At 59.6% G+C, this 230686-nt stretch carries 219 protein-coding genes and 6 pseudogenes (1 of these 225 cut by a window edge); 136 read left to right on the forward strand and 89 right to left on the reverse strand.

What is annotated here, in order from left to right:
- Window positions 1–5: 5 nt before the first annotated feature.
- Complete coding sequence (locus P1M51_RS16005; protein WP_276275105.1) at window positions 6–248, reverse strand: sugar nucleotide-binding protein; 243 nt, start codon at window positions 246–248, stop codon at window positions 6–8.
- 53 nt (window positions 249–301) lie between these two features.
- On the opposite strand from P1M51_RS16005, the gene rfbB reads away from it, so the two are divergent.
- On the forward strand, window positions 302–1228 hold the full coding sequence (gene rfbB, locus P1M51_RS16010) for a dTDP-glucose 4,6-dehydratase (protein WP_276275080.1): 927 nt from the start codon (window positions 302–304) through the stop codon (window positions 1226–1228).
- A gap of 13 nt (window positions 1229–1241) precedes the next feature.
- Window positions 1242–1691 (forward strand): GDP-mannose mannosyl hydrolase, encoded by a 450-nt coding sequence (locus tag P1M51_RS16015; protein ID WP_276275213.1) that lies wholly within the window; start codon window positions 1242–1244, stop codon window positions 1689–1691.
- 263 nt (window positions 1692–1954) lie between these two features.
- Here P1M51_RS16015 and P1M51_RS16020 read toward each other — a convergent pair whose 3' ends face one another.
- Window positions 1955–2524, reverse strand: a complete 570-nt coding sequence (locus P1M51_RS16020; protein WP_276275082.1) for a hypothetical protein — start codon at window positions 2522–2524, stop codon at window positions 1955–1957.
- A 291-nt stretch (window positions 2525–2815) separates the two neighbouring features.
- Between P1M51_RS16020 and P1M51_RS16025 the strand changes: the two genes are divergently transcribed.
- Window positions 2816–3019, forward strand: a complete 204-nt coding sequence (locus tag P1M51_RS16025; RefSeq protein ID WP_276275106.1) for a helix-turn-helix domain-containing protein — start codon at window positions 2816–2818, stop codon at window positions 3017–3019.
- 928 nt (window positions 3020–3947) lie between these two features.
- Window positions 3948–5018 carry an AAA family ATPase gene (locus P1M51_RS16030; RefSeq protein ID WP_369685325.1) on the forward strand — a complete coding sequence of 357 codons (1071 nt, stop codon included), beginning with the start codon at window positions 3948–3950 and terminating at the stop codon, window positions 5016–5018.
- 1679 nt (window positions 5019–6697) lie between these two features.
- On the opposite strand, the gene P1M51_RS16040 is transcribed toward P1M51_RS16030, so the two are convergent.
- The gene (locus P1M51_RS16040) at window positions 6698–7096 is read right to left on the reverse strand and encodes a helix-turn-helix domain-containing protein (RefSeq protein ID WP_276275085.1); all 399 of its coding nucleotides are present in this window, start codon (window positions 7094–7096) and stop codon (window positions 6698–6700) included.
- Window positions 7097–7203: 107 nt separating this feature from the next.
- On the opposite strand from P1M51_RS16040, the pseudogene P1M51_RS20145 reads away from it, so the two are divergent.
- From P1M51_RS20145 to P1M51_RS16065, 6 genes and pseudogenes are all read left to right on the forward strand, one after another.
- Window positions 7204–7401, forward strand: a pseudogene (locus P1M51_RS20145) (ester cyclase); the annotation flags it as partial.
- 262 nt (window positions 7402–7663) lie between these two features.
- Window positions 7664–8191: a sugar-specific transcriptional regulator TrmB gene (locus tag P1M51_RS16045; RefSeq protein ID WP_276275086.1), complete on the forward strand. Its 528-nt coding sequence runs from the start codon at window positions 7664–7666 to the stop codon at window positions 8189–8191.
- Window positions 8192–8622, forward strand: a pseudogene (locus tag P1M51_RS16050) (hypothetical protein). It abuts the gene before it with no gap.
- 634 nt (window positions 8623–9256) lie between these two features.
- Window positions 9257–9553, forward strand: coding sequence for a ribbon-helix-helix domain-containing protein (locus P1M51_RS16055; protein WP_276248621.1), 297 nt, complete (start codon window positions 9257–9259; stop codon window positions 9551–9553).
- A complete protein-coding gene (locus P1M51_RS16060) occupies window positions 9543–9830 on the forward strand; it encodes a type II toxin-antitoxin system RelE/ParE family toxin (protein ID WP_276248620.1) in 288 nt (95 codons plus the stop codon). The genes P1M51_RS16055 and P1M51_RS16060 overlap by 11 nt, the downstream gene beginning before the upstream one ends.
- Window positions 9831–10076: 246 nt before the next feature.
- Window positions 10077–10697: a hypothetical protein gene (locus P1M51_RS16065; protein WP_276275088.1), complete on the forward strand. Its 621-nt coding sequence runs from the start codon at window positions 10077–10079 to the stop codon at window positions 10695–10697.
- A gap of 464 nt (window positions 10698–11161) precedes the next feature.
- Here P1M51_RS16065 and P1M51_RS16070 read toward each other — a convergent pair whose 3' ends face one another.
- Complete coding sequence (locus tag P1M51_RS16070) at window positions 11162–11905, reverse strand: hypothetical protein (protein WP_276275107.1); 744 nt, start codon at window positions 11903–11905, stop codon at window positions 11162–11164.
- Between the two features lie 153 nt (window positions 11906–12058).
- Here P1M51_RS16070 and P1M51_RS16075 point away from each other — a divergent pair, with 153 nt between their 5' ends.
- Window positions 12059–12511, forward strand: coding sequence for an ArsR family transcriptional regulator (locus tag P1M51_RS16075; protein WP_276248617.1), 453 nt, complete (start codon window positions 12059–12061; stop codon window positions 12509–12511).
- A 189-nt stretch (window positions 12512–12700) separates the two neighbouring features.
- Here P1M51_RS16075 and P1M51_RS16080 read toward each other — a convergent pair.
- Together P1M51_RS16080 and P1M51_RS16085 are read right to left on the reverse strand one after the other, a co-directional pair.
- Window positions 12701–13046, reverse strand: a pseudogene (locus P1M51_RS16080) (type II toxin-antitoxin system PemK/MazF family toxin).
- Window positions 13047–13424, reverse strand: a complete 378-nt coding sequence (locus tag P1M51_RS16085; protein WP_276275090.1) for a MarR family transcriptional regulator — start codon at window positions 13422–13424, stop codon at window positions 13047–13049.
- A 207-nt stretch (window positions 13425–13631) separates the two neighbouring features.
- On the opposite strand from P1M51_RS16085, the gene P1M51_RS16090 reads away from it, so the two are divergent.
- The 4 genes from P1M51_RS16090 to P1M51_RS16105 all read left to right on the forward strand — a co-directional run bounded on the left by P1M51_RS16090 (window position 13632) and on the right by P1M51_RS16105 (window position 16710).
- Window positions 13632–14777, forward strand: a complete 1146-nt coding sequence (locus P1M51_RS16090) for a Fic family protein (protein WP_276275091.1) — start codon at window positions 13632–13634, stop codon at window positions 14775–14777.
- Between the two features lie 90 nt (window positions 14778–14867).
- Entirely contained in the window at window positions 14868–15188 is a 321-nt protein-coding gene (locus P1M51_RS16095; RefSeq protein WP_276275092.1) for a hypothetical protein, read from the forward strand.
- A gap of 66 nt (window positions 15189–15254) precedes the next feature.
- Entirely contained in the window at window positions 15255–16088 is an 834-nt protein-coding gene (locus P1M51_RS16100; protein WP_276275093.1) for a hypothetical protein, read from the forward strand.
- 217 nt (window positions 16089–16305) lie between these two features.
- A complete protein-coding gene (locus P1M51_RS16105) occupies window positions 16306–16710 on the forward strand; it encodes a helix-turn-helix domain-containing protein (protein ID WP_276275094.1) in 405 nt (134 codons plus the stop codon).
- Between the two features lie 159 nt (window positions 16711–16869).
- Here the strand turns inward: P1M51_RS16105 and P1M51_RS16110 are convergent, their stop codons facing one another.
- The gene (locus P1M51_RS16110) at window positions 16870–17277 is read right to left on the reverse strand and encodes a hypothetical protein (protein WP_276275095.1); all 408 of its coding nucleotides are present in this window, start codon (window positions 17275–17277) and stop codon (window positions 16870–16872) included.
- A 377-nt stretch (window positions 17278–17654) separates the two neighbouring features.
- The gene (locus tag P1M51_RS16115) at window positions 17655–21728 is read right to left on the reverse strand and encodes a DUF2272 domain-containing protein (RefSeq protein ID WP_276275108.1); all 4074 of its coding nucleotides are present in this window, start codon (window positions 21726–21728) and stop codon (window positions 17655–17657) included.
- Window positions 21729–22056: 328 nt separating this feature from the next.
- Here P1M51_RS16115 and P1M51_RS16120 point away from each other — a divergent pair, with 328 nt between their 5' ends.
- Complete coding sequence (locus P1M51_RS16120) at window positions 22057–22569, forward strand: hypothetical protein (protein ID WP_276275098.1); 513 nt, start codon at window positions 22057–22059, stop codon at window positions 22567–22569.
- A gap of 199 nt (window positions 22570–22768) precedes the next feature.
- Here P1M51_RS16120 and P1M51_RS16125 read toward each other — a convergent pair whose 3' ends face one another.
- A complete protein-coding gene (locus P1M51_RS16125; protein ID WP_276275099.1) occupies window positions 22769–23188 on the reverse strand; it encodes a hypothetical protein in 420 nt (139 codons plus the stop codon).
- A gap of 308 nt (window positions 23189–23496) precedes the next feature.
- Window positions 23497–23775 (reverse strand): ribbon-helix-helix domain-containing protein, encoded by a 279-nt coding sequence (locus tag P1M51_RS16130; protein WP_276275100.1) that lies wholly within the window; start codon window positions 23773–23775, stop codon window positions 23497–23499.
- Window positions 23776–24458: 683 nt separating this feature from the next.
- Between P1M51_RS16130 and P1M51_RS16135 the strand changes: the two genes are divergently transcribed.
- On the forward strand, window positions 24459–25697 hold the full coding sequence (locus tag P1M51_RS16135; protein ID WP_276275101.1) for a transposase: 1239 nt from the start codon (window positions 24459–24461) through the stop codon (window positions 25695–25697).
- 45 nt (window positions 25698–25742) lie between these two features.
- On the opposite strand, the gene P1M51_RS16140 is transcribed toward P1M51_RS16135, so the two are convergent.
- The 11 genes and pseudogenes from P1M51_RS16140 to P1M51_RS16185 form a co-directional block, all read right to left on the reverse strand.
- Window positions 25743–26096 carry a helix-turn-helix domain-containing protein gene (locus P1M51_RS16140; RefSeq protein ID WP_276275102.1) on the reverse strand — a complete coding sequence of 118 codons (354 nt, stop codon included), beginning with the start codon at window positions 26094–26096 and terminating at the stop codon, window positions 25743–25745.
- Between the two features lie 86 nt (window positions 26097–26182).
- Window positions 26183–26827, reverse strand: coding sequence for a hypothetical protein (locus tag P1M51_RS16145; RefSeq protein ID WP_276275103.1), 645 nt, complete (start codon window positions 26825–26827; stop codon window positions 26183–26185).
- A 138-nt stretch (window positions 26828–26965) separates the two neighbouring features.
- Window positions 26966–27136, reverse strand: coding sequence for a hypothetical protein (locus tag P1M51_RS16150; protein ID WP_276275104.1), 171 nt, complete (start codon window positions 27134–27136; stop codon window positions 26966–26968).
- Between the two features lie 368 nt (window positions 27137–27504).
- The gene (locus P1M51_RS16155; protein ID WP_276248603.1) at window positions 27505–27933 is read right to left on the reverse strand and encodes a PIN domain-containing protein; all 429 of its coding nucleotides are present in this window, start codon (window positions 27931–27933) and stop codon (window positions 27505–27507) included.
- 136 nt (window positions 27934–28069) lie between these two features.
- A pseudogene (locus tag P1M51_RS16160) lies at window positions 28070–28282 on the reverse strand (helix-turn-helix domain-containing protein); the annotation flags it as partial.
- A gap of 721 nt (window positions 28283–29003) precedes the next feature.
- Complete coding sequence (locus tag P1M51_RS16165) at window positions 29004–29141, reverse strand: hypothetical protein (RefSeq protein WP_276275109.1); 138 nt, start codon at window positions 29139–29141, stop codon at window positions 29004–29006.
- A 350-nt stretch (window positions 29142–29491) separates the two neighbouring features.
- Window positions 29492–29752 carry a hypothetical protein gene (locus P1M51_RS16170; RefSeq protein WP_276248600.1) on the reverse strand — a complete coding sequence of 87 codons (261 nt, stop codon included), beginning with the start codon at window positions 29750–29752 and terminating at the stop codon, window positions 29492–29494.
- A gap of 613 nt (window positions 29753–30365) precedes the next feature.
- Window positions 30366–30920 carry a DoxX family protein gene (locus tag P1M51_RS16175; RefSeq protein ID WP_276248597.1) on the reverse strand — a complete coding sequence of 185 codons (555 nt, stop codon included), beginning with the start codon at window positions 30918–30920 and terminating at the stop codon, window positions 30366–30368.
- Between the two features lie 263 nt (window positions 30921–31183).
- Window positions 31184–31618: a helix-turn-helix domain-containing protein gene (locus P1M51_RS16180; protein ID WP_276275110.1), complete on the reverse strand. Its 435-nt coding sequence runs from the start codon at window positions 31616–31618 to the stop codon at window positions 31184–31186.
- Between the two features lie 694 nt (window positions 31619–32312).
- Window positions 32313–32459: pseudogene (locus P1M51_RS20150) on the reverse strand (hypothetical protein); the annotation flags it as partial.
- On the reverse strand, window positions 32390–35965 hold the full coding sequence (locus P1M51_RS16185; protein ID WP_276275111.1) for an ATP-binding protein: 3576 nt from the start codon (window positions 35963–35965) through the stop codon (window positions 32390–32392). The gene P1M51_RS16185 and the pseudogene P1M51_RS20150, both read right to left, overlap by 70 nt.
- A 329-nt stretch (window positions 35966–36294) precedes the next feature.
- Here P1M51_RS16185 and P1M51_RS16190 point away from each other — a divergent pair, with 329 nt between their 5' ends.
- From P1M51_RS16190 to P1M51_RS16200, 3 genes are all read left to right on the forward strand, one after another.
- Window positions 36295–37740, forward strand: coding sequence for an ATP-binding protein (locus tag P1M51_RS16190; protein ID WP_276275112.1), 1446 nt, complete (start codon window positions 36295–36297; stop codon window positions 37738–37740).
- Between the two features lie 534 nt (window positions 37741–38274).
- Window positions 38275–39123, forward strand: coding sequence for a DNA-binding protein (locus P1M51_RS16195; RefSeq protein ID WP_276275113.1), 849 nt, complete (start codon window positions 38275–38277; stop codon window positions 39121–39123).
- Window positions 39124–39280: 157 nt separating this feature from the next.
- The gene (locus P1M51_RS16200; protein ID WP_276275114.1) at window positions 39281–40195 is read left to right on the forward strand and encodes a hypothetical protein; all 915 of its coding nucleotides are present in this window, start codon (window positions 39281–39283) and stop codon (window positions 40193–40195) included.
- A 240-nt stretch (window positions 40196–40435) separates the two neighbouring features.
- Here P1M51_RS16200 and P1M51_RS16205 read toward each other — a convergent pair whose 3' ends face one another.
- The gene (locus tag P1M51_RS16205) at window positions 40436–40858 is read right to left on the reverse strand and encodes a DUF2391 family protein (protein WP_276275115.1); all 423 of its coding nucleotides are present in this window, start codon (window positions 40856–40858) and stop codon (window positions 40436–40438) included.
- Window positions 40859–41129: 271 nt separating this feature from the next.
- On the opposite strand from P1M51_RS16205, the gene P1M51_RS16210 reads away from it, so the two are divergent.
- Window positions 41130–41882, forward strand: a complete 753-nt coding sequence (locus P1M51_RS16210) for a TrkA C-terminal domain-containing protein (RefSeq protein WP_276275116.1) — start codon at window positions 41130–41132, stop codon at window positions 41880–41882.
- Window positions 41883–41966: 84 nt separating this feature from the next.
- Here P1M51_RS16210 and P1M51_RS16215 read toward each other — a convergent pair whose 3' ends face one another.
- On the reverse strand, window positions 41967–43190 hold the full coding sequence (locus P1M51_RS16215) for a transposase (protein WP_276275117.1): 1224 nt from the start codon (window positions 43188–43190) through the stop codon (window positions 41967–41969).
- Between the two features lie 282 nt (window positions 43191–43472).
- Between P1M51_RS16215 and P1M51_RS16220 the strand changes: the two genes are divergently transcribed.
- Window positions 43473–43982, forward strand: a complete 510-nt coding sequence (locus tag P1M51_RS16220) for a universal stress protein (RefSeq protein ID WP_276248591.1) — start codon at window positions 43473–43475, stop codon at window positions 43980–43982.
- Between the two features lie 473 nt (window positions 43983–44455).
- Here P1M51_RS16220 and P1M51_RS16225 read toward each other — a convergent pair whose 3' ends face one another.
- The 3 genes from P1M51_RS16225 to P1M51_RS16235 form a co-directional block, all read right to left on the reverse strand.
- The gene (locus P1M51_RS16225) at window positions 44456–45028 is read right to left on the reverse strand and encodes a hypothetical protein (RefSeq protein WP_276275118.1); all 573 of its coding nucleotides are present in this window, start codon (window positions 45026–45028) and stop codon (window positions 44456–44458) included.
- The gene (locus P1M51_RS16230) at window positions 45025–45393 is read right to left on the reverse strand and encodes a hypothetical protein (protein ID WP_276275119.1); all 369 of its coding nucleotides are present in this window, start codon (window positions 45391–45393) and stop codon (window positions 45025–45027) included. Before P1M51_RS16230 ends, P1M51_RS16225 begins: the two co-directional genes overlap by 4 nt.
- Window positions 45394–45493: 100 nt before the next feature.
- The gene (locus P1M51_RS16235) at window positions 45494–45832 is read right to left on the reverse strand and encodes a hypothetical protein (RefSeq protein WP_276248588.1); all 339 of its coding nucleotides are present in this window, start codon (window positions 45830–45832) and stop codon (window positions 45494–45496) included.
- 130 nt (window positions 45833–45962) lie between these two features.
- Here P1M51_RS16235 and P1M51_RS16240 point away from each other — a divergent pair, with 130 nt between their 5' ends.
- A complete protein-coding gene (locus P1M51_RS16240; protein WP_276248587.1) occupies window positions 45963–46517 on the forward strand; it encodes a dihydrofolate reductase family protein in 555 nt (184 codons plus the stop codon).
- Between the two features lie 80 nt (window positions 46518–46597).
- Here P1M51_RS16240 and P1M51_RS16245 read toward each other — a convergent pair whose 3' ends face one another.
- Entirely contained in the window at window positions 46598–46990 is a 393-nt protein-coding gene (locus P1M51_RS16245; protein ID WP_276248586.1) for a helix-turn-helix domain-containing protein, read from the reverse strand.
- Window positions 46991–47141: 151 nt separating this feature from the next.
- On the opposite strand from P1M51_RS16245, the gene P1M51_RS16250 reads away from it, so the two are divergent.
- The 14 genes from P1M51_RS16250 to P1M51_RS16315 all read left to right on the forward strand — a co-directional run bounded on the left by P1M51_RS16250 (window position 47142) and on the right by P1M51_RS16315 (window position 64721).
- Window positions 47142–47291, forward strand: a complete 150-nt coding sequence (locus tag P1M51_RS16250; protein WP_276248585.1) for a hypothetical protein — start codon at window positions 47142–47144, stop codon at window positions 47289–47291.
- Between the two features lie 265 nt (window positions 47292–47556).
- The gene (locus P1M51_RS16255; RefSeq protein WP_276248584.1) at window positions 47557–48738 is read left to right on the forward strand and encodes a Fic family protein; all 1182 of its coding nucleotides are present in this window, start codon (window positions 47557–47559) and stop codon (window positions 48736–48738) included.
- 468 nt (window positions 48739–49206) lie between these two features.
- The gene (locus P1M51_RS16260; protein ID WP_276275120.1) at window positions 49207–49452 is read left to right on the forward strand and encodes a hypothetical protein; all 246 of its coding nucleotides are present in this window, start codon (window positions 49207–49209) and stop codon (window positions 49450–49452) included.
- On the forward strand, window positions 49440–51122 hold the full coding sequence (locus tag P1M51_RS16265) for a hypothetical protein (protein ID WP_276275121.1): 1683 nt from the start codon (window positions 49440–49442) through the stop codon (window positions 51120–51122). Before P1M51_RS16260 ends, P1M51_RS16265 begins: the two co-directional genes overlap by 13 nt.
- Before the next feature lie 128 nt (window positions 51123–51250).
- Window positions 51251–51979 (forward strand): hypothetical protein, encoded by a 729-nt coding sequence (locus tag P1M51_RS16270; protein ID WP_276275122.1) that lies wholly within the window; start codon window positions 51251–51253, stop codon window positions 51977–51979.
- Window positions 51972–53261 carry a hypothetical protein gene (locus tag P1M51_RS16275; protein WP_276275123.1) on the forward strand — a complete coding sequence of 430 codons (1290 nt, stop codon included), beginning with the start codon at window positions 51972–51974 and terminating at the stop codon, window positions 53259–53261. The genes P1M51_RS16270 and P1M51_RS16275 overlap by 8 nt, the downstream gene beginning before the upstream one ends.
- Window positions 53258–54271 carry a hypothetical protein gene (locus P1M51_RS16280; protein WP_276275124.1) on the forward strand — a complete coding sequence of 338 codons (1014 nt, stop codon included), beginning with the start codon at window positions 53258–53260 and terminating at the stop codon, window positions 54269–54271. The genes P1M51_RS16275 and P1M51_RS16280 overlap by 4 nt, the downstream gene beginning before the upstream one ends.
- On the forward strand, window positions 54268–56268 hold the full coding sequence (locus tag P1M51_RS16285) for a VirB4 family type IV secretion system protein (RefSeq protein WP_276275125.1): 2001 nt from the start codon (window positions 54268–54270) through the stop codon (window positions 56266–56268). Before P1M51_RS16280 ends, P1M51_RS16285 begins: the two co-directional genes overlap by 4 nt.
- Window positions 56269–56830: 562 nt before the next feature.
- Window positions 56831–58894 (forward strand): hydantoinase/oxoprolinase family protein, encoded by a 2064-nt coding sequence (locus P1M51_RS16290; RefSeq protein ID WP_276275126.1) that lies wholly within the window; start codon window positions 56831–56833, stop codon window positions 58892–58894.
- Window positions 58891–60756 (forward strand): hydantoinase B/oxoprolinase family protein, encoded by a 1866-nt coding sequence (locus P1M51_RS16295; RefSeq protein ID WP_276275127.1) that lies wholly within the window; start codon window positions 58891–58893, stop codon window positions 60754–60756. Before P1M51_RS16290 ends, P1M51_RS16295 begins: the two co-directional genes overlap by 4 nt.
- 109 nt (window positions 60757–60865) lie before the next feature.
- Window positions 60866–61510 (forward strand): isochorismatase family protein, encoded by a 645-nt coding sequence (locus tag P1M51_RS16300; protein ID WP_276275128.1) that lies wholly within the window; start codon window positions 60866–60868, stop codon window positions 61508–61510.
- Between the two features lie 148 nt (window positions 61511–61658).
- Window positions 61659–62876, forward strand: coding sequence for a CaiB/BaiF CoA-transferase family protein (locus P1M51_RS16305; protein WP_276275129.1), 1218 nt, complete (start codon window positions 61659–61661; stop codon window positions 62874–62876).
- Window positions 62877–63968 carry a LeuA family protein gene (locus P1M51_RS16310; RefSeq protein ID WP_276275130.1) on the forward strand — a complete coding sequence of 364 codons (1092 nt, stop codon included), beginning with the start codon at window positions 62877–62879 and terminating at the stop codon, window positions 63966–63968.
- A 102-nt stretch (window positions 63969–64070) separates the two neighbouring features.
- Window positions 64071–64721, forward strand: coding sequence for a helix-turn-helix domain-containing protein (locus P1M51_RS16315; protein ID WP_276248572.1), 651 nt, complete (start codon window positions 64071–64073; stop codon window positions 64719–64721).
- Between the two features lie 57 nt (window positions 64722–64778).
- Here the strand turns inward: P1M51_RS16315 and P1M51_RS16320 are convergent, their stop codons facing one another.
- Entirely contained in the window at window positions 64779–65228 is a 450-nt protein-coding gene (locus tag P1M51_RS16320) for a transcriptional regulator (RefSeq protein WP_276248571.1), read from the reverse strand.
- Window positions 65229–65388: 160 nt separating this feature from the next.
- Here P1M51_RS16320 and P1M51_RS16325 point away from each other — a divergent pair, with 160 nt between their 5' ends.
- The 4 genes from P1M51_RS16325 to P1M51_RS16340 all read left to right on the forward strand — a co-directional run bounded on the left by P1M51_RS16325 (window position 65389) and on the right by P1M51_RS16340 (window position 68502).
- Window positions 65389–65796 carry a hypothetical protein gene (locus P1M51_RS16325; protein ID WP_276248570.1) on the forward strand — a complete coding sequence of 136 codons (408 nt, stop codon included), beginning with the start codon at window positions 65389–65391 and terminating at the stop codon, window positions 65794–65796.
- A 741-nt stretch (window positions 65797–66537) separates the two neighbouring features.
- Complete coding sequence (locus P1M51_RS16330; protein ID WP_276275131.1) at window positions 66538–66978, forward strand: winged helix DNA-binding protein; 441 nt, start codon at window positions 66538–66540, stop codon at window positions 66976–66978.
- A gap of 255 nt (window positions 66979–67233) precedes the next feature.
- Window positions 67234–67632, forward strand: coding sequence for a transcriptional regulator (locus P1M51_RS16335; RefSeq protein WP_276275132.1), 399 nt, complete (start codon window positions 67234–67236; stop codon window positions 67630–67632).
- A gap of 45 nt (window positions 67633–67677) precedes the next feature.
- The gene (locus P1M51_RS16340; protein WP_276275133.1) at window positions 67678–68502 is read left to right on the forward strand and encodes a hypothetical protein; all 825 of its coding nucleotides are present in this window, start codon (window positions 67678–67680) and stop codon (window positions 68500–68502) included.
- Between the two features lie 35 nt (window positions 68503–68537).
- Here the strand turns inward: P1M51_RS16340 and P1M51_RS16345 are convergent, their stop codons facing one another.
- Complete coding sequence (locus P1M51_RS16345; RefSeq protein ID WP_276248566.1) at window positions 68538–68978, reverse strand: hypothetical protein; 441 nt, start codon at window positions 68976–68978, stop codon at window positions 68538–68540.
- A 3-nt stretch (window positions 68979–68981) separates the two neighbouring features.
- Window positions 68982–69524, reverse strand: a complete 543-nt coding sequence (locus tag P1M51_RS16350) for a hypothetical protein (protein ID WP_276275134.1) — start codon at window positions 69522–69524, stop codon at window positions 68982–68984.
- Window positions 69525–70636: 1112 nt separating this feature from the next.
- Between P1M51_RS16350 and P1M51_RS16355 the strand changes: the two genes are divergently transcribed.
- From P1M51_RS16355 to P1M51_RS16370, 4 genes are all read left to right on the forward strand, one after another.
- On the forward strand, window positions 70637–70900 hold the full coding sequence (locus P1M51_RS16355) for a hypothetical protein (protein WP_276248564.1): 264 nt from the start codon (window positions 70637–70639) through the stop codon (window positions 70898–70900).
- 638 nt (window positions 70901–71538) lie between these two features.
- Complete coding sequence (locus tag P1M51_RS16360; RefSeq protein ID WP_276248563.1) at window positions 71539–72228, forward strand: nucleotidyltransferase domain-containing protein; 690 nt, start codon at window positions 71539–71541, stop codon at window positions 72226–72228.
- Window positions 72209–72691 carry a hypothetical protein gene (locus tag P1M51_RS16365; RefSeq protein ID WP_276275135.1) on the forward strand — a complete coding sequence of 161 codons (483 nt, stop codon included), beginning with the start codon at window positions 72209–72211 and terminating at the stop codon, window positions 72689–72691. The genes P1M51_RS16360 and P1M51_RS16365 overlap by 20 nt, the downstream gene beginning before the upstream one ends.
- Before the next feature lie 550 nt (window positions 72692–73241).
- Window positions 73242–74090: a DNA-binding protein gene (locus P1M51_RS16370; RefSeq protein WP_276275136.1), complete on the forward strand. Its 849-nt coding sequence runs from the start codon at window positions 73242–73244 to the stop codon at window positions 74088–74090.
- 220 nt (window positions 74091–74310) lie between these two features.
- On the opposite strand, the gene P1M51_RS16375 is transcribed toward P1M51_RS16370, so the two are convergent.
- Window positions 74311–75693 (reverse strand): ATP-binding protein, encoded by a 1383-nt coding sequence (locus P1M51_RS16375; RefSeq protein WP_276275137.1) that lies wholly within the window; start codon window positions 75691–75693, stop codon window positions 74311–74313.
- Between the two features lie 164 nt (window positions 75694–75857).
- On the opposite strand from P1M51_RS16375, the gene P1M51_RS16380 reads away from it, so the two are divergent.
- From P1M51_RS16380 to P1M51_RS16405, 6 genes are all read left to right on the forward strand, one after another.
- Window positions 75858–76874: a hypothetical protein gene (locus tag P1M51_RS16380; protein WP_276275138.1), complete on the forward strand. Its 1017-nt coding sequence runs from the start codon at window positions 75858–75860 to the stop codon at window positions 76872–76874.
- Between the two features lie 188 nt (window positions 76875–77062).
- Window positions 77063–77344, forward strand: coding sequence for an AbrB/MazE/SpoVT family DNA-binding domain-containing protein (locus P1M51_RS16385; RefSeq protein ID WP_276248558.1), 282 nt, complete (start codon window positions 77063–77065; stop codon window positions 77342–77344).
- A complete protein-coding gene (locus P1M51_RS16390) occupies window positions 77337–77798 on the forward strand; it encodes a hypothetical protein (RefSeq protein ID WP_276248557.1) in 462 nt (153 codons plus the stop codon). The genes P1M51_RS16385 and P1M51_RS16390 overlap by 8 nt, the downstream gene beginning before the upstream one ends.
- 260 nt (window positions 77799–78058) lie before the next feature.
- Window positions 78059–78466, forward strand: coding sequence for an SWIM zinc finger family protein (locus tag P1M51_RS16395; RefSeq protein WP_276275139.1), 408 nt, complete (start codon window positions 78059–78061; stop codon window positions 78464–78466).
- Between the two features lie 121 nt (window positions 78467–78587).
- The gene (locus P1M51_RS16400; RefSeq protein ID WP_276275140.1) at window positions 78588–79031 is read left to right on the forward strand and encodes an ArsR family transcriptional regulator; all 444 of its coding nucleotides are present in this window, start codon (window positions 78588–78590) and stop codon (window positions 79029–79031) included.
- Between the two features lie 570 nt (window positions 79032–79601).
- The gene (locus P1M51_RS16405) at window positions 79602–80396 is read left to right on the forward strand and encodes a serine protease (protein WP_276275141.1); all 795 of its coding nucleotides are present in this window, start codon (window positions 79602–79604) and stop codon (window positions 80394–80396) included.
- 298 nt (window positions 80397–80694) lie between these two features.
- Here the strand turns inward: P1M51_RS16405 and P1M51_RS16410 are convergent, their stop codons facing one another.
- A complete protein-coding gene (locus tag P1M51_RS16410; protein ID WP_276248549.1) occupies window positions 80695–81474 on the reverse strand; it encodes an SDR family NAD(P)-dependent oxidoreductase in 780 nt (259 codons plus the stop codon).
- A 138-nt stretch (window positions 81475–81612) separates the two neighbouring features.
- Between P1M51_RS16410 and P1M51_RS16415 the strand changes: the two genes are divergently transcribed.
- Window positions 81613–82497 carry an SMP-30/gluconolactonase/LRE family protein gene (locus tag P1M51_RS16415; RefSeq protein ID WP_276275142.1) on the forward strand — a complete coding sequence of 295 codons (885 nt, stop codon included), beginning with the start codon at window positions 81613–81615 and terminating at the stop codon, window positions 82495–82497.
- Between the two features lie 58 nt (window positions 82498–82555).
- Here P1M51_RS16415 and P1M51_RS16420 read toward each other — a convergent pair whose 3' ends face one another.
- Window positions 82556–82984, reverse strand: coding sequence for a TRAM domain-containing protein (locus P1M51_RS16420; protein ID WP_276248547.1), 429 nt, complete (start codon window positions 82982–82984; stop codon window positions 82556–82558).
- Between the two features lie 212 nt (window positions 82985–83196).
- Here P1M51_RS16420 and P1M51_RS16425 point away from each other — a divergent pair, with 212 nt between their 5' ends.
- The 3 genes from P1M51_RS16425 to P1M51_RS16435 all read left to right on the forward strand — a co-directional run bounded on the left by P1M51_RS16425 (window position 83197) and on the right by P1M51_RS16435 (window position 86460).
- Window positions 83197–84156: an ROK family protein gene (locus P1M51_RS16425; RefSeq protein WP_276275143.1), complete on the forward strand. Its 960-nt coding sequence runs from the start codon at window positions 83197–83199 to the stop codon at window positions 84154–84156.
- A 324-nt stretch (window positions 84157–84480) separates the two neighbouring features.
- Window positions 84481–84981 carry a hypothetical protein gene (locus P1M51_RS16430; protein WP_276248545.1) on the forward strand — a complete coding sequence of 167 codons (501 nt, stop codon included), beginning with the start codon at window positions 84481–84483 and terminating at the stop codon, window positions 84979–84981.
- 189 nt (window positions 84982–85170) lie between these two features.
- Complete coding sequence (locus tag P1M51_RS16435; RefSeq protein ID WP_276275144.1) at window positions 85171–86460, forward strand: transposase; 1290 nt, start codon at window positions 85171–85173, stop codon at window positions 86458–86460.
- 11 nt (window positions 86461–86471) lie between these two features.
- Here the strand turns inward: P1M51_RS16435 and P1M51_RS16440 are convergent, their stop codons facing one another.
- From P1M51_RS16440 to P1M51_RS16450, 3 genes are all read right to left on the reverse strand, one after another.
- Entirely contained in the window at window positions 86472–87005 is a 534-nt protein-coding gene (locus P1M51_RS16440; protein WP_276275145.1) for an ArsR family transcriptional regulator, read from the reverse strand.
- A gap of 115 nt (window positions 87006–87120) precedes the next feature.
- Complete coding sequence (locus P1M51_RS16445) at window positions 87121–88530, reverse strand: FAD-dependent oxidoreductase (protein WP_276248542.1); 1410 nt, start codon at window positions 88528–88530, stop codon at window positions 87121–87123.
- A gap of 58 nt (window positions 88531–88588) precedes the next feature.
- Window positions 88589–89053 (reverse strand): nucleoside deaminase, encoded by a 465-nt coding sequence (locus tag P1M51_RS16450; protein ID WP_276275146.1) that lies wholly within the window; start codon window positions 89051–89053, stop codon window positions 88589–88591.
- A gap of 228 nt (window positions 89054–89281) precedes the next feature.
- Between P1M51_RS16450 and P1M51_RS16455 the strand changes: the two genes are divergently transcribed.
- Together P1M51_RS16455 and P1M51_RS16460 are read left to right on the forward strand one after the other, a co-directional pair.
- Window positions 89282–89668 (forward strand): DoxX family protein, encoded by a 387-nt coding sequence (locus P1M51_RS16455; RefSeq protein ID WP_276248540.1) that lies wholly within the window; start codon window positions 89282–89284, stop codon window positions 89666–89668.
- Window positions 89669–89774: 106 nt separating this feature from the next.
- Window positions 89775–91133, forward strand: a complete 1359-nt coding sequence (locus P1M51_RS16460) for an APC family permease (protein ID WP_276275147.1) — start codon at window positions 89775–89777, stop codon at window positions 91131–91133.
- On the opposite strand, the gene P1M51_RS16465 is transcribed toward P1M51_RS16460, so the two are convergent.
- The 4 genes from P1M51_RS16465 to P1M51_RS16480 all read right to left on the reverse strand — a co-directional run bounded on the left by P1M51_RS16465 (window position 91134) and on the right by P1M51_RS16480 (window position 94661).
- Entirely contained in the window at window positions 91134–91556 is a 423-nt protein-coding gene (locus tag P1M51_RS16465; protein WP_276248538.1) for a CoA-binding protein, read from the reverse strand.
- A 69-nt stretch (window positions 91557–91625) separates the two neighbouring features.
- Window positions 91626–92285, reverse strand: a complete 660-nt coding sequence (locus P1M51_RS16470) for an alpha/beta hydrolase (protein ID WP_276248537.1) — start codon at window positions 92283–92285, stop codon at window positions 91626–91628.
- Window positions 92282–93229: a VOC family protein gene (locus P1M51_RS16475; protein WP_276275148.1), complete on the reverse strand. Its 948-nt coding sequence runs from the start codon at window positions 93227–93229 to the stop codon at window positions 92282–92284. The genes P1M51_RS16470 and P1M51_RS16475 overlap by 4 nt, the downstream gene beginning before the upstream one ends.
- A 718-nt stretch (window positions 93230–93947) precedes the next feature.
- The gene (locus P1M51_RS16480; RefSeq protein ID WP_276248535.1) at window positions 93948–94661 is read right to left on the reverse strand and encodes a DUF4386 domain-containing protein; all 714 of its coding nucleotides are present in this window, start codon (window positions 94659–94661) and stop codon (window positions 93948–93950) included.
- A 356-nt stretch (window positions 94662–95017) separates the two neighbouring features.
- On the opposite strand from P1M51_RS16480, the gene eno reads away from it, so the two are divergent.
- Genes eno through P1M51_RS16495 form a run of 3 tightly spaced genes read left to right on the forward strand, consistent with a single transcriptional unit; the run spans window position 95018 to window position 97921 of the window.
- Window positions 95018–96274: a phosphopyruvate hydratase gene (eno, locus tag P1M51_RS16485; RefSeq protein WP_276275149.1), complete on the forward strand. Its 1257-nt coding sequence runs from the start codon at window positions 95018–95020 to the stop codon at window positions 96272–96274.
- A gap of 38 nt (window positions 96275–96312) precedes the next feature.
- The gene (locus tag P1M51_RS16490) at window positions 96313–97680 is read left to right on the forward strand and encodes a glycerate kinase (RefSeq protein ID WP_276275150.1); all 1368 of its coding nucleotides are present in this window, start codon (window positions 96313–96315) and stop codon (window positions 97678–97680) included.
- A 25-nt stretch (window positions 97681–97705) separates the two neighbouring features.
- Window positions 97706–97921 (forward strand): hypothetical protein, encoded by a 216-nt coding sequence (locus tag P1M51_RS16495; RefSeq protein ID WP_276248532.1) that lies wholly within the window; start codon window positions 97706–97708, stop codon window positions 97919–97921.
- 57 nt (window positions 97922–97978) lie between these two features.
- On the opposite strand, the gene P1M51_RS16500 is transcribed toward P1M51_RS16495, so the two are convergent.
- The 4 genes from P1M51_RS16500 to P1M51_RS16515 form a co-directional block, all read right to left on the reverse strand.
- On the reverse strand, window positions 97979–98443 hold the full coding sequence (locus P1M51_RS16500; RefSeq protein WP_276248531.1) for an SRPBCC family protein: 465 nt from the start codon (window positions 98441–98443) through the stop codon (window positions 97979–97981).
- Window positions 98440–98985 carry an SRPBCC family protein gene (locus P1M51_RS16505; protein ID WP_276248530.1) on the reverse strand — a complete coding sequence of 182 codons (546 nt, stop codon included), beginning with the start codon at window positions 98983–98985 and terminating at the stop codon, window positions 98440–98442. The genes P1M51_RS16500 and P1M51_RS16505 overlap by 4 nt, the downstream gene beginning before the upstream one ends.
- Window positions 98982–99320: a helix-turn-helix transcriptional regulator gene (locus tag P1M51_RS16510; RefSeq protein WP_276275151.1), complete on the reverse strand. Its 339-nt coding sequence runs from the start codon at window positions 99318–99320 to the stop codon at window positions 98982–98984. Before P1M51_RS16510 ends, P1M51_RS16505 begins: the two co-directional genes overlap by 4 nt.
- A gap of 129 nt (window positions 99321–99449) precedes the next feature.
- Window positions 99450–100199 carry a sugar phosphate isomerase/epimerase gene (locus P1M51_RS16515; protein ID WP_276275152.1) on the reverse strand — a complete coding sequence of 250 codons (750 nt, stop codon included), beginning with the start codon at window positions 100197–100199 and terminating at the stop codon, window positions 99450–99452.
- 257 nt (window positions 100200–100456) lie between these two features.
- On the opposite strand from P1M51_RS16515, the gene P1M51_RS16520 reads away from it, so the two are divergent.
- On the forward strand, window positions 100457–101167 hold the full coding sequence (locus P1M51_RS16520; protein WP_276248527.1) for a succinylglutamate desuccinylase/aspartoacylase family protein: 711 nt from the start codon (window positions 100457–100459) through the stop codon (window positions 101165–101167).
- 213 nt (window positions 101168–101380) lie between these two features.
- Here the strand turns inward: P1M51_RS16520 and P1M51_RS16525 are convergent, their stop codons facing one another.
- Window positions 101381–102445, reverse strand: a complete 1065-nt coding sequence (locus P1M51_RS16525) for a zinc-dependent alcohol dehydrogenase family protein (protein ID WP_276248526.1) — start codon at window positions 102443–102445, stop codon at window positions 101381–101383.
- Window positions 102446–102592: 147 nt separating this feature from the next.
- On the opposite strand from P1M51_RS16525, the gene P1M51_RS16530 reads away from it, so the two are divergent.
- The 5 genes from P1M51_RS16530 (at window position 102593) to P1M51_RS16550 (ending at window position 108409) form a co-directional block, all read left to right on the forward strand.
- Window positions 102593–104116 carry an aldehyde dehydrogenase gene (locus P1M51_RS16530; protein WP_276248525.1) on the forward strand — a complete coding sequence of 508 codons (1524 nt, stop codon included), beginning with the start codon at window positions 102593–102595 and terminating at the stop codon, window positions 104114–104116.
- A 192-nt stretch (window positions 104117–104308) separates the two neighbouring features.
- Entirely contained in the window at window positions 104309–104920 is a 612-nt protein-coding gene (locus tag P1M51_RS16535; RefSeq protein ID WP_276248524.1) for a helix-turn-helix domain-containing protein, read from the forward strand.
- Between the two features lie 155 nt (window positions 104921–105075).
- The gene (locus tag P1M51_RS16540) at window positions 105076–106596 is read left to right on the forward strand and encodes an aldehyde dehydrogenase (RefSeq protein ID WP_276248523.1); all 1521 of its coding nucleotides are present in this window, start codon (window positions 105076–105078) and stop codon (window positions 106594–106596) included.
- Between the two features lie 590 nt (window positions 106597–107186).
- Window positions 107187–107477 carry a PadR family transcriptional regulator gene (locus P1M51_RS16545; RefSeq protein ID WP_276248522.1) on the forward strand — a complete coding sequence of 97 codons (291 nt, stop codon included), beginning with the start codon at window positions 107187–107189 and terminating at the stop codon, window positions 107475–107477.
- Window positions 107478–107599: 122 nt separating this feature from the next.
- The gene (locus P1M51_RS16550) at window positions 107600–108409 is read left to right on the forward strand and encodes a CPBP family intramembrane glutamic endopeptidase (protein ID WP_276248521.1); all 810 of its coding nucleotides are present in this window, start codon (window positions 107600–107602) and stop codon (window positions 108407–108409) included.
- Window positions 108410–108476: 67 nt separating this feature from the next.
- On the opposite strand, the gene P1M51_RS16555 is transcribed toward P1M51_RS16550, so the two are convergent.
- Window positions 108477–108953, reverse strand: coding sequence for a hypothetical protein (locus P1M51_RS16555; RefSeq protein ID WP_276275153.1), 477 nt, complete (start codon window positions 108951–108953; stop codon window positions 108477–108479).
- Window positions 108954–109091: 138 nt separating this feature from the next.
- Between P1M51_RS16555 and P1M51_RS16560 the strand changes: the two genes are divergently transcribed.
- The 10 genes from P1M51_RS16560 to P1M51_RS16605 all read left to right on the forward strand — a co-directional run bounded on the left by P1M51_RS16560 (window position 109092) and on the right by P1M51_RS16605 (window position 116402).
- A complete protein-coding gene (locus tag P1M51_RS16560) occupies window positions 109092–110093 on the forward strand; it encodes a Cdc6/Cdc18 family protein (protein ID WP_276248519.1) in 1002 nt (333 codons plus the stop codon).
- A 68-nt stretch (window positions 110094–110161) separates the two neighbouring features.
- Window positions 110162–110836: a hypothetical protein gene (locus P1M51_RS16565; protein ID WP_276275154.1), complete on the forward strand. Its 675-nt coding sequence runs from the start codon at window positions 110162–110164 to the stop codon at window positions 110834–110836.
- Entirely contained in the window at window positions 110823–111083 is a 261-nt protein-coding gene (locus P1M51_RS16570; protein WP_276248517.1) for a hypothetical protein, read from the forward strand. Before P1M51_RS16565 ends, P1M51_RS16570 begins: the two co-directional genes overlap by 14 nt.
- 6 nt (window positions 111084–111089) lie before the next feature.
- Window positions 111090–113186, forward strand: coding sequence for a type B DNA-directed DNA polymerase (locus P1M51_RS16575; RefSeq protein WP_276275155.1), 2097 nt, complete (start codon window positions 111090–111092; stop codon window positions 113184–113186).
- A 95-nt stretch (window positions 113187–113281) separates the two neighbouring features.
- On the forward strand, window positions 113282–113812 hold the full coding sequence (locus tag P1M51_RS16580) for a sugar-specific transcriptional regulator TrmB (RefSeq protein WP_276275156.1): 531 nt from the start codon (window positions 113282–113284) through the stop codon (window positions 113810–113812).
- Between the two features lie 8 nt (window positions 113813–113820).
- Window positions 113821–114264 carry a hypothetical protein gene (locus tag P1M51_RS16585; protein WP_276275157.1) on the forward strand — a complete coding sequence of 148 codons (444 nt, stop codon included), beginning with the start codon at window positions 113821–113823 and terminating at the stop codon, window positions 114262–114264.
- Window positions 114265–114433: 169 nt separating this feature from the next.
- Window positions 114434–115405, forward strand: coding sequence for a transcription initiation factor IIB family protein (locus P1M51_RS16590; RefSeq protein WP_276275158.1), 972 nt, complete (start codon window positions 114434–114436; stop codon window positions 115403–115405).
- On the forward strand, window positions 115398–115655 hold the full coding sequence (locus P1M51_RS16595) for a transcriptional regulator (RefSeq protein WP_276275159.1): 258 nt from the start codon (window positions 115398–115400) through the stop codon (window positions 115653–115655). Before P1M51_RS16590 ends, P1M51_RS16595 begins: the two co-directional genes overlap by 8 nt.
- A gap of 91 nt (window positions 115656–115746) precedes the next feature.
- Complete coding sequence (locus tag P1M51_RS16600; RefSeq protein WP_276275160.1) at window positions 115747–116124, forward strand: helix-turn-helix domain-containing protein; 378 nt, start codon at window positions 115747–115749, stop codon at window positions 116122–116124.
- Window positions 116121–116402, forward strand: coding sequence for a hypothetical protein (locus tag P1M51_RS16605; protein WP_276248510.1), 282 nt, complete (start codon window positions 116121–116123; stop codon window positions 116400–116402). Before P1M51_RS16600 ends, P1M51_RS16605 begins: the two co-directional genes overlap by 4 nt.
- A gap of 33 nt (window positions 116403–116435) precedes the next feature.
- Here the strand turns inward: P1M51_RS16605 and P1M51_RS16610 are convergent, their stop codons facing one another.
- The 4 genes from P1M51_RS16610 to P1M51_RS16625 all read right to left on the reverse strand — a co-directional run bounded on the left by P1M51_RS16610 (window position 116436) and on the right by P1M51_RS16625 (window position 121455).
- Window positions 116436–117464 (reverse strand): 2-hydroxyacid dehydrogenase, encoded by a 1029-nt coding sequence (locus tag P1M51_RS16610; RefSeq protein ID WP_276275161.1) that lies wholly within the window; start codon window positions 117462–117464, stop codon window positions 116436–116438.
- Complete coding sequence (locus tag P1M51_RS16615) at window positions 117461–118984, reverse strand: FGGY-family carbohydrate kinase (protein ID WP_276275162.1); 1524 nt, start codon at window positions 118982–118984, stop codon at window positions 117461–117463. The genes P1M51_RS16610 and P1M51_RS16615 overlap by 4 nt, the downstream gene beginning before the upstream one ends.
- Window positions 118981–119985, reverse strand: a complete 1005-nt coding sequence (gene fba / locus P1M51_RS16620; protein WP_276275163.1) for a class II fructose-bisphosphate aldolase — start codon at window positions 119983–119985, stop codon at window positions 118981–118983. The genes P1M51_RS16615 and fba overlap by 4 nt, the downstream gene beginning before the upstream one ends.
- A gap of 141 nt (window positions 119986–120126) precedes the next feature.
- Complete coding sequence (locus P1M51_RS16625; protein ID WP_276275164.1) at window positions 120127–121455, reverse strand: DUF362 domain-containing protein; 1329 nt, start codon at window positions 121453–121455, stop codon at window positions 120127–120129.
- Window positions 121456–121595: 140 nt separating this feature from the next.
- Here P1M51_RS16625 and P1M51_RS16630 point away from each other — a divergent pair, with 140 nt between their 5' ends.
- The 3 genes from P1M51_RS16630 to P1M51_RS16640 all read left to right on the forward strand — a co-directional run bounded on the left by P1M51_RS16630 (window position 121596) and on the right by P1M51_RS16640 (window position 123443).
- Window positions 121596–122582: an ornithine cyclodeaminase family protein gene (locus P1M51_RS16630; RefSeq protein ID WP_276275165.1), complete on the forward strand. Its 987-nt coding sequence runs from the start codon at window positions 121596–121598 to the stop codon at window positions 122580–122582.
- Between the two features lie 65 nt (window positions 122583–122647).
- Window positions 122648–123127, forward strand: coding sequence for an MOSC domain-containing protein (locus P1M51_RS16635; protein ID WP_276248501.1), 480 nt, complete (start codon window positions 122648–122650; stop codon window positions 123125–123127).
- 10 nt (window positions 123128–123137) lie between these two features.
- A complete protein-coding gene (locus tag P1M51_RS16640) occupies window positions 123138–123443 on the forward strand; it encodes a hypothetical protein (RefSeq protein WP_276248500.1) in 306 nt (101 codons plus the stop codon).
- Window positions 123444–123465: 22 nt separating this feature from the next.
- Here the strand turns inward: P1M51_RS16640 and thiC are convergent, their stop codons facing one another.
- Entirely contained in the window at window positions 123466–124914 is a 1449-nt protein-coding gene (gene thiC / locus P1M51_RS16645; protein ID WP_276275166.1) for a phosphomethylpyrimidine synthase ThiC, read from the reverse strand.
- A 155-nt stretch (window positions 124915–125069) separates the two neighbouring features.
- Between thiC and P1M51_RS16650 the strand changes: the two genes are divergently transcribed.
- The 7 genes from P1M51_RS16650 (at window position 125070) to P1M51_RS16680 (ending at window position 136240) form a co-directional block, all read left to right on the forward strand.
- A complete protein-coding gene (locus P1M51_RS16650) occupies window positions 125070–127448 on the forward strand; it encodes an amino acid permease (protein ID WP_276275167.1) in 2379 nt (792 codons plus the stop codon).
- A gap of 283 nt (window positions 127449–127731) precedes the next feature.
- Window positions 127732–129105 carry a diaminobutyrate--2-oxoglutarate transaminase gene (locus P1M51_RS16655; RefSeq protein WP_276275168.1) on the forward strand — a complete coding sequence of 458 codons (1374 nt, stop codon included), beginning with the start codon at window positions 127732–127734 and terminating at the stop codon, window positions 129103–129105.
- Window positions 129102–130589: an aspartate aminotransferase family protein gene (locus P1M51_RS16660; protein WP_276275169.1), complete on the forward strand. Its 1488-nt coding sequence runs from the start codon at window positions 129102–129104 to the stop codon at window positions 130587–130589. The genes P1M51_RS16655 and P1M51_RS16660 overlap by 4 nt, the downstream gene beginning before the upstream one ends.
- Entirely contained in the window at window positions 130586–132400 is a 1815-nt protein-coding gene (locus tag P1M51_RS16665; RefSeq protein WP_276275170.1) for an IucA/IucC family siderophore biosynthesis protein, read from the forward strand. The genes P1M51_RS16660 and P1M51_RS16665 overlap by 4 nt, the downstream gene beginning before the upstream one ends.
- Window positions 132397–133029, forward strand: coding sequence for a GNAT family N-acetyltransferase (locus P1M51_RS16670; protein ID WP_276275171.1), 633 nt, complete (start codon window positions 132397–132399; stop codon window positions 133027–133029). The genes P1M51_RS16665 and P1M51_RS16670 overlap by 4 nt, the downstream gene beginning before the upstream one ends.
- Entirely contained in the window at window positions 133026–134405 is a 1380-nt protein-coding gene (locus P1M51_RS16675) for a lysine N(6)-hydroxylase/L-ornithine N(5)-oxygenase family protein (protein ID WP_276275172.1), read from the forward strand. Before P1M51_RS16670 ends, P1M51_RS16675 begins: the two co-directional genes overlap by 4 nt.
- Entirely contained in the window at window positions 134402–136240 is a 1839-nt protein-coding gene (locus tag P1M51_RS16680) for an IucA/IucC family siderophore biosynthesis protein (RefSeq protein WP_276248492.1), read from the forward strand. Before P1M51_RS16675 ends, P1M51_RS16680 begins: the two co-directional genes overlap by 4 nt.
- Before the next feature lie 40 nt (window positions 136241–136280).
- On the opposite strand, the gene P1M51_RS16685 is transcribed toward P1M51_RS16680, so the two are convergent.
- The gene (locus P1M51_RS16685; protein ID WP_276248491.1) at window positions 136281–137015 is read right to left on the reverse strand and encodes a DUF4386 family protein; all 735 of its coding nucleotides are present in this window, start codon (window positions 137013–137015) and stop codon (window positions 136281–136283) included.
- 251 nt (window positions 137016–137266) lie between these two features.
- On the opposite strand from P1M51_RS16685, the pseudogene P1M51_RS16690 reads away from it, so the two are divergent.
- From P1M51_RS16690 to nadC, 5 genes and pseudogenes are all read left to right on the forward strand, one after another.
- Window positions 137267–137698 (forward strand): annotated as a pseudogene (locus P1M51_RS16690) (helix-turn-helix domain-containing protein); the annotation flags it as partial.
- A 270-nt stretch (window positions 137699–137968) separates the two neighbouring features.
- Entirely contained in the window at window positions 137969–138583 is a 615-nt protein-coding gene (locus P1M51_RS16695) for a class I SAM-dependent methyltransferase (protein WP_276275173.1), read from the forward strand.
- A gap of 191 nt (window positions 138584–138774) precedes the next feature.
- Window positions 138775–139908 carry a quinolinate synthase NadA gene (nadA, locus tag P1M51_RS16700; RefSeq protein ID WP_276275174.1) on the forward strand — a complete coding sequence of 378 codons (1134 nt, stop codon included), beginning with the start codon at window positions 138775–138777 and terminating at the stop codon, window positions 139906–139908.
- Complete coding sequence (locus P1M51_RS16705) at window positions 139908–141407, forward strand: L-aspartate oxidase (protein ID WP_276275175.1); 1500 nt, start codon at window positions 139908–139910, stop codon at window positions 141405–141407. The genes nadA and P1M51_RS16705 overlap by 1 nt, the downstream gene beginning before the upstream one ends.
- Window positions 141404–142222, forward strand: coding sequence for a carboxylating nicotinate-nucleotide diphosphorylase (gene nadC / locus P1M51_RS16710; protein WP_276275176.1), 819 nt, complete (start codon window positions 141404–141406; stop codon window positions 142220–142222). The genes P1M51_RS16705 and nadC overlap by 4 nt, the downstream gene beginning before the upstream one ends.
- Before the next feature lie 3 nt (window positions 142223–142225).
- Here nadC and speB read toward each other — a convergent pair whose 3' ends face one another.
- The gene (gene speB, locus P1M51_RS16715) at window positions 142226–143239 is read right to left on the reverse strand and encodes an agmatinase (protein WP_276275177.1); all 1014 of its coding nucleotides are present in this window, start codon (window positions 143237–143239) and stop codon (window positions 142226–142228) included.
- 249 nt (window positions 143240–143488) lie between these two features.
- Between speB and P1M51_RS16720 the strand changes: the two genes are divergently transcribed.
- Window positions 143489–144481, forward strand: a complete 993-nt coding sequence (locus tag P1M51_RS16720; RefSeq protein WP_276248999.1) for an NrpR regulatory domain-containing protein — start codon at window positions 143489–143491, stop codon at window positions 144479–144481.
- 32 nt (window positions 144482–144513) lie between these two features.
- Here the strand turns inward: P1M51_RS16720 and P1M51_RS16725 are convergent, their stop codons facing one another.
- From P1M51_RS16725 to P1M51_RS16745, 5 genes are all read right to left on the reverse strand, one after another.
- On the reverse strand, window positions 144514–145941 hold the full coding sequence (locus P1M51_RS16725; protein ID WP_276248998.1) for a sodium:solute symporter: 1428 nt from the start codon (window positions 145939–145941) through the stop codon (window positions 144514–144516).
- A 125-nt stretch (window positions 145942–146066) separates the two neighbouring features.
- Entirely contained in the window at window positions 146067–147461 is a 1395-nt protein-coding gene (locus tag P1M51_RS16730) for an APC family permease (protein ID WP_276248997.1), read from the reverse strand.
- A 164-nt stretch (window positions 147462–147625) separates the two neighbouring features.
- Complete coding sequence (locus P1M51_RS16735; RefSeq protein WP_276248996.1) at window positions 147626–147778, reverse strand: hypothetical protein; 153 nt, start codon at window positions 147776–147778, stop codon at window positions 147626–147628.
- A 68-nt stretch (window positions 147779–147846) separates the two neighbouring features.
- Window positions 147847–149094, reverse strand: coding sequence for a transposase (locus P1M51_RS16740; RefSeq protein WP_276248995.1), 1248 nt, complete (start codon window positions 149092–149094; stop codon window positions 147847–147849).
- A gap of 9 nt (window positions 149095–149103) precedes the next feature.
- Window positions 149104–149244, reverse strand: a complete 141-nt coding sequence (locus P1M51_RS16745) for a hypothetical protein (RefSeq protein ID WP_276248994.1) — start codon at window positions 149242–149244, stop codon at window positions 149104–149106.
- Window positions 149245–149306: 62 nt separating this feature from the next.
- Between P1M51_RS16745 and tnpA the strand changes: the two genes are divergently transcribed.
- Complete coding sequence (gene tnpA / locus P1M51_RS16750) at window positions 149307–149705, forward strand: IS200/IS605 family transposase (RefSeq protein ID WP_276248993.1); 399 nt, start codon at window positions 149307–149309, stop codon at window positions 149703–149705.
- Here the strand turns inward: tnpA and P1M51_RS16755 are convergent.
- Window positions 149628–150224 (reverse strand): pyridoxamine 5'-phosphate oxidase family protein, encoded by a 597-nt coding sequence (locus P1M51_RS16755; RefSeq protein WP_276275178.1) that lies wholly within the window; start codon window positions 150222–150224, stop codon window positions 149628–149630. The genes tnpA and P1M51_RS16755 overlap by 78 nt on opposite strands.
- A gap of 159 nt (window positions 150225–150383) precedes the next feature.
- On the opposite strand from P1M51_RS16755, the gene P1M51_RS16760 reads away from it, so the two are divergent.
- On the forward strand, window positions 150384–152015 hold the full coding sequence (locus tag P1M51_RS16760) for a VWA domain-containing protein (RefSeq protein ID WP_276275179.1): 1632 nt from the start codon (window positions 150384–150386) through the stop codon (window positions 152013–152015).
- 13 nt (window positions 152016–152028) lie between these two features.
- Here P1M51_RS16760 and P1M51_RS16765 read toward each other — a convergent pair whose 3' ends face one another.
- The 4 genes from P1M51_RS16765 to P1M51_RS16780 all read right to left on the reverse strand — a co-directional run bounded on the left by P1M51_RS16765 (window position 152029) and on the right by P1M51_RS16780 (window position 156680).
- The gene (locus P1M51_RS16765) at window positions 152029–152778 is read right to left on the reverse strand and encodes an SDR family NAD(P)-dependent oxidoreductase (protein ID WP_276275180.1); all 750 of its coding nucleotides are present in this window, start codon (window positions 152776–152778) and stop codon (window positions 152029–152031) included.
- Between the two features lie 46 nt (window positions 152779–152824).
- Window positions 152825–154249 carry an FAD-binding oxidoreductase gene (locus P1M51_RS16770; RefSeq protein WP_276248989.1) on the reverse strand — a complete coding sequence of 475 codons (1425 nt, stop codon included), beginning with the start codon at window positions 154247–154249 and terminating at the stop codon, window positions 152825–152827.
- A gap of 96 nt (window positions 154250–154345) precedes the next feature.
- Window positions 154346–155167 carry a winged helix-turn-helix domain-containing protein gene (locus P1M51_RS16775; protein ID WP_276275181.1) on the reverse strand — a complete coding sequence of 274 codons (822 nt, stop codon included), beginning with the start codon at window positions 155165–155167 and terminating at the stop codon, window positions 154346–154348.
- 133 nt (window positions 155168–155300) lie between these two features.
- Window positions 155301–156680: a M28 family metallopeptidase gene (locus tag P1M51_RS16780; RefSeq protein WP_276275182.1), complete on the reverse strand. Its 1380-nt coding sequence runs from the start codon at window positions 156678–156680 to the stop codon at window positions 155301–155303.
- A gap of 139 nt (window positions 156681–156819) precedes the next feature.
- Between P1M51_RS16780 and P1M51_RS16785 the strand changes: the two genes are divergently transcribed.
- The 6 genes from P1M51_RS16785 (at window position 156820) to P1M51_RS16810 (ending at window position 163248) form a co-directional block, all read left to right on the forward strand.
- On the forward strand, window positions 156820–158499 hold the full coding sequence (locus P1M51_RS16785) for an ABC transporter substrate-binding protein (RefSeq protein ID WP_276275183.1): 1680 nt from the start codon (window positions 156820–156822) through the stop codon (window positions 158497–158499).
- Window positions 158500–158555: 56 nt separating this feature from the next.
- Complete coding sequence (locus P1M51_RS16790; protein ID WP_276248985.1) at window positions 158556–159533, forward strand: ABC transporter permease; 978 nt, start codon at window positions 158556–158558, stop codon at window positions 159531–159533.
- Between the two features lies 1 nt (window position 159534).
- Window positions 159535–160512 carry an ABC transporter permease gene (locus tag P1M51_RS16795; RefSeq protein ID WP_276248984.1) on the forward strand — a complete coding sequence of 326 codons (978 nt, stop codon included), beginning with the start codon at window positions 159535–159537 and terminating at the stop codon, window positions 160510–160512.
- Entirely contained in the window at window positions 160509–161546 is a 1038-nt protein-coding gene (locus P1M51_RS16800; protein ID WP_276248983.1) for an ABC transporter ATP-binding protein, read from the forward strand. Before P1M51_RS16795 ends, P1M51_RS16800 begins: the two co-directional genes overlap by 4 nt.
- Window position 161547: 1 nt before the next feature.
- Window positions 161548–162633: an ABC transporter ATP-binding protein gene (locus tag P1M51_RS16805; protein ID WP_276248982.1), complete on the forward strand. Its 1086-nt coding sequence runs from the start codon at window positions 161548–161550 to the stop codon at window positions 162631–162633.
- A gap of 69 nt (window positions 162634–162702) precedes the next feature.
- Complete coding sequence (locus P1M51_RS16810; RefSeq protein ID WP_276248981.1) at window positions 162703–163248, forward strand: GNAT family N-acetyltransferase; 546 nt, start codon at window positions 162703–162705, stop codon at window positions 163246–163248.
- Between the two features lie 30 nt (window positions 163249–163278).
- Here P1M51_RS16810 and P1M51_RS16815 read toward each other — a convergent pair whose 3' ends face one another.
- On the reverse strand, window positions 163279–164034 hold the full coding sequence (locus P1M51_RS16815; protein WP_276248980.1) for an SDR family oxidoreductase: 756 nt from the start codon (window positions 164032–164034) through the stop codon (window positions 163279–163281).
- Between the two features lie 799 nt (window positions 164035–164833).
- On the opposite strand from P1M51_RS16815, the gene P1M51_RS16820 reads away from it, so the two are divergent.
- A complete protein-coding gene (locus P1M51_RS16820) occupies window positions 164834–165280 on the forward strand; it encodes a nuclear transport factor 2 family protein (protein ID WP_276248979.1) in 447 nt (148 codons plus the stop codon).
- A 25-nt stretch (window positions 165281–165305) separates the two neighbouring features.
- Here the strand turns inward: P1M51_RS16820 and P1M51_RS16825 are convergent, their stop codons facing one another.
- The 4 genes from P1M51_RS16825 to P1M51_RS16840 all read right to left on the reverse strand — a co-directional run bounded on the left by P1M51_RS16825 (window position 165306) and on the right by P1M51_RS16840 (window position 167998).
- Window positions 165306–166763: a metallopeptidase TldD-related protein gene (locus tag P1M51_RS16825; RefSeq protein WP_276275184.1), complete on the reverse strand. Its 1458-nt coding sequence runs from the start codon at window positions 166761–166763 to the stop codon at window positions 165306–165308.
- A 57-nt stretch (window positions 166764–166820) separates the two neighbouring features.
- Window positions 166821–167063 (reverse strand): hypothetical protein, encoded by a 243-nt coding sequence (locus P1M51_RS16830; RefSeq protein WP_276275185.1) that lies wholly within the window; start codon window positions 167061–167063, stop codon window positions 166821–166823.
- Window positions 167064–167167: 104 nt separating this feature from the next.
- A complete protein-coding gene (locus tag P1M51_RS16835) occupies window positions 167168–167752 on the reverse strand; it encodes a DsrE/DsrF/DrsH-like family protein (RefSeq protein ID WP_276248976.1) in 585 nt (194 codons plus the stop codon).
- A 3-nt stretch (window positions 167753–167755) separates the two neighbouring features.
- Window positions 167756–167998, reverse strand: a complete 243-nt coding sequence (locus P1M51_RS16840) for a sulfurtransferase TusA family protein (RefSeq protein WP_276275186.1) — start codon at window positions 167996–167998, stop codon at window positions 167756–167758.
- A gap of 205 nt (window positions 167999–168203) precedes the next feature.
- Here P1M51_RS16840 and P1M51_RS16845 point away from each other — a divergent pair, with 205 nt between their 5' ends.
- The 7 genes from P1M51_RS16845 to P1M51_RS16875 all read left to right on the forward strand — a co-directional run bounded on the left by P1M51_RS16845 (window position 168204) and on the right by P1M51_RS16875 (window position 173333).
- Window positions 168204–169385 carry an MBL fold metallo-hydrolase gene (locus P1M51_RS16845; protein WP_276248974.1) on the forward strand — a complete coding sequence of 394 codons (1182 nt, stop codon included), beginning with the start codon at window positions 168204–168206 and terminating at the stop codon, window positions 169383–169385.
- Window position 169386: 1 nt separating this feature from the next.
- Window positions 169387–169881: a YeeE/YedE family protein gene (locus tag P1M51_RS16850; protein WP_276248973.1), complete on the forward strand. Its 495-nt coding sequence runs from the start codon at window positions 169387–169389 to the stop codon at window positions 169879–169881.
- Window positions 169878–170333 carry a DUF6691 family protein gene (locus tag P1M51_RS16855; RefSeq protein ID WP_276248972.1) on the forward strand — a complete coding sequence of 152 codons (456 nt, stop codon included), beginning with the start codon at window positions 169878–169880 and terminating at the stop codon, window positions 170331–170333. The genes P1M51_RS16850 and P1M51_RS16855 overlap by 4 nt, the downstream gene beginning before the upstream one ends.
- An 80-nt stretch (window positions 170334–170413) precedes the next feature.
- A complete protein-coding gene (locus P1M51_RS16860) occupies window positions 170414–170575 on the forward strand; it encodes a hypothetical protein (protein WP_276248971.1) in 162 nt (53 codons plus the stop codon).
- Entirely contained in the window at window positions 170575–171591 is a 1017-nt protein-coding gene (locus tag P1M51_RS16865) for a sulfite exporter TauE/SafE family protein (RefSeq protein WP_276248970.1), read from the forward strand. Before P1M51_RS16860 ends, P1M51_RS16865 begins: the two co-directional genes overlap by 1 nt.
- 89 nt (window positions 171592–171680) lie before the next feature.
- The gene (locus tag P1M51_RS16870) at window positions 171681–172094 is read left to right on the forward strand and encodes a helix-turn-helix domain-containing protein (RefSeq protein WP_276248969.1); all 414 of its coding nucleotides are present in this window, start codon (window positions 171681–171683) and stop codon (window positions 172092–172094) included.
- 117 nt (window positions 172095–172211) lie between these two features.
- Window positions 172212–173333 carry an MBL fold metallo-hydrolase gene (locus P1M51_RS16875; protein WP_276275187.1) on the forward strand — a complete coding sequence of 374 codons (1122 nt, stop codon included), beginning with the start codon at window positions 172212–172214 and terminating at the stop codon, window positions 173331–173333.
- A gap of 9 nt (window positions 173334–173342) precedes the next feature.
- Here P1M51_RS16875 and P1M51_RS16880 read toward each other — a convergent pair whose 3' ends face one another.
- The 7 genes from P1M51_RS16880 to P1M51_RS16910 all read right to left on the reverse strand — a co-directional run bounded on the left by P1M51_RS16880 (window position 173343) and on the right by P1M51_RS16910 (window position 180583).
- The gene (locus P1M51_RS16880; protein ID WP_276275188.1) at window positions 173343–174326 is read right to left on the reverse strand and encodes an ROK family protein; all 984 of its coding nucleotides are present in this window, start codon (window positions 174324–174326) and stop codon (window positions 173343–173345) included.
- 88 nt (window positions 174327–174414) lie between these two features.
- Entirely contained in the window at window positions 174415–174774 is a 360-nt protein-coding gene (locus tag P1M51_RS16885; protein WP_276248966.1) for a group 1 truncated hemoglobin, read from the reverse strand.
- 91 nt (window positions 174775–174865) lie between these two features.
- Window positions 174866–175504, reverse strand: a complete 639-nt coding sequence (locus tag P1M51_RS16890) for a helix-turn-helix domain-containing protein (RefSeq protein ID WP_276248965.1) — start codon at window positions 175502–175504, stop codon at window positions 174866–174868.
- Window positions 175505–175553: 49 nt separating this feature from the next.
- Entirely contained in the window at window positions 175554–176984 is a 1431-nt protein-coding gene (locus P1M51_RS16895; protein WP_276248964.1) for an aldehyde dehydrogenase, read from the reverse strand.
- 190 nt (window positions 176985–177174) lie between these two features.
- Window positions 177175–177450, reverse strand: coding sequence for a hypothetical protein (locus P1M51_RS16900; protein ID WP_276248963.1), 276 nt, complete (start codon window positions 177448–177450; stop codon window positions 177175–177177).
- Window positions 177447–178829, reverse strand: coding sequence for a hypothetical protein (locus P1M51_RS16905; RefSeq protein WP_276275189.1), 1383 nt, complete (start codon window positions 178827–178829; stop codon window positions 177447–177449). The genes P1M51_RS16900 and P1M51_RS16905 overlap by 4 nt, the downstream gene beginning before the upstream one ends.
- Before the next feature lie 92 nt (window positions 178830–178921).
- Window positions 178922–180583 carry an aldehyde ferredoxin oxidoreductase family protein gene (locus P1M51_RS16910; RefSeq protein WP_276248961.1) on the reverse strand — a complete coding sequence of 554 codons (1662 nt, stop codon included), beginning with the start codon at window positions 180581–180583 and terminating at the stop codon, window positions 178922–178924.
- A gap of 161 nt (window positions 180584–180744) precedes the next feature.
- Between P1M51_RS16910 and P1M51_RS16915 the strand changes: the two genes are divergently transcribed.
- Together P1M51_RS16915 and P1M51_RS16920 are read left to right on the forward strand one after the other, a co-directional pair.
- Window positions 180745–182124 carry an aspartate aminotransferase family protein gene (locus P1M51_RS16915; RefSeq protein ID WP_276248960.1) on the forward strand — a complete coding sequence of 460 codons (1380 nt, stop codon included), beginning with the start codon at window positions 180745–180747 and terminating at the stop codon, window positions 182122–182124.
- Window positions 182125–182127: 3 nt separating this feature from the next.
- Window positions 182128–182514 carry a Rid family detoxifying hydrolase gene (locus tag P1M51_RS16920; protein WP_276248959.1) on the forward strand — a complete coding sequence of 129 codons (387 nt, stop codon included), beginning with the start codon at window positions 182128–182130 and terminating at the stop codon, window positions 182512–182514.
- A gap of 4 nt (window positions 182515–182518) precedes the next feature.
- Here the strand turns inward: P1M51_RS16920 and P1M51_RS16925 are convergent, their stop codons facing one another.
- Window positions 182519–183172, reverse strand: coding sequence for a hypothetical protein (locus P1M51_RS16925; RefSeq protein ID WP_276248958.1), 654 nt, complete (start codon window positions 183170–183172; stop codon window positions 182519–182521).
- A gap of 512 nt (window positions 183173–183684) precedes the next feature.
- On the opposite strand from P1M51_RS16925, the gene P1M51_RS16930 reads away from it, so the two are divergent.
- Complete coding sequence (locus P1M51_RS16930; protein ID WP_276248957.1) at window positions 183685–185301, forward strand: BCCT family transporter; 1617 nt, start codon at window positions 183685–183687, stop codon at window positions 185299–185301.
- A gap of 79 nt (window positions 185302–185380) precedes the next feature.
- A complete protein-coding gene (locus P1M51_RS16935) occupies window positions 185381–186733 on the forward strand; it encodes an aminotransferase class III-fold pyridoxal phosphate-dependent enzyme (protein WP_276248956.1) in 1353 nt (450 codons plus the stop codon).
- Window positions 186734–186748: 15 nt separating this feature from the next.
- Here P1M51_RS16935 and ilvA read toward each other — a convergent pair whose 3' ends face one another.
- Both ilvA and P1M51_RS16945 read right to left on the reverse strand, forming a co-directional pair.
- A complete protein-coding gene (ilvA, locus tag P1M51_RS16940) occupies window positions 186749–188017 on the reverse strand; it encodes a threonine ammonia-lyase (RefSeq protein ID WP_276275190.1) in 1269 nt (422 codons plus the stop codon).
- On the reverse strand, window positions 188014–189294 hold the full coding sequence (locus P1M51_RS16945; protein ID WP_276275191.1) for an amidohydrolase: 1281 nt from the start codon (window positions 189292–189294) through the stop codon (window positions 188014–188016). Before P1M51_RS16945 ends, ilvA begins: the two co-directional genes overlap by 4 nt.
- A gap of 116 nt (window positions 189295–189410) precedes the next feature.
- Here P1M51_RS16945 and P1M51_RS16950 point away from each other — a divergent pair, with 116 nt between their 5' ends.
- Window positions 189411–190373 (forward strand): D-2-hydroxyacid dehydrogenase, encoded by a 963-nt coding sequence (locus P1M51_RS16950; RefSeq protein WP_276248953.1) that lies wholly within the window; start codon window positions 189411–189413, stop codon window positions 190371–190373.
- Between the two features lie 18 nt (window positions 190374–190391).
- On the opposite strand, the gene P1M51_RS16955 is transcribed toward P1M51_RS16950, so the two are convergent.
- Window positions 190392–191570 carry a M24 family metallopeptidase gene (locus tag P1M51_RS16955; RefSeq protein ID WP_276248952.1) on the reverse strand — a complete coding sequence of 393 codons (1179 nt, stop codon included), beginning with the start codon at window positions 191568–191570 and terminating at the stop codon, window positions 190392–190394.
- A 123-nt stretch (window positions 191571–191693) separates the two neighbouring features.
- Between P1M51_RS16955 and P1M51_RS16960 the strand changes: the two genes are divergently transcribed.
- Complete coding sequence (locus P1M51_RS16960) at window positions 191694–192332, forward strand: SIMPL domain-containing protein (RefSeq protein ID WP_276275192.1); 639 nt, start codon at window positions 191694–191696, stop codon at window positions 192330–192332.
- A 92-nt stretch (window positions 192333–192424) separates the two neighbouring features.
- On the opposite strand, the gene P1M51_RS16965 is transcribed toward P1M51_RS16960, so the two are convergent.
- The gene (locus P1M51_RS16965; RefSeq protein ID WP_276248950.1) at window positions 192425–192850 is read right to left on the reverse strand and encodes an NUDIX domain-containing protein; all 426 of its coding nucleotides are present in this window, start codon (window positions 192848–192850) and stop codon (window positions 192425–192427) included.
- A gap of 255 nt (window positions 192851–193105) precedes the next feature.
- On the opposite strand from P1M51_RS16965, the gene P1M51_RS16970 reads away from it, so the two are divergent.
- The 5 genes from P1M51_RS16970 to P1M51_RS16990 all read left to right on the forward strand — a co-directional run bounded on the left by P1M51_RS16970 (window position 193106) and on the right by P1M51_RS16990 (window position 199606).
- Window positions 193106–193531 (forward strand): hypothetical protein, encoded by a 426-nt coding sequence (locus P1M51_RS16970; protein ID WP_276248949.1) that lies wholly within the window; start codon window positions 193106–193108, stop codon window positions 193529–193531.
- Between the two features lie 155 nt (window positions 193532–193686).
- Window positions 193687–195816 carry an alkaline phosphatase PhoX gene (locus P1M51_RS16975; RefSeq protein WP_276275193.1) on the forward strand — a complete coding sequence of 710 codons (2130 nt, stop codon included), beginning with the start codon at window positions 193687–193689 and terminating at the stop codon, window positions 195814–195816.
- A 616-nt stretch (window positions 195817–196432) separates the two neighbouring features.
- On the forward strand, window positions 196433–197569 hold the full coding sequence (locus P1M51_RS16980; protein WP_276248947.1) for a thiamine pyrophosphate-dependent dehydrogenase E1 component subunit alpha: 1137 nt from the start codon (window positions 196433–196435) through the stop codon (window positions 197567–197569).
- Window positions 197566–198570, forward strand: coding sequence for an alpha-ketoacid dehydrogenase subunit beta (locus tag P1M51_RS16985; protein WP_276248946.1), 1005 nt, complete (start codon window positions 197566–197568; stop codon window positions 198568–198570). Before P1M51_RS16980 ends, P1M51_RS16985 begins: the two co-directional genes overlap by 4 nt.
- Window positions 198571–198655: 85 nt before the next feature.
- Window positions 198656–199606, forward strand: a complete 951-nt coding sequence (locus P1M51_RS16990; RefSeq protein ID WP_276275194.1) for a mannonate dehydratase — start codon at window positions 198656–198658, stop codon at window positions 199604–199606.
- Window positions 199607–200401: 795 nt separating this feature from the next.
- On the opposite strand, the gene P1M51_RS16995 is transcribed toward P1M51_RS16990, so the two are convergent.
- Complete coding sequence (locus P1M51_RS16995; protein ID WP_276275195.1) at window positions 200402–201403, reverse strand: C-terminal binding protein; 1002 nt, start codon at window positions 201401–201403, stop codon at window positions 200402–200404.
- Between the two features lie 103 nt (window positions 201404–201506).
- Between P1M51_RS16995 and P1M51_RS17000 the strand changes: the two genes are divergently transcribed.
- Window positions 201507–203183: a thiamine pyrophosphate-binding protein gene (locus P1M51_RS17000; RefSeq protein ID WP_276248943.1), complete on the forward strand. Its 1677-nt coding sequence runs from the start codon at window positions 201507–201509 to the stop codon at window positions 203181–203183.
- Window positions 203184–203216: 33 nt separating this feature from the next.
- On the opposite strand, the gene P1M51_RS17005 is transcribed toward P1M51_RS17000, so the two are convergent.
- The gene (locus P1M51_RS17005) at window positions 203217–204134 is read right to left on the reverse strand and encodes a dihydrodipicolinate synthase family protein (RefSeq protein ID WP_276275196.1); all 918 of its coding nucleotides are present in this window, start codon (window positions 204132–204134) and stop codon (window positions 203217–203219) included.
- A gap of 96 nt (window positions 204135–204230) precedes the next feature.
- Here P1M51_RS17005 and P1M51_RS17010 point away from each other — a divergent pair, with 96 nt between their 5' ends.
- Together P1M51_RS17010 and P1M51_RS17015 are read left to right on the forward strand one after the other, a co-directional pair.
- On the forward strand, window positions 204231–205055 hold the full coding sequence (locus P1M51_RS17010) for an NAD(P)-dependent oxidoreductase (RefSeq protein WP_276248941.1): 825 nt from the start codon (window positions 204231–204233) through the stop codon (window positions 205053–205055).
- 64 nt (window positions 205056–205119) lie between these two features.
- Window positions 205120–206019, forward strand: a complete 900-nt coding sequence (locus tag P1M51_RS17015; RefSeq protein ID WP_276248940.1) for an NAD(P)-dependent oxidoreductase — start codon at window positions 205120–205122, stop codon at window positions 206017–206019.
- On the opposite strand, the gene P1M51_RS17020 is transcribed toward P1M51_RS17015, so the two are convergent.
- Together P1M51_RS17020 and P1M51_RS17025 are read right to left on the reverse strand one after the other, a co-directional pair.
- On the reverse strand, window positions 206016–206297 hold the full coding sequence (locus tag P1M51_RS17020; protein WP_276248939.1) for a hypothetical protein: 282 nt from the start codon (window positions 206295–206297) through the stop codon (window positions 206016–206018). The genes P1M51_RS17015 and P1M51_RS17020 overlap by 4 nt on opposite strands.
- A gap of 35 nt (window positions 206298–206332) precedes the next feature.
- The gene (locus tag P1M51_RS17025) at window positions 206333–207601 is read right to left on the reverse strand and encodes an MFS transporter (RefSeq protein WP_276275197.1); all 1269 of its coding nucleotides are present in this window, start codon (window positions 207599–207601) and stop codon (window positions 206333–206335) included.
- Between the two features lie 212 nt (window positions 207602–207813).
- Between P1M51_RS17025 and P1M51_RS17030 the strand changes: the two genes are divergently transcribed.
- The gene (locus tag P1M51_RS17030) at window positions 207814–209010 is read left to right on the forward strand and encodes an MFS transporter (protein WP_276275198.1); all 1197 of its coding nucleotides are present in this window, start codon (window positions 207814–207816) and stop codon (window positions 209008–209010) included.
- Between the two features lie 12 nt (window positions 209011–209022).
- Here the strand turns inward: P1M51_RS17030 and ddh are convergent, their stop codons facing one another.
- The 3 genes from ddh to P1M51_RS17045 are packed head-to-tail and all read right to left on the reverse strand — an operon-like array spanning window position 209023 to window position 211847.
- The gene (gene ddh / locus P1M51_RS17035; RefSeq protein WP_276248936.1) at window positions 209023–209955 is read right to left on the reverse strand and encodes a D-2-hydroxyacid dehydrogenase; all 933 of its coding nucleotides are present in this window, start codon (window positions 209953–209955) and stop codon (window positions 209023–209025) included.
- Between the two features lie 25 nt (window positions 209956–209980).
- Window positions 209981–210862: an SMP-30/gluconolactonase/LRE family protein gene (locus P1M51_RS17040; protein ID WP_276248935.1), complete on the reverse strand. Its 882-nt coding sequence runs from the start codon at window positions 210860–210862 to the stop codon at window positions 209981–209983.
- Window positions 210863–210887: 25 nt separating this feature from the next.
- The gene (locus tag P1M51_RS17045) at window positions 210888–211847 is read right to left on the reverse strand and encodes a 3-hydroxyacyl-CoA dehydrogenase family protein (RefSeq protein ID WP_276248934.1); all 960 of its coding nucleotides are present in this window, start codon (window positions 211845–211847) and stop codon (window positions 210888–210890) included.
- A 79-nt stretch (window positions 211848–211926) separates the two neighbouring features.
- On the opposite strand from P1M51_RS17045, the gene P1M51_RS17050 reads away from it, so the two are divergent.
- Window positions 211927–213819 carry an MBL fold metallo-hydrolase gene (locus P1M51_RS17050; protein ID WP_276248933.1) on the forward strand — a complete coding sequence of 631 codons (1893 nt, stop codon included), beginning with the start codon at window positions 211927–211929 and terminating at the stop codon, window positions 213817–213819.
- 32 nt (window positions 213820–213851) lie between these two features.
- On the opposite strand, the gene P1M51_RS17055 is transcribed toward P1M51_RS17050, so the two are convergent.
- The gene (locus P1M51_RS17055; protein ID WP_276248932.1) at window positions 213852–214955 is read right to left on the reverse strand and encodes an Ldh family oxidoreductase; all 1104 of its coding nucleotides are present in this window, start codon (window positions 214953–214955) and stop codon (window positions 213852–213854) included.
- 111 nt (window positions 214956–215066) lie between these two features.
- Between P1M51_RS17055 and P1M51_RS17060 the strand changes: the two genes are divergently transcribed.
- From P1M51_RS17060 to P1M51_RS17075, 4 genes are all read left to right on the forward strand, one after another.
- Entirely contained in the window at window positions 215067–215675 is a 609-nt protein-coding gene (locus P1M51_RS17060; RefSeq protein WP_276248931.1) for a carboxymuconolactone decarboxylase family protein, read from the forward strand.
- A gap of 61 nt (window positions 215676–215736) precedes the next feature.
- The gene (locus tag P1M51_RS17065) at window positions 215737–217185 is read left to right on the forward strand and encodes an amidase (protein WP_276248930.1); all 1449 of its coding nucleotides are present in this window, start codon (window positions 215737–215739) and stop codon (window positions 217183–217185) included.
- A gap of 47 nt (window positions 217186–217232) precedes the next feature.
- Complete coding sequence (locus tag P1M51_RS17070; protein WP_276248929.1) at window positions 217233–218324, forward strand: mandelate racemase/muconate lactonizing enzyme family protein; 1092 nt, start codon at window positions 217233–217235, stop codon at window positions 218322–218324.
- A 52-nt stretch (window positions 218325–218376) separates the two neighbouring features.
- Window positions 218377–219549, forward strand: a complete 1173-nt coding sequence (locus P1M51_RS17075) for an enolase C-terminal domain-like protein (protein WP_276248928.1) — start codon at window positions 218377–218379, stop codon at window positions 219547–219549.
- A 16-nt stretch (window positions 219550–219565) separates the two neighbouring features.
- On the opposite strand, the gene P1M51_RS17080 is transcribed toward P1M51_RS17075, so the two are convergent.
- Window positions 219566–221137, reverse strand: a complete 1572-nt coding sequence (locus tag P1M51_RS17080) for a TCP-1/cpn60 chaperonin family protein (protein ID WP_276275199.1) — start codon at window positions 221135–221137, stop codon at window positions 219566–219568.
- 175 nt (window positions 221138–221312) lie between these two features.
- Here P1M51_RS17080 and P1M51_RS17085 point away from each other — a divergent pair, with 175 nt between their 5' ends.
- The 8 genes from P1M51_RS17085 to P1M51_RS17120 form a co-directional block, all read left to right on the forward strand.
- Window positions 221313–222299, forward strand: coding sequence for a C-terminal binding protein (locus tag P1M51_RS17085; protein WP_276248926.1), 987 nt, complete (start codon window positions 221313–221315; stop codon window positions 222297–222299).
- 58 nt (window positions 222300–222357) lie between these two features.
- Window positions 222358–223248 carry a dihydrodipicolinate synthase family protein gene (locus tag P1M51_RS17090; protein WP_276248925.1) on the forward strand — a complete coding sequence of 297 codons (891 nt, stop codon included), beginning with the start codon at window positions 222358–222360 and terminating at the stop codon, window positions 223246–223248.
- Window positions 223249–223324: 76 nt separating this feature from the next.
- Window positions 223325–224587 carry a mandelate racemase/muconate lactonizing enzyme family protein gene (locus P1M51_RS17095; RefSeq protein ID WP_276248924.1) on the forward strand — a complete coding sequence of 421 codons (1263 nt, stop codon included), beginning with the start codon at window positions 223325–223327 and terminating at the stop codon, window positions 224585–224587.
- Window positions 224588–224743: 156 nt separating this feature from the next.
- Window positions 224744–226255: an ABC transporter substrate-binding protein gene (locus tag P1M51_RS17100; protein WP_276248923.1), complete on the forward strand. Its 1512-nt coding sequence runs from the start codon at window positions 224744–224746 to the stop codon at window positions 226253–226255.
- Between the two features lie 209 nt (window positions 226256–226464).
- Window positions 226465–227412: a carbohydrate ABC transporter permease gene (locus tag P1M51_RS17105; protein ID WP_276248922.1), complete on the forward strand. Its 948-nt coding sequence runs from the start codon at window positions 226465–226467 to the stop codon at window positions 227410–227412.
- A 2-nt stretch (window positions 227413–227414) separates the two neighbouring features.
- Entirely contained in the window at window positions 227415–228263 is an 849-nt protein-coding gene (locus P1M51_RS17110; protein ID WP_276248921.1) for a carbohydrate ABC transporter permease, read from the forward strand.
- 118 nt (window positions 228264–228381) lie between these two features.
- Window positions 228382–229548 (forward strand): ABC transporter ATP-binding protein, encoded by a 1167-nt coding sequence (locus P1M51_RS17115; protein WP_276248920.1) that lies wholly within the window; start codon window positions 228382–228384, stop codon window positions 229546–229548.
- 99 nt (window positions 229549–229647) lie between these two features.
- Window positions 229648–230686 carry the 5' portion of a tartrate dehydrogenase gene (locus tag P1M51_RS17120; protein WP_276248919.1) on the forward strand. The gene runs 17 nt beyond the window's last position, so 1039 of the gene's 1056 nt are visible here — the first part of the coding sequence; its start codon is at window positions 229648–229650; its stop codon lies off the right edge, out of view.

Genomic DNA, 230686 nt, shown 5'->3' on the forward strand with positions numbered 1-230686 from the left:
CTTGTTCAGCCTCTCTCACAGCCATCGACATCGGTGTAGGCAGCGCAATTAATCACAGTCTCGACGTCGTAATCGTCGACGATTGTTGCCACATGCTCCGTGTCTGTGATGTCCATTTCGTGGAGCGGAATCTCGAATTCTGGAGGTTCTGAATGGTATCCACCGACTACCATGTCGCCTCGATCACGGAGCGTCTTGATGACCACGCTCCCGAGTAATCCGTTTGCCCCGGTAACGAGCGTATACATGCAACGGTCCTGTCGATGAAAATGTAAATATATGCCGACTTAGACATTCGTGTATGGAGATACTCGTTACCGGTGGTGCGGGCTTCATCGGTTCCAATTTCGTTCGATTTCTTCTCGAGGAACGCGATGACTCTGTGATTACACTTGATGCACTCACATATGCCGGTTCACGTGATAATCTCGACGGTGTACTCGACAGTCCGAATCACCGATTCGTCGAAGGCGATATTCGCGACCGTGAGCTCGTAGACGAACTCATGACCAAGGTAGATGTGGTTGTTAACTTCGCCGCTGAGTCTCACGTCGACCGTTCTATCAACGGTGCAGAACCGTTCGTGTCGACGAACGTCCAGGGAACGCAGACGCTACTCGATGCCGCCCTTGAAGCTGACATCGACCGATTCCTTCAGATATCAACTGACGAGGTCTATGGCGAGATTCACGAGGGTCTGTTTACCGAAGACGACCCACTCAATCCCAGAAACCCGTATTCAGCAACGAAAGCCGGCGCAGACCTACTCGTTCAGAGCTACGGGGAGACCCACGGCCTTCCCACGCTCATCACGCGCACGTGCAACAACTTCGGTCCGCGCCAGCACCCCGAGAAGCTCATTCCAAAATTCATTCAACGGGCTGTGAAAGGCGAGACGCTCCCAGTGTACGGCGATGGGTCGAACGTTCGTGAGTGGATCTACGTCGAAGACAACTGCACGGCACTTGACACGGTGCTCCGTGAGGGAGAGCTCGGCGAAGTGTACAATATCGGGAGTGGTGAAGAACTCTCGAACATAGAGACCACTGAAAAGATTCTGGAAGCTGTTGGTGGTTCCTCCGAACAGATCGAGTTCGTCGAAGACCGAGCTGGCCACGATCAGCGATACGCCATCGATGCAACCAAGATTAAAGAACTTAGCTGGGAGCCAACATGGAGCTTTGACGAAGGTCTCGAAGCCTGCGTTGACTATTATCTTTCTACCTGAAAATGTCTAATGAATCGCAGAGGACGGCAAACCAATCCCTGACGACGAGTGGGAAGCAATCGTTCGTAATGTGCCACTGGTTTCGGTCGATTTGGTGATACGACACGAGGGCGGAGTTGTACTTGGGCTCCGGGAGAACGAACCTGTCCGTGGTGAATGGTTCGTACCTGGGGGCACTGTGATGAAGAACGAGACTCTCACTGACGCAGCCCACCGGGTTGCACGTGATGAACTGTGCATTAACGTAACGATTGAAGAACGATTGGGGACATTCGAACACTTCTATAACACCTCTGAAATTGCAGGAGTCGATTCAAAGCACTACCTGGCTACGGCATTCGTGGTTACCCTCAATGTAGACGAACTCAGTCCCGATGAACAGCATAGTCAGTTGAGGGTTTTCGAACCCCCATACGAAAACCTGCATCCGTATGTCGAACGCTACCTCTCAAAATTGGATTGAAGGGTTTCTTCTCGTCGTAGTTACCGCTGATTATTCTTTTTGAGATAGCTGCCGCCACTGGCCAACTGCTTTTGTGAACTCGTTCACCACACCAACCAGTGTCTGTGCCCAGCCAGAGCCTATGTACTAACGAGGACTCTTCGGAAGGGACCACCCACACGCAACGCTCACCGCCCCTTTCACTTCCGCGGTTCTTCCAAGGGGAATCGCCAAGATGTCCTTCAAAACCCGCTCTGGTCTCTATATCACTCTCTGACTGAATCCTATCCCCCACCTCCTGTGGTGAACTGGTTCACATCCCCGTGATTGCTATGAACTTCCTCACAGTCTACGAGTAGCGCCTTGCGCTTTTGCTTCACTCCTGTGCTTGTCTGGACCGACTGAGCTTCCCGCAACTGACATCCGTCGACCGATTTGGCCATCGCCTCTAACAGGTCGTAGGCGTACCGTCGCGAGACTCCCACACAGCCTTTGATTTCCGTTGCGGAGACAGACACCCGAGACTGGTCCCCACGTTGCTTGTTTGCTGCGTACTCGAGGATGACTACGAATTTCTGCTCTTTCGTGGATGCTTCTGGTGAAATATCACCAAACTGTGTGAGGCGCTCATCGACCTCTGCGAGATGTGTCTCTATCTCATGCAATCGCTCACTGAACTCTCGACCCTCATTGGGTAGGTCTTCCATCGACTCAATATCCGCTGCAATTGCGTGGCGCACCGTCGCTGTGAGCAAAGGGATGCACTGTCCAGTTACGGTTGCAAGCGTCTCCTCAATCTCTTCAACTGCTATCTCCAGCTCATTGAGTCGGGCGATTACCTCCTCATCGCTCACGAAAAATCACCACTATGCACTCGCCATACAAATCGGTCGATTGGCCCGATTGCTCGCAGAAACTCAGCGATCTGTCCGGAATCGTTTTCACGATGTATTGTCGTATCTTTCATTGCTTCTCACACGGGAAGCGCGGTCAGGTGTTCCAGCACCTGGCCATTTTGTGCGATACCGCGCTTCGTCCAGAGACACAACTGGGGGTGGTATAATTATTGTGATTAGCACATTCTAAAAACAATAACGATTGGACTTGCCCAATCATTATATTCACATCCCCTGAATTCACGTTCAATGCCGGCTATCTCTCTCAATCCAACCGACAACGCAGTTCTTGATCTCACTGAGGGTCGATGTACGCCCTCGTACATCGCCCAGGAAACGTCCTACTCTCGAGGGAACATCCAGAACCGCCTCCTCAGACTCGTCGAACACGGGTACGTTCGTCAACTCGGTGGTGGCCTCTACGAACTCTCAGAAGACCCTCGTTCATCCTAACGCTCGGAACGTCGGACCAACTGGCTGAGGACATGCGAAATGAACTCTCTTTCTACGCCAATTTAGAGCCACGATCTTGGAAAAAGACATACGAAATGCACTCTCATTTTCACACTTCACGTCGTGTCGTAGGCAACAGGAATTGAGCTGACGAGAGACCAATGACTGGTGCTCTCTCGAGTTTTCTTGCCAGGATTCGCGGGTTGCGTTTAAGCGAGAATTTCTTACCAAACATTTGGAAGCGTTGTGAGAAGCATTGTTTGGTAAGAAATTAAAATCGTATCCTCGCTGCTGTGCGTTGGAATGTAACTCTCCTATATCGCACGGACATCTCGAAGGTCGACGGGTAGACTGACCTTGCATTCGCAGAGGGAGGGTAGGTTTCGTCTGTTCACAGGAAGTAGGCGTCGTCTCTGTGTAGAATTCTACCAAGTGAGGATCTTACCAGTCCACCAACGGCAAACCGAGAGCAGTTTGGGTTGGGGTGAGGGGGTAGATTTCGTCTGTTCACGGCGGAGACACGCCCTCTCGCTGTAGAATTTCCGGAGGAGTAGTACTCAGAGGGGGTAGGTTTCGTCTGTTCCTGAAGGAACCGGCTCCCCACCAAAAGCAGGAATGAGGGAGAGTACATTTCGTTTGTTCCCACGCAATTTCAGCAGATAGACGACCTATAGAGCCAGATTACAATTAGAGGTATAACAAACGAAACAGACGAAACACTCTACTTTAACGAAACAGAAAACCTGTGATTTTATCAATGGGTGGTGAGTGCGTATGAATATCATATGCCATCCGACGCGTCGAACCCGTTCAACGAGGTGACTCACACACTTTTTTCTCGCAAGGAAGTTCTGAAGGAGGACTACCAGCCGATCAGATCCTTGAACGGGACCAGGAGATTGCCGCCTATCGAGATGCACTCTCTGACGTGCTGTTTGGCAGGTCACCACCGAACATATTCGTCTACGGGAAAACAGGGGTTGGAAAGACGGTTGTGACGCGCTACATCCTTGACGCACTCGAAGAGGAAGCAGAGTCGCGAGAAAGTGCCGATGACCTCACCGTTCTATTCGGAAATTGTACCAACGAAAGTACGTACAGCATTCTCCGTCGTCACATCAACCAGCTCAAATCATCTGCGGAGAAACCCTTCCCAAAACGGGGCCTTTCGACGCGCGATGCGCTCGACGCATTCTACGAACACCTCGACGACCACGGTGGGTCGTTCCTGCTTGTCCTCGATGAAATCGACCACCTGAAAGACTTGGATAACCTTCTGTATGAACTCCCACGTGCCCGGGCGAATGACCACATCACCAACGCCCGTGTCGGAATAATCGGCATCAGCAATGACTACACGTTCAGGAATCGCCTCTCTGCAAAGGTCAAAAGTTCACTCCGTGAAGAGGAGATTTCGTTCACCCCATACGATGCAAACCAGCTACGAACCATCCTGGAACACCGCGCAAAACTCGCGTTTGCCGATGGAGCGTGTGATGAATCAGCCCTTTCGCTGAGTGCGGGACTCGCAGCGCGGGACTCGGGTAACGCCCGACAAGCCCTCGATCTCCTGCTCACTGGAGGTGTCCTTGCCGAACGTGCAGAGGACGACGTCGTCAGAGACACGCACATCGAAACCGCCTCAAAAGAGGTCGAACGCGGCCACCTCAAAAACAAAATCCAAGACCAAACTATCCACACGCAGTACGTGCTCGAAGCAGTTGCCCGTCTCGACGTCATCGAGGATCTTCCTGCGCGGTCAAAGACCATTCAATCGACTTACGAAGACGTTGCGAATCATTGGGGAGATAGTCCTCTCCAATCTCTCAAGAGCGTTCAGAACCACCTCTCTGAACTGTCGATGCTCGGGTTCCTTACGATGAACGACAGAAATAGTGGACAATCAGGAGGTCGATTCTACCAATACGACCTCGATTTCGATGCCGAGACTGTCTTCGAAGTTCGCCAGGAACTTGAACAAAAGCGTTCGCTCGAATGAGCGCCCTGAACAGACGAAAGCTATCCTCTCCGGCAACCCATTCACGCGAAATACTACCCGTTCAAGGCTTGTATCCTCCGCGAACAGACGAAAGCTACCCTCCTCCATGCCAGTATTCGATGTAGAGTTGTCTTCACCAAGAATTGACGAAATCTACCCTCTCGGACCAGCAATTCCCATGAAATTCTGTTGGGTGATCGGTTGTATCTCCTGTGAACAAACGAAATGTACTCTCCCTCCCACCAGGGTTTGATGGATGACTTTCTTCAGAACAGACGAAAGCTACCCCCTGCGAATTCCACTTCCTTATGAAATTCTACAGCGAGAGGGCACTTATCCACCGTGAACAGACGAAATCTACCCCCCCCTCCGATGAGTAACCACCACGAAATTCTGTACAGAGACGAGTCTTATCTCTTGAGAACAGACGAAATGTACTCTCCCCTCTCCAGAATTTGATGGGTGGGTTCCTCTCCTCTGGAACAGACGAAAGTTTCCATCCCCGACAATCAAATTCCCTGAAATTCTACAGTGAGACGGCGTCTATCCATCGTGAACAGACGAAACCTACCCCCTTCGATAAGCAACTCCCCCTAAGATTCTGTACAGCGATAGGCTGTATCTCCTGAGAACAAACGAAATGTACTCTCCTCTCTCCAGAATTAGATGTGTTGCCTTCTTCATGAACAAGCGAAATGTACCCCTTCTGAATGCTATTTCCCATGAGATACTGTAGATAGAAGGCGTGTATCTGCCGTGAACAGACGAAACCTACCCCCCACTATCTCGTTCAAGCAACTCGGAGGTGTTGTCCACTCTGACTGACGATACTCGTCGCAAAACACACGAGCGGAAAGAATGAGACTCCTCGACTACGCACTCTAAGCGTTTTCCACCGGGCGTGGCATTGACTCAATCTCCCGTATCTCGGGTGTTTTCTTCACCTTGGCGTAGGTTTCGCGCCACACGTCTTCGTTGAAGAGGTTGTTACGGTCGAACAACTCCCGCGCTTCCGAGGTGATACGATAGAACTTGTAGGGAAGGTCTCGACGCCGTTTACCTTTGGGGAACTCAACGGCCTTGACGACTCCCGCCTCAGTGAGCTTTCGGAAATGTCCCTCGATTGCGCTTCATCCGATGCTCGGGTTCGTGTACTCAAGTTCGGGGACACTTGGCAATCCCTTTGGGTGGCCGACGATATCCGAGAGGAGACTGGCACGTGTGTCTTGAGTTATGAGTTTGAGTGCGGTCCACGTATCGAACCCATCGGTTTCGCCCGGTTGACTGGTGTGTCCCATCAACGAGTTCTACGTTCCTAATGCGTACTAACTGTAGTGGTCAACACTGTGATGGTCTATACTGGGATAGTTATTGACTCATTCTTCCAACCGAGACAGGGAACGAAACTCCTCAATAAATCTGGTTCAATCTAACCGAATCAGCTGAGCGTCGCCTTGAACTGATACCGATTCAATACACTCGAAACCGGAAGGTCGTACAGACCCCCATCATTGGTGTGGTAATCGTACGCCTCGTCATCCGGCTCAAATGCACCAAAGATACGGAAGTCTACAGAAATCGAGGCAGAGTGCCTCGGGGTCTACGAGAGAGCGTGCTCTTCGTGATAACGAGAGACCTGCGGTCTCTCGAACCACTTGTCCCCGAGGTACTTCACTCATTCACTCTAAGTTAGTTTCGAGTTCCGCGAGTTCTGCATCAAGATCTTCGTCGGTTCTCCCCTCCCCGATTTTACGCGTAGGTTCCTCAGGAGTGGTGTCGGATCGGTGGTGTCCGAACATGCGGTAGAGCTGGTCGAGGTTTGAGAGATATCGCTGGATGTCTGTTCGGTCGCTGAGAGCGTGGTAGTACCCGTCACTGGTTTTACCGACGTAGTCGGTGTCATAGAGGCGTTTGAGCGTGGTGGTTGCGGTGCCTCGAGGGATATCGAGTTCGTCTGTAACGTCCTTTGGAGTGTATCCCCATTCCGGGTTCTCGTACAGGAATTGTACGATGTCGGATTTGGTGGTTCCGGGTTTGAGATTGAGTTCCGGAACGTGTGATTCGAGATGAACCGGCATTGTAATCGAATGTAGCTCATAGTAGCATAAAGTAGTATCGGACAGATATCACACCCTCAACAAGACCGCTATCAAAACTAGAGGTGGAGTGACAAAGGTTTCCACTAGAGGAGTGTATCGTGGAAGGTGACTTGGTGTCGATTCGTTTCACAGCTCGCGGAGTCCACACCGGCGAATTCGATTATATTGAACCAACAGGGAATTCGTTCATAGTGGAGGCACTTGAAATGGTTCGAATGATGGATGGCGTAATCGTGAAGTACATCGAGGATAAGCCTCCAGATACTTTGTCTCGATTTCTGTAGAGGTTGTTGCAATCGAGTTCGAGTCTTGGCGGTCTTGACTCTTTGAGGGCGTCTCATTCGAACACGCCCAGGTGAGACGAATTGTTCTTTCCATTTTCTTTGTAACGTGAATAAATCCCGTATAGAGCGGGCAATAGACGTCGGTTGAATCAAGGGTAATGACTGGATGCCATGACAGTGACCCATAATCTTGCTATCGCAACCTCTCGCATATATTTAAAAAACATGAATATATATTGCAAATAGCTACCTACGAGTAGCTATGACCGAGTTCGACCCGGCTCCCAATGTCGACGATACCGAGCGTCGATGGCAGACTGGAACGGACACGTTTGGCCGTGTCTACGACGTGCTCCTCGGGATTACATCCCCGACGAAGTACACCGACATCGCTGAACTCGCAGACTGCTCGCCGAACGCCGCAAAAAAGCACCTCGAACGCTTAGCAGAGATGGGCATCGCCCGCGCTAACACAGAGAGCCGCCCGGCAACCTACGAGCGAAACGACGGCTACCTCGAATGGCAAGAGGCCAGTCGAATCGCAGCCGACCTCACTATCGAAGCGATCATCGCTCGCGTAGAAGCACTCGAAACGAAGCGTGCGGAGTACGAAGCCCAGTTCGAGACGACAGACCCCACAACCGTCAACGTATTTGACCACGATAGCCACGACACCATCCACGAACGGATGACCGCAATCAGCGAGTGGCAGGGCGTGATTCGCAACATCCGGCTGTACGAACTCGCTCGCCAGCTCTCCCAGAACGACGGGCACCTGATTCGCGCCTAAATGAGCTTTCCGTCAGACGATTCGGCTAGTCCACCTGACCGCCAGACGTTGCGCCTCCTGGAACGCCACCTCTCGGCAGACCCCTCGTCGCTGAAACGACGTTCGACCCAGATTCATACGAACCGCGCCTTCTCCACGTGCGATTTGATGCTGGCCACTATCCCGACTCGATAGCAGCAGCCAGACTCGACATTCGATGGTTTTCCACTGGCGATTTCTCCTATCACTACGTCGAGGACCACGAAGATGGTGACCGCTGGGAGTGTCGATGGGATCGCCATCCGAACACGCATAACAGACGATTGCACTTCCACGAACCGCCAGATGCTCTTGAGATTACCGACCTCGAACTTCCGTCGCTGCACCCACTCGAGGTCTACTCGACAGTGCTCACTGCAATTGAGCGCCACATTGAGATGCTGTGGTCGTAGTACCTGTAGTGATAAGTCGAACTCTCTCAACGAGATGGACATCATAGTCCTTCGATACGTAGAGAACCAGCAGGTGTGCAACTACAGCGTGAATGTAACACTACAGTCCTGGGACGCACGCTCTTAGTATACTCCCTTATATGTCGACTATACGTGAAATTCGTTTCGGCGTTCGCACGTATACTCGGTCATTGTTTCACAAACGCCCTCACGCAGCGTCTTTGTATTTCTAAAAGGGTCGAACGGTGGCCTATACGTTGGTAGCTCTCAGCAGTGATCTCGCGGTAGATGAAGCTTCGGAACATCCTCTGAATGAATATGGGGCCGGATGCCACGCTGGGTAGGAGTCCTCCAGGGCTTCGGTCGAAGCTGATGCCTGACCGATGGTTGTGACGAGGGACGTTCCATGGCGGTATATGTCTGCAATCTCGATACCGACGCTATACGCGTCAGCCAGCCGCCGTTCCCGTTCGATGGGCTTTTGGCGAGACTCAGACATAACGACTCTTCGAGACCGTCGTTGTTGATGGTTACCAAGCTCTGGACGTGGGTACCGCGTCACGACAGAGAATAGGGCCACACCTGTAGCGGGAGAATGCTTATCTGATATGCGTACGTAAAGCACTCGTATATCATGTCTGGTGCCAAAACTTCGACCGGGGACGACGGGCCGGAGACCGTTCAGATCAACCTTCGGCTTACACAAGCATTCCTCGATGACATCGACGCAACGTGGGAAGAACAGGGCTTCAACTCGCGCAGCGAATTCCTCCGCTATGCGGCCCGAGACGCTGTCAAGCACCCCGAGTTCTCGCGTGAGGGCTGGAAGCAGATTGCAGCCAGCGAGCACGGACTTCGTACCGGTGAGGAGGGACTCGTGTCCCGGGAGGAAGTTATCGCGATGATGGACAACGACTCGGATGGCGAGTGAGGACGACGAGTGGACATGGAAGTTCGCTCCACGGGCTGCCAAACAATTCGACAACCTCGAACACCACGTTCAGGACCGCATCGTTTCGAAACTCGACGAGATCGTCGACGACCCCTGGCGTGATCCCGGCGATTATCTCGAACCGCTCACCGGTGGCCCTTTTGAGAAGCTTCGTGTGGGGCAGTATCGACTTGCGTGTGTCCTCGATCACGATGCGCTCGTACTTGAAGTCCATCGGATTGAACATCGGAGCGGAGCTTACACGGCAGACGACTGATCCAGCCACCAGTCTCCGTACAAAAGGGCCGAGGGGTGAGAGATACAGGCAGACTACTACCCGTCGTTGTCGGCGGGATATCAAGAAAACGATATATGGTGGCGTGCTGAATATAGAGGGTGAGTTCAGCAGCTGGCCCTTGCGTGTGATTCGTTCTGATTACATCACCGATTCCGGGCACATTGAGCAAAGGAAGACAGACGTTACCGATGAATCTTATTGTCTCTTGAGCGAGAGTATAGCGTAATGGTCTTCGAGGCGTCGATGGCAAGCCAGGCCGATGCGTTCGCTAAGGAAGAGAGGTTTGAGGAGGCAGCACGCTACCGAGCGATGTCCGCGCAAGCCCGATTACAGTCGTGTGGCATCCGGTCGCATATGGACAGCGACGAGGCCGTCGCCGACCTCTTATTCGCCATCTATTATGCTCAACGAGCGGGCGAAACTACCCAAGCGACCTCCCTTCGCAATACACTCACATCCTACGCCTGGCTTCTGCAAGACGCCGCGTACGATGCGCTACAAGATGAATGGTCAAATTCGACGCGTGCGTGTCTTGTCGGGCTGTTCGAGGAGTGGGTCGGTGATGCGCATCTCTTTACGGGGTCGGCAGAAGCAACTCGATACTACGACAGAGCCGAACCGTGGTATCGAATCGAACAACTTCGGGCTAGGGACGACGTGCTCCCGTGTTGGAACTGGGGGGCAGAACCCCAGTTCTTCGAGGCACTCAGGGCGTTTTTCGAATACCTGGAGTGGATTGACCCCGAAACTGCGGACGCGTGGAACATTAGGGACTACGATTCGTTGTTCTTCGACAGGCTTGACAGGAAACGCGAACTCGTTGATTCGTTACGTGTTCAACGGTGAGTCTGCGTTCTGATTCGAACGATTCAATTGTTCGTTAGCGACTAAACTCTTGTGCCAGACTCGCGCGCTGTATGCAGCACGGTTCGTTCTATTCGTCTAATAGCTGACAGTAGCAATACTGGTAAGCCCACACACTTATCAATCGGATGTTCCGTGGGGTCAGATGATGAAAATAAGGCACGCAACAAAACTATCTTCCGAGGTTGTGGAAGTTGAGACTACACGGGCATTAGGACCGTCAGGATGCACGATTTTAGCCGAACCATCGAATTCGACCAGTTTCAGACTGAGGCTGTGCCTACATGTATGCATTGAGAAACCCAGCCTCAACTACCGCACGGTGGTTCAAACGGCGGTAGCGAGGAATCCCACGACTGAAGTCGTGGGTAGCTGACCTACGAGGATTTGAGTGCGAACTGGCTCGTTGTTTGCTTCTTGGGTAATCGTATTCGTACGAATATCTTTTACTGTTGTTCCCAACTTGGTCTGGGCGACCCTGGAAGCTCGTCCGTTGCATCGAGGAGCTCATCCACAGTTGTCCAGGGATAACACCGCCCGTGGAGTTCGAAGAGGCGGAAGTCCTTCAAGTGGACCCAGCTGTACGAGGGGACGTCGATTTGTTTGTCTTCGAGCGTACTCGTCACGTCATCGACTGTAATGTCGATACCAGTGTGTGCTGCCCGGTCAACAAGTGCCTCGAGTTCTGCAGCTTTCGTCTCCTCGTCGACGTTCGTGGCAGCCATAATTTGTGCTCCAGCAGCGAGCACGTCACGCTCTTCTGTGAGATTCTCTTCCATCTCCCAATGGTACGCGCGGGGGAAGGCGTACGCTTTCTCGAAGTACTCGGTTTCTCCAAGTTTGCCGAGTTCGTTGACTTCGCCACCTTCATCCTGTTCGAAGACGGCGGCGACATAGTCACTGAGCGTCGCGGTGATGTGAAATTTGACGCGGAATTCGGGGAGGCGTGGGATATCGATGTCGGTGAGATCCCCGATGAGAAACGCGTACGTTCCATAACGACGGTTCAATCGATCGCTGACCGCTCGTACACGTCGGAGATATGGATCTCGGTAGCTTCCGAGGACGAGATAGGCAGTCTGGTCGCGGTCGTAGATTGCTGGCGTCTCACTGTTGGCCCACGACAGAATCTGCGTCGCTTCGGTAGCCCCGACGTCAAGGCCCCGGAGTGCCCGCTGTACGGCTGTCATGATTTTGCCTGCGTTCGGGGAACGGACGGCCCACTCATATTGGTGGACACAATTGACTGGGCCATAGGCGTTTCTGATTGACTCAGTAAAATACCGATTTTATTGACTTAGTTCACCCAAACCATTATGCAGGCGAGCAGGCTATATTGAGATATGAGCCACACGGCCCCGGAGGGATTCGAGGACCCGTTTGCAGAGCAGCGACAAATGCGCGAGCTGCTCTCACAGGAGACTCGACACCTCATCATCCAGTTAATCCTTGGTCACCCGGCTCACCTCATGTCGCTGGCCGAGCTTGACTACATGATTCCGAAGAACGAGGCAGCGATTCTCGATCAGCTTAAACGACTTCGAGAGGCGGGTATCCTCGACGTCTACGTTCACGAACCGAATGCGTCGACGCGGAATCTTCCCTCGAAGTTCTGGGGGCCGACCGAGCGTGGCGTCGAAATTCTGTACGAGCACAACTTCCTCCGGGGTGTCCCAATAGCACGCGCGGTCTATGAGGAGACGAAAAAATCTGAGCGAGTGCTGCGTCATGAGGGGGCACCGCGACCAGTGCTTCCTGTAGCTGTCGCTGATGCCCTCGCATTCGATGAACCCTAGTCCGAGCTACTACTCGGACCTGCCCGAACTACGTTCGAGCGTGGAACGTGTCACCGCACCGTGGCTTGAGCGCAAAGAAAACGACGTTGACCACTGCTCTCTGGTGAGAGATGCTATGGTCATGGCAGCGTTGTACGCCATGTCAATCGGAAAGAACTCTTGACGTTTGGTGACTGGCCGCACGCCCTCTCAACGTTCTTCACTGAGGTGAAGATACGTCTCCAGTTTTGTTACGACCTGTTCGACGAAGCCATCCGTCACGCGTCCTTGCCAGGCGACAAAGTCCTCACTTCGCGGCGAATGGACCGCCCATGGAGAGACGTACGATTCCCGAGGGACACCACCGATTTCCCAGACGTCTTCTGAGAGGGCTACCGAATCGTCGTACGCTTTCGTCGAGATGGCGACTGGCGATGTACTGTTCGCCGCCGAACGGGTGCGTATCGTTGTTGACGACGAGCCACGGACGTTGTCTATCATTCCCGAGTTTGAACGGATCTGCACTCCGTACGACGTCGCCGCGCTCCGGTTGCATTTAGGATTTGTCCTCGCGTTCGCCTCGTTCGCTTGGGTGTGGCGTCTTTGGGGCCGTCAAGTCCCACTCGTCGGCGTCGATGCCGCCCTCGTTCTCGTTCAGTCGCTCGCTCGCGATGTGGAGGTCGTATGCATCGACGAGTCGAGATTCGTCGGGTGTAATCGCCCAGTATTCTCCCCGGTGGCGAACGAGACGACGTGCCTTCAGCCTCGACAGGGCGGTTCCGACTGTGTTCGGGTTCTCGCCGATAGCACTGGCAATCTCAGACCGGGTGAATGCCTGGTCGCGGTGTGTGTACAGATATGAAACCACCTGCTCGGGGACCGTTGGCCCCTGTGGAAGGTCTCCGGATTCGAAGTCGTCGATGCTCACGGGCATGACCTGAAATTGGTGTGCTGATGTAATTAGTGTACTGCTGTACCACGAGGGTTCAGCTACGAGGATTTAAGCGTGAATTGACTCGGTATTAAATATAGACGTACGGTTCTGGGAAGACTGCCGCGTAGGCAACTGGCAGACCACTCCTTCGTATACCCACTATAAAAACAGCTATACCAACAGAGAGGGAAGAGTGTGCTAAGTGCAATGCCCACGAAGGAGCTTCCAGAAAGTGCACCGGGAAAGTACGTCCCCTCCCATCCCCACCCGTACTATTCCCCCGAGTCGCTTCCTGTAGAGCCGAAGCACGATCTCACCGATCAGACACACGATCTGGTGGCTGATGCCGCGTATCAAATCGGTCGCGTGGACGGTATCATCTCGACAATTGACTTCTCCGCAGTTCTCTACACCTCCCTCATTCGCATCGAAGCTGTCGAATCCGCACGAATCGAAGGGGCAGAGGTCGCATATGAAGACGTCGAGGCGTATCATACAAGACACCCCGCAGACGAGACTGAATCCAGAATCGAGAAAGACCTACAAGAGGCGCTCAACTACGAGACTGCGCTCACGTACGGACTCGAACGAATCGAGAGTGGCGCGTCAATAACCCTCTCGCTCATCAAAGAACTCCATTCGATGCTGCTCGAAGACGTTCGAAACGAGGGTGACATCGTCGGCGAATTCCGCGACCACATGGTTCATCTTTCGAGTCCACAGCCAGGACAGCGTCCGTTCGTCCCACCGACGCCCGAGGCGCTCGATGGGCTCATGCAGTCACTCGCATCGTACATCCAGCTGGGTGGGCAGTATCATCCACTCGTCGATGCTGCTATCATCCACTACTTCTTCGAGACCGTTCATCCATTCTCTGACGGAAACGGTCGCCTTGGTCGCCTCCTCATCATCCTCTTTTTGGCAAGTAAGGGCTACCTCGAAAGTCCCTACATCTACCCGAGTGCGTATTTCAACCGGCACAAAGTCGAGTACGTCGAACGGATGCGTGCGGTGAGCGAAGAGGGTGCGTGGGACGAGTGGCTCACGTTCTTCCTCGAAGGCCTCCGAAGCCAAGCGGCGACGTCCTACGACCGGACACACCAGCTTCGAGAGCTCCAAACGCGCTACGAACAGGAGTACCCAGGCGCTACGAGCACGGACCGGTTCGCTCGGCAGTTGCTCCAGTATCCGTACTTCACTACACTCGACCTCGTGGAGTATCTCGACGTTTCACGCAGAACTGCCTACAAGGTCGTCGACGATCTCGAAGCAGATGGGCTCGTAGCAGAAGTGACCGGCAAAGAACGCGGCAAAGAGTACAAAGCAGTCGACGTGTTCGAGATTCTCGAATGAACCCACCTCAAACGACAATAGCGGTTCGAAGTGGCGAGAGTCGGTCAGCCACAACATCCTTTCAGTTGGATGCAAGAGCACTCTCCAGCTATGGCTGACCAGTCTGAGAGCGACGTTCGAGTCTGGCTTGTAGATGAAGACGGCGAAACTCTGGTACACCTATCCATTAGTCAGTTCATCAGCCAGCAGGCAACCGAACGAACTCCGCTCGATATAGGACGCCGTATCACCGCCATCGAACTCGCAGCTCTTGCCAACGAGCTTGGCTCGCCAGCAGAGACGTTGGACTACTGGATGACCACCGAACAGTACACGAGTAGTCAAGCGATCTGGGCACATGTCCGGAACGTAAGCCGACAGACTGTCAACGATCGAGTCCGCGCCGCTCGCAAGAAAATAAATGCGGTATAATACCCTCCCCTTCTCACTTACTTACAGAGCCAACCAGTACCAGACTATGTGCCACCGATACGATCAATGACTCTCCCTCTCTTCAAAACAAATTCCGCGTCATTCGCCTCCTCGATCGCACTCGATGCGAGCACCGTTGGTGGGACGACTGTCACCGTCGCAGTACACTCGACACGGGAGCAAGAACCCGAGATCCTCAGCTCCATCTATGAGCACGGCGCGGACATTGGGTTCAAACCGTTCTACGACAAGGCAAACAATTACGAGCACACCGAGTTGCAGGGGTTTTGCGAGAATCTCATTCATGCGAATCGGGCGCACCTCGAAGCATTTGCTCACAGCCGAGCGCGTGACAAGAACACAAATCTCCAGCAGGTCGAAGCGGTTCACTCAGCAATCCACGTGAACGATCTCCTTGTTCTCGGTTTAACTCCGCTGGTGATTATTGATGGAAACGAACAGAAAGCCAAGCCCTTTTTAGAGGCACTCTCCGGACTCACAGACGACCATCCCACAACAGCTCACGGCCAGAAATCGGAGTTCTACTACCCGAATGCGTTACTTGCCGACCTGACGGCAAATTACCTCGCCCACACCCTCGAGCAGCAGTACGACTATATGAATCCCGTTTTTCCCGTTGTGCATGCCAAACAAGCTCGGTCTGACGAGTGGGGACAGGCGTTCAATGGGATGTACCAAAATAGCGTTGAGTACACGCCCGCACAGCTACCCGGTCACCGTGGAGACAGCGTCCGTCAACGAATCTGTTGTTGGTACAAGGGAGCTGTTTTTGCGGATCAGGGGAGCCAGCCTCCAATCAGTGATTCGCTGAACCCGGTCGTACGGACACTTGAGAGGGATGGGTTCGACAATCTGGGGAGCATCCTGCGTGGGTTGTGACTCAGAGTATAGTAACAGGCGCCGATTCCTGCCCCCACATCCATCAAGGGACATGGTCGAACAGGCTCTTCACGCTGGCGCCTAGCGCTCACTTCATTCTACGCCCGGCATTACTGAAAAGCCTTGCTGAAATCAGCGTTAATGACATTTCATTCCAGGGAAAAGAAATTAACATTGCGGGTAAATATTTTAACATTGCCGGTAAAACAGGGCACGCATGTCGAACGGAAGGAAATTTGACGCGTACAACGTCACCACTGACACAGACATCACAGCTGAGGCAGGTTCGCTCACGTTTGCGGAGGTTCAGTGGCTGACTCAGGCTGGTGTCCTCCGTATTAAATCACATCAAACAGCCACAGGCGAAGTTACTAACGCAATACTCAATGTAGAAAAGCTCGCTGATATTGCGTTTGAAAACGATATCCTCAGTAAAGTCGCCAGTTCGGTGGAAACGGATATTCTCGGGGCGTTCAAGCAGAGCGAGGAGACGACGTTAACAACAGGAGAGATTGCTGGCGAGATTGACCGTCCGAAATCGAGCGTGAGTCGTGCTCTCACCAAATTAACCGAGAAAGGGAAGTTGAATAAGGTGCAGTCTGGCGTGTATCGGGTTCGTTGAACCTACTGGTGGGTGTTTTCAGTGACAGATAATCGACTATTGCCTGACGTATTCTTACGATTAGGCCTAACGTTAAGCCGCCTGACATCCTCCCACGACTTCATCGTGGGCTTTCTCCTCGAATCGTGTAATCCAGACTATGCAGGCAAAGTCACCAACTCATGCGGCCCGTTCCTCAATGAAAATCTGTCTCGTTCCAGCCACGAGATTTTGAGAGCCTGCTAATGCCGCTTCATCAAGCCCAATAGTGACTCCCTCAAAATCACCAAGGACGAAGTTCAATTCGACCACATGCTCGAAGCACTTGACCAGGCACGTCAGTTCCCCATGGTCATCAGAGTAGAGTGAGTCGTATACCGGCGCAGTCATCGATTCCAGACGCGTATTGTCTATCGAATCTCTGAGTTGCTCTCTGGTGTATTTTTCGGTGACATCGTCACGGAGATACACAATCTCGTACTCTTCTTGCTCATAGCTTATGACACTCCGTAAATTCTCTTGTGTCCTCTCCTCAAAGTAGTCTTTGAGACGAGATGCTAGTCCCCTCACCATGGTTAGGCTACTCATTGATTCCTTAATAATTTGACTGGTACGCCTGAATACAACGGAAGCTAGTCACGGAAGTAGTAGTCAACCCAGGATGGGTAACGAAGCCATCGAAGGAATGGATAGCCAACCACCCAGCCATATCGGTTGCAGGTCAGAAATCGGTCCTCCGTTAGTCGACCGGACGTACGCCTGGCAGTTCGGGCACGTGCCTTTGTCTCGACTCGTGTCGAAGTAGTCGCTCTTTAATTGGCGATAATAAGTGAACCCAACTCCGTGGACTATCGACTCAATTTTGTAGAATAGCCAGCACTCCCCTCATTCGCAACGATTCGTGTTTGGAGGTACTTCGATAAAAAGTAAATCAGTAGCCAAGAAGCTGGTCTGCTACCGCAATCTCAAGCGAGCGTGGACCCCTCCTCTCGCAGCACTTCGTCGATACTGGGCACCATAATCCGAATGTAGCCGAAGACAGAGCAGTCATCGACTTTGGAATTGTTGGTATCGACGCGATATTCGACGTGCCCGTCGCTGTCTAACTTCCATCGCTTGCGCCCAACGGTGTCCGCGACTCCGCTGAGGTCGATCGTATTGCCGCCTACGGTCTCGATGTAGTCGTCCCCGTCGATGGTTTTCTTCTCGACGACGATGTCGCAGTGCGACCGTCCATAGATCTCATCTTTCGGCACGTGCTTTCCGGTTACATCGCCGATGGCGGTATAGTTCTGCGCCAGACTCTGAAGCGAATGGTCAGAACACGGCTTGTTTTTGCCTTTCCGATTTTTACACAGGATATCACCAACCTCTGGGGTGATTTCTGCAGCGGAGAACAACCAGAAGGGCCGTTCGCGGTCTCCATTCATGCGGTTGACGAGCGCGTTGACGACGTAGTTCAGGTGTCGGAAGTGGAATGCGAATCCATCAGCGTGCGTCACACCGGCCTGATTTACGACGTAGGAGATGAAGGCAGCACTCCACGCAGATTCGTCGTTTTTCGCTTTCTTGGCGTACGCTTTCGCACCTTGTTCGGTGATGACGCCATCTCCTGCCTCGGCGACGACCCCATAGTAGGATTCGAGCTTCGACAGTTGCGTAGCCTCGTCTTTCTTCGACGTATCCTGTTTCGTCCACGCACGTTCTTCTGCTTTCGCAGCGTTGACGATTTGCTCCTTCCAGTACAGCCCGTTCGCTCGAAGACCGCTCAGGTCCACATCGTCGTCCGATGTCGCAGACGGGTACTGGGCCGGTACAACGCCCGAGTCGTCACTCATCGAATCGAGCCTGTACATTGCATCCGTCGCCCTCCCGACGGGGTCGGCTTTGCTCTGCAACATATCGACAGGCAAGTCAGTCGAATCCGATTCACGCGACCGGTATTCGTGAGAACTCCCATTGACGGTCGACCCGTTCGAGGAAGACCCACTCGACGAACCGATGTCACCGATTCCGGAATTCGACTTCCCTGTGGTGTTCTCGGCTCCGCCGTTCGTCATCGGCGATGAGGTGGTTGATTGCTTTCCGGCTTCGTTGAAGAGTGCGCCGAATCCGGAATTCGTGTCCGTCGTTCTGTCGGTCCCTGACGAGCCACCAGTAGACGCTCCGACAAGCGACGCGAGCGTTTTCATCCGTTCGGTGTCGGCCTTCAACTTCGCTTGATAGTTCTGGGAGGCAATCTTGCTCTGGGCGGTGGCTCCCGCCATCGTCGTCTTCGTCGCACTCGTTGCTGCATCGCTCGTCGACTGTTGGCCCTGTTGGGCAACTGCAGCAGTCTGGTCGAGGCCGGACATATCGCGGAACAGATTCGCGGTCGACACCGCGTTAAGGATGGCCGACAGCCCAGCCGGATCTGGAACAGACGGTGGCGTCTGGATATTGACGATCGGCGAGTCGAGTGAGCCAGGTGTGAGCTGCTCATCGGACGCTCGCGACCCTGTGTCCACGGGATTGATCGCGGTCGCCTGGAACGGAATCGGCGACTCTTGCCAGTCCCAGAATCGAGTGATGTCCAGTTTCTCCGCCGCATTCGCTCGTCCAAGAATGGGCTCCATGTGGACGCCGTCGCTCGGCATCGAAACGAGTTCGTCTTTGACGGCGGCCGCGTCGTAATTGCGGTCTCGCCAGTTCCCCCACCAATTGACCATCGTCAACAGTGTTTGGTGATCCCGTGATTCAGCATCGAAGCCGTCGAAGCCGTATTCGATTGGCCCCTCCTCGATATCGATTCCATCGAGGTCGGTTTCAACTGCACTCGAAATTCCTTCGCGAGTTGACGCAGAAAGCCCATCGAGGGGGATTGGCTCCGGGAGGGCAAGCCGGAAGCCAACGAGATTGCCGTACGTCGCGACTGGAGTCGGTTCGACGAGTTCCGCAGTTCGATTCGTCCCGAACAATGGCATGTCCCGCAAGAGCAACGAAAGCGTCTCCTGGTCTAAGTGCTCCCACACGACTCGACTGTAGTAGAGTTGGCTTTCATTGAGCGTCGAAACGAGTTCGTTGAATTCGATTGGCTGGTCGACGAACAAGACGGGGTTGAACTCGGCCGAACTTTGTGCTGTCCACAATCCTCGAATCGGGATGCTGTCCTGGTTGCCTTCGAACGAAATCCCGAGGGTGAGGTTGAACTGGTCGTCGTCCGTCTCTTCTGCGGTTTCATCGAACGACACAGCGATGCGTTTGATATCGGCGAAATCAACGCCCTCTGGAACGGGAGTCGAACCGTTCTGCACGTCGAGTTGGAGGGGGTCGTTGGTAGACCGACGATATATCTGCACTTCGTCGACGACCTTGTCGTTCTGGCCGCCAGACATCGACGTAAGACGGGTGAGCGTCGCATCCGACGGGACGTCCCACGTCCCGTCTTCGAGCGAGCCAATGACACCAATCCGTGCGTACGCACGCGCTTCGCTCTCTTCATCAGCGATTGAATCTGGCCAGATATCCGACTGGAGGGTTACGATCGATTTGCCGAATGCATTCGCAAGCGAACGATAGGTTTCGTTGTCCAGCGCTGCATCGAGGAGTGCACCCCGATACCGGCGAACCATCCGCTTGTTGAACTCGATTGGCTCGAACGGGAGGAAGATAATCGGCTCTGCCTCCTCGGGCCGAACTTCAGTCCGGTAAATCTGCACCACTTCATAATAGTGCAGGTTCAGCGAGTGCATGTGGTTGTAGTTCGTCACAATGCGCGTCTTCGCCTCCACGGACTCTTCTTGTGAAATCTCGCTCACGATAGACGCCCGTCGTGACCGCGTCGATGACGCCTGCTGTTGGGTAATATCAGTCAATCGCTGGCTCATCGATGCGGAGAGGTCTCGTCGTCCACTCGAGGAACTCACCGACCGCGAAGCAGAGCGCGTGCGCGCCTTGCTTCCCGACCCACTCGCACCGATGCTGAACCCCCCACCCGAAAACCCGAGTCCGCCACTGGCACTCGACTGGCTCGATATTGCATCACTCCGGACCTGTGAACTACCAGTGGTGAACTCCCGTGCGGTCGCATCCTGTGTCTCGTCGATCGCACGGGTTCGACCGGTTGATGCATCGAGTTGTTCGGCCTGGTCGATGCGTTCGTCAGTAGAAACCCCGATTTGACGTGCCCAATCGAGCACGGCAATTCTGGTCATTTCGCCCGGTGCGAGTGACGTGCTATGCAGTAAATTCCCGAGGGACAGTCCTTCTGGATACCAGGATTGCGAGAAGGTCAAGAACGCCCCGAGTGCAGGCGACGTGTACGAATCAGGTGTCGTAGATGCGTCGATTGTGATGGGGAATCCACCGGATTCTGAGGCACCGACACGTGCGGCCCCGCCATCACTCCTCGTTCGTCGCTTGGTGGTCCGCGAAAACAAGTCGTTTCCATATTGAATTCGCTTGTATTTCGATGGTGCAAGGATTGGACGTTCGACCGTGTTTTCCTCATCTTCTTCTTCCTGTGTTGTTGATTCGAGAACTTCGTCGAGGAACACCTTCTCGTAGAACACTTTCTCTGTGTTGTATTGCCGGGCGACTGGGACTAACTCGGCTGGTGTTCGTTCCGAAGAATCCTCATCCGTTGTGACGCCGTTCAGTTGTCTGAGTATTGCTCTGGCAGCTAGATACGGTGGCCACTGTGAGAAATCTCGGATTGTTCGCAATGCAATTGCGTCTCGGATGTCATCGTCGAACTGTTCGGTTACGCCAGCTAAGGCACTGATATCGGCGTCTACGAGGTCTTCAACTGGCGTTGGTTCCCCGGACGCCGTGGCACTCGCGGGTGTGAGCCCGTAGCTCGCCATTGGCGAGTTGTCTCCCTCAGCAGCCATTCTGATTCGCCTGGCTAGATTGAACGTGGGTGCGGTCGCCAGGTCGTGAACAGTCTCGATGTCAAGATGAGTTAGCGCAGCAACATCATCTGCATCGACACCGACGAGCGCGTCGATCGGTGATGCGAGTATCTCTCGAATACTCTTCTCCGCGTAGTCGGATTTCACCAGGTTGCTATAGTGTATTCCAGTCATAATTCAATTATTTACTGTCTAAATCAATTTGATATATGTTGACATAAGTCTATGGCTCGGCTTACGCTCACGAAAGTAGCACGCAGCTAAAAAGCGGACAGCGTGGCTGTGAACACAGTTTTCAGAACAGGATGCGGAGTGGCCTTTCGATTGGGCTAGTCAAGCCCGCGCCTATGCATGTGACTGAAATGATACGTCTCCTCCCGCAAACGGTGTCCCCTGTTCGGGCGAAAAACAGGGCTAATTCAAGATATTGAATTGAACTTCAAAAACTGATGCTGCCAGAGAGTGGAGTACGTGTATGAGCGACGCAGGAACCTCAAACCACACAGCAAAAGTCGCCCGGATTCGGGAGGTCGCGATGACGGTCCGCGAACCAAAAAACGCGGGCGAGATTGCTACTGCTGCTGGTGTTGCCCGGAACACAGCCGAAAAGTATCTCATCCAACTCGTCGAGGCCGATAAACTCGAAACGATTCAGCGTGGCCGTGAGACCTGTTACCATCCCGACCCAGTCACTCAGTATTTCGATCAGATTCGTGACCTCATCAACGACCACGAAAAAGACGAACTCACGGCTGAATTACGTGCAATCCGGGACGATATCGACGAGTGGAAGGCTGCATACGATGTGAAATCTGCTGACGAACTCCGAGCGACCGTCGGTGCTGATATTCCAGCAGTCGAACGCCGACAGCGACGGCACGACGCAGAGGATTGGGAGTACTCTGAGCACCAGGCCACGCTCATCAAGCAGGCAATTTTGCTCTACGATTCGATTGAAGCGACTCGTATCCACCACCTGACTCGGTGACGAAGGGAAAACTCACAGGGAGCAAGGAGAAAGCCCACGACCAAGTCGTGGGTGGTTGATTATTGAGGGGGTAGATTTCGTCTGTTCACGCCAGTCTGAACACTCTCAAACAACCGAATCCGGGCGATTCGTTTTCATCGATTCACCACGACTCCCTCTTACTGCCTTCCCACCTTTCCAGCGGGTGAAATATACGTGGCTAATCTGCACTCGCAGGAGTGGTGTCTGTATCGACGTCGTCGAGAAGTGGATAGTCGATGTGTATCTCGATTTTATCGAAGGGGACGACTGGTTGAATCGCTCCCCCAGGGCCTCCTTCCCTGAGTTCGAGAATGCCCAGCACCTCCAGTTGTTTCAGGTCTGCATGCACATCGGAGACGTCGCGGTCGACGAGTCGTGCAGTCTCTCGCATACTTGCGGGATGTTCTTTGGCAATTGCCTGAACGAGATTGAGGCGCAGTGGGGTGAGACTGTCGACGAGATCGTCATAGGTTCCGAACTGGAGGACTGCACGCTCATCGCTTGCATCCAGTTCACCAGTCTCTGCTGTCTGAATGAACTGGAGCGTATCCTCTCGGAGCTGTGCTCGGTCGCCGACAGTGATGTGAAGTGTAGTCATGTTCGGGTGTGTTGGACGTGTTTGTGTATATGCAGTTCAATAGAGACGGGGTGGGTTCCCACCAATAATATCCCAGTATTCGTCAGCACTGGCTCAGAACTCCACGACGAGGGCTTCCATGCCAAGGAACTCGACGTCTGCGTCACCGGCAGCGGTGTGGAGTTCGTGGCCCATCCCTCACTGTTGGGTTGCCACCCAACATTATACCTGTGTTGGAGTATTAACCCAACAACGAATCAACTGCTTGTGGGACATTGCTCGCCTGCTCTGGATAGAGGAGTTCGGTTGCTTTCGGCGTCCACTCAATCTCAGTCATCGATGCCGAGACGTTCCTTCACATCCTCGTGTGAGACCGTCTCGCTTTGCTCCCGCTGTTCACGGCTTTCGGCGAGGTGCTCGAGTGCTTCCTCAGAGAGCTGTGTTGGAGGGGTGACTGCGTCGCGGAGTGCATAGCGGATAAATTCGGACTTGTTGGCGTAGCCGCGTTGCTCCCAGACTTCATCTATTTGGGTGAGCAGCGCGCGTGGCACCCGGACGTTGATTTTCTCCATTTCGCCGTCCGATCCGGAGTTGCCGTCGCTACTCATACGCTGTGATACGAATGTATCACAGATGGGTCTTCGGGTGGGTTTCCCATCTGAGCACCCCATCCACCCGAAATATGGGACACTGCACCAGATTCTGTGACGTCATCAAACTCACCTCGCTCGACAAGGAGAAAAATCCCAGAAATGTGTCTGCAGTAGCGACTCTCGAAAAACGAATTTTCACCGTTTAGGTGACGACCTACACTCGGGTGAAATCCCCGGAAAAGACGCGTTTAGGAAGATTTGAAACTGGGGGATCCGCGGCAATTGAATCGTTAATGAAATACACTGAACAACGATTGAACATGTGTTGATGCAAGATGGTATCTTTAAAAGTCGAAGGAGAGTAGATTTCGTCTGTTCACGCCAGTTTTAACACCCTCAAACAACCGAAATCAAGCGATTAGAATTCAGCGTCGTGGGTTGGGATCTCCACTTTCGTGTCCACTCGCTCCTTGATACTGAGCAACGTCTTTCGGGTCATAATGACTGCAAGGCGGAAACCTGCGACTTTAGGCGTTCGCAAGACGCTTTGCGTCTTGTTAGCCAATCAGAACTCTCCGAGTTCTGATGACGCGGGAGGAAGCCGACAACCCGATACATAAACACTCCTCGATAGCAGGCCGACTCCCCCACGTCAATCCGAACCAGTATAAATACAGGCTACTATATATGAAGTACAGATGGTGGAAGATTCAAGCACTCGAACCGTGCCCATCAAACTCGATGTGGACAAGAGTGCCGCTGACCTCCTCCACCAGACAACCGACCACTTCCTTGACGCCGCCAACCATGTCGTAGACGTAGCGTGGGAGCCAGACTGGAAAATCACCAGCAAGCAGAAACTCCACGACCTTACCTACTACGACGTTCGGGATGATTCACCGCTTCCAGCCAATCTCGTGCAAGCTGCACGAAACCGCGCCGCAGAAGCCGTCAAAGGAGTTATCGAACGGTGGTCACAAGGCAAGAACGCCTCGAAACCACACTTCACGTCGCGGTTCGCCAGCTACGACGCAAGAACCGTCACCGTCAACGACGACCACGCCACACTCGCCACCATCGACGGACGAGTGACCGCAGACTTCGTCCTACCCGATGAACAGCGTGATACGCCACACTCCGCATATCTGTTCAACGACGACTACGACGTGAAAGGAGCTACGCTCCACTACGACGAGGTTGAGGACTGTTTCTACCTTCATGTGCGGACAAAGCCCGCCGTGGAGAACGATGAGGCCGAACAAGGCGATGCCAAGCACGTCTCCGTCCTTGGTGTTGACCTCGGCATCACAAACATCGCAACCACCTCAACTGGGAAATTCTGGAGCGGCGGCGAACTCAACCACTGGCACCGCGAGTATGAGAAACGTCGAGCAGACCTGCAAAAGACCGGAACTCGATGGGCACACGAAAACGTTCAGCGAGTCGGTCGAAAGCAAACCGGGCGTTTCGAGCAATTGCTTCACACCATCTCGAACGAACTCGTGGAAGAAGCGTTGGAGAACGACTGCACACATATCGTGTTTGAGCAACTCAAAGGCATCCGCGAACGCTTGCCGTATGCGAAGGCGGTTCACAAGTGGGCGTTCCATCGCTTGTACGAGTACGTCACGTACAAAGCCGAGTCTGAAGGTCTTGTGGTGAAGCAGATTAATCCGGCGTACACGAGTCAGCGTTGCTCCAAGTGTGGATTCACCCACGAGGATAATCGTCCACACAACAACGGACAAGACGAGTTCGGTTGTCTGAAATGCGGGTACGATGTTCACGCAGATTACAACGCCGCGAAGAATATCGGTCTGAAGTATCTCCGCGACCAGCAAAAGTCTGGGCGTGGAGGCGCACCCGTAGGCGTGCGCTTGAACAGCGGGATGATGAACGTGAACGGCGAGTATTCGCCTACCGCTCTCAGCGGTTAGAACGGGAGTCCATGCTGAATGCCACGCCCTTCAGGGCGTGGTAGTTTACTGTACCTCTTCCATCTGGTCGGTCCGGAGGTCCTCGAGACGCTCTTCGCCGTATTCTTCCGCTGCACTCTCGTGATGTCGGTGGAGTCGGTAGGCAGCGTGGAGCCGGTCTTTGTCATCCGTGATCGCCCAGTAGGGACGCTTGTGCCGCACGAGACCCCGCTCCTTCAATCTCGACAGGATTGCACTCACAGCGTCCGTGTCCAGCCCGAGTCGCTCGGCGATCGTCGCTGCCTTCCACGCACGGTCGTCGTGGTCGTCGAGGAACAGCACGATCTGCTCAGTGTCGTTCTGTTCCTCGAATTCGTCAGTGTTTTCGAATTCGTCGATATCGATGGACCCGCTCGACATAGACTAGTGTTGGGACTGTTGGAACATAGCTGTTTGATGTATTTGTTCCATTGGATTGGAGCTTCACCTACACCTCAGAACTCGTCTCACGCTTCGCTCTCTGAGTGGTTGGTCAGGAACGTGACGAACAACATCCCATCCGTCTTCAGTTCGTACTCGACATCGACCTCGAGAGTGGTGTAGTTGAACGGCTCTGTTACGATGTGATACCCATTCGGTGACTCACGAACCAGCACGACAGCCGTCGCTTTCTCCAGGGCGTCGAGTAGTCGCTGCATCTCCTCTTCAGTGGCATCATCTACATCGAAGAGAAAGCGGGAGTCGTCGCTCGCCGTTGGCTTCTGGAGCTCTGACTTCCAGTAACTCGAGACACGCTTGAATTTTCGAGGAGCAGTCTCGTCACCTTTGAGCCACGCTCTGACCCAGCCGTTGGTCTGCTCCTGGAAATTGAAGAACCCGTCTACCGTATTTCGAGCGTTCACTGAGAGATACAGCCGAAACGTCAGCGAGTCGCCTGATTTGGACCGGTAGTGCTGTGCCCAGGCGTAGAGTTGGTCGAATTTCCGACGGATGTCTTGGTGGTCTTTGACGACTTCTCGAAACGTGACTTCCGTACTGCTGGTGAGCTGTGGATTCTCTTTTTGGCGGGCGACGGCCATGAACAGGTAGACGCGGTCGTCGTCAAACGTGCAGTACTCCTCGACGGTGGCAATGGCAGCATGCTGGTTCATTCTTGGATGCGGGGTAAACAGGACATTCGTCACTCGTTCGAGTACCTATTGACTGACGAACATTGTAATCTTGTAGCTGTGACTCTCAGTGCGAGTAGACTTCGAGTCGAAAAACGAGCTGTGTGACCCGTGGGTAAGTTACTTGTCTTCGAGTGCTGCGTAGATGTCTGCGTTGCGCTTGCCGTCGAGGTTCCCCATCTTGAGGGCAATCTCGCGGCGTTCCTCGTCGCTTTTTGCCGCCTTGTACTGCTTGTACAGCCGGCGAACTACTTCATCAACTGCAGACGAGGAATCAGTGCTGGACGGCATCTCTATTTCAATTATTCTCGGTGAGTCATTTTCTCTGTTGCGACGAGAACTCGCTCGGGAGTAGACGACGTCTTCAGTCACGTTCTGTTCTCTCGTAGGCCACCAAATAATCGTTCACTGAGCGATAGTCTTAGACCAATACCTCTGCCGATGGACTGCTTTGGGGTCTGACGTGGCTCACAGGAAAGCACAGTTACCGCCACCTCCACAAACAGAAGTCGTCTCCTCCGTGAAGCTACAAATTGATGCGCTCGTTGGGTCTTTTCTCAGCAGGTATTCCTACCAACCGAGAAAGAGACATTCACACTGCTCGGAGGTATCGGGTTCGGAATGCCAATGGGTGAGATGCTCGCCCTTGTGGGACTCATCTATTCGGCCGTCGGATTATATACTCTAACTGTTGGACTGTCTAGAGCCGTGAAGTGATGGTCAGTCGTGACAAGTACCGTGTGATCGGTCACCTCCGCCGCAGCCGCAATTAGAATATCGGGCACAGGAATCGGGTTCCCATCGTCGAGCAGCTGAGCGCGAATGCGAGCGGCTGTAAGTGCCTGGTCAGCATCGAACGGGCGGACAGACGCCCAGCTGAGGGCGTGGTCTACCGCAGCAGGCGAATCGTCTGCCGCGTTCGACCGAATCGCACCCGAATACAATTCATACATCGTGATTGCCGGAACCACGAACTCAGCTACTTCCTCACGCAGGAACTCGAGAGCTTTAAGGGTGTATTCGTCGCCATTCAGGAAATCAACGAGAAAGGAGGTTTCGAGAACCGCGAACTCAGTTTGACTTGCCAAAGTGTTCCTCCTGGCGCTGTTCGAAATCCTGGTTCATCTCAACGCGAGCGTCGGCCACCTGGTCGGCGAAGTCAGTGCCCTTGAACGCGCCAAACCCCTGGGTGAAGTCTACTTCTGTGTCAGTCTCGTCTGCAACCCACCAGACACGGCCTCTGGCACCGACTTTCTTGCTCTTGAGTTCCCCCTGGTCGGTGAGTTTCGTGAGCTTATTGTGCGCCGTTCGGCGAGAACAGCCGAGGGCGTCCGCTACCTCGGTCGCGGTGAGTGGTTCGGCGGGATCGTCTCGGGCGGCGAAGACGTCGAGGACGTCTTTGAGCGGGATTCCAGCGGTTGGTCCAGGCGTGCCCATGCGAGTGAGTTCGCCGGTCTCATGCATAAGTGTTCCCTCAACGGCAGGGTTAAAAGAGGTATTAAACAAGCGATTGTCGCGTATGAAACCAAGAACAATACCGTTGAAGGAATGCAGAGCTCAACATAGTTCGGCTCAACGAACAGATGCACTCGATGGCTCACACTATCATGATACTGAATCGAGTGCATATCCGCGTCATTAGGTGCGGGAGGAGGTCAGTTCAGGTCGCGGTGGACTGGGCTGACGTCGCGCTCGACGAGGCGTGGGGTGTTTCGCGTCGCAGCATGATTACTTACGAATCCGACAGCTCCCTCATTCGCTTCAAGGAACCGTTTGATATTTCGGAGCGTCATCCCTTCTGGGTCCCCATGTTTTACCTCAAAGGCGGCACAGTAGTCAGACTACATCAAAAAGTTGTGGGATGAACTCCACAACTTTTGAGTGATACTGAAGAGCTGAATCCCCAAAATAAGCCAAAAAGAGTAGAAATCGGTCCACAAGATGCTGCGTTGGTGACGAAACTTGCAATGTGGATGGTTCGCAGCTTCAGACCGGAGACATCCCGAGAATCAGTTAGGCCTGAGTCTTACACAGGTACAGGAGAAAGCCCACGATTTCAGTCGTGGGGGGAAGTCAGAGCTCGATACAGGTCTTCAATCCGCGTCCCCAACCCGTAGACTGAGTGGTTAGGCGTACGTCAGGTAGGCGATGAACGTAGCTACTCGTGTGCGAGCTCTTCGTAAATTTCCTCGTGTTCGTCGAGGTCCTGGCGACCGAGGAAACGAATCAGATACCGCCGTGCCTCCTCGGGCGACAGATCGTCGAGGGCGGTGGATTCGTCACGTTCTGCGGCCATGCTCTGTCCTCACTAGGGGAGCTGTCGTCATATTCATTCGGTTCGTCCGTGGCCTCTGCAATTCCACGTCCAAGCCCACTCGGAAGCTGGTCGGTCTCTTCGATCCTCGCTACCCAGAGATTGATTGTCGCAACGTATTCCGGTGCGAGTGGTTCTGTGTGGTTCCGGAGATACGTGAGTACGGTGTCTCGCTCAACGGCTGTTTCGTCTGTTGCAAATGCCTGGCTCTGTTGCAATCCTTGGATATTGACGGGAAGTGCGTGCGAGATACAGAGGATGTATACAGCAGAACGAATACTCCTCGATAAACTCGAAAACTGAAAGAGTATTCGACTGGTTTGGGGGCACGCTTACGTGTCGGCAAGCTGTATCCCACGCGCAATAACATACATCAACACGATACCGGTGCCGACGGCTAGAATGAACTGTGTGATGACGGTAAGGAGTCCACCGAGCAGGGAGTTGCCAGCGACAAGTAGCACGAGTAGAAACACAAGAAGCGCCAGCCCTCCGAATAACAAGATAAGACCGGCAAGTGGGAAGACTTCTGCTCGGATCTGACTAAGATCTAATTCGCCTGATTCCTGGTCAATAAACGGCGGTGACGGCATACGATTGATATGTCGATGTGACCTAATGAACTGTTGGATTAACATCGGGACAGAGGATGTGAACTACCCCGCCCTACCGCGCTCGGGGCTACTCGCCCCTCGCTTGTTGAGGACGGGGCTTCCTGTTTCTGCGTCGGCACTTGCATCCGACGTGGACACAGAGGTTCCAGACTCCGCAGGCGACTTCCCTTTACGGGTGGTTCGGAGTGTCCCACTCCTACCGCATCGACACTCGGCCACACGTCCGACGCACGCTTATTGTCGCGTTTGAACGGCGGACGCGCCGTGACAGAGCATCTTACTACCCCGTTCGACCGAGTGGGTAGTAAGTCATTTGTCACGGTCGTTGACACAGCGTGCGGGCGGTGTATCCCCTCCCTACTCGCGCCTTCGGCGCTCGTTGAGGAAGGGGGCTTACCGCCCTCCTTTTCAGCTAAACAGAATATCGCAGTGCTATGTTCGCGCTGTAAGTTCAGCACGGGTCATCCGAACGACTCGGTTTCTGTCAGGAATGCCGTGACCGACTCAGAGGCTGCATGCAGCAGGCTGGTTCGGTAGATTCCCCCGACTTCGGCTGAAAACGGTGTTAGATGCTTCGGTATATTTACCGATGTTATCCAAGGAGATATCGCATCCGGGGGTACCGTTCAACGAGTGGCTGGCCACTGCTTTCATACTGTTCGATATAGGCGTCGAGCCCGATGATTCGCCCCGCACCGAAGGCGGCAACGGCGAGGAAGACGAGCATGTACGCGAAGTCACCGTTGATGTAGCCGTGGGCGATATCCCAGTTCCCGAGATAGAACATGAGCATCATAAACGCGCCGAAAAACGCCGCCAGTCGAACGAGTGCTCCGACAATCAGCCCGAGCCCGATGAGCAACTCTCCCCATGGAACAGCAATATTGACGAAGTCGACGAACCAGGGCGTGTTCCCCATCGTCACGAAGAGGTCAGCAACCGGACTGTTGTTTGCTGGTGGGGCGTTCTGGAGATAGCCGGCGGCGCTGAAACTCCCGGAGAGTACCTTGTCCAACCCGCTCTGGAAGAACGCAAACCCCATCATGAGCCGCAGCGCGAGGATGAACCACACGCTCAAGGTGTGAAGTTTCCCTTCAGCCGTCACACCCGCAACCGTACTACTGAGCCCAACTTCATGAGTGGCCATATCTGGTATTACTAGTTGACAGGTGAAAAGAGTATCCCAATTTCAAGACAAGTCCCGAAACAGGAAGAGAACGCTACTTACGCCCTCTGTAGGTCTCACTCTTCTCCCTCACCCAGCCATGACTGGCTGTGACCGACTCGCGCTCTCTATTCAGCACGGCTCAACAAACTATCCCGACCGAGTATTTCCACAGAGCCAAACCGGTAACTCGGGGCGTTGCTCGCTAGCCCGATTTTCGTCTGCCGTGGCGACACTCTATCCGATTAGGCAGATGTTCCCGACCGATTTGAGCGTGAGGTTGTGTCGACGGTGAGCGGGAGCGCCACGTCGATTTCGTCGTATGGAACGACCGGGCGCTTGGCACGCCCCTCGCTTTCGAACTCGACGAGACCGTAGGATTCGAGTGCCTTCAGGTCGCGGTGGACGGGGCTAACGTCGCGCTCGACGAGGCGTGCAAGCTCGCGGATGCTCCCAGGGTGTTCGCGGGCGATCGTCTGGAGGAGTTCGATATTGGTGGCGTTGAACACCTCCTGGAACTGTGCGCCCGAGGAGAACGACAGGCGGTGGGTCGGGCCGTCGATTGCATCGGCATCTCCACGCAGCGCAGCGGCGATGTTGTCTGCTTCGTCAGCGAGAACGTCTCCCGTGTCGATGGTGACGTGCAGGACGGTACGGTCAGTGTGTGTATTCTCGTTCATATCTTCTCACCGCTGTGCGGAAGCGGTTGCGGAGTTCGTCCGGACCGGGATCGTCGAATCGGACGATTGGCTGGTCGTCCATTCTCGCGTGTTGATGAACAGGTCAACACAATAAGTGTTGCTCCCAAAGTCAACAACCGACTGAACTCAGCACCAGATTTAGCCCACTTTCCTAAACCCAGTGAGGTCTCACAATCGGGTAAAATCCCCGGAAGAGACGTGGTTGTGGAAATCTGAACCTGAGTGTGGAGATGGGTGCTCGCGGCGCGAACGGCGTGTCGTGAAAAAGTGAAACCCCCGGATTCGGCGGTTTCGAGGGGCCTACAGGCCACAATCTGAGTGTGGAAATACCCCGATTTTCGGCTGAAATAGGCCATTTGCACCACGTTTTGCCCGCGCAAATCTCCACAATCGGCTTCCGTCTAGCGGTTTTGGATTTCGGGTCGTTTCTGACCGTTGGAGTCGGTCCGTTCAGGCCGCAACAAAAGAACTGGAACGCCAGAATACAGGCCGTAGGCCCACTCTCATAGCCATTTCCACATTTCCTCTTTCCATCGGAAAACACACAGTTCCCACGCCACACTCAGATCCACACACTCGTTAGAAACCTCCTTCCGGGGTTTCAACCCGATTGTGGAGATTCAGTCTCTGATTCTAGGAATGTGTGGGTTGCGGTGTCAGTGCCTGGGGCCTCTCACGGCGCAAAAAGACCAGTTGTAGCGATTCCTAAACCCTCGATAGAACCGCCCAAAACCCCACAAAAACCCGAATTCAGCTGTCGATGAGTTTCGCCATGTTGTCGCGGAGCCAGGCGACGGAGTACATCTGGGTGAGGCCGGGAGCATCGATTCTGAACTGGTTTGGCGGGGTGGATTCCACATACGTCTTCTCTACCCGGGTTTTGCTATCTGTGGGGTCGTTCAGTGCGCTCAACACAGAGTGCCCGCCTTTCCGGTCCATCACGACCCAGATGGCCTCTACAGGCTCACAGGCGGCCATCTTGTCGTAATCCTCAGGCACGGCTCTCCTGTAATCGTGGTTGATGCGTTCTGCTTCGCCCACAATCAGAATTTCGCCGTCTGCGTCCAGTCCAACGCAGTCTAAGCGGTGCATCTCGAATTCTTCGGAGCCATCGATTTCCTCTCCACTGCCCATGAAGTCAGCCGCAGCGACGCCACCTTCGCGAATCTCGTAGTAGGGGACGACCTCCACTACAGGAGAATCCGAGTCCTCTACGTATGCCTTCTGTATATACCGTCTGAGAACGTCCACCGCGAAGACGTGCTGACTGGACTCCTCTAAGTCGCCTTTCCCGTGGCCGTAGTCGATGCCCTGACGGTAGCTCTCTCCAATCGCCCGCCGTCCCTCTGGAGTAACAGAGAACAACCGATGCGGGTGGTCGGTATCGTGGCGTAACACGTCCGCGTCGAGGAGGTCCTGGACCGCGCTGCTCTCGATTCCGACGTACTCCTGGAGACGAATCATCGAATCGCGGGTGAGGTCGTACTCCAACGCATCGTAGCGCAGCTGCTGGGCGTTGTACACGACTTGCAAGAAGAGCAACTGTAGGTCGCTCCACGCAGAAGCCTCTCGCTCATCCTCAGTGAGTTTCAACCCAACCGAACACACGGGGATATCGTCTCTATCAACTTTTGAGAGCGACGAACAGCACTCGATGGCGCGTTTCATCCCCTGTACGCTCCGGTCGTAGCGGTTGTCGCATATCACACAGCGCAAGGCGTTGATTTCTCCGTCGTACTCCACTGTCTCGGGCATGCGTTTGGTGTGCGCAAGCGCGGTATCCACTCGGACCAACGACGGTGTCTCCTCGTCGAAGGTGACGACGCTTGGTTCGTAGAGTGTGAGGCCGGCCTCCCTGTACGTCCGGTCGAGCGTCTCCTCAAGTGCCTCTCCAAACTGCACTTCTCCCCGTGCAGAGAGTGGCTGTGCCCCCTCTGGGTCGCCAGGTGGCAACGGTGCGGACTCTACGACGAACGGCCGTGGTTCTGACTCGCCGAACGCGGCAGGCAGTTTCACGAACCACTGTCCACGGTCAAGCGCCCGGAGTCGATTCCCGACCTCCGTCGCGTCCATATCTTCGGTCGAGAGGCGGCGAGCCAGCCGTCGGTCGATGGGCACGTTTCCGGTCACAAACGTCGAGACGTTGTTCAGCACCTCGTTGTACGCCCGTTCGCTTGCCTCTCTGAGTTGGCCGGGGAATTGCATCGCCAACGTCACCGAACACCCGAAACTCCGGGATTTCGCGAGGAATTCGTTTAATAGGTCCGTCACCGCAACAGACGCAGCCTCCTCCACGTACAAATTCACGAGCGGGTGGTCCTCACCGTCACCCTGCCTGGTTCGCCGTCGCAGCGCCGTCCAGAGATTCGAGAGAATCACGAGCGTCACGACGCGCTGGGCCTCTTTGCGAAGGCCGCCCGTGTCGAAGATGATGACCGTGTCCTCGTTGAGGAACTCGGCGAGGTCGAAGTGCGGCCCCTCACCTTCCTCGTCGGCGACGTGATTGAAGATGCGTGCGAGGCGCTTGTCGAGGGGAATCTTCTCCATGCGATTGGCCACGCCCTGCATGATTTCGTCGAACGAACGAGCGCGATTCGCGACCACGCCACCGAGCATCCGCTCTAAGCCCTCGTCCGAGACTGCAGGTGCGGATTGCCGTTCGTGCATCCGTCGGGTGGCTTCGTGCAACTCTCGATGCGAGAAGGCATCAGCTCCATTGACGGGGTCGAACAGTGCCTTCACGAGATACCGGATGATGTCGGGAGAGCGAACTGCTTGCTCGAAACGCCGCTTGCCCATGATTTGGGTGAGAATTTCGATGTAGTGGTCGACGGTATCTTCGACGGCTGTCGTCCGCGCCACACCCGCCTCCAGTTCGTCGCGGATATCGAAAAACGAGAACGCAGGCAGCACCTCGGAACAATCGAAGTAGCGCACGTTCTCCAGGTCGCCGTAGCGGGCGTAGTGGGCGCGACAGTAGTCTTCGCCCATGCCGTCGCCCTTCGGGTCGATGAGGATGTTCGCGCCTCCAGTGGCCGCCTGGTTTTCGAGGATGGCGTTCACGAGCGCCGTCGATTTCCCCGAACCCGTTTTCCCGAACCATGCAACGTGCATGGGTTGCAGTGCGGGTGGCAGGGAGTGGCCTTGCGGACTTGCTTCCCCATCCTGGGACAGTGGATGGCCAAATAGGAGACCGTCTGTGTACGCCTGTAACTGGTTTGCGGGTGGACGAGGCAGAAAGGTTTGCTCGCCCGGTGTGGGAGCGACCGCACGTTTCCCCGCAGCCGTGAGCGAGTCTCCTGAAAGTACGCAGAAATTCGGGGCTTCCCGGGCGTCTGCGACGATAGCCCTGCTCGTATTCTTCGTCCACGGAACTTTGTTCCACAGGCGGTTGTAATCGGCCGAATAGAATTGCTGTTCCTGAATATCTGCATGAACCCGCTTTGCTTCGTCGTCAGTATGCACTGCGCTCGTAATCGCATAGCAGGTGTGGCTCACGTCGCTGAACGCGGTGGCGAGTTCACGAATTGTGGCCTGGGTCGCATTCGACTCCTCTGTGGTTACAGCGACAGCCCGAGCGTTCACTTCGAACGAACGACGTCCATCTTTTTCTGCGAGTTCCTGGATGCGGGCTTGGTCACTGGCGGTGATCGTGAGTTCGTCTTTCGGTGGTGGCCCCCAGATGGCGTTCGAAAGTTGCCCACCGTACGTGTCCAGGCCACCCTCGATGTAGGCGCTGCGCTCTTCTGCTCTGCGTGACCAGTCGGGTTTCGGCCGAAGGAGTGTCTGGTAGACGAGCGGGACGGCACTTTCTGCCATCGTCTCGACGAGCGCGCCAAGTGGGAGTCGTGAGTGGTCGGCGTGTTGGAACGCGTCGAACGGAGTGAGTTGAGTCTGCCAGTCTTGGGCACGTTCTGCCGTTCCCAGGAACTCGACAGCGCCAATAGCGTGGTCGTCTGCATCCGGGAGTGTGCCGGCAGCATCGACCCGGGTGAGTTCGTACGTATTCGGGAACAGGCCTCGAAGGATGCGTTCAAGGGCGTCTGTCATCTTCGGGTCGGTCACGCCGACGTAGTAGTCGATGGTGGTGTCGGTGCCACCGTCTGAAACGAGGCGGAACTCGATGGTCGGCGGCTCGGGTGTTCGCCTGGTGAGTCGAGACAGGAGGCTCTTGGTTGTGTCTGGTCCGAGGGCGTGGATACGACGAAGGTGCGTTATCACTGTCTCTGGGTGCAGTGGGCTATCGGTTGGGCGAATGCGGATGCAGGTGGTGTGTTCGGAAACGTCGATCGACCGGTCGTCGGTGGGTGCGTCTGTGGCAGGCATCGAAATCTGCGGTAGTATTCCTGGGGATGTACTGTGCAATAATAGTGCGCATAGTGATAGCAGGCGACATGATTGTGTGGTAAGGGGTTCACCAGTTGCGCTGGCACTCAGCATGCCCGATCAACTCAGTGGTGCGATTCCGTGGGAAGCCCCGTCGTTTAGGCAGGGAGACGGTCACACTTAGAGCTCTCTTGCTACCAATATACCTCATAATTGTGGAGCCAGTCCTACCATCCCTATCCAAAATTGTCGACTTTACCCCACAATCTCATCCAAAAGTTGTGGATTCGACCCCACAACTTTTTCGTGAGGGATGTTAAATACGGTGTATGAATGAGACGAAACTTCAGCAAATTCTAGTGCGGTTCAATCCGTGGTGGCGTGGGGGCCCAGTGCAACCATCTTTGTTTACCGATGAACACCGACGTCGGGATTTCGATCGGCTCGTCGATAGGATGCTCAGTACACAGATTGTTACGCTCGTTGGCCCTCGCCAAGTTGGCAAGAGTACCATGATGGGACAATACATCGACTATCTCCTCAACCAAGGGCACACTCCAGAACACGTTCTCTATATGACGACTGAAGCCAGCACGATTTCTTCAGACGCGGACAATATCCTATCCGATATTTTAACAATTTATGAATCGAGAGTCCTCGGACGGTCATTCGAGACGCTCGATTCACCAGTGTATATCCTCATTGACGAGGTGCAAAAGGCAACAAACTGGGGAGATACCGTGAAACTCTATGCTGACCGGTATGACCAACTTCATTTTCTCTTGAGTGGGTCTGTAAGCACGCTCATAACGAAAGAAGCAAACGAGACACTTGTCGGTCGAGCAGAGGAACAAGTAATCGTCCCGATGAAATTTGTCGACTATGTTCGATATGAGGGCGTGTTGTCTGATGAGGCGGTACGTGAACAAAGCCGAAATCTTCGTGACAAGGTTAAAGCCGGTGTTCGTGAGGGAGATGCACAAGCTGTTACACTCGCCTTGAGCCGTGCATCTATGCAATTAGAATCTTCCCGCCCGGAGATTACACAGGCACTTGAACGGTATCTTCTTCGCGGTGGCTATCCTGGGTATTTCGACCTTGAGGCAGTTGATGCACTACGGAAACTTGATGAAGATCTCTATCGAGTAGTGCATGGCGATTTAGCGACCGTGTTCGGCGTAGACAAGCGCGGCGAACTAATGGCCGTACTTCGACATTTCGCGGACAGTACTGGGAATAAGCTTAGTATTCGTGGTCTTGCTACCGATCTCGGAATTGACCGTGAAACCGTTCGCGAGTACATCGAATATCTTGAAGAGTTCTTTCTCATTTATCGCTGCCCACACTACACAGAAGGGGCACGCGCTTCACGCAAACAACCGATGGCCTATGTCTCTGACGTTGGTCATCTGAATGCCCTCTGTGGTACCGACCCAGAGGGTTTCCCCACTTCTGCGGATATGGGTGCAATTTTAGAAACTGCAGTCTGTGACCATCTCCGCAGACTCCAATTCAATCTCTCAAACTTTCGAAATGCGGAGGTAACCTACAATGAAACCACTGGCGAAGTTGATTTCGTTCTTAGTGGATCCGATTACTGTGTCGCAGTCGAAGTGAAACACGGGAACCCGGAGCGGATGAATCTTCGAAATATTAACCGATTTCTTGCTGAGAAGGAGGGTTCTGTCGGGTTTGTCGTCAACCATGCAAACAGCTTTTCACAGGATGGTTCGCTCATTTTTGTGCCCTCATGGCTATTTTTCTACCTCTGCTAGCACCATCTGCATTCTCTCTCCGTCCCGTATTTCACACGGTAGTCAACGTGTGCTTCAATTCCGTTCCCATGAACAGTATCGTATTCAGACATTGCTCGTTTCCTGATGCGCAGTGTACTCCGCGGTTCACCCGCTCGAGCGACCGCGCCTCCGCGCTCACGGCTCCTTGCGTCGCCGTTCGCCCGCTCGCGACCGACCATTCCGGGCGTGCGACTCACTGCGTTCGTCGGTCCGGGCGTCTGGTTTCGACGCCAGCACCAAGCGCGCTTTCGGTTGCGTCTCCCTGTGGTCGACGGACGCGAAACCGGCTTGCGTGCTGGGCGCTCGCGTCGGCGGTCGCGTTTCGCGCGGGTTCGTTTGCTACGAATCATAGGCGCGCTCGCTTCGCTCCCGGGGGTCGCTTGCGAAGGCGCGAAGCGAGCGCGCGGATGGTTGAGGCGTTTGAGAGCCACGGCTGGAGAGCCAGTGGTTCTGTGAAAGTGAAGACGCCGAGTGAGCGCCTTCTGCGGTAACCCTGGTTCAGAGGAATTACCAATGAGTACTAAACGCACTATCGGTCAAGAAGCTTCGGTCGAACAGCGTAGAAATAATGAGTTTGCGGCGGTAGACGAGCGTCCTGAGCTGCGGCCCACGGTCGAGATGGAGATTCAGGCGAAAGTCGATTCGAATCATCCGGATACGGGAGTGTCGGGATTGACCCTGGCGGCAGAAGAGCGCATGAAAGCGAGAGAGTGGGAGATTGCGAAGACGCGGACGCGATGGGATAACAGACAGGAGTCAGACCGTGAAGCGCGAACGCGGCGAAAAGTGGGGGAGCAGAGCAAGGAACGGAAAGTCGAGTTCGAGAAACGGGCGGGCAGCGTCGATGCGAGATTGGAGCCCGGACGTGAGGACCCTCGTGAGCGGTTGAGCCGTGAGGAGTTGGCGGCGGTGAATCAACAAGCGACGCGCATTCATCGGATGGTGAACCACAGTGTGTCCAGGGCAGTGCTTTCGAAGCAGGTGGCCGAACGAGTGGTCAGAGGTGCGGAGTTAGTGAGTGCAGCCGTCGCGGTCATCGAGAAGCAATGGACGCGACCGGGTGGGATTGTCCCCATCGCGAAAGTTGAGAATGTGCCGAGAGGCGAAGTCACCGTTGAAGGTCGAGTCGAGCGCCTGTGGGAGCCATCCCATCCAGCGATTCAGCAAGTTGGTCTCCTCGAAGACGAGACGGGTCGGATTCGGTTCACGGTCTGGAAGAAGTCAGAGCAAGCGATGGTCAGAGAGGGAGAACGGGTGCGATTTCGGGCGGCGGCGAAAAACTGGTACAAGGGTCGGTGTTCGATTGCACTGACGCGGTGGTCGAATATCGAATTCTCAGAGCGCGGTGAGTGGTGGACGTAGACTACGGCGGATTCTTTCTTTTTGTCGCCGCAGAGTCGTACTCGATAGGGACATCGAGTGAGCCCCCTATCGTTCACATCAACACGACTGCCTGAACCCATCGGTACGAGCAGCTGCTTCCGAGGGGACTCTCGCGGGACGTGCTCGTTGCCACCGAATGAGGTTTGGTCGGTCCGACCGATTGTATGACTCGACGATGGACAACATGGAGTTCTTCAGCCGTCTCAAATCCATGTGTGCCGACGCTATCGACGCGTATCGGACAACGTATCCGGATGCACTCCCGCTCTCTGACCTTCTCGTCTACGATCCGGCCGGCCCGATCGCCAGCGAGGCCGCTGTCCACGCTCGATTCGAGGAACTCATCGCCTTCTATGACGACCTCGTCGACGTGGATTCGACGCCTTACCGGGACAGCTGGCGAGACCACCTCGTATACGACGTCTCTCGACGGGAACGACTCGCCCTCCTCCAGTCGGACCTTCCAGGGTCGGTTACCTTCCTGTGGATTCAGGCCGAATATGTCGCCAGTACAGGTCACATCTGTGTCAGTGGTGGGCGACTCCCCACCATGGTGGCGTACTCCTACCTCTGCTCGGGAGTGTGCTACGCCTACCAGCATCGCTTTGACTCCCCCACCTGGGCGCACCCGTATCTCCGAGGAGGCTACGAAGGGGCCACGTCGATCCTCGCGCTCAAGCACCTCGCCAGGGAACTGGACGACGAGTCGTTGGCTCACATCGCCACCCGGCAGCGTACGATTGCTCTTCTGGAAGGTGTCCTCGCCCACGGCACTCGACAAGGCGGCATCATGGAAGCGACCGTTCGCGAGCTGGATGTCAACGACACCGAACTCTCGACACTTCGAGCGGGGTTCCCCGCTCGCCTCCTGGGTCGGATCCGTCCGCGGTATCGATGGAGTAGTCTCGCGTTTCTCCCCGAGCATGCACTGTTCGCCTCGCTGTTGCTCGTGAGTGACGCAGCAGGTGTCTCGGGCCCTTATCTCCGGGCATTCCACGGCGAACATCCCTGGAGGGCGGTCATCGACGACATCCGGTCGACGCCGAGTTGATTCTGGCGATTCGAGTACGTCACCGGCTGTCCGTGCTGTTTCTTCTCGTCCGTGTCACGTGCGTACTGCGCTGGGAGCCACTTCGCCCACGTGACTCTCCCGACTGCGTGTTCCGGGCAGATCGCACGTCCAGTTCGAAACGCCGTGGTCGTCCCACCGGGAAGAGGGCTATGACAGGGAACAATCCCACTACTCGGTGGGTGTCGTAGATTCGCTGGCTGTCTGAGTCACGGAAATTGCTCACCGTTGGCCAAGAATTGTATCGGCGGTTGCAGCGCCGATCATGCTGAAGATGGCGCTTATATTAATGGCTCTGAGGGTCACCGCGTTCGTCACACCGAATGTTGTCGGAGCAGCGAAAGCGATCGCGAGGAGGCCGACCGAAAGATACGAAACCAAAATGAGCGAGACAAATCGACGGGGGATAACGCCACCGAGTCCGATGTCACTCTCAATGCGAAGATTGTGCTGTGTATCCGCTTTGTACAGCAGTCCGTATCCGGTGAGAAAGACGATCGCGATCGTGAGAACCACGTGCTGGAGCTCCATCCGTTCGGCGAGACGCCAGGTTTCCTCGGTTATCACGAGCGGCCCGGATACGAAGAGGCCTCCAACGATCTGCTGAACGAAGTCGCTGAGTCTAAACCGCGGCGTTCTCGGCATACTCATTTCTTCACAGGGGATCACGTAAGGTGCTAGTCCGGTTCCGTCGCGTTCGAGAGCAATTGTGGGGACGATTCGAGGGGCCGAGCTTTCGATAAATTCGGGCATATCCCCAACGTTGTCGATCTGCGACGGACGGCGTGATTCTCTGCATCCCGCGAATAGGCGGGTGAGCACGACCAAACGCAAACGGGAGGCGCTCAAATATAATCGATGTTCGACGCCTTCTGAGGGATGTTTTACCTAGTATCGCGGCTAACGTTCACAGGTTATGGTCGCCACGGAATCGGTTGTCTCGTTGCTGGTCATCTTTGCCCTGTCACTGCTAATCGTTCGAATCGGGTCAATCGCCCTTCGGATGACGGGGCTCTCTCCGGATATCGCCTCGTTTCAATCGACGTCGGCGTTCTCCGGTGCGGGATATACGACAGAAGAGGCGGAACAGACAGTGGCAACACCGGAACGGCGGAAAATCATCAAGGCGCTCATCCGGCTCGGGAGCGTGGGGTTAGTGAGTGTCATCGCGTCACTTATCCTCTCGTTCACCGATGCTCAGGGAGGAACCGCTCTCAACCTCGTCTACATCCTTATCGGGGTCGTTCTACTCGTCCTCGCCGCGCGTAGCGAGTGGTTGAATCGATTGCTGACTCCGCTCATTGAATGGTCACTCGAACGGACGACGGACCTCGAACTTCGAGATTATACAGAAATGCTCGGTCTCCAGCGAGAGTACCGAGTTGCGGAAATTGTCGTGGAGGAGGGCGACTGGCTCGCAAACACAACCTCAGACGAATGCGACCTTCCTGAAGAAGGAATTCTGTTACTCGGCATCTATCGGGATAGCTCCTACATCGGAGCACCTGGGTCAGATACCGAGATTAAGCCCGGTGATACGGTACTGCTCTATGGAAAAGCAGATCGATTGCAGGAACTCTCGGACCGCGGCGCAAGTGACATGAAATCACACGAACGTGCTGTCGAAGAACACGAAGAAGCTCTCGAAGCACAAGACCAATTCATCTAGTTGCAATCAACTGGTCGTGTTCACAATCAACTTCCCCGGCCTGAAGGCCGGCGTTTGTCGGTGAACTCCCGGTCTGTCCGTCGCTTACGCGTCGGCGGGCGAAAAGCGCCCGTTCCCGTTCAGCGTTCCCGACTTTAGGGCGAGTTGATTGGTCGCCCCTCCGACCGAAGGCTTCTGCTTCGACCGGAGTTGTCTGGTTGCGATGTTCTTCGCTGCGTTGTAATCGGCATGAACCGCGTAGCCACACTTCCGGCACTCGAACTCCGCGCCTGCCCGATTTTCTTCGAGTGTCGTCCCGCACTTCGAACACCGCTGAGACGTGTACGCAGGGTTCACCTGCTGGGTTCGAATCCCGAACGCTTTGGCCTTGTACTCGACATACTCAACCAGCGTCCGGAATGCCCAGCCGTGGAACGCCTTTGCGCCGGGTAGTCGGTCCCGAATGTCGGTCAAGTCTTCGAAGGCGATGACCACACAGTCGTGTGCTATCGCCTCTTGGACGATAGCCTTCGAGATGGTGTGCAGCACGTCGGTGTTCCAGCGATGCTCGCGGTCGCCCATCGACTGGATTGTGCGGTGTGCCGATTCCGTGCCGGTCTGTTGCAACGACCCACGGACGCGCTCGTACTCGACTCGGCGATGGTTGAACAGCCCACCCGAGTAGAACTCCCCCGTACTCGTGACAGCGATGTTGTTCACACCTACATCGACGCCGAGAACCGTTCCGTTCTCGGCCTCTCCCAACTCCGTCTCCGGTTCGTCGCGTTCGACCGTGATGTGAAGGTAGTACTCGCCGTCGTCGCGGTCGTAGTGGAGTGTCGCGCCCTTTTGCTCCCACTCGTCCCCAAGATACTCGCGTTGCGGGCAATCTTCATCAGGCGGGTAGATGAACTTGGCACGGACCCGACCGCCGTAGGCCGCGAGCGTGCAGTAGCCCGGCCCGTCGTCGTCTGTGAAGTACGACACCGCATTTGTGTTGTACGTCACAGTCGGGGCGGTGAACGTCGGTTTGCTGGCGCGTTTGCCGGTCTTCATCCGTTCGACCGCACTCCGAAGGCTGTCGGCGGCGAGGTTGACCGCACCGATGCACAGGTCGGAGTGCAACTCGGTATCCTCGCGGACCTGTTTGTAGACGAGTGACTGGAGGCGCGTTCTGGATGTGATAACGTAGCCGTCCGCGTCCCGCTCCCACCCTCGGTCAGCGAACCGTTGGGCGACCTCACGGAACGTCAGCATCGTCCGTTTGAGGTCTTCCCGCCGGTCGTCGGGGATGGCGAGTTTGACGCGGGCGGTACGTTTCAATGCCACGTCCCACACGTGGGGGAGTTGTATTATAAGCATTCGGGAGTTGGCCGACTGTCGGTGGGCGGTTGTGTCGTCCTGTGTCGCATTCCCGCCCGCCGTGAACGGCGGGACTCCCTGCTTGCATTAGGTGGTCATGGCTGTACTACTCATACATCACTCCTCGTGCTAGCTGACCGAGTTAACCACTCATCTCCGAAGACAGTTCAACAAGTTTATATTCTCTACGTGTGTTACATAAATTGAAGACATTCCTCACGTCGGGAACAACCATTCACTGTCGCAGCTATGACCACTCGTACAACCATCCTCGTCCCCATCCGCTATCCCTTAACCGAACAAAGTACGCAGACCCTCGCGGCCGCCGCCCGATTGGCTCAAGAAAATGCATCCGCAGAGCTAGTCGTGTTACACGTCAACCTGTTTCAAACAGGTGACAAAACCCAAACGAGTGAGATCAGCCACGCAATCGCGTCCATCCTTGATGGAACAACCGCATCCGTTCTCACACGGCGCGGATTCCTCGTCGAGGAAGTCATTCTGGAGGAAGCAGCTCAATCCCATGCAGACATCATCGTGGTTGGCGCGAACCAACGACCCACGTGGCGGAAAGTTCTGAGCGAACTAACCGGAAACGGCCTTGCTGTCGCTGCGTTCCTCCGAGAGCACGTGAATTCAAACGTAGAAATCATCGAGGTCGACTCGCTTACGGCGGACGTTCTCACACCCGCCAAGGATAGCGCTGACCAGCGCACAGAGAATCGACCTCGTGTCGCCCTCACCGCTGAACTCGATTAGATTCACCTGCAAAATCGCTCCACTCGAGGTTGTCGACGCCCACTACGATTCTCCATTTCTTTCCAGCAAGCGTTCTCACGGCAAGCGGGTGGGCCGTAACGAACCACCCGTTTAACTGGACTCGACGCTCACTGACACAGTCGATATTCTGGTGGACTCAGAACGGGCAAGGCCGTCTCGGTCACCCGCGACTACGTCTCCCGAGCACACGGCGCGAAGCGCCGTGAACGCCCCCGACCCCGTGAGCGGAGCTCCAACGAGTGCAACGAGCGAGAGCACGGAAGACGATCGAAGCGAGTCTTCAGGAGCGAACAGGAGCAAGCGAGACTGCGTCTCGCGTGGTCGCGGGATGCCGAGCAACGTGCGAGCAGGGCTCTCCCGAGCTAACGGGCGGCGACGCCGCCCGTGAACGGCCGATGGCTTTCAGGAATCCTCGCCGGCGCTGGTGTTCGGCGTCGCCACTTGGAGACCGGTTACGCGTCGAGGCGTTGGAGCAATTGCGTGACGTAGGGGCTGTTCTCCCAGCTACGATGCGGGCTGATCGTCGTTATCAGCATCCCCGCTTCTTCGTGGCTCATATGCCCGCTCCGAGCGTAATCTACGATGAGCCGCGGCGTCGGGATGAGCCGCGGCCCCTGCAGCACGGCGTGAATCAGTGGGAAATTCGTCCCGCCGAACTCGTCGGTCAGAAACCCGTCGACGTCGAGGGCGTTCGCGAGCACGATGCCGTCGGTTTCACCGTCGTCGAGGCCGAACGTCGGTCGCGATTCGGGCGTGTCGGCTCGCTCATAGGGATCGTCGACCGTATAGTGGCCGCGAGCGGCGAGGACATTGGAGGCTGCAGCGCCATGGATGTCCTGGTACTGAGCCATGTCACGGAGCTCTGCAACGACTTCCGGTGGGACGGCGACGTCACAGGAGGTGAGGAGATACTGGAGGGGATCCGGAGCGGTGTCGGTGTCGTAGGCTGCGTCGGCTCGTGGGACGGCGAGACTGACCAGCGCACTCGTGTCGGCGACGACTGTCCGCAGCCGCGGCCTGCTCATCGCTCGTCGCCGTCCGCGGTATCGACCGAGGTTGCGTCGTCGCCGTAGATGTCGACGTCAGTGGGCGCAGCGAGATCCAACGGTTCGCCCTCAAGGTCCGCTTTGAGCAGGCGGAGCCGTTGGGCGGTTTCAGCGCCGACCAGCTGCTTGACCGTCTCGAAGTCGAGTTGGTCGTCGTAGTACTTCGTCGCCACCAGTTCCTGGAACGTCTCGCTGTCGGCGGTCTCTTCGATGTACTCGCGGATCGCTTCGACGAGGAGGTCCGTCCGGTCCTTGTCGAAGAGTGCCGCAATCGCGTCGAGACGCTCGACGAGATACTCCGGGGACTGGAAGTGGACCCGTCGGGGCTTGTCACTCGCGCTCATTCTATGTGCAAGTTCTGCACATAGCCGGATAACAATTTCGGTGCATGCACATAGCTTGCACATCGATGCAGGAACAATGGTTGAACGAGCTGGTCAATCGCTACTTCGATATGGCCTCACGAACGAGATGCTCGTCGAGATCTCGCGTCCAGTACGTCGCAGGGCCACCGGGGCTACAGCGTATACAGAGGTGTAGTGTCCCCTCAAGGTGGCCGAGTTCCACGCGAAATCGCGTGAGCGCTGCGAGCGTGTCGACCACGAGACCACACCCATCGCAGGCGTGGTGATCTCGGTCGTCGGGGTCGGCCCGGGTTTGGACGGCGCAGTCGACGCAGATCGGATGCGAAACCCGATCGTTTTTGCCCCAGGTGACGGCATTGCCACGTTCCGACCCGGGAAGCGCATCGCAGAACGCACATCCCGAAAGCGTCTGCTGCATTACTAGCGTCGGTCCCATCCGGGGTCGTGATTGCCTTCGAGAAGGTGCGCAACGTAGGTACATACCGTCTGATCGGTTTCCGGTCCTTCTGTCGTCCATATTGAATAGACGCGACGACCAAGAGGAGTCCATGGCCAACCTCATCTACGTCATCAACGCATCACTCGACGGCTACATCGCCGACGAGAACGGCAACTTCGACTGGTCAGAGCCATCTGCGGACGCGCATGCCTTCTTCAACGACCACCAACGATCAGTCGGCACCTCCCTTCTCGGCCGTCGCATGTACGAGTCGATGCGGGTGTGGGACGAATTTCTCCTCGACGACCTACCCGATGTACAACGCGAATTCGCCGAGGCGTGGCTGGATACCGACAAGGTCGTCTACTCGACCACCCTGGATACCGTGCCGGAGCCGCGGACCCGTCTGGAGCGAACGTTCGACCCCGAAGTGGTACAGCGCATGAAAGACCAAGCCGACCGCGACCTGTCCATCGGTGGCGCGGGCCTCGCTGGCGAAGCCATCCGGGCAGGGCTGGTCGACCGGTATGTACTGCGCTTGGTCCCGACGATCGTCGGTGGGGGAACCCGAGCCCTTCCCGACGCAACCCGGGTTGACCTCACTCTCGACACGACACGTCGGTTCGACGACGGCTCCGTCCTGGTCTCCTACAGCCTCCGATGACCAACTCTCAAAACAGACAGTGGGTTAAATGCGCAAAAACGAGACGTGGTTCAGACACAGCCGCAATACGGGTTTGATTGCTACGAGTAGGCCTCGTTGAACTCGCGTTCGCGACGCATCAGCTCCTCGACACCGTATTCGAGGATGTCGCGTCCCATCCGAGTCGGGCGATAGTAGGTGTAAAAGCCTTGGCTGTCAGCGGTCCGTCGCTGACGCTTGTCGACAAGCCCAACATCGACCAATTCGACGAGGTGGTAGTGGAAGTTGTGGGATTCAACGTCGACTGCCGATTTGAGGTCAGTCGCACTCAACTCGTCGTTGGCAACGAGTGTTCGCAGGATACGAAACCGCGTTGGATGGCCAATTGCCTGTTGCATCGCGAGGTATTCTTCGAGAGTCAAGCCACTCTCCTCGGGGAGCGGTGGCTCCGGTTTTCGCACCTCGTTTGTCGAGCGGCGGTCGCGTTCGGCCATTTATTTCTCTCCGGATGAGACGTATATTGCCTTGCACTTATTCGTATCCTGCTACTTAGCCGATATTGCGCGTAGTTTTGTACTCACCTACAGAATGAAAAACTCCACAGCTCACGTATTTCCGTACTTCTCGGCCTTTGCAGTGCGTGAAATGCAGACGAGATACTGTTCACGCAATGACGGCCTTCTTCGTTGGCCACCCCACCAATCTGCCGACGCGTACACGCGAATCGTCGGACGGTTGCTGTCGCTGCACGAGACAGTCGAGGACATCGACGAGCAGTACGAGACGTGGATTTGACGGCTGACGGTCGTTGAATCGTTCCTCAGTTTCTATCGGTCGGCTTGCTCACCTGCCTTCAATTGGTACTCTATCCCGGATCCTCCGCTTTCTCTTTGAGTACCGCAGGGAACAGCAACGGTTAGTCCTCCACCATGTGCGCTCCTTGAGGGTGTGTGGTTGCATTCAAGGTGAGTACATGGAAGTTATATACCCCTCTCGAACCTACGTATGAATTTACAATAGTTAAATTCATACATGGGCGGGTTGTAGATGATATGCATGCATGAAACAAGGTGATTTGAATGAGGGCGCACCAGGGAAGCTTGTTGCATACGGGAGAGAATCCTATTACAAACCAGACTCACTCCCACCGAGCAAGAACCTAGAGTTCGATGCGGAGTTCTATGCGTTACTCGCTGATGCCACATTTTGGCTCGGGAAGCTCAACGGCATCAGTCTCAACCTCGAATTTCCACCAGTGCTCTACACGTCGCTGCTCAGAAAAGAAGCGATGGAGTCCACTGAAATCGAAGGCGCCAACATTGATTTCAATGCGCTCTACAGCCTCGAAACACGGGTATTTGATACTAAATCGGACGACCAGATGTCACCACACAAGGCGTCATCGAGGAGCACGAAGGACACGCGCGAAGTGTTGAATTACGAGCAAGCAGTGAAAGACGGTATTCTAGCGCTCGACGATAACCAAACGCTGACTGTTGACCTTTTGCACTCGCTTCATACGACGTTGCTTTCTGGTGTTCCTGACGACCGTATCGATACGGACACCATTGGTGCATACAAAACAATCCCGAACCACCTCGGGGATTTCTTTCCACCCGGTCCGGGCGCTGTAGAGGGACTGATGGATACACTCATCACTTACTACCGGACAGGAGGTATCTATCACCCGCTCATCGACATCGCTCTGTTCCACTACCAGTTCGAAACCATCCACCCGTATGGGGATGGAAACGGACGTCTCGGCCGCTTACTGATAACGCTCCAGCTCTACGACCACGGATATCTCCACCATCCAAATCTCTATCTGAGTGAATATTTTAACCGGAACAAACCTGCGTATGTCGACCGTCTCACCGCGGTTCGGATGCGTGGTGATTGGGAGGCCTGGGTACGGTTCGTTATCGAGGGAATCGCGAAACAGGCTGAGGAGTCTGTGCTGCGAACCCAGGCATTAGACGAGCTCAGGCGGCGGTACGAAGCGGAGTACGGTGGGAAATCGTACACGAAAAACCAGCTTGCCTGTAACTTGTTCGAGCAACCCTATCTCACGGCGAAGACCGTTATGCGGTTATTTGATGTTAAGCAATCAACGGCGTCTCGAGCGATCGCGGCACTTCAGGACGATGGCGTGCTCGAAGAGGTCACGGGGAACGCACGAAACAAGGAGTATCGCGCCAAGGAAATCTTCGATATCCTGGAGGAACCACCGCGAACCTACTAGCCCTCCAGCACTGGTCTGAGTGTGTGCCAAACTCAGTTCTCACATATCGAACGGAGAACTCTAGGGCGCACAGTGCAGAAAACCGAACTCCTCGAATCTCTGGTTCAACAGTACTGTCAGTCGTTCTTCTCTAGATGTTTGTTGATTAATTCACAAATAGTATCCTGATAATTCTGGAAACTAGCAGCTCCGTAAGTTAATATAGAATGACGGAAGATGGTATTCTGTAACACAGTCGCCGGCCGAGTCGTCTCTTGATTGCGGGATTGAGGCCGTTTGTTGGTGGCGTTAGTGATGACCATGTCTGCAGAAAACACCAGGGCCACGATTTCGGCCCGCTCAAAGACCAGTCGCACCGTCTCGGTTACCGCTTGCCGTATCGCTACGCTCTCGCTTGCGTTATTCAGTATCGTCGCTGTCGACCCTGTCGCTGCCCAATCCACGGGGCAGGCCTTCTGCGGGACGAGCATGGCCCAGACCGTCAAGAACGTCTTCATGCTCATTCAGTTTGGGGGCCCGCTCATCGGCGGCGTCATCGCGCTCGGAGCGACCGTTGCGATACCCATCGTTCGCCGAGTGGATACGAAACGCGAGCTCAAAGAGGCGCGTACGCAGGCCGTCATCTGGGGTATCGTGGTGGCTCCCCTCGGGACGGCCATCGTGCAGTTCCTGCTCAACAACGTCGTCGCAGGTGGCGCAAGTTGCGCGTTCTGAGCACGAACGCGGGTCGCCTTTGTATCGTCCTGGCCGCCGTCTTCGCGACGTCGCTTACGACCACGCTTTCGGTTGGTGCACCCGCAAACGAGACCGACCACGGCCTGAGTGAAGCGACCTTTCACACGCTGTGGTCGGGAGACGTAGACAACACGAACGCCAGTGCCGTCGAGAATCTCACTGGCGATTCACCAGCGGAGATGCGTGAGCTGGCCGCGATGACTGACATCCCGTTTAACGCCCCACCGAAAGCCGTCGAGCAGTGGAATCGAGGCGACCTGCAGGACTTCCCGGAGACAGATGCAGGCACGTCGATTCACCCTCCGAACGCCACGCTCGCAGATAGCGTGTTCATCAAGGACGCATACGTCGAGGTGTTCGCCGTACAACCCTCGACTCGCGCCCGTCTCTTACCAGAGGACCGGCCCCTGTACGTTGCGCCGAACGGGAGCGTCCTCGCGACTATCGACTATCGCGTACAGCGCACGATGCTTGACGAAGCGAGTGGCGAGCGAACCGACGCCCAGTTACTCGACCACCGAATCGTCGAGACACGACTGCTCGTAGATGATGAACTCGAAACCACCACAGTAGGGAGCCATACACCTACCCTGTCCTACGAGTCGCTTTCAGACTACGCTGGAGACGAGCACACGCTCACCGTCGAAGCGGACATCGCCGTCGAACTCTCCCCACATTCGAAGGCGTGTTCTGGAGAGTCGTGCAGCGTTCGCACGGAGACGCTCACCGTCCGAGACGAACTTCAGGTCACGGAATACGACCTCAGCGTTGCCGGGTATCGCGGCGTGTATCCAAACGGCGACCTCGGCCTGTACGTCGGGAAGAATCACCCGTGGCTGGGCTACTCCCTTCCGAACGGCGAGGTGAACGGCGTGTGGCGGTTTTACTCAGCCCGCGATAGCGAGTGGGACACGCTCGTATCGAGTACTGAGGACGGCGACACCGAACGCAACTCCTCGCTCCAGCCCCTCCAGGTGAACGCCTATCCGATGGAGACGGGACCAACGGCGGCTCCCCGAGATACCGTCACGATTCAGGGAACGTACGGCGCGGAAACGACGCCACCCACGCTTCCCGAGCATGTGCATCTCGACGTCCTGACCGAACCCTACACGGCGAGTTACGCGCTCACCACGCGAACTAAAACAGCCGACCATACACTCAGAAATGTCACTGCCCATGGCCTCGTGCGAGGTGTCGAAACCCGCCTCAACGAGGGGACGTTCATCGACATTCCGATTCACAAGAGCAACCTCTCGCTGTCGGTGGTGAACACGACGGCAAAGACGGTCACCGTCGAAGCCACGCTTCGGGATGCACAGACGGACGAGCCAATCGCGACCGACGAGCGTGAAGGTTCGCTCGTCATCGCGGGCGAACGGGTGAACACGAGCGACGATGGGACAGTAACGCACACACTTCCTCGCAATGCAGGGAGCGTTTCAGCTCGGTTCGACCCGGGTCGGTGGTGGGTCGATGGTTCCGGGTTCACGTCCGATTCAGCAGTCGTCTACGTCGGTGGTGGCCCACTCGCATTCCTCACCACTCTCTACCGGATTGGCGTGCCCGTCTCTACGTTCCTGTTCGCCGTGTTCATCATCGACCGATTCACCGGATGGCGTATCTGGCCACCGTGGCGGGGGCTGTGAGGATGGTGCCACCACGTCCATCCCGACGGACGTTCCTGCTTACTGGAGCCACGGGACTGTCGCTACTCGCTGGCTGTACGAGTAGTGAGGGACAGTCAGACCAAACGACCGGCGAGGAGAGCGACACGGTGTTCGCCTCACTCTCGTTCGACGGGCCGTATCTGGTCGTGGAGTTGGCTCCAGACCACGAAGTTACACAAGTCAACCTCATCGACGCCGAGGGAAGTCTCTACACGCAGTCGAGTGTGGCGACAGGCGAGACACGGGTGCAACTTCGACTACTGGACATCAAGCCCGAAGGGAGTGACTACGAGCACTACGAACCCGGGAGCTACACGCTCGTTGCTGATACGGGAAGTGAGTCGTTCTCACGAGCGCTCGAACTGAAACCTGAACTCCAGATTGAGGACATTGCCCAGTACACGGATGGTTCCCGACCAAGCGACCTCGGGAAGCTTGCGGTCACAGTTCGCAATACCGGGAGTGGGCCGACGTGGGTCTATGAGATTGTTTACGATAATGCACCAAACTTCGGAGCACACCAAGATATTGGATCCAGTCCTGGCGTAATTCAACTTAGACACCCTTCAGAAACTTCGAGTTTAATTATCGAACCAAATGGCACGCAAAAGTTTGTCAGTTCATCAGCTGCGCTACTTTTCTCTAATCAGGAGAATCCCGAGTGTGGCGGCGACTACGAGTTTACCGTCATTGTTGGACAAGCGATTGGAGAACCGCTGAAACAAGACATTCGAGCCACGGTAGATGGAGAGGTCACCTCTGCAGGACTCACTGGTGAGTACACGTGCAGCAAGGTAGCGGTTGAAATTCTAGGCGGTGACGACTCAAATGGGTAGGTTTGGTTCCATACCGACCATCGTTCAGAACGCGATAGCCCAAACAGGGACGCCAGAGGGAGAAGCCGAATCAAGTGCACTTGGCGACATTATCGTTTCTGCGCTTCAAGAGCTACTTCGAATCCTGTTTCGACCAGTTACTCGCGTAATCGAGAAAAATGCAAATTCGTTAATCGAAATCGTCGTCGGAACGCCTCACCCGAACGCGGTGTTCACCCGTCCGACAAACGGTGTCTGGGTCAACCTCTATGACTACTACTGGGAGACGATGGTCCCACTCGTGTTGACACTATGGGCGCTGTCGATCGGGTTGGTCATCTTCCTCGAATCGACGAGCTACCTGTTCAGTAACTACCACCGGTCGAAACTCAAGAAACGCGCCTTCGCGGGCTTGTTGGGTATCCTCTCGTGGTGGTGGATTGCTGCGCTTTCCCTTCAGTTCGTCCACGGACTGACTGGGTTTCTCGTGCCGAATCTGGCCGAGATTTCGCTGTTCGAGACGCTCTCGTTCAGCTCGATGGGCGTCCTCGGGCTGGTAGTCTCACTGGCCGCGGATTTCGTCCTGTTCGTGCTGATTGCGCTCATCTACTTCACGCGCCAGATTGCGCTCTACCTGTTCGTGTTGCTGATGCCACTGCTTATCGTGTTCTGGATTCCGGGCGTTGGCCCCTTCACACTCGCCTCGCGATTCATGAAACGACTGGCTGGGTTTTTCGTTCCGTTCCTGTTCATGACCGTTCCCGTGGCGCTGTTGTTCCGTCTCGGAGGGATTCTTGGCAGTAGCTTCGAACTTTCGATGGGCGGCATTGGCCTCTGGCTCACCGCACTCGTCATCCCGATTATGGCGGTGCTGTCGCCACTCGTTTTGTTCTGGCAAGCAGGGGCGTTGTTCGTCATGGCAGAGCGAACCTCCCATCATATGTCTTCACGCCAGGCGCGGACGCGGGTGCAGGCGGCTCAGCAACGAGGGAGCGAGGCGAGCCACGGGAGCCGGAACTTCATTCGAGGCGTTCGCGGGAAGCCAGCCATTCGACGTGACGGCCAGACGCTCTTGAACTCAGGTGGGTCGAGAGCCCACAGTCTCGGAGACAGACTCACACCCGCATCCACGCAGACAACGCGTTCCTACCGCACAGACGGTGGTGGACACACCAAGTCCGACTCCCGGAATGCGAATTTCGAGCATCTCGAGACTCGGCTTCGACCGGGGCGTCGCGACCGACCATCCCACTCATCGGATGGCGAAGCATCGAACGATGACCACTCAGAGGACCCCCAATGAGCACTCACGACCCCACTAAACGAATCCCCAAATCACTCGGTACAGACGCGAAACTGTTCGGAACCTACACGCTGACTGACCTTGCGGTTGCCCTCTTCCCGGGTGTGGTCGTCATCCTCCTGACCCAGGTAGTCGTACCCTCCTCACTCACCGTGGCGGGCTACTCCGTGCAGGCGTTCACACTCCCGCTCGCTGCGCTCGCAATCGCAGTCGGCGTAGTGTTCGTCTATCTCACGCCATCATACGCGACGAGTCTCGACTGGTTGGAGACGTTCGTTGGCTACCAGCGAAGCGAGAAGGAACTCACGCACGACGAGGCAAAGGCGTACACCCAGCTCGAACGCGTCTATCCGCGTGCGGGAGCCATCGAACGCACGGATGGTACCTTCATCGGGATGGTGCAGGTTGACCCACCGTCGATGGCGCTCGCAACGGACGCAGAATGGCGACAGAAAGCAGAGTCCTTCCAGGACTTTCTGAATACGACGGTCGAGTTTCCGATTCAGATTTTCTCGACGACACAGCAGTTCCCGGTCGAGGAGTATCTTGGGAGATACGAAGCCCGTCTCACGGATCCGGATGTGAAATCTAATCCTCGACTCTCCGCACTCATCGAGAATTACATCGACTGGTACAGCGAGGACTTAGACCAGCGACGGATGACGATTCGAGACCACTACGTCATCATCACAGTCACCCCGGCTGATGTGCAGTTCGAACGCGAGAGCCTGATGCAGAAGCTTGCCGCACTCCCCTTCGTCGGGCTGTTCGTGCGGGCGGCGTTCGCGCCACGTATCGAAGAACAGCGCGAGGCGATGTTCGACACGTTGGACGAGCGACTGCGTCGTGTGGAAACGGGACTGCGAGGAATCGAAGGCTGTGGCGCGCGTCGCATTCCAGTCGAAGACGCAACACAGCTCATCGGTGAGTTCTGGGCGGGCGAGTCACGCGAATACGGCGACATGCAGCGTGTCCTCCGGACGCGACCACTCGTGGGAGGCGCTGAATGATTCGTGATTGGCTGCCGTTTGTGGGAAGCGGCGACTCAAACAAATCCAACGAAGACACCGGAAACGATGGTGGCGATGGTGACGCCTCGCTCGACTCGGTTCCGGACATTCATCAATCGGTAGTCTCACCGTCGAGTATCGAGCGCACACCGAACGCTATACGGACGGGCGAGCAGTGGGCGCAGACGTTGTGGATAGGTGAGTATCCAGACGCCCCCGTGGACGGCATCTTCGAGCGGCTGTACTCTGCTCCGGAATCGAGACAGACGGACATCAGTCTCCACATCGACCCGCGGGACACGCATTCGACGCTCGATTCACTGGAAAATCGTATCGAAGACCTGGAAGCCGACTACGAGTATCTCGCAGATAAGCGACGGGCGGGCGCACGCGGGGTCAGAAAGGACCTCGAAGACTACCAGGAGTTGTACGACGTCCTCAGGAACACGTCGATGCGAGCGTTCGACGTGTCGATGTATCTCACCGTCCGTGGCGAGAACGCAGACGCACTCGGGACAGACGGGGATGCCGTCGCAAATACGGCACGCCAGTCACCCGCGAACCTGACACCGGTCACGCCGCGGTGGGCACAACTCGATTCGCTCGTCTCGGGGAGTCCAGTCGGTGTGGACAAACTCAACCATTCGCTCGATGCGAAAACACCCATGCTGGGGGGTGCACTCGGAGCAATGTTTCCCTTCCTCGCGGGCGCGTTCGCAGAACCCGGCATCGAGTACGGGACGTACGCGCTCAACGAGAGTCCGCTCATCTTCGACCGCTTCAACCGGGAGACGGGCTACTGCATGATGACGATTGGGCAACTGGGTGCGGGCAAGTCCTTCTCGACGAAACTGCAACTCGTTCGGCGCGCGATGTACGACGAGGATACCATCCTCATCATGCTCGACCCGCTCGGCGGCTTTGCCGGCGTAAGTCGGGCACTCGGTGGCGAGCGTGTCACCGTCGGCGGAACACGGGGATTCAATCCACTCGAACTCAGGGCGACGCCTGCCCACGTGCTCGAATCGGTGCCAGACATGGACCCGTGGGCGGAGCAAATCGGGTGGGTGCTCACCTTCTTCGAGACGTTCTTCACCCATATCGCAACCAATCCACTCGGCGACCGCAAACAAACGCTGCGACGGGCGGTACAGGAAGCCTACACACGGGCGGGTATCACGCGCGACCCAAAGACACACGCCAATTCGTCGCCGACGATTCCGGACGTCATTAGGGTACTGGAATCGCTTCTCAACGACCCCGAGGCGTTCGGGTACGTAACGTGGGGTGAACAAGAGAGCGTTCGTGGGGACGTTCAGTCGCTGCTGAAGGACTTGCGCCCCTCGTTCCGTCCTGACGGCGACCTCGCCAATCTCACCACGCCCACGGACTTCGACCTCGATTCGAAGGTCATCTACCTCGATTTACAGCAAGACGAGGGGACCCACGGACGCATGGAGACGAGCTTGATGATGCAGGTGTTGTTCAACGCGGTCTACGAGCGGGCAAAGCAGACAGAAAAGAAGGTGCAGTTCGTCATCGACGAGTCACACTATCTGATGAACGACGCAAGCTCGCTTGATTTCCTCGAAACCGCCGTGCGTCACAGTCGCCACTACGACCTCTCGCTGCAGTTCATCACGCAGACTGGCGGGGAGTTCTCGCTCACGCCAGCGGCGAAAACCATCGCGAATCTGTGTTCGGTGACGATGATTCACCGCGTCCAGGAGGAAGCTGAGAAACTCGCGTCGTGGTTCGGGCTGAGTGAACGAGAGGTGAACTGGGTTCGGACGGCGAAAGCTGGGAACGAGGAAGACGGGTTCTCAGAAGCACTGCTTGGTGTAGCCGAGGAGGGCTGGTTCCCCGTGCGCGTTCGAGCGAGTGGATTCGAGGCTGCTGTCGTGGACGGTGAAGTCAATTCAGTCTCACAAACAGAGCCACCAGTTGAGGGCTCCGAGAATGCACAGTCGAGGTACCATCATGTGGGGACGGACTAACGAGGTGACATCTGCGATAGATGAACGAGGCTCCGTGGTCACAGACGGCTTACCGGGGGAGAAAGGCAAGTGAGTCGAGAAAGGAGACTTGTGTTCGTGTCCGGGCCGAGCCCGTGGATACGACGGAGGTGAGTTATCACTGTCTCTGGATGCAGTGAGCTATTGGTTGGGCGAATGCGTAAGCATGTGGTGTGTTCGGAAGCACCGATCGACGGGTCGTCGGATTGTGTGTCGGCGATGGCCATCAAAATCTGCAGTATTTTATTTGGGATGCTTTGTGGTAAAATGGCTCAGATAATGATAGCAAATAACACGCTCGTGTAGTAAGGGGTTTGGGTGTCGTCTCACCAGCGTGGTTTCACAGAACCATGACTGTGAAATTCCCCACGAGACGCTCTCTGAACTCCGCCAGGGGTCGGTGTCCGAAGAGCGGTTGATGAGATTCTCGCCGCACTAGGCCGAATTATGCGGTCACAGTCCGCACGTAGTACATAAACTCCCTACCAGCGTTGGGGGAATCCTTAGGCCTCGCGCTGGAACAAATTATCATATACGGTAACTCATGACACACAATCTAGGCGTAGACGTTGGTGGGACGTTCACGGACGTAATCGTATTCGATGAGGATACCCACGAACTCACGATCGACAAGGTGCTTTCGACGCCGGAAAACCCCTCAACTGGCGTCATCAATGGGATAAACGAGGCGACGACGAAAGCCGGGACCACGGTCGCCGACCTGAACCTGTTGTTCCACGGGACGACAGTCGTGACGAACATGCTCCTCGAAGAAACCGGGTCGCGAGTCGGGCTCATTACGACCAAAGGGCACGAAGATGTCCTTCATCTCGCACGGGCATGGACGCCGGGGCCACTGTACGGGTGGATGGGGATGGACAAACCAGACCCACTTGCCGACCTCGTCGATACGCGGGGGATCAGTGGTCGAATCAATTCTCCCGATGGCGAAGAACTCACGCCGCTCGACGAAGCAGAAGTCCGGGAGCAGGTGCGAGCGCTTGCAGACGCGGGCGTCGAATCCCTGACCGTCTCCTTGCTCAATTCGTATCTGAACTCGGCCCACGAAGAGCGCGTCAGAGAACTCATCGCAGACGAAGCTCCCGACCTGCCAGTCTCGATTTCCTCCGAGATTGTCCCAGAATACGGCGAGTACGAACGCACGCTTACGACGGTCATCAACGACTACGCGCGACCGCAGGTCATCACCTATCTCGACGACCTCGACGACTCCCTCGAAGCGGCTGGGTCCGCAGCGAAGATGAACGTCGTGCGGTCTGATGGCGGACTCATGAGTTCGACTGCGGCGAAGAATCACCCGGTTGAACTCGCCCTTTCCGGGCCGAGTGGTGGGGTCGTCGGTGCGGCTACGATTGCAAACAAAAAGGGCGTCCCGGACGTGCTCACCCTGGACATGGGTGGAACGTCAACCGACGTGTCGCTCGTTGAGGATGGCACGCCCGGAACGACGCGCCAGACGAAAGTCGGGTATCGGGAGTTCAAGTCGCGGGCTGTGGATGTTAACACGGTCGGTGCTGGTGGCGGGTCGATTGCCCGTGTGCAACTCTCCGGGTCGCTTCAGGTGGGCCCCGAAAGCTCGGGTGCAGACCCAGGCCCTGCGTGTTATGGCCAGGGTGGCGAGGAACCGACCGTCACGGACGCGAACGTCGTGCTCGGGCGGATTCCTCCCTCGGTGCAACTCGGTGGACGCATGGACCTCGACCGAGAGGCGGCACGCGAGGCGATTCAAACCATCGCCGACGAGCGAGACAGTTCGGTTGAGGAAGCCGCACAGGCCATCCTCGACATCGTAAACGAGAACATGCACGGCGCACTCCGCGTCGTCTCCGTCGAACGAGGGTACGACCCACGGGACTTCGGCCTGGTGGCGTTTGGCGGTGCAGGGCCGATGCACGCGAACGCACTGGCCGACGTGATGGATTCCTACCCCCTCATCATCCCGCCTGGCCCGGGTGTGATGAGCGCGTTTGGCTTCCTGACGAGCGACGTGCAAAACGAGTTCTCAGAGACCTACCTCGAAACCGACGAGGACGTCGAAGGAGACGCCGTTGCGGCCCGACTTGAACACTTACAGGGTGAGGCGACTGACTGGCTCCTCTCGGAGGGGGTCGATGCAGACCAGCACGCTTTCGAATTCTTCGCTGACTGTCGCTACTATCGCCAGGACATCCAGATGTCGATTCCAATCGACATCGACAAACTGCGCGACGGGGCTGGCCTCGCAGAAATTAAAGACGACTTCGAACGGCGTCACGACCAACAATTCGGCTTCTCGCTCGATGCCCCTCTCGAGATTGCGAACCTGCGCGTTATCGGGAAGGGGACGATTCAGGGCGTCACGCTCGAAGAAGCCGAACTGGGAGATGCAGACGCTTCTGGGGCGAAAGTCGGTACCCACGAAGTGTACTTCGACGATACCTACCACAAATCGGGCATCTACGACCGGACGAAACTCACGCCGGGCAACGTCGTTCCCGGTCCGGCCATCGTCACCGACGCTGATTCCACCGTCGTCATTCAGCCAGACCACGAGGCGACAGTCGATCGATTTGCGAACCTCGAAATCAACAGGAGTGAATCTCAATGAACCAGAACGAAACCGAAACGACGCCCGATTTCGTCCGCGACTACGACATCGACGCGACGACGCTCGACATCATCGAAAGCACGCTCTCTAACACACGCTACGAGATGGACCGCGTCGTGGAGACGACGGCCATCAGCCCGGTTATCCGCGAGCAATCAGACCAGTTCCCGCTCATCGCCGATGCGAAAGGGCGGATGGTCATGGGTCAGTTCGGGAGCGCAATCGACACCATCATCGAGAACTCGCCGTTCGACTGGGACGAGTTAGACGACGGTGACGTCATCGCGACGAACGACCCGTACATGTGTGCAGGCGCGGTCTCGCACACCCCGGATATGCTCCTGTTGCGCCCCATCTTCTACGACAACGACCTCGTTGGCTTTTCCAGCCAGTGGGGGAACCTGATGGACGTTGGCGGGAAAACGCCCGGGAGTATGCCCGTCCACGCGACCACTATCTTCGAAGAGGGGATGCGCCTCCCACCGGTCAAGCTCTACAAACAGGGCGAAATCGACGCCGACATTCTCGAATCGTTCGCCCACAACACCCGTTTGCCAGCGCACGCAGAAGCCGACATCAAGGCACTCGCTGCGGGGACGAAAGCCGCAGAAGACCGGGTCAAAGAGCTGTGTGACCGCTTCGGCAAGGAAACCTATCTGCAAAGCTGTGATGCAATCTTAAACCGGACTCGCGATGGGATGATCAACCTCATCCGTGAGTTCGTCCCCGAGGGTGAACGCTACACGTTCGAGGATTTCGTCGACGACGACGGGATGGGTAACGGGCCCATCAAACTCCACCTCGAAATCTATCGCGAGGGCGATACCGTCTACCTCGACTGGACGGGAACGGACGAGCAGGTTCCGGGGACGGTGAACTTCCTCTTGAACGAAAAAATGTTCAAGATGTTCACCGGGGTGTTCCTCATCATGGCCTTCGACCCATTGTTGACGTTCAACGATGGCTACTACGACCTCTTCGAGGTCACGCTGCCCGAGGGAACGGTCATTCAACCCGAGTACCCTGCTGCGCTGGGTAACCGACTGCCGCTGATGGCGCGACAGTTCGACGTCCTCCAGGCGACGTTCTCGAAGCTCATCGATGGCTTCTCCGTCGCTGGCAGTTACGGCACGTCGCCAAATCTGGTGTACGCCGGAACTGACGCCGACGGCAACGATTTCCAGATGTTGGAGATTCTGTATGGTGGCATTCCCGCTCGCCCTGGCGGTGACGGACTCGACGGTCACTCGTGGTGGCCGCTGTTTCGCACCGTCCCGGCTGAGTACCAGGAAGCCTACTACCCCATGACCATCGACGAATACAGTACGCGGCCGGATACGGGCGGCCCCGGCCAATTCCGTGGTGGCCACGGCATCACCAAGGTCTACACGTTCGAAGAAGACGGCGCAATCACCTTCCAAGACGACCGTGCGCACACCTATCCGTGGGGTGTCGACGGAGGGAAACACGGACAGACGAGTGAGAAGAAACTCATTCGAACCGACGGCACGGTCGAACAACTCCCGTCGAAAGTCGAGAACGTCCCCGTCGAAGCCGGCGATAAACTGTTCTTCAGTACGGCCGGCGGTGGCGGGCTTGGCGACCCGCTCGACCGAGACACAGAGACCGTTGCCAGAGAGGTTTCGCAGGGACTCATCTCTGCAGATGCAGCCCGTGAAGAATACGGCGTCGTCCTCGCTGCGGACGGATCCGTCGACGAAGCGAGCACGGAGCGCACCCGCGAGACGCTTCGCGACGAACGCGACGAACTCCCTGAGTTCGACTATGGCCCGCTCCCCGAAGAAGCCGTGCTCGCAGACCAAATCGCCACAGAACGCCGAGAATTCAACAACCGACGGTAACCCCGCGTACCGCTCACCCACCCGGTTCCCTCACCTCTCTCCCACCACGTTGCAACCGAGTCGGGGACGGGACTGAGCGCTTATTGATACCAACCAACACACTACACATATGGACTGGATTGACGACACGGCAAACCTCTACGAAGACCGCGAGTTCGGTGAGAGCGTCGGCATGGGCGAACGGCCCGCATTGGTGATAATCGACCTCATCAACGCGTTTACCGACCCCGACTCGAATCTCGGGTCGGACGTCTCAGACGTACTTGCCCAGACGAGTGCGCTGCTCGACGCCTTCCGTGAATACGACCTGCCACGCTACTTCACGACGGTTGCCTACGAAGAATCCTACGGGGATGCGGGTCGCTTCATCGAGAAGGTACCCGCGCTTCGAGAATTGCGACTCGGGACCGACCGTATCGAAGTCGATGATCAGATTGCACCGATGGATGCAGAACGCGTCATCCTCAAGAAATACGCGAGTGCCTTCTTCGGAACCGACCTGCAGACTGAACTCACGAACCAACGAGTCGACACGCTCGTCCTCGCCGGGGTGACCACGAGCGGGTGTGTCCGCGCGACTGCTGTCGACAGCCTCCAACATGGCTATCGGACGATCGTGCCCGCAGATGCGGTTGGCGACCGGGCAGACGGCCCACACCGCGCAAATCTGTTCGACATCGACGCGAAGTACGGCGACGTGGTTTCAACAGCGTCGGTTCTCGACTACGTCACCGAGTCGTTCGGCGAGAACTGAGCCCTGCGTTTCTCCGGCTTTCGGGCGTAACCTGTCGGGCATTTTTCGTGCACGAGCACCGTCCCGACGTACCCACCCCTACTTATACTCCCAACATAGGGAGGAACAATGGCTTTTCACCGTACGGGAGTGGTTATCATAGACACAAATGCCAGCACGAAAACGCACTGGCCCGCTCGATGGACTGCGGGTTATCGACATGTCCGGCATGATAAGCGGGGCGTTCGCCACCACGATGATGGGCGATTTTGGGGCCGATGTCGTCATGATCGAACACCCGAAGGTGGGTGACCCAATCCGCGAATGGCCACAGAAAACCGCGTCAGGTGAATCGCTGGCCTGGAAATCACTCGGGCGCAACAAGCGCTGTATCACGCTCGATCTTGGGTCAGAAGAAGGCAGAGAGATTGCACTCCTCCTCATCGAAGATGCCGACATCGTCTTTGAGAACTTCCGCCCCGGGACGATGGAACGGTGGGGCCTCGGCCCGGACGACATTCACGCGGTCAACGAGCGAGCGATTATGGTTCGGCTCTCTGGCTACGGGCAGACGGGGCCAAAGTCACAGAAACCTGGCTTCGGCACGGTTGCCGAAGGCATCTCGGGATGGGCACACGCAAACGGCTTCCCTGACAGCGAACCCTTGCTCCCACCGATTAGTCTCGCAGACCTCACCGCAGCGCAATTCGCGCTCCAGTCGACGCTGATGGCGGTCTACGAGCGCGATTTAGGCCGTAATCCGAGCGACAAAGGCCAGGTCATCGATGTCTCGCTCATCGAACCACTCTCTCGGCTGTTCTTTGGCGAGGTTGAAGCCTACGACCGGATGGAATACGTTCGCGAACGGACGGGGAATCGTCATTCGAGCACTGCCCCACGGAACATCTACGAGACGGCAGATGGCTATATGACGATGTCTGCGTCGAATCAGAAAATCTTCGAGCGGGTCGCTCGCGCAATCGACAAGCCAGAACTCATCGATGACCCACGATTCGCGGACAACGTCACGCGTGTCGAAAACGTCGACGCGCTCGATGCGGAAATCGAAGCCTGGACCAAACAGCACACAACCGACGAAGCAATCGACATTCTCGAAGCCAACGATGCCATCGTCGGCCCGGTTTACGATATGGGAGATATCTTCGAAGACGAACAGTACCAGGCTCGCGACGCCATCATCGAAGTCGACGACCCGGACGTTGGCTCGCTGAAGACGTTTGCGCCGACACCCAAGTTCTCTCGGACGCCCGGGGAGGTAGAGTTCCTTGGCCCCGGGCATGGCGAGCACAACGAAGAGGTGTACCAGGGCGAACTCGGCATGTCGACCGAGGAGTTTGCACGCCTCGACGAAGCGGGTGTCATCTAGATGCAACTGAACGACGTCACGCTCCGTGAGGGTGACCAGATGCCGGGTCGCGACTTTACCGCCTCTCAGAAGGTCGAGTGTGCCCACGCACTAGACGACGTGGGCGTTCCGTTCATTCAGCCGGCGTTTCCCGCAACGGGTGAGAAAGACCAGACGGTTGTCCGCGAACTTTCCGAGTCGACGTCAGCCGACATCATCGCGCTTGCTCGGGCGTTAGACCGTGACATCGACCTGGCGATTGACGCGGGTGCAGACGTCGTCGAGACGTTCGTGTCTGTCTCCGATAGCCATCTCGAACACCTCCTCGGCAAGTCCCGAGACGAGATGGAGACGCTCCTTCGCGATGCAGTAGACCACATCATCGAGCGAGGCGGAACGCCACACGTCACGCTCGCCGACGCCTTTCGGACGGACCCAGCCTATCTCGTCGATATCTTCGAGTTGCTCCCCGATGTGCCGATTCTCACGCTCGCAGACTCGGTGGGGGCGCGAACCCCACACACGGTTCAGCAATATTTCGACACACTCGGTGAGGACGTAGACCTCGCACGCGTTGGCGTCCACTTCCACGACGATATGGGCTGTGGGACGGCGAACGCACTCACTGCCTACCACGCTGGCGTGGCGAAGGCTGATGTGAGTATTGCCTCGCTTGGCGAACGGGCGGGAAACAGTTCGTTCGAAGAGGTTGCCGTCTCCTGTGCCGTCGATTACCAGGACGACCTGGGGCTCGACACGACGTCGCTCATCCCTGCCTGTCGCGACATCCTCGACACGCTCGGCGAGTCGTACGGTAGGCGGAAAGCGGTCCTGGGCGAAGAAATCGCCAAACACGAATCGGGAATCCATACGGCTGCCATGCTCGCAGACCCGTCGACGCTCGAACCATTCGACCCTGCAACCTTTGGTGGCGAGCGGACACTCATCTTCGGAAAGCCAACCGGTGAAGGTGGGACGACTCGCCTGCTCGAACGGGCGAACGTCGAGCCAACAGCCCAAGCGGTGAGTCGGTTCCAGGACCTACTCGCGACCCACGGCCCACTCTCACTTGCGGAAGCGCTCAAGCTTGCTTCCCGTGAGTTTGGCGACTGACGCCGTGTTAGGCGGTTTGTTTCACCCGGAACGTGAAAGGAAACGCGAACGAACACTTATCGGATTGCTAGCGAACAACACACCACAGGGGATTCAGGACACATGTTTCAAGCCGAGGTTCACCTCCAACAGGACAAGTTTTGCGTGCTAGACGACTTCGCTGCCACATTCGACGCTGGCTTCGACATCGCAATCGAGGAGTTGCACGACCATTCGGTGACGTTCGTCATCGAGTTTGACGCGGCCGAAGACGCGTACTTTGACTTTTTCGAGCGGTCTACGCAAGTCCAGCATCTCGAACAGCTAAACGAGACCACCTATCTGGTCACGAAAACCTCCTGTGGTGCGTACGACGCCATCGACCGCAATCATGGAATTTTGCGACGGCGCAATCACATCTCGGAAGCACGCCGCGTGTACACGATTCTCTTCTTCCGTCGCGAAGATTTGCGTGCAATCATCACCGAGTTCAAGCAAATCGGAAAAGTCACGCTTGGAAAGGTCACCCATTTCAACGAACCGTCCGCACGGCTCACCGAACGCCAGTACGAAGCGGTTTCTGCCGCCCTCGAACATGGGTACTTCAAGTGGCCACGTGAGATGAAAAGCGAAGACCTCGCAGCCGAGTTGGGCATCAGTCGAGCGACGTTCTTAGAACACCTCCGGAAAGCGCAGGCGAAGCTCCTGGCCGATGCGATGGAGGGGACTGAACACCCCGCACGTGGAAACGCGCCTGAATCGAAGGCTCACTGAGTTCGATACACTCGTTGACTTGGAGGACGGAATGGGAATTTTGCCGCGTCGGTTCGGTTAGGAACGGGTTGGGCGTGGCATCTGTTCAAGCCGCTTGTGTTCCTCAGTTTTCTCTAGCCGATCATAGAAGTGTTTGAGCGTGTCCTGGGCGTCGAATAACCCGGTTCCCGTCAAGACCTCGCGTCCTTCCGGGGTGAGGACGTAGAACGTGAACGTCATCCCGTCTTCGTTCTTCGTTTCCTCGTTGATGACGCGCTCGATGACGCCAACGTGGATGAGTTTTTCCAGGTGCTCATGGATTGTCGAACGCGAGAGCGTTGGGTTCATCAGGTCGAGTTCGCGGAGTGATGGGGCTTCGTGGACGTGACTCACGATGCCTTGAATCAAGGTGAATCGGGTCTTCTGGGTAGCCATGTCCAGCATTTCGCGACGTTTCTGGAGGTTCCCCATCAAGTCGCGGTCATTCCCGCTCGTTTTGGTTTTCCCGGGGAATTCTGGATGGCTCATATCTAACACATTATTCCACACTCTGATAACCGTTTCGGCGATGACCGAATTGCTCCCAGTCACACGAAAACTCACGGAATAGCTAGTCAATCAAACTAAGTCATCGTACGAGAAATTCAGACTGAACGTGCCCCCCGTTGCCGACGACATTAAACAAGAAATGATGGAGCAAGCCGAAGCCCATTATCGCGGCCTCTCTTTCTCCTACGACGAATTCGAATCAGTCCTCAACGTCACCAGCGACCTCACCGAAATCCACAGTTACGACACCAGCTACTTCGTTCTTGGCAGTTACACCGAAGACGCTCGTATGCGCCTCGAACAAGTAAGAGACCAACTGGACGCCCGCAGTGGGGCACGCGCCATACTCATGAGCGATATCGCGAACGAATGGGAACATAGCTACCCGAAATTCCGATTAATCGCCGACTACACCACCTATCTCGTCGGTGTCGCTGAACACCGCTGTGGGGGATTCCTCGTCGAAATGGGATACTTCGCTGCCGTCGATCAATATTTTGAGAAAACCTACGTCCTCAAACTCGCCTACCGTTCCTATTTTCGGTAGCAAACGGTACAACAGTGTACCGAGGGTGGCTGGGCCTCACCGGGTTACTACTCTCTATTTTCGTGCTTCTCGCGGGACGCACCTGGCGACCTTGGGGATGTCCTTCAATTTTCGTTCCCGGCACCAGCAACGTGCAGGACGCGTCATCAAAGCACGCACACCAGCGGAACGGCTGGCTAGTGTGTGTTTGGCCGTCACACGAATCTCCTGAACGTCCGTATAGGCCGTGTTTGAAACTCATGTGACGCTTACAGGTTCGGCGTGAATCGTATTAATAATTCGGGGCAGAATTTGTACCGTTCACATCTATTTACTCCTGATTTTGGTAACAGTTCCGTAACCCCAACGAAAGCGTCCGCGAAACCGACCACGAATGGCCGTATAGCTGGATGCAAGAAGGCATCTTCGAACTTCTCGCCGCAGACCAACGCCTCTTCACTTGGAACACCGTTGAAAATCTCGAAATCTGCACTACAAAACTCCCTTGACAAGGATTCACCGCATTTTCCCGCAGCGACCCTGTAATCTCCTCAATTCTCTCTTCCACTTCGAAGTGACAGTATCCGTGTTTGTACATCAACGTACAACAAAAACCACTGAATCGCACCACTAGGACCGCATTAGCGATGGTGAGGTCCGATGTCTCGGCGCACTCAAACATTATGTCGAATAAAGCCAACTACGAATATCCCGGTAGCTACGTCGAACTACTCAGACGATTTCGACGTGAGGTGACTGAGCATGAACAAGACTAATTCGACCGAGGACGCACCGCACGAACATCGAACGCTGACCATCAGAGTTGGCACGCCCGACGACGCCTTCGACAAGGTCGAAGCCCGTCTCGCTGCCCTTGACGCCGGAGACGACTCCGATCCACTCTATGAGGTCGTCCTCCAACGAGAAGCCGACCTCCAGCGCCTGCTGTCGGCGAATAACGTCCAGCTCCTTCAGACGATTGCGCGACGCGAACCACAGAGCATTCGCGAGTTGGCACGGTTCGTCGACCGCGACGTCCGAGGGGTGCATGATAACCTCTCGGAACTCGAGCGGCTGGGGTTGGTTGAATTCGTCCAGGAGGGCCGGGCGAAAAAGCCGACCGTATGGTACGACGACATCACGATCGAGCTCCCGGTTGCCGTATCTGAATCCGACCCTGCAGACGACACCGCAGAGGCATGAGAGCACAGGGTATGAGGACAGATTGAATAATTCTTGTATGCTGAAAGTGGTATATGTGAGCACCAGTCAGACGAACAACCTGAGTTCCGGTCGGTCATCGAGTCACTGTCCAAGTGCCTGTAACTGGTGGTAACACCAGCCCTGTCAGTGGAAGTCGTTCGACTTGGATAAGGGCACGTGTACCGTTCGCTCTTCGTTTGTTTGACGGTCTTCTCTGATGAATGGTTAAGGTGGTTCCTTTGAAACGCTGAAACAATGACCTCGAGTGACCCTTCGGACAATACGCCCTCTGACCCGGCCAACCTCTTGCCCGAAGACAGCGTGTTGACCTTCGAGGAGTACCTCGACATGCAGCGGACGATTGGCCACCCGATTCGATTTCGCATTCTGTACGCGCTCAAACACGAACAGGACCTGAGTGCTCGCGACCTAGGAGAAAAGCTCGAGATTCCTGCCAACAAACTTCACTACCACTTGGACAAACTCGTCGACGTTGGCCTCGTGGAGAATCGCAAACGCAATTCACCAGATAGGGACGGTCTCTATTCATATTATCGCGCGACGAGCCTCGGAACGGGTATCCTTGAGGAGGGTGTCGAAGCCCTGATGCGACGGGAATGGGAGTTCCACGACGCCTATAACTCGGATGTGTAACTCGGCCCCACAATATATTATTCGCCCGATTAGAACCATCAATTAATGGTCGGGGAACGAATTCGCCGTCGAGATGTCTTGCGGACGATTGGAGCCGTTGGTGCAATCCCATTTACGTCAACCTGCGTCTCGGGGGAACGCCCGTGTTCTGGACCGCGGACGAGCGACACGAACCTCCCATTCGACACTGGGGGACAGTACGGCGGCTGGGGCGGCCACGAGTTTCACGGAACGCAATCGGGACATACGCAAAATCCAGTGGTGTTCGTCCACGGGAACACTCGCGACGCCTGTGATTTCTCGAAACACGCAGGCGTGTTCCTGGAGCGTGGGTATCTCGGCGACGAACTCTGGTCGATTACGTTCCGCGAGGGGACCTCAACCCATTCGGAGATGCGCGACCAACTCGAAGCCTTCGTGAGCAACGTGCTCGCCTATACTGGCGCGTCCTCGGTGGACATCATCGCCCACTCCTTGGGCGTGACGGGAGCGCGATTCTGGCTCGCCGAGTTAGACCGCTATAGTTCGGTCGATACCTTCGTCGGGCTTGCAGGGGCGAATCACGGGACGTCGACGTGCCCGACCTGTAGTGCGTACGCGGGCTGGGGCGAGCCGTGTCAGTTTATCTCGCCTGCGTGTGCCGACGAACCCGGTGAGCCACTGTACGAGCTGAATCATCCTGACGAGACGCCCGGGGCTGTCGAGTACTACACCATTCGCGGGTCGAACGACGCGTTCTATCCGGTGGACAAGGACAGCCCGATTCTCGACGGGGCACGTGAAAACGTCCTGCTCGATGGTGCCGACCACGACCAGGTGCGAGCCAGTGACCGGAGTATCGACTTGCAGTATGAGTGGATTACGGAGTGAGCGCCTGTCGAATCAAATCACTCGCTATTACATTCTCATTGATATGTTGGTCGGACCTCAGCAAGGAGGTCTTCGATGATTTCCCAGAGAATCAGCGACGGCGTTTCGTGTTCGAAGGTGGTGCCCCATCGATCTTCATCGTCGTCGGTCGAGTACTGGAAATGCGCTAGCCCGAGATCCGGATGGTCCTCATCCTGATGCCAGCCAGCATGAAATCCAGTGTTTGGGTCGGTGTAGTTGACGCGAAACCAATCGTGCGGGTCTTTTCGATACCACTTAATGACGAGCACCGGTGAATCCGGTCCTGTTGGCGGGTCGAGTCGGTTCGCATCGAAAAGTGCTCGCAGTTGCTTGGCTTCGATGTCGTCTGGAACGTACTCGGTCGTCGTGATTTGTGGAACGCGGTCGAGAACGTCTCGTTTCAACTGTGTATACAAATTCGCATTCGGATCGCCACCAGGATGCGGGACAGACATCTGTTAACTGCTGGCCCCAGCTGAGTCTGTTGTGGGGGCCAGGAAGTCCCACTCACGGATGGCAAACCCAACGATTTGGATGCGCCGCTGGAGGTGCTCCCACTCGCGTGCGATCTCTCGGCGACGATTTTCTTCGTCGGTATCGAGGTCGTCAGTGGCCAACGAACCGCGAAGCTGGTTCGGCGATTCGAGGTCGAATTCGTCTTCCCAGTCGCGAATCTGTGCCTTCATTCCGGTGAGGCGGTCCGTGAGCTCTTCTACCGTGTGCCCGCTATCTCGAAGGCGCATCGCCTCTTGCATCGCCTGACGGCGGTAGTCAGGGGAGTACGTCGTGTGGGTGCCGCTTTCATCACGATGAAGAATTCCGTCGTCTACGAGTCGTCCGAGAACGCGCTTGGTGGGTTCGTGTGACCAGCCTGCCTCGGAGGCAATCCAGTTGACCGTTCGTGGCTCTGACAGCTGCCGGGCGACCATCCGCACACGGTCTTCACCCGTGGTCTGGCGTTTCATGAGGCCTTCTTCAGAATGCGATTCGTCTTCGGTCATACGCTACAGTTTGTAGTATATCTTAATATAGGTTGAGGTGGCTCATCCTATATCGAATAGTTGGTTCACCGCTCCTCTCACACCTATCTCTGATGCTTGAGTTGGGATAACAGCGGACTAACTCGGATGCCTTGCTATGGGGTCACGCGTAATCTGAATCCGCGCCCGCTGAATCAACACGAGGAGTTCTACGTGTACACCGAAATTATTCCAACCACGTCATCGTAAACCCACGCATGGCTTCAAAGACCGACGACCAGGGCAGACTCTTTCTTACGAAGCAAATTCGAGAACGGTACGGAACACGGTTTCATATTGTTCCATCTGAGGACCGAATTACAGAGATTCAAGGAGAAAGCCCACGACTTTAGTCGTGGGATGAATCCGACCAATCCCGTCAAAACCGCAATACTTAGGTTGAATGGGATCGGATGTTAACGCAACTCGCTCGGGAAACTTGGAGTTGGATTGGGGTCTCCGTCAACAAAAAGCAACCCTGCCCAAGTGAGGCTCGGACGCAAGTCCGAGTCGGGCCGATGGCACGGCCTGTAGGGTGTCAGCAGGGTAGTCCGAACGGACTGGCGTCACCACGCGCCCACCGCCCCGACGCACTACCTACAAACCGAGACCTCCCTCGGGAGGGAAGTTGCCTCCGTTGGTGTCGGAACGACCGACCCCAAGCGCGAGGAATCCCACGACTTCAGTCGTGTGGAGGATGTCAAACTCATCCTAGTTGCAGACAATCCATTAGGGGCCGTTCGTGACGCAGCGGGTGAACTTCGTGAAATTTCGATTGAGGAACTTCGAGAGGCTGCGGCCAGGCAAGCACGTGAATCGAGCGACGAGGGGTAGTCGGGACGAGTGTTCGCGTATTCACTCTGTAATCTGATGATGGTATACGAATCTTTCGTCTCTAACTGACACTGCAAAGGCGGTAGCTGTAGACCAGATTCGTTCGCGAAAAATCGTCGATTCACAGGAAGGGCTAGTTACGGCCAGGCGTTGCGCCGAGGGCGACACCGACGGCGGCACCGACTGCCGAGATACGCTGTAGATGGGAGCATGCGAGCAAACAACGAGAGTTTCTTCACACAGGACGGCGGAGCGAGGGTATGTCTGTTGAAAATCCCCCTGCTGTGGACGCTGACGTGACGGTTTACTATGTTTCAGAGCGCTCGGAATCTGTCGTCTCCCGGACGGGGCGGCTCGCCAAGGAAGCTGTGACCGCGAGCGACCACACCGTGGGCTTTCTCGTCGAACCCGACACCACCAGTCGCGTGACGCTCATCAACTACGACACGGGTGCGGTGTTCTCCCGTTCCCGGGGTCGAACGACGTATCTGGGGCAGGTCGAGCGCCTCGAAATCGCTGAATAGTGGCGAAGGCTTGTACACGCTCGAGGCACTCCGAACTGCGAGGATGACTGACGAATTGAAATAATCAGATCGCGAGTACGCTATCGTGTCTGTTGGTATCCTTGCTTACTCTCTGTCTCGTCGATAGATGCCTGTCACGCTCGTCGTCTTCATCCTGATACCCGATGCTGTTCTCGAACCTGTGAAGGCCTCTTGGGACGTTTCAAGGTAAAATAATACTTCCAATAATCGTACTTCCAATAATCGTACTTCCAATAATCGTACTTCCAATAATCATACTTCAGAGTATCATTATTCGGAAACTCGATTGCGCTCTCGCGACTGTGGCCCTTGAGCCAGTCGACGGTACCACGCCGAACGCCCCCGGACGCTCGCGGTCGCTCAGACGACATATCGGCGAAGCCAATAAGGGTCACTGAGCCGACCAGACACGCGCGAGCGCCCGGCCTGGTTCACTCCCACCCATGGCGGTTGCGTAGTCACACTGTACGTGTCGGTGGTGTGCTCTAATCGAACGTCAATTCGATGGCAGTCGGGATGTCGATGCATTCTCTCCCGTCGTTTATGCACCAGTGACCCCATGATAACCTTCACCTTTATTATATGTTGTTGCATATATTCGGACAGTGTTTGATTAGATGGAACAAGATATAAGAGTCTGTCTGCGTGTCACGCCAACTGCGGACACGAGGGTGTTCAGATTGCAGGCGGCAGACGATGTGCTCCGAGTGCTGGTCGACGCGCACGACACAGAGTTCACACTGCGAGAGTTGGGTGAAGAAACAGAACACAGTCGTTCTACCATCTGGCGAGCCGTCGAATTACTTGATGACGTCGGGCTCTTGCGGATTCGTGAGACTCCACAGCGAAAGTACGTTGCAATCGACCCTGCACACTTGCAGAAAGCCGACCCCATACTCGGTATCCAGCAAGTGGAGTATCACGACCCCATTCGAGCGTTCGTCACACGCGTGAATCGTCGTGTTGATACCTCCGATGAGATTGCCCAGCTTGTTGGCATCCTTGTGTTTGGGAGCGTTGCTCGCGGCGAAGCCGACCGAAAAAGCGACATCGACGTGTTCGTCCTCGTCGACGGTGACCGGACGGTCGCACGCCGTCTCGTCTCGGCTGTCGCCGCAAACCTCGGAGACGAACGATTCAACGGGGACCGGTATACGTTCGAACCGTTCGTCGAATCTGTTGAAAGTGTTCGACGGGTGGGCGACAGACTCTCCGAGATTTTTAGTGAAGGTGTGACGGTTTACCGTAGCGACCGATTCCCTGAGATTCGAAAGGAGGTGCGACGCGATGAGCACGAATCGTATTGAGTCGTTAATCGAGAAGGTGCAGGTTGCATTCGATCAGCATCCTGCCGAGATAGAGGCGGGGTTAAATACGAACGAAGCTGACCTCTTGCAACTTCGGAAGTCGTGTCGTCTGCTTGCCGGTGCCGAGGTACTGCTTGACCACAGCTACTATACGCTCGTTATCGAGGCTTCGTTCGTTGCAATCGAACGCGTAATCGAGTTCAAACTGCTCGAAAGCGGCGTTGAACCACGCGACCTTCCCGGGACGCATCCGGGCGTCTATACGGAAGCGGCGAGACGTGGGCTCTTCTCTGAATACGTCGCCGAGAATCTCAAGGATTTGTGGCGGAATCACCGCGCCAAGACGTATTATCAAGACGGACTCGCGGCCAAAGAGCGCGCTGTGCTGGTTTTCGAACTCGCGATGGAAACACATGCATTCGTGGTGAATCTCTCGTCAAAGAAATTCGAGTGCCTGTGTTGAATCTTTGCGCTATCGGCGTTTGGCATACTGATTCGCGTTGCGTTGAGTGACCGACGCGTGTGGGCATCTCCCAATTAATGCTTTGGACAGGCCGTACCGGGCTTTCATATTCGTTTCTGGCACGCCCCGCTCGCCGCGTTTCACCCGGACGCTGCTCACGGTTCGTTACACTCACCGTTCGCTTCGAGGCCCTCCCTTCGGTCGTCCCTCGTTCGCTCGGCACCGACCATTCCGGGCGTGCGGCTCACTTTGTTCGCCGTTCCGGGCGTCTGGTTTGCCGCCAGCACCAAGCGCGCTTTCGGTTGCGTCTGGCGACGGACGCGAAACCGGCTTGTGTGCTGGGCACTCGCGCCGGGTGACGCTGGCGCGCGGTGCTGGTTGGTTTCTCTCTGAGGCGCGCTCGCTTCGCTCCCGGGGGTCGCTTGCGAAGGCGCGAAGCGAGCGCGCGGATGGTTGAGGCGTTTGAGAGCCACGGCTGGAGAGTTGTGGTTCAAAAGAAGACGCCGAGTGAGCGCCTTCTGCGGTAAATTCCCTATCAGGAGAACTACCAATGAGTACTAAACACACTATCGATGAAGAAGCTTCGGTCGAACAGGCACACGAAAATGAGTTTGCGGCGGTTGAGGAGCGTCCTGAGCTGCGGCCCACGGTCGAGATGGAGATTCAGACGAAGGTGGATACGAATCATCCGGATGCGGGAGTGTCCGGACTGACTTTGGCTGCAGAGGAGCGCTTGAGAGCACGTGAGTGGGAGATTGCGAGAACGCGGACGCGGTGGGACGATAGGCAAGAGTCAGACCGTGAAGCGCGGACGCGGCGGAAGGTGAGGGAGCAGAGCCGGGAACGGAGAGTTGAGTTCGAGAAGCGGGCGGCGAGCGTAGATTCGAGATTGGAGCCCGGACGCGAGGACCCTCGTGAGCGGTTGAGCCGTGAGGAGTTGGCGGCAGTGAATCAGCAAGCGATGCGCATCCATCAGATGGTGAAAAGCAGTGTCTCTCGGGCGGTGCTCTCGAAGCAGGTGGCCGAACGGATGGTCGAAGGCGCGGAATTGGTGAGTGCAGCCGTCGCAGTCATTGAGAAGCAATGGACGCGACCGGGTGGGATTGTTCCCATTGCGAAAGTCGGGGACGTGGACAGAGGCGAAGTCACGGTCGAAGGAAAAATCGAGCGACTCTGGGAGCCATCCCATCCAGCGATTCAATCGGTTGGACTCCTCGAAGATGAGAGTGGGAGAATCCGATTCACGGTCTGGAAGAAGTCAGGACAGGCGATGGTCAGCGAGGGAGAGCGGGTGCGATTCAGGGCGGCGGCGAAAAACTGGTACGAGGGTCGGTGTTCGATTGCGTTGACGCGGTGGTCGAATATAGAGTTCCCAGAGCGAGGCGAGTGGTGGACGTAGACTAACGGGCGGTCTTCTTTTTTTGTCGCCATCCTTGCTGGTCATCTCTCTTCGTCTATTAATGACCATCTCGCTCTCTGTCATCGATTTACAGATATACAACATGACTTCTGGAGACAATCCCCTCGAATGGGAATGAATTGGTAATCTGAGCGCAATCTGAAACGGAACGTGGAAGATTTTTCAGGGAATTTAGCGTACCGCACGGAGAACAACAACTTCAGGACGTCTCTTCGAACAGCGCCAACACATCTGCCGGCTCGAATAGATGGACATTCTCACGCTGTGTTGTACTCTCTACAAGCTCGTCTGTGAAGCCAGATCTCGAAAAGAGCCCGTACGCAACGTCCCGGTCAGAACCCTGCCAACGCACGTCCGGTTCAGTCGATTCGAGGTCGTCGAGGAGTGACTGACCAACGGGATTAGTGGTCCACTTGCATTCTCCGAGGAAGAGCGTCTTGGTTTGTGGATTCAACCCAACCACATCAATTTCTTGCTCGCTGTACCACCAGCGGCCTACTCGGGAACTGGAAACTGGAAATGACGGCGCTCGGGCAGCCTGTCGACAGACTGCTTCAAACGCGAAGCTTGTGTGCGTTGGTAATGTTTCAGCAATCGATTCTCGGACGGGTTCGGTTCGGCCTTGTTCGAGGGTTCCTCGGTTCGGCGAGACGTAGCGAAACCAAAACCGGACGAACTGGTCAGTCAGTTTGTAGACACCGCGTCCATCGGGATCTGTGACCGGTGTTTCGCGCTCGACGAGCGCTAACTGCGTCAGGTTTTGGAGATATCGTGAGATGCCGCTTGCCTTCTTATCGATATGATTCGCGATATCGGTCACACGAGTTGCACCGTTGGCAATCGCTTCAAGAATCGCCATGTAGGTGGTCGGTTCCCGGAGTTCCTGTCGGAGGAGGAATTCAGGCTCTTCGTAGAGAAATGCACCCTTCGAGAGGATGTGCTGTTCGATGTTCGAAAGGAGATCTTCAGTCTCGTCAAATTGCTCGAGATACGCTGGAACGCCACCGAGCACACCGTACGCCTGGATTGTGGTGTCAGCATCATATTGCGGGACAAATTTCGCCACGTCACCGATGGTGAGTGGTTCGAGTCGCCACTGTCCAGTTCGGCGTCCGTACAGCGGACTTTCGTAACTCAACACACCCTCTTCCATCATCGAGATCGACGAGCCCAGGAGGACAATCGAAATCGCTGTGTCTGAGAGCACTTCGTCGACGATGGTCTGAAATACAGACGGGATGGTCTCATCCGCCTCTACGAGGTAGGAGAACTCGTCCAATGCGACGACGAACGGTCCTTCAACTCGTGCCTTGAGATACCGAAACGCGTCCACAAATGTGTCCACGTCGGGCGGCACATCGTTGAAGTGGTCCGCACACTGTCGTGCGAATCGCGTTGCGTTGTGTTTCGGCCCTCGTTGGTCACAAAGATAGTATTGGGAGTCCTGTTCGAGTGAATCGAGTGCTGTCGTCACGAGCGTCGTTTTCCCGACTCGACGGCGACCATACACAACGAGAAACTGCCGGTCCTCTCGTCTGAGATGTGAGGTCAGCCACTCTAGTTCCCGCTCTCGATCAATCATTATGCAGTAGATTATATTATCTTGTGCATAAGATTTGTGGTGGGACTCGGACACCACAGTCTCAGTGTCCACACCGTGTTGGAATTCGTGGGATGGTGCGAATGACAGAGGAACTGTTTCTCAAACAGAATGTTTATCTCGTCTAGATATGTTCTCTCAGCTGAATGTATCGCTATCGCCCCGATGAAATCGACCGTGAGCGCGCCCACCACCAGGCGGTGAAGCAAATCGGAAAGAAAGGCAAGCAGGCCATTGACGTCAAACGCATTGGCAACCTCGGCGAACTGGCCTTCGAAGCGTTCTGCAGAGAGTATCTCCCTGTCGAGATGTGGCACTGGGAAAATGACGAGGCGATGCGCCTGTGCAATCCAGAGAGTTTCTCCGGTCACGATTTCGAGGTGTTTGGTTACACCGTGGACGTGAAAACGTCGCGTGATGTCTCTGCGTTCTTGCCGAAAACACTGTATGAGAATGATCCAGACGACGACATCATCGTCATGGCGTGGCATCGCGATAACGAAGATTCGCTCATGTTGCTCGGGTGGGTCAGGACGCGAACGCTGCAATCGAAGGTCGAGTCAGAGGAAGCTTACGAAGGCGACCGACCGAGCAAGCTCGACCACCTCGTTGTCCGACCGATGAACGAGCTCATGGACCTCGGTCCGAACACCGCGCATATGACCCAACGGCCGTCAAGCCCGTTCGTTCCGGGTGACCGAGTGGTCAAGGTCGCAGACGCAGACCCTGCGGTGGGTGTCGTCATCGACGTCCTGCCACCCGAACATGAAGCGAAAATCATGGGGCAGACGATGGATGGCGAAGCGATTCAAGTGACTTTCCCTGCTCTGCTCGACGAGGGGCCGGGTGACTGGCGGACGATTCACCCTGCGAAACTCGCCTCGTACTGTCACGACCAACAAATCAAATGCTACACCTACAAGCACACGAATCTGGCGTTTGCGCCGAATCCCTACGTCGTGGGTGACCGCGTCATCAAAACGAGTCACGACGAACCGGATGTCGCAATCGTCGTCGAACCGAGCGAGGATGGTGTGGCCGTTGCGTACGAAGGACAATTCGATGGCAAGTCGATTTCACCGGAAAAGCTACAATCGTACTGCGACGAACACGATATCTCGCTTTATTCGTATTCAACTGACGACGTTGCGTTTGCTGAATGACTGTATGGTTACGTCCCGTTTTCTCTAGCTTATCTGAAATTTTCTATTGAGGTGGTAGCTTAGAATCAAACTTTCTCATAAGATCCCCCGAGCCATTCTCACGTTAGCCATTCGTATCGACCCTATGAGACAGGAGACTTTCGGGGGTGGTCGCAACAATTATACCGATTCCCACTAGAGGTGGGAATATGGCGAAAGTGGATTCAAAGGGCCGCATACTGCTGCCCAAGCACCTCCGTGAACGACTCGGCATCAATCCAGGTACAGAGGTTGAAATCACAGAACAAGACGGTACAGCCGTTGTCCAACCTGAAAAGGACCCAGAACACATTATCAGCCGCATGAACGAGCTTATCGATGAGGCGGCGAGCAACCGCGAACTACGAACTTCCGAAGATTTCGACGAGTACGCCCAAGACCACGCCGAAATCATCCGCAGACAGGCCGCGAAACACGCTGACGATGAGTGACGGGCCATACCTCTTTGACGTAAGCGTGATTGCACTCGCACATGCTGGGACGCCCGTAAGTGAGCCAGCCCTTTCTCATCTCCAAGACGCAATTCAGGGCGACATTGAGGCAATCATCCCCTACACCACACTTATCGGAGCACATCACGTTCTCACCTCGTTTTACGGATTCTCGAACGAACGGGCCGCAACGCTGATGCAGAACCTTATGGACGCCAAACGCATCCACTGGTACGATGGATTACCGGAACAGATCGTGCGCTCGGGCTTCTCACTCGCGGGAGACCTGAATATCGACGCCTGGGACGGATATTACGCACGGGTCGCTCAGGAAGAAGGGGTTGGCACGATTCTCACACTCGACGATGACTTTGCGGCAGTCGATAACGTCGAAACCACGGTACTATTGTCTTCCGCAGAATTCGCCACACTCAACGAGTACCTCGGCTACTGACTCATATCGTTTGCCTTCGGAACAGGCTGTACCACGAAACTTGGATTCGTCGCAGCACGAATTTATCGTGCAATCGAGAATTGTCGCATCACATGAGGCTTGTGGCGCGCTTTTCGAGAGGTTTGGTGTGTATACGTCTACAGCTGATTCGTAGATGTGTTGAACCATTTTGCTACACAACAGGCAGAGACGCTTATCACGCCAGTTTATGCGCCCCCAAGGGGTGCGGGGCCACTCACAACTGGCCTCGCTATATCCCCATGTCAGAACACATTCTGCAGCGATTGGACTACACGAATCGTTCACTGAAACGCGCCCAGTACGAAGCCTTCGAGTTCTCACTCACCGACCGAGGCGTCCTCGTCAGAAACGAGAGCTATGCCGACCCCGAAAATCACGAGTATCTCGTGACGGTCAGGAACGGTGTTCCAACGACCTGCGAGTGCCCTGCCGATGCCCACTTCGAGGGTGCGTGTAAGCATCGGCTCGCCGTGGCAATTCGAGCACCCATTCTGCAGGCAGCACAGAAGGTCGAGCGGGTCGTCACTGATGGCGGCGTTGCACCTGCTACAGCACCGGAAGTGGACGAGCCTTCCTGTGAGGAGTGCTTTCCGGGCTTTACCTGCTGGGAATGCTACCTCTCGGAAAAAATGGGGTCGGTCGAATGACTGAAACTTATTTTGAGGTATGAATAGAATTATTGATATGCGCCTCAAAGTAACTTCAATGAGCGATACATGGCTTAAGCATACTTCAGCATTTGACCGCGTGAAAAGCGTCGCCCTTACCGTGTCGACCCCACGCACTGCAGCGTGGATTGCAGACGAAGCACAGGTCTCAGAGAATACCGCTCGCAGCCATCTCTCGCGGCTTGCCGACCTCGGCGTTCTCGCAACGACCACGACCGAGCGGGGGACTGGCTACGCACCCGACGCAATCTACACTCGATTCCAGGATATTCGCGAACTCATCCAGGAACACACAGAAGACCAGCTTGCCACGAGGGCGGTCGACCTACAAGAGGAACTCGCGGAGTTTACTTCCACGTACGAGGTTGAATCACCGACCGCGCTTCGGACGTCTATCGCCACTGGTGGCCTCACGCCCGCAGAGGCGCGCGAACGTCTCGAAGCCGTCTCGGATTGGGAGTACGCCCGGTATCGACTGTCGATCGTTCGTGATGCGCTCGACCATTACGATACGTACAGTTCGTCGCGTCCCGCGTCGGCATGACCGGTGGTCGTTCAGGCAGTGAGTCTGGGGCAGACCGCCACCGAATTCTCAGATAACTTCGCCAACAGCTTGAACACCATCCCGCAGTCTCTGCAGCGTGGGGTGAACCCAGCGGCGAGTACGCCGAAGTCGCAGCGACGATTTCTCCGCAATACTTTGGCAGGGACGCTGACACAGCAACACTCCGCCTCGTTTGGCACCCTTCTCCGACTCTCACTGAGGAGGATACTCGGGTAGCTTCCATTCATCCAGCAGCCCCACGGACGCACTTTGAGGCGATGTTCAAGTTGCATTACGCGAGTCCAGTGGATACGATTGTGGCTTTCACAACGAACCAAACCCACACGTTGAGGGATGGTTCCATTTTCAGGAACGTACCTCACCAGAGTCAGAGTACGACTATTCTCCGTCTACGCTCGACGCTCGTTCACCAGTCGGTGCGCTCTGGGACCTGCTCGATTTGCTCGAAGCAAAACTCCAGGAAGCGACGTAGCCTGCCAGTTTATCGGTCCCCGAGGGGCGCGGTTCACGCAACGACGGTCTTTTTCGTCGGCCACCCCACCATCCAGTATGCCAAGCCGACGTGCGGTGTTAAAAACGACCGCATCGGGCGCCCTCGTCGCGGTCGCAGGGTGCGTTGACCAAGTCTCTGATTCCATCCCGGAGAATGCCTCATCAGGGGAGCTGCTCCGTCAGGGCGACGAAACGCCACCAGAGCTAGACGACGAGGCCGTCGAGCGAGCAGGAGAGGTCGGCCAGCGGGTCAGAGAATCGGTCGTCTACCTGCAGACGAGTCTCGGCGGCGGCGTCCACGCCAGCGGGACCGGGTTCGTCTACGGCGACGGGTCACACGTCATTACCAACGCTCACAACGTCCGCGGGTCGGAGACGTTCGACCTCTGGACCGTCGACGGGGAATCCTACGAAGCCGAAGTGGTCGACTACGTCGAGAACCGCCAGCCGGACGTGGCGCTGGTGCGAGCCGAGGGGCTGGACCTCGACCCGCTCGAGGCTGGGTCGTCGGACGACCTCGAGGCCGGCCAGCCCCTCCTCCAGGTCGGGCACCCCTCTATTATGGGCAACTGGGTCATCACCGCCGGCCCGATGGCCGAGCCAAGTAGTGTCGATCCGCGGCTCCGTACACACGTCCCCGGGGTGCAGGGCAACAGCGGGTCGCCACTCCTCACGCTGGACGGTGCGGTCGTTGGCCTGACGTATGGCGCAACACGACCGGGAAACAGGGGTCCAAACGACCCTCCGGAGGGCCCACAATCTGACGACGCGCACACGCGAATCGTCGGGCGGTTGATGTCGCTGCACGAGACCATCGAGGACGTCGACGAGCAGTACGAGACGTGGGTCTGACGACTGACGGTCCTCGTATCCGTTGTCACACGACTCACGTATCGCAGTGAACAACCCCGACCTCAAGGGTCGGGGTTCTCGCCCTGCTCCGCCTATAGAGCATACGGTCGGCATCCGTCAACGATAATCCAGATTGTTGCCCCATCGACTTCGTGGCCGAATAACGGCTCTTCAGGGCGGACAATCTGAAGAATATCGCGTCACCAAGGACGACTCGACGCGGGCTGAAATTGGCCATGGCAGTGATGTCCTTGCGTTTTATTAGCCGTTTTAACGTCGCCTGGTTTGCCGTTTGGGGCTAGTACCCACCGATGGAGTACCCACCGTCAACGAGCAATTCGGCGCCGGTAATCCACTCGGCGTGGTCGCTCGCGAAAAACCGGACAACTTTCCCAACGTCTCCCGGTTCGCCGACACGCGGGAGCGGCGTTTTTTCTGCCTGACGGCGGCGCGTCGCCTCGTCGTTTTGGTCCTGCATCGGCGTTTTCACCACTCCAGGAAGAACGGTGTTGACGGTCACGCCCTCGTCTGCGACTTCGAGCGCCAAGTCTCGGGTGAGGTTGACGATACCCGCTTTCGTCGCCGAGTACGGCGGGCCGCCCCCACCCATGTAGGCGTTTACACTGCTGACGTTGACGATGCGGCCCTGCGATGAGTTGACCAGATGCGGGATGGCGTACTTCGCCGTGAGGAAGTAACTCGTCAGGTTCACGTCGACGACGTGGTGCCAGTCGTCTGCGGTGACGTCCTGTGAGGACCCAAGCACCTGGGTGCCCACGTTGTTTACGAGGATGTCGAGTCCACCGAACTCGTCGACGGTTGTTTCGACTACCGCCTCGATGGCCGATTCGTCGGTGACGTCGGTCTTCGCGAAAACCGCGTTGACACCCGACTCCTGTTCGACGAGTTCAGCCGTCGGGAGGGAGACGTCTGTCTGATAGTACTTGCCCTGTTTTGGCGTCTCTCGAATGTCCGCGACGACAATGTTCACGCCCGCATCTGCGAGTTCGCGAGCGATGCCACGACCGATGCCTGAGCTTGCGCCGGTTATCAACGCGGTTTTTCCTTCGAGCGACATACTTGTGAGCAGTATGTGGTTGACTCCACCACATTACTGTTCGGATGAAAGTCGACACAACAGCTGTACTCGAGTTTGTGCAGGTACACTGCCCGAATTATATTTGTTCGATGTTCACATCGTGTAGTATAGCTCACCATGTTCGACGTATCTCCGAGGCGACTCGTCGACAGTAGCTGTCACACGGGGGAGGGACCGCTTTGGCACCCCGACGAGGAACGACTGTACTGGGTCGACATCCCGGCTGGCGTCCTCTATCGGTACGACCCCGCGGTGGATGAACACGAACGCTGCTACGAGACGGACGTCATCGGCGGGTTCACCATCCAAGCTGACGGTTCACTTCTTCTGTTCGAGGATGGGGGACGCGTCGAGCGGTGGCACGAGGGCATCACCGACGTCCTCATCGACGAACTCCCACGGGAACGAAATTCTCGGTTCAACGACGTCGTGGCGGACCCACGAGGCCGCGTGTTCTGTGGGACGATGCCGACGGAGACTCGTCTCGGACGGCTCTATCGTCTCGACACCGACGGAACTCTGTCGCAGGTGGTAGACGGCCTCGACATCCCGAACGGACTCGGCTTCTCACCTGACGGGGACGATCTCTATGTCACGGAGTCCCGCGCAAGTACGGTCTACCGATACGAGTACGACGAGGAAACCGGAGCACTCGCGAACCCCGACGTGTTCATCGACTGCTCAGACGAACCAGGTGTTCCAGATGGTCTCGCCGTCGACGAGGAGGGGTACGTCTGGTCTGCGCGGTGGGACGGCGGGTGTCTCGTCCGGTACGCTCCAGATGGAACGGAAGTTCGACGAATCGAATTTCCCGCACGGAAGGTTTCGAGCGTCACGTTCGGCGGTGAAGACCGCACCAACGCCTACGTCACGACGGCACTCGGGCCGGGCGACGGGCCACCAGGTGACCGGGCAGACGAAGGTCCCGGTGCCGGAGCACTCTTCGGCTTTGAGATTGCTGTTCCCGGGCTGCCCGAAAACCGGTCGAAAATCGACTTCTGACGCCCTGTATCCAATTCCCTCTCGTTTCTCTGTGCGCCAGTGACCCAGAACACACTGATTATTCGTAATAACTGAGTCGCTCTACGACCTCTGCGAAGGCAACGTTCTCTCGTACGTCGGTAATCTTGACGCGAACGCGTTCGCCCTGCTCTGTATCAGGAATGATGACGACGAAGCCGCGTTCGACGCGGGTGATGCCGTCTCCCTGGTCGCCGAGACTCTCGATTTCGACGGTGCGCTCTTCGCCCTCTGTGACCGGTTGTTCTGACTGTGCAGATGCAGACGAGGTGGACGATTTTGCTTGTTCGACCTCGTGGCGTTCTGCCTCTGACTCAGTCGGCTCCGCGACGATTGCCACGCGGTACGTTTTGCCCGCTTCGAGGCCGCCGAGACGCAGCTCCTGTTCTGGAACTTCGATGTGGTAGGATTCGCCGTGATTTTCGATTTGTGCAGAAAACAGACACTGAAATTGCTCTATAAACTCCATTTAGGCTCTGACGGCAGAATTTCGACGGACGAACCTTGTAATTTCCGCTTAGATGTTACGAAAAACCGAGGCCATAGGCAAATGGGCAGACGGCTACCTCCCACAAGACGGCCCAAAAGCTTCTCACTCACCACCTGTATCTTTGCGTCAGCAACAGTGCCCGCACGTTCCAACACCTCGGTCCTCCCCTCACCCAAGATCTCCACCACGCAATGAACACAGCCCCCTCCATCGCGGTCATCGACATCGGCAGTACGCGCATTCGCTACGCGAGCGCCACGCCAGACGGACCCGGAAACATCCACACCGAACCGACCCGTCCAGCACACCTGCTGTCCCAGCTCACCGAAATCGTCGAACGCCTCGCAGAGACTACTTCAATCGAAGCTGTCTCCATCTCGACGACCGGCCTGGTCGACGCAAAACGAGGAATCATCTCCGAGTTCGACACCCCGGACGGCGAGACGCTTCGAGACCTCCCCGTTGCAGAAACCATCGAATCACAGTTGAACCTCCCAACAAAAGTCGAAAACGACTGTACGGCCGCGGCACTCGGCGAGGACACCTTCGGTGCTGGTCACGAGTATTCGACCGTCGTGCACGTGACCTTCGGGACGGGTATCGGTGCGGGCGTCGTCGTAGACGGCGAGCCAATCCGGGGCGAGCGCGGGTTCGCCGCAGAGGTCGGCCTCTTCCCAATCGTCGCAGACGGCGACCTCTGGAGCACGGACGTCCGCGGCGCGTGGGAAGCCTACTGCTCGGGACGGGGAATCGCCCAGTTCGCAACCCACGAACTCGCCCTCGATGAGCGCGATTCGCTCCTTCGAGATAGTGACTCGCTCACCGCACCCGATGTTTTCGACGCCGCAGCTGAAGGCGACCCGCTCGCCCAGTCGTGCCTCGATCGAATCGCTCGCTACAACGCTGCGGGCATCGGCGCAATCGTGAACGCCTTCGACCCGGGCATCATCACCCTCGGTGGGTCAGTGGCGCTCAAGAATCCCGAGTGGATACTTGGAGGTATCCACGAGCACATCGACGACTACGTTCTTGCCGACCCACCCACCATCGAACTCACGGCACTGGGTGCGGACATCGAATTGTACGGCGCAACGGCGAATTACTTCGATGCGACGAAGACCCAACCAGTTCCAAAACCGCGAACAGACTGAAGAGTTCTTACGTGTCCACCAGTCTCATCTAGCTGTCAGTCGCCAAGCCTCACAACCGCACTCATCGCGCTCTCTCTATCCACTCAATTATCAAATATCTACACCCATCCCACTCTCTATTCTCTCACTTCTGTGTTCTCTCAACCAACAAAACTCTGCTGAAAACCGTCGTATGGCGGCCATATTTGATAGACATCTAGCAAAAATCCAATAAATTTATTATTGATATTGGCACATATCAGGTCATGATGGTCGATCTAACCATCACGCACCGATCCCCCCACGGAAGTACGACCCCCCATAGAGAGGCACCGCGCGCGAGCTATGTGTGAATCCTGCGTTTCGACAATCGACCTCTTCCCAGACGTCACCGTCCACGTCGGTTACGACGCGACGCTCGACGCAGAGAAAGACCGGCTCCTCGAAGGCGATATGGTCCTCGAATCGGACACGAAATATCGCATCTCGCAGGCTGAGTGGTTCGAACTCTGGGATTCGCTCGCGAAGAAACTCCCCGACGAGGAAGCGATGGGAAAAGACCCGAGCGAAACGATGGAGTGTGCCTCCTGTAAGCGCCCACTCTTTCCCATCCCAGCTATCGACACGGACTGTCTCGTGTGTGAAAAATCGAAAGTCGAGACCACGTCCCGAATCGCAGACGGCGCACCCCCCATCGAACGCGACGAATACGAGCAGGAGCTCGCAGACGACGATAGAGAAGACCCAATCACCTTGGCACTCAGGTCGGGGCTCATCTGTCCGGAGGGCCACTGGGTGTGCACGGATTGCCTGGTGCATAGACGCGCAGCGCTCGAACTTGTGTAGCCTGCATTCGTTGACATCCTCCCTGCCTTGAAGTCGGGGTTTTAGCTGAAAGAGAGGGCGCTAAGCCCCCTTCCTCAACGAGCGTCGAAGACGCGAGCGAGTAGGGCGGGGATACAGCGCCCGCACGAGTCACAGACACGCTAATCAGTATCCTTAATAAACCACATTACGTACGAGTTGACACGTCGTATGATGTACAGCCCACGCTTCCGATTGTTCCCGAATACGGAGCAACGCCAAGCGATGGACTGGACGCGAAACACCGTGCGACAACTCTACAACCACGCACTCAACGAATTCGAGCAAATCCCTGAAGACGCGGGCACCCTCCGCCAGCGCGTCTGGATGGTTCGAGACACACTCCCCGCTCTCAAAGACTGGTGGCCCGACCTCAAACAAGTCTACTCCACCGTCCTTCAGAAATCTGTCGAGCGCATCCGCGACAACATCCAGAACCTCGGAAAGCTCAAAGCGAAGGGGTACAACGTTGGGTCGTTGAATTGGAAGAAACCGCGTGAGTACAGGAGTTTCACGTACCGACAATCGGGCTTCGAACTCGACAAGAAGAGTGGTCCGAACAACCGGGGGCTCCTGATACTCAAGAAACTCAAAGGCGAAACCCACGAAATCCCGATTCGCCTCCACCGTGACCTTCCAGCCCACGACTCGATTAAAGAAGTCACGCTCAAGAAAGAGCCAACGGGCGCGTGGTACGTCTCGTTCTGCATCAAGACTGAGACACCAGAGAAACCCACCGTCAAAGACATCAACCCCGAGGAAACCGTGGGTCTCGACCTCGGCGTACTCAACTTCGTCTACGACTCCAAGGGCCGTTCGATAGGCCGACTTGACTTATCGGACGACCGGGAGCGCCTCGAACGCGAGCAACGCTCACTCTCCCGCAAAGACTACGAGTCGAACAACTGGGAGAAACAACGCCTCAGGGTTGCGGAAGTTCACGCCCGGATGTCGAACAAAAAGCAGGACTTCAAGCACAAGCTCGCGCACTTCTACACGACGGAGTACGACGCCGTGTTCGTTGAAAACCTGAACGTGAAAGGAATGCTCGAATCCTCTGAGAACGCTCGCAACAAGGCCGAAGTCGGGTGGCGTGACTTCATCACGATTCTCGAACACCACGGCGACAAGAACGGTTGTTACGTGGTGCAAGTTAACCCGAGAGGGACGACTAAAGAATGCGCGTCGTGTGGTGTCTCAACGTGGAATCCCCTCTGGGTACGAGAGCATTCGTGTCCGGCGTGTGGGTTCGAACTCGACCGAGACTGGAACGCGTCGTTGAACGTCCTCAATAGAGGACTCTCAAAACTAGGAGTGGTTCACTCCGAAGCAACGCCTGCGGAGACTGCAACCGCTGTGTCCACGGATGGGGGCAATTCTTCGTCCTTCGTCGTGGATGCAAGTCGCGTCGTGGAAACAGGAAGCCCCGCCCTCAAGGAAGCCGCGCCAGCGGCTGAGTAGGGCGGGGTAGTTCACGCGACCGCGATGTGGTCGTCGCCTTCGGAGAGGGTGGTCACGTCGTCGTAAAGCTGGAGGGCGTGCTTTATGAGACGGCTGTCTGTCTCGAGGGCGCTCCACGTGGATGCTGCGTTCTGGACGTTTCGCATCTCCCCAGCAGTGAGGTCTTCTTCGACGAGCAGTCCTCTGAGTTCGTCGTGGGTGTCGACATTAAATTCCGCCTGCAGTTCCTCGAGTTGCTGTGTGGCATTCACGAGGCTGTTCTCGAGTTCTTCACGGGAGTTCTCGTTGATGAGGTCGAGGATTTCGTCGAGAAACAGTTTGACGGGGTTGGTGTCGTAGCGGGTGGTCCCGTCCTGGGTGTATTTCTTGACGTTGTTTTCTGCGAGCAGTGCCTCCAATTCACTGTCTGCTGTGGCCCAGGCGACGGCTGCTTCGTCGGCGATGTCTTTGATAGTCGCAGGTTCAGTGAGCGTTTCTACGACGAGGCGGACGCGTTCTCGGGCGCTATAGTGGTCTTTCCACGTTTCTGGGTCCGGGTCGCTCATGTCTCACCCTACGCAAATCCATCTCAAATAATTACCGATAACTCAACTATTTCGAATAAGGTGTTTCGGAAGTAGAGTCTGTGCAATTTTTCCCAACGTTTTCCGACGACGTAACTTACCGCTTGCCGCCGATGACCTTCGCGGCCGTCAACACCGGGTCCCACGTCGTGTTGAACGGCGGGGCGTACGCCAGGTCGTAGTCCGCGAGGTCATCGACGCTGATACCCTCGGTGACCGCCCCCACGAGCGCGTGACTGCGATGGACTGCGCCTTCGCCGTACTCGGAGACGAGACTTCCACCGAGCACTCGTCCCGAGGGCCGGTCGATGGTGAGCGTCACCTGTACGGTTCCACCTTCGGGATAGTAGCCAGCACGAGACTTCGCTTCGATGGTTTCGGTCAGTGGCTCGAAGCCAGCATCGCGAGCCACATCATGGTCAAGTACGCCGGTCCGAGCAGCCTCCACGTCGAACGCTTTGACGGCTGCAGTTCCCGCGACGCCACCCCCTGTTGTCGGCGTGCCTGCAACCGTCTGCCCTACGGCCCGTCCGTGTCGGTTGGCCGTCAACGCCAGCGGCACGTAGGCTGGTTTCTCGGTGACGACGTGCATCGCTTCCGCGCAGTCGCCTGCGGCGTACACGTCGGGAACGTTCGTCTCGCGGTAGGCGTCGGTTGCAATCGCGCCCGTCTCGCCGAGTTCGATACCCGCATCCTCTGCAAGTTCTGTCCGGGGACGGACGCCTGTCCCGACGAGCACCATCTCGACGGGAACGCTCGCTGAAGCGGTTTCGACAGCTTCGATGCCCTCGCCTCCCGTGAATGCCTCCACCTCTGCATCGAGATAGACGGCTACGTTCTGGTCGCGGAGGTGGTAGAGGACGGCTTCGCTCGTGGCCTCGCTGAACTCCTTGAGGATACGGTCACCGCGTTGAAAGAGGTGCACTTCGAAACCGTTTGCTGCGAGTGCTTCTGCCATCTCGATGCCGATGTACCCCCCGCCGACGATGGCCACTGGCCCCGTACACGATTCGAGAAACTGGCACGCTGGCCCACGGTCTGGTTGATGGAGTTCGTCCTCCGCACGCGCTCGGGTCACGAATTCTCGGAGGTCCTTTCCGTCGGCCATCGATCCGAGCGTGAAAACGCCTTTTTTCTCAAATCCCTCGATGGATGGCGTCACAGCCTCCGCCCCGGTCGCGATGAGGAGGTGGTCGAAGTCCTGGACGACCTCACCGCCGTCGTGACGTGCGGTGACCGTCTGGTTATCGGGGTCGATTTCGACGACTTCGTGGCCGGTCCGGAGGTCGATATCTCGCTCCGTGCGAAACTCCTCGGGAGTAATCGACACGAGGTCCTCGAGAGACTGGATTTCGCCCTTGATGTAATACGGCAGGCCACAGGCTCCGTAGGAAACCCACTTTCCCATCTCGAAAACGATGACCTCCAGGTCGGGATTGTCGCGCTTTGCCTTGCTGGCGGCCGACATCCCCGCAGCATCGCCCCCGATGATAACGAACCTCGCCATAGCTTCATCTTCGGCCACGCGAGGTATAAATTCAGGCCGCGTTGGCGATTCGAGAACCTTACCAACCGAAGTCCTCGTGAAGCTGCCTCCCTTCCTCGTTCAGAACCGGTCCCACCACGTCGCTGACGCCAGCTAGAATTTCTGCCGAGCGGACGGCTGGTTCGTGCCCGGTGAAGTCTCCTATCTCGTCGCCTCCGACGCTGTAGACCACGCGCCCGAATCCGGCTGTCGCCATTCCACCCGCGCACATCGGACAGGGTTCGGTGCTCGTGTACATCACCATCTCCGCGCGTTCGTCGGCGTCGTACTCCCGGCATGCACGGTAGGCGAGGTGGAGTTCTGGATGGCGTCGAATGTCGTCTTGCGTGTGGACGCGATTCGAATCGCGCAGGATAATCTGGTCGTCGCGGACGAGGACGGACCCGAACGGATTGTCGCCCCGGGCGATGGCCTCACGCGCCAACTCAAATGCCGCCCGTATGTGCGATTCGTGGTCGAACTCATCGAACTTCGATGAAGGCATAGCTGTAAACAGGTACGAAGAGGGGAGTCTTAATTTCGTGTCTAAGTGCAGGCTACTGGTGAATCCAGTTTACAAGCAACAGATGCCTGCTTCCGAACCCTTCTTATCTCGTGGGACCTCAAACCCGGCCGTGACATTTACTCACATTCCCCTCTCACTGCAAACGAGTGCGAACGGCCGTCCTGTATCGTCCTCAACTACTGGTCGCTCGCGGTCGGAGGGTCGCTGATGGCTCCCTCTCGACTCGGGCGGCTGCTGTACGGCGGCGTCCTCGCCTACACTGCAATCGAGAACCTTCGCAATCTCGAGGGGCGTACCGCATATGCTGACGCAAAAGACGTCCCGCTTCCGGACGTCCTTGTTCCCGCATCGAGTGCGATGTTGCTGGTCGCGAGCATCGGAATAATGCTCTGGCGCGCGCCGAAACTCGCTGCCGCGGCACTCGTCGGGTGGTTCCTCGCGATTACGCCCACGATGCACGATTTCTGGAATCACGAGGAAGAAAACCGACAGTCTGAACGGATTCAGTTCCTGAAGAATACGGCGATGCTTGGCGCAGCAGTCATGCTCTTTTCGCGGGCTCGGTCTTCGACCGACTCAGACCAGGTGAAATAACCGCCTAATCGAAGCTTTTGTCCTGCAATTTACAACGGAAAAACGGTGTGCAGTTCGACGTTACTGGATGTAAACCGATATAACGAGCCTGCACCGATTCGAAATTGTGACTACTCCTACCGCCGACGAACGCCCCGCACGCACGGTCGGCCTGCGCGACCTCTTACTCTTGAGTGTCGGGGGCATGATTGGGTCGTCGGTGTTCTTCTTTCCCGCCTTCACCGGGCTTTGGGTGGGGCCAGCCGCGATTCTCGCCTGGTTGCTCGCGGGCCTCGGCATGGTGAGCATCGCGCTTTGCTACACCGAACTCGCCACTGCCTTCCCGAAGTCTGGTGGACCGGCCATTTTCCCCGCAAAGACACTCGGAGCAAATGCGTTCGTCCGTCAGTTCACATCCTACCTCGCAGGCACGTCCTACGCCCTTGGGTGGGTGTTCGGCGTCGCCGTCTCGGCGTGGTACGTGGCGAACTACCTCGGCACCATCCCCGAATTCACGGGTGCGAGCGGCCAACCCGTGTTGTTCGGACTGCTCGCAATCGGCGCGAGCCTCGCCGTCACCCTCGCGGGCATCGACGTGACCAAACGAACGAATCTCGTGCTCACTGCGTTCATCCTCGCCGTTCTCACGCTGGTCGCCGGTGTCGGCTTGACGAACGGTGACCCTGCGAACGCCACGCCGTTCATCACTGGAACAGGAATGCAGTTTCTCGCCGCAATCGGCGTCGCCATCACGGGCTATGGTGCGTGGACCGTCGTTCCTGCGGCGGCCGGGGAAGTTAAAAATCCGAATCGGACGATTCCCCGCGCCATCGTCGGCAGTCTCCTCCTCACCACTGTCTTCTACACGGCAATCGTCGTCGCCATCCACCTCACCGTCCCTCCGAGCGCGTTCCAGCAAGGGGAACTCGTGATGGTCGCCCCGCTTTCTGCTGTCGTCGTCGGTGCAGGTATCCCGCTGTTCGCGAACTACTTGCTCCCGGTCGCCGCGCTCATCGCCATCTTCACCACCATGCTCGTGGGCATGACGAGCGCGTCTCGCGTCCTCGCCGCGCTTGCAGACCAGGGTCTCTTCCCGCGTGTTTTTGCTGCGACGAGCACACGAACGAACGCCCCCTATCTCGCACTCTGTGTCATCGCCGTCGCCGCGAGCGCTGTCGTCGTTGGGAAACAGGTCATCGGCGGCATCGTCCTTGCTGCTCTCGTCGGGACGGTGCTTCCCTACACAATCAACGTCGCAGCGTTCGTCGGCCTGCGCGTATTTCGCACCGACATTTCCGCGCCGTTCCGCGCACCGGGCGGCCTCTTGACTGCCGTCGTCGCTCTCTGTTTCCTCGGGTTACTCGCGATGGGCCTCTCGGTCGACCACCCCTTCGCCGCGCTCCTCACGCTTGGCGTACTGGTTTCAGGATTCGTCCTGCAGTATGCGTTCGGTGCGATGTCGGCGACAGACGACGTTCCCACGTAGTCAGTCCATCGGGTGGCGAATGAGCCGTCCGTGCTCGACCTTCATGCAGTGGTCCTGGACGACGTCCAATCCCGCGTCCTCGGCCATCTTGGCCGCCTCGTAATTTTTAATCTCGAGTTGCATCCAGATCGCCTTCACGTCGCCACGGGCGATTGCCTCTTCTACAATTCCGGGAACTTCCTCTGCGGGGCGGAAAATCTGCACCACGTCGACGGTTCCTGGCACGTCGGCGAGTGAGTCGTAGGCGGGTTCGCCAAAAATCTCGTCTGCCGTCGGATTGACCGGGATGATTTCGTAGCCGTGGCGCTGGAGGTACGCGGGCACGATGTGGGCGTCCTTCTCGAAAGACGTAGATGCGCCGACGACAGCGATTCGCTTGTAGCCGAGAATCCGGCGAAGCCCGTCGTTGTCTTCGATTGGCATACCAAACGTACTGTGAGCAAACAGATGAGCCTATTGCCGGGAAATCCTCACCACGCCAATCTCGGCGCCTCAGACGAGTTGTTCGACGAGCGAATCGACCATCTGCACTTCGTCATCGTTGATTTCGTGACCAAGGTCGTCGTACAGCCGGGCTGTTACTGCTGCGTCGAGTGCTTCAAAGACCACTGCCGAGTCGCGAAACCGGTCTACGCTCACGTACGAATCGTCGGTACTGCAGCCAAGGAAGACGGGCGTGCCATCGAGGGAGCCCTCAACGTCCCGGCTCGCCTCTGGTCCAAGCAGACTTCCCGAGAGCACGGCGAGACCCCCGTAGCGACGTGGATTCCTGACGACAAACTCGCTTGCAATCCCGCCTCCCTGAGAAAAGCCCATGAGCAGGGTTCGTTTGGGGGGAACACCAGCATCCGCGGCGACATCGAGTGCTTCAGAGATACGGTCGAGCGCCGAGGTGAACCACGGTTCGTTGGCCGCAAACGGCCCGTATCCTGAACGCGGATACCACGTTCTGCGTGCAGCCTGCGGAGCGAGGTACATCACACCGTGATGGTGAAATTCGTCTATCAAGGTGAGCATATGATTCCCCGTCGAACCGCGCCCGTGGAGCAAGATGACCGCGGCCTCGGCTGCCTGCGGGGGTGCACCTGCAACTTCGAGGGGCTGACCCCGGTGTGGGTCGTCTTCGAATTCGACGGTGAACGGGTCGCTCATTCACTCGCTCCAGGTACCCCGGAAACATCGAGTGGGGTGAGTTGTCCCTCTATCATCTCGCGGTCCTCTTCGAGCCACGGCGGGAGAAACAGCGATTGACCGAGCGTCTCGAGGTCCAGCTCGGCAGTCAGCCCGGGCGCTTCAGTCGCGAGTTCGAACAGGATGCCGCCCGGTTCGCGGACGTACAGCGAGTAAAAGAAGTGCCGGTCCTTCACGCGCGAGACGTTGTATCCCCGCTCTCTGAACAGGTCGTACCACTCGTATAGTTGCTCCTCATCTTCAACACGGACGGCGACGTGGTGGATGGAACCCGCGCCTTCTCGTCCGTAGTCTGCGTCTCTATCGAGGAGGTCGACGACAGTCGCCCGGTCGCCCGGAGCCTGATACCGGACGCGGTCGCCTTCTTGATTGACGAGTTCGAAGCCGAGCGTGTCCAGCACACTCGCGGTCACGAACACGTTCGTCGAAAGGAGGGTGACGCCGTGGATGCCGCGAATCGCGTGTTCGGCCGGAACTGCCCCGTCTGCCCAGGGTTCGACTGGGGAATCACCGGTGACGAGTTCGAGGTGCGTGCCGTCCGGGTCAGCAAAGCGTAGTACCGTCTCGTCGAACCGCTCGAACGGTCCTTCGACGGTGATGTCGCGGTCTGCGAGTCGGGCTTCCCAGTAAGACACCGAATTCTCGGGGATGGTGAGCGCGGCTGTCGTAATCTGGGGTTTCCCCTCTCGTCCGTCGTCCTCTGCGGGATAGGGAAAGAACGTCAGCGCGGTTCCGGGCGACCCGGTTTCGTCGCCGTAGAAGAGGTGGCGTGTGAACTTCTCGTTGAAGTTCACCGTCTGCTTGACCAGACGCAGGCCGAGGACGCCTGTGTAGAAGTCGAAATTCTGCTGGGCATCGCGGACGATGCCGGTGATGTGGTGGATGCCGGGAGTGTCTGTGAGCATGGACGAAGCGTACCGTGAGTAGCGGTGGGTGGCGAATGAGTGTTCGGTTGGGGGTGACAGTGTTCAGGCACGTCACCGAGATTCGAACGCCCGTTTCATTCGCAAAGCGTGACCGCTGCGGTCCTTAGGAACGAGGTGCCGACCGTCTGGGCGCTTTTGGAGGGTGCATTTCCCCAAGCCAGAACCCTGCCAGCGCCAACAGCAGTGCTGCTGGCGCGACCAACAAGCCAATGCTGGCCAGTCCGAAAAGCGTCAGTAAAAGGAGGGGAACGGCAGCCACCCACACGAGTGCGCGGCGCTCAGTCCACGCACCGTAGCCTCCGACTAGGGCGAACACGAGGATGAACACCGACCAGAAAAAGAGCGCTGGATCGGCTCCCTCTACCCCAAGGAGATAGTCGATTCCAACCGGCCCACGCACGGGGGTGCACACGCCGCTACTCGTGCATACTTCGCCCGTTCCGAGTGGAAGGAACAAGATGACCAACCCGAGGAGTACTCCCAGCCCCGACCCGAGAAGCCCTGCGGTGGCACCCTTCGAAAAACTAGCCTCGCGTTCCATGCTACGTGTAGGCGATGCGAAATCTTAACGATTCGTCAGGGTCAGAGAGTGGCCTTTCACCGAGCGAGCACCCGTTCCGGCCACATTTTCACCTGTTGTAGCTTCCAGTGGACCCGAACAATCGGTAGCTACAACTGCTATCCGTCAACCCTCACTTCAGGTTGCAATCGTCGCTGGCTCTTCGTCAAGATTGATTCGACGCCCGTAGATGAGCAGCCAGAGAATCAGCAGGACTTCACCGACGAATGTGAACGCAGCGACCTCGAACGAGTAGTTCGCGAGGAGCACACGGCCAAAGCTATCGATAACGTAGCCCGCGCCGGCGATGACCAGGAGGACGCCGAGCACCTTCGGGATGTATCCAGATTTGTACGAGGGGACGGCACTGGACTGGTACATCAGATAGCCAAGTAACACCAGATGGAGGCCAACCAGAATCAGTGCTGCGTCCCAGATTTCGTAGAAGGCGTTGACGCCGAGGAGTGCCTGGGCGTATTGTTGCTCTGTGGTAAACACCGCACCCACATCGCCAGCATTCAAAATCGAGAGCACACCCGTGAGCTGGGCGATGGCGACCATGAAAATACCGGCGAACACCATCCTGAACCACGCGGTGAGCAGCGCGACGCCGCGGTTTACCGGCCTGAACACAGCATACAGTGCCCAGGCGACGATGAGGTCGAGGACAGCGACGGTCAAGAGACTCGCGATACCGAGGCGGAACGCCCCTTCAGCGTTGAGAATCGCGGTTGCGGTTGCCGTGGCATCGCCCGGTGTGATGAGTCCCCCTAGGATGACGAAATTCGCGTAGGCAGCGAGGGGAGTCATCGCCAGAAGCGCGATTCCAGCGAGTATACTTCCCCGTCGCACGGATCGGTTCGCGATAGCCGACCGCTCGATATCTGTAGGGTGGCCATCAGGCGCTCTGAACGTAGCTCCAGCCATTCGTCTTTGATGGGCACGAGGCAGCATATCCATGTCGCCTCGATAACCTGATACGGGTGTCTGAGCGCCAGTGGACGGAAAAATACGGAATGTCCGTCCTCCCGGAGCTTCGCGTGTGAATTTCCCCTGACGGCAGAATCTCCTGAGATTGCACTACTTTGACGGTCGATTCACGCTCCCACTTCCCATCGGAGTGCATCCACTGTTGCGGCGACACCCTCGACCGCTCTTACCACCGGGCGAAAGGCTATATCACACGTCCAGCAATGCACTGACAAGTGATGACAACTATCAATCGGGTGCACGCGAGAGAGATTCTCGACTGTCGGCTCGAACCGACGCTCAGAGTGATGGTCGAGACGGAGGGTGCAAGCGGGCAGGCCGACGTTCCCTGCGGTCGTTCGCGGGGCAAACACGAAGCCGTCGACCTTCGTGATGGTGGCGACAGGTACGCCGGTCGCGGGGTGCAAACGGCGGTCGAAAACGTCAACGAACGCATCGCGCCACAACTCGTCGGGCGTGAGGTCCTCGCCCAGCGGGCCATCGACGAGGTGCTGCTCGAACTCGATGGTACGGACCAGAAGTCGAATCTGGGCGGAAACGCGACTACGGGCGTCTCACTCGCCGTTGCGAAGTGCGCCGCGAACAGCCGGAAACTCCCCCTGTATCGCTATTTGGGCGACGTGGGGGCGCGCACCCTCCCGGTTCCGTTTTTCGACCTCATCGAGGGCGGAGAACTCGCGGCGGGCACACTGGATTTCCAGGAACACCAGGTGGTCCCCACCGGCGCGGAGTCGTTCTCACAGGCGATTCAAATGTGCGCCGAGGTGTACTACGAACTCGGTGACCAACTGGCGCGTGACTACGGCGACCGCTCTCGAAACGTCGGCGTCGAGGGGGGCTACACACCGGGCGGCATGAACGACCCACGAGACGCCTTCGAAGCGGAATTGCAGGCCATCGAGGAATTGGGCTACGGGGACGAATTCGTCCTCGCCGCAGACGTCGCTGCCTCGCACTTCTACGACGAGAATTCGGGAACTTACGCGCTGATGGACGAGCAGTACACGCGTGGAGAACTCCTCGATTTCTACGCCGAGTTGACCGAGACGTATCCGGTGGTTTCGCTCGAAGACCCGCTTGAGGAAGACGATTTCGAGGGCTACAGGGAACTCGCCGACACGCTCGACATTCAGATTATCGGTGACGACCTCTTCGTCACGAATCCGAAGCGACTCCAGCGCGGTATCGACGAAGGCGCGGCGAACGCGCTTCTCTTGAAGGTAAACCAGGTCGGAACCCTCTCGGAGGCGCTCGACGCCGCCTCGCTCGCTGTAGAAAACGGGTACGCGGTGCAGGTTTCGGAACGCTCGGGACAGACGCCGGACACTTGGCTCGCGGACCTCGCCGTCGGTCTCGACGCCGGGCAAATCAAGACTGGCGTGAGTCGCGGCGAACGGACCGAACAGTACAACCGACTCCTCGAAATCGAAGCGGAACAGGAACGAACCGCGTACGCTGGCCCGTTCTGGGACTGATTCATGACGTACGTTGTCATCATCAAAGCGGGTCAGCGATGATTCAAAACAAATCGGAACTCACCGACCACGGGGAACGGGACGCCCGCGTATCGTTGCTCGACATCGGTGAGCATTCCTTAGCCCACATTCACCCACAGCAGCTCATCGACGACCACCTGACGGTTGACGGAAGCGTGCTGGCGGTGGACGGCGAACGATACGACCTGTCGACAGCCGGGGACGTGTTCATCGTCGGTGCGGGGAAGGGCTCTTCGGCTCTCGCGGGAGCCCTCCGCGAACGTCTCGGTGACCGCGTAACCGACGGCGTCGTCGTCGAAAAACACGGGCAGGGCGATTCTGTTCCCGGTATCGACGTGTACGAAGCGGGCCACCCGATACCGGACGACGACGGACGGCGTGCAACGCAGGCACTCCTGGAGCTGGTCGAAGCAGCCGGTGCGGACGACCTGGTGTTCGTCTGCATCACGGGTGGTGCGTCGGCACAGCTGGTCGCGCCTCCCTCGGACGTTTCGGTCGCGGACCTTGCGTCGATGACCGAACTCCTCCTGCATGGAGGCCTCCCCATCGAGGAAATCAACACCGTCCGAAAACACGTTTCCACCATCAAGGGCGGACGACTCACCGAGCGAATCGCGCCAGCAACCTGCGTCTCGCTCATCATTGTCGACGAAGTCGCGGGTGACCCCTGGGGGCCGACCGTCCCGGACATGACGACGTACGACGACGCGATTGGCGTGCTCGCTCGGCGTAACCTCTGGGAGCGGGTTCCAGCGTCGATACGCTCGCATCTCGAAGCCAGGCACCGGGGCGAGGTTGCTGAGACGCCGCCGCCGGAATCCTTGACGGGAGTTCCCGGCCAGACGGTCGTCCTCGCAAACGCCACCGATCTGTGCGAAGCGGCGGTCGCCGGTGCGAAGAAGCGCGGATTCAATTCGATGCTCCTTTCGAGCGTCATTGAGGGCGAAAGCCGCACGGTCGGGACGGTGCTCGCTTCGATTGCGAAGGAGATTCGCCACCACGATCGCCCCATCGAACCGCCGTGCGTCGTCGTCTCAGGTGGCGAAACGACGGTGACGATTTCCGACGAGGCTGGCACGGGCGGGCCGAATCAAGAACTCGCCCTACAGTTCGCGGTAGACGCAGCCGAGTTACCGGGGGTGGCATTGCTCGCGCTCGGGACCGACGGAACGGATGGCCCAACCGACATCGCGGGCGGCCTCGTCGACGGAACGACGGCGCGTCGCGCTCGCGAGAACGATATCGACCTCTTTTCGCACCTGACGGGTCACGACACCTCGCCTGCGTTGGCCGAACTCGGTGACGCAGTCCTGACCGGTGCGACCGGAACGAACGTGATGGACCTTCGGCTCTTGCTCGTCACTCGTGAGTCACAGAAGGGCTAATGTCGTCTCTGCCCGAGTAGAGGGTATGGGAGCGTACACCGGGACGACGGCGCTTATCGAGGCCCTCCGCGACCCGCGACGCAACGTGGCCGCGCTGCTCGTCGTCGCCGCTGCGCTCTTTGGCGCAATGCAAATCGGGTCCAGGGAGGCGTACTACACCGCCTCGCTGGTCATCTTTACCGTCTGGATGGCCTGGTTCATCCTGACGGCCATCGAGTGGCTCAAGCGGGCGGACTTTTAGCTGGTTGTACGGTCTGACGCCGTCGTCGCGCTCGATTCAAATCGAATACTGCGCCCCCTATCCGACGAGTTTGGCCAATTTCTCGAGCGAGTCGTTCCAGCCTGCGGTGGCGTCCTCGGAGGGGATGGCCACAGGGATGCCTGCCTGGTGGACTGTCACTTTCGTCCCATCGGGGACTTCCTCGAAGGTGATGGTGACCGTCATCTCGCCGGCCATGGCCGGGTCGTCGGTTTCGAACTCGTCAGTGTGGACGATGCGCTCTCCGGGCACGAGTTCGAGGTACGTCCCCCCGAAGGAGTGGTCGTACGCGGCGAATTCCTCTGTCTCTCCCGTGAACGTAATACGGAACGTCCCTCCTTCTTTGGGTTCTAGGTGGTGTACCGTGGCGCTGAATCCGGTCGGCGGGAGCCACGCAGCGAGCTGGTCGGGGTCGAGAAACGCCTCGTAAACCCGTTCCGGTGGCGCCTTGATGACGCGACTCACCGTAATGCTCCCGCGCTCTCTCGTTTCAGTGTCGGTCATGCGTCCACCTCCTCGTGTGCAGTCGCTTTCCCTTCGACCAGTTCTGCGAGTCGGTCCCAGGTTTCGCGGGCACCCGCTTCCATCCCTGAAGCGACGCTTGCGTCGCGGTCTGCGACGCTCTGGAAGACGGACCTGACCGTCAACAAGGTCATTCCGTCCACCTCCTCGAAGGTCGCCGTCTCCATCGATACGTGTCCGGGTGCGCCTTCGTATTCGAACGTCTGGACGATGCGCTCTGCGGGGACGACATCGTGATAGACGCCGTGGAAGGCGTGCTCGTTTCCGTCGGCGTCGATGTTGAGAAAGCGCCACGACCCACCGGGCCGGGCGTCCATCGTCTCAACCTCGGTCGTGTACCGCCTCGGTCCCCACCACTTGGGGATGTGCTCGGGATTCACGTTCGCCTCGAAGACACGGTCTCGTGGCGCGTCGAAGTGCCGTGAGATGCTGAGTTCGTGCGTTCCCGCTTCGACGGTCAGGTTCGTCTCACCTGGTCGTTGCGCGTTCGATTCTACCCCACCATTCGTTTCGTCAGTAGTCATGGGTCTTGGTTCTCCAGATGGTCTGCGAGTGCGTCGAACCGGTCTTCCCAGAAGACACGGTAGCGGGTCAACCACCCGAACGCTGCTGACAGCGGTGCGGCGTGGAGGTGTGCTCTGCGAACGCGGCCGTCTTGTTCGAATTCGATGAGGTCGGCGTCTTCGAGTACTTGCAGATGTTTTGACACTGCCGCGAGCGAGACGTCGTGAGGCGCTGCGAGCGCCCCGACACTCTCTGGACCGTCCGCAATCTCCTCGAGAATCGCTCGTCGAATCGGGTGGGCGAGCGCCTGAAAGATTGCGTCGAGGTCTGGTTCGTTCGGCACTTGTTCAACCATCTGGTTAAACATAGGCTGCCCCTATATTTAACCATTTAGTTGAATGTGAAAGTGTGTCGAATTTGCCGACGAGACCGGTGCTGCCGACCACCACACCTTCAACGGCGTCGTCTGTGACCTCTCGCTGGACTATCGCGAGTTAACTCGTTCGACGGCGTTCACGAGTCGGGACGCCCCGTTCTCCAACTCGACCACTGGGTCTGCAGGTTCGTCGTGTTCGAAAATCGCCCACTCGACGCCTTGGGCTTGAGCGATTCGCATGGCCTGGGAAGCGTCGAGGTCACCATCGCCGAGACTTGCGAATTCGCCGGTCGCAAAGTACATGTCCTTGACGTGGATGGAGGGGACGCGGTCGCCGAGTGCTTCAAGGCGTGCGTAGGGGTCTTCGCCCGCAGTTCCGACCCATCCGAGGTCGAGTTCGAACTCGACACGGTCGTCTACACGGTCGAGCAATACGTCGAAGGCGACCTCGCCATCAACGTCGGCGAATTCGTGGGCGTGGTTGTGGTAGAGAAAACGAAGCCCGTGCGAATCGAGCGTTCGAGCAAAGCCTGAGAGGAGGTCGGCGGTCGCTTCGACACGGTCGCGTGAATCGAAATATGAAGGGTCGAGGTAGGGAAGGACTACCGTCTCACAGTCAAGCGTCTCACAGGCCTCAGCGAGTGCGGCCTCGTCGGTTTCGAGGGTTTCGACGCTCGCCGAGAGATTCGCCAGTTCGAGGTCGTGGGAGGCGAGGGTGGAAGCAACGTCCGTCGGTGAGTTCATCGATTCGTATGCAAATTCGACACCATCGAGGGGCGTAGAAGCCACGCGGGCGACCAACTGGTCGAGCGACTCGTCGAGGGCACGCAGGGTGTAGAGTTGAATCGCAGTTCGCATAGCTGACCCACTGAGGTGAGCCCCTTAGTGATTCCCCCGAGCAACGTTCGTAGGAACACCAACTGCTGTTCGTGATACGTGACTTGATGGTAATAATTCTGGGAAAGTACGATAAAATAGAATATTTGAAGTAGGTAATGTTAATCTGATTGAATGTGGCTAAAAAGACTACTCGGCCGGGCTCTTTTCGTTCACGCCGTCGATTCCTCAAATCCGCGGCTGGCGGTCTGAGCCTCGCGGCGCTAGGAACGTACGGTGTGGCGGCGAACGAGGATATCCCGGGTGTCCGGCGACGGTACCGAATTTGTCCGAACGAACCGGACGAGACGTGGGTTCACAAGTACGAGGCGGTACGCCCCGGACCGACCACGATGATCGTCGCTGGGCTTCATGGTGATGAGGAGTCGGGCTGGCGTGCCGCAGACAAGATGATCGACTGGCGCGTCGAAACCGGTCGTATCGTGGTCATCCCGCGTGCGAGTGCCCGAGCAGTCGAAAAGCGAGTAAGAGGACTCGACAGTGACCCGAATCGTGACTATCCACCGACCGGGGAGTGTTACACCGAGATTGCGCGAGAAATTTGGGGTGAGGTCGAACGGTACGACCCGGATTTACTCCTCAGCTTGCACTCGAGTTACGGCATCTACAAGAGTGGCGACGGTGGCGTGGGACAGGCGATTTTCCCGACCCAGCACGGCGATGCTCGCGAGATGAGCCAGAAAACGTGTGAAGCGCTCAACCGTGGATACGGACTCGATGGAAAGTGGCGGTACCGACTCGGAAACACGCTGAGCGAGCGCCACACCAAACTCATGCATCGGGCGGGTGCGCAACTGAATACCCGGGGTGTAATTGCAGAAACCACTGAGAAGTGGCCGTCACTCGAAGACCAGATGACGTGGCAGCGTTTTACGGTCAGACACCTCATGCAGCAGATTGGTCACAGAAAAGGCCTGTATTCTGAGTGAGTGTTCGAGGGAGTAACGATACCTTAGACACACTACTGACAAACTGAACCGCGGGTAGTGGTTACCGGAGTTACAAGGAGACCTGCTCTACGGGGCTCGCATCGTGGCCGGCGAAAGGTGAGCGGGGGTTTTGAGCGTACGAGCGTCCCGTATCGGGTTGTGGTCGGCGGTGGCCGATACAGTTCTCCGGATTTACCCGCTCTAGGTTGGTTGTTAGCTGAACTCGTTGCAGACCGGAATTCCCATCGTGTCATAATCGCTCATCGAAGCGAGCGTTTCGGGTACCTCGTCAAGTGAAATCGTGGACGAGACGAGTTTCGTTGGGTCGAGCTTTCCGGTCTTGATCATGTCGAGCATCTCTGTGTAACGTGATGGTTGTAAGCCGAGCGACCCCCGAAAGTCGATTTCTTTCGCAACGAACTCGTCTGTGGGAAGCGGAACCTTCCCCTTCTCCTCTGAGGTGGTCAACCCAATTTGGACGTGGCGACCCCCTTTTCTGAGAGAATTTACTGCGTTCAGACAGGTCGTCTTGATGCCGAGCGCATCGACCGAACAGTCTGCACCTCCGTTGGTTATCGCGCGAACCTCCTTCGCCGGGTCGTCGACGTCGCTCGCATTTATCGTCTCGACCGCGCCGAGGCTCTTTGCTTTCTCGAGTTTGTTGTCGAAGAGGTCGACGCCGATGACGTTCGCGCCGAGCGCATCGGCAATATGGACTGCGGAGAGACCGATACCACCGAGGCCGTGGACCACGACGTCCTCGCCGTTTCCAACGTTACCACGGTGGGCCATCGCGTGGAACGATGTCATAAACCGACAGCCGATTCCTGCTGCTGTATCTGCGTCGATGCTGTCGGGCAGCGGGACGGCGTTGATATCAGCGTTCGGAATGTGGACCTCCTCTGCGAACGCACCGGGTGCTTCGTTCATGAAGCCGAGCCCGATGTGGTTTTCACAAATGTTCTCGTGACCATTGCGACAGAGGTCACATTTCCCGCACGCGAAATTAAACGGAATCGCGATGTGGTCGCCTTCAGAGACGCTTTCTACGTCTTCGCCGACTTCGACGACCGTTCCACAGGGCTCGTGACCGAGGACGTGCGGTGGGTCTGGCCGGTATCCGAACCAATCCCAGTCACCCTGCCAGCAGTGCCAGTCACTTCGACAGACCCCACAGCCGTCGACTTTGGCGACGACGCCGTGTGGTTCTGGTTCTGGTCGTTCGACTTCCTGTACTTCGAGCGGTTCTTGGAATTCCTCCAGTACTACAGCGCGCATTGCAATCCATGAACTATCATGATATATTAAAAATTTACCGGTTTGTGCAAATAGCAGTAATTTGTAATCGCAAAATACGAAATCGGGTTTTATAATAATGCATAATTAGAAACAATTAAGGGGGCGTGCGATACACTCCCTAACGCGATGTCGACTGATTCACCCCCCTCAACGAAATCGAATGGAACGGTCAAACAGCGTCACCGAGATGCGGCAGAAGAGTTGATTCCACGCGAACCAGGCAAGCTGTTCATCGGCGGCGAGTGGGTCGAGAGTGCCTCTGGACAGACGTTCGAGACGCACGACCCGACGACCGGGGAGTCACTCGCGTCGGTCCAAGCGGGGACCAGTGCAGATATTGACCGAGCGGTCGAGGCTGCTTGGGACGCCTACGAAAACCGCTGGTCGAGTTTTTCTGCGGCCGATCGACAGGCTGTGCTCACAGAGATTGCTGACCGTATCGAGGCGCGAACGGAGGACTTCGCCCGCCTCGAAACGCTCGACAACGGGAAACCGGTCACCGAAGCCCGTCTGGATATCGGCCTGGTTATCGACCACTTTCGCTACTTCGCGGGTGCTGCTCGCGTAAACGAAGGGAGAACGGTTCCAACCGATACGGAAAATCACGTCCAGACGATTCGCGAGCCATACGGAGTGGTGGGGCAGATCATTCCGTGGAACTTCCCGCTGTTGATGGCCACCTGGAAACTCGCTCCAGCTCTCGCAGCCGGCAATACAGTTGTGCTGAAACCAGCGGAGGAGACGCCGCTTTCGATTCTCGAACTTATGCGCGAGGTCGAAGACGTCCTTCCAGCGGGCGTGGTGAACGTCGTCACCGGCTTCGGTGCTGAAGCGGGCGAACCGCTCTCGAAGCACGACAACATCCGAAAACTGGCGTTCACGGGTTCGACAGAGGTGGGCCGAGGCGTGATGAAAAACGCCGCCGACTCCATCACGGATATCACGCTCGAACTCGGCGGCAAGAGTCCGGTAATCATCTACCCGGACGCCGATGTCGAGAAGGCAGCAGCCATCGCGAGAGTGGGGATGTTCCACAACACCGGCGAGTGTTGCTGTGCGGGAACCCGACTCTTCGTCCACGAAGACATCGAGACAGAGTTCCTTGACGCGTTCGTCGACGAAATCGAGAATCTTCGCGTGGGTGATCCGCTGCTCGAAGACACGACCCTCGGACCAAAGGTCTCTCGTGAACAGGCCAACCGAACCATGGACTACATTACTGAAGCGCGGAACGTCGGTGGTGAGGTCCTCTCTGGTGGCGACGCCCCAGACGACGAGGAACTCGCCGAGGGCTGTTTCATCACTCCCACCGTCCTCACGAATCTCGACCACGAGAGTCGCCCGGTACAGGAGGAAATCTTCGGCCCCGTTGAGACCGTCTTTTCATGGTCGTCGTACGAGGAGATGATCGAGTTGGCCAACGACGTCGATTACGGTCTGGCCGCCGGCGTCATCACCGACGACCTCTCACAGGCGTATCAGACAGCCCGTGACATCGAAGCTGGAAACATCTGGGTGAACACGTACAACGAGTTCCCGGCCGGCCAGCCCTTCGGCGGCTACAAACAGTCGGGTATCGGACGAGAAACCGCCTTCGAGGCGATAGAGCACTACACGCAGACGAAGACCATCAACATCAGTCTGCAGTAACCAATCGCCTACACCAGCCGTTCGATATGCGGTGGACGCCAGCAGAATTCACTCGACTTGACTGGGCGGCTCGCCGGTTGGTATCTGGGAGGTGAGCCCGTGCTTTCGGGTGAGAACGTCACGGCAATTTCGCGTCTCCACTAAAAATAGTAAAAAGACATTTGGTTGGAACAGCATAATCAGCGATAACGCATGAGTTCACCCATCGACGAAATCGACGAAATCTCTCCCCGGGATGTCGTCATCCTCAAAGTTCGGCTCGAACATCCGACCGCATCTGTTCGAGCGCTGAAAGATATTCTCGATGAGGAGTACGGGATTTCGCTATCGCACAATCGCGTGAACGACATCCTGCGAGAGCTCGGTGAGAAGGACGTGTTTCGTGAAGCCGCGCTCTTGAACGAGCAATTCTTCGAGTACCACCTCTTTCAAATTGCGTTTCATTACCCGAGTTTCGAAGAGCGCTGGGAGGACTGCTACAACGACCTGATGGAGGACTCACACGTTATGATGTTCTTCAACGCAGACGACTACCACCAGTGGCAGTTCATCGCTCGCTTCCGTAAGAGCGAGAACAAGGAGGAGTGGAAGCGAAATTTCTTCAAGAAACACGGCGACCTCATCGCCCAGTTCGACTCCAGTTCTCTCCCAGAGGTCCACAAGTTCCGCAGCGACATGGATGTACTCGAACACCTTCTCTCGGAGACGGAGGAGGGCGCAGAATACCTGGAATCGAAACGGACGAACGATACGACGACTGACGAAGACGACACCTCCCTCCTCGTCGACGGCAGAGACGATTAGTTTCGAACCTCGCTCGTCGAGCAGGCGTACCTCTGCATTGTTCTGTTCGCTAAGCATTGTGTAGCGGGCGTTTTGTAACGCGACGGATACGGTTGCTACTGTACCAAACACCTATGTAGAATCCTGTAAAAGTGTGCGATTAGCAATCGTGGACCATGCCACATAATTCGTCGACTTCGAAGCAACAGCGCACAATCAGAAGCCGTCACCGAGACGCGGCAGCGGAATTGATTCCGTCCGGTGTAGGACGACTTCACATTGGCGGCGAGTGGATCGAGAGCGCCGGCGGCCAGACGTTCGAGACCCACGACCCGACGACTGGAGAGTCGCTCGCGGTAGTGCAGGCCGGTACTGCACTCGATATCGACCGAGCGGTCGAGGCTGCCTGGAACGCCTACAATGACTGTTGGGCTGGCCACACCGTAGCTGAGCGCCAGGCGGTGCTCACGACAATCGCAGATCGTGTGGAGGCGCGAAAGGAGGACTTCGCCCGACTCGAGACCCTCGACAACGGTAAACCGATTACAGAATCACGACACGACGTCAAGTTAGTCGCCGACCACTTTCGCTACTTCGCAGGTGCGATTCGCGTCAGAGAAGGCAAGGCGATCCCGTCTGATGAGAACCGTGCCATCCAGACGATTCGCGAGCCATACGGAGTGGTGGGGCAGATCATTCCGTGGAACTTCCCGCTGTTGATGGCCGCCTGGAAACTCGCTCCAGCTCTCGCCGCAGGAAACGCGGTCGTGTTGAAGCCGGCCGAAGAGACGCCGCTTTCGATTCTCGAACTTATGCGCGAGGTCGAAGACGTCCTTCCAGCGGGCGTGGTGAACGTCGTCACCGGCTTCGGTGCAGAGGCCGGGGCCCCACTCGTAAACCACGAAGACGTCAAAAAACTCGCGTTCACGGGGTCGACAGAGGTAGGCCGGGGCGTGATGAAAAACGCCGCCGACTCCATCACGGATATCACGCTCGAACTCGGCGGCAAGAGTCCTGTAATCGTTCACTCTGACGCCGATATCGACCACGCAACTGACGTGGCTGTGAACGCACTCTTTTTCAATTCTGGCGAGTGTTGCTGTGCAGGAACGAGACTCTTCGTTCACGAAGCGATTCGCGAAGAGTTCGTTGACGCGCTGGTAGCAAAAACAATGCAGCTATCGATTGGGGACCCACTCCTCGACGACACTGACATCGGTCCGGAAATCTCACAGACAGAGGTCGCGCGAACGAATCGATACATTCGATGGGCCCGTGAATCGGGTGCGTATCTTCTGACCAGCGGTGAAACACCGGCAGTGGGGTACTTCGTCGCCCCGACTATCGTTGGTGACCTCGAACACGAACGACGGGCGGCTCAAGAGGAAATTTTCGGACCAGTGGGAATTCTGTTCTCGTGGTCGTCGTACGAGGAGATGATCGAGTTGGCCAACGACGTCGACTACGGCTTGGCCGCAGGCGTCATCACCGACGATCTCTCACAGGCGTACCGCACGGCACGCGATTTGGAGGCTGGAAACGTCTGGGTGAACACGTACAACGAGTTCCCGGCTGGCCAGCCCTTCGGCGGCTACAAACAATCTGGAACGGGACGGGAGACAGCGTTCGAGACGCTCGACGAGTATCTCCAGAGCAAGACGATTACGATTGCGTTGACGTCTCCGCTCGACGGCTGAATCCTTGGTAGATTCAATTCTCGTATTTACATTAACCCTTAATCGAATGGCTTGCCAGTGGCGGCAGTTGTTAGCATCAATTAAATCTCAGTAACTTACAGGATGTGCCCATTCGTGACCAACGACAGTCGAATTACGAGTACCGTGTCGCCAGTCCATCCCATTCAATGCTCGCTGCTCGAACGCTCGAAAGGTTGAATCGGAGGAATCGAGTTCCTCACCAGCCATACAACGCACTGCGAGGTGCTTGCCTCGCGGCATCGCGGTTCGCCGTGATGGAGATACACGGCAGAATATTGTTGGTTTACTAAGATGATAGTTTTGCCGTGACACAGGCCGGTGCCCATTGCTTGCTAAGAACAGTGCGTTTCAGCTGGATGTCGAGTGGCCTCGACCGTTCGTGTTCGTTCTTTTGTGGGCTGAATGCCGGTAAGTCAGGCTTTACGTCCTATAGAAGCCGATATACCCGCTCCGATGATTTTCACGCGTTCCTAACTGTTTCACTCGTGGAACGCAATGGAACACAACGCCGTCTCTCGAAATCACCTCCTAACAAAATGTCGTCATAACCAAAGGGTTGCATGGTACGTATGCACACCCTAACCGGGTTCCAGCGCGATCTCCTCACGGTCATCGCGGGCCACGACAAGCCCTCGGGTCAAGACATCAAGAGCGAACTCGAATCCCAGGTCGGCGACATCAACCACGGGCGGCTGTATCCCAACCTCGACGCGCTGGTCGAGGCGAACCTCGTTGACAAAGGCGAAATCGACCGTCGGACGAACTACTACGCGCTCTCTGACGCTGGGCGAGAAGCGCTGGTCGAATACGACGAGTGGCGAGAGAACTACGCGACACCGGTTTCGTCGCCCGCGTTTTGATTTTTCTTCGGGTCCAGAGCTATCTCTGATCGTCCGCGGGCTGGTGTCTTCTGACCAAGTAGCGTCATGAAGCTGTCGCGTGTGACACAACGGTTTTTTCGCTAGCGGGAGTCGAATTCTCCATGGTCACCCCCGCACACGAGTCCCCGCTCCGTCGCCGATTCGGCGTGACGCTGCTCGCAGGTCTCCCTGGAATCCTCGCGCTCGCCGGCTACATCTATCTCACGACACCACAGTCTGCCATTCCAGCAGGCCTCTCCCGCCCACTCCTCGCCGTGCTTTCGGGGGTCAACTCCCTGCTGTTTCTCGCCGTCGCCTGTCTGGTCGGCGCGTTCGCCGCGCCGCGGGTCGGCCTGCGCTCGTATCTCGTAGACCGGGCCGGGACCGGCGACCGAATCTGGCCCCGACTCCGTGACGAGGTCCGTCTCGCCGTCTCCGTCGGCATCCTCGGAGGCCTGTTGGTCCTCGTCCTCGATGTCGCGCTCGCGCCGTTCGTCGCCCAGGACATCCCCCAGCCGGGAGCCGGAGCGGTTCAGCCCACGGTGTTCGACGTGCTCGCCTACGCGCCGGTTCGATTCCTCTACGGTGGCATTACGGAGGAACTCATGTTTCGATTCGGGCTCATGTCCGCACTCGTGTTCGTCGGGTGGTTCGTCTCCGGTCGGCGGGCGGGTGGCCCGCGGTCGGGCGTGATGTGGGTGGCTATCGTGGTGTCGGCGGTGCTGTTCGGCGTCGGGCACCTGCCCGCGCTCGCCCAGTCGGTCAGCCTCACGCCCCTCCTGATTGCCCGAACGATTCTCCTGAACACGGTCGCTGGCGTCCTGTTCGGCTGGTTGTACTGGCGGCGAAGCCTCGAAGCGGCGATGGTCGCCCACGCCTCGTTTCACGTTCCGCTCGTGGTGGTGTCGCTCGTTCAGGTCGCGCTGCTCTGACGGTTCTCTTCGGCGACGGGGCCCTCTATTGACAGTACCCCCACGATGACGATATCGCGTAGCTCCCTTACTCGACGGCAATCGTCAGTCGCACTTCGAACTCTTGGTCGTCCATCCCCACTCGGTCGCGAGCCGTGTACGTCCCCTTCGGATAACCATCCTCAGAGGGGGTATACGTCAGAACGGCGTACTCCTCACAGACGTGGTCCCCTGCCGTTACTTTTCTCAGGCGTCCCACCTCGCTTTCGAGATATCCCTGCTCCAGTGGCCAACTCTTCCCGACTGGCTGGTCCGGAATCACATGCTGTTGCTCGTTTAACCGGGGCGGGAAGATAATCAGCCGCTTTGTCTGCTCGTCGTTCCACGCAGAATACCGAGTGAATGGAGCCGTGATGCCAAAGTCCAGCGTCGTGGGAACATCCCCGCGGTAGGTCAAGCAGATCGTGACGAGTGGTGGACTCGTTGCTGTGGGGGCGCTCGACGCTTCGACGGTGAGTTCGAGGTCATTCGTAGGCGGGTGTATCTCCGTCGAATAGGTTAGCATACAGTCAATTCGCGTTCACTCAATAGGACTCTATCGCCGAAATCGATAGGAGAGCCGCGAGAACTCAGTCACAGAGCTATCGGAAGTATCGGAACCCACCCCATTCCGCTTATCACACTCCCGGTAGACTGGTCTGTCATGATACGGGATGCGAGAGTGTTGCAGGACGATTTCTTGCCCCAGGAGGTCCAGCACCGCGAGGCAGAAGTCACCCAGCTTTCCACCACGCTCGCAGCCCTCACGCGCGGTGAAGCCCCCGAAACGGCCTTCCTCTCCGGCCCCAGTGGCGTCGGCAAGACCTGCATCGCGAAGTTCACCGTCGACCGCCTGCGCGAGGAACTCATCGACGTGAACCACCAGTACATCAACTGCTGGGAGGACTACAACCGCTATCGCACGCTCTATCGCATTCTCGAAGGCATCGGCCAGACGCTGGACGTGCATCGCCAATCGACGCCCCTAGACGAACTGCTCGAACGGGTGCGGTCGTACGACGGCCCGCCCTACGTCGTCATCCTCGACGAGGTAGACCAACTCGAAGACACCTCCGTGCTCTACGACCTGTACAACACCCCGCGGATTCACATGGTCCTCATCGCGAACGAGGAGGACGACCTGTTCGCAGAACTCGAAGAACGGGTGCGCAGTCGCCTGCTGAGCAGCGTTCGCGTCCGGTTCGAACGCTACCACCTGGAGGAACTCGTCACCATCCTCGAAGACAGAGCGCGGTGGGGATTATCGGAAGGCGCTATCGGAAAGCAGCAATTGGCCCTCATCGGGGACGCCGCAGCGGGCGATGCGCGGGTCGCAATCGGCATTCTTCGGAACGCCGCGCGACGCGCCCAGCAGGCGAACGCAGACACTATCTCGTTCGAGATGGTCCACGAATCGATTCCTCGAGGGAAGGCGGAAGTCAGGCGCAAAGCCGTCGATAAACTCCACCCCCACCAGCACGCCCTCTACGAGATTCTGCGCGAAGCGGGCGAACTCTCGCCGGGTGAGTTGTACGAACGCTACACGGAGAACGTGGAGAATCCAAAGACCAAGCGCACGGTCAGAAATTATCTGACGAAGATGGACCATTACGGTCTCGTCATCGCCGAGGGGACGAACCGTGGCCGGACCTATCGCCCACAATGAATTAGCATATCGGAACGACCGGAAGCCACACGCTTTGGGTTATCTCACTGTCTCGCGAATTTTCTGATATGAAGCCGACGACCGGTGACCCGCCCGCACTGCCGACGCTCGGGCCAGGAGTCACCAGACTCGAAGCAGACGAAAGAATCACTGGCGCACTACAGTCGCTCGTCTTAGACCACGTCCTCATGAGCAAGGGCGACGCCCTGTGGGTCGACAGTCGCGCCAACGGAACCACCCAGCCACTCGCCCGGCTCGCCCCGAGTCGTCGGGCGCTCGACCGGATTCACATCGCCCGCGGGTTCACGCCGTGGCAACACTACAGCCTGCTTCAGGACCTGCCCGCGGCCGTCACCGAGTCCACGTCGCTCGTCGTCCTGCCTGCTATCGACTGGTTCTACCGGAGTGACGAGGTTCGGGCGTCGATGGGCAAACGCATGTTCGAGCGCGCGGTCGAGCAGGTCGAAGCCATCGCCACAGACTTTGACGTGCCCGTGCTCGTGACGACCCACGAGCAGGATGCGTTCACCGACCCGCTCGTTTCCGTCAGTGCGCCGCTCGAATGCACGCTCACGAAGTTCGGGCCGCGCTTTTCCGGCCAGGAGTTCGAGACGCTCGTCTACCCCGTCGAATACGGCCTGCTCCAGACGACGCTCGCCTACTGGTGTCAGGTGCTCTCTGCGCGTCACCCGGCGATTACCACGCCGTCCTCGCGGGAGGTGGCCGCGGGTGGGGCGCACTAATCCGACCTACCGCGACCTCGTCCGCGGGACCGAGACGCGCTGGCAGGACTATCGGCGGGCGCTGCGCCGTGACGACCAGCCACACTTCGACCGCCTGTTCGAGCACGCTCGCGCCCACGCCGACGCGGGTGGCTTCCTCAACCACCAGTTCGTCGAACTACCCATCTTACTCTCCATCGCGCTCGAACAGGAGAAGGAACTCGCCCGCCTGCGCGAACGCCTCGACCAACTCACGGAGGAGTCGTGACTACCCATGCCCTTCACGTTCGACTACCGCGACGGCGACGTGCTCGCGTGGTCGCTCACCGACGAGGGCGCGACTTACACGCGCGATGAATCCTATACGCCCACCATCTACGTGTCGGCGCACGGTGCGGGCCATCTCGCTGACGCTGCGGACGTGCTTCGCGGTCATCCCGCTGTGTCGCACGTTCGCGAGGTGAGCGAGCGCGTCAGTTTTCGCCACGACACAGAACCCGTCCTCGAAGTCGGCGTCACCGAACTCGACGCGGTGACCATGCTCGCCCACACCATCGCCGGGTGGGGGTCGCCGGGGACGTACCGCCCCTACAACGTGGACCTCTCGCGGGAGTATCGCTACTGCCTCGAAAACGACATCATGCCCCTGCCCGAGCGCGAGTTGCGCGTCCTGTCACTTTCCACGCCCGAGTCGAACCTCAGTCGGGGGCGCATCACGACGCTCAAACTCGACGACGAGACGGTCGAGGGCACGCCCGCGGAGGTTCTCGACGTGCTCTCCGTACGCCTCGACGCACAGGACCCGGACGTGTTCTTGCTCTCGACGAGCGAACTCGTTCCCGCCCTCTACGAGCAGGCGCGACAGGTCGGCAACGACGAGTTCTACCTCGGACGACTGCCCGGCTGGGAGCGTCTCGCCGGGAAATCGACGTACACGAGCTACGGCCGGGTGGGCCATTCGCCTGCTCGCTACAACCTTCCAGGACGAGTCATCATCGACCGCAGCAACACGTTCATGTGGAATCAGACGAACCTCGACGGCTGTCTGGACCTCGTGAAGCGTTCGGGGAAACCACTTCAGGAACTCGCGTGGGCGTCGATTGGCAACATCCTGACGGCCATCGAAATCAAGGAAGCCCGCAGACGCGGGGTGCTCGTCCCGTGGCACTCGTGGCGTCACGAGCAATTCAAGACGATGAACCAGCTTCACGAGGCAGACCGCGGCGGGTTCACCTTCGCGCCGAAGGTGGGCCTCCACGAGGACGTCCACGAACTCGACTTCTCCTCGCTGTATCCGAACATCATCGTGACGCGGAACGTGAGTCCCGAGAAGATTCGGTGTGACTGCCACGCCGGCCGCGAGGACGTGCCCGGTCTTGGTTACGCTATCTGCGACGAGCGCGGGTATCTCCCGAACGTGCTCGAACCGCTCATCGCAGACCGGGATGCGTACAAGCGCGAACTCGCAGAGACGGATGACCCAGCGCGGCGAGCCGTCCTCGAAGGCCGGTCGAACGCGCTCAAGTGGATTCTCGTCTCCTCCTTTGGCTACCAGGGGTTTTCGAACGCGAAGTTCGGGCGCATCGAGTGCCACGAAGCAATCAACGCCTTCGCACGCCAGATTCTCCTCGACGCGAAGGATGTGTTCGAGGCGAACGGCTGGCGCGTCGTCCACGGCATCGTGGATAGTCTCTGGGTGACGGCCGTCGAGGACGAGGAGCAGACGCCGCTCGACGAGTTGGCGAAGGAGATTACCGACGCGGTGGGCATTCGACTGGAGTACGAGACGGCCTACGACTGGATTGCCTTCGTTCCCCTGCGGTCGAGCAACGCCGGGGCGCTCACCAAGTACTTCGGGAAGAAAGCGAGTGGCGAATACAAATACCGGGGCATCGAGGTTCGCCAGCGCAGCACGCCTCCGTTCGTCAAAGAAGCGCAGAAAGACCTCATCGAGACGCTCGACACCCACCGGACGCCCGAGGCGGTGTGCGACCGTCTGCAGGTGTGGCTTGGAAAACTCCGATCAGGGAAGGTAGACACCGCCGAACTGGTCGTCACGAATCGCGTCTCGAAGTCTCTGGAAGAGTATTCGCAATCGACGCGGAACGTGGCCGCACTCGAACGGGCGGCGAAACTTGGACGGTCCCGTGGCCCGGGGCAGAAGGTGCAGTACGTCGTAGTCGACGACGCCGCGGACGACATCGACCGAGTTGCACTTGCAAGCGAGCACCCGAGTGAGTACGACGTCGAGTTCTACTGTGACCTTTTGCTCCGAGCGGCCGAGAGCGTGGTGTCACCACTCGGGTGGCGTCGGTCGCGGATATCGTCGTATCTGGCAGAGCGCGTGGATGCGTCGTTGAGTGCGTATTGAGTGAAACACCAGAACTTAAGATATCTCCTGCGCCACCAATACGAGAAATTATTCCTCGAAGTAAGAATTATATCCTTCACTCTGCAACTCCGAGTATGGTCGAGACAGACGCGAATGGACCACCTCCCTTCGAAGATGCGTTCGCCGGCGACGACGTCGAACAACGCATCTACGGCACCATCCTCCAGACCCGAGAACCGACGACAGCGAGTGCAATTGCCGACACCGCCGACTGTGACCCGAAGACTGCCCGGAAGTATCTGAACTGGTTCGACAATCTGGGAATCGTCACCCGACACGACGGCCATCCAGCCACCTACGAACGGAATGACGCGTACTTCGAGTGGCGGCGCATCAACCAGCTCGCAGCCGACCACGCTGTCGAGGACCTCCAGACCCGCGTTCGCGAGCTGACGACGCGCATCACTGAGTACGAAGACACGTACGATGCCGTCTCACCGGCCGCCGTGGATGCCGTCGCCGTCGCAGAAGTCAGCGATGACCAAACCATCGACGACGTGTACAGCGACCTCGCTGACTGGGCGACCACCCGTGAGGAACGAGAACGCTACGAACGCGCCCGCCAGCAACGCATGGGCAGCGAACGCGAGCAGGCATCCGGGTAGTCCGCTCGATGGTGCCACCGACAGGCGATGGCGGGAGCCCTGCCCCCATCGACCGACCACTCCTCGAGTTTCTTCAAACGCGGCTCGCAGCAACGAGACAAGTCTCCCGAGCGACTGTCACGGACGCAAGCGGCCACCTCGAACTTCGCGTCCGGTTCGCGTCGCCGTACTATCCAGCGACCCTCGACGAGGCGACGCTGACGGTTCGCTGGTACACGAACGACGACTTCAAACTCCACTATCGAGAGACGCACGCGGACCACGCATGGGAGTGCCGGTGGGACCGTCACTCGAATCCCCATAATACACGAGCCCACTTCCACCCCCCACCCACCGCCTCGACACCTGGCCAGGACGCGTCGTGGCCGGACGATCATCGTGACGTCGTTGCACTTGTCCTCGACGAGATCGAAGACCGAATCGCGGCTCTGTGGGACGAGTACCGAGGATAGCTCGACGACGAACCGGGTCAGCCGTAAACCTTCGTCAGGCAAGGGGGTGAATCGACGGGGGATTCCCACCCGCTGGGAATCCGCCATTCGCTCTTTGTCCGTCCCCGAGTGGGTGTTGCTAGAGACCGTCACACGAGTCGGTCGGCGTCCCGAGCGTGCACCCACGACCATGACACGAACGAAACTCTCCCGGAGGGAAGCCCCGTCGAGCGAACGAACCGCGACGACAGATGCGCGAGCGAAAACTCAGTGCCCAGAGTGCAACGGGCGAATCGTCCAAGACGGCGGCCGCGGCGAATCGACGTGCGAGGATTGTGGCCTAGTGGTCGACGAAGACGACCTCGACCACGGCCCCGAGTGGCGGGCGTACACCGCCGGCGAACGAGACGACAAGAGCCGCGTCGGCGCACCGACGACGCAACTCATCCACGATAAGGGCCTCAGTTCGACGATTAGCTGGCAGGACAAAGACGCCTACGGCAAGCCCGTCTCGGAACGCAAACGCAGTCGGCTGAAGCGCCTTCGCACGTGGGACGAACGCTACCGGACGAAAGATTCTCACGAGCGGAATCTCAGGCAGGCACTCGGCGAAATCAGCCGCATGGCCTCTGCTCTCGGACTCGGCGAACCGATTCGCGAGACGGCGGGGGTCATCTACCGACGCGCCCTCTCTGAAAATCTGCTTCCGGGTCGGTCCATCGAAGGGATGGCGACAGCATCGCTGTACGCTGCCGCGCGCCAGCAGGGCGTCCCGCGCCCGCTCTCCGAGTTCACCGAGGTTAGCCGGGTAGACGAGACGCGCATTCAGCGGGCGTATCGCTACCTCTCGCGGGAACTCGCCCTCGAAATCGAACCGGAGAATCCGGCGCAGTACCTCCCGCAGTTCGCCTCCGCCCTCGAGGTTGACGACGAGGTAGAACGACAGGCTCGCGAGCTGCTGTCCGTCTCGAAGGGAACGGGGGCGCACGTCGGCAAGAGTCCGGTTGGACTGGCCGCCGCGGCACTCTACGCTGCGACCCAACTCACGAACAGGAAGGTGACACAGGAGCGCGTCGGCGACGTGGCCCGCGTCAGCGTCGTCACCATCCGCAATCGCTATCAGGACCTGCTCACCGAATACGAGACCCAGCGAGATGTGTGACTCCCGAGGCGACCCCGCGAGTGAGTACGAAACGGGCGTCGAGCGTGCGGTTCTCCAGACGCTGGCCGACAGCACCCCGCGCCACGCCATGGAAATCGCAGACGCCGTCTCACATCACCCGATTACGGTCGAACGAGCCTGTGCGCGCCTCGTCGAACGGGGGCACATCCGCTCGCTGACTGGCGGGTACTTCGAACGCACCGAACGCGGCGAACGACTGCTCGACGCGCGAGCGGAGGTTCGAATCTGACCGCATTTCCCGGGTCGCCGGTGCCTGTGCCAGCCATCGGCCGTCGTCAGCAACCGGATAGCCTTTGCAGGGCCACCTGTAACGTCACCTAATGGTGTTCGACGCCAGCGAATCTGCGGACACGCCGGGCCTGCAGGCTGTCCTCGAAGCGCTGGACGATACCGACTGCCGGGCCATCCTTCGCGAAACAGCCGAACCTATGACTGCAACCGACCTCATCGACGCCTGTGACATTCCCCGGTCTACCCTGTACCGGAAACTCGAACTGCTCAGTACCGCCTCGCTCGTCCGTGAACGAGACGTCATCAACCCCGAGGGCGGTCGAACGACGCGCTACGAACGCGACTTCGACGCCGTGACGATAGCCGTGACCGACGACGACACGTTCTCTGTGTCCGTCGAGCGACCACCCCAGAACGCCGGCGAGCGCCTCGCCGACATCTGGTCGAAGATGGGTGAAGAACTATGACGATGACCGGAACCGCCATCGTGGTCGTCAAGACTGTGATTCTGCTGCTCGGCAGCGGCGTCACGTACATCGCCTTCAGCGCGTATCGCCGGACTGGTGCGCGTTCGCTCCGTGCGCTCGGTATCGGCTTCGGCGTCATCACCTTTGGCGCGTTGCTCGCGGGTGTCGCCAATCAGTTACTTTCGGTGTCGCTCGAACTGGGCGTTCTGATAAACAGCGTCCTCGTCGCCATCGGCTTCGCCATCATCATGTACTCGCTGATTATCGAACGCGGGTGAGGAGAAAGTCATCGGCTGTTTCTGCGGGCTGAATTACCGGACGACGTGGGCGGGCGTCTCGCCGTCGAGGTAGGCTTCGAGTTGCGAGGCGATGATGCGCGGGCCGCCGAGAACGGCGTCACGGGTCGAGCCAGCGACGTGGGGCGTCAGGATGACGCCGTCGAGGTCGAACAGCGGGTGGCCTTCGGGAATCGGCTCGTCTTCGAACACGTCGAGGGCTGCGCCGGCGATGGCTCCCTCGGAGACGGCGTCGACGAGCGCGTCGGTATCGACGAGGCCGCCGCGGGCGGTGTTGACGAGGTAGCCCTCGTCGTTCATCTGGTCGAACTCCTCGCGGCCAATCATCCGTTTCGTGTCCTCTGAGAGGCGAACGTGAAGCGTCACGGCGTCGGCCTCGGCGAGCAGCGTTTCGAGGTCGGCGGGTTGCGCTCCCGCCCCCTCGATGTCGTCGTCGGGGACGAACGGGTCGTAGACCAGCAGTTCGGGATTGAAGCCAGCAAGGCGGCGGGCGACGCCGCGGCCGATGTGCCCGAAACCGACGATGCCGATGGTCGTCGTTCGCACGTCTGGGGGCAACTGGTCGGGGTCGAACACCTGGCTCCACTCGCCGGTCGAGAGTTCGGCGTGGTTGAACGGAATCTCGCGCAGGCGCGAGAGCAGCATCGAGACGGCGTAGTCGGCGACTGCGTCGCGATTTCGTCCCGGTGCGTGCAGGACGGTCACATCGTTTTCTGTGGCGGCTTCGATGTCCACGTTCTCGGTCCCGCCCCGGGCCGCGCCGACAATCGAGAGGTCGGCTCCCTCGATGAGTTCGCGCGAAACCGGCGCTTTGTGGACGACGAGCACGTCGATGCCCTCGAGATTCGCCGCGATGTCGTCGGTGTCGTAGCTACCCGGCCCGAGCGACTCCATGTCCATCGTCACGTCGCGAAATTCGGTCGGGGACGCCTCGCCCAACCAATCCATTCGCTCGAACGTCACGCCCTGGTCTTCGAGTCCACAGAGTGCCTCGTACATGTATTCGCTCGGCTGCTGTGGATCTCCGCAGAGAAGTACCCTCATTCGACTCTACGCTCTGTGGCCAGCGACTTGAGCGTTTCCCACGGCCGTTCCATCGCATCTTTTGCCTCGAAAAACGCTTCACTCACGGTTCGATACTGGGCGTTCGTCTGAGGGTCGGGGTCGTACCGGCGGGCAGTCCCGACTGTGCGCTCGACCGCCGTTCCGGCGTTCGGATAGACGCCGGCGGCCACGCCACCACACAGCGCCGCGCCGAGCGCGCCCGTCTCGCGTTCTGCGGGAACCTTCACGGGGAGTGCCGAGATATCGGCGAACAACTGGGTCCACGTCTCGCTCTGTGCGCCGCCTCCCGTCAGGCGAATCGCGTCGAGATTAGCGTCGATGGAATCGAGTGCGCTCGTCTGCGTGATTGCGACGCCCTCGTAAATCGCCCGGAGCATGTGCGCCGTCGTGTGTTCGAGGCGAAGGCCGTAGAAGCCGCCGGCGCTGTTCGGGTCGTCGGTCGAACCCTTGAGAAACGGGTGGAACACGAGGCCATTCGCGCCGGAGGCGACGCCTGCGACTGCCTCCTCGTAAACGTCGTAGGGCGAACAGCCGCGTTCTGTGGCCTCCTGTCGCCAGTCGCCCCCGCAGTTCTCGACGAACCACTCGACGCAGGCCGCCCCGGACCGGATTCCCTTGTAGCGAAGCCACCCGTCGAGATAGCGTCGGGGGAGGCCTTCGTCGCCGTCTCCTGGTTTGTCGAGGACGGCGACGCTCTGGCCCCACGTCCCGAGGATGATGAGACCGTCGCCCTGGCTCACGATGCCCGCGCCGAGGGTGCAGGCGGCGACGTCTTGGAGGCCCGTGGCGACGGGCGTTCCCTCCGGAAGTCCGGTCTGCGCCGCGGCCGCTTTTGTGACCGTCCCGACGGGCTCCGTGCTCGCCACCACGGGTGGCAGCGCGTCGTATGCTTCCTCGATGTCGAGCGCGTCGAACACCCGTTCGTCGTACTCGGCGTCCGGGCCGTAGAACACGCTCCCCTCGGAGGGGTCGGTCGCGCATTCGCCCGTGAGTCGGTGGGTGAGCACGTCCTTCGAGAACAGCACTGTCTCCAACCGGTCGTAGGTGGCCGGGTCGTGCTCCCGAAGCCAGACGAGCAGGCTGAGTGGGTCTGCGCCGAACGGCTCCCAGCCGAGGCGTTCGACGACCTCCTCACGGGCGTCCGGACGATGCTGCTCGATGGCGTCGATGCCGCGGTTGTCGGTCGATTTGATGCCACAGACCGGCGTGCCGTCGGCGTCGAGTCCGTAGAGGCCGTGGCCGTGGCCCGCGACGCCGACGCCCGCGATGTCGGCAGGGGGGAGTGCGTCGTCGTCGAGGACCGCGGCGACCGTTTCGCACACCGTCGCCCACAGGCGGTCGTGGTCCTGCTCGTCGCGATCGGGAGCCGTCTCGACCGCGGGCGTCGCGCGGGAGGCACTCGCGAGCTCGGTGCCCTCGGCGTCGAAGGCCGTCACCGTGACGTTCGTGAGGCCGGCGTCGATGCCGACGAGGACCGGGGCTGATTCAGCGCCACTCATTTCTCTACGTACACCGACTCCCCGGCGCTGCCGGTCAGTTCACAGAGATCAGCCATCACGTCGGCGATGCGGTCGCGGACGGCTTCAGAGACGACGTGCGGGTGGAAGTGGGTCTTCTGTGGTTCCCAGTCGCTGTCGGCGAAGAAGCCCGCCCGGTCGTCTGCGACGCCTTCGGGCGGTCGAATCGCGTCAGCGTGCTCGTGGTAGAAGTCCGCGGCGGTCCGAGCGTACTCGTACTGATACCGTGTGTTCTTGTTGAACTTGCAGACGCCAGCGTCGAGCAGTTCTTCGATGCGTTCGTCCGCGACTCCGGAGGCCCCGTGGACGACGAGCGGGGTGTCCAGTCCGGCGTCGGCGAGTGCGTCGTTGATTTCGACGGCGAGGTCCGGGCGCACGTCGAGGTCGCGCCCCGAGGCGACGCCGTGTTGGGTTCCGATGGACACCGCGAGGAGGTCACAGCCCGTCCGCTCGACGAATTCGACGGCGTCTGCGGGGTCGGTGTAGAACGCCTCGTCGTCGGGCGTCTCGGTGCTCCCCTCGATGCCAGCGATACGCCCGAGTTCCGCCTCCACGAGCACGTCGTCACCGACCCGTTCTACGGCTTCTGCGGTCAGTTCGACGTTCTGCTCGAACGGTTCCGAAGAGGCATCGACCATCACGGAGTCAGGGACGCCCGACTCGACGGCTGCTTCGAGGAAGTCGAAGTTGTCGGGAACGTGAACGTGGTCGATATTGCAGTACGCCGCGACCCCGTACCGTTCTGCGAGCGTTTCGAGACACGCGCCGAAGACCTGGACGCCGACGGCCGGGTCACCTCCGCCGAAGAACACCGCTTCATCGTAGCCCAGTTGCACGACGAGGTCCGAGTCTGCGGCCGCACTTCCCTGTAAGAGCCCGACGAGAATGTCGAAATGCGTGACGTTGCTCGCAAAGAATCCGTACCGCCCCTCCCGAGCGCGGTCGTAACACTCGCGGAGCGAAATAGTGCCAGTGGCTGTCATAGCGGGTAGAAACTGGCAATACAGATTATACTTACGTCATCCACCGATTTTGCGCTCGGTGGAGAGCAAGGTTACTCGCACCGATGGCTACGAGATCGACAGCGAGAACGTCTAATGGAAATGGAACAAAATTTACCGTTTTCAGACCCCCGGCGAGGGGGCGACGAACTGTCCCTCTTCGAACTCAATTGCCATTGGCTCAGCAACGACTCGGAGGTCATCGCGCGCTCGCGCTTCTTCGACGAGTGCCTCCGAAGCGTAGACGCGGTGCAGGTGCATCGTGTCCGAGGCGCGGACGACGCGGACCGTCTCCGGTTCGACGACGCCGATGGTCGAGAGTGCCGCGACGAGGCCCGCTCTGTCAGTTTCGACCGCTGGCGGGATTCTGACGCCGCGAATCGTGCTCGCCGTGATGGCGTTGATGAGCGTCGTCGAGGCTTCGATTTCGGCGAGCATGTCGCCGTGGATGAAATCAGCGGAGCCGATACCCATGGCGTTGCCGTGAGTCGCGTCGGTGAGGCCGCGAACGAAGATGCGCTTTATCGTCGGCTGGTCGGGTTCGGGTTCGTTGATGGCGAAGGGACGACGCCCAATCACGTTCGTGTCCATGCCCTGTCCACTGATGTTCTTTCCCACCTCGTCCAGGACGAGCACGTCGATGTCGTCGAACGGCAGGGTGGGCATGCTATCGTAAGCGAGTTCGAGCAGTTCGCGCTCCCGGTCGAGGAAGCCCTCCGGGCGGACGCCCTCGACGATGGCGGTGTCGTCGTGCTGGTCTTCGACGAGGGCGACCCCGCCCACCACGGGGAGGGTGGCGAGCAACTGCTCGGTAATTTCCGGAATCATGTTCCGAAAACTCCAGTCGATGGCCCACTCGTGGGCGATTTTCGCGCCGCGTTGTTTGCCCATGCCGATGACGAGCATCTTCGAGAGCCCGCTCTCGACCGGGCCATCGAAGTCGGTGTGGGGTTTCACGCGATTTACGGGGAGGATGGCATCGGCGGCGACGGCGTTCGCGTCGGCTACCACAGGTACGTCGCGGTCTGCGGTTCGCCCCACTTCGACGACGTCCATGTCGGAGCGAATCTCACAGCCAATCGCCTCGGACGTCACGCCCAGCGTCGCGAGCATCTCGCGTTGGCCCGCTGCGGTCGCGCCGCCGTGGCTCCCCATCGCCGGAAAGACGAATGGCTCGTAACCCAGTTCAGCGACGGTTTCGACGACCGTGGCGACGATGAGCGCGAGGTTGGCGATGCCGCGACTTCCAGCGCCGACCGCCACCTCGCCGCCGTTCGGAACGCCGTCCCAGTCGAGCGCCCGAACCGCCTCGGCGGTCTGTGTCCGCAGTTCGGATTCGGTGAGCGGGTTCGTTTCCCACACCTGTTCGATGCGTCCCATTCGCGGCAGTGCCCGGTCGCCACAGGCGTCGAGTACGGTTGCCTCTGGGACGGTGAGCCCTCGTTGCGTCATGTCTACCTGCAACCACCGAATTCGCGGAGTTAAACGTATGGGAACTGACAGCGGTTCGCACGCGAGAGGGGTAATCCGTCGTCGAACCTTCGCGGAGGGGAACGATTTAGGAGGCCGGCCCCGGTCTGTAGTGACAGGAAATGACACGCATACTCTCCGGGGATGAGGTTCGCTCGCTGCTCGACCTCGATGCCGTCCTCGACGTGGTGGCCGACGCACTCCAGAAGCAGGGTCGCGGCGACGTCGAACGCCCCGCACGCCCGCACTTTCCAATCGGTCGGGGCCTCGACGCCGACCGGCCAGATGAGTCGCTCGGGACGGGCCTCGTGATGCCTGCGTACATCCACGGGAGCCAGTACGTCGCGACGAAACTCGTGACCGTCCACCCCGAGAACAAAACACGCGACCATCCGACGATTCACGCCCAGATTGCGGTGACTGACGCGGAGACCGGCGTGCCGGTGGCCTACATGGACGGGTCGCACATCACTGCGGCACGGACGAGCGCCATCGGCGGCCTCGCTGCCCGCGAACTCACCGAGGGACCAATCTCAGTCGCGGTCATCGGCGGGGGCACGCAGGCGCGCTGGCAGGTTCGGGCGATTGCCACCGCGGGGAACGTCGAATCGGTCACGATGTTCGACCACACCGACGACACGCTCGCGGACGCAGTGGCGGAACTCGAAGACGAGCTCGATGTGCCCATCAGCGCCGCCGAATCCCCCGAAGACGCCGTGTCCGGGGCGTCGGTGGTCGTCACCGCGACGACGAGTGTGGAACCGGTGTTCCCCGGTGACGCCCTCGCCCCGGGAACTGTGGTCGTCGCAATCGGCGCGTACACCGCCGAAATGCAGGAACTCGACGCGGAGACCTTCTCCCGGGCGAGTAGGGTCTTCGCTGACGTGCCCGAGGAGGTTGCGGAAATCGGTGACATCCTCGCGACCGACCTCGACGAATCGGCGCTCGTCCCCTTCTCGGCTCTGCTGAATGGCGAGGTGGCTCGCGAATCTGCGGCCGACATCGTCGTGGTCGAAAGCGTGGGCTCTGCGGTGATGGACGCAGCAGTCGCCGGCCACGTCTTCGACCGATCGAAAGCCGAGAACGTCGGGCTCGATACGCGTCTCTGAGTGTCACTCCGTGTGGCTCTCCGCTTGGCGCGATTTTATTAGCACCGTGGTACGACATCACGTACATGAGCAGTGACGGACGGGTCGTCCACATCTTCACGGCTCCGGACACGGGCGACGACATGGTCGAACAGGCGTCGGTGAACGCAGTGGAGAATCGTGGTATCGAGGGCGACCGCTACTACAAAGGAAAGGGCATCTGGAACGAGTGGGAAGAAGACGAGAACAACGAGGCCAGCGAGATCACCTTCATCGAGGCCGAGGCCATCGAGGCTTGCCGCGAGGACTACGACATCGACCTCGAACCGAGCGACGCTCGCCGGAACGTCGTGACTCGCGGCGTCCCGCTCAACCACCTGGTCGGAAAACAGTTCACGGTCGGGGAGGCAGTCTGTGAGGGTCTCAACCTCTGTGAGCCCTGTGGATACATGCAGGGGCTCGTCGGGAAGGGGAAGGTCGCAGAAGCGCTGAAACACCGCGGTGGACTGGACGCTCGCATCGTGAAATCCGGTGAAATCTCGCGCGACGACGCGATTTCCCTGTGAGGAAGCACCGATGACAGACGCAACCATTCTCGACGTCGCCATGGACGACACCCTCACCCTCCGCGTGCGAACCGGCCCCGACTATCCAGACGGCGGCAACCACCTCTGCTACGTCGACATCGTTGACGACGGCGAGGAACTCGCGAGCATCAACTCCCCCTCAAAACCGTGGGAGAACTTCACCCGCGCGATGGTGAGCCAAATCGTCGCAAAGCGCGTCTCTGGCTACGATTCTGCGGACGCGGTCAGCGAGCGGATGCTCGCCGCGTTCGACGCGAGAAGAGACGAGTTCGACGAGATTTACGGCTGGGACTGACTCCGGAGCTAACGCTCGGAGTTCAATCGTCGGCGTGGAACTCCTCCGGAGTGAAGGTGACGCCGTTGATTTCGAGTTCCTCTGGAACTCGCGCTGTGTCGTGAGTGCCGACTGGTGGGACGTTCACGTCGGCGGCCGCCGAGATGGTGAGGTCTGTCTCGTCATCGAGAGCGGTCATCTCACCGTCCGCGTCACGAGCGTCCTGGTCGATTCGCATCGAGCAGAACTCGACGCCGCACATCGAGCAGAACCGAGCTTCTTTGTAGTTGTCACCGGGCAGCGTCTGGTCGTGGAACTCCTGTGCCCGGGCGGGGTCGAGCGCGAGTTCGAACTGTCGACGCCAGTCGAAGTCGTATCGCGCCTCGGAGAGCGCGTCGTCCCAGTCACGAGCGCCGGGTAAGTCGTTCGCCACATCCGCAGCGTGGGCCGCGATGCGATAGGCGGCGAGGCCTTCTCGCACGTCGTCCTCGTCCGGTAGGCCGAGGTGTTCTTTCGGCGTGACGTAGCATAGCATCGCGGCACCGGAGCGAGCGGCTTCGGTCGCCCCGATTGCGCTCGTGATGTGGTCGTAGCCAGGTGCGATGTCGGTGACTAGCGGTCCGAGAACGTAGAACGGAGCGCCGTCACAGACGGCCTGTTGGCGTTCGACGTTGTTCGCAATCTGGTCCATCGGAACGTGACCGGGGCCTTCGACCATCACTTGGACGCCGTGGTCCCACGCGGTCCGGGTGAGTTCCCCGAGCGTGTCGAGTTCGGCGAACTGGGCTTCGTCGCTTGCGTCGGCGAGACATCCCGGTCGGAGGCCGTCACCGAGGGAAAACGTCACGTCGTGGCTGGCGAAGGTTTCACAGATCTCTTCGAACTTCGCGTACAGTGGGTTTTGCATCCCGTTTTCTTCCATCCACTGAGCCAGAATCGACCCGCCCCGCGAGACGACGCCGGTCTTTCTGCCGTCGGTCAGGGGGAGGTGTTCCAGCAGAACGCCTGCGTGAATCGTCATGTAATCGACCCCCTGTTTCGCCTGCTTCTCGATGACCGAAAGGAGAAGTTCGTGAGTGAGGTCAGCGGGTCCGTCGGCGTGTTTGACCGCCTCGTAGATGGGAACTGTGCCGACGGGCACGGGGGAAAATTCGACGTTCCGACGACGAATGTCGTCCAGGTCGGTTCCCGTAGAGAGGTCCATCACTGTATCTGCGCCGTAGTGGACCGCGCTGTGGAGTTTTCTGAGCTCCCCTTCGACGCTGCTCGTCGTCTCGCTGTTTCCGATGTTCGCGTTGACCTTCGTCGCGAACTCCTGCCCGATGATCATCGGGTCGAGCGCGTCGTGGGCGTGGTTGTTCGGGATGACTGCCTGACCGTCCGCGACCTGTCGGCGCACGAACGCCGGGTCGCGGTTCTCTCTGTCTGCGATTCGTTCCATCGCGGGCGTTATCTTACCGGACCTCGCACGCTGAAGCTGGGTTCGCGCCATTAATTACTCAGTTGTATTACTGAGTAATATATCTGCGGGTGTACAGCGCGCCGGTCGGAGACCATCGCCATGGGGCCGCGCCATGCACTGGATGTACGAGTCCATCTTGACATCGGCCTGAACGCTTACCAGTGAGGCTCCTGAACCCACCGACAATGACTGACAGCGAACGCTCGGTCTCGAACGAACTCGACCGGGACATCGGTCTCGTCGGCGCGATAGCCCTGGGGGTGGGCACGATGATCGCGGCCGGCATCTTCGTGCTCTCGGGGCTCGCGGTGAGCAACGTCGGCGCCGCAGCCATTATCTCGTTCCTCCTCGCCGGGGTGGTCGCAGGATTCACCGCGTTGGCCTACGCAGAATTCGCCTCGCTGTATCCGGAAAGCGGCGGTGGGTACGCCTACGTCGCGAACGTCTTCGACAGCGACCTCACCTACATCGTCGGGTGGTCCATCATTCTCGGCTATCCGGCGAGTGCGGCCTTCTACTTGGCCTCCTTCGCGAGTTGGTTCGAGCGGTTCATCTACCCCGCTTTGCACATCCCGCAGGCCGTCCCGTACTGGCTTTCGGGGGTACTCGTCCTCTCGCTCCTCGTCGGGGTCAACTTGAAGGGGACAGAGGAGACAGGGATGTTCCAGGTCGTCGTTACCGGCCTCAAGGTGGCACTCATCGTGTTGTTCCTGTTCGGCGGGTTGCAGGCCCTCGATATGTCCGTGGTCCGTGAGTCCTTCACCGGGAACATCACGCAGTTCGCCCAGCTTGGGGTGACCACGACGCTCGTGTTCATCACGTTCTTCGGCTTCGAGGCCATCGCAACCAACGCTGAAGAAATCGAAGACCCGGGCCGGACGATACCGCGGGCCATCTTCATCTCGATGGGATTCGTCTCGGTCGTCTACGCGCTCGTCGTCCTCGTCATCGTCCTCGCCATCAACGACCAGACGTTCCTCGCCCGTCTCGCAGAGCAAGTCGGGCAGGTGTCCGGCATCGAAGCGGCGCGAGAGTACGTCGCGACTCACGGCGAAGTGTCGATGGCCTACGCCTCCCAGTACTACCTCGGCGACATCGGCTTCTACGTCATCATCGTCGGGGCGCTTCTCTCGATGATTTCTGCGGCCAACGCCACCATCCTCGCCGGGTCGCGGGTGAAACTTGCCATGAGTCGGCGGGGCCACCTCCCTGCGGTGTTCGGCGACCTGAGCGACCGGTTCAACACGCCGTACGCCTCGGTGCTCCTCACGGGCGGCCTTATCCTGTTTTACATTCTCGTGTTCAGCGTCCTGTTCGGAACGCCCCCGGGAAGCGAGTCGGCGACGACGCCGCTTGGCATCCATCTCGGCCTCCACTCTATCGCCCACTTCGCCGACTTCATGCTGCTCGCGGGGCTCATCTTCGTGAACGTCGCGCTCATCCAGTCGCGACGAAAGGAGCCGGACCTTGACCGCGGCTTTGAGGTTCCGCTCGTCCCGTGGATTCCGATTCTCGCCATCCTCGCGAACCTCGTGCTTGTGACGCAGGTCGAACCGAAGGCGCTCGTCATCGGCCTAATCGCCGAACTCGTGGGTATCGCGTTCTGGTTCGGCTACCTGAAGCGAACCCGGGCCGAAGATTCGAAAGACATTGCGCCGACTATCGCCTCGCGGAGCCAGGTGACCGCCTGTGAGCGCGACGAACGCCTCCTGGTCCCGGTCGCCCGGACAGAGAACGTAGAACAGCTTATGGCGACGGCGATAGACGTCGCTCGCGCCCGGGATGCAGAGCTTCTGGTAATGAGCGCGGTGACGATTCCGGAACAGACGCCGTTCGAGCGAGCCGACCGGTTCGTAGACGAGGAAGAAACCATCGTGAACGAGGCGATGGCGTTCGCCGACGGAACCGGCGTCCCGGTTCAGGGGCTCGTCCGCGTGGGCCATCACCCCGAAGACATCATCCTCCACACACTCGACCAGCACGACTGCGACGCCGTGCTCATGGGGTGGAGCGGAGCGGGCCGGCGTCGTCGCCGGGACATCGTCGTCGGCAGCACCGTCGACGACGTGGTGCGAGCGGCCGACGCAGACGTGCTCGTCGAACGAGTGGGTGAAACGGCCACCGGTGACATCGATTCGATTCTCGTCCCGACGGCGGGTGGTCCGCACGCAAAGCTCGCCGGTGCGGTGGCCGCAGCCATCGCCCGCACCGAGGATGCGCCGTGTGCGGTCGTCCACGTTCTCGACTCGGACGCGTCGGACGCAGCGCGCGAAGCGGCACAGGCGGTTGTCGAGGAGACGGCGGCCGCCATCGACCACGCGGCTGTCGAAACGCGCGTCCTCTCCGGCGACGACGTGACCGAGCGCCTGCTCGAAGAGACGGCGAACCACGACGTCACCGTCATTGGCGCGACAGAGCGAAGTCGGCTCAGACAGGTCGTCTTCGGTGTGCTCCCAGAGACCATCGGTCGGAAGGCTCGGAACACCACTATTATGGTTCGGGCACAGCCCGGGACGACGACTCGGGTCGCGCGTCAGCTTCGTCGGTGGCTGCCCGGCGACTGATTCGCGGCTTTTTGTCGAATCTGTACGCTCGGCGGAAGGCTGTTGCAGTCCTAACAAATAGCTAATTTTGCCGCTTAAGTGAAATCTCAGCGTCCGTAAAATCTCCTGATTTCGCTCAACAGAGGCTTCGCACTGCTGGTTCTCGACACTGGTTTTAGGCCGGCCTAAAAACCGGAGCGCTTATTGCGGTTTAGGTTGGCCTAAAACACTGTATGCGTCTCAACGGCAGACGAAATAAAATGCGTCACACAGCTGAACCGACCTGCATCTGGAGGGCAGACGCGTGAGTTATCGCGGGTGTGAAAACGGGCGTATCCTCGCCCAGCAGGCCGCTCGCGAGTCAAACGCCCGGACGTATCCTCGCCACTTACCACTCGCCATCCGCGAGGCGCAGGGCGTCACCGTGACCGACATGGACGGGAACGAGTACTACGACTGCCTCGCCGGGGCTGGAACGCTCGCACTCGGCCACAATCACCCGAGGGTCAGGGAAGCCATCGAGCGCGTCCTCGCCGCGGACCGCCCGCTTCACACCCTCGACATCTCGACGCCGACCAAAGAGCGATTCGTCGATTCGTTGTTCGAGAGTCTGCCCGACGAGTTCGCCAGTCGGGCGAAAGTTCAGTTCTGTAGCCCGGCGGGAACCGACGCCGTCGAAGCGGCGCTCAAACTCGTGAAGACGGCGACGGGGAATCGTAGCATCCTCGCCTTCCAGGGGGGGTACCACGGGATGACGAACGGTGCGCTTTCGTTGATGGGCAACACGGACGCCAAAACGCCAATCTCAGGCCTGATGGCAGGCGTCCACCACCTCCCGTACCCTGCCGACTTCCGCTGTCCGTTCGGGGTTGGCGGAGAAGCAGGCCACCGACTTGCGAGTACGTACGTCGAGAACCTTCTTTCAAACCCAGAAAGCGGCATCACGGACCCCGCAGGCATGATCCTCGAACCCGTGCAAGGTGAAGGCGGTTCGATTCCCGCACCGGACGGGTGGCTCCACGAAATGCGTCGCATCACCCGCGAACGGGACGTTCCGCTCATCGTCGACGAGATTCAGACCGGCCTCGGGCGGACGGGTGCGACCTACGCCTTCGAACACGCCGACATCACCCCCGACGTGGTGACGCTCTCGAAAGCTATCGGCGGCGGTCTCCCCCTTGCCGTGGTCGTTTACGACGAGTCGCTCGACGTCTGGGAACCCGGCGCGCACGCCGGTACGTTCCGCGGCAACCAACTCGCGATGGCGGCGGGTGAGGCGACCATCGACTACGTCCTCGAACACGACCTCGCTACCCGCGCCGAGACGCTCGGCGCACGACTCGCTGGCCAACTCGAAACGACCGCCGAACGTTTCCAGGAAATCGGCGACGTTCGCGGGCGGGGGCTCATGCTCGGCGTCGAGTTCGTCGACCGCGACGCGACGTGGACGGGTGCGGGACCGCACGCTCCAGACGGTGACGTTGCCGCGGCCGTCCGCGCCGAGTGCTTCGAGCGCGGCCTCATCGTCGAACTCGGCGGGCGGGAGAGCGCCACCGCGCGATTCCTTCCACCGCTGGTCGTGACTCGCCAGCAGGTTGACGACATCGCAGCCATCTTCGAGGAAGCCGTGGAAGCGGTCGTAAACGAGAACCCGACACCCGAGGAGGCAGCCGCATGAGCGCAGACGACCTGTTCCTCGGGACCGGGGCAGGCGCGGAAACCTACCGGAAGGCGATGCGGCGCGCGACGGAAGCCGTCATCGAGTGTGTGGGCGACGACCAGAAGCCGTACTCGGGACAATCGCCGGACGAACTCGCAGAACTGTTCGCAGGCCCGGTCATCCCCGAAACAGGAAGTGGGCTCGAAGCGGCCATCGACATCGTTGCCGAGTCGGTTCTTGAACACTCGGTTGACCCGTCTAATCCCCGATGCGCTGCCCACTTGCAGTGTCCACCGCTGATCTCGGGACTCGCCGCCGAAGTCATGGTTGCTGCGACGAACCAGTCGCTCGATTCGTTCGACCAGGCTCCGGCTGCGACGGTGCTCGAACAGCGCGTGGTCGACGCACTCAGTGGCGAATTCGACTTACCCGCCAGCGCGGATGGGGTGTTCACGAGCGGTGGAACCCAGTCGAACTTCCAGGCGCTGCTGCTCGCCCGCGACCGCTATTGCAGTCGAACCTTCGGCCAGACCGTGCAGGCAACGGGACTTCCCGCAGAAGCCGATTCGCTCCGCATCCTGTGCTCGGATGGGGCCCATTTCACCGCCAAACAGGCAGCCCACCACCTCGGCCTCGGGGAGGACGCCGTCGTGACTGTCGCGACTGACGAGAACCGTCGCATCGACCTAGCTGCCCTCGATGCCGTGCTCGCGGATCTGGAGACGAGCGACGCCGAACCGTTCGCGCTCGTCGGCACGGCGGGAACCACCGATTTCGGCAGCATCGACCCGCTCTCAGCCCTCGCAGACCGGGCGACTGTCCACGACCTGTGGTTCCACGTGGACGCTGCCTACGGCGGGGCGCTCGCGTTCTCTGACGACTACGCATCGCTGCTCGCCGGAATCGAACGTGCGGACTCTGTGGCGGTCGATTTCCACAAGTTGTTCTACCAGCCAATCAGCTGCGGCGCGCTGTTGCTCCGCGACGGCGGGGAGTTCGAGTGGATGGCGCGAAACGCCGCCTACCTCAATCCAGAAGCACACGACGCGGCGGGCGTCCCCAATCTCGTCGCGAAATCGGTGCAGACGACCCGCCGATTCGACGCGCTCAAACCGTACCTCACGTTCCGTGCCCTCGGCCGGTCGGGCATCGCCAAACTGGTCGAAGACACGCTCGCGCTGGCCGACGAAGCGGCGTCGCTCATCGAGAGAGCACCGGATTTCGAACTGATCTGTGACCCGACGCTCAACGCCGTCGTCTTTCGCTACCAACCCGATGCGGGCATGTCGGACGACATGGTGAGTCGGCTGAACGCTGCCGTGCGGGAGCGTTTGCTCGCGGACGGTCGAGCCATCGCCGCCCGCACTGAAGTCGATGGCGTCACCAGCCTGAAATTCACGCTGTTGAACCCGACGGCCACGACGGCGGATGTCGCCGGAATGCTCGACGCCATCCGCGAGTGTGGACAGCGCGTCGCCGCAGAACAGGGGGCGCTCGCATGAGCCTCGAATCCCCACCCCGTCAGGGGTCTGCTATCGACCCCGAGACGCGAGCAGACGAGGCGACAGTTCACGCTTTTCTCAACTGCTACCTGCGGGAAACCGGCGGCTACGACGTGCTCACCCGTCCCGTTGCCGGCGTCGAACCCGGGAAAGCTGGACTCGTCAGAAAACGGCTGTCAGCACAGGGTATCGACCTGCTCGCGCCACTCGCCCACCGCTCGCCTACCGAGCGTCACCTGTTCGAGACGCCGGTTCACTACCGATTTACTGACGGGGCGGTCCATCCTGCCGATGCGACGACGCTCGCCGCGCTCGTGGTAAAGGACCTCGCGCTTTCGCGTGACGGCGAGGCGGTCCCCGACGAACTGCTCGAACGCGTCCTCAGGAGCAAGCGGAACGTGGCGTTGTTCGTCGAAGCACGGGCTGACGACGAAGCACGGCACACGGGCGAGCACGTCTCGTTTCGCGACGCAGAGCAGTCGCTCGTGTTCGGACACCATCGCCACCCGACGCCGAAGAGTCGGCAGGGAATCACCGCGAGAAATCGTGAGTCGTACGCGCCGGAACTTCGGGGGTCGCTCAGACTCCACTACTTCCGGGCGGACCCCGCGCTCGTCTGGTCGGATTCCGCACTCGACACGGCTGCAGAGACGTGGGTAAAAGACTCGCTTCGTGACGATTCATCGGTTTCCGAATCATTCCTCGAAGCACACGTCGAGCATGACGACGTGCTCCTGCCCGTCCATCCGTGGCAGGCGCGCTACCTCCTCGACCAGCCACACGTCCAGCGACATCTCGGAGACGGACTCTCCCACCTCGGCCCCGTGGGTCGGGAGTTCTACCCCACGACGTCGGTCCGGACGCTCTACAGTCCCGACGCGCCGTTCATGGTGAAATCCTCGTTGAACGTGAAGATAACCAACTCTGTTCGAGCGAACAAGCGGCCGGAACTCGAACGCGGCGTTGCCCTCGCAGAACTCCTCGACACCGCGTTTGGCGACGAACTCGCGCGGGAATTCCCGAAGTTCGATATCGTCCGCGACCCCGCGTTCCTCGCTCTCGACGTTCGAGATGGTCGGGAAACGGGTCTCGAAACCGTCCTCCGGGAGAACCCCTTCCGCGGCGAATTTGCAGCGCAGTCCACTCCGGTTGTGGCGCTCTGTCAGGACGCCATCAGTGGCCACTCGCGGCTCGGACGCCTCGTCGCAGCAATCGCAGAGCGTGAGGGCCGGCCACGAGCGGCCGTGTGTGAAGACTGGTTTCAGCGATACCTCGAAGTCGCCATTCGTCCCGTGTTGTGGCTCTACCTCGTGCAGGGCGTCGGCGTCGAAGCCCACCAGCAAAACTCGGTGCTCACGCTCGACGACGCGGGCTATCCGAGCGAATTTCGCTACCGAGACAACCAGGGATTCTACTTCCCCGAATCGAAGTACTCTGAAGTTGCGTCGTACCTGCCGGGCGTCGGCGAGCGCGCAGACACCATCTGCGCGGATGCCATCGCGGACGAGCGACTCCGCTACTACGTCATCTTGAACAACACCTTCGACGTGGTGAACGCCTTCGGCTGTACTGGATTTATCGACGAACAGCCGCTGTTGGCGCTTTTGCGTGAGGAACTCGAACGCGCCCGAGAACGCTACGACCGGGCCAGTTCCGCGTTTCTCGACCCGCTGCTCGACTCGCCGACCGTCCCCTGCAAGGCGAACTTGCTGACCACCTTCCGCGGGTGGGACGAACTGGAGAACGACCTCGAGAATCAGTCCGTCTACACCGACGTGAAAAACCCGCTCGTCACCGACCTCGACCCATGATTCGACAATCCAAACTCGACGATTCACCGTACGACTTCCAGACGTTCGACGCGGGCATCGACCGGACAATTTCGCTCCGCCCGGTGACGCTCGCCCGAGACTTGCATCGTCTGCACGCCTGGCTCGGACGCGACCACGTCAAACCCTACTGGCAACTCGACCTGCCGCTCGCGGCGTTTCGAGACCGCCTCGCGGAGAAACTCGACGACTCCCACCTCACCCCCTACATCGGGTGTCTCGACCACGTTCCGATGAGTTACTGGGAGTGCTACTGGGCGGCCGACGACGACCTGACGAACCACTACGACGCAGCCCCCACAGACCAGGGCGTCCACCTGCTCATCGGCCCCGAAGAGTACCTCGGGAAGGGCTATTCGCTTTCGCTGCTGCGAGCAGTCGTCGCCATGCAGTTTCGCCACGCAGAGACAGACCGCGTCGTCGCCGAACCGGACGTTCGAAACGACCGCGTCATCCACGTCTTCGAGGCGTGCGGCTTCGAACCGCGTGAGGAGTTCCACTTCGCGGAGGCCGAAAAGGAGGCGCTCCTCATGGTCTGTGAGCGCGAGCGGTTCGAATCGACCGTACTCGCCGAGGCCCCCGTCTCGTTCGCGGAAGGTGATCGGGCGTGACAGACCAGCAGGTTCACGACGTGGTCGGGGTCGGCCTTGGCCCGTTCAACCTCGGTCTCGCCGCCCTGCTCGACGGGGCTTCCGCCGACGTGGACGCGGTGTTCCTGGAACGCGAACCCGAGTTCAACTGGCACGAGGGGATGCTCCTCGAAGGGACGACCCTCGAAGTGCCCTTCCTCGCCGACCTCGTGACGCTCGCAGACCCCACGAATCCACACAGCTACCTCAACTACCTGCGGGAGACGGGTCGAATTTACGAGTTTTACTTCTACGAGACGTTCCAGACGCCTCGTCGAGAGTACAACGACTACCTCCGGTGGGTCGTCGACTCGCTCGCTTCCTGTCGGTTCGACCGCGAAGTGACCACCGTCGAGTGGGACGAGAAATGCGAGTGCTTCGAAGTTGTGGCATGCCACCCGGCCACTGGCGAGCGGTTCGTCTATCGAAGCAGGCATCTCGCACTCGGTATCGGGAGCGGTCCGCAGATTCCGGACCACCTGCAGGGGCACCCCGAGACGGACGTGTTCCACACGGCGCGGTATCGCCACAACCGCGAGCGCGTGCTCCAGGCGGACTCCGTCACCGTCGTCGGGTCGGGACAGAGCGCAGCCGAGGTGTTTCAAGACCTCCTCGAACGGCAGGTGGCGAACGACTACCGACTCGATTGGCTCACCCGTTCGGCCGGTTTCTTCCCGATGGAGTACTCGAAACTCGGCCTCCAGCACTTCTCGCCCGAGTACGAACAGTACGTCTACGACCTGCCACAGGCGACCAAAGACGAACTCATTCCGAATCAGGACCTGCTCTACAAGGGCATCGACCCGGGAACGAGCGCCGAAATCTACGACCTGCTCTATCGGCGCTCCATCGGCGGCGACCGGCCCGACGTCGGCCTCTTCGCGATGACGGCGGTCTGCGACATCGAACCCGTGGGCGACGCCTACGCGCTCGACTGTCGCCAGTGGCAGGCCGACGAGACGTTCGTCCACGAAAGCGACGTGGTCGTCCTCGGGACAGGGTACGAACGGCAGGTTCCCGACTTCCTCGCCCCGCTCGCCGACGCCATCGCGTGGGACGAACAGGGGCGCTACGAGGTGACCCCAGACCACCGCCTCGACATCGACGTTCCCGGCGAGGTGTTCCTCCAGAACGCAAGCGTTCACACCCACGGTGTCGGCGTGCCGGACCTCGGTCTCGGCTGCTATCACAACACGAAGTTCGTCAACCGACTCGTTGGCGAGCAGGTGTATCCCGAGGATACGAACACTGTCTTCCAGGATTTCTCGCTCGAACAGTTTTGCGAACACGCACCGGGCGCGTCCCGTACCGGCGGACGTGAACCAATTCCAACACACACCCAGAACGACGACTCATGAATCCACACGACACGACGCGACAGAACGCACTGACCCCAGACATCTGGCAGACGGTCGAACGCCGACTGCTTGCGAAGATGCTCGCAGAATTCACCTACGAGGAGATCATCGAACCCCGAAAGGTGGACGCGCGCGGCGACCGTGCAGTCTATCGCTTCAGCTTCGGCGAGGCAGCGTATCGCTTCGAGGCGGCTCCACGCTTGATGGACAGTTTGCACGTCTACGAGGAGACAGTCGAGCGCCGTATTGACGACGAATGGACCGCCTTCACCGACCCACTCCGATTCTTGCGCGACCTTGGGTCGGCCAGTGACTTAGCGGGACTCACCGAAGGAAATCTCGTCCGCGAATACAAACGCACGCTGCTCGCCGACGCCCACATCGAGGCGCGAAAGCGTGATGAGACGGAGAAAAACCTGCTCGAACTCGATTACGCACACCTCGAAGGCGAGATGGCGGGCCACCCGTGGATTACCTACAACAAGGGTCGCCTCGGGTGGGGTTACGACGCGTACCGGGCGTACGCTCCAGAGCGCAAACAGCCTGTAATCCTCTCGTGGCTCGCCGTTCGAAAAGACCGCGCGACGTTCGTCGGAACTGAAACCGTCGACCACGACTCTCTCGTTCAGAACGAACTCGGAAGCCATTACGACCTGTTCTGCGAACGCCTCGATTCCCGTGGTCTCGACCCGGATGACTTCTACTTCGTCCCCGTCCACGATTGGCAGTGGGACCACAGCATCGTCCCGCTGTTCGCAGACGACATCGCTGCGAACGATATCGTTCCACTCGGTGAGGGGCCGGATGAATACCTGCCCCAGCAGTCGGTTCGAACGTTCGTCAACGTAGACGACAGCGAGAAACACCACGTGAAGGTTCCGATGCGCATCCTCAACACGCTCGTCTGGCGGGGACTTCCGGGCGAGCGGACGGAACTCGCGCCGACGGTAACCGAGTACGTGAAAGACATCTACGAACGCGACGAGTTCTTACAGGAGCAGGGATTGATTCTTCCGGGTGAGATAGCCGGCATCAACTACGACCACGGGGACTTCACCGACATCAACGGGTCGCCCTACCAGTACCACGAACTGCTCGGGGCCGTCTGGCGCGAGTCGATTTACACGTTCCTCGACGACGGCGAGGAGGCTATCACGCTCTCTGCGCTGATGCACGTCGACGGCGACGGGGTGTCCTCCATCTCACGGTTGGTAGACCAGTCCGACCTCTCGCTCGACGAGTGGTTGGCGGAATTCATGGAGACGATTCTGCCACCGTTGCTTCACTTCCTCTACCGCTACGGGACGGTCTTCTCCCCGCACGGCCAGAACACGATTCTCGTCGTCGAGGACGGCGTCCCCACCCGACTTGCCGTCAAGGATTTCGTGGACGACGTGAACGTGAGCGACCAGCCACTGCCCGAACTCGACGCCCTGCCCGATGACCTCCACGAGATTCTCCGAAAAGAGCCGCCGGAGGGACTGTGCCAGTTCATCTTCTCGGGACTGTTCGTCTGCGTCTTCCGGTACGTCGCAGACGTTCTCGAAGAACACGAGGCCTATCCCGAGGAACGCTTTTGGGCACACGCCCGAAGCGCGATTCTCGACTATCAGGCTGCACACCCCGAACTCGAATCTCGTTTCGACCTGTTCGACCTCCTGCAACCGGAATACACGAAGCTCTGTCTCAATCGCAATCGCATCTTCGAGTACGGCTACGACGACGCGCCGGGACGGCCCCACGCCTCGGAACACGGAACGGTCAGCAACCCGCTCCACGACGTCGCGGACGTGACGCTCAACGACCCCACACCCACCACGTCCACAGACGACTGAGGGCGGGTGGCCACCTTCCGTTCGTAAAACGAGGTCCGGTTCACATCCCAGTCGGTCGAACGCGCAGGGTCGGCTCCTGGGCCCGCAGCATGACCACGCCCACCCAGACGAACCAGACGATGAGGCCGAGGCCGAACACCGCGCCGAGGACTTCGAGTCCCGGAACGACCGTCAGTAGACCCGAGACGCCGATGAGTGCGCCGAGGTAGTTGAGCCCCTGGGAAAGTTCGCCCGCTCGGAGTGCGGCCAGACTGACCAACAGCACCCAGACGCCGCCGGCAATTTCGTTGCCTCCCCCGAGACCGTTCTCCACGGCTTGCAGGGCGAGCCACGTCGTTTCAGCCTGGGCCGCGTTCTGCCCGGCGAGTTCGACGACAGCGCCGATGCCGACGTTCGCGACCATCCCGCTCGCAATGACCAGCCCGGCCCAGATGAGTCCGAAGGCGGTCGCAACCTGAGAAAGCGCGGGTGCACCGTCTCTCAGCCGAGCGTACAGCGCGAGCGCCAGGACGACCAGTGCAATTCCGAACACGATGTAGATAGTCAGGTTCCAGACGTACATCGTGAGTTGGTTCGCGACCAGAAACTCGACGGACGCGCTCGGGTCGGTCAGTGACCCGTAGTTCGATGCGGCGATGAGCGTGAAGAAGAGGGCAAACCCCACCACGAACGTTGCCGCGTCGACTAACGCGGCGATGCCGCCCGCGCGCTGCAAACTGTATCGAATCGGTTCCCCTTCTGTCGCCGGTGAGATTTCGCTGACTTCTGTTGCCACGTTCCTCCCCTCCAGGTGTCCTCTGGCGACCGGAGATAGCTTAACTCAGTCGAAGCGGGGGATTTTGGCCCGCAAACCCGGCTCTGCGGTGTGGTCCGACGTTCGAACAGCGTTCCGGGTGTCACAATTCCGAACCACTCACTCGGCGAAGCTCGAAGCGGAGTGAAATTCCCCAGTGCTGACCGAATCTTGGCACCGATTGCTCACCGAGCCCGATAAAACTATTTACCCACACGAGTAACTCGACTCAGATGAAGCACCTCACGGACATCTCGGTCGAGGACCTGCAAAACGCGCTGGACGCCGTCGAGGGGAAGAAACCAACTCAACGCCTCCTCGCCGCGATTGCGTACAAAAACGGCATCACGCAGACCGAACTCGCCGAGTGGTATGGCGTCGAGCGACGCACCATCTACAGCTGGCTCACCCGTCTCGAAAACCAGCCCCTCGAACAGGCCGTCTACGACGAACACCGACCCGGACGCCCGCGAAAACTCTCCGCAGACGAACAGGCAGCGTTCGAAGCGGCGCTTCACGAGTCGCCCGTGGACGTCGGGTACGAGGAGAAGTCCTGGACGCCCGCTCTCGTCCGTGAGTTCCTGCTAGATACCTTCGAGGTGGAGTACTCTCGTCCAAGTTGTCGGCGCTTGATGAAAGAGGCTGGATTGGAGTATCGACCTCGAACGCAGGCGGGTGGTTCGAAGGGGAGTGAGGGCGCAGGTGGCTGGGTTGCTCCTGAGTGATTCGGCCTCGTTCGACTTTGTCAGAAATTGAGTGCTTTTTTATGAACGGTGATGCCGACGGTTCGCCATTAGCAGGTGTCTCCACCATGGCACCCCCATCAGTTGTGGGACAGAATCGGTGAGGAAATCGAGGACGAGCCGCAAGCGAAGGGCTACGACACTAGCAGGCGTACTGATACGCATGAATCTCGCGTTTAGTCGGAGGGGCTAATGGCGACGTCGCGGGCCTCCCGCCACCCGCTCGCAAACGTCTACGATTCGGCGTATGCAGGGGTGCCAAACTGGGATATCGGACGCCCACAGCGGGCGTTCGTCTTGCTCGAAGACGCCGGCCTCGTGCGTGGTCCGGTGCTCGATGTGGGGTGTGGGACAGGCGAGTTGGCGCTCTACCTCGCTCGGCAGGGCCACGACGTGCTGGGCATCGACCTCTCAGAGCTTGCGGTGAAACAGGCCCGGGAGAAGGCTCGCTGGCGTCGAATTGCCGCCCGTTTTCTCGTCTGGGATGCGCTGGATTTGCCCCGGTTGGGTGCGAGTGGGTACTCCTTCCTAACGGTGGTGGATTCGGCGATGTTCCACCAGCTCGGGGATGCAGAGCGCGACCGGTTTATCACCGGTCTCGACAGCGTCGTCAAACCGGGTGGACTCTACTGCGTGCTGGGCGATGCGAGAGACGACCCAGAATCAACCTACGGTATTACACCGGAAGAAATGCGCTCGCGATTTAGCGCAATCGACGATTGGGAGGTCGTGTTCTCCTACGAGACGGTCCTCGAACGCCGGTGGAGCAAGAATCCCGCCTACTTCGTCGGGGTCAGACGCCGGTGAGCGTTCGGTTGGATGTCCCGACCCGTCTGTTCATTCACGTGAACCGTTCACTGATGCTGTTCTTAGAGCCGTTTTCGTCACCTATCGACGTATCTATCAGTAGTATTAATCGCCAATATCTCTCTGATATTCTTGTTTGAAGAGAAAATTCTATCAATACCTGGCTGTGTTGGGTTGAAACGCAAGTAACCATGCCACAGATGGAAACGACGACCTTCGAAACCGACCTGAGCCTCTTCAAGTACGACAACTTGGAGCAACTCCCCCCGGACTACCGAACCCTCGACGAGGAAGCGCGCACTGCCCGTATCGAGCGGGCCAAAGCCGAACTCGGTGACGACCTCGTTATCCTCGGCCACAACTATCAGCAACGAGAAATCGTCGAGCACGCAGACTTCATCGGTGATTCCTACCAGTTGAGCAAGCAAGCCGCCGCGGCGGACGCGCCCTATGTCGTGTTTTGCGGGGTCACATTCATGGCTGAGTCCGCAGACATTCTCACTGGCGACGACCAGACGGTACTCCTCCCGAGTATGGAGGCATCCTGCCCCATGGCGGGGATGGCAGAAGCCTTGCAGGTAGATGCTGCGTGGGCCCAGATTACGGCCGCAACCAACGCCGATATCGTCCCGATTACGTACATGAATTCCTACGCGGACCTGAAGGCGTTCTGTGCCGAGCAGGGCGGTCTCGTCTGTACGTCGTCGAACGCACACCGAGCGTTCGAATGGGCGCTCGAACGCGGCGATAAGGTGCTGTTCCTCCCGGACAAGCACCTCGGCGAGAATACCGCCCACCGGCTCGGGATGGCAGCGGATACCGTCGAGTGGGACCCCTGGGACCCTGCCTCGAAGGATGCGAGCAAGGCTGTCGATCACGACATCATCCTGTGGAACGGCTACTGCCAGGTACACGACCGCTTTCGTGTCGAGCACATCGAACAGATCCATGAAACGCATCCCGACGCACGCGTCATCGTTCACCCGGAGTGTCGGCGAGCGGTCGTCGAAGCCGCAGACAAGGCTGGGAGTACGGCGGACATCTGTCGAACGATCGAGGGGGCCGCCCCGGGCGACACCTGGGCTATCGGCACTGAAATCCATCTCACGAACCACCTCCAGCGGTGGCACCCTGAAGTGAACGTCCTCCCGCTCTGTGGAGACGCGTGCATGGACTGTAACGCCATGCGGCAGATAGACCCGAACTACCTCTGCTGGGTGCTCGAGGAACTCGTCGCCGGCCGCGAGCGAAACGTCATCGAGGTAGCTGCCGCGGAGAAGGAACTCGCGAAACTCGCGCTCGACCGGATGCTGGAGGTCAATTGATGGCACCACACACGACCGACGTGCTCGTCGTCGGCTCGGGCATCGCGGGACTGTCGGCGGCCCTCGGTGCTGCCCGTCGCGGGGCCTCGGTAACCATCGCGACGAAAGCCACCGAGCCTGCGGACGCATCGACCTGGTGGGCACAAGGGGGCATCGCCGTCGCCCGGGACGACCCCGGAGGTTTCGCGGCGGACATCCAGCAAGCAGCGGGCGGCACAGCCGACAGCGATGCGATTTCGGTCCTCGTCGAGAACGCAAACGACGCGGTTCGCGACGTGTTCCTCGAGACGCTCGGGATCGAATTCGACACCGACGGCAGCAGATTCGACTTCACGCGAGAGGCGGCTCACTCGAACGACCGCATCCTCCACGTCGATGCATCGACCGGAAAGCACCTCCACGTCCCCCTCTTGAATCACCTCGCCGACCACGACGCGGTGACTATCGACACCGACACTGCGGCGCTCGACCTGTGCTGGGACGAGGGACGTGTTTTCGGTGCGCTACTCGAATCCGGTGGCGAGGTAACCCCCACCTTCGCCGGCGCAACGATTCTCGCCACGGGAGGCATCGGGGCACTCTACTCGCAAACGACGAACCCGGCTGGTGCGACCGGCGACAGCATCGCCATGGCGGCGCTCGCGGGCGCTGCCGTCACCGACATGGAGTACGTCCAGTTTCACCCCACAGTGTACTGCGGAGCAAATCCGTTCCTCTTGAGTGAAGCCCTCCGAGGTGAGGGCGCACTGCTCAGAAACGGCGACGGTGAACGATTCATGCCCGCTGTCCACGAGGACGCAGAACTCGCTCCCAGAGATGTCGTCGCGCGGGCGGTGGACCGCGAACGCGAACGAACTGGCGACGTCTGGCTCGACGTTTCCCCGCTCGACTTCGGAGAGACGTTTCCGAATCTCGCCGCTCGGTGTCGGCAGCGAGCGGTGGACTGGACAGATGGGATTCCGGTCGCCCCGGCCGAACACTTTCTCTGTGGAGGGATTTCCGTGGACGACCGCGGTAGAACCACGCTCGACAATCTGTACGCGGTGGGCGAGTGCAGTCGAACGGGCGTCCACGGCGCGAACCGACTCGCGAGTACGAGCCTTCTCGAAGGACTCGTGTGGGGGTTACGGGCGGGTGAGGACGCCGCAGGGGGGTCGCCACAGGTCATCGAGACTCCGTCACGACCTGACCGCGACCCCGCGTTGCCGACGGCGTTCGTCCAGGCCAAGTTCGACAGATTGCGCCGGGTGATGGACGAATTGCTCGGGTTGGAACGCACGCACGCCGACCTCGATTGGGCCGTGGCGGTGCTTCGGCGATTGAAAGGTGAAGTGGACGCTTACACGCGAACCCGCACCTCCCGGTCGCTGTACGAACTGCGGAACGCGGCGATAACAGCACTGCTCATCGCTCGGGCAGCCAGCGAGAACCGCGAGTCTGTGGGAACACACTTTGTGGTCTCGGAGGAGCCGGAATGTGAGGTGCCTGCCAGCCGATGATTCAGACGAGCACGGTCGAACGGTGGCTCACAGAGGACCTCGGCCAACACGACGTAACCAACCAGATTCCCGGCGAAACGACCGGTCGGCTCGTCGCCAAAGAAGCTGGCGTCGTCGCTGGTATCGAAGCTGCGACCGCCGTCTTCGAGTATCTCGGCGTCGGCGTCGAACCCACGGCTGCGGTCGGCGACCGCATCGAGGCCGGTGACGTTGTGTTGCAGGTCTCCGGCCAGACTCGTGACGTGCTCCGAGGCGAACGGGTCGCCGTGAATCTCGTCGGTCATGCCGCCGGTATCGCGACGCTGACGCGGGATGCGGTGGATGCCGCTCGCGAGGTGAGCGACCACGTCCGAATCGCGGCGACTCGAAAGACGACGCCCGGACTCAGAGGCGTAGAGAAGCGTGCCGTGGTCGCTGGCGGGGGCGATACCCACCGCCTCGACCTCTCGCACATGGTGATGGTAAAGGACAATCACGTCGCGGAGTTGGGCTTGCGCGAGGCGATCGCGCACTTCCGCGAGCGAGTGTCCTTCGCCACTAAACTCGAAGTCGAGGTCGAACGACCTGCGGATGCGCGGGTTGCGGCGGAGGCGGGAGCCGACATCGTCCTGTTCGACAACATGGCACCCGCGCAAATCGAACCCGTAGTCACCACGCTCCCCGACGACGTGCTCGTCGAGGCGAGCGGGGGAATCACCGTCGATGAAGTCTCACGATACGCACAGACGGGACTCGACATCATCTCCATGGGACAACTCACGCACTCAGCGCCGTGTCTCGACCTCTCGTTTCGGACGGGAGCGGAAAACGGCTGAGGGTTACAGCTCTGCGAACTTCCGTTCGAGGAAGGTGACCAGGAGGTACGCGGCGAGTTGCTCTGTGTTCTCGGTCGGGTCGTATTTCGGCGCGACTTCCATCAGGTCGATGCCGCCAACCGCGTCCGTGCTGCCGAGAATTTCCATCACGCGAATCGCCTGCTGGGTCGTGAGCCCGCCGGGGACGGGCGTTCCCGTGCCGGGTGCGACGCTCGGGTCGACGCCGTCGATGTCGAACGTGACGTACACCGTGTCGGTGTCTTCGGCGGCGGCCGCGACGGCTTCTTCGACCACGGACGTGATGCCCTCTCGTTCGACGTCGCGCATCGTGTAGAGGTTCAAGCCCTCCGTTTCAACGAACTCAAAGAACTCCGGTGCTTCGTAACCCCGAATCGCGATTTGACTGATGTGCTCGTAGTCGCTGTATTCTGAATTCGCGATGTGGTGGGTGCTCGACCCGTGAAAGTCCTCGCCGAAGACGGCACTCTCCTCGTTGGTGTCAGTGTGGGCGTCGATTTGGACGAGACCGACGCTGTCTGCGTTGGTTCCCTCGGCGAAGCCACAAAACGCTGGGTACGTACAGTAGTGGTCACCGCCGAGGAGGACGGGAAACGCCTGGTCTGCAATCGTCGCGACGTGGGCGCGGATGCTCTCTGCAGTCGTGTCCACGTCCATCGGGAAGATGGGTGCGTCGCCACAATCGACGACGGAGAACTCGCTGAAGTCCACTTGCTTGCCGGTCTGCATGTTGGTCAACCCACCCTTGTAGCCCGAGAGATACGCCCACCAGTTGCTCGCCCGACGAATTGCGTCCGGGCCGTAACGCGTTCCCGGTCGGTTGCTCACCGCGCTGTCGTAGGGCGCACCGATGACACCGACGTCGGCCTCGCCGAGTTCGTCCACGGGTCGGTGGGGGGCTTTCAGGAAGGTGTTGATTCCGGCGTAGGCGAGTTCGACCGACGACCCGGGGTGGGTTTCGCGAAACTGGTCAGCGCGAGTTCGGGGTTCCCCACTCATCGCTGGTCACGCTCGCCTGTTTCCCGACGGTTGCCGTACTGGACTGCCGATTCCTCACTCAATGGCTGTGACGGTACCTGCATGAATTTACCACGCGACGGTGGCAATTGATTGCCACCATGTGTACTGTTCTCTCCCCCGTTGGTAAAACTGTTACGCGCATCGCCGTGTGCTCCGGTGCGTTTTCGACTGCTGACGAAGTGATATAAATAGCCGCCACGGTAGGTACAACGTGAAGGGTCACTCGTGATGGATATAGACCGGCGAACGTACGATTTGATGCGACTCATCCGCGAGAACGAACCGATTGGCAGCATTCGATTGGTCGATTTGATGAATCGCCACGGCTATTCGATAAAGAGCCGCACGATTCGACTCATCCTCTCCGAACTCGACGAGAAAGCGTTCACCGAGAAGGTTCCGGGGAAAGGGCGCAAGCTGACTGCCGCTGGCCGGGCGGAACTCGGTCGGGGGAACATCGCGGGCCGATTCGGTCACATCCGAGAGAAAATTGTGACGCTCACGAGTCAGGTAACTTACGACCCCGTCGAAGACGCCGGAGAAGTCGTCGCCGGGTCGGCTGTCGTTCCTCACGACTCGGTGGACGAAGCGCTCTCGGTCCTCGATGACCTCGCCGATTCGTCGCTCGGGCCGGTGGTGACGGCCACTGACGCGGTGGACGAGGGAGTACGATTTCAGTTTCCGTCGAGCATCACGCTCGACGGCGTGTTGCTCTCGCGTGGCATCAACACCACGTTGAAAACGGCGGGCCTCGTCGAATATCGCTCGACCCCCGGGGAACCGACGACGCCGGGAGAAGTCGTCCGGTACATCGATGTCATCAACGGCGAGGGCTCGACGATGGACGTGGTGACCCTCCTCATCGAAGCCGGACGGACCGACGTGCTGGGCGCACTGGTGCGTGATACGGGCATTCTCATCGTGGACAACCGGGAATTTCCCATCACGCGGTTCGAAGAAGCGCGCGACCTCGCGATTACCACCACGACGCTGCTCGGCGGGGCGCTCGACGTCCGTCGCCCGCGTGAGCAGGGGCCGATTCCCTTTGAAAATCCTGGCTGGGAGTTCGCCTCGCTCACCTACGGGGCCATCGGCGAGCTGGCGATTGCGCTCCTCCACGAGTTGGAGCTGGTCAGCCAGTGGGAAACGCTCGACGGGCTCGTCCCCAGACGAGAGTTCGAGCCACTGCAAACGGCAGGGGTTTCTCTGACGGAGCGATAATGGCTGTCCGAAAAAATCGGAGTTTGGATTGATTAATCAGACGACGGATTCAAGTTCGACATCCAGCGACTGAGCTTTTCTTCTGCTGGCGGTCCAGTTACGAGGCTCACGCCGACGTAGACGATCGCACTTGCGACGAGGCCGTAGATAATCGGGAGATTCGACCCGAAGCCGTACATCCAGAGCGCAGAGACCACGACGACGCTGCTCACGCAAATCGAGGAGAGCGCGCCCTGCCAGGTCGCCCGCGACCAGAGGAACGCGCCGAATATCGGCATGAAGATTGCGCCCGTGAGGAGGTCGTAGGCGAGAATGAGCGCCTGGACGACGTTTCCGATTTGAATCGCGGCGAAGACCATGACCGCGCCGAGCCCGATGATGAACAGCCGGGAGACGCGCGTGTAGGTCTCGTCACTGGCGTCTGGATTGATGAAGCGTTTGTAAATGTCGTTGGTGAAGAGCGTGCTCGAAGCGAGCAGCGTGGAGTCTGCGGTAGACATCATCGCGGAGACGAATCCAGCAAGGATAAGTCCAGAGATGCCCGCTGGCGTAATCTCGAGAATGAGTCGCGGTAAGGCGAGTTCCGGGTCGCCGAGGTTCGGGAGCAACACGACCGCGAGCAGTCCGAGGAACGCCGTCGCGACACCGTACACGATGGCGTACGTGCCGGCGATGAGCGTTCCTTTGCGTGCGGTTTCGGCCGAGTCGGCGGTGAACACCCGCTGCCAGATGTCCTGGCCAATCATGATGCCAAGGACGTAGAGCAGGAAGTAGCTGACAATCGTATCGAGGCCGATTGCAGTCGGGTCGAAGTACGAGGCGTCGAGTGCTGCAGTCAGTTCGCCGACGCCGCCGACCGAGGAAAGCCCCATCGGAATCGCGAGCAGGAAGATACCGACCGTCATGATACACCACTGGACGAAGTCGGTTATCGTCACAGTCAGCATGCCGCCCATGGCGGTGTAGAGGATGATGATGATGCCAGCGGCGATAATCATCGTCTGCTGGTCGAATCCGAAGAGGACGCTGAACACCTTTCCGACGGCGATGGTTTGCGTGATGGCGATTGTGAGTGAATACACCCCCGCGATGACCGCGCCAATCGTTCCGGAATACCGGTCGTAGCGGCGTTCGAGAACCTCGCCGAGCGAGTAGGCTCTGAGATTCGCAAGGTTGGTCGAAATCAAAAGCCCGAGGGCGATGGTGCCAAAGCCGAGCATGACGACCAGCCACGCACCAGAGATGCCGTGTTGGTAGCCCAACCCGCCGCCGCCGATGGTGGACGCGCCGCCGAGAATGACCGCCGACATCACGGGTACGTACATCCAAATTGGGATGTTTCGACCCGCGACGAGGTAATCGTCCAACGTATTCGATTTCCGATAGCCCCAGTACCCGAGTGCGACCATCCCGAGCAGGTAGAGCACAACGACCCCGGCGTCTATGGCGACGATTGACATGGTCATGTATTGCCACAACCTCCTATATAAACTTGTATATACCATGAAAAATTACGCATCCCACCGAGGGTTCCAAAACCGACCGGCTGGCCCCTCGAACCGTGGTGGGAAAAATCGCTTCTCGGTTAGTCGTTGAGTTCCTGCTGGCGGAGGTGCCGACGCGCTTCGCTTTTCGACGGCAGTCCACCGGCCATCGCGAGCAAGCCTGCGCCGAGGACACACCACGCGAGGATGATGGCCCATTCGTATCCCACGAGCGCGGATGGCGACCCGGGGAGGTAGAGGCCGATGAAGAACACGGTCAATACGAGGGCGAGTGCGCCAACGGCGTAGCCGCCCGGTAGCTCGAAGGGACGGTCCATCTCGGGTTCACGGTAGCGCAGAACGAGGAAGGAGATGACGACGAGGAACCACGCCGTGACCAGTCCGAGTCCGCCTGCGTTCACGATCCAGATGAGCATCTGCTCGCCGAAAAACGGCGCGAGTGCGGCGAGGCCACCCACGAGGACGATTGCGGTCGAAGGGGTGTTGTGCTGGGGGTGGAGCGTCGCGAGCGAATCGGGGAGCATCTTCGAGTCGGCGAGCGCGTAAATCGCGCGGCTCGCACCGAGGACGAACCCGTTCCAACTGGTGAGGATGCCTGCGAGGCCAGCCAGCGCCATGATGCGCCCGATGGTCTGACTATTGAACGCGATTTCCATCGCCTTCGCGGCGGGGAGTGCACTCTCTACGAGCACGGCCCCCGTGGTGACCTGCCCGGCCGCCCAGATGACGGCGATGTAGAACGACGCTGCGCAGATGACTGATGCGCCGATGAGGCCGCCGAGCAGTTTCGGTGACACGTCCGCCTCACCGGCGGCCTGTGGGATGACGTCGAAACCGACGAACATGAACGGCGTCATGATGGCGACGGTGAACACGCCTGCGATGCCCGCCCCAGCGAACGGGTCACCGGATGGGGAACTTCCGTTGAACAATGCGCCGGCGAGCAGGGTGGCTCCGGCGAGCGTGATTACTAGTGCGAGAATTGCCTGGAACTGTGCGGCTGGCCGCACTCCGCGGTAGTTCAAGAACGTGATGACGATGGAGCCGATGACGCCCGTGGCAACCCACGAGGCGTAGACCGGTTGGCCGGCGACCGTCCAGAGCTCGAAGACGTTGAATCCGGGAACGATGTAGGCAAGCGCACTCGGCAGCGCGACGGCCTCGAAGGCGACGACGCTGACGTAGCCGAAGATTATCGCCCAGGTACACGCGAACGACCCGATTGGCCCGAGCGCCCGGAGGCTGTAACTGTGTTCACCGCCGACGAACGGCATCGCCGAGGCGAGTTCCCCGTAGATGAGCGAGACGACGCTCACCATGAACCCGCCGAGGACGAACGCGGCGATTGCTCCGGAGACACCGCTCTGGTCGATGAAGTAGCCCGTCTGCACGATCCAGCCCCAGCCGATCATCGCGCCGAACGCGAGCACGAAGATGTCGCGTCTGGAGAGGACACGAGAGAGTTCTCCTGACATGGTACTATGTAACGAACACAGAAACTGATTTCTCACCTTTATATTTTACTATCTCATAACTGTCCGATTGGATGAAATTAAGTGACCAAGAGTGATGGTTAGCTGAAAACCAATCAGCACCGTAGTTTTTTGTATTCCAAACGACTCGATGAGCGGTCGTCGATTCACGGCTCTGTTTGCGTTTGGTCGAGGTCGTAGGCTCCCGGGTGGTCTGGGTCCTTCCACCCCTGTTTGCCGCTCCACGATTCGACGTTGAGGCGGTAGACGGCCGTCCGGTCGGTGAACAACCCCGACCACAAGGGTCGGGGCTTCTTCATGGTTCCCTCAGATTATCGCTAACACTCCCTGCAACCTCGACGCCTACCCGTTCCAGAGCAAGGCCGTCTCAAGCGGTTACGAGGGATGAGGTCGGGCGGTTCACGCGCCCCGATGCCCACCGTCGCACCTTCCGAACTTGAGGAAGGCTTTTGAGAGCAGGCACATCTAACAAACATTTCTTCAATCCACGCTTCGCAACGTTCACCGACGCATTCCTATCCGCATGGTCTTGATGACCACACGACTTGCACTTGAACCGTTTCCGCCGTCGATTCGCTCGCTCGGCGTGTTCACACGCCGTCAACGCACAGCCCTGACTTGTGTACTCAGCTTCAACTGAGGCAATCGGAATGCCTTCAAACGCTGCTTTGTACGCAATGAACAATTGCGTTGCGCGGAACGGCATCGCGTGGAGCCGACGATTCATCCGAGTGCCGTAGTCGATTGACTCACGCATATCCTTGAGGTCTTCAAGTGCAATGCACGGGTCAGGAAGCCGCTTTGCAAACTCGACTACGGCCCGAGACAGTTTGTGCAACCTGTCGTGGACGAACCGATATTCGCGGTCACGAACCACATTCTTGTACGACGGCTTCCCCGAATTCTGCATCCGCTTTTTCATCGTGAAATAGCGGTGGCGCTCAGACTTGATTTCGGGGAAGTCGATAACAAGCGTGTCAAGAACTCCCGTTTCATCCATCGCTGTCAACGCGATGTTATCCTCGTTCACATCCACACCAATCACCGTCTTCGAGTCCGTTTTGTCTCGAATAGTCTGTGTCTGGTGGGTGACGTTGACGTGGAGTTCGGGACGCCCATTCGTGAACAGGGCTTCAGCCGTTCCTATCTTCCACTCGTCACTCGACAACGCGATTTTCAGCACGTCGAGATGTGCCGGGTCGCCAACGACCGTTCCACGAACTGGATGATACGGTTTGGGAGAAATACGAAACGCAACCTCGTCGTCATCGGTGAGTGAGAGTGTGTATCCCTCTTTGTGGTTCATCCGCAGGGGGTATGGCCCAGTTTTGGTGTGACTGGGCATGTTGTAGTCGTCGTATTCGTAGTAGTTCTCCATCGCTTCGAGGGCTTTCTTGACGACCAACTGTGTGTTGTTTTTCACGAGGTTGGCGTCTTGCTCCATCTGGCGACGGATGTCATCCCAGTCGTCGCCCTGTTTGGCGAGGCGGATAGTGTCGTTATATACTGAGCGTGATTCTTGCGTGGACTCGAAGACTTTCGTCTTGCTTCCCTCCTCGTAAAACTGGAGTTGGAGTGGGAGGGTTTTCGTGAGGTTTTGGTCTTCGATGTCCATGCGTAGTACTCACTCGGTGTCTTCGTCGTATGTCCACTCTCGGAGGAGTTCGCGCACGACATCGGCTTTCGTTCGGTCTTCGTCAATGCATTTCTTCGAGAAGTCCTTGTAGAAGTCCTCCTCGAAATCGACGGTGAATCGTCGCGTCATCTTGTTTGCAGTGGATACTTAATAACACATTGGCTTAAATGTTGCCACATCGTACAGTGTGTATGGAGGCGACTCGTTCGAATCACACAGTGTACAATATCAACTACCACTTCGTGTGGTGCCCTCGGTATCGACACTCGTTTCTCGACCACGTTGCGGATACGCTGAAGACAGAGTTCCATGTAATTATCGAGCGGAACGACTACGAGTTGCGGTCGTTGCATATCTCACCTGACCACGTTCACGTATTCTTGGGAGCGCATCCGAAGCATTCACCGAGCGCGATTGTATCGCGGTTGAAGAGCGTGACGGCGCGGAGATTGTGGACTGACCATCCTGAAGTGATGCGGTCGTTGTACTGGGGTGGTGGGTGTTGGGAACGTTCATTCTACGTAGGAACGGCTGGTGAGGTGAGCCGAGAAACGATTGAACAGTACATCAACCGAAGTGAGCATATGTAGTCCTTCGACGGGCTTCACCCCCGACCTCAAGGGTCGGGGTTCTCGCCCTGCTCCGCCTATAGATTCGTTGGACATTGGTTGATAATCTTCACCGGGGGTAAGCTGTGGTGCGTACTTCGCCATGACCTTCTCGAGAACTGCCTGTTTTTCGTCGGCCGCCGAAAGAAGCGAGATACAGCCGTAGGCGACCACGCTGGAATATTCGACCGTAAAGTTCACCGGTTCGTCTGCGGGGATGTATCGCCCGTGCTCACTCGTCGTAAACGATGCCCGAGGTCGGTCGCCCTCGGCCACGAGGTCGTGTGCCCGACCGGCCCGTGCACCGTGGAGAAAGATTGCATGGGCTTCGTCGTCGTAGACGAAGAGCTGGGTGACGAGGTGGGGGGTGTCGTCGTCTACGAGTCCGAGGACACCCGTCTCCTGGCCCGTGAGAAACTCTCGAATCCACGATTCGTCTTCGACCGCTTTGCCCTGATACCGAATCGAGTCGGCGACGTTCTCGGGGGGGTTTTCGTTCATAATCACACAGCAGAGGGGAGACATATAGCGTTGTGTGCTAATTCAGTTACAGGAGATAGTCGCGTCCGTCACGTGTTGCCAGCGTTCCGGGTTTGAAGGCTAAAGTCGGTATTTGACCTTACATTAGACTATTATATTGACACATAATACCCCTGATGTATGCGAAGGATTGTCCTCCCCCTGACCGTCGCATTGTTGCTCGTGGCGGCCGGGTGCAGTGGTGCAGGATTCGATGGCGGGAACGGCGCGAATGCCGGTGGCAATGCGGGTAGCATCGGACTCGCTGCGGGCGGGGCGAACGACGCCACCGCCTTCCGAAACAACGTGAACGAAGGCTACGTCCCACAACCCACGGACATGACCGTGGAGGGGTTGTTCCACGATTACTACTTCGACACGGGGCAGGCCGAAGCGTGCGGAGAACTGTTCTGTCCCTCCTACTCGCGAGCGGTGAGCGAAGACCCGTTCTCGAAGCAAACCGAGCGCTACCTCACCGTCGGATTGAATTCGGGACTCTCGAAGGCTGACTTCGAGCGCAAGAAACTGAATCTCGTCGTGGTCCTCGACACGTCGGGGTCGATGGAGTCACCGTTCTCGAAGTATTACTACGACGGCGGTGAGAAGCAGACTGTCGAAGACGAGCAGGCGAAAATGGCGGTCGCCCGTGAATCGGTCGTCGCGCTCACGGAGCATCTCGAAGCGGACGACCGCTTCGGACTGGTCACGTACGACGATTCTGCCCAGGTGATTCACCCGCTTGACCGGGTGGACGAGACGGACATGGACTACCTCAGAGACCGCATCCGGGGCCTGAACGCAGGCGGTGGCACGAACTTCGACGACGGTCTCCAAACGGCCACCTCGATGCTCGAACCCCACCGCGACGCGAACCAGAGCGAATACGAAACGCGCATCATCTTCGTCACCGACGCGATGCCGAACCTCGGCGACACCTCGGGCGAATGGCTTTCGGGGCGATTACAGGACAACGCGAACCACAACATCTACTCCACGTTCGTCGGTGTGGGTGTGGACTTCAACACGCGATTCGTCGAGACGATTAACGAGGTTCCAGGAGCCAACTACTACACCGTCAACACGCCCGACCAGTTCCGCGACCGGATGGACGAGGGATTCGACTACATGGTGACGCCGCTCGTGTTCAACCTCTCCGTCTCGCTCGACTCGGACGCCTACGAAATCGCACAGGTGTACGGGTCGCCAACAGCCGAAGAAGCCACCGGCGAGGTCATGTCCGTCCAGACGCTGTTCCCCTCGCGACGCGAGGCAAACCGAACGGAGGGCGGCATCATCCTCGTGAAGCTCAGAGAGACTGGAGCAGGAGACAGCATTCGACTCAAGGCCAGTTTCGAGACGCGAACCGGAGAGCGACACGAATCGACCCGAGCCGTCGAATTTGGCAACCACGAGGCCCCGTATTACGACAACTCGGGGGTACGCAAGGCGGTCGTCCTCTCACGATACGCCAACCTGATGCGTAACTGGGCGGCCTACGAGCGAGTGCAGGCAGCCAATGGCGAAGCCGACCCGCCCGCGGACGGTATCGAATACCGAGAGGAATTCGGAGAGTGGGAGCAACAGTCCGTCCCCCTCGCCGTATCCCCGCCGTACGACCAGCGAATCGCAGCGTTCGAGCAATACTTCCAAAAGGAGATGACCGCACTCTCTGATTCGGATATGCAACAGGACGCGGCGATATTGGCGACGCTCCGGACGAACGCCACTACTAGGACTGCCACGAAGTCACCGACGGCGAACGCGACGGGTTAAGAACGGTGCCGTCTCAGGCGCAAGAGAAGCCGCCGTCGACGACGAGCGCCTCACCGGTTATCCAACTGGCCTCGTCGCTCGCGAGAAACAGCATGGCATTGGCCACGTCTTCTGGTTGCCCGAGTCGCCGGAGGGGATAGGCGTCGGCCATCCGTGAGGCGATTTCGTCCCACTCATCGTCTGCGTGGTCGGCTTTCGGCATGGGCGTCTCGGTGACGCCCGGACAAACCGCGTTCACGCGCACGCCGTCGGGTCCGACCTCTGCGGCGATAGCGCGAGTAACGTTCACCACCGCTCCCTTTGTCAGCGAGTAGCCCGCGTACTTCGGCGACCCGATGACACCCGCGAGCGACGCGGTGTTGACGATAGCCCCTGAACCCTGTCGTTTGAAGTGTGGGAGTGCCGCCGCACAGCCGTTCCAGACGCCTTTAACGTTCACGTCGATGAGCCGGTCGAGTTCACCGTGGGCAAGGTCCTCCATCGGCGTCGCGTGGTGCATGATGCCCGCGTTGTTGAGCAGAATGTCGAGGCCGAATTCGGCTGCCGTCGCGTCGATTGCGTCCTCGAATGCAGTCGAATCACGCACGTCGAGTTCGTGAGCCACCGCCTCTCCGTCGAGTTCATGTACGAGTTCTTCGACACCTGACTCGTCCACGTCGGCGGCGATGACCGTCGCTCCTTCGGCGGCGAATCGCTCGGCGGCCGCTCGGCCGAGTCCCGACGCCGCGCCCGTGATGAATGCTGTTTTGTTAGCAAGACGCATGGGCTATCGACGGAGTCCGGACGGTTAAAACGAGTGCCTGCGGCGGTTATGGCGCGATGTTGCGGTTCACGCGGAACACGTTGTCCGGGTCGTATGACCGTTTGACCTCCACGAGACGGTCGTAGTTCTCGCCGTACGTGGCCTGCAGGCGCTCTGGACCATCTTCTGCCGTCTGGAAGTTGACGTACGAGGTGTCGGTCGAGAAGGGCTGTAACCGCGCCCAGGCGTCGCGAACCCACTGTTTGTACGCTTCCTCGTTCGGCTCGCCCGGCTCCCACATCCCAGATGCCCCGAAGACGAACTGCACATCGCGGTTCCCGATGGCCCCGTCGTCTGCGGGTCGTTCGTTGATTGCCCCACCCAGGTGGGCGGCGACGAGCTGTCCGCCCGGAATCGGACACTCCGCGGCCAGTTCGTCCATCGTCGCGTGTAACTCGGGCGTCAGGTCGGTGGCGAATCCGGTCTTCCAGTAGTAGTGCCACCCAGTCGGTTCCGTCTCGTCGAGCGAGGATTGCAATACCGTGTACGGCATCGGTTGAAGTAAATCGACGACCGGGTCGGGAAGTGCGCGAAGCGGAGCGAGCGCCTCCTCTGCGTCGTCGAGGTTGCCACTGTAGCAGACTGTCATCGCGCAGATGCGCTTCCCATGGGCTTCCTCGGGGACGAACGGCGCTGGCGGCGCTCGCATCAGAATCTGGAAGGCCGTCAATTCACGAGGTGCGGTTTCGGTGAGTTCCCGGTAGGCTGCGAGCACCGCGTCGGCGTGCACTGCAGGCCACGCGATGAGCCCGCCGTACACTAGGGGGCCAACGTCGTGGAGTCTGTAGGTGAAGGAAGTGACGACGCCGAAGTTGTGTCCGGCCCCGCGGAGCGCCCAGAAGAGGTCTGGATTTTCCTCGCGGCTGGCACGGCGGACCTGCCCGTCCGCGGTGACGATTTCGACCGACAGCAGGTTGTCGACCGCCCATCCAAAGCGGCGAGTAAGGTAGCCAAACCCACCTCCGAGGGTCAATCCAGCGATGCCGGTATCTGAGATGAACCCGAGCGGCGTGGCGAGGCCGTGGAGCTGCGTCTCCCTGTCTACGTCACCGAGTTCACACCCGGCCTGGGCCGTCACGGTTCGCGCGTCCGGGTCGACGATGACGCCGGTGAGGTTCGACATATCTATGGTCAGTCCTCCATCGGTGAGCGCCGTACCGCCGATGTTGTGACCCCCGCCTTTTACCGAGAGCAGGAGGTCGTTTTCGCGGGCGAAGTTCACCGCCTCGACGACGTCCGCCGTGCCCGTCGGCTGGACGACCAGGGCCGGTGTTTTTTCGACCATTCCGTTCCAGATACGGGTCGCCTCATCAAATCCCTCGTCGCCGGGCTCAAGCAGTGGGCCTCGGAGCGCCGCACGGAACGTTTCGACGCGGTCCGCGGAAAGTGTCGTCGTCGGTCCGTCTCGTGTTGTAACGTCCAACTGTGTCATGCTCGTTCACAACTAGATACGATAGATTCGAACATCTATCTGCCTCGTGAAACCTTTCACGCCGTGAAACTGAACCGTACCTGGTCGGTTTCGCGGTTAGAACGGTGCTTCCTCGAGCGGGCCTTCGAACTGCGCAGGTGAGACCGGTTTCGCCTCGTTGCGAACCTGTTCGTAGACGGAAATCGCCCACTTGCGGGCCGCTGGCGCGTCGGTGTCGATGATGGCCACGAGCGCCCCGGTGTCGAGATCGTGACAGCAGATGCCCACCCGGTCGTCGACGATTCCGAGACCACAGCGGTCACCGTCGGGAAGGTTATCGTGGACGAAAACGGCGCAGTTCTCACTCGTCGCGACCGCACGCACCCGGTCCGGGTTCCAGGCGTAGGTACCTTCGAGGGAGGTTGGCGAGAAGACGTATTCGAGTTCCATCCCGCCGAGAACGGCGTCGCACACCGCTTCGTTGTTGATCGACTTCTGGACGATGGTGTCGAATCCCCACATTCGCTCTGTATTCTCGATGAGATGAGTGAGGCGAGCGACGGGTTCGTACGGGTAGCCTGGTCCGGGCCGTGAGACGACGGCGTCGGCGAACAGCTCCACTGAAAATCCCGGCATCTCGCGAGGTAACCACTGCCAGACGTCGCGGAGTTTGTGTTCCGTCTCCATTGCGTCGCGGAGCGTGAGAAATTGCTCTGCGACGAACGCACCGAGCGAGGTTAGTTCGTAGGTCCGACCGGCCCGGTGAATCCAGTTGCGCTCCTCGAAATCGGCGATGATGCGACCCATCGTCGGCGAAGAAGCGCCGGTCACCTGTCGCAGGTCGCCTCGGTCGTGTGGTTCCGTCGTCAGCGCTTCGAGGACGCCGACCCGGTGGGCCGACCGGGCGAGAAACTCGATTTCTTCGACAGCCGAGTCCATACGCTAGATTCGAGAGCGCAGTAGATAGCCGTTCGTAGCGTTCTGGCGTGAATCGATTCGTGCGGCTGTCTCAATGGCGGATAGGAAAGCGAAAACGAGGGGTTACAACGGAAAAATGGTGTTACCGCGCCGTTTATAGCTGGTCTTTCCAGGGCCAGTCGCGCTCCTCGCCCCACGGCCAGGTTTGCGTGGCTTTCATTCCAGCGTCGAACCGTTGGGATTCTGCTGCATCTTTTATCGCTCCGGCGTCGACGTTGGGGACTTCGACGTCGGACTGGGCGAGGCGGGCGACGCCCGCGGCGCAGAGAATCGAGAGGTCGCGCAGGTCGCGGACGTCAAGTTTGTCGAGCGTGTCCCCGTGAGTATGACCCCACCCTCGGCTATTGTCCTTGCCCGTCGAACGCCCTTGCGCCCCGGCGACGCCGCGCTGGACGAACGGCCAGTGGTCCGAGTGCGGACGGAGACCCGTTTCGATTTTGATGGGCATCTCGTACTCATCTGAGACGGCTTCGTACGCCTCACCGATTTCGTCGAAGCCGTGAGTGTGGATTTCGAGGTTTCGCGAGTAGCCCGCGCCGTCCACGTTCACGATGCACTTTACGTTCTCCAGGTCGTGGGTGTGACTCCAGTAGTACGACCCGTAGAGGCCCGTCTCCTCTGCGCCGAAGACGACGAGGCGGACGCGCGTTTCTAAGTCGTCTGCCACCTGTGCGAGGATGCGCCCGACTTCGACGACCATCGCCGTTCCGAATCCGTTGTCGTTCGCCGCGGTTCCCACGTCGTGGCCGTCCACGTGCGCGGTGAACAGCACTTCTTCCTCGGTGTCGGGACCGACCACGGCCTCGATGTTTCGGGAGGTGGAACTCCCGTTTTCACACTCGACGGTGAGGTTGACCTCGACCGTGCCGTCTTCGCAGTAGCGCTTGAGTCGTGCGCCAACTTCCTTGCTCGCCCCGATGGCTGGGATGGGGCCGGGCCCGTTCGTGACGCCCACGTCACCCGTCGGTGGCAGTGCCCCCTCGATGTGGTTGTAGAAGACGAACCCGGACGCACCGTTTTCTGCGGCGTAGTGGTACTTCTCCGAGCGGTGGACCCAGCGGCCGTAATCCTCGGGAGTGACGCTTGACGCCATCACGATACAGCCGTCGAGGTCGACGTCTTCGAAGTCTTCGGGAAGCCCGTAGCCCATGTCCACGAGTTCGCCAGAGGCCGCTCCCTCAGGGGTGCCCGGAAGTTCGACGATTTCGTGAGACCGGCGGAAAGTGGAGGTTCGGTCGCCGTGTTCCACCGCGAGCGAGGCTTCGCCGCGCCACCACCCCGGAATTGGGAACTCATCGAAGGAGACCTCATCGAGTTCGACGTCCTCGAACGCGTCGTAAACGAGGTCTGCGGCGATTCGTTCGCCTTCTTGGCCCGGCATTCGATTGTTCAGGTCTTCGAGAGCGGAGAGCAGGTCCCAGCCGACGGTGCTGCGATACGTCGCGCCAACGACGGCGTCTGGTATTCGCGTCATTCATGTGCTCTGTGAGATACGGTGACAATAGTCTTGCGGTCCTGAAAAAACATCTAAATTTTTATGTTAGATGGACATTATTTTCCACGTCCTTCTGATGCAAAGAGGTATATAGAGGGCATAATTGATATCATATCGTATGTCATCTGATAACGGGCCTCTGAATCGGAGGAGCTTTTTAAAAGCGGCCACCGCAGGTGGTGTGGCTGGGCTGACCACGCTCGCCGGCTGTACCGGCGGCGGTGACGGCGACGGCGAAGGTGACGGCGATGGGAACAACAACGCCGGACCCGGTGCTGGACTCCAAACGTACACGTACGTCAACAATTCCCAGAGCTACAACCCACCACGCCACGACGCCATCAACCTCATCGCGCGCCAGTTCAACGACCTCGGTCTTGATGTGAAGGTCGACGTGCTCGAATGGGGGACGCTCTACAACCGCGTGTCCGTGGAGTACAATTACAGCTTCTCGACGTGGCACACGTTCTTCACGGTCGACCCGGTGCTCGAACTCAGCAACACGATGCACTCCTCGAAGACGGGTTCGGGAGACGGCAACTACGCCGGCTACGAGAATCCCGACCTCGACGAACTGCTCGACAGTTACATGGCCGACCCCGACAAGAACTCGCGCGTTGAAACGATCCACGAGGTCCAGAAAACGCTGATGGATGACGTTCCGCAGATGCCGATTACGCACATGCCGGCCGCAGCCGTCTACAACAAACAGCAGACAGGCAACTGGCAGCCGGAGCTCTCCCAGGGCTTTAACTCCTACTGGACGATGGTCAACCTCGAGATGAAGGGTGGAGAAACCACCCTCAAGGGCTACTGGCCGGAGACCCTCTCGACGATGAACGTTCTCGGACACAACGACGAGAACAAACACACCTACCAGTTCGAGGTCATGTACGACACGCTCGTCCGCCTCGACAACACGGGGAACATCAACCACGACGTGAGTCTCGCGACCGAATCCAACCGGGTCGACGAGACCACCATCGAGTACACGATTCGGACCGACCACTCGTGGCACGACGGCGAGGACCTCACCGCAGAGGACGTCGCGTTCACCTACAACTACCTCGCTGAGAAGGAGATTCCGGTTTACTCCGTGCAGGCCGAGTACATTGAGGGCGCGGAAGTCGTGGACGACTCGACGGTTCGCATCAACATGGCGAAGCCACTCGGTCCGTTCAACACCCTCGTCGGCACGCAGATTCCCATCATCCCACAGCACAAGTGGGAGAGTCGAAACGAGCCGAGCCAGGCGAACGTCGAGCAACCGGTCGGCAGTGGGCCCCTTCAGTTCGATTACTGGAACAAGGGCAGCGAGTTCGGCCTGAAGAAGTTCGAATCGCACTTCGCGCCCGTTGCCTTCGAGAAGCGCTTCTGGCGGATTATCCCCGAAGCCTCGACGGTGTGGGAACTCCTCAAGAGCGGCGAACTCAACTACGAACCGTTCGGCCGTATCGACCGTTCGCTGAACGAGAATCAGGACCACGAAGCCATCGGCACGAAGTTCGAACCGGCCACCTCCTACTGGCACTTCACGCCGAACGAGCGCCAGACTGGTCTCGACGACCCCGTCCTGCGCCGGGCGCTGGTCAACGCCATCCCGCGGACGGCCATCGTCGACCAGATTCTGTTCGGCTTCCCGGACAAGGGCTCGAACGTCGTCTCGACGGCATTCGGCGAACTCCACACCGACGACGTGCCACAGTACGAGGAAGCGACAGAGAAGGCACGCAGTCGCCTCGAATCGGAGGGGTACAGCTGGAACGACAAGGATATGCTCGTCGGGCCGGACGCCTGAACGGGCCTGCCTGAATCGCATTTTCACCACATCATTCGAAAAGAGACAATACAATTATGGGAAAAGCCAGTTTCATACTCAGGCGGTCGTTGCAGCTCCTGGTTACGTTCTGGGCAGTAGGGACCGTGCTGTTCTTCCTGTTCAGGTTGATGCCGGGGAATCCAACCTCGTTCGTCATCTCCCCGCAGATGACCCCCGAGGCCCGCCAGAAAGTCATCGAAAGCTACGGCCTCGACGAGCCAATGCACGTCCAGTACGTGAAGTTCTTGGAGAACGTCGCGACGCTGGATTTCGGCCAGTCGTTTCACTCGAACGCCCCCGTTCAGGACGTCATCATGACGTACCTGCCGAACACGCTCGTGTTGATGTTGACGGCGTTCGTCATCGCCTACACCTTCGGTATCATCCTCGGCGTGCTCGCCGGCTGGTATCGTGGGTCGGTGTTCGAGCGCAGTACGGTCATCACCGCGCTGCTCGCCCGCAGCGTGCCGAGTTTCTGGGTGGGCCTCATCGTCCTCTGGATCTTTGGCACCTACCTGAACCTGATTCCGATGGAGGGGATGACCACTGCAGGAACCACCTACGACGGGTTCTTCGACATGATAACCTCCGTCGATTTCCTCACCCACCTCGCCGCACCGGCGCTCGTCCTCGCCTACTACTTCATGGGCTACCCGCTGCTCATCATGCGGTCGTCGATGCTCGAAGTGCTCTCTGAGGACTTCATCGACGTCTGTCGCGCGAAAGGGCTGAGAGAACGGACGATTATGTTCAAACACGCCGCCCGCAACGCGCTCCTGCCAATCGTCACGGCAGCGGCCATCGCCCTCGGCTACGCCGTCGGCGGCAGCGTGCTCATCGAGACAGTGTTCGCGTGGCCTGGTATCGGTCGGGAGATGGTACGAGCGGTGCTTCGCCGCGACTTCCCCGTCGCACAGGGGACGTTCATGGTGCTCGCCGCGACCATCATCATCCTGAACTTCGTCGCCGACCTCGCCTACGGCTACCTCGACCCACGGGTGACCTACGACTAACATGTCCCAGGACAATTCGACCCGGTCGATCTTCGACGACCTGGGCACGGGAAGCGATGCGGACGAAATCAACAAGTGGGAACGGACCGCACGCCTCTGGAAGGAGACTCTGCGAGAACACTGGTCGCTGCTGACCAAGGACCTCTCGGTGCGCCTCGCCATGCTGATGGTGGCGTTTTTCATCCTCGTGGCCGTCTTCGCGCCAGTCATCGCGCCGAACCCCCCACTCGAACGTCAGTACCAGAGTTCGGACGAGATTCTCATCCAGAAATGGGCAGAACCCTCGTTTTTAGGCGGTGAGGGCGGTTACATCCTCGGGACGACGGCAGAAGGCTTCGACATCTTCAGCCAACTCATCTACGGAACGCGCTCTGCGCTGCTCGTCGGCGTCATCGCCGCCGTGTTCACCGCGGGCATCGGGACGCTCGTCGGCCTCGTCGCCGGCTACTACGGCGGGACCGTAGACGACGCGCTGATGCGCCTCGTGGACTTCCTCTACGGGATGCCCCTGTTGCCGACGGTCATCATCCTCGTCGCGCTGCTCGGGCCGAGCCTCTGGAACATCATCCTCGCGGTGATTATCCTCCAGTGGCGGGCCACCGCCCGCGTCATCCGGTCGCAGGCACTCTCACTGCGCGAACGCCCGTTCGTCAAGGCGGCGAAGGTGGCCGGCGCGAGCGACTGGCACATCATCAGCAGGCATCTCGCGCCGAACGTGCTCCCGATGTCGTTCCTCTACGGGTCGTTCGCCATCGCGTGGGCGATTCTCACGGAAGCGGGCGTCTCGTTCATCGGCCTCGGCGACCCCAACTCGGTGTCGTGGGGGACGATGCTCCAGGCTTCGCGGGCCTACTCGGCACTCTCGTTCGGTGCCTGGTGGTGGTTCGTCCCGCCCGGAATCTGTATCGGACTGCTCGTAATTAGCGGCTTCCTGATTGGCCGTGGCTACGAAGAAATCACGAATCCCAAACTACAATGAGTCTACTCGAAGTCGACGGACTAGAAGTCTACTACGAAACCGAAGACGGCCCGGCCAAGGCCGTAGACGATGTCTCCTTTAGCTTAGAAGAAGGTGAGAACCTCGGCATCGTCGGCGAGTCGGGCTGTGGCAAGACGACGCTCGCGAAGGCCATCATCGGCATTCTCCCCGATGCTGGCTACGTCAACGATGGGAGCATCAATTTCAAGGGCGACGACCTGACCCAGCTGAACAGCGCTCAACGACGCCGCCTCAAGTGGGAAGAGATCTCCATGATTGCCCAGTCGGCGATGAACTCGCTGAACCCGGTGTACACCATCCGTGAGCAAATCGTCGAAGCCATCGAGACCCACCGCCCGGGAACGGGTCGCGTCGAATCGACGAACATCGTCACCGAGATGTTCGAACTCGTCGGGCTCGACCCCGACCGCGCCGACGACTACCCCCACCAGTTCTCCGGGGGGATGCGCCAGCGAGCCATGATTGCGATGGCGCTTGCGCTCGAACCGTCGCTCATCCTCGCAGACGAACCGACGACGGCGCTCGACGTCATCATGCAGGACCAGATTCTAAAACGCATCAGCGGGATTCAAGACGAGGTCAACTCCTCGATGCTGGTCATCACCCACGACGTGAGCGTGGTCGCAGAAACCTGCGATCGCGTCCTCGTGATGTACGCGGGCAAAGTCGCAGAAGAAGGGCCGGTCGAGGAGATATTCAACCAGCCGTATCACCCGTACACCATCGGCCTGAAACGGGCATTCCCGAACATCCGCAAGACCGACCAAGACCTGCTTTCCATCAAGGGCTATCCACCCGAACTCGTCGGCCCGCCCGAGGGCTGTCGGTTCGCAGAGCGGTGTCCCATGGCGACCGAGAAGTGTCGCCACGAGGAACCGGAGGCCCACTACATGAACGGCCTGCGGTCGTACTGCCACTACGCAGAAGACATCGACCAGGAACTCAGACCGGTCGCCGACGACGCGGCGACGTGGAATCAGACCGCCGCGGCCCAGAAAACCGGGGGTGACTGAAATGGCAAGTGCAAACGACGACACGCTGTTGCACGTCGAAAATCTGGAGAAACACTTCAAGGTGGACAGCGGCTGGATTGCGAGCATTCTCCAATCGGTGTCGGGGAGCGACCCCGATTACGTCCACGCCGTCGACGGCGTGACCTTCGACCTGAAACGCGGTGAGACGCTCGGCCTCGCGGGCGAATCTGGCTGCGGGAAGACGACGACTGGCATGTCTCTCGTCAAACTCCACGAACCGTCCGGCGGCGACATCACCTACAACGGGCAGGCGCTCTCGGAGGCGTCGGACGCCGAGTTGAAGGAGTTCCGCCAGAACGCCCAGATGATCTTCCAGGACCCCTTCGAGAGCCTGAACCCGCGGATGACGGTGTACGACACCGTGGCCGAACCGCTGCGAATTCACAACATCGGCAACGAGACGGCCCGCGTGGCGCGGGCGCTCGAATTCGCCGAGTTGCTCCCACCGGATCAGTACTTCGACCAGTACCCCCACGAACTCTCTGGGGGCCAGCGCCAGCGCGTCGCCATCGCCCGGGCGCTCGTTCTCGACCCGGACTTCATCGTGGCCGACGAACCCGTCTCCATGCTCGACGTGAGCCTTCGGGCGGGTGTCCTCTCGCTGCTCGAACGCATGACCGACGAGTACGGGCTTTCTGTGGTGTACATCAGTCACGACCTCTCGCTGCTTCGCCACATGTGCGACCGACTCGCCATCATGTACATGGGGAAAATTGTCGAAAAAGGGCCGACCGACCAGATTATCGAGAACCCACAACACCCCTACACGCAGGCGCTCATCAACGCTGTCCCGGTTCCCGAACCGAACGTGGGTCGAGAACGCGTCGAACTCCAAGGGGAGGTCGGCGACGTCATCGACATCCCCTCCGGGTGTCGGTTCAAGTCCCGCTGTCCAGACTACATCGGCAGCGTCTGTGACAATGTGAACCCACCACTCGAACAGAAAGAAGGAAAAGCGTGTGAAGTCGCCTGCCACCTCTACGAGAGTGCAGACGGCTTCGACCCGTACGCACACGTCGAGGGTGACGGCACACAGGGCGAAGCACCGTCACAGTCGTCCGACTGAGACCTTCCCACTGCTTTTCATTTCATTCGAGACACAAAGTGTATACCCGGTGGCACGCTCGCTGTAGGCATGCCAGGCGCACGCGTCGCGAGCGGCGAACGAGTCACGCTCCGGACAGCCGAAGCCGAAGACATCCCGTTTCTCCAGCGCGGAGCCGCCAACCCGGAAATTCGGTATCCGCTTGGCAACCCGGTCAAAAATCAGGGCCAGTACGAGATTTCGGCGAATCGAACCGGGCCGGACACGTTCATCGTCTGTCTCGAAGTCGAGGAAACAGAAGTGGAGACGGAAACTATCACCCGAATCGGACAGGTGAGCGTCATGGACGCTCACTACAAACGCCCGGAACTCGGCTACTGGCTCGTCCCAGAATTCCACGGCGAGGGCTATGGCAAAGAAGCCGTCTCACTCGTCATCGACTACGCCTTCCGGTCGTACGACACCCCCGCTATCGGCGCGGAGGCGTTCGATTACAACGAAGCCTCGCGTGGACTGCTCGAATCGCTCGGATTTTCCGAGGAGGGGCGTAGACGCAAGTTCATGTTCGTCGATGGCGCACACCGCGACATGGTCCAGTACGGCCTGCTCCGCGAGGAGTGGGAACCGGAGGAGTGAGGTCAGTAGCGTTTCTCAGCATTCTTCAGATTACTCTACGAACCGAGCAGTTCCCCGCCTGACCATCGTGGGGAACCGCTTCGAGAGAGTCAAGCCGAGTTTCGTCTTCCAGTCCGCTGTGATGACCGGGTCGGTCGATTCAATTTTCGCAGCCAGTTTCCGCCCCACGTACGCGGGGTCGCTCAGGAACGATTCGGGGTAGCCGAGCGTGGCCCCAGACCGCGTGTTCGCGAGGGGCGGATGCATCACGGTACACGACACGTTCGTGCGTTGTAGTTCGAGCCGGAGCGAGCGGACGAACGCCTCGATTGCACCCTTCGTGGCGGCGTACCCAGTCAGGCTGGGGTGGCCGACCAGTCCCGCACCTGAACTCACGTTGTGGATAATGCCACTATTTCGTGCTTGCATGTGGGGCAGGACGGCGTGAATCGTCCGCAGGTAGCCAAAGTAGTTGACCTCGAACTCGCGGCGGGTGTCTGCGAGCGTTTGCTCGTCGAACGGTGCGAAGTTGAAAACCGCAGCGTTGTTGACGAGTATGTCTATCCCGCCCCACTCGTCGATGATTCTCTCTACGGCGTGTGTCACGTCGTCGTCCACCGTCACATCGCACTCTTCGAACCGGGCGTGGGAGGGATGTGACTCGACGAGTGACTGGAACTGCGCTCCTTCAACGTCGAGACAGGCGACCCGATACCCCGCCTCGAGGAGCGCAGCCGCCAGGTGAAAGCCGATTCCCTCGTTCGCCCCGGTGATGACCACGACCTGTTGTCCCCCTGAAATTGCCATACCACTCCATACGACGGCGTAATTTATCTCCCTTGACAATTTTTTGGCCCTGCGACGAGTCCTCTCCTGCGTCTGTCAGGCAGAAAATCCCGCTTTCGCCTTCGGAAATCGGAGTCAGTGGCGTCAAACTTCCGTGCGGGAATGTTCGGTCATGACGAGAGGTCTCTCCAGCCTCACCGAGTATGTGATGACCCTCTTCTCATGGCTGCGCTGTGGACGCTATCGGTTCCCGCGTTACCACCGCGCCGGCGTTCCGTGAGCGGAATTCCCCCACTGCGAGACGGTCGGTACCCACGGAATGTCCAGCCGCGCTACACACGCATCCACAGTTTATCAAATATTGGAGGGTTTCTCGATAGGGATGACAGGGAGACACACCACCACAAATGTTAATTGAGCGAAGAAAGTTCGCCGGATGGAATCGAGAAACCCGGTGACTTAGGCCGTGTAAGCCCCGTGTGCTACGACCGCGTTCGAAACCGTGTTGGTTATTTATCGGTGGCCCTGAAACCGTGTGTGACAACCCCAGAATCCCCTTCCGAGAAGGGCGAAAAGTTGACAAGTCGCGGCTTTCGGATTACTGTCGATGAAGGCCGAGAGTCGTTCTTTGCGATCTGCATCGAAGAGGCAGATAGTGACACGGCGTGGATAATGTCGGACACTGTCGTCACACCGGAAGAGATGCGATAATCGTCGGCTTCATTCGGGTCCTCGTTTCATCCTCCAGTCGGTCGTCGAATCCGACACGTTCACGCGATTATAACCGCCCCCGAAGCGTACGTAGCAGCGGGTGAAACCCATGGCTGCAGAAAGAATGACTCGGGCAGAAAATCCACACGTAGCATCGGACCGATTTTATGAAGCGTTAGAACGCATGGCGAACGGCGACGCAGGATTGATGGAAGTATGTTGGTCGCACAGCGACGACGTGACGACGATGCATCCCATCGGCGGGCGCGAAGAAGGATGGGACGCAGTGCGCGATTCGTGGGCTGGCGTGGCCGAATTAGCATCGAACGGGTCGGTCACCCGAACAGACCAACTCGTTCGCACGAGCGGTGAGCTGGCCTGCGAACTCGTAACCGAAACTGTCTCGATGGACCTCGGTGGGCATGCGCTGCATGCCGAGTTCCGCGCGACGAACGTCTATCGACTCGAAGACGGTGACTGGAAAATAATCCACCACCACGCGGATGCGAACCAGGAATTCCAGGATATCCTTGCACAACTGACAACTGCAGAGTGACCCCGCGATACAATTTTTCGGCGACTTACAGCGATTCCAGCCGGGCGTGCAACCGTATGCCGGGCGCAGTCACGGCATACGGCAATCGTGATTTGTGTTTGTTTGCAACGCCAGTAGTCGTCTCACGGACGCGACCGATTGCAGAAATTGCGTCGAGCGTTCCGGGTTCGAAATCGAGCGCTACACCTGACACGCGTCCGACGCGCTCGCCGCCGTCGAGTCGATACCCCTCAGCGACGGGGAGTTGTGCCCGGCCACGGTCCGGTCGGTCGGTCGTTTTCCGGTCGATATCTTTCGCGTAGAGCACACTCGGAGGCATGACGCCGGTGCGCTGGACGCGTTCTAAATCGTCTCGCAGGTACGGGTCACCGAACCGGTCAATGACCACGGTTGCGCCGTGGTTGAGCTCGTCGGTCGTCGCCGTCCCGGGTGCGACTTCGAGATGCCGCGCATGGATGCGCGGGGGCTGGTCGAACCCGAGGCTTGGGACGGCGCTGCCGGCGGGGAACGTGTCTTCTTCGGCGGCGCTGGTCGTGTTGTGGAGGAGTCTCGTCACCCGACCGTCTTCTACGAGCTGAACCGGCGTCGTCGGTCGTCCCTCGAAATCATACGCGAGGGCGGCCCACGACCCGGCGTGAATCGTATCTTCGATGGCCAATTCGTTTGAGCCGATTCGGTCGCCCACAGCGTAGGGGCTGAGGCCCATGTACCCCATGTCGGCTTCGAGGTAGCGCGAGACGAAGTGAAACAATTGCCCGGCTGCTCGGGGGCTTAGAACGATGGTTGTCTCACCCGTGGGTGGCGTTTCGACAGTAGCCGATTCGAGTTCGGTCGCGTCCTCGACCAACTCGTCGAAAAATCCGGGCAGGTGGTCGAGGAATCCCACACCGCGAGTCGAACCCGCGTGGCGTTTCACTTTCTGTCCATCGATGAGTGTGAGAATGGCCGTCACGGCTCCCCGGTCGAGCGTCGTCTGGACGGTGCTGCCAGTCGTCGTGGCGAGCGTCGTCTCGATGTGCGCGTCGGTGTAATTGACCCACGCGTTCGACAGGTCGAGGTTTTCACCTGCTGTCAGACCTGCTTGCAAAATGTCGACTTTTTCTGCCTTCTCTACAGCGTCGATACGACTACTGGCCCACCCGCCGTGGACCCCTTGATGGTGAGTGAACTGGTCGAAGCGGCCGGCATCTCGCTGGGCGAGCACTTCGCCACTTCTGATGGCCCGGTCTGCCACGTCCGTGAGACTTTCCTCGTCGAGGGACGTCGTGTAACGGTAGTCTGCCGCTCCCTCTGCAAACACGCGACAGCAGACACCGGTTTCAGTAAACGGCGTGGCGTTGCGCAATCCGTCCTCGGTCACGACGATATCCGTCTTCGCCTGCGCTATGGCCCCGACTTCTGCGTAGGCGACCGTCTCGACCCCTTCGAAACGGTCGAGTAAGAACTCCAACGCGTCCACGAGTGCCTCCCGGTCTGCATCCATACACTGTGCTACAGAATCACCCGCCATGAACCTCTCGGGACGCAGTCGCGGGGTGCGTTACCGCTGGGACCGTTGGTTCTGTGTTTCAGCCTCCGCCTCGTAGGTTTTCGAGACGATTTCGTCCTGTACCTTCCGCCGATACTCCCAGATGCCGGCGGCGATGACGAGGATGCCGAGGGCTGCACCCTGCAGATATGCTCCCGACAGCGCGAAATAGGCGAACGCGGCCACAGCAAAGAGAATAGAGAGGCCGAGGCCGAGCGTCGCAAGTCCGTGGCGACGGGGGTCGAATGTTCGCATGGTTCACCAGTTGGGAGGGGTTTATTACAAGCGTTGTGACGTGCAGATTCGACTGGGGATGGTCATTCCTTCGATAATGCGTTGCGAAGCGAGAAAATGAGGAATCAAACGAACAGTTGGATGTCTGAGTCGGCCATGTCCTGAATAGCCGTTGCGGCACCGACACCGGTCGTGACGCCGTCGAAAAAGTCGTCCTCGTCGTAGCCCATCAGGTCGATCGTCATCTGACAGGCCTGGAACTCGACGCCCATCTCGAGGGAGGTTTCTAACAGTTCCTCGATAGTGGCGGTGTTGTTCTTCTCGATTTGCTTCTCCATCATCTTGGTCGTCATGCGGTCCATGCCGGGAAGCGCGGCGAGCATGTTCGGCATCGGTGTGTTCGGGTTACCGACCGAACTCATCTTGAGGTTCTTCGAGTGCTTCTCGTGGAGGATGTCGAGCCCCCAGAAGGTGTGGAACACCTGCACCTCCCAGCCGAACGCGGCAGCCGTGCTCGCGAGGATGAGCGGTGGATAGGCCATATCGAGGGTGCCCTTCGTCGCGATGATGGACAGTTTCTTGGGGCCTTCCGCTTTGGCTTCGAGTTCGCTCAGCCGTTCTTCGAGCGCTTCGAGTTGGGATTCGAGTTCTTCACGATTCATCGAGTCGGTATCGACCGCCTTTTCGGGGCCGCTCGTGTCGGTACTCATAGGTTACTCCGTCTTGCGGACATAGTGTTTGTAGACGTCGCCTGCCTCCTCCTGACCGAGCAGTTCGGCGTTCGATTGCGTCTCTGCCCAGCCACCGAGGTCACTCATGCTGCCTGGGTCGGTGGCGAGTACTTCGAGGACGTCGCCCGCTGCGAGACCGTCCATGGCCTGTTTCGTCTTGACGACCGGCATTGGGCAGTTCTGTCCTTTCACGTCGAGGGTTTCGGTGACGGTGTAGTCAGTCATGGTATTGACTTCATAGCCCAATATTGACCTCTCGAACATATATCTAACGGTAGTATTGCTCATTCTAAGCACAATCTAACCGGTTGTGGTGAGATAATCAGGCCTCAATAGCCCACCAACACGCAATCGAGAGTATTAGTATTGTGTTATAATTGCAAAACCATGCAAAGGTTTATGGGCTGTCATCGGATATGACCAACTACTGATGGCGCAAAGCAACCTTCCTGACGGAGCGGAAGCAATTGAGTCGATTTCCCCGGAAGCGCTGAAAGACCGCATCGACAGTGGTGAGCCGGTATTCCTCCTCGATGCACGCGGAGAAGGGGACTTCGAAGAGTGGCACATCGACGGCGAGACCGTCGATATCGTGAACTACCCGTACTTCCAGCTCCTCGATGGCATCCCCGAGGACCTCCTTGCGCAACTCCCGGAGGACCGGCAGATAACGGTTCTCTGTGCGAAAGGCGGGTCCAGCGAGCTGGTCGCAGCGCACATCCAGGACGAGGGCTACGACGTGAACCACCTCGAAGGTGGCATGAAGGGCTGGGCCCGGATCTACGAATACACCGAACTCGACGTAGCGGTTGATGCGACAATCGCCCAATACCGTCGTCCATCGAGCGGGTGTCTCGCCTATCTCGTCGTCTCCGACGGCGAAGCCGCCGTCATCGACCCACTCCGTGCATTCGCCCACGAATACGAGCAGGACGCCCACGCGATGGGCGCAGACCTGACCTACGCACTCGACACGCACATCCACGCAGACCACATCTCCGGTATCCGGACGGTCGCAGCCGAGACTGACGCGACGCCCGTCCTTCCCAAACCAGCCGCCGACCGCGGAGTCGAATACGACGTGCCGTACGAGACGGTCGCAGACGGCGACACACTCACCGTCGGCGACGTCGAAATCGAGGTCATCCACACGCCGGGCCATACGACGGGTATGACCGCCTACACGGTCGGCAACGTACTGTTCACTGGCGACGGCCTGTTCACCGAGAGCGTCGCCCGTCCCGACCTCGAAGACCCAGAAGCCGCAAAGCGTGCGGCGGCGACTCTCCATCAGAGTCTCACGGAGAAGGTCCTCACCCTTCCTGACGACACCATCATCGCGCCGGCGCACTTCAGCGACGCCGCCACGCCACAAGACGACGGGGGGTATACCGCAGAACTCGGTGACCTGCAGGAATCGATGGCTGTCCTCTCGATGGACGAAGTCGAGTTCGTCGAGTTCATCGTCGCGGATATGCCACCCCGGCCGTCGAACTACGAGGAAATTATCGCAGCCAATCTCGGCCGCGAATCGCCCGACGACGAGAAAGCGTTCACGCTCGAACTCGGGCCGAACAACTGTGCCGCGAGTGACAACGCGCTGACTAACTAATATGAGCACACTCACCCCGCTGGTTGCACTCGCAGACCTCTTCCCGAGAGGAATCGCGCCGTACCTGATTGGCGGGCTCCTCGTCGGACTCGGAGCGGCGACGATCTACCTCGCGACGGGCATCATCGCCGGTGCGAGTACGTTTCTCGAATCGTCGCTCTCCTACATCTCCGACGTCGGGCGATTCAACCGTCACACGTACGTCCAGTCGCGCAACTGGCGCGTCGTCTTCACCGTCGGCATCATCAGTGGCGCGGCCATCTACACCCTCACGTCGGGCGCGGGAGCCTGGACAACTGACGTCCAGTGGTGGCGACTGCTCGGCGGCGGCTTTCTGGTCGGCGTCGGGACTCGCCTCGGCAAAGGCTGTACCTCTGGCCACGGCGTCTGCGGCGTTGGGTCGCTCTCGAACACGTCGTTCGTGAACGTCGCGACGTTCCTCGCCGTCGCCATCGGAACTGCCCAACTGGTGCAGGCACTCGGGGTGATGCCATGAGCAACTCCGGTCGGAGTTCGTGGTTCCTCCCCGTCATCTACGTCGGCGGCGTCATCTTCGGCGCTGGACTCGCGATAAGTGGGATGGCAAAGCCAGAAATCGTCCTCGACTTCCTCCAGTTCGAGGACTTCGGCCTCCTGTTCGTGATGGGCGGGGCAGCCGTCGTCTCCGGGATTGCCTTCGCAGTTGCCACCCGGTATCTCGACACCGCACCCCTGACCGGCCGGAAATACACGCGCCGCCTCAAAGAGATGGACCGAAACGTCGTCCTCGGCGGCGTCGTCTTCGGCGGTGGCTGGGGCATCTCGGGAATCTGTCCCGGGGCGGCCTACGCCAGCGTCGGCATCGGTAACTTCCCCATCCTCTGGGCCATCGTCGGGATGTTCCTCGGCGCGTACGCCCAGGGCTACTGGCGAACCGCCCGCGATGAAAACACAGCCAGTTCCAGTTGAGATGATGCGAAAACGCACTAGCACAGGCTTACAAAACCAGTATTGCGCGAAAATCACTATGTTGCACACAGACGAAATCCATGATTGACCTGTTCGCCCTCGGTTCGATTGCACTCCCGATACACGCCGCGAAGACGGTCGGCATCGTTCTCGCCGAGGCTGGCGCACTGTACGTCGGATACGGCGCGCTGGCCACGGTCGTCGGCCCGAAAATGCGAGCAACGTTGGAAGGTGAGCAGTGATGGAGCCATTCGGATTGAGCCTCGCGATGGTCGGCATCTTCGTCGGCTTTGGCCTCCTCATCGGGATCCTGTTCGGCTTCTTCGGCATGGGCGGGTCGTTCCTCGTCACGCCGGCCCTTCTGGTGCTGGGCTACCCGGCGAAAGTGGCGGTCGGCAGTGGACTCGCGTTCGTCTTCGGAACGAGCATCATCGGCGCGCTTCGCCACCGCCGTCACGGGCAGGTCGATTACAAACTTGCGACCATCATGACCGTCGCGATGACCATTGGCATCAAACTGGGTGAACACGTCATCACGTTCCTCGAATCGACGGGCGTCATCGACGTGGTCATCAGCGTCGCGTACGTCAGCCTGCTCGCGACGGTTGGTCTGTTCACGCTCCATGACGCACGCACTGAGGACAAGAAATCGACTGGCAGGGACATCTCTGAGAAAGTCCAGTCCATCGAGATTCCGCCGATGGTGACGTTGAAGGGTGACATCCGCATCTCGGCGGTCATCATCTTCACCCTTGGACTCGCAATCGGCGTCCTCTCCGGCCTGCTCGGCGTCGGCGGCGGGTTCCTCCTCATGCCCGCGATGATGTACGGCTTCGGAGTCCCCGCGGCCATCGCCGTCGGCACGGACATCCTCCAGATTACCATTTCCGGGGCGTTCGGTGCCTTCGTTTACGCGCAGGCTGGGGCCGTGAATCTCCCCGTCGTCGGGTCGTTGCTCGCCGGAAGTGCGCTCGGCGCTCGCATCGGTGCGGGGGCGACGAAACTTGTGGACGAAGACGGTATCAAGGGTTACTTCGCCGCGATGCTCCTCGCGGGCAGCGTGGCCGTCGCCGCGAAAAATCTCGCAGCCCCCCTCGGGATGGGCTGGTTGCAGACACTCAGCATCGCGCTCATCTTCGGGGCGGCGATTCTCGTAAGTGGGGCCGTCGTCCTGAGTGCAATCTGCCAGCTCAGAAGTGAAGGTGCCGGTGTCTGGTGTACGCTAACCTCGTCTGGAGACGGCTCAACCGGCCACTAACACTCGCTTGACAGTGAGTACTCGGTTCAAGCAGTATTGTACACAACGTGCAAAAGCTTTTCTGTCGCGAACACCAACGTCAGACAACGATGGGAGATTCGCTGAGTCAACTGCTCCGAGAACAGATGGAGTGCGAGGGCCTCCTCGAATGCATCCACGGCCTCAAGGAGATCGATACGACCGTGTTCAAACTGTTGAGTACCACTCCAGAACCGATGACGGTCGACGAAGTCGCAAGTTGTATCGACCGCGAACGCTCGACCGCCTACCGGTCGGTCCAGCGCCTCATCGAGGCCGGTCTCGTCGAGAAAGAACAGGTGAACTACGAACACGGCGGCTATTATCACGTCTACAGCGCCGCCGACCCGGATGCGATAACCAAGGACCTCCAGCGAATGCTCAACGACTGGTACGCAAAGATGGGCACGCTCATCGGCGAGTTCAACCGTAAGTACGCCGACGAGAGCGATACGTCCACTCGGACGCCGCAGGCCGAAACCTGAGTATTCGTTTGCGGCCGGATGATTTCCCATCTCGCCTTCTCCCTGTCGAGGACCGACCGTCGTTCCAGTTCGATAGCCGACGAAGTTAAGTAAGTACAGCAAGTAGTCTTGTGTACAATGAGCAATACCGACTTCGACCCGTCGACCGTCGCCCAGCGAGTTCAGGCCCAGGACGACGACCTCTTCGTGCTCGACGTGCGTAGGGAAGACGCCTACGAGGAGTGGCAGATTCCCGGGAGTACGAACCTCCCAATCTACGACGAACTGCTCAAACACGACTTCTCGACGCTCGAAGAACACCTCGATGACCTCCCGCGAGACCGCGAGATCGCGACGGTCTGCGTGGCAGGTATCACCTCTGCACGGGCCGCCGCGTTCCTCCGTGACCAGGGCTTCGAGGCGAAATCCATCGACAACGGCATGAACGGGTGGGGGCGCGTCCACCAGTCGTTCGAAGTCGAAGGGGCATCCGGCGTCGTACAGGTCGTCCGACCCGGAACGGGATGCGTCTCCTACTTCCTCCACGACGACGGCGAGGCAATCGTCGTCGACCCGACCCAGTACGTAGACCGATATCTGGGGATGGCCGACGAGCGCGACCTCGAAATCGTCGGCGTGGCAGACACCCACGCCCACGCAGACCACGTCTCCGGTGCGCGGCGACTCGCCGGGGAACTCGACGTTCCATACTACCTCCACGGTGACGATGCTGGCGAACTCGACAACGTCACCGAACTCGAAGACGGTGAGACGCTCACTGTCGGCGACCGTGACGTAGACGTGCTTCACACGCCAGGGCACACCCACGGCAGCGTTTCCTTCCAGTTCGACGACGCGCTCATCTCGGGGGACACGCTGTTCCTCCGGAGCGTCGGTCGCCCGGACCTGGAGGACAACTCGAAAGACGCCATCCGCGAGGCGTCGAGCCTGTTATTCGACAGCCTGACCAGGTTGCTCGACCACTCGGCCGAGACTGTCGTGCTGCCAGGGCACTTTAGCGACGAATCGATTCGCCCGCTGGCGACGCAACTCGGTGACCTCCGCGAAGAGTCCTCGAACGAACTCCTGAGCTACGTTGCGAACCAAAACGAAGAGCAGTTCGTCGAAACCATCGTCGAGAGTCTCTCCGACGAGCCGGCAAACTACAACGAAATCAAGCAGATAAACTGGGGCAAGAAACAGCCCGGCGAAGACGTCGAATCGCTCGAGCTCGGCCCGAACAACTGCGCGGCGAACTGAAGCGCCCGCTCACTCGATTTTCACGCCCGCTCGCAGCTTCGAACGGTCCCCCGTGCCTTCGGACATCGCACTCGCCAGCGCACCCCGGACCACCACGTCGTCACCAAGCGTGGTCAACTTGATTTCGGGAACGTTCACCATCACCATGTCCGCGATGCGGTCGCGGACGGGGTCGAGGGTCACCTCGGGATTGTTGAGCGGGACCGCACCGCCGACGTAGACCACCAGCGGGGCATACGACTGGACGAGATTCGCGATACCCATTGCGTTCCACGCTGCGACCTGTTCGATGACGTGCGTCGCGAATGCGTCGTCACCGACTTCTGCGAACACGGTCGCCGCATCGAGGTCGGGGTCGTCGATGGGGAGGGCAGTGTTCATCGACATTTCTTCGAACAGGTGTTTCGCGTAGAGTGGGATGTTGTTTCCAGAACAGTAGGCTTCCCAGTGACCGTCCATGCCACAACCACAGTGCATCTCTCCCGCAGGGTCGAGTGTGGAATGTCCTACTTCGCCTGCGTTCCCGTCCCACCCGGAGAGGATGTGGCCGTCCACGCACACCCCGGCCCCGATGCCAGAGGAGATGGTCAGATACACCATGTCGTCGGGATTCTGCGCTGCGTGGAATCGCTCCCCGATGACCCCCGCGCTCGTGTCGTTGTGGAGGTAGACCCGGTCAGTCTCAGTGAGTGATTCGATGGGACTGGTGAGGGGAATGTGGTCGATCGTGTCGGGGAGGTTCGCGGGGTCTTCGATGACTCCCTCCGCGAGGTCGAGGGGGCCGATAGACCCGACACCGACCGCCCAGATGTTCGTGGGGGCGATGGCCGCCGCGTCACAGGCGGCTTTGAGCGACCCGAGAATGGCGTCGGTGACGGCGATACCCGTCGGTCCCGGCGGCGTGGGCCGTTCGTCCGAACCGGTGATGGTCCCCGTCTCGTCTGCCACCACGGTTCGAATGTTCGTCGCCCCGAGGTCAACGCCCGCGTACATACCTCAAAGCAGCACACGGAGGCTACTTAAATTGCCACATATTTACTCGAATTCGGGTACTTCTTCTGGAGTTGGGAGAGGTTTGCGCTCAGGTTCCGAGAATCGGCGCTTTGAGGGCGGCCACCTCGTCCATGATGCTCGCGACGTTCTCATCGCTGACGCCGTTTTCCCGGAGCGCCCGTTCGAGGTACTGCCCGACCGTCTCGAAGTCGGGTTCGCTGATGTCGAGGTGAGCATGCGCCTCACGCATGTCCGCACCGGTGTATTCGACGGGGCCGCCTGCGACGGCGCTGATGAACTGTACCTGGTGGGCACGGAGTTCGGCCATGTCGTAGTCCTCAAAGTACCCCACGAGGTTGTCGTCCGCGAGGACGCGGTCGTAGAAATCGTCCACAACCTGTGAGACAGCCTGTTCGCCGCCAATCTCCGCATACAGTGACTGAGCCATCGGATAGTGAGACGTTACCCGACGGAGAGGGTACACCTTCTCGCTAGCCTCATTGGGTTTTTATCATCCCATGCGAGAGGTTCCCTGCCATTCACTCGCCGAGCAACTGGTCCAGCAGTTTCTCCTGAGCGACAGCAAGATGCTCACTAAAGGTGGCCACGGAGATGTCGAGCGCCCGTGCCACAGAAGTCGCATCCGATTCCCGAGGCCGGGCGAAGTAGCCCAGTTCGTGAGCCGTCTCGAGCACCTCGTACTGGCGGTCCGTGAATGCGGCCCGGTTTACGACCAGTAAGGCCTGGTCGTCGTCAACCGACTGCGTGAGCCGATGGAGGTGGACCGACGAGCTACACGCCCGGAGGTCACAGACGATTGCCCGAACCGTCTCCACGTCGGGGGCGAAAAACGAGAACGTGAGCGAGCCCTTGGTCGCACGAATATCTCTGATTGGGCAGCCGTGGGTCGGAATTTTTCCGCAGGGGCAGTCAGCCGTTTCGCGCTCGTAGCGATAGACGGCACGGTCACCGTCCGCGAAGACCGGAGCAAGTGATTCAGCGGCGGGTTGCCGTGACGTATCCTCGTCGATGGTGACTTCACCGACGACACCCGCACCGTCCCCGTGATGACTGGTGTTCGTGACCACCGATTGCACCTCGAAGTCTTCGCTCACGCCCGCTACGGGACAGTCTTCGAGACCCCTCACCGTCACCTGTGCGTGAATTCCAGCGGTCATCACCTACAGGACACGTGGCGAAGTATAAAATGCGACCGAACCGAGGCACTCACAGCGTAATCGTCTTCGTCGTCGTGAAGGCCTCGATGGTGTACCCGAGTCCCTCGCGGCCGATACCGGAGTCTTTGACCCCGCCGAAGGGGATGTCGCCGAGTCCGTGGGAGGGCGCACCGTTGATACGAATGCCTCCCGCTTCGAGAGCGTCTGCGACGCGCAATGCGCGGTCGTAATCCTTCGTGAACACGGCGGCGTCGAGGCCGAGGTCGCCGCCGTTCGCAATGTCGAGCGCCTCCGCTTCTTCCTCGAAACGCGTGACCACAGCGACGGGACCGAACTGCTCCTCGTGGAGAATGCGGGCGTCGTGGGGAACCTCGGCGAGCAGCGTGGGTTCGAATTCTCGGCCGTCACGAGTCCCACCACGAACGAGTGTTGCTCCCCGGTCGAGTGCGTCCGCGACGAGTTCCTCGACCCAGTCGGCCTGCTCCTGGGAGATGAGCGGACCGACGGTCGTCTCCGCGTCGAAGAGGTCACCGATTTGCCACTCGTCCATTTGGGCTTCGATGGCGGAGACCACCTCGTCGTGGACGGCGTCGTGGGCGAGCACCCGCGAAATGGCCGAACAGCGTTGACCCGCGTACTTGAACGAACCTTTCGCACAGGCCGCGGCGACCGATTCGATGTCCGCATCATCGAAGACGACGGCCGGTGCGTTCCCGCCGAGTTCCATGTGCAGAGTCGCCATCCCCGACTCGCCTGCGACGTGCTTTCCCGCGCCGGACGACCCGGTCATCGCGATGGCGTCGATACGGTCGTCTCCCGCGAGTTTGTCGCCGACGACCGACCCTCGTCCGGGGACGAAGTTGAAGCCACCAGCCGGAAGGTCTACGTCAGCGATGATTTCGGCGAGAATCGCCCCGGAGATGGGCGTCTTCGACGCCGGCTTCAGGATGACGGCGTTGCCCGCGGCGAGCGCGGGAGCGACCTGTAACGCCGTCGTCGCGAGGGGATAGTTGTACGGCGTGATGCAGAGTACCGCGCCCACGGGGCGCGGTTCGACGATGGCCCGCCATCCCTCGTGACCAGTCGTCGTTCCTTCGAGGAACTCGCCTTGCTGATTCCGGGCCTCCTCCGCGGCGCGACGGAACCGTTCTGCGGCGGCGTCGACTTCGCCGCGGGCGCTCGAAATCGGCTTGCCTGCCTCCCGGACGATGACCGCCGCGAGTTCTTCCTTCCGCGCTTCGATGCCGGCTGCAATCTGTTCGACCCACTGGGCGCGTTCGACGATGGTCGTCTCGCGCATCGTTCGCTTCGCGTGCTCGGCGGCCGTGAGCGCCGCTTCGGCGTGGTCTGCATCAGCTGCCGCGACCTGTGCGAAGATGCCGCCGTCAGCGAGGTCCGTCACCTCGATGACGTCGGGCGGGGTTTGCCATTTCCCGCCGATGAACAGTTCGCCACCAGGGTGCGTTTGCGTCGTAGCCATATGCTACCATACACCCCCTATCACAAAAAGTTTACTCGGATTTGAAAAAACAAATTATCGCACGTATCGCCGCCTCTGCGGTCGGTTTCCGAATACTCGCATGATTCATCGTTATAGATTTGGACAGGATGCACTCGTGATAGTGACGGGGAGTATACAGGCGAGGAATAACCGAGTACAAGGAAAAGGGTCAACCGAGGACGATCATGTAGGCGGCGATGAAAACACCATACAAAATCGCAAGCCCGACGACGATTTTCATGTGGTATAGCCAGAGGTCGTCGTCCTCCTCGGCGAGGGCGTCTTCGTAGGCCGTCTGGTCTGTATCAGACCACTCGTCCTGGTGTGCTTCGCCGACGTGGAGCGCGAGCGTCAGGTCGGTGTCGAACGGGCGCTCGCAGTAGGGACAGTACACGGCAGGCGGGTCGGTTTCGAAGACGACGGTGTCGGGCGTGACGGTTGTCATATGAATGGTGGTGGACGAAACGGTTGCGTGACGATCCACATGCTCGTCATCGTGTAGAAAATCATCACGACGATGAAGGGGTACTGACTCCGAATCGGTTTGAGCTTGCCGGGGAACAGGTCGAAGGCGAGCGAGTGCGCAATCCACACGGCGAACAGGTGACCGAGCAGGACGAACAGCAATTGCAGCGTCGAGAACCACCCCGGAATCACGAGCACCTGGAGGTCGAGTGGCGGCGAGAAGGGGTTCGCGGCCACCGTAATGAGGGCTGGTGACAGCGTGAGGAAGAACGCGAGGAAGTGCGCGAGATGATACCCGGCAGCGATTGGCAACAACGCGGGGGCGAACCAACCCTCGATGAACTGCGGCGTGACGTAGGTTCGCGCCGACTCCCGAGCGCGGCGAGCGGCGAGGCGGTAGGCGACGAGGAAGAGCGCGAATCCGGCGACGATGGCCACGAAGTAGAGCGCTCGCGGTGGGACGCCGCTGACCACGAGCGGTTCGATGGCCGACCGCCACAGTGGCGTCGCGATAAAGCCGTCGTAGGTGGTCACCCACAGCAACGCGACGATGAACGCCGTTTCGTCGGGTCGTTCTGCGACCCGGCGAGTCGCCAGTGCAGTACTCGGTAGTTTGAACGCGAGGCCTGTCTCTGTCCGTTGTATCGGGGCGATGCGTCCGTAACACCGGAACACCTGTGAAATTGGGTCTACACGCCCAAACCAGGTTTCGACACCGAACAGAATCGCTCCGACGACGGTGATGACCGAGTAGCCGAGGATGACGGTGGCGAGCAAGCGCGGATTCTCCGAGACGGGACTCACGACTTCGAGCCAGACGAGCGCGAGCAGACCGACGACGCTGGGCCAGACGCCAAATCGGTCGGGGTAGGCGAGCCGCGGTTTCGCGGGAACCAACGCGGCAACGGCCCGCCACGGGTTGAGCGCCGGCCAGGTGTTACCGACGAGGTACACGCTCATCGTGAACCCCGCCCACCACCCGGCCCAGACGAACAGCGTCGCGAAGTTTCGCGTGGGCGATTGTGACCCGGTGAACCCGGTCACGAGCACGACGAGCAACACGCCCACGCCGAGGCCGCCCGCGATCGGTCGAATCGCTCGCTGAATTGCCCCAGTCGATGGGACGAAAACCCGCCAGTCGTTGACCGCCCGAATCGCCCCGTGGTCGGTCATCAGACTCGTAAACATGAACGACGCCCCGACGATGACGCCGCCCGTGACGATGGTCAGCCACGTCGGCACGGCAGCGTTCGTCACGAGCGTGCCGAATCCGCCCGCGTGGGCCGCGGTGGGCCGGGCGAGTACGGCGATACCGAGGCCTGTAAGAAGGGCAAATCGGACGGAGGCTCTCGCGTTCATCGAAGGCGTCGTGCGAGTGTTTGTCAGCCACCGTCTTAATCGCGGTGCTTTTTCGAGGTTCGACGCGCTGAAAAAAGGCCGTCCGGAACTGCTCAGACCGAGAGACTGGCGTCAGGGACGACGCCCTCGTCGGTCCATCCGCGTAGGTCGTAGTACGCAGAGAGCGCTTCATCGAGGCCCTCAATTTCGAACGGGAGCGTATCGTCTGCGCGGTCGAAACCACGCTGGTTGTTGAAGTGGCGTTCCAGTTCGACCACTCTCGCACCGACGGCGAGGAGGTCCTCGTAAGCTGCGCCGAACAGGAGTTCGTAGCGTTCTGGCGTCATGAAGTCCCGCGAGAACTTACAGACGATACCGCTGTCGTTGAGCGCCATCTGGTTTTCCTTCTCGACGAGTACGGGCGGTTTCCCGTCGAGACCCTCTGGGTTCATCGCCTTGTCCTTGCCGACGAGAGGGTACTCGTAGGAGTAGAACACGGCGTACATGTGGTCTGCACCGCGATTTGCGGTGGCGTACGAGAGGCCCTGGCCGTTCAGGGTGCGTCCGTCGTGGGCGGGGAATTCGAGGCCTTTGACGGTCCAGTTTTTCACGCCGAGTTCGCCCGCGGCGCGGTCTACGCCCTCGGCGAGCAGGTCGCCCTCGCCCTCACGATACGCAATCTTCTCGACCATCTCGTGGACGAGGTCCGCGTTGCCGAACTCGTCTTCGGCCTTGAGGTAGGCAGACACCACGTCGCCACAGGAGATGGTGTCCATTCCGAGTTCGTCACAGAGTTTGTTCGACTTCATCACGTCCACGATGTCGTCGACCATCGGATTGCCGCCGAAGGCCATCACCGTCTCGTACTCGGGGCCTTCAGTTTCGACGCCCGATTCTTCGTCCTTCGTCGGAAGCTTGCACGCGAACGCGCACGCAGAACAGGTTCCTTTCTTGTACTTCTTCTCCGCGACCCGGTCGCCGTTTATCTTGTCCGCGTGCTCGAACGAGGTTTCCTCGAAGTAGCGGGTGGGGAACGCTCCCAGTTCGTTCGCGAGGTCGGTGACGGCCGTCGTCCCCTGTTGTTTCATGATGTGGTCGCTGGTTGCCGCCTCGCGATGAATCTCCATCTGCGAGGCTGGAATCTCGATTTCGTGGGCCGAATCGCCCTCGAAACTGATGGCCTTCACGTTCTTCGCGCCGAGCACCGCACCGAGGCCGCCACGGCCAAAGGCTCGCTCGCCGCTCGTCATGATCGAAGCGAACCGGACGCGATTTTCGCCTGCCGGGCCAATGACGGCGAGCGTGTCCGTGTCGAGGCCGTGTTCGTCGCCCATGTAGTCGTTTACCTCCGGGACTGTCGCGCCCTCGAGTTCGGGCACTTCTTCGAAGGTGACCCCGTCGTCGGTGACGTGGACGGCGAGCAGTTCGTCGCTCTCGCCGACGATTTCGACCGCGGAGTGTCCCGTGTCGGCGAAGTTACGCGACATGAATCCACCGGCGTTCGAAGAAAGGAGGCCGTCCGTGAGCGGGGAGACTGCCGTGGCGTTCATGCGGCCGGTGAAACTCATGTTCGAGTGTTGCATCGGTCCGGTGGTGAAATAGAGCCGATTTTCCGCCGCGAACGGCGCGACGTCGAACGGGATGCGCTCGTGGGCGAGGCGGGTCGCGACGCCTCTGCCGCCGACGAACGCTTCCAAGATATCGTCTATCGACTCAGTCGTCGTCTCCCGTGCACCGACGTCGACGCTAAGGAGGGGCCCTTCCGTGTGAAGCATTGGCGAATTGTTCGTGGCCCCGCGTCCAAAGTGATTACGATTACTGTTGACACAGCCAACAAAATTTGATTGACACGAGCAGTTGCAGAGTCGATTTTTGTGTACACTCTTTATGAAAAGTGTTCACAAAATATTTATGCGTGTTATTCATGGTCACGACTATGGTTGCAGGGCCACCGATTCACGAACTCCACTACGACGACCCAGCGCAGGTAGACGACGTTCCCGGACCACGCTCACGGGAACTGCTCGAAAAGCAGCGGGCTATCGACAGTAGCGCCGTCGCCTACCCCGAAGACATTCCCGTCGCCTTCGAGGAGGGGAAGGGTGCCACCGTCCGCGACGTTGACGGCAACACCTACATCGACATGTTCGCGGGCATCGGCGTGTTCAACGTCGGCCACGCGAACCCATACGTGCTCGACGCAGTCCACGAGCAAGCGGACAAACTCGTCCACACGGTCGATTTCCCGACCGAGGCACGCCTCGAACTCATCGAGAAACTCGACGAGATAGCGCCAGGCCGCCTCCAGGGGAACAACCGCGTCGTGTTCGGCGGGCCGACCGGCAGTGACGCCGTCGAAGCCGCCATCAAACTCTCGAAGTACAACACCGGCGGAGACGGGCTTGTCGCTTTCCGCGGTGCGTACCACGGCGCGACGAGCGGTGCGATGAGCCTCACCGGAAACAAGGACTTCAAAGGTCACTACACGCCGCTGCTCGGCGACGTAACCCACGCACCCTACCCGAGTCCGCTCGAGATGGGGAAGTCCCCCGAGGCGGCGGTCGACCACGCCTTAGAAGAGGTCCAGGCCATCTTCGAGGACCCCTACGGCGGCCTCGCCAATCCGGCTGGCATCTTCGTCGAGCCGATTCAGGGCGAAGGCGGCGTCATCGCTCCACCCGAGGGATTCCTCAAAGGCCTTCGTGACATCGCCACGGACAACGACGTCCCCCTCGTCTTCGACGAGATTCAGAGCGGCCTCGGTCGCTCGGGCCAGTGGTGGGCCAGCGAGTGGTACGACGTCACCCCCGACGTGATGACCTCGGCGAAGGCACTCGGCGGCACGGGCTTCCCGCTCTCGGCCACGATGTACCACGAGGACCTCGACACCTGGGGCTCCGGCGACCACGCCGGAACCTACCGCGGTCACGTCGTCGCCATGCGCGCCGGGACGCGAGCAATCGAATACATCCAGGAACACGACCTGCTCGCCCACGCCCGTGACCTTGGCGACTACATCACGAAGCGCCTGGAAGAAGTGGCAGAGGGGACCCCGCAGCTCGCAGAAGTACGCGGCAAGGGCCTGTTCATCGGCGCGGAGTTCCGTCACGAAGACGGCACCCCGGCCGACGAGGTGGCAGACGCGATCCAGGACTACTGCTTCGAAAACGGCGTCCTCGTCTGGAAGGCGGGCCGCCACGGCAACGTCCTGCGCCTGCTCCCGCCGCTCGTGCTCACGAAGGACCTCGCCGAACTCGCACTCGACGTCATCACCGACGGCATTCGCGAAGCGACCGCGGAGAAAGCCACGCTCTAAGCCATGCCTGCAGAACGCATCATCACCGACGACGCCCCACGGAATGACAATCCCTACTCACAGGGCGTTCGCGCGGGCGACACGCTCTACGTCTCCGGGTACGGGCCGGTAGACCCGGAAACCGGCGAGGACGTAGCTGGCGACATCGACGCCCAGACCGACCAGGTTCTGGACAATATCGAGGCTGTCGTGAACGAGGCCGGCGGTGCGGGCCTCAACGACGTAGTGAAAATCACGGTGTACCTCACGGATTTAGACGATTACGAGCGGGTGAATGAGGCCTACGGCGCACGGTTCGACGGTGACCCGCCAGCCCGCGTCTGCGTCGAGGTCTCGCGACTGCCGGGCGACGTGCGCGTCGAACTCGACGCCATCGCCTACCTCGGCTGACGAGTCAGTCGTTTAGCTCTTCGACCCGCTTGTTTCGCTGTTCGGTCGCCTCGTTTACGCGGGCGATGAACTCCGTCATCTGTTCTTTCATCTCGGTGCGCATCTCAGTCGCAGAGAAATCCGCAGAGTCGGCGAGCAGGCGAACGAACGCCCGAATCTCGTCGTCGGTGAGGTCGTTGAACGCACCGGCTTCCAGTTTGTCGATGACGTCGTCTACGTCGATTTGGCCGACCGGGTCGACGTTGAAATCGACAGACACCATGCGATAATCGGACCCAGCGAGTTCCTGTTCTGCCTTGCCGACGCCTTTCGCGAGCATATCCTTAAACGGGGTGTAGTAGCCCATCGTGCCGAGGTGCAAGAACGCGAGCATATCGGTGATGCCCTCGGTGTAGGCCGCCCGGTCCGCGTCGTCGGGGTTGAACACCGTCTCCCGGTCTCGGTCTTCCAGACACTCGAAGAGAATCGTGAAGTCGAGAATCGCGTTGCGTAGGCGTCTCCGGATGCGATTTCGCTTCTGTTTTTTCGAATGTTCCGTGTAGTCGGTTTTTCGCCCGAGCAGATACTCTCGGTCGCTCGGAGTGAGGATGCCCCGGCCGCGCTCCGCCGAGTACGCGAGACTGTCACGGGCGTTCGCATCGTCGGGACCGTGTTCCATACACAGCTTTTGTTTACAATCTGGATTAAATATTACGACGAGTGCGATACTTCACCGCAATGTGAAACCAAGGCAGACAGTTTCCTCAAATCACTCGCCTTCAACGTATACGAATTCTGTATTCACAGGTCAGCTTCGCGGTGCAAACAGCGAGGATCGAGCCAGTGCGTACCGATTGAGCGACATGCTCGATACAATTCGCAAATCTGTCATGTGGATGTGTAGAATGTTCGATTCCACGCCGTCGAATATACGAATATTGTATTCGTCGTTTTCAGTAACCGTAACACTTATTGGTGATATTGTCAATGGACGTGACGTACGGCAACGAGTGGCACGAGGAAACGCCGCACGGCATGCGAGGACAGTCAGATGCCTCAGACAAACCCCACCCCACACGACAGACGTCGCGTTGCACCACCCGCAAACCACCTACCGCATCGGACACGAACCACCCCAAGCCGGACAGCATCGAATCGCGTCGGTCAACCCACAGCAGGGGGTGACAGCAGATGAGTTCGAGCAATGACGGTGTCGTCGCAGAATTCGTAGACGAAATCGAACCCATCGTGTTCGCCTTCGGTGCGGGCATCACGCTGCTATTCGTCGCCATGTTCGTGGCGCGCCCCGATTCCGCGTTCAGCACCGTCGATGGGATTCGCAAGTGGATTCTTGCCCAGTTCAACTGGTTCTTCCTGATCGTGATGCTCATCTTCGTCGCGTTTCTCGCCTTCGTCATCTTCGGCCCCTGGGGGAAGCTCCGACTCGGCGACGAAACACCCGAGTACAGTTACTTCTCGTATTTCACGATGATGTACTCGGCCGGGCTCGCCGCAGGCATCGTGTTCTGGGGGCCCGCCGAGGCGCTGTTCCACTATTCTACGGTCCCGCCGTTGTACGACGTGCCGGCCCAGTCTGCAGCAGCGATGCCCATCGCGATTCAGTACACGCTGTTCCACTGGGCGCTCATCCAGTGGTCGTGTTTCACCGTCATGGGCCTCGCCATCGGCTACTACGTCTACAACTACGGGGCACCACTCCGGGTGTCTGCGGTGCTCACGCCCATCATCGGCGCTGAGAACGTAGACGGTTTCTGGGGGAAAATCGTGGACATCCTCGCGGTGTTCGCGACCATCGGCGGCGTCGCCACCTCCCTCGGATTCATCGGCAGTCAGTTCATCACCGGGTTGCAGTTCCAGTGGGGAATCAACCTCGGCGACCTCGGGACCATTCTCATCATCACCGGGATGACGGTCATCTTCACCATCTCGCTGGTCCTCGGCGTCGACCGCGGGATTCGCCGCCTCTCGAATTTCAACATGGTGATGTTCCTGGTGTTGATGGTCGCGACGCTCGTCTTCGGACCGACCTTCGGCATCCTGAAACTCAGCACCCAGGCGGTCGGTGGCTACCTGGGCGATTTCTTCCAGATGGGGCTCTACACCCAGTACAGCGGCGGCGGTGACTGGGTAAACCTCTGGACGGCCTTCTACTGGCTCTGGCCGCTTGCGTGGTCGCCGTTCGCCGGGCTGTTCATCGCCCGCATCTCGAAGGGCCGGAGCGTCCGCGAGGTTGCGTTCGCCGGCATCGGCGCGACCTCGCTCGCGACGATTCCGTGGTTCGCCATCATCGGCGGCTCTGCACTCATCATGCAGAACAGTGGCGCGGCCGACATCCTCGGCCCCGTCAGTGAGTTCAGCGAGGCCGTCTCAGGGTACGTCCTGTTCGGGTCGCTCCCTATCGTCGGCCCCGTGCTCCTGTTTGGCTTCCTCATTCTCGTGACGACGTTCTTCGTCACGTCCGCAGACTCCTCTACGCTCGCCGTCTCGATGATGACGACGGGCGGCAAGGAGGAACCCTCGGCCATCAACCGCGTCTTCTGGGCGGTGTTGCAGGGTGCGGTGGCCTCAATCTTGATGGTGAGCGGCGGCGTGAAGGCACTCCAGTCTGCGGCTATCATCACCGGTGCGCCGTTCGCACTCGTCTGTCTGGTCGCCACGTTCGGATTATTCAAGACGTTCAGCGACGAGACGGGGAGCCTCCTGCTCCAGGACCGGACCACGCTCATCGGGTCCACCTCGAAGGAACAATCCACTCGGGGCCGCGCCGTGGCAGAGGACGACGACTAAGCCGAATCGCGTCTCGTTTTCCACCCCGTTTCGCGCGTCGGTAACAAGTTTTAATTGACACCATTAACGTTATTTGTGTATGGACAGAGCTACCGCGGAACCCGACGCGGACACGCTTCCGGGCCCGAACGCGAAGAAGTGGATTTCGTTTCACTCGGACCACGCCGCACCCAGCGAGTACTCCCACGAGTTCGTCTGGGACATCGTCGCCGAGGCGGACGGCCCATTCGTGACCGACGTGGACGGAAACGTCCTCCTCGATTTCACCTGTCACATCGGCGCTGCACCGCTCGGCTACAACAACGAGAAAGTGCTTTCGAAACTCCGGGAGTTCGACCTCGTCGAACCGATGAAAATCGCCGGACAGGACATGTACTTTGGCGTCGGTCCAGACCCGGAGACGGCCGAGTTCCCCGTCGCGAGTCACCTGATGGAGAAACTCGTCTCGGTGTCGAGTCAGTACGACATGGACACCGTTTTCCTCTCGAATTCGGGGGCCGAGTCCGTCGAGAACGCCATGAAGATTGCCCACGATGCGAAGCCGAATTCGAAGTACGCCGTCTCCTTCGAGGGGAGTTTCCACGGCCGGACGGTCGGAACGCTTTCGCTCACGAAGTCGAAGGAAGTCTACACGCGCCACTACCCAGAGATAGCCGGCGTCAAGACCGTCCCCTTCTGTGACTGTGCGAGTCCCGAAGCGTGTTCCTGCGGATTTACTGCGGGCGACGGGTCGTACCTCCGGGGTATGCTCTCGCCGGAAGGCGGCCACGTCAACCCCGAAGAAGTCGCCTTCGCCATTCTCGAACCCATTCAGGGCGTCGGTGGCTATCGCTTCCCCAACGAGGCGTTCATGCAAGAAGTGGGCGACGTGTGTGACACCCACGACATCCCACTCGTGGTCGACGAAATCCAGTCCGGCGTTGGCCGCACCGGCGAGATGTGGGCGGCAGACCACTACCCAATCGAACCGGACATCATCTCCGCGGCGAAGGGGCTTCGCGTCGGCGCGACCATCTCTCGCACGGACATCTTCCCAGAGGAAAAGAACCGATTGGGGTCCACGTTCGGCGGCGGCGACCTCCTCGCGTCGATGCAAGGAGCACTGACGCTCGACGCTATCGAGGAACACGACTTGCTCGACAACGCCGTCGCACGCGGGACGCAAGCACAGGAATTCATTCGGGACGCGGCTCCCGAGTACGTCGAAGACGTGCGCGGCAAGGGGCTCATGCTCGCAGTCGAGTTCGACTCGCCCGCCCGCCGCGATGCCGTCGTCGAAGCCGCCCTCGAATGCGGCCTGTTGACCCTCGGCTGTGGCAAGAAGACCATCCGCCTGCTCCCACCGCTCGACGTGACCGAGCGCGAAATCGAACTGGGAATCGGCATCTTCTGTGACGCAATCGACGCGGTTTCGAACGCCGTGCCGGCGTAGACGGCCAGTTCAGCGCTACTTCTGTTCTACATTCGACGACTGAACTCGGACGTTCGTCCCCTCGTTGAGCGCGTCTAACACGCCGGCGAGGTGTACTGGGGAACTCCCCGCGATGCCCACCTCGACGGGCGTTCGATTCGGTGGGTCGGCGGCAGTTCGCTCGACTCGTTCTAATTCGACCAGTTCAGCACCTTCGTCGGCTATCGTTTCTGTGAGCGGCCCGAGACTGGTCGGCCACCCGTCGACCAGGAGTCGAGCAGTGGCGTATCTGCCCCTCGCTTCGAGGCCGACGCGCGTCAGTGCTGCGTGGTCGGTGAGATTGACGTTCCCGCCGGAGACCACAGCGACGACCTGTTCGCCCGCGACGTCCACCGCACCGGAGAGGAGCGCGGCGACGGGTGCTGCACCCGCGGGTTCGACCACTGTCTTCGCCCGTTCTGCGAGCAGTGTCGTCGCCGCTGCGAGGTCGGTGTCGCTCACCGAGACCACGTCGTCGACTCGCTCGCGGATGACGGCGAACGTTCGGTCGAGGAGCCGGGCGTCGGCGATGCCCTCGGCCACCGTGTCGATGTCGTCGAGGCGATGGATCTCGTCCGCTTCGAGCGACGGTTTTGCGTGGGCCGCCCCCGCTGGTTGGACGCCGATAACCCGGACTGAGGGGTCGTACGCCTCAAGTGCAGTGGCGATGCCGGAGATGAGCCCGCCGCCGCCGATAGAGACGAGGACGGTGTCCACGTTGGGACACTGTTCGGCCAGTTCGAAGCCGACCGTTCCCTGGCCGGCGATGATGGCTTCGTCGTCGAACGGGTGGACGAACTCGGCCCCTCGTTCGTCAGTGAGGTCAAGTGCTCGCTCGTAGGAATCTTCGTAGATGTCGCCCTCGACGATGACCTCCGCGCCGTAGCCACGGGTTGCCTCGATTTTTACGGCGGGGGTGATTTCGGGGACGACGATGGTCGAATCCACGTCGAGCAGCTGCCCCGCGAGTGCGACTCCTTGAGCGTGATTTCCCGCGCTCGCGGCAACGACGCCGTTGTCCGCGGTTTCCGTGTCCAATTGCGAGAGTTTGTTGTACGCGCCTCGAATCTTGAACGAGCCGGTTCGCTGCATATTTTCGAGTTTGAGGTGGACGCCTGCCGCGTCGCACTCGGTGGCGAGGGTCGTAGAAGAATCGAGGGGCGTTCGGTGGACGACCGATTCGAGGCGGTCACGGGCGGTACGGATGTCGGCTGCGGTCACGATTGCGGACGCGTCTTTCACCGAATCACGTGAGTCGGAATTCACGTGCCACCCTCCGCGACTCGGAGAATCGACTCAACCAGCACGTCCACGCCGTGTTCGAGACTTCGCTCGTCTACGTCGAACGTTGGCGTGTGGTGACTCGTGGGGTGGTCGGTTCCGACGATAAGGTACGTTGCGAGGCCTCCCTCCTCTTGGACACGGTCCATCAGGAACGTCGCGTCTTCGCTCGCGCCGAAGTCGGCCGAGTCGAGGACGGTATCGATGCCGCTCGTCTCACGGCCAACGTCGGCAACGGCGCCCGCGAGTTCGGGGTCGCTGTCGGCGCGCGGACTCTTGCTCACGACCTCGACGTCGGCCCGGCAGTCGTGCATCTCGGCCGCGGTTTCGAACGTGCTCTCCATGCGCGAAAAGGCGTACTCCATCAGGTCGGTCGTCTCCCCCCGAGCTTCGGCGACTGCCGTGACTTCCTCTGCGATGACGTTGCTCGCGGTGCCGCCTTCGACCCGTCCAACGTTGACCCTCGTCATTCCGTCTGCGTGGCGAGGAATCGCGTAGGTGTTCTCGATGGCCGTGCCGAGCGCCTGAATCGCGTTCGCTCCCTCGTTCGGAGCCTTCCCCGCGTGCGCGGAGGTTCCTTCGATGGTCACGTCTACGTGGCACATCGCGAGTGGGCGCTCGATACCAGCGACCAGTTCGCCCGTCGGGTGGTCGAGGCCGATGTGGACGGCGAAGAAGTAGTCGATACCGGCCGCGTACTCGCTTTCTGCCATCGGGTAGCCACCGCCGGATACCTCCTCTGCGGGCTGGAAGAAGACGACGAGCGTGCCCGCAAAATCACTCGTTTTGATGGCCTCGATGGTCGCCAGTCCCCACGTCATGTGGGAGTCGTGGCCGCAGGCGTGCATCGTGTTCTCCGTCTCCGAACCAAAACCCTCGCTCTGTGGTCGATGGTCTTTCTCGGCCGATTCCTCGATGTAGAGACCGTCGATGTCCACGCGGAGACCGACAGTCGGCCCCTCGCCGCGTTCGAGGACGGCGACGACACCGGTATTGCCGCCTTCGAGTTTCGAGAGCACGTCGGGGTCGGCCCCACGTTCACGCGCCCGTTCGAACCACTCCGTGAGCGTGTCATCGTCCGGAACCGCCATCCGGTCGTTCGGGTCGTAGGCGTCTGGACCGATTGCGAGGTCCGTGACACCGATGTCCCGCAGTTCGGAGACGAGCGTGGCCGTAGTGGCAAACTCACACCAGGCTGGTTCAGGGTAGCGATGAAAGGCGCGTCGGCGCTCGGTTAGCCGACCGTCGGTACGGGTTCCCATGTCCGAGCCTAACACGGGCGACCCACTTAACAGTACACAATTATCGTTGACAGCGAACACACAAAAGGCATAAGAGGAGGGTTCACAATCGTACTGGTACGCACACGACCGTTTCCATGACCACACAGCCAGATATCGTCGTTCTCCGCGAAGGAACGGAAGGACTCTCGATGGAATCGTACGCCGAGAAATTGCGCGAGCGACTGCCGAACCAGACTGTTGCGCTCGCTCGCACGCCGAAAGAGGAGCGAGAACTCGTCGCCGACGCTCGCATCGTGACGGGCATCACGATCGACGAGGACCTCCTCTCGAACGCAAATCGGCTCTCGCTGTTCGCCTGCACGTTCGCCGGAACCGACCACGTTCCGATGGACGCGCTCGAGGACCACGGCGTCGCGGTCACGAACGCAGGCGGCATCCACGCCCCCGGCATCGCAGAGCAGGCGCTCGGCAACATGCTCGTGTTCACCCGCCGCCTCCACGAGGGGTGGCGACAGAAACAGCGCGCCGAGTGGCGCCACTTCCAGTCGGGCGAGCTCACCGGGAGTACAGTTACTGTTATCGGCCTCGGGTCCATCGGTCAGACGCTCGTGAAGCGACTCGACGGCTTCGACGTTACCACCATCGGCGTCCGCTACACCCCCGAAAAGGGCGGCCCCACTGACGAGGTCGTTGGCTTCGAAGAAGACGCTATCCACGACGCACTGGCGCGAAGTGACTACGTGGTCGTCGCCTGCCCGCTCAACGACCTGACGCAGGGACTCATCGGTGCAGACGAGTTTGCGACGATGCCACCCCACGCCGTCCTCGTGAACACCGCCCGCGGCCCAATCGTGGACACGGACGCGCTCGTCTCGGCACTGCGCTCGAACAAGATTCGTGGCGCGGCCCTCGACGTGACCGACCCCGAACCCCTGCCGGCTGACCACCCGCTCTGGACGCTCGAAAACTGTCTCATCACGCCACACACGGGCGGTCACACGCCGAAACACTGGGACCGACTCGCCGACATCGTCGCCGAAAACGTCGCGCGACTCGAAGCCGGCGAAGAGCTCGAAAATCAGGTACAAGCGCCGTAGAAGCGGGAATCTAAGCGACTACGTGCTGAACAGCTTTCGTGGGAAGTCCGCCAGTGGTTCTGCGCCGTTCGCAGTCACGCGGAACGTCTCGCTCAGTTCCACGCCGAAGTCGTCGAACCAGAGGCCGGGAATGGTGTGGAACGTCATGTTTTCTTCCAGAACCGTCTCGTCGCCCGGGCGCAGACTGGCCGTGTGCTCGCCCCAGTCCGGCGGGTAGCCAAGACCCATCGAGTAGCCAATGCGATCTTTCTTCTCGATGTCGTACTTCGCAATCGTGTCGCGCCAGGCTTTTTCGACCGACTCGCAGGTGACGCCGGGTTCGACGGCGTCGAGTGCGGCCTGAATTCCCTCGACGACGATTTCTGCGCGGTCTTGCATCTCTTCGGGTGGCTCTCCCACGTAGGTCGTCCGAGCGAGCGGCGAGTGATAGCGGTTGCGACACCCCGAGAGTTCGATGATGACCGGGTCGCCGTTCTCGAACCGGCGGTCGGTCCAGGTCAGGTGTGGCGTGCCGGTGTGGTCGCCGGAGGGCATGAGCGGGACGATAGACGGATAGTCACCGCCGTAGTCCTCGGTGCCCTCGATGAGCGCGTTGTAGATGGCTTTTGCCGGTTTGTACTCGGGAACGCCCTCGTCGATGGCGTCGAGACCTGCCTGCATCGCGTTTTCCGAGATGCGTGCGGCCTCGCGCATGTAATCGAGTTCCGCCTCGGATTTCTTTATGCGAACCCAGTTGACGAGGAGCGTCGTGTCTTCGAACTCTGCCTCGGGGATGTTATCCTTGAGACGCGTGTAGGACTTCGCCGTGAAGTAGTAGGCGTCCATTTCGAGCCCGATGCGGCCGTCGTCTACGCCCAGTTCTTCGAGAACTGCGGCGACGAAATCCATCGGGTGGAGGTCGACTGGCGACTGAACGTGGTCGTCGCTGTAGGGGAGGATGCTCTCCTCGCTGAGCTGGGTCGTCGCCCGTGCGCCGTTTGCGTCCATGTCGCGGCCCACCCAGACGGGTTCCTCGCGGTGTCGCGTGATGATGACCGCCTGATGGACGTAGAAGGACCAGCCGTCGTATCCCGTGAGGTAGTTCATGTTTGCGGGGTCGCTTACGACCAGCGCGTCGAGACCCTCCTCGGCCATCCGCGATTTCGTCCGTTCGATTCGTCGCTCGTACTCGCTGGGTTCGAAAACAGCCCGTGACATGTGAGTGTATCACACAAAGATTCGGCCAGCCACTGTAAAAGTTTTTTGTGTACGTTAGAAACAGATAGTGTATATTTCGAGTGGCGGAGCAACTGACTTGCAGACTGGACGACAAGTATCCGCATGGCCGAGCAAACTCTCGTGACGGCGGCGATAGGGCAGGCGCGCGCACCGCCAGACAAGGTGCGTCTCCAGATTTCGGCGAAAGCCGAAGACCCAGATGTGGGTGAAGCACGAAGAAAAGTCGCGAGACAGGCGACCCACTTGCGAGAAACACTCGTTGCGAAAGGCGTATCGAAAGACCGCATTCGAACGATTCGGTTCCACGTCGGAGAGCGACCACCGTATCAGCCACGCGAAGAAGCGACCGACGACCAGCCGTACTGGGCCGAAGAAGTCATCGAGGTCGCTGTCCACGACATAGACCACCTCGACGACGTGCTCACGAGCGCAGTGGAGGGCGTGGGCGTGGAGGTGAACGACGTGACATTCACCTTCCGAACCGAAACGCAGCGAGAACTGGAACGAAAAGCACTCGAAGACGCGGTTCGGACTGCGCGGAAGAAGGCTCAAGCGGCAGCAGCAACAGAGCAACTGGTCGTCGAACGCGTCCGGTCTATCGTCACAGACGATACATCGCGTCCACAGCCAGTTTCCATGGACCTCCGCACGGCGAGAGGCCAAGAATCTGGGAGCGTCGAGAGCGGCCCAATCGAGATTTACGCCCGCGTCGAAGTAGAGTACGAGATTGGACCGGCCTGAGACAGTAGCAAATCTGGCCAATCGACCCAAACTGTCCAAACAAGGAAAACCATCCAAACCTTCCAACCCATCCCAACAGGTGGGGAAATCGACTACTCCAAGAGGTCTACGTAGTCGTCGAGTGAGAGCGCAAACTCGTCGGACGACGGCAATTTCACCCACGAAAACTCGAACGCACATCCCTGCTCCTCGCCCTCGCCGGTAACGGTATGCGTCCAACTGTCGCGCGGTTCGTGGATCGTCGCGTGGAAGAAGTGACGAATGTACTTTCGTGGCGGCGAGAACCGGCGGGTCCACACGTCGGTCGCGAGGTGCCGGGTTCCATTGACGGCCCCGAGACCGGTTTCTTCAGCAATCTCGCGCAATACCGCACTCTGGGGTTCTTCGCCCGGTTCGATGGTTCCCTTCGGAATCTGGAATCCCTCGTGTCCCGGCCCCTTGAACACGAGCAGCTCACCATCACCCCGCGTGATGTAGGCACACACTTTCTGGACGTAAGCTGGACGTTGAACACTCATAGTGAATATTCATCCACAGTTTCCCGTAAAAAGGTTCCCTGAAAGGGTCACTGAAGGATATTAAGAATACAAATATCTATTTCCACGAGTGTCATCGCGCATCTCAATAGACATCCCGACCGGTAGGGAGACAACCCCTGTGAAAGGAGTTGCTATTACAACATTATTAAGAGGCAGTCACGAGAGTGTCCCATCATCGACGGCCCGCCGCCGGTCTCCCCCGCGCCGACCGGCCGTGGCGTCTTACATCCACTCATGGCTCAATCGAACGACGCCCCGACGAACGAATCGACTGAGACCGTCTATAAAGACTACATCCTCGACGTGCAAATTCTCGAACGCCAGGGAACCGGTGGCGACACCGAATATTGCTTCGACGCGCCGGGACACAAGGAGATGGTGTTCGCCAAACCGGACCTCGCGACGCTGTACGCCGACATTTACTTCGACGTAAACGGCTTCGAGGAGGCAGGAACTGGCGAACGCGGCGTGCCACCAGAGATTATTCAAGCGGGTCGTGACACCCTCGCTGCGTACTTCCTCACCCAACCGTACGCAGACGTGAACTGGGTCGCGTCGTTTTACGGGAAGAAGCCCACCAAAATCGAGCGGTACGTCGCCGCCGTCAGAAACCGTGCCGAGGAGATTCGCGAAGGGGCCGCGAACCTCGGCATGGAGTAAGCACGAATCTCTCCCGTCACTCGTCAGTGGAAGCGATACTGACCGGCACAGCCGACGACTCGATATATAGTGCTCCGAGAACCCCCATCGATACTATATATCTACATTGATTAAATATAAATTTACATGGGGGCCATGTGAATTGTCTCACTTGCATGGTCGAATTTACTCGACGAAAGCTTATGGCGACATCCGTGGCCGCCGCACTCGGTGCGAGCGTCTCGGGTCTCGCAACCGCTGAGCCCTCCGACGACAAAAATACCCCCCAGGCACCGTTCGTAAAGGGAGAACTCAAACGGTTCTCCTCTACGGCATTCGGTGCGGAAGTGACCGGGCCATTCGTGTTTTCCGACGGGACCCCGCTGTACAGCCTCCAACACCCGAGTCCAGACAATCCAGCCCCGTACGATACGGCTGGGATTGGCTATTTCAAGGACTTCCAGTTCGAAATGGACGGGAACAACGACGACTTCTCCGAAGTCTCGACCCCGCAGACGAACGAAGAACAGGGTCGCGTCCGCTCCGGAAACGGCGACTATACCTTCCTCGCGCAGGCTGGCGACGAAATCAACGGTGGTGCCGAACTCCTCGGGGTGACCCAGACGCCGGACGGGACGAACATCACCCAGGAGAATTTCGCGGGCACGCAGTACGGTGACCCAGCGACGAATCCCGACTGTAACGAGTTCGTCGCAACGAACGACGCGGGCACCGAGGGCTACCTCTTTACGAACTGGGAAAACAGCCCAGGTAACGTCTCTCGCATTCCGCTCAGTCAGGCAGAAGACGGCTCCTGGGAAGCCGACCTGGACAACGCACTCAATGTCGCGAACACGGACGCGTTCCGCTCGATTGGCGGGACGCGCATCAACTGTTACGGCGACCTCTCGCCGTGGGACACGATGATTTCCGCAGAGGAGAACTACGCCCACCCACGCGTCAGCCTCACCGCGACGGTTGGCGACATCGTCGAGCAGGGGACGGGTAAGGGCCTCGTCGGGGCGAACCACTTCTGGAACCGCCCGAATCCGGGAAGTATCCAGGAGGCCGTAGACGGCTACTACGGCGACGAGTCGTGGTTCGTGCAGGGTTACTGGGCGCTCTCGGGCGTCGAGTTCCTCGCCTACTATCTCGGCGCAGAAGCGCCAAGCGGTGCGGACGAAGAAGGCAACCCGACCGAACCAATCGGCGACGTCTACCCGAATCCGTATCGCTACGGCTACTTCGTAGACTTCCGCGAACCAGCGGCGGAGACGCCACAGCCGGTCAAGTACTACGTCATGGGACGGGCCGCCTGGGAAGCGCCCGACATTCAGACCGACGAGCGGACGGTGTACGGCTGTTCGGACGGCGACAGCAAGGGTATCTACAAGTTCGTCGCAGACGAAGCGATTTCGAGCTACGACGACCCGATGGACATCTCCGGGACGCTCTACGCACCGAAGGTGACCAACGAAGAAGCTGCGAAGAAGAATCCACCGGCGGACGTGAACCTCGAAATCGAGTGGCTGGAACTCGGCTCTGCAACCAACGCCGAGGTAGAGGAGTGGATTGCCGCCTACGACGACGTCACGCAGGTCGAGTATCTCGAAACCCACGCCGAGACGGACTGGCAAGCGGACCTCGACGCGGCGCTCGAAGAGGCAGACCGCGAAGTCGTCGAAAACGGTAACCAGAACTATATCACGGACGAGGAGATTATCGAATGGGCCGACCAGTACGAGTCCGAAGGGCCCGCCGGCGTCGACGACGACCTCCGCATGGTTCCGTTCCTCGAACCCCGTGCCGCCGCGAAGGAAATCGGCGCGACCATCGAGTTCAACAAGGCAGAAGGCGTCGACAGCGTCGAAGGTGCAGGCCCCGGCGACTACGTCTACTTCGCCATCTCCGAACTCAACGACGACCTCTCGAACGACGTGGGCGACGTCCAGTTAGAGCGCGTGGACGGCGGCGTCGTCTACCGCGCCAAACTCGAAGACGACTATAACGTCTCCACGCTCGAACCGGTCATCGTCGGCCCCGACGGGAGCGACCCGGCTGCCATCGCCGACGACGCGCTCATCAACGTGGACAACGTCTACGTCATGGACGACGGCCGCGTCCTCTGCTGTGAGGACGCAGATCAGTTCGGTCGCTCGTACAGCAACGACTGCATGTACGTGTACGACCCGGACGACGGCCCAGGCAAGGGCAACGACGGGAATCCCGGCGAGGGCAATGGAGAGGACAACCCCGGCAACGGTCCGAAAGATGCCCGTGGCTGTGGGAACGAAGACGACGAATAAACCGCGGTAATCACGGTCACGGAGCGGCTCAGCGCCACCTATTTTTCGACCATTCACGTCCTCTCAGCGTTCAGAAGGGTCGGTACCTTCGGAGTTGAGTTTGGAGAGTTTTGCCATCCAAAATATACCAGCCAGTTCGTATTTCAGATTTGATGCGGCACGGGCCATGCTTGGATGCCGAACGAGTTGGTTCATAACCGCCCAGACACGTTTGGCCCACAACTGGTTTTGACCGACACAGTCAGAAAATTGTTTGATTTTTATGATTGGCAATGTTTTGAGTGATTGTGCATATCCACATCTACGGTAGCAAAAACGATCGTGGTCACGACAAAGGCGAGTCCGAGTGTTATCTTTATTCCGTTCGTTCTTAGGCAATTCTCCAAGTTATAATTTAGAAATTAAATTAATTAGTCTTTTTTCAAAATATTTGTTCGCAACCGATGACCGATTAGCAAGGAAACGATTGCATGAATGAGGTTGTCTGAAAATAAATAGTTTATATAACCAGTCTATAATTCAATAATTCAATTGTGGGCCACATCCCGCATCTGATGGGACCATGCGTGGGAGTTCCACCCAAGAGTTAATACCCGGACTCCGAGTTGTGTAGGCCATGAAGACGTGGGAAGAGCAGCGACCATCAGAAGATTTCGTTCAGCGATTGACGCCCGAGGGGACCGTAGTGGGAGACCCACCGATTCGAGATGCGGAACAGCTCCTCGCTTTCTACAGGACGATGGTCCTGACGCGAGCGTTCGAACAGCGTATGTTCAGCATGCAGCGGCGAGGAGAAATTAGTATCATCTCGCGGTCCTACGGCGAAGAGGCGGTCTCACTCGCAACGAGCGCCGCGCTCGAAGCGGGCGACTGGGTTTTCCCGACGTATCGACAGGCTCCGGCATTCGTGTACTGGGGGACGCCGCTCGAACGACTGATTACCGGACTGATGGGTATCGAACCCGAAACCGTCGACGAGCACCTTCCAATTCCGGAGGGTGAGGAACCCGAGGTGAACTTCACGCCGGGGTACATCCCGCTCGGGGCGAACGTGACCAACGCCGTCGGGTCGGCGATGGCGGACACCTTCTGTGACCGAGACGTCGTCACGATGTCCTACATCGGCGACGGTTCGACCAGTCAAGGGGATTTCCACGACGCGCTCAACTTCGCGGGCGTCTTCGACGCGCCCGCGGTCATCATCTGTCAGAACAACCAGTGGGCAATTTCGGTTCCTGCACACCGACAGACGGCCTCCGAGACGTTTGCACAGAAGGCAGACGCCTACGGGATTCCCCACGAACGAGTCGATGGCAACGACGTGTTCGCCGTCTACGAGAAGACGAAAGAAGCGGTCGACCGCGCGCGAAACGGTGGCGGACCGACATTCATCGAGTGTGTCACCTACCGGATGGTTGAACACAACACCGCAGACGAAGAGAGCGTGTACCGCGACGAGCGCGAAGCCGCATACTGGGCGGAGCGCGACCCACTCGACAGACTGGAGACGTACCTCAGAAACGAGGGGGTCCTCGACGACGAAACCATCGCAAACATCGAGGCGGAAGTGGAGACAGAAATCGACGCGGCGGTCGAGAATGCCCGCGAAGTCCCCGACTCCGACCCGATGCGGATGTTCGACAATCACCTCCACGGTGACTCCTGGAACGAGCGCAGACAGCGCGAAGAGTTACGTGCGGAGTTGAACGGCGAGAATCCGTTCCTCGACCGCGACGATGGAGGGTCGCGATGAGCACCGAACAGACGGCGGGTGAGTCCACAGAGGAGTTGAACATCGTCAGGGCGGTGACCCAGACGCTCCGCCAGGAGATGACTCGTGACGACTCCGTGCGGCTGCTCGGATACGACCTCGGTCCCATCGGCGGCGTGTATCGCGCGACGGAGGGACTTGTAGAAGAATTTGGCGAAGACCGCGTCATCGACACGCCGCTTTCGGAAAACGGCATTCTCGGGACCGCAGTCGGGATGGCGATGCGTGGCGAGCGCGTCGTCGCAGAAATTCAGTTCATGGGCTTTTTCTACCCCGCCTTCGGCCAGTTCATGTACACCCTGGCGAAGATGTACGAACGAACCGGCGGCGGTATCGAGGTTCCCGTGACCATCCGAATGCCCTACGGCGGCGGCATCAAATCCGCGGAGTATCACTCTGAATCGACCGAGACGTTTCTCGTCCACACGCCGGGCGTCAGGGTCGTCTGTCCAAGCACACCGACGGAGACGAAGGGACTGCTCGCGGCGAGCATTCGCCACCCCGACCCGGTCGTCTTCCTCGAACCGAAGAAGATCTATCGCGGGGAGCCAGAACCGGTCCCCACGGGCGAGTTCACCCGGCCGCTCGACGAAGCCCGTATCGTCCGGGAAGGCGAGGATGTGACCGTGCTCACCTACGGCGCGATGGTACGACACGCTGAAACCGCCGCAGACCGCGTCGATGCGGACGTCGAAATCGTCGATCTGCGAACGCTGTCGCCGCTCGACGTTGAGACGATTCTCGCGTCGGTCAAGAAAACTGGACGGTGTGCGATTCTCCACGAGGCGCGACGGACGCTCGGACTCGGCGCGGAACTCTCCGCACTCGTAAACGAACACGCCATCGAGTATCTTGAAGCCCCTATCAAGCGAGCGACGGGGTTCGACGTGCACTTCCCGAGCAATCAGATAGAGGATGCCTACGTGCCGGGACCGGACCGGGCGACGAACGTCATCGAGGCGGTCGCAAACTACGAGTTCTGAACGGAGAGGCTGGCTGAGGGCCGACCGCCCTCCTTCTTTTTGCCGCACTCACAGGTTATTTATGACCGAACCGAGGTTAGAGCGTATGGTGCAACCTGCGCTAATCCTACCGCCGGAGCCGGACGAACGCTGGCAGCTCGCAAAGCAGATGGACGTCACGAAGGTGGTCATCCACCCGCTCGAAATCGGCGACGACAAAACCCACTGGTCGCACGACGACTTGCGGGGGCTGAAAAACTGGCTCGAAGATGCGGACCTCGAATTCAGCGTCCTCGAAGGGTCGGTTCCGATTTCAGACCGCGTCCGTCTCGGACAGGAGGGCCGCGACGAGGACATCGCCGAGTTCAAGGAGTTCCTACGAGATTGCGGTGAACTCGACATCCCGGTTGTATGTTACGATTGGATGGCGGGCGTGCGCTGGGCGCGAACAGAGGCCCACATCGAATCCCGAGGTGGGTCGTACGTAACGGGCTACGACAACGCGAAGATGCAGACCGACGAACCGACCGACGTCACCCACGACCAACTCTGGGAGGCGCTCACGTACTTCCTCGAAGAAGTCGTCCCAGTCGCGGAAGAAGCGGGCGTGAAACTCGGTCTGCACCCCGACGACCCACCGCGCGAATCGCTCCGTGGCACGCCACGAATCATCAACAGCGTCGAGGCGTACGACCGCGTTCTCGACATCTATGACAGCGAGCACAACGGCATCACGTTCTGCCAGGGGAACTTCGCGGCGATGGGCGCAGATATTCCGGAGGCGATTCGACACTTCGGCGACCGTATCAACTTCGTTCATTTCCGCGACGTGGAGGGGGACGAAGACCGCTTCGTCGAAACCTGGCACGACGCAGGGCCGACGGACATGCTCGCGGCGATGCGGGCGTACCACGATATCGGCTTCGACGGGCCGATGCGGCCAGACCACGTCCCGACGATGGCTGGTGAGGACAACTCGAACCCCGGCTACCACACGCTTGGCCGACTTTTCGCCGTCGGCTACATGAAGGGGCTCATCGAGGCCGCTGAAGAATAGGCAGTCGCAACTGTCGAACGCAACAATTCCTAATCGTACCTTCGTTTCGAATCTACACACAGTAGACCGGGACGTACGTCCACTATCACTGAACAAAATTCGTTCCCAAATCCTCGCGGTTTCGAAAAGAAAACCGTTAGCAACGCCATTCCAGTTGTCATTTTGTGTGACATGCGAGTTAAATTAGGACAGTCGATTAACTGATAGAGTACACTATCGGGACACTTGCATTCAGTATCACTGAACATCAGTTCACGTTTGACGGTTCCGTTAGTCCGTTCTGCCCACGGACCCCTCACCGTTTGAGTATCCTGTTGACACGTCTCGCGTCCCCTGGTTATATCGGAGAATCGTGGAGATAGCGCCACAGTTCTTTACACCCATATTGATGTAAATCGGGTGGTGGGCAGTAGCTCCTAATTCCCACCAATTTCAGCTCAATGGCTGGAGGGAAACAGGTAGAATTCCACAGACAGAGCGGTTATGGACCGTCGCTCGGCACTCGAGACGGCCGTGTCCAGTGATAGCAAACGCGAGGTACTAGCCCACATGGCACATATATGGTCGACTACATGCTGTATGCCCACATTCATAGAAATATTATGCTTTAATGTAAACTAACTACGAGCCAATACGTAAAATACACTATTTTTCCCGTTCCGACTGTGTGAATCAGTTACTTGGTATTACGACCCACGAACGGTAACTTTCAATCTCTACTTGAGAGTGCATCGACGCTACGGGCACGAATCACAGGTGACTGCAAGCCATTTGTTTCCCGCTGATTGTACTCGGTCAGGTCGGGTCGTTGACCGCGTTTTCCGGCGGCTCCCCTTCGAGCACTCGGCGCACATCACGGGCGGCCGTTCGTCGCTTCTCGTCGCTCGCTTCGAGGGAATACCACGCGACGTGCGGGGTGAGCACGACGTTGTCGAGGGTGCGAAGCGGCGACTCGAACGACGGGGCTTCGCCGTCGAATCGGTCGGGCGGCTCTTCGGGAAACACGTCGAGTGCGGCCCCTCGGATCGTCCCGGATTCGAGCGCGGCCACCAGTGCTTCCTCGTCCACGAGTCCCCCTCTGGCAACGTTCACGAACAGCGCAGTGTCTTTCATGCGGTCGAACGCCGCCGCGTCGAAGAGCCCCCGCGTCTCGTCGACGAGGGGTGTGTGCGCGGAGACGATGTCAGCCACTTCGAGGACAGTTTCGAAAGATTCCTTCGCCACGTCCAGGTTGGCCATTTCGACCGCATCCACATATGGGTCGGTTGCCACCACCTCCATGCCGAACGCCTGCGCTTTCTCCGCGACGAGGCGCGCAATCTTTCCGAACCCGACGAGGCCGAGCGTTCGCCCGTGAAAGCGGTGTACCGTCGCCGACGTGGTCCGGCGGTTCCATCGACCCTCTCGCAGAGTTGTCGCGTAGTCAAGAAGATTGCGTTCGAGTGCCAGCACCAGCAACATCGCGTGCTCTGACACTTCGTGTTCGCAGTAACTCGGCACGTTCAGGACGTACATCCCGTTACGCGTCGCGGCTTCGACGGCAATCTCGTCCACGCCGATACCACAACGAGCGACGACGCGACAGCCAGTGAGGCCGTCGATGGCGGCTTCGGTGTAGGATGCGCTGAGCAAGCGGTCGAGAACGGCATCCACACCGGCGAGTTTCTCCGGGATGTCTGCAGAGCGCTGAATATCGACGGGGCGGAACGTCACGTCCATGCCGGCGAATACGGTTTCCTCGATGGACGTATCGAAGGTACTGCCGGCTGTCAGGCCGATGGTAAACGAGTCGGGCATCGTGTATGCTTTCACAACGAGGCTGTTTAACTATGCCCCGAACCGAAAGCCGCGGGCGTCGCCGAGAGAAAGGACTAACCCCCATCGGATTGCAGTGGGTGTCATGACCGACACGAACGATACGATGCGAGGCGGCGAATACGTCTACGACGCGCTCGTCGAGGCGGGTATCGACCTGCTGGTCGGACTGCCGGGGACCCAGACGCTTCCGCTCGACCGAACGGTGGTCGAACGCGACGAGATGGACTACGTGATGGCCCGCCACGAGACGGCGATTCCACACATCGCCTGGGGCTACTACGAGTCGAGCGGTCGGGTGGCGGCGACGCTCACCGTCCCGGGGCCGGGCGACACGAACGCGATGCACGGCCTGAAAAACGCGATGAACGACTGTGTCCCCATCCTCCACGTCTCCGCGGACGTGAACCCCGAAGACCGGGGCAAGAGTCCCATCCACGAGATCGAGGCTGACACCTTCGACAACGTCGTCAAAGAGAACATCAGCGTCGAACGTCCCCTCGACTTGCCCGCGAAGGTGGCCCGAGGCATCGAAATCGCCCTCGAACCGCCGACCGGCCCGGTTCGACTCGGCATTTCGAGTCGCGTCCTCGACGAGTCGTTCGCCGCGCCCGCCGCGACGGTCAGCCCAGAGCGCACAACCTTCGAGCTAGAAGGAGAGATAGACCACGCGGTGACCATGCTCGCAGACGCCGACCGACCGGTCATCTACGTCGGCGGCGGTGCTCGTCGCTCCCCAGGCGGCCGAGCAGTGGTCGCCGACCTCGCCGATGCGCTCTCCGCGCCCGTGGTCGCCTCGTACAAGGGTAAGGGCGTATTTCCGGAAGACGACCCGCGATTCCTCGGCGTCACGGGGTCGCACCTGCCTGCGGGGGCACGTCGCGTCCTCGACCGCGCCGACGTGGTGCTCGCCCTCGGCACGAACTTCGACGGCGTGACCACCGCCCACTGGTCGGTGTCGATGGGCGAACAGCTGATTCACGTCAATCTCGACCCCGACGCCATCGACGCCGCCTACGAGGCCGACGTACCACTCGTCGCGGACGTGGCAAAGGCGGGCGAGACCATCCTCGCCGGGCTCGGCGAAACCAACGGCTGGGACGGGGCGGCGGTCGCATCCGCGGTTAGAGACGAGTACATGGATTCCCTCGAAGAACGCGGCCTGCTCTCCGAGGAAGCCCCGCTAGCCACGCCGGCGGTGCTCACCTCGGTTCGGGACATCGTGGCCCGAGACGCGATCGTCACCACCGACGTCGGCGGGTTCCGCCTCTGGTCGAAGCAGGTGTTCGAGACGTACCATCCCGACCGGTACGTCACCGCCGGGTCGTGGGCGGGGATGGGTGTTGGACTTCCCGCCGCAATCGGCGCAAGCCTCGGAAATCCCGACAAGCCAGTCGTCTGTCTCACGGGCGACGGCGGCCTGATGATGTGCATCCACGAACTCCACACCGCGGCTGAGTACGACCTCGACGTGACCGTCATCGTCTCGAACAACGCGGATTACGGCATCATCAGCAAGTCCCCGAAAATCGAGCAGTACACCGACGGCCACCAGTTCACGTGGCGGTCGCCCGACTTCGCGACCGTCGCCGAAGGCTTCGGCTGTCGAGGCACTCGCGTCGAGACGCTCGCAGAACTCGAAGCAGCAGTCGACGAGGCCGTGGGTCGGAACGGTCCGGACCTCATCGACGTGGGCATTCGAACCGACGAACCCTCTGCGGTGGACGGTGCGGAGTACGACTCGACGGTCGAACTGCCCTGAAAAATAGGTGGGTTCTCTTTCGATTCGCCGCGCTCAGACCGTCGAGACGATGCGGTCGTAGTATTCGCGGGCCCGTTCTTCGTCCTCGGCGGAAAGTTCGACGAGCGGTTCGCGGACCGGGCCGCCGTACAGGCCAGCGAGTTCCATGCCGAATTTGACGGCTGGGACGTTGTTCGCGGCGGCGAGCGTGTTGTTCTCGCCGGGTTCCTCACGAAGGTCCTCGTAGCCGCGAAGCGCGTCACGAATGCGCTTTGCCTCGGTCCAGTCCTCCTCGCGAAGCGCCTCCATGAGCGCGAGCGTCTGCTCGGGGACGAAGTTCCCGATGCCGGTCGTGTACCCCTCTGCACCCTCGATTGCGAACGCCGGGGCGAACCGCTCTGCGATGCCGTTCGACCAGACGATGTCTCCCTCTACGTCTTCGACCGCCTGTGAGAACGCCTTGATGTCGTTATCTGCGTACTTGACGGCGACCACGTCCTCGTAGTCCGCGAGGTCGGCGATGAGGTCGTGGGTCAGTTCCGGCCCGCGCTTGTAGAGCACCACTGGGAGGTCTGACGCCTCGATGATTCGTTCGTAGTAGTTTCGCAGCCCCTCGTGGTGCTGGTAGGTGTGAATCGGGTGCATCACCATGAGCGCGTCAGCGCCTGCTTCTTCGTACGCCGAAACGAGTTGCAGGGCACTCTTGATACTCCCTCCGAGTCCGGCGACGACGGTGGCGTCTCCCGCCGCAGAAACGACCGTCTCCACGACGTTCGCGCGTTCGCTCATCGACAGCGAGTAGTACTCGCCGGTGTTCCCACAGGGGATGATGAGTTTTGCCCCGCGGTCGACGATCCACTCGATGTTGTTCGAGAGTTCACCGTGCAGCACGTCTCCACCGCCCTCGCTGAACGGAACGGGGTTGGTAAAGGCGACGCCTCTCAAGTCCGCTTTCACGCGTTCGTGACTCATTGGTATCGTTCAACACACGTACGACCACCGACAAAAATCTTTGTGCAACCCTCGGCGGGAGTTTTTTCCACCACCACTTCGTTCTTCAACTCAGCTATGAACGTCCTGCTCACCGGTGCGTACGGCCGCGTCGGCACGGCCATCATCGACCACCTCGCCGGAGACGACGAGTACGACTTCACCTACCTCGACAAAACAGACCACCCCGACCACGAGACGGTGGTCGCGGATATCGCCGATTACGAGGCCACCAAGCCTGCCTTCGAGGGTGCAGATGCCGTCGTCCATCTCGCCGGCTACCCCTACACCGACGGCGACTGGCGAGACATCTTAGAGAGCAATATTATCGGCCTCTACAACGCGCTCGAAGCGGCAGCTGAAGCCGAAGTCGAGACGTTCGTCTTCGCCTCCTCGAACCACGCCGTGGGCATGTACGAAATTGAGAACGCGCCCGACATTTACTTCCCCGAGTTCGACCTCACCGTAGACCACACCGACCCGGTGCGCCCGGACTCCTACTACGGAACGTCGAAATCGTTCGGCGAGGACCTTGGTCGGTATTACGTCGAGAACGAGGACTACCCAAAATCCTTCTACGGCCTTCGAATCTGTAGCGTTCGCCACGAGGAATACGACCATCCCTACGGCGACGCAGAGCGTGGCGTAGACGAGGACCGGTGGGAACGCGACAGTGACGAGTACGCACAAGCCGTCGCCCGGATGAAGGCGATGTGGCAGTCCCGCCGAGACCTCGCACATATGGTAGACCGCTGTCTCCAGACGGACGGCGTCGCGTTCGACATCTTCTACGGTGTGAGCACGAACGACCGCCGCTGGTTCGACATAGACCACGCCTGCGAGGTCATCGACTACGAACCACAGGACAACGGTGACAAGTGGGACGGGCCGCCAGCGCGCTGAGCGCGCGGGCCGCACGATTCACCGCCGGCGGTAGTTTTTACTTCTCCACCGAAGGTGTATCCGTATGGCTTCGAAAACAGTCGGATTCGTCGGACTCGGAATTATGGGGCTCCCGATGTCGAAGAACCTGCTCGATGCGGGGTACGACGTCGTCGGGAACAATCGCTCACAGGAACCCGTCGCCGAATTGGAGGACTACGGCGGCGAGGGCGCGGCAACCGCAAAGGAGGTCGCAGAACGAACAGACGTCGTCATCACCTGCCTCCCCGACCACCACGTCGTAGACGAAGTAATGCGAAAGGACGACGGGATTATGGCGGGCCTGAGCGAAGGCATGACGGTCATCGACATGTCCACGATTTCGCCGACGACCACCGAAGAACTCGCCGCCGACCTGAACGAGATGGGCGTGGCCATGCTCGACGCCCCAATCAGCGGCGGCGAAGAGGGGGCCATCGACGGGACGCTCTCCATCATGGTCGGTGGCGACGAGGATGTCCTCGAAGAACACCGCGACCTGTTCGAAGTGATGGGCGCGACAGTCACCCACACCGGCCCGAACGGCGCGGGACAAGTGACGAAGGCCTGCAACCAGATCGTCGTCGCCGGTACGATGCAGGCCGTGAGCGAAGCACTCCTGTTCGCCCAGAAGGGTGGAGCAGACCTCGAAGCCGTCGTCAACGCCATCAGTGGCGGCGCGGCGGGTTGCTGGGCGCTCGACAACCGCGCGCCGACGATGATTCGCGGAGATTTCGAACCCGGTTTCTTTGCCTCCTACCAGTACAAAGACCTCCGTATCGCAACGGGAGCAGGCGAGGCGTTCGGTGCGCCGATGCCACTCACGTCGCTCGTCCACGAGTCATACAAATCGCTCGTCGAGATGGGGCACGGCCGCGACGACAACTCCGGCGTTCTCCAGGTACTGGAGGCGCTCGGCGACGAGAAAGCCCGTATCGACGACTAACCGCGACCAAACCGCTCTCGCAATTTTTCCAGTAACCCGCCGCCAGCCTCACGTCGAATCGTCCGCCCGGGGAGTTTTTTGTACGGAACGCGCCCACCGTCGGCCTCGAACTCGGCCACCGCGGCGGTGAGATTTCCAAACGCCTCCGCCTCCACGCGCCCGATGCCGACGCAGTCGGTTTCGGGGTCCTCCGCCACCCAGAGCGGCTTTTCGAGGTCGTACAGCGGTGGCTCGTAACAGGTCACGGTCGCCCGCGCTCGAAGGTCTGGCCCAGTCATACGAATCGTTCGTCAGCCACCGACAAAAACGATCGTCAGTCCTCGGCGACGGTGACGCCTGCCGGCGCCGATTCGGGGTGACTCTCCACGAGGAAGTTCCAGACGAGGAGCGTCGCGACGACGGCGAGTACGCTTGCCGCGGCGAACGCGAACTCGAAGGTGAACCACGTGGCGAGCGCCCCGACGAGCGGCGGGCCGGCCATCCCACCGAAGCCGCGGGCGGTGGAGTGAAGGCCCATCAATTCCGATTCGCGCTCGACCGGAGCCACGTCCCCGATGAAGGCGTAAGTTCCCGTCGTCTCCGCAGAGTAGGCGGCCGCGAGGATGAGAAACGACCCGCCCATCGCTGCTGCACGCATGGTCACCGACGACGGAAGGGTGGCCGCAGCCACGACCACAGTGTGGAGTCCCGCGCCGGCCATTCCGTAGACGACGAGTGGTTTTCGCCCCGTGGAGTCCGCGACGTGGCCGAACAGGTACATGAATCCCATCTGTGCCGCCGGATTGATGGCGAGTACCACGCCCATGACGAACTGCGAAACGCCGATTTCAGAGAGCAGGTACACTGGAAGCAGACTCGACGTGCCGAGGATGGTCATGTTTCGCAGGAGGACGGCGGCGTACAGCCACCGCAGGCCGTGTGAGCGCAGGTGGCGTCTGTCCTGTGCGGCGGGAAACAGACGGTGGCGTACTTCGGCGAGCAGTTCGTCTCCGGAAACGTTCGCCGACTGGGGCGGGCGCGGGTCGGTGATGAACAGCGCGGCGAGGATGGTGATGGCGCTCACCGCGGCGACGATGAGGTAGAGCGCCCACGGCGCGACGAGGCCGAGCAGGACGCCCGCGAAGAACTGCGCGAGCGTGAATCCGATTGCCGTCGTACTGTTGAAAAAACCAATCGACTGTCCCCGCGACGACGTGCCGCCGCGCTCGCTCACGATGGCGAGCATCACGGGGAGAAAGCCCGCCGCGAAGACGGCGAACAGGCCGCGGAAGGCGAGTGGCCCCCAGACGCCGTCGACGACGGCGAGCGGGAGAATGGCGAGCGTCGCGAGCGCCGTCGTGACGACGAGAACGGTTCGTCGGCGTCCCGTGATGTCGGCGATGGCACCCGCCACGGGGGCGAACGCCATCAGGCCGAACCAGTAGACGGTAAACACGAGGCTCACGGCGAACGGCGACCCGCCTGCGGCATCGACGTATACCGCCATCGCGGTTCCCATGAGCGTCGCCCGCCCCTTGTTCGCGCCGGCAGCGACGCCGATGAGCAGCCGCTGAACGCGGTCGGTGGTCGGCTGGTCGCTCACGCAAACGCACCCCGAACGGGAAACTCGGTCACTCGCCACGGCGGGATTTCTGGCGGCGTGTCGGGTGGCACAGATGACGGCTACATCGGCCCTCGGCAATAAATTACGGTTTCCGGCAGTGGCTCGACTCCACAGTCGGGGCCGCGACACAAGTTCCGGCAAATACGTGACACATACACACACCTATATTTGGGGGCAGAGGCTAGGCGGGCGTGAACTGGCGGTACCAACACACGCTGCTCGCCGCGACGTTCCTCGCCTGTTTCAGTAACAACGCCGCCCGCCTCGTCATCAGTCCCGTCATTCCCGACATTATCGTGACCTTCGACATCTCGAAGAGCGCCGTCGGTCTCGCGCTCACGGGGATGTGGGCGGTGTACGCCCTGCTGCAGTTCCCGAGTGGCATCATCGCAGACCGTATCGGCGACTACAAAGTCATCCTCGCCGCGCTCGGACTGACGGGACTCGCGAGCGCATTGCTCGCCTTCTCACCGTCGTTCACCCTGTTCGCGGTGTTCGCCGTGTTCCTCGGCGCGGGCGCTGGCCTCTACTTCACCGTCGGCACCTCGATGCTGGCAAAGGAGTTTACCGAGACGGGGAAGGTGCTCGGGGTCCACTCTGCTGCCGGTCCAGCCGCCGGCCTCGTCGCACCCGCAGTGGCCGCTTACATCGGCGTCGCGTACGGCTGGCGACCCTCCATCCTCCTCGGCGCGGTGCTCTCTGTCCCAATCCTTGGCGTGTTCCTGTGGCGCGTTCGACCCGCCTCGACCACGCCAGACGCTGCACCACGCACGCGGACCGATGGTGGTACGACCAATCTCGACCAGTCGCTGTGGGTACTGGCCCGCGACTTACTGTCGCGCCCCGACGTGGTCTTCATGACGCTGCTCGGCGTCTGCGTGGCGTACACCTGGCAGTCGTTCGCGTCGTTTTTCCCGACGTTTCTGGTCGAGTATCGCGGCTTCAGTGTCCCGGACGCGAGCCTCGTCTTCGGAGCCATCTTTCTGCTCTCGGCGCTCGTCCAGCCGGTGACGGGGCGGCTTTCAGACCGCATCAGACGCGAGACTATACTCGCGGGCATCCTGACCACGACGGTGGCCGGATTTGGGACGCTCATCCTCACCGAAGGCGTCTGGCCGACCTTCGTCGGGGTCGGCCTGCTCGGCGTGGGCCTGAGTTGGGGCGGCGTGTACCAGTCGAGCCTGATGGACCTGTTCGCAGACGCCACGCGCGGGACCGCATTCGGCCTCGTTCGGACGGTCTACATGTTCATCGGGTCGCTCGGGAGCGTCGTGACCGGCGTACTCGCGGACACGGTGGGTTGGTCCGTCGCCTACGGCGTCGTGGCGCTGTTGCTCGCACTCGCCGTGGGAGGCCTCACCGCAAAACGAGTAATCACGAACAGGTAGATTCGAAGGTGGTCAGACCACGAGGTTGGTGAACTGTTCTTCACGTTCGAGCCGCGCGAGATTTTCGCGGACGAGTCCCGCAACGCCCTCGTAGTAGGCGCGGTCCGACCCGGCCCGGTGAGGGGTGAGAATGACGTCGTCTAGGTCCCACAACGGAGACGATTCTGGTAGCGGTTCTTCCTCGAACACGTCGAGTGCGCCGCCGGCGATGTCCCCCGTTTGCACCGCCTCTACAAACGCCTCCGTATCGACGACCGGGCCGCGGGCGACGTTGAGCAGGTAGCTCTCGTTGTCCATCGCTGCGAACGCTGCCGCGTCGAAGAGGTGGTGGGTTTCCTCGGTGAGCGGACAGGCAAGCGCGACGAAATCCGCCCCAGAAATCGCCTCGTGGAGGTCCGTCGTCGGAAAGACGCGCTCCACGTCGGGAACCGATTCGACCGTTCGTTTGACGCCGACGACGTGCATTCCAAGCGCGGCGGCCCGGGTGGCGATGCCCTGCCCGAGTGTGCCAAGCCCGACGACGCAGAGAGTACGCCCCGTCGCGGTGAACGGTTCGTCCCACACCGGGTGCTCCCAGACGTGTTCCTGCTGGTTCGCGGCGTAGACGTGTAACCGGCGTGCCAACATGAGAATGTAGCCGACAGTCGTCTCGCCGACGCTCGCACCATGGATGCCCGTGCTGTTAGTGAGGGTGATGCCGTGCGCTTCGAGTTCGTCGAAGGGGAAGCGGTCGACGCCGGCCTGAATCGAGTGAATCCAGTCGAGGTCGGCGTCAAGAAACGCGTCGTCGTACGCGAGCGTCACCAGCGCGTCCACCGTCGAGAGGTCGTCGGCTTCGGTTACCAGCGTAACGTCGGGAGCAACGTCCGCGAGGTCGTCGATGAGCGCCTCCGGCGCGAACACTTTGGCGACCGATTCGTGGACGCCGATTCGTGCTACGTGCATATCGGTGGTACTTCGAGGGGCTACCTCAAGGCTCCGGTGGACCGAGCAATCCTTGTCGGTCGGTTCGCGCCCGGTACAGGCAGCCCTCGTAGCCGGTGACGTACAGCGACCGCAGGTCGTGGTCGCCGAAACAGCAGTTCGTCGGCCGATAATCCGGCGATTGGTGGGTTTCGAGAACCCGACCGGACGGCGTGAACACGTACAACAACGGTCCCGGCCCGCTCGCTTCGGCCCCGGCGGTGGCGACGATGTTGCCGTCGGCGTCGAAGCACATCCCGTCGATACCGCGGTGTGGATAGAAGTTGTGGAGCACCTCGTACTCGCCCACTGACCCGTCCGCGGCGATAGGATAGCGACGCAGTTCCCGAGCCGCACCCTCGCCGTGACGACTCTCTGCGACGTACAGGAACTCGCCGTTGGGTGAGACGAGCAGGCCGTTCGGGTTGGTCGTGTCCGTCGTCGCCCGCTTCAGTTCCGGGTTCGCTGCGCTGGGGTCGAGGTGGTAGACCGACCGGTGGTCGAGTTCGAGGTGGTGGTCCGTGAGCCACGGCACGTCGTAGAACGGGTCCGTGAACCAGAGGCGTCCGGACGGGTCGAAGGCGATGTCGTTCGGACTGTTGAGCCGCGCCCCCTCGTACTCGGCTACGAGGACGGTGGTTCCGTCGTCTTCGTACCGGACGAGCCTGCGGCCGCCCATCTCACACGCGTAGAGGCCGCCGTCCGGCCCGAGTTTCAGGCCGTTTGCGTGGTTCGTGCCGGTCCGAACTTCCGTACAGCGACCGCTCGTCACGTCGTAGCGCATGATTCGATGCTCCGGAATGTCGGTGAACAGGACGCCGCTGCCGTCCCAGACTGGCCCCTCGGTGAACGTGAAAGGCCCGGCGACGCGCTCGAATTCCCAGCTCATAGCTCACTCAACACGGGGCCACTGCTTACGTGTTTGCCCCGGAGTCATCTCGAAATTCCGAAAGGGTTCGTTGGAGGGTGGAGAGGCCCTCGTCGCGCTGTTTCGTCACGCCGGCTGCCGGTTCGTCGTACTCGAAAAAGCCGCCGCCGTCTTCGATACCGCCCCGGCCGCGTTCGAGGTGGTCGTCGAACAATCGACTCGGTTCGTCCGTGTCAGAGAGGTGCGGGAACAGGTCCCCGGCGACGGTCTGAAACAGGTCGAGTCCCGCGATGTCCATCGTCTCGAAGGGGCCGATGACCGCAGTTCGCCGGGCGTAGCCGTCGCGGATTGCCATATTGATGTCTTCTACGGAGGCAACCCCTTCCTCTGCGAGGTGCATGCACTCGCGGACGACGGCACTCTGGACGCGATTCCAGACGAATCCCGGCACGTCGCGTTCGACCACGACCGGTTTTCTGGCAACCGATTCGACGAATCCGGTCATCCGCGCCATCGCCTCGTCCGTCGTCTGTTCGCCGCGAATCACCTCGACGGGTTCCAGCAGGTAGGGCGGATACCACCAGTGGCAGCCGACGATTCGGCCGGCGTCGTCGGGCGCGTCAGCGGCGATGTCCGTGATGGGCAGCCCAGACGTATTCGAGGCGAGCAGCGTGTCGGCGTCGGTTTCAGCAGCGAGGTCCGCGAACAATTCCTGTTTCACTGCGACGTCCTCGGTGACGGTTTCGAGGACGAGGTCCACGTCGGCGACGCCTGCCGCGCGGTCGATGGTGTAGTCGATACGGTCTCGAATTGCCGAGGGGTCTCGGTCGACGAGGCCCTCGGCGGAGAGAAAGGCGGCGACCTCGGCAACGCGCTCTCGGGCCCGGTCGATGTTCGATTGGCGGTGGTCTACGAGCGTGACGTCCTTCCCGTGGCCGGCGAAGTGGGCCGCGAAGCCGTGCCCCATGTCTCCCGCCCCGACGATGGCGATGTGTGTCTCCGTCATGGCTCCTCAATGTGAGCGGGCGACCAAAAGTGTGCAGTATGTGAACGCTTAACCTTCCGGCCCGCAAGGTGCGGAACGTATGACCAACGCCGTGACAGCAGCCGGGCTCGAACCGCTCTCTGAGAGCCTGTATCGATACCGCGATTCGTGTAACGCTTACGCCGTCGTCGATGGGGACGCGGCCCTCATCATCGACCCGGGGTCCGGAGAAATCGGCGAAGTCCTCGCAGACGCGGGCGTCGAAACCGTCGAGTGGGCACTCCACACCCACCACCACCGCGACCAGTGCTGGGGGACCGACCAACTAGTCGAACGCGGCGCGAAGGTCGCCGTTCCGGAGCACGAACGCTTCCTGTTCGACGATGTCGAGACGTTCTGGTCGCGAAAGCGCCTCTACGACAACTACAACGACCGGAACACGTTTTTCACGCGGGGGTCGTCGCTCCCCGTCGATGAAACCCTCGACGATTACGAGACCTTCGCGTGGCGCGACTACGAGTTCACCGTGATTCCGGCGAAGGGACACACCGGCGGAAGTAGCACGCTCCTCGCGACAATCGACGGCCAGCGCGTCGCCTTCTGTGGCGACCTCATGCGAGCAGGAGGCCACCTCCACGACCTGCATTCTATGGAGTACGAGTACAGCGACATGAAGGGCGTCGTGTTCACGATACAATCGCTGAACGCCCTTGAATCAGCGGTTCCGAACCTCGTCTGTCCGGGCCATGGGGACGTGATACACGACCCCGAAGCGGACGTGGACAAACTCAGGCGACGGCTCATGCGCCTCGTCGACCTCGGCCCGCACGGCGATTCCGCGGTCGAGACGCTCGGCGTCGGGAGTCGGGCGTATCTGCCGGAGATGCGGATGGTGCAGGTATCAGACCACCTGCTCTGGGGCGGTCCGTGGACCTGTTCTAACTTCTACGTCCTCTTGAGCGAGTCGGGGAAGGCGTTGTTCGTCGATTACGGCCACTCTCTGCGCGAGCACATGATGATCGGCCGCGAGCGAGAAGACATGGAACGGATGCGGTTCGTCGAACACCACCTGGACGAACTCCGCGAGGAGTGGGGCGTCACCGACTTCGACGTGGTAATTCCCACCCACATCCACGACGACCACACTGTCGGCATCCCCCACCTCCAGCGTCACTACGACGTGGACTGCTGGTCGCTCGACGAGGTGGCGAAAGTCATCGAAGACCCCGCCGCGTGGTCCGCCATGCCCTGCGTCATCCCCGAACCAATCGACGTGGCCCGGACGTTCACCGACGGCGCGACGTTCACCTGGGAGGAGTACGAATTCACCATCCATCACGCGCCCGGACAGACCGAGTACCACGCCGTCGTCGCCACCGAGGTGGACGGGCGAACCGTCGCGTTTACCGGTGACAACTACTTCGAGGGCGAGACGGTGGTTCACCCCGACCGCAACGAGCAGAAACCCCACCAGACGACAGTGCTTCGCAACAGCTTCCAGTTCTGGATGCACGAGAAGTGCAAGGAGGTGATGCGCGAGGTCCAGCCAGACCGCATCTGTCCGGGCCACGGCGAGGTACTCGACGCCGACCCGCTCGACATCGAGGAGTACTGCGACTTCATCGACCGCAAGGAGTCGGTGTTTCGCGACCTCGTCCCCGAACCCGAGGCACAAGCTGTGGACCTGTTCTGGGCGAGGTTGCTTCCGTATCAGCAAGCCGCCGCACCCGGTGATTCTGTAGAGTACACCCTGCTCGTGCGGAACAACTTCGGCGAACCGACGACGGTCGGCGCACGCCTCCGCGATGCCGACGGCGAGGTGCTAAGCGAACGTCGGTCGATTGCCCTCGAACCTGACGACGAGGGCGAACTCGCGCTCTCCGGGCAGATTCCGGACGATGCAGATTCAGGCCGCAGGGTCCTCACAGCGGAACTGTTCGTCGAGGGCGAATCGAAAGGTCCGGTGGTCGAAGCGATAGTCCACGTCGAATAGCGCGTCGCCCGCTCGGGTGGGTCCTCCCCAGTTCACGCCTCGAACGAAGCAGGAATCGCCGCTTCCACACCGGTTCGACGGGCCACGTCCGCGAGAAGGTCGAGCGTCGCCTGTTCGAAAGGAATGCCCTCGTCGATGCGCTCGCGTCGCAGTTCGTGTTCCAGTTTCCCCGGAAGCACCGCCCGGTCGCCCTTCGCGATTGGGCCGGTCCCGACCGATTCGCTGTAGTTAGTGTTTTGAATCATGTCGCGGAGTGTCTCGATTCGCGCTCGGTTCGCCGCACGGGTCGCAAAGCGGTCGGGGTTCGCCAGCATGAACAGTGCCCCGTTGTTCACGTTCTCCCGCACGTCGTCGCCCGAGACGGTGTAGTCGCCGACGTACCCGGCGAACACCTCGGCTATCATCGCCAGGCCGAACCCCTTGTGCCCTGAGGTTAACCCGCCGAGTGGAAGGAGTGCGCCGACGCCGTCCTCGTACGCCTGGGAGTCGGTGACGAAGTTCCCCTCCTCGTCTGTGACCCAGCCCTCGGGGAGCGGTTTGCCCTCGACGGCCCGCTTCGTGACCTTGCCGTGGGCCACCTGGCTCGTTGCGATGTCGAGGACGATTGGGTAGGGAGTCGCACCGAAGGTTGGTGCGCCGAAGGCGAGGGGATTCGTCGAGTACTGGCGGTCCGCGCTCCCCGGCGGCGCGACGAGGTGGTCTGTCCCGCCGGTGTTCACGAACGCGGCGAACAGTAATCCCGCGTCGGCCGCGCGTTCGGCCCACTCGCCGATGCGTCCGAGGTGTGTGGCGTTGCGAATGCCGACGATAGCGACGTCGTACTCGCGGGCGATGTCGATACCCACGTCCACCGCGCGACGGCCGACGACCTGTCCGTACTGGAGGTTTCCCTCGACCTGCGCGGTCGTGTCCGAGGGGCGTTCGATTTCGACAGCTGCCTGCGGGTCGATGTCCCCCTCGGCAACCATCTCGCGATAGCGGGTTCCCATCCTGATGCTGCCGTGTGAGCCGTGGCCGCGAAGGTCCGCTTCGACGAGTGATTCCGCAACCTCTGTGGCCACTGTCTCAGGGGCTCCCTGTGCCAAAACGAGGGCGCGTACGAACGATTCGAGTTCTCCCGCGTCAATCTGTCGCATGGTTCGTCCGACTTTTCGAGCGTGGATAAATCCTCAGGTGGGCCGCCACAATCGCCGGTTTTCGGCGAGACACGGGCGAACGTATTTGTCCCCGCTTGGGAATTCTCTGGCATGGCTCGCATCCCCTACGTCACCGACGACGACCTGCCCGAAGCAGCGCGCGAACTCCTCGGTTCCTACCACTCGATGGAACGCGAATTCGTCCCCCACATCGCAGACCCCTCCCCCGAGTACCTCGCCTCCCGCCGCGACCGCCGACCGAACGTCTACGGCGCGCTCGGCAACAACCCGGGCGTACTCGCCGTGTTTCGCGAGATGGCGAGCGGGATTCGAGGGAGTTGCGGGCTAAGCGAGTACCGCCGCGAACTGGTCATCCTCACTGTCGCACGGAGCGTCCGCGCCGACTACGAGTGGCACCAGCACGTCCCCATCGCGCTCGCCGGCGACGTGACCGAAGCCGAGATTCGCGCCATCTCCGCGGGGCGGACGGACGCGTTCGCAGACCCTGAAGCTGCGCTCGTCGCTTACGCTGGCCGGGTCGCCGCCGGTGCTGTCACCGACGCAGACCACACCGCCCTCGCCGAACACTTCGACGCAGAACGCATCGTCGGGACGAATATGCTCGCCGGATTCTATCTCGGTCTCGCCCGAATGCTCGACGCGCTCGGCGTCGAACCCGAAGAATCGTTCGTCGGGTGGGAACTCGAAAATCTGTCGTAGCGAGACGCTCTCATTATTCATTCCGGGATACCTTTTTCACGACAGTCAGCCAGTCTCAGGTATGTCCGAGTCACTGTGCTACGAGTCTGCGACACGGCTTGCAGAGCGAATTCGAACCGGCGATCTCTCACCGGTCACAGTCGTCGAAGCCCACCTGAACCGCATCGCGGACCGTGACGACGCGGTGAACGCCTTCGTGACGGTAACCGAATCCCGGGCACTGGAAGCCGCCCGTGAGGCAGAACGTGCCGTCGAAGCGGGTGAATCCCTCGGCCCGCTCCACGGAGTTCCAGTGGCGATAAAGGATTTGCAGAACGTCGGCGGCGTCCGAACCACGTTCGGGTCCCGCCTGTTCGAGGACCACGTCGCGGACGCGGACGACCCATTCGTCTCCCGGCTTCGAGAGGCGGGCGCAATCGTCATCGGGAAGACCAACACTCCGGAATTCGGCCTCGGGTGTACGACAGACAACCTCGTCGCTGGACCCACTTCGACGCCGTTCGCCCCCGGCCTGAACTCGGGGGGTTCCTCGGGCGGGGCGGGAGCGGCGCTCGCAGACGGGATGGCCCCACTCGCTCAGGGGTCTGACACGGGCGGGTCGATTCGCACGCCAGCCGCCTTCTGTGGGGTCTACGGGCTGAAACCCTCGTTCGGCCGAGTTCCCCGAGTGAGTCGGCCCGATGCATTCGAGGCCCATACGCCGTTTTCCCACGTCGGCCCGATGGCGAGAACGGTCGAAGACGCCGCGCTCATGCTCTCGGTGATGGCCGGCCCGCACCCCGAAGACCCGTTCTCGCTGCCTGACGATGGCGTCGAATACGTCGGCGCGACCGACCGCACGATCGACGACCTGTCTATCGCCTACAGCCCCGACATGGGCATCTACCCTGTCTCGCCCGAGGTGCGCGACGTCGTCGCCGAGGCGGTTTCGGTGTTCACCGAAGCGGGCGCGAACGTAGCGCAGGCGGACCCGGATTTCGACTGCGAACAGGCAGACATCCTCTCAGCGTTCTACACCTTTGCAAACATTCGCTGGTACTCGCTGTTCGACAACTTAGAACGGGAACACGGACTGGACCCTTATGGCGAAGACCGCGAGAAACTTCGACCAATCACGGTCGAAACCATCCTCGAAACCGACCCGGTGACGACCCGCGAGTACAAGCGGGCAGACGCGGTTCGAACGCGAATTTACGACGGTATTCAGGACCTCCTCGCGACGTACGACCTGCTCGTGACGCCGACGCTCGCGGTCCCGCCGTTCCCCCACGGCGAGCACCCGGCGGAAATCGACGGCGTGGAGACCGAACCACTTCGGGGCTGGGTGCTCACCCAGCCGTTCAACATGTCGGGCCATCCCGCCGCCTCGATTCCCGCCGGATTCACCGACGACGGCCTCCCGGTCGGCTTGCAAATCGTCGGTAGACGGTTTGCCGACGACGATGTCATCGCCGCGAGTGCCGCGTTCGAACGAGAACGGCCCTGGGAAAACGCCTACCCACCGCGCTGAGACCGGGGCGACCGAAACGCTTTGTCGCTGCCCGAACCACGTGAGCCATGGAAATCACGGACGTTCGGGTGGACACCCTGCAAGTCCCACTCGCGAACGAACTCGGTGACGCCCGCGCCTCGGTGAACGAGCGATTCTGGGTGGTCGTCGAACTGGAGACCGACACCGGCTACACTGGAACCGGGTGGCTGGGCACGTGGCGGGTGCCCGACCTGTTCGAACGCTACACACGCTCGTTCGCGGACTTGCTCGTGGGCCGAGACCCCTTCGCCACCGAATCGCTCCGGGAGGCGATGCGCGAGCGCACGCTCTACTACCCAGGTGAGATAGGCTTCTCCGCAAATCCACGGTCGGCCATCGACGTCGCCTGCTGGGACCTCAAAGCGCAAGCGGCAGGCCGCCCGCTCTACGCGCTGCTCGGGGGCGAGGAGCGTGAGATTCCGGCCTACTGTTCGCGCCTCGACGCGGGGTACGACGAGGAAGAATTGGTGGCCAACCACGCGGAGGCAGTCGAAGACGGTTTCGACGCGGTGAAGACGAAAGTCGGGGGCAGACCGCTCACAGAGGACGTGGCGCGAGTCAGGGCACTTCGCGAGGAACTCGGCCCCGACGTGGAGATTCTCGTGGACGCGAATCAGGCGTGGACGCCCGCCGAGGCGATACGAGCGATGGCCGAACTCGAGCGTTTCGACGTCGGGTGGGTGGAGGAACCCGTCTCCGAATTCGACGTGGCTGGCTACGAGTGCGTTTCCGCCCAGGCCACCGCGCCCATTGCCACAGGAGAGATGTTCTACCGCCTCGACCGGCTGCGGCAACTGCTCACGGCAGGGGCCGTCGATGTTGCCCAGCACGACTTGCTTCGCGGGGGTGGCATCACCGGCCAGTGGGACGCCGCCCGCCTCGCTCACGCCCACGGCGTTCCGTTCGCCCCGCACATCTACTACGAACTGTCCGCCCACCTCGTGAGCGCCGCGCCGACGGGCCGCATTGTCGAATACATCCCCGAATACGACGTTACGCCGGTTCTCGAAAACGCCCCCGAGGTCGCAGACGGCTGCGTTCACCTGCCGGACGACCCGGGCCACGGCTATCGAATCGACCCCAATGCGCGGGCGGAGTACCGCGTAACGTTCGATTGACGCGGGTCGCCCCGACCCAAACCACCATTACCCCGGGCGACGACGCACACTCATGCCACCGGCTATCACGCGCATCGAGACCGTCGAGTTCACCTATCCGATAGCAAACGCCACGACGAATCCGCGCGGCTTCGACCTGGCCTACGCGGAGGGCGCGACCCACGACCGGACGACCTACGCGCTGCGAATCGAGACGGACGCGGGAATCGCCGGCGAGTACGTCGGCGGCAATCCACCCGCCTTCGCGCAGGTGAACATGGTCGCAGACTACCTCGTCGGGAAGAATCCGCTCGCCCGCGAGAAACACTGGAGCGAACTCAAGCGAGCGTTGCGTAAGTACGACCGCATGGGAATCGGTCCGCTCGACATCGCGCTGTGGGATTTCGCGGGGAAGTACCACGACGCGCCGATCCACGAGTTACTGGGCACGTACCGCACCCGGCTTCCGGCCTACGCTTCGACGTACTTCGGGACGGAGGGCGGTGGTCTCGAATCGCCGACCGAGTACGCGGATTTCGCCGAAGCCTGCCTCGACCGCGGGTTCGGGGCGTTTAAGATTCACCCAGTCGGTGGAATCGACGACCGCGACTTCGACCAAGAAATCGAGACGGTTCGAACCGTCGGCGAGCGCGTCGGCGACGAGATGGACCTGATGCTCGACCCGGTTTGTGAATATGAGACGTTCGGTGACGCGCTGAAGGTGGGCAAAGCGTGCGACGAAGCAGGCTATTTCTGGTACGAAGACCCCTACCGCGACGGCAGCACCTCACAGCACGGCCACCGAAAGCTCAGAGAGGCGCTCGATACACCCCTGCTCATCACCGAGATGCTGCGCGGACTCGAATCGCACACCGATTTTGTGGCAAACGAGGCGACCGACTTCGTCCGCGCCGACCCCGAGTGGGACGGCGGAATCACCGGCGCGATGAAGATTGCGCGCGTCGCGGAAGGCTTCGGCCTCGACGTGGAGTACCACCTCTCCGGCCCGGCCCAGCGCCACTGCATGGCGGCGACCCGGAATTCGAACTTCTACGAACTCGGACTGGTCGGTCCCGAGGCGACGATACCACACGCAGAGGGCCCGTTCTACGCGGGTGGCTACACCGACAGCATGGACGCGGCGGACGACGGGACGTATACCGTTCCCGAGGGGCCTGGCCTCGGCGTCACCTACGACTGGGAATACATCCGGGAGAACGCGCTCGGCGGGCGCGTCTACGAGTGAAAAACAGGCGACCAGGTCAGCCTTCGATGCCGAATTCGTCCGCGCGTTTCGGCGGGGTGTCCTTGCTCAGGTCGTTTGCCTCGAGTTCAGCGTCGATGCGCACGAGTTGCGCGGCGAGGTCAGTCGCGCCGGTCCAGACGTCGCGTTTCAGGTCGGCCGGTTCCACGATGGGGTCCGATTCGAGGACGTCCCGTATCTCGCCGTAGATGCAGTCGATGCCGGTCGTCGTCCGCCCCTCGTGGGTGGCCACACGGAGCCTGATGACGCTTCGCCAGCCGTCCATGCCGCCGTTGACCGCGAGCGAGCGAGGAATGTCCGCGAGCGCATCGCCAAACGCTTCGATGGCCAACTGCTCTGCACCGGCAACCGAGCGGGCGTGGTCGCGGACCGCTTTCGACGCGCTCATCTCGACGGCCCCGCCGCCGGCCACGACGGTTCCGGACGACTGAGCGCGGCCAACGGCTGCGAGCGCGCTCTCGACAGACCGCTCGAAGGCTGCCACCGACCGCTCGTCGGGGGCACGACAGAACAGCGTGAACACCGGGTTCGCGTCGGCTTCGACGACTATCAGGTCGCGCCCCGCTCGCCGGGTGAGGCCGACGTTCGCGGTGCCGAGCGTTTCTTCGGTCAGTTCGCCGAGGGAGGGGACGATGGTCGCACCCGTTACCCGGGCGATTCGCGGGAGGTCTGCGTCGTCGACGCGCTGGACGGCGAGCACGCCCGCGTTCGCCAGATCGCGTTTTACGCTATCGTTGATGGCCATCCCGGTGACGATGAACTGGCAGCCAGCATCGACGGCGGCCGCCAACTGGTCACGGAAGGCCTCGCGCTCCTGGTCTGCGAACGCCGCCCGGTCCTCGAAGCCCTCAACAGAGAGCGAGAGACGAGTGTCGGTCCGGCTTCGCTCGCCGCCGTATCGCGGGATGTCTACCGTGTCAGTGAGCACCGCGACCCCGGTGTCGTGAAGCGAGCGGGGCATCCCCTCGGCGGCCGGGTCGCGGTCGAGGACGACGCCAGCGACGAGTTCGGTCTCGGCTTCCGCACCGCCGAGCCGCGAGCTGACCTTCACCATCGATGGGTCGAACTCGCCGCCCTGGGCGACGGCATCGACCACGCGGGCGAGGTAGTTGCCGAGCTGGTGGCGGGTGTTCGGGTTGCGCGTTCCGGTGAGTGCGGTTCTCGCGACCGCTTCGACGCCGACCGTCGAAAGCGGGCGGGCCTGTTGGTCGAGGTGGTCGCAGGCGACGGTGACCGCCTCACGGAACCCGCGTTCGATGACGGTCGGATGGAGCCCCATCTCGGAGAGCCGACTGGCTTCGTCCAGCAGCGCCCCGGTGAGCGCGACGAGCGTGCTCGCGCCGTCGCCCTCCGTTTTCCTGAAGTCGCTCGCCGCTGTTTTGAGCAGCGAGACGGCCGGATTGTCGATGTCGAGCCGGTCGAGGACGAGCGACCCCGAGGACGTGGTCGTCACGGTTCCCTCGGCCCCGATGACCAGTTTGTTCGCGCCGAAGGGCCCGAGTGTCGTGCGAACGATGTCGCAGACGGTTCGGGCGTCGGCGGTGAGACGGTCGCGCGCGTTGTCAGCCATGCTAGAGGGTGTCGGTCATGGACTCTTATGTTTGTTGTGTCTCAGTCCACCGAGGGCGGGCGTGTGCCATGGCTAGACTTATCACGACAGTCTGCAAACGGTTCGACCGAACATGGCAGATGCTGAACGCACGAACAGAGAGACGCAGGTTCGAAAAACCGACGGGAGGTAACAGATGGGCACGTACACAATCGTCTTCACGGACCACTCGTTCGAGGACCTCTCGGTCGAACGGTCGGTGCTCGGCGACGACGCGGACTTCCACGTTCTCTCAGAAGAAGCGGACGTGAACGCCCTCGCCGACCTCGACGAGGCGGATCGAGACCTGCTCGCTAACGCCGACGCCGTCGTCAACCTCGTCGCCGAGGTGGACGCCGAAATAATCGCCGAACTGTCGCAGTGTCAGGTCATCTCCCGGTACGGTATCGGCGTAGACAACATCGACCTGGCCGCCGCGACAGAGCGGGGAATCTACGTGACAAACGTCCCCTCCTACTGCGTCGAGGAGGTTTCGACGCACGCTCTCGCGCTCATTCTCGCGCTGGCCAGACGGCTAAAACCCTACGACGAATCGCTCGCCTCGGGAGGGTGGAAGGCCGAACGCGCCCCGCCGATCACCCACCGATTCTCCTCCCAGACGGTCGGCGTCGTCGGATACGGGCAACTCGGGCGGCGCGTTGGCGAGAAGGCAGCGGCGCTTGGCGCGACCGTTCTGGCCGCGGACCCGTACCTCGAACCCGGCGACCTCGCGGAGGACGACGCGTCACTGGTCGAATTCGACGAAGTGGTCGCGAAAGCTGACTTCCTTACCGTGCACACGCCGCTCACCCCCGAAACCCGTGGCCTCATCGACGCCGACGTTTTCTCCCGGATGAAGTCGTCCGCCCACGTCGTGAACGTCGCCCGCGGCGGCATCGTAGACGAGGACGCACTCGAAGCGGCACTCTCGACGGGGCAGATTGCCGGGGCCGGCCTCGACGTGTTCGAGACCGAACCTCCCGCGACAGGGAACCCGCTCCGAGGGCACCCACAGGTCATCGCCACCCCGCACCAGGCGTGGTACTCGGCTGAGGCAGACCGAGAGCGACGCGAAGTGGTCGCGAAAACGGTGCTGACCGCCCTTCGCGGGTCGCGACCCTCGAACGCGGTCAACGACCCCTGAATCGCCCGTTCGGACCGCCGACCGTACACTTATCACTCGCGCCCGCACACCAAGTAGCATGCGAATTTATGGCATGATTCCGCCGATGCTCACGCCAACGCTGGACCGCGACGGCGGCATCGACGTGGCGGCACTCAGTTCGTTCACCGAATTTCTCGTTGCCGGCGGTGTCCACGGACTGTTTCCGTGTGGCTCTATCGGCGAGTTCTCCAGCCTCACGCGCGACGAGCGCCGAACCGTGGTCAAAACGGTGGTCGAGGCATCGGGGGACACCCCCGTCATTGCCGGGTGCGGCGGGACGAGTCTCGCCGGCGTCATCGCGAACGTGGACGCCGCCGCGGACGCCGGGGCCGACGCCGCCGTCGTCGTCACTCCCTACTACCTCTCGACGACACAGGAGGGCCTTGCGGAGTTCTTTACGCTCGTCGCAGACCGCTCGCCGCTCCCCATCGTACTCTACAACATTCCGCAACTCACCGGGCAAGAAATCGCCGTGGAGACGGTAACCGAACTCGCGGCTCACGACTCAATTGTCGCAATCAAGGATTCGTCAGGGAACGCAACCTACCACTACGAACTCGTAGAGATGACACCCGACGAGTTCTCGGTCATTCAGGGAATCACGGCGCTCGCGCTCTCCTCGCTCGACGCCGGTGCAGACGGCGTCATCGGCGGCCCCGCGAACGTGTTTCCGGGGTTGCTCGCAGAACTGTACGACGCCTACGAACGCGGCGACCGCGACCGAGCAGTTACCCTCATGAACGACGTGGTGAATCCACTCGTAAGTACCTACGCGTCGCTTCCCACTCCTGTTGCGATAAAGTTCCTCGCCCGGTGGGGTGGTCACGAGGTCGGCCCGCCACTGGTTCCGCTGTCCGGACTCACCCGAAATCAGGAACAGCGACTGGTCGATGCGTACGAGACGGTCGAATCGCGCGTGAACCGGTAAATTAGTTCGCGCACGTGAGGCATCCTGGCCCGGAGAAAACCCTTTATCGTCGGTCGCTAACACGTAGCATGACTGCATGATTGACGAACCAGACTATCGTATCCCACCCGGCGGTGGCGTTCCGTGGCGCGACCTGAGCGTTGACGAAGCACACCGTCCGGCCGAACGCGACATCGAGATTACCAACATCGAGACGATGGCCCTCGCGGGCAACTTCACGTGGGGAATCGTCAAGGTAGAGACGAACACCGAACACTACGGCATCGGCGAGACGTTCCGTGCAGAGGCCGCCCTCGACATGGCCGAGCGACTCATCGTGGACCTCGAAGGCGAGAATCCCCTCGACATCGACCGACTGGTCGAACTGTTGAACCAGCGATACACCGGTTGTGGCCGCATCGGCCAGTCGGCGTTCACCGGAATCGAGACTGCCCTCTGGGACATCAAGGGGAAGATCCTCGGCGTTCCTGTCTACGAACTGCTCGGCGGAAAGTACCGCGACCGCATCAAAATCTACTGTGACACCCACGGTGGCGAATCCCTCGGCGAGGCGGCCCACCGCGACCCGAAAGACGTGTACACACCAGAATCTTACGCGCAGGCCGCTCGCGAGGTGGTCGACGACGGATTCGAGGCGCTCAAATTCGACCTCGACGTGCCAACGCGTCGTGACGTCGATACCGCCGCACGTCGCCTCGACAACGAGGCCATCGACCACAAAGTGTCGCTCGTCGAGGCCGTTCGCGACGAAATCGGCTCCGACATCGACCTCGGGATGGACCTCCACTGGAACTTCACGCTGGAGACCGCTCGCCGACTCGGGAGGAAACTCGAACGGTACGACCTGGCGTGGCTCGAAGACCCCGTTCCCCCGGGGCAAATCGAGAACCACGCGCTGCTCACACAGGAACTCGACGTGCCGATTCTGACGGGGGAGAACGTCGTCACCGCGGATGGATTCGACGAACTCGCGCGGGCCGGCGCGATGAACATCGCCGCCCCCGACGTTTCGAAGTGTGGTGGCCTCTGGGAACTCCGAAAAATCGCCTTCGTCTGTGACCTCCACGGCATCCCGATGGCGACACACAACATCGCGAGTCCCGTCGGAACCGTCGCCGGGGCACACTTCAGTGCGGCAATCCCCAACTTCCTCGCGATGGAGTACCATGCCCGCGACGTGCCGTGGTGGAACGACCTCGTGGTCAGAACCGCCTCACCAAACGACCCGGTTCTCGAAGCCGGATATGTCGACCTCCCGGAGGGACCGGGACTCGGCATCGAGATCGATCCGTCCGTGGCGGAGACCTACCTCACCGACGGTTCGGAACTCATCGTCTGAGGTGCGCGGGCGCGCTGGAACCGGTCTCGAAAAGGCCCGTATTTCACCACGTCGTCCGGTCTACGCCCACGATTCGTTTATTCCGCAGGCAGTAAGCGGCAATTATCGCTATTTTGAAAAACACTTATTACATAGTCAGTAAAAGCCATATGCGTTATGTCACAGGGTGACACGGCTGCGGATGGGTCCGACAGGGATAGCTCCCGGCGGGACTTCCTCAAAGTAACCGGCGCTGCGGCAGCGACGGGCGCATTGGGAGGACTCGCGGGTTGTACAGGCGGAGGCGGCGGAGGCGATGGTAATGGTGATGGCGGTGGTTCTGCGAGCCTCACCATCAACTACCTCTGTGCCGAAGCCGCGGAGAACTCACTTACGAAACCACTGTTCAACAAATCGGTCAAACGATTCGGCGACCAGAACGACGTCCAAGTGAATTTGCAGGCGGCGTCCTACGGGGACATCAAGTCGAAGATTTCTTCGACCGTCTCCGCGGGTAACCCACCGACGCTGGCCGAGTTCGGGTCGGCTGGTCTCGAGTTCTTCTTGGACGATAAGGTTCCAGACCACGGACAATGGGTCGACGAATCGGATTCGTATCCCGACAACTGGAGTGCCGCGTCGAAGTCCGTCGCCGACTTCCGGGGTACGTACTGGTCGGGCGGTCCGCTTCGCCACTCGGTTTCGAACCTGGGCATTCGCCCGAAAGTGTTCAGCGAACACGGCGGGGTGTCTGACCCCTTCGAAGACCTGAAGACCTGGAGTGGGTTCTACGACGCGCTCAACCAGATTGCAGAGAGCGACGCAGACATCATTCCGTACGAGGAAACAGGGGTCTACAACGACTTAGAATCCTACTGGGGTCACGCCCGAACGGCGTACACCGGTGGAGACGACCCGTGGATTCGGGGCGACCCGGAGAACCCGGAGGTGCTCATCGGAAGCGACGGAGAAAACGGCAAGCGCACTGACGGCATGATAAAGAACGTCGTCAAGCTCGCAAACGAGTTCTCGAGCGAAAAGTCTGCACAGCGTGGCGACGAGGAGATTCCGTCGCTCATGCTCACAGACCGCGTGGCGTCGTTCACGTACATGACTCAGAACTTCACCCGCTGGCGGTCGGTGAAGGAGGACGCCAAAATCGGCTGGCACGACGGCGACGGCGACGTGATGTTGCTCCCGAACCCGAAACTCGACGCCGACTACGGCTCGAACGTCGGTATCAGCGAACTCGAAGGGCTCGAGGGCGAACACGGCGGCCACGTCTGGGCACTCGAGCAGGCCCACGGGGTCTTCGACGTCGGCGACCAGAAGAAGATGGACGCCGGCTGGGACCTGCAGGTGTTCCTGCGCTCCGACGAAGAGCACGTCTTCGAGTGGCTCGGTGAAGCCTACCCGGCGATTCCGGCGGACGCCCCGATGCAGGAGGCGCTGCTCAACGAGTACACGGACCTTCCACAGAACTTCACGCAAGTGCTCAAGAACCTGGACAACTACGGTACCCAGTACAACAGCACTGGCGCAGACTGGGACGTGAAGGGCACCGACCAGATTCGGTGGACGGACATCAACAAGACGATCAGCCAGTCCATCGCGGGGCAAGAGCCACTGGACGGGCTGCCGGACAAAATCCGCTCGAACGTGGATACGACGCTCTCAGAGCGCAACTGAACCGGTACACAGAACAATTTTCCATTTTTCACGACACAGAGCGATTGCGACCAGTCGCGACCGGATGCTGTTTGGCGTCGATTTCATTCGCGGATACTAATCCAGTGACACGACGGGGCCGTCAGGTGTGAACGTCTCTCGGAGATGCACCATTTTTTTATACTAGCTTCGTATATTCAACTGTATGCCTATTAGAGGTGGGTGTTAACGTGTCGCAAGAGCAACGCTCCGCCGACCACATTCGGCAGAAGTATGGACTGGAAGACCGGACCATCGTAGACCGAATGCGTGAGAACTACGCCGGGTACATCTTCATCATTCCGACGTTCGTGATGTTCACGCTGCTGTTCTACATCCCGATGTTCCGGGGGATCGTGTTGACGTTCACCGACGCGACCCTCGGTGGCACCAGTGCGAACTTCATCGGGCTCGAAAACTACACCTGGTTGTTGTCGAACGACCTGTTCGTGTTCGCGCTGGGATGGACCATCGTGTTCGTCATCGCGACGACGTCGCTGCAACTGGGTATCGGGCTCATCGTCGCACTGCTGTTGAACGAACTCAGACGTGGCGCGAAACAGACGATGAGCGCCGTGTTGATGTCACCGTACTTCTCCGCGCCGCTCGCGGGCGGTGTCATCTGGTTCTGGTTCCTTGACGGCGACTTCGGTCTCGTGCCACGCATCGTCGCCGACCTCGGAATGAGTCCGCCGGCGTTCCTCGCCTCCGGATTTTGGCCATACGTCTCGCTCATCGTCGCCCAGGCCTGGCACGACTTCGCGTACGCGGGTATCATTTACTCGGCGGCGCTCACGTCAATTCCGAGCGAGCAGTACGAGGCGGCCGCCCTCGACGGTGCGGGTCGCCTGCGTCGATTCCGTGACGTGACGCTACCCCACCTGTTGATTCCGACGGTCATCATCCTCGCGCTGCGGACGGCGTGGAACATCGCGGAGTTCGCCCAACCGTTCGAACTCACCGCCGGTGGGCCGGGCACGCGGACGATGTTGCTGTCGATTCTGACCTACGAGGTGGCGTTCGTGCAACTGAGCTTCGCTCGGGCGTACACCATCGGCGTCGTGATGATTCTGCTGTCAATGTCGGCGGCCATCATCTACGTCACCGCCATCAAAGAAGAGGAGGAGCTGTACGTCTAACCATGATTAACGAAACCAAACGAGCGAAGACGCTTCTGTGGGTCGCCATCGCCGTACTCGCCATCTGGGCATTGCTGCCGTACCTGTGGGTGCTGCGGACGTCGGTGCTTACGAACTTCGCCGCTGTCAGTCCAGAAACCCCATACCTGCCGTTTATGGGCGACAATACCCTCACGCTTGATGCCTTTACCCGCATCTGGAATCGGGCGGACTTCCCGCTGTTCTTCCGAAACAGCCTCATCGTCGCCGTCGCCGCGACGGTGCTCTCACTGTTCTTCTCGATTCCGGGTGCCTACGCTTTCGCGCGACTGGACTTCCCGGGCAGACAACTGCTGTTCTACACGGCAGTGTTCACCATCATGTTCCCGTGGATCGTGCTCACGATTCCGGTGTACGAGATGTTCTTCACCCTCGGCTGGGTGAACACGCTGTACGGCGTCATCATCGCCGTGGCGATTTTCATCCTGCCCCAGAACATCTGGCTGCTTCAGGGGTTCTTCAGGCAGGGAATCCCACCCAACATCGAGGAGGCGGCACTGCTCGACGGACACACAGAAATCGGTGCGTTCCTGCGCATCGTCCTGCCGCTTTCGGCACCCGCAATCGGTGCCGCGGCACTGTTCTCGTTCCTCTCCGGATGGAACAACTTCCTGTGGGTGTTCATCCTGACGAGCGACGAGGAGGTCCGGACGGCGACAGTCGCTATCCACTACATCCTCGGGAGCGACGTGCTCCGCGAATGGAACATGCTGATGGCCGCCGTCGTGGTGCTCGTCGCGCCACCGGTCATCTTCTACGGCATCGCAGAGCGCTACGTCGGAGAAGGGCTCGGTGGTGGTCCCGGTGGATAATTCGCCAAACGGGCGCACACCAGCCGCGACTGGACAGAACGCACGGCCACACGGTGAACGCGGGACCGGCGTGGGCCGAATCGAACACAGCTGTGAAACTCCCGTATAAGACACGACCATGGCAAGCTTGCAACTCGACAAACTGACGAAGGTGTTCGATGGGTCTTCCGGGCTCATCGTGGCAGTAGAAGAACTCGACCTCGACATCAAAGACGGCGAATTCATCGTCGTCGTCGGCCCGTCCGGGTGTGGCAAATCGACCACCCTCCGGATGGTCGCCGGCCTCGAAACCGTCTCAGACGGCGAGATTCGAATCAACGACGAGGTCATCAACGACAAAGCGCCGAAAAATCGCGACATCGCGATGGTGTTCCAGAGCTACGCGCTCTACCCGCACAAGACGGTCCACGAGAACATGGCCTACGGTCTGCGCCTCTCGACGGACCTCGCAGACGAGGAAATCGACAAGCGGGTCGAAGAGGCCGCGACGATGATGGGCATCGAAGACCTCCTCCAGAAAAAGCCCGGGTCACTCTCCGGCGGGCAACAACAGCGCGTCGCGACAGGACGGGCAATCGTCCGCGAACCCGAGGTGTTCCTGTTCGACGAACCGCTGTCGAACCTGGACGCGAAACTCCGCCAGCACATGCGGACGGAACTCGCCCGCCTGCACTCCGAACTGGGCATCACGACGATGTACGTGACCCACGACCAGGAGGAGGCGATGACGATGGCAGACCGCATCGTCGTCTTGAACGACGGCAAACTCCAGCAGATCGGCGCGCCAAAACAGGTCTACTACGAACCGACGAACGCGTTCGTCGCGGACTTCATCGGGTCGCCGAGCATGAACTTCTTCGACGCGGAATTGCAGGAAAACGGCGACGGTTCTGGCGTCCTCGTCCACGACAGTTTCACCTACGCCGTCTCGCCTGACGTCGTCCGTAACATAGACACGAACGGTGGGTCCACCGAGGTCATCCTCGGCGTCAGACCGGAGAACATCGAACCAGCGACCACCGCGCCGGAGGAAAAGACCATCACCGGGAAGGTGGACGTGGTCGAAGTCGTTGGGTCTGACAACTTCATCTACCTCGACCTTGGCGGCAAGGAAGTACGGGTGCGAACCGATTCGGACATCGAACCGGACGTTGGGTCCACGTTCACCTTCACTCTCGACGAAGACGACATCCACCTGTTCGATGCCCACTCGGAGGTCGCCCTCACCCACGGAACCAAAGAGGCAAAGGCAATCCCCGAGTCGGCCCTCGAAACCTCTTCCTGAGTCGCACAGACGACCGTTTTTCGCCCGATTCGCGCCGATTTTTCGAGTGTTCGAGGACCCGACCGCTATCTTTTTAGTGCTATTTGCTAACTCATAGCTGTGACATTCGAAATTGCACTCATTCCAGGCGACGGTATCGGCACGGAAGTGACGGACGCGACGGTTCCGGTGGTCGAAGACCTCGCGCAGCGACATGGCTTCCACGTCGAGACGACGCGGTTCGACTGGGGCAGCAGGCGGTATCTCGACGAGGGGGCGATGATGCCGGACGACGCCCTCGACACGCTCGCCGACTTCGACGCTATCTTCCTCGGGGCGGTCGGCCATCCGGATATCAAAGACCACGTCAGTCTCCGTGGCCTCATCCTCCCGATTCGAAAGGCGTTCGACCAGTACGTCTGCGAGCGACCGTCAGTGCTCATGGAGGGCATCGAAAGTCCCCTCGCGGGGTACGAGGGCGGTGATATCGACTTCGTCGTCTACCGGGAGAACACGGAGGGCGAGTACGCGGACGTCGGCGGGCGTGAACATCAGGGCCACGACCACGAAATCGCCATCCAGAGCGGCGTGTTCACCCGGGTTGGCGTCGAGCGCATCGTTCGGGCTGCCTTCGAGGCGGCCACCGAACGCCGGAACAAACTGACGAACGTGACCAAGTCCAACGCGCAAGCCTACGGGATGGTGCTCTGGGACGAGGTGGTAGAGGAAGTGGCAGAAGAGTATCCACAGGTCGAAGTAGAGCGCCTGCTCGTGGACGCGGCGAGCATGGACCTCATTCGGCGACCGGAGGAGTTCGACGTCATCGTCGCCTCGAACCTGTTCGGCGACATCCTCACCGACATCGGTGCCATCGTCTCGGGAAGCATGGGCCTCGCCCCCTCCGCGAACTACAACCCGGAAAACGAGTATCCGGGAATGTACGAACCCGTCCACGGGAGCGCCCCTGACATCATGGGCAAAGGCATCGCCAACCCGCTCGGAGCCATCCTCTCAGCCTCGATGATGCTCGACGACCTCGGTGAATCGGCCGCCGCGGCCGACCTCTGGGACGCGGTCGAAGCACAACTCGCAGACCCAGACGCGCCACGAACCGCGGATATCGGCGGCGACGCGGGAACGATGGACGTCGTCGAAGACC

This window comes from Haladaptatus sp. QDMS2, assembly GCF_029338295.1.
Classification (GTDB): Archaea; Halobacteriota; Halobacteria; order Halobacteriales; family Halococcaceae; genus QDMS2.

Bases quoted from the DNA above. Each gene is read 5' to 3' on its own strand.
- P1M51_RS16005 (WP_276275105.1), bottom strand. From the start codon at position 248: ATGTATACGCTCGTTACCGGGGCAAACGGATTACTCGGGAGCGTGGTC.
- rfbB (WP_276275080.1), top strand. From the start codon at position 302: ATGGAGATACTCGTTACCGGTGGTGCGGGCTTCATCGGTTCCAATTTC.
- P1M51_RS16025 (WP_276275106.1), top strand. From the start codon at position 2,816: ATGCCGGCTATCTCTCTCAATCCAACCGACAACGCAGTTCTTGATCTC.
- P1M51_RS16040 (WP_276275085.1), bottom strand. From the start codon at position 7,096: ATGCCGGTTCATCTCGAATCACACGTTCCGGAACTCAATCTCAAACCC.
- P1M51_RS16045 (WP_276275086.1), top strand. From the start codon at position 7,664: ATGACCGAGTTCGACCCGGCTCCCAATGTCGACGATACCGAGCGTCGA.
- P1M51_RS16055 (WP_276248621.1), top strand. From the start codon at position 9,257: ATGTCTGGTGCCAAAACTTCGACCGGGGACGACGGGCCGGAGACCGTT.
- P1M51_RS16060 (WP_276248620.1), top strand. From the start codon at position 9,543: ATGGCGAGTGAGGACGACGAGTGGACATGGAAGTTCGCTCCACGGGCT.
- P1M51_RS16065 (WP_276275088.1), top strand. From the start codon at position 10,077: ATGGTCTTCGAGGCGTCGATGGCAAGCCAGGCCGATGCGTTCGCTAAG.
- P1M51_RS16070 (WP_276275107.1), bottom strand. From the start codon at position 11,905: ATGACAGCCGTACAGCGGGCACTCCGGGGCCTTGACGTCGGGGCTACC.
- P1M51_RS16075 (WP_276248617.1), top strand. From the start codon at position 12,059: ATGAGCCACACGGCCCCGGAGGGATTCGAGGACCCGTTTGCAGAGCAG.
- P1M51_RS16085 (WP_276275090.1), bottom strand. From the start codon at position 13,424: ATGCCCGTGAGCATCGACGACTTCGAATCCGGAGACCTTCCACAGGGG.
- P1M51_RS16090 (WP_276275091.1), top strand. From the start codon at position 13,632: ATGCCCACGAAGGAGCTTCCAGAAAGTGCACCGGGAAAGTACGTCCCC.
- P1M51_RS16095 (WP_276275092.1), top strand. From the start codon at position 14,868: ATGGCTGACCAGTCTGAGAGCGACGTTCGAGTCTGGCTTGTAGATGAA.
- P1M51_RS16100 (WP_276275093.1), top strand. From the start codon at position 15,255: ATGACTCTCCCTCTCTTCAAAACAAATTCCGCGTCATTCGCCTCCTCG.
- P1M51_RS16105 (WP_276275094.1), top strand. From the start codon at position 16,306: ATGTCGAACGGAAGGAAATTTGACGCGTACAACGTCACCACTGACACA.
- P1M51_RS16110 (WP_276275095.1), bottom strand. From the start codon at position 17,277: ATGAGTAGCCTAACCATGGTGAGGGGACTAGCATCTCGTCTCAAAGAC.
- P1M51_RS16120 (WP_276275098.1), top strand. From the start codon at position 22,057: ATGAGCGACGCAGGAACCTCAAACCACACAGCAAAAGTCGCCCGGATT.
- P1M51_RS16125 (WP_276275099.1), bottom strand. From the start codon at position 23,188: ATGACTACACTTCACATCACTGTCGGCGACCGAGCACAGCTCCGAGAG.
- P1M51_RS16130 (WP_276275100.1), bottom strand. From the start codon at position 23,775: ATGAGTAGCGACGGCAACTCCGGATCGGACGGCGAAATGGAGAAAATC.
- P1M51_RS16135 (WP_276275101.1), top strand. From the start codon at position 24,459: ATGGTGGAAGATTCAAGCACTCGAACCGTGCCCATCAAACTCGATGTG.
- P1M51_RS16140 (WP_276275102.1), bottom strand. From the start codon at position 26,096: ATGTCGAGCGGGTCCATCGATATCGACGAATTCGAAAACACTGACGAA.
- P1M51_RS16145 (WP_276275103.1), bottom strand. From the start codon at position 26,827: ATGAACCAGCATGCTGCCATTGCCACCGTCGAGGAGTACTGCACGTTT.
- P1M51_RS16150 (WP_276275104.1), bottom strand. From the start codon at position 27,136: ATGCCGTCCAGCACTGATTCCTCGTCTGCAGTTGATGAAGTAGTTCGC.
- P1M51_RS16165 (WP_276275109.1), bottom strand. From the start codon at position 29,141: ATGGCCGCAGAACGTGACGAATCCACCGCCCTCGACGATCTGTCGCCC.
- P1M51_RS16170 (WP_276248600.1), bottom strand. From the start codon at position 29,752: ATGCCGTCACCGCCGTTTATTGACCAGGAATCAGGCGAATTAGATCTT.
- P1M51_RS16175 (WP_276248597.1), bottom strand. From the start codon at position 30,920: ATGGCCACTCATGAAGTTGGGCTCAGTAGTACGGTTGCGGGTGTGACG.
- P1M51_RS16180 (WP_276275110.1), bottom strand. From the start codon at position 31,618: ATGAACGAGAATACACACACTGACCGTACCGTCCTGCACGTCACCATC.
- P1M51_RS16185 (WP_276275111.1), bottom strand. From the start codon at position 35,965: ATGCCTGCCACAGACGCACCCACCGACGACCGGTCGATCGACGTTTCC.
- P1M51_RS16190 (WP_276275112.1), top strand. From the start codon at position 36,295: ATGAATGAGACGAAACTTCAGCAAATTCTAGTGCGGTTCAATCCGTGG.
- P1M51_RS16195 (WP_276275113.1), top strand. From the start codon at position 38,275: ATGAGTACTAAACGCACTATCGGTCAAGAAGCTTCGGTCGAACAGCGT.
- P1M51_RS16200 (WP_276275114.1), top strand. From the start codon at position 39,281: ATGAGGTTTGGTCGGTCCGACCGATTGTATGACTCGACGATGGACAAC.
- P1M51_RS16205 (WP_276275115.1), bottom strand. From the start codon at position 40,858: ATGCCGAGAACGCCGCGGTTTAGACTCAGCGACTTCGTTCAGCAGATC.
- P1M51_RS16210 (WP_276275116.1), top strand. From the start codon at position 41,130: ATGGTCGCCACGGAATCGGTTGTCTCGTTGCTGGTCATCTTTGCCCTG.
- P1M51_RS16220 (WP_276248591.1), top strand. From the start codon at position 43,473: ATGACCACTCGTACAACCATCCTCGTCCCCATCCGCTATCCCTTAACC.
- P1M51_RS16225 (WP_276275118.1), bottom strand. From the start codon at position 45,028: ATGAGCAGGCCGCGGCTGCGGACAGTCGTCGCCGACACGAGTGCGCTG.
- P1M51_RS16230 (WP_276275119.1), bottom strand. From the start codon at position 45,393: ATGAGCGCGAGTGACAAGCCCCGACGGGTCCACTTCCAGTCCCCGGAG.
- P1M51_RS16235 (WP_276248588.1), bottom strand. From the start codon at position 45,832: ATGCAGCAGACGCTTTCGGGATGTGCGTTCTGCGATGCGCTTCCCGGG.
- P1M51_RS16240 (WP_276248587.1), top strand. From the start codon at position 45,963: ATGGCCAACCTCATCTACGTCATCAACGCATCACTCGACGGCTACATC.
- P1M51_RS16245 (WP_276248586.1), bottom strand. From the start codon at position 46,990: ATGGCCGAACGCGACCGCCGCTCGACAAACGAGGTGCGAAAACCGGAG.
- P1M51_RS16250 (WP_276248585.1), top strand. From the start codon at position 47,142: ATGCAGACGAGATACTGTTCACGCAATGACGGCCTTCTTCGTTGGCCA.
- P1M51_RS16255 (WP_276248584.1), top strand. From the start codon at position 47,557: ATGAAACAAGGTGATTTGAATGAGGGCGCACCAGGGAAGCTTGTTGCA.
- P1M51_RS16260 (WP_276275120.1), top strand. From the start codon at position 49,207: ATGGCCCAGACCGTCAAGAACGTCTTCATGCTCATTCAGTTTGGGGGC.
- P1M51_RS16275 (WP_276275123.1), top strand. From the start codon at position 51,972: ATGGGTAGGTTTGGTTCCATACCGACCATCGTTCAGAACGCGATAGCC.
- P1M51_RS16280 (WP_276275124.1), top strand. From the start codon at position 53,258: ATGAGCACTCACGACCCCACTAAACGAATCCCCAAATCACTCGGTACA.
- P1M51_RS16285 (WP_276275125.1), top strand. From the start codon at position 54,268: ATGATTCGTGATTGGCTGCCGTTTGTGGGAAGCGGCGACTCAAACAAA.
- P1M51_RS16290 (WP_276275126.1), top strand. From the start codon at position 56,831: ATGACACACAATCTAGGCGTAGACGTTGGTGGGACGTTCACGGACGTA.
- P1M51_RS16295 (WP_276275127.1), top strand. From the start codon at position 58,891: ATGAACCAGAACGAAACCGAAACGACGCCCGATTTCGTCCGCGACTAC.
- P1M51_RS16300 (WP_276275128.1), top strand. From the start codon at position 60,866: ATGGACTGGATTGACGACACGGCAAACCTCTACGAAGACCGCGAGTTC.
- P1M51_RS16305 (WP_276275129.1), top strand. From the start codon at position 61,659: ATGCCAGCACGAAAACGCACTGGCCCGCTCGATGGACTGCGGGTTATC.
- P1M51_RS16310 (WP_276275130.1), top strand. From the start codon at position 62,877: ATGCAACTGAACGACGTCACGCTCCGTGAGGGTGACCAGATGCCGGGT.
- P1M51_RS16315 (WP_276248572.1), top strand. From the start codon at position 64,071: ATGTTTCAAGCCGAGGTTCACCTCCAACAGGACAAGTTTTGCGTGCTA.
- P1M51_RS16320 (WP_276248571.1), bottom strand. From the start codon at position 65,228: ATGAGCCATCCAGAATTCCCCGGGAAAACCAAAACGAGCGGGAATGAC.
- P1M51_RS16325 (WP_276248570.1), top strand. From the start codon at position 65,389: ATGATGGAGCAAGCCGAAGCCCATTATCGCGGCCTCTCTTTCTCCTAC.
- P1M51_RS16330 (WP_276275131.1), top strand. From the start codon at position 66,538: ATGAACAAGACTAATTCGACCGAGGACGCACCGCACGAACATCGAACG.
- P1M51_RS16335 (WP_276275132.1), top strand. From the start codon at position 67,234: ATGACCTCGAGTGACCCTTCGGACAATACGCCCTCTGACCCGGCCAAC.
- P1M51_RS16340 (WP_276275133.1), top strand. From the start codon at position 67,678: ATGGTCGGGGAACGAATTCGCCGTCGAGATGTCTTGCGGACGATTGGA.
- P1M51_RS16345 (WP_276248566.1), bottom strand. From the start codon at position 68,978: ATGTCTGTCCCGCATCCTGGTGGCGATCCGAATGCGAATTTGTATACA.
- P1M51_RS16350 (WP_276275134.1), bottom strand. From the start codon at position 69,524: ATGACCGAAGACGAATCGCATTCTGAAGAAGGCCTCATGAAACGCCAG.
- P1M51_RS16355 (WP_276248564.1), top strand. From the start codon at position 70,637: ATGTCTGTTGAAAATCCCCCTGCTGTGGACGCTGACGTGACGGTTTAC.
- P1M51_RS16360 (WP_276248563.1), top strand. From the start codon at position 71,539: ATGGAACAAGATATAAGAGTCTGTCTGCGTGTCACGCCAACTGCGGAC.
- P1M51_RS16365 (WP_276275135.1), top strand. From the start codon at position 72,209: ATGAGCACGAATCGTATTGAGTCGTTAATCGAGAAGGTGCAGGTTGCA.
- P1M51_RS16370 (WP_276275136.1), top strand. From the start codon at position 73,242: ATGAGTACTAAACACACTATCGATGAAGAAGCTTCGGTCGAACAGGCA.
- P1M51_RS16375 (WP_276275137.1), bottom strand. From the start codon at position 75,693: ATGATTGATCGAGAGCGGGAACTAGAGTGGCTGACCTCACATCTCAGA.
- P1M51_RS16380 (WP_276275138.1), top strand. From the start codon at position 75,858: ATGTATCGCTATCGCCCCGATGAAATCGACCGTGAGCGCGCCCACCAC.
- P1M51_RS16385 (WP_276248558.1), top strand. From the start codon at position 77,063: ATGGCGAAAGTGGATTCAAAGGGCCGCATACTGCTGCCCAAGCACCTC.
- P1M51_RS16390 (WP_276248557.1), top strand. From the start codon at position 77,337: ATGAGTGACGGGCCATACCTCTTTGACGTAAGCGTGATTGCACTCGCA.
- P1M51_RS16395 (WP_276275139.1), top strand. From the start codon at position 78,059: ATGTCAGAACACATTCTGCAGCGATTGGACTACACGAATCGTTCACTG.
- P1M51_RS16405 (WP_276275141.1), top strand. From the start codon at position 79,602: ATGCCAAGCCGACGTGCGGTGTTAAAAACGACCGCATCGGGCGCCCTC.
- P1M51_RS16410 (WP_276248549.1), bottom strand. From the start codon at position 81,474: ATGTCGCTCGAAGGAAAAACCGCGTTGATAACCGGCGCAAGCTCAGGC.
- P1M51_RS16415 (WP_276275142.1), top strand. From the start codon at position 81,613: ATGTTCGACGTATCTCCGAGGCGACTCGTCGACAGTAGCTGTCACACG.
- P1M51_RS16420 (WP_276248547.1), bottom strand. From the start codon at position 82,984: ATGGAGTTTATAGAGCAATTTCAGTGTCTGTTTTCTGCACAAATCGAA.
- P1M51_RS16425 (WP_276275143.1), top strand. From the start codon at position 83,197: ATGAACACAGCCCCCTCCATCGCGGTCATCGACATCGGCAGTACGCGC.
- P1M51_RS16430 (WP_276248545.1), top strand. From the start codon at position 84,481: ATGTGTGAATCCTGCGTTTCGACAATCGACCTCTTCCCAGACGTCACC.
- P1M51_RS16435 (WP_276275144.1), top strand. From the start codon at position 85,171: ATGATGTACAGCCCACGCTTCCGATTGTTCCCGAATACGGAGCAACGC.
- P1M51_RS16440 (WP_276275145.1), bottom strand. From the start codon at position 87,005: ATGAGCGACCCGGACCCAGAAACGTGGAAAGACCACTATAGCGCCCGA.
- P1M51_RS16445 (WP_276248542.1), bottom strand. From the start codon at position 88,530: ATGGCGAGGTTCGTTATCATCGGGGGCGATGCTGCGGGGATGTCGGCC.
- P1M51_RS16450 (WP_276275146.1), bottom strand. From the start codon at position 89,053: ATGCCTTCATCGAAGTTCGATGAGTTCGACCACGAATCGCACATACGG.
- P1M51_RS16455 (WP_276248540.1), top strand. From the start codon at position 89,282: ATGGCTCCCTCTCGACTCGGGCGGCTGCTGTACGGCGGCGTCCTCGCC.
- P1M51_RS16465 (WP_276248538.1), bottom strand. From the start codon at position 91,556: ATGCCAATCGAAGACAACGACGGGCTTCGCCGGATTCTCGGCTACAAG.
- P1M51_RS16470 (WP_276248537.1), bottom strand. From the start codon at position 92,285: ATGAGCGACCCGTTCACCGTCGAATTCGAAGACGACCCACACCGGGGT.
- P1M51_RS16475 (WP_276275148.1), bottom strand. From the start codon at position 93,229: ATGCTCACAGACACTCCCGGCATCCACCACATCACCGGCATCGTCCGC.
- eno (WP_276275149.1), top strand. From the start codon at position 95,018: ATGACAACTATCAATCGGGTGCACGCGAGAGAGATTCTCGACTGTCGG.
- P1M51_RS16490 (WP_276275150.1), top strand. From the start codon at position 96,313: ATGATTCAAAACAAATCGGAACTCACCGACCACGGGGAACGGGACGCC.
- P1M51_RS16495 (WP_276248532.1), top strand. From the start codon at position 97,706: ATGGGAGCGTACACCGGGACGACGGCGCTTATCGAGGCCCTCCGCGAC.
- P1M51_RS16500 (WP_276248531.1), bottom strand. From the start codon at position 98,443: ATGACCGACACTGAAACGAGAGAGCGCGGGAGCATTACGGTGAGTCGC.
- P1M51_RS16505 (WP_276248530.1), bottom strand. From the start codon at position 98,985: ATGACTACTGACGAAACGAATGGTGGGGTAGAATCGAACGCGCAACGA.
- P1M51_RS16510 (WP_276275151.1), bottom strand. From the start codon at position 99,320: ATGGTTGAACAAGTGCCGAACGAACCAGACCTCGACGCAATCTTTCAG.
- P1M51_RS16515 (WP_276275152.1), bottom strand. From the start codon at position 100,199: ATGCGAACTGCGATTCAACTCTACACCCTGCGTGCCCTCGACGAGTCG.
- P1M51_RS16525 (WP_276248526.1), bottom strand. From the start codon at position 102,445: ATGCGCGCTGTAGTACTGGAGGAATTCCAAGAACCGCTCGAAGTACAG.
- P1M51_RS16530 (WP_276248525.1), top strand. From the start codon at position 102,593: ATGTCGACTGATTCACCCCCCTCAACGAAATCGAATGGAACGGTCAAA.
- P1M51_RS16535 (WP_276248524.1), top strand. From the start codon at position 104,309: ATGAGTTCACCCATCGACGAAATCGACGAAATCTCTCCCCGGGATGTC.
- P1M51_RS16540 (WP_276248523.1), top strand. From the start codon at position 105,076: ATGCCACATAATTCGTCGACTTCGAAGCAACAGCGCACAATCAGAAGC.
- P1M51_RS16545 (WP_276248522.1), top strand. From the start codon at position 107,187: ATGCACACCCTAACCGGGTTCCAGCGCGATCTCCTCACGGTCATCGCG.
- P1M51_RS16550 (WP_276248521.1), top strand. From the start codon at position 107,600: ATGGTCACCCCCGCACACGAGTCCCCGCTCCGTCGCCGATTCGGCGTG.
- P1M51_RS16555 (WP_276275153.1), bottom strand. From the start codon at position 108,953: ATGCTAACCTATTCGACGGAGATACACCCGCCTACGAATGACCTCGAA.
- P1M51_RS16560 (WP_276248519.1), top strand. From the start codon at position 109,092: ATGATACGGGATGCGAGAGTGTTGCAGGACGATTTCTTGCCCCAGGAG.
- P1M51_RS16565 (WP_276275154.1), top strand. From the start codon at position 110,162: ATGAAGCCGACGACCGGTGACCCGCCCGCACTGCCGACGCTCGGGCCA.
- P1M51_RS16575 (WP_276275155.1), top strand. From the start codon at position 111,090: ATGCCCTTCACGTTCGACTACCGCGACGGCGACGTGCTCGCGTGGTCG.
- P1M51_RS16580 (WP_276275156.1), top strand. From the start codon at position 113,282: ATGGTCGAGACAGACGCGAATGGACCACCTCCCTTCGAAGATGCGTTC.
- P1M51_RS16585 (WP_276275157.1), top strand. From the start codon at position 113,821: ATGGTGCCACCGACAGGCGATGGCGGGAGCCCTGCCCCCATCGACCGA.
- P1M51_RS16590 (WP_276275158.1), top strand. From the start codon at position 114,434: ATGACACGAACGAAACTCTCCCGGAGGGAAGCCCCGTCGAGCGAACGA.
- P1M51_RS16595 (WP_276275159.1), top strand. From the start codon at position 115,398: ATGTGTGACTCCCGAGGCGACCCCGCGAGTGAGTACGAAACGGGCGTC.
- P1M51_RS16600 (WP_276275160.1), top strand. From the start codon at position 115,747: ATGGTGTTCGACGCCAGCGAATCTGCGGACACGCCGGGCCTGCAGGCT.
- P1M51_RS16605 (WP_276248510.1), top strand. From the start codon at position 116,121: ATGACGATGACCGGAACCGCCATCGTGGTCGTCAAGACTGTGATTCTG.
- P1M51_RS16610 (WP_276275161.1), bottom strand. From the start codon at position 117,464: ATGAGGGTACTTCTCTGCGGAGATCCACAGCAGCCGAGCGAATACATG.
- P1M51_RS16615 (WP_276275162.1), bottom strand. From the start codon at position 118,984: ATGAGTGGCGCTGAATCAGCCCCGGTCCTCGTCGGCATCGACGCCGGC.
- fba (WP_276275163.1), bottom strand. From the start codon at position 119,985: ATGACAGCCACTGGCACTATTTCGCTCCGCGAGTGTTACGACCGCGCT.
- P1M51_RS16625 (WP_276275164.1), bottom strand. From the start codon at position 121,455: ATGACGCAACGAGGGCTCACCGTCCCAGAGGCAACCGTACTCGACGCC.
- P1M51_RS16630 (WP_276275165.1), top strand. From the start codon at position 121,596: ATGACACGCATACTCTCCGGGGATGAGGTTCGCTCGCTGCTCGACCTC.
- P1M51_RS16635 (WP_276248501.1), top strand. From the start codon at position 122,648: ATGAGCAGTGACGGACGGGTCGTCCACATCTTCACGGCTCCGGACACG.
- P1M51_RS16640 (WP_276248500.1), top strand. From the start codon at position 123,138: ATGACAGACGCAACCATTCTCGACGTCGCCATGGACGACACCCTCACC.
- thiC (WP_276275166.1), bottom strand. From the start codon at position 124,914: ATGGCGCGAACCCAGCTTCAGCGTGCGAGGTCCGGTAAGATAACGCCC.
- P1M51_RS16650 (WP_276275167.1), top strand. From the start codon at position 125,070: ATGACTGACAGCGAACGCTCGGTCTCGAACGAACTCGACCGGGACATC.
- P1M51_RS16660 (WP_276275169.1), top strand. From the start codon at position 129,102: ATGAGCGCAGACGACCTGTTCCTCGGGACCGGGGCAGGCGCGGAAACC.
- P1M51_RS16665 (WP_276275170.1), top strand. From the start codon at position 130,586: ATGAGCCTCGAATCCCCACCCCGTCAGGGGTCTGCTATCGACCCCGAG.
- P1M51_RS16670 (WP_276275171.1), top strand. From the start codon at position 132,397: ATGATTCGACAATCCAAACTCGACGATTCACCGTACGACTTCCAGACG.
- P1M51_RS16680 (WP_276248492.1), top strand. From the start codon at position 134,402: ATGAATCCACACGACACGACGCGACAGAACGCACTGACCCCAGACATC.
- P1M51_RS16695 (WP_276275173.1), top strand. From the start codon at position 137,969: ATGGCGACGTCGCGGGCCTCCCGCCACCCGCTCGCAAACGTCTACGAT.
- nadA (WP_276275174.1), top strand. From the start codon at position 138,775: ATGCCACAGATGGAAACGACGACCTTCGAAACCGACCTGAGCCTCTTC.
- P1M51_RS16705 (WP_276275175.1), top strand. From the start codon at position 139,908: ATGGCACCACACACGACCGACGTGCTCGTCGTCGGCTCGGGCATCGCG.
- nadC (WP_276275176.1), top strand. From the start codon at position 141,404: ATGATTCAGACGAGCACGGTCGAACGGTGGCTCACAGAGGACCTCGGC.
- speB (WP_276275177.1), bottom strand. From the start codon at position 143,239: ATGAGTGGGGAACCCCGAACTCGCGCTGACCAGTTTCGCGAAACCCAC.
- P1M51_RS16720 (WP_276248999.1), top strand. From the start codon at position 143,489: ATGGATATAGACCGGCGAACGTACGATTTGATGCGACTCATCCGCGAG.
- P1M51_RS16725 (WP_276248998.1), bottom strand. From the start codon at position 145,941: ATGTCAATCGTCGCCATAGACGCCGGGGTCGTTGTGCTCTACCTGCTC.
- P1M51_RS16730 (WP_276248997.1), bottom strand. From the start codon at position 147,461: ATGTCAGGAGAACTCTCTCGTGTCCTCTCCAGACGCGACATCTTCGTG.
- P1M51_RS16735 (WP_276248996.1), bottom strand. From the start codon at position 147,778: ATGAAGAAGCCCCGACCCTTGTGGTCGGGGTTGTTCACCGACCGGACG.
- P1M51_RS16740 (WP_276248995.1), bottom strand. From the start codon at position 149,094: ATGGACATCGAAGACCAAAACCTCACGAAAACCCTCCCACTCCAACTC.
- P1M51_RS16745 (WP_276248994.1), bottom strand. From the start codon at position 149,244: ATGACGCGACGATTCACCGTCGATTTCGAGGAGGACTTCTACAAGGAC.
- tnpA (WP_276248993.1), top strand. From the start codon at position 149,307: ATGGAGGCGACTCGTTCGAATCACACAGTGTACAATATCAACTACCAC.
- P1M51_RS16755 (WP_276275178.1), bottom strand. From the start codon at position 150,224: ATGAACGAAAACCCCCCCGAGAACGTCGCCGACTCGATTCGGTATCAG.
- P1M51_RS16760 (WP_276275179.1), top strand. From the start codon at position 150,384: ATGCGAAGGATTGTCCTCCCCCTGACCGTCGCATTGTTGCTCGTGGCG.
- P1M51_RS16765 (WP_276275180.1), bottom strand. From the start codon at position 152,778: ATGCGTCTTGCTAACAAAACAGCATTCATCACGGGCGCGGCGTCGGGA.
- P1M51_RS16770 (WP_276248989.1), bottom strand. From the start codon at position 154,249: ATGACACAGTTGGACGTTACAACACGAGACGGACCGACGACGACACTT.
- P1M51_RS16775 (WP_276275181.1), bottom strand. From the start codon at position 155,167: ATGGACTCGGCTGTCGAAGAAATCGAGTTTCTCGCCCGGTCGGCCCAC.
- P1M51_RS16780 (WP_276275182.1), bottom strand. From the start codon at position 156,680: ATGACGCGAATACCAGACGCCGTCGTTGGCGCGACGTATCGCAGCACC.
- P1M51_RS16785 (WP_276275183.1), top strand. From the start codon at position 156,820: ATGTCATCTGATAACGGGCCTCTGAATCGGAGGAGCTTTTTAAAAGCG.
- P1M51_RS16790 (WP_276248985.1), top strand. From the start codon at position 158,556: ATGGGAAAAGCCAGTTTCATACTCAGGCGGTCGTTGCAGCTCCTGGTT.
- P1M51_RS16795 (WP_276248984.1), top strand. From the start codon at position 159,535: ATGTCCCAGGACAATTCGACCCGGTCGATCTTCGACGACCTGGGCACG.
- P1M51_RS16800 (WP_276248983.1), top strand. From the start codon at position 160,509: ATGAGTCTACTCGAAGTCGACGGACTAGAAGTCTACTACGAAACCGAA.
- P1M51_RS16805 (WP_276248982.1), top strand. From the start codon at position 161,548: ATGGCAAGTGCAAACGACGACACGCTGTTGCACGTCGAAAATCTGGAG.
- P1M51_RS16810 (WP_276248981.1), top strand. From the start codon at position 162,703: ATGCCAGGCGCACGCGTCGCGAGCGGCGAACGAGTCACGCTCCGGACA.
- P1M51_RS16815 (WP_276248980.1), bottom strand. From the start codon at position 164,034: ATGGCAATTTCAGGGGGACAACAGGTCGTGGTCATCACCGGGGCGAAC.
- P1M51_RS16820 (WP_276248979.1), top strand. From the start codon at position 164,834: ATGGCTGCAGAAAGAATGACTCGGGCAGAAAATCCACACGTAGCATCG.
- P1M51_RS16825 (WP_276275184.1), bottom strand. From the start codon at position 166,763: ATGGATGCAGACCGGGAGGCACTCGTGGACGCGTTGGAGTTCTTACTC.
- P1M51_RS16830 (WP_276275185.1), bottom strand. From the start codon at position 167,063: ATGCGAACATTCGACCCCCGTCGCCACGGACTTGCGACGCTCGGCCTC.
- P1M51_RS16835 (WP_276248976.1), bottom strand. From the start codon at position 167,752: ATGAGTACCGACACGAGCGGCCCCGAAAAGGCGGTCGATACCGACTCG.
- P1M51_RS16840 (WP_276275186.1), bottom strand. From the start codon at position 167,998: ATGACTGACTACACCGTCACCGAAACCCTCGACGTGAAAGGACAGAAC.
- P1M51_RS16845 (WP_276248974.1), top strand. From the start codon at position 168,204: ATGGCGCAAAGCAACCTTCCTGACGGAGCGGAAGCAATTGAGTCGATT.
- P1M51_RS16850 (WP_276248973.1), top strand. From the start codon at position 169,387: ATGAGCACACTCACCCCGCTGGTTGCACTCGCAGACCTCTTCCCGAGA.
- P1M51_RS16855 (WP_276248972.1), top strand. From the start codon at position 169,878: ATGAGCAACTCCGGTCGGAGTTCGTGGTTCCTCCCCGTCATCTACGTC.
- P1M51_RS16860 (WP_276248971.1), top strand. From the start codon at position 170,414: ATGATTGACCTGTTCGCCCTCGGTTCGATTGCACTCCCGATACACGCC.
- P1M51_RS16865 (WP_276248970.1), top strand. From the start codon at position 170,575: ATGGAGCCATTCGGATTGAGCCTCGCGATGGTCGGCATCTTCGTCGGC.
- P1M51_RS16870 (WP_276248969.1), top strand. From the start codon at position 171,681: ATGGGAGATTCGCTGAGTCAACTGCTCCGAGAACAGATGGAGTGCGAG.
- P1M51_RS16875 (WP_276275187.1), top strand. From the start codon at position 172,212: ATGAGCAATACCGACTTCGACCCGTCGACCGTCGCCCAGCGAGTTCAG.
- P1M51_RS16880 (WP_276275188.1), bottom strand. From the start codon at position 174,326: ATGTACGCGGGCGTTGACCTCGGGGCGACGAACATTCGAACCGTGGTG.
- P1M51_RS16885 (WP_276248966.1), bottom strand. From the start codon at position 174,774: ATGGCTCAGTCACTGTATGCGGAGATTGGCGGCGAACAGGCTGTCTCA.
- P1M51_RS16890 (WP_276248965.1), bottom strand. From the start codon at position 175,504: ATGACCGCTGGAATTCACGCACAGGTGACGGTGAGGGGTCTCGAAGAC.
- P1M51_RS16895 (WP_276248964.1), bottom strand. From the start codon at position 176,984: ATGGCTACGACGCAAACGCACCCTGGTGGCGAACTGTTCATCGGCGGG.
- P1M51_RS16900 (WP_276248963.1), bottom strand. From the start codon at position 177,450: ATGACAACCGTCACGCCCGACACCGTCGTCTTCGAAACCGACCCGCCT.
- P1M51_RS16905 (WP_276275189.1), bottom strand. From the start codon at position 178,829: ATGAACGCGAGAGCCTCCGTCCGATTTGCCCTTCTTACAGGCCTCGGT.
- P1M51_RS16910 (WP_276248961.1), bottom strand. From the start codon at position 180,583: ATGCTTCACACGGAAGGGCCCCTCCTTAGCGTCGACGTCGGTGCACGG.
- P1M51_RS16915 (WP_276248960.1), top strand. From the start codon at position 180,745: ATGGTTGCAGGGCCACCGATTCACGAACTCCACTACGACGACCCAGCG.
- P1M51_RS16920 (WP_276248959.1), top strand. From the start codon at position 182,128: ATGCCTGCAGAACGCATCATCACCGACGACGCCCCACGGAATGACAAT.
- P1M51_RS16925 (WP_276248958.1), bottom strand. From the start codon at position 183,172: ATGGAACACGGTCCCGACGATGCGAACGCCCGTGACAGTCTCGCGTAC.
- P1M51_RS16930 (WP_276248957.1), top strand. From the start codon at position 183,685: ATGAGTTCGAGCAATGACGGTGTCGTCGCAGAATTCGTAGACGAAATC.
- P1M51_RS16935 (WP_276248956.1), top strand. From the start codon at position 185,381: ATGGACAGAGCTACCGCGGAACCCGACGCGGACACGCTTCCGGGCCCG.
- P1M51_RS16945 (WP_276275191.1), bottom strand. From the start codon at position 189,294: ATGGGAACCCGTACCGACGGTCGGCTAACCGAGCGCCGACGCGCCTTT.
- P1M51_RS16950 (WP_276248953.1), top strand. From the start codon at position 189,411: ATGACCACACAGCCAGATATCGTCGTTCTCCGCGAAGGAACGGAAGGA.
- P1M51_RS16955 (WP_276248952.1), bottom strand. From the start codon at position 191,570: ATGTCACGGGCTGTTTTCGAACCCAGCGAGTACGAGCGACGAATCGAA.
- P1M51_RS16960 (WP_276275192.1), top strand. From the start codon at position 191,694: ATGGCCGAGCAAACTCTCGTGACGGCGGCGATAGGGCAGGCGCGCGCA.
- P1M51_RS16965 (WP_276248950.1), bottom strand. From the start codon at position 192,850: ATGAGTGTTCAACGTCCAGCTTACGTCCAGAAAGTGTGTGCCTACATC.
- P1M51_RS16970 (WP_276248949.1), top strand. From the start codon at position 193,106: ATGGCTCAATCGAACGACGCCCCGACGAACGAATCGACTGAGACCGTC.
- P1M51_RS16975 (WP_276275193.1), top strand. From the start codon at position 193,687: ATGGTCGAATTTACTCGACGAAAGCTTATGGCGACATCCGTGGCCGCC.
- P1M51_RS16980 (WP_276248947.1), top strand. From the start codon at position 196,433: ATGAAGACGTGGGAAGAGCAGCGACCATCAGAAGATTTCGTTCAGCGA.
- P1M51_RS16985 (WP_276248946.1), top strand. From the start codon at position 197,566: ATGAGCACCGAACAGACGGCGGGTGAGTCCACAGAGGAGTTGAACATC.
- P1M51_RS16990 (WP_276275194.1), top strand. From the start codon at position 198,656: ATGGTGCAACCTGCGCTAATCCTACCGCCGGAGCCGGACGAACGCTGG.
- P1M51_RS16995 (WP_276275195.1), bottom strand. From the start codon at position 201,403: ATGCCCGACTCGTTTACCATCGGCCTGACAGCCGGCAGTACCTTCGAT.
- P1M51_RS17000 (WP_276248943.1), top strand. From the start codon at position 201,507: ATGACCGACACGAACGATACGATGCGAGGCGGCGAATACGTCTACGAC.
- P1M51_RS17005 (WP_276275196.1), bottom strand. From the start codon at position 204,134: ATGAGTCACGAACGCGTGAAAGCGGACTTGAGAGGCGTCGCCTTTACC.
- P1M51_RS17010 (WP_276248941.1), top strand. From the start codon at position 204,231: ATGAACGTCCTGCTCACCGGTGCGTACGGCCGCGTCGGCACGGCCATC.
- P1M51_RS17015 (WP_276248940.1), top strand. From the start codon at position 205,120: ATGGCTTCGAAAACAGTCGGATTCGTCGGACTCGGAATTATGGGGCTC.
- P1M51_RS17020 (WP_276248939.1), bottom strand. From the start codon at position 206,297: ATGACTGGGCCAGACCTTCGAGCGCGGGCGACCGTGACCTGTTACGAG.
- ddh (WP_276248936.1), bottom strand. From the start codon at position 209,955: ATGCACGTAGCACGAATCGGCGTCCACGAATCGGTCGCCAAAGTGTTC.
- P1M51_RS17040 (WP_276248935.1), bottom strand. From the start codon at position 210,862: ATGAGCTGGGAATTCGAGCGCGTCGCCGGGCCTTTCACGTTCACCGAG.
- P1M51_RS17045 (WP_276248934.1), bottom strand. From the start codon at position 211,847: ATGACGGAGACACACATCGCCATCGTCGGGGCGGGAGACATGGGGCAC.
- P1M51_RS17050 (WP_276248933.1), top strand. From the start codon at position 211,927: ATGACCAACGCCGTGACAGCAGCCGGGCTCGAACCGCTCTCTGAGAGC.
- P1M51_RS17055 (WP_276248932.1), bottom strand. From the start codon at position 214,955: ATGCGACAGATTGACGCGGGAGAACTCGAATCGTTCGTACGCGCCCTC.
- P1M51_RS17060 (WP_276248931.1), top strand. From the start codon at position 215,067: ATGGCTCGCATCCCCTACGTCACCGACGACGACCTGCCCGAAGCAGCG.
- P1M51_RS17065 (WP_276248930.1), top strand. From the start codon at position 215,737: ATGTCCGAGTCACTGTGCTACGAGTCTGCGACACGGCTTGCAGAGCGA.
- P1M51_RS17070 (WP_276248929.1), top strand. From the start codon at position 217,233: ATGGAAATCACGGACGTTCGGGTGGACACCCTGCAAGTCCCACTCGCG.
- P1M51_RS17075 (WP_276248928.1), top strand. From the start codon at position 218,377: ATGCCACCGGCTATCACGCGCATCGAGACCGTCGAGTTCACCTATCCG.
- P1M51_RS17080 (WP_276275199.1), bottom strand. From the start codon at position 221,137: ATGGCTGACAACGCGCGCGACCGTCTCACCGCCGACGCCCGAACCGTC.
- P1M51_RS17085 (WP_276248926.1), top strand. From the start codon at position 221,313: ATGGGCACGTACACAATCGTCTTCACGGACCACTCGTTCGAGGACCTC.
- P1M51_RS17090 (WP_276248925.1), top strand. From the start codon at position 222,358: ATGCGAATTTATGGCATGATTCCGCCGATGCTCACGCCAACGCTGGAC.
- P1M51_RS17095 (WP_276248924.1), top strand. From the start codon at position 223,325: ATGATTGACGAACCAGACTATCGTATCCCACCCGGCGGTGGCGTTCCG.
- P1M51_RS17100 (WP_276248923.1), top strand. From the start codon at position 224,744: ATGTCACAGGGTGACACGGCTGCGGATGGGTCCGACAGGGATAGCTCC.
- P1M51_RS17110 (WP_276248921.1), top strand. From the start codon at position 227,415: ATGATTAACGAAACCAAACGAGCGAAGACGCTTCTGTGGGTCGCCATC.
- P1M51_RS17115 (WP_276248920.1), top strand. From the start codon at position 228,382: ATGGCAAGCTTGCAACTCGACAAACTGACGAAGGTGTTCGATGGGTCT.